The sequence below is a fragment of the Terriglobus sp. 2YAB30_2 genome (genome assembly GCF_052114765.1).
In the GTDB taxonomy this organism is placed as follows: domain Bacteria; phylum Acidobacteriota; class Terriglobia; order Terriglobales; family Acidobacteriaceae; genus Terriglobus.
On record NZ_JBFRFJ010000005.1, the window covers coordinates 1 to 230686 of the forward strand.

Sequence of the window (230686 nt, forward strand, 5' to 3'; positions counted from 1 at the left end):
AAACTCAGAACAAAGAGACACCCAACTCGCCCCTTGGACAGACTTCTACAACCAACAAAGACCTCATGCTAGCCTCAACCTACGCCCGCCCATCAGCAGGCTCCAGATGTCAACAACCTCTTGACCTCCTACAGGTGCCCCACCCTCACAACGTTAGGGTGGGTTCGGGATTACCCCAGAATTTCAGCAAACACGATTCGAGCTACGCTCGAACGGCCCATGTCCCCGAGGGGCACCACCCCAACGAACAAGTTCGTTGGGGACCCCGGACATGGGGCACCCGCTTTGTGGCTCAGCAGAACGAGTTAGCTGGCTCGCTGGGGACCTGAGGCGCTGGGAAGGATCTTCTTCTTTTTGCGGCTGAGGACGAAGGAGCGGCGCTTGCGGCGAATCTCGGACTTGGTATCGATCTTCTTCCAGAAGCCGACGAAGTAGTCCACGGCGGAGATGATCGAGACGATGGCCATCCAGTAGATTGCGGTGATGGCGACCAGGTGCCAGTCGAAGATGAAGCCGTAGATATTCCAGGTCTGCCAGCCATGGTTCATGATGGCGGCCGTAACGCTGACGATCTGGAGCACGGTCTTGAGCTTGCCGATCTCGCTGGCCTCGATGGTGAAACCCTCAGTGGAGGCGATGGAGCGCAGTCCGTTGACCAGAAATTCGCGGCCAATGACCAGGACGGCGATCCAGGCTTTCACGACGGAAGGCGTGTAGCTGACCAGACAGATGTATCCCGATGTGATCAGAAGTTTGTCTGCCAGAGGGTCGAGCAGTATGCCGAGCGTGGTGACCTGGCCTCGTCGCCGGGCGAGATAGCCGTCGACGCCATCGGTGATGGAGGCGAGGATGAAGATAATCGAGGCGGTGATCTCCTGCACACCAGGAAGGTCTTTCCAGGGAAAGACCGGAGACAACGCCCAGATGAGCAGCGGCACGCTGGCAATGCGGCTCATCGTGATGGAGTTCGGGAGATTCACGACAACCCTATTCTAGTCACTCGCCGGGGATTGCCGCCAAGCAAAACAGTGGATCGCAGGGTCCACTGTTTTGCCGGGAGAGACATCAGGCGTAGATGCCGCGCTGGCGGATGTTGTAGGCAACGCGATCGATAGCCAGCATGTAGGCTGCGAGGCGGTTGTTGACGTTGTGAGCCTGGGCATAGCGGACGACGTCCGCGAAGCTTTCGGCCATGGTTTTGTCGAGGCGGGCATTGACTTCTTCTTCCGTCCAGAAGAAGCCCATGCGGTCCTGGACCCATTCGAAGTAGCTGGTGGTGACACCGCCGGCATTGGCCATGATGTCAGGAATGACGAAGACTTTCTTGTCGGCGAGGATTTCGTCGGCGATGGGGGTGGTGGGGCCGTTGGCTCCCTCGCAGAGGATGCGGGCCTGGATCCGTTCGGCATTGCGGCTGGTGATGACGTTCTCGGTCGCTGCTGGAAGAAGGATGTCGGTCTTCCATGTGAGCAGTTCCAGAGGATCGATGGCTTCGGCCTCCTTGAATCCGACGACGGTGCCAGCCTGCTGCTTGTACTTCAGCAGGCCATGGATATCGATGCCGTTGGCGTTGTAGAGGCCGCCGTCGTGCTCGGCGATACCGATCACCTTGTAGCCCTTCTCAGAGAGCAGTTTGGCGGCGTTGGAGCCGACGTTGCCGAAACCCTGCACAATGACCTTGCAGCCTTCGCAGGCAATGCCAAGGTGCTTCAGCGCTTCATCGCAGACGACGCTGAGGCCGCGTCCGGTAGCGGCGGTGCGGCCGCGAGAGCCGCCGATGTTCACCGGCTTGCCGGTGACGACAGCGGTCACGGTCTGACGCATGTGCATAGAGTAGGTATCCATGATCCAGGCCATGGTCTGCTCGTTGGTGTTGATGTCCGGAGCGGGAATGTCCTTTTCAGGACCAATAAATTCGATCAGTTCCGCGGTAAAGCGTCGGGTGAGCCGTTCGAGCTCGCCCTGACTCATCTTGTGCGGGTCGCAGATAACGCCGCCTTTGGCGCCACCGAAGGGAATGTTGACGACGGCGCACTTCCAGGTCATCCAGCTTGCCAAGGCTCGCACCTCATCGAGAGAGACGTCCGGGGAGTAGCGGATACCGCCCTTGGCCGGGCCGCGGGCGACCGAGTGCTGTACACGGTAGCCGGTAAAGACTTCAATTTTCCCGTTGTCCATCAGAACGGGGAAATGGACGATGATCTCGCGGTTCGGCAGACGTAGAACTTTTTGTAGACCTTCTTCGAGCCCGAGTTTTTCTGCCGCTTCATTGAAGCGGGCTTCCTGCGCTGCCCAGGGGTTGGTTTCCTGGTCAAGCGTCAAAATTTCGTTCACCTGCATGTTTTTGTCCTTCATGGTTGTCGCTGTCAGCAGCGTCTCTCCGGCCGTCGTGCTGCCACGGTATAGGTCGGCAGCAGAACTGGTTTGACCAGACCGGTCGGTGGCCAAACCGCACGAGTATAGGACGCCAAAAACATGAACTGCAACACTACAAAGGTGGGATAAAAACGGTTGAATGGTTGGTTAGTTGAATAGTTGAATCGTGAGTTTCAGATCTTCCGGGCCGTTTGGGCTCACCATTCAACAATTCAACCATTCAACTTTTCTTCAATCCCCTCGTACCAGGTACTCGTCGGTGATGACGGCAACAAGGGCGGCGGTGGGGACGGCTACCAGGGCTCCGACGATGCCGGCGACGGCGGTGCCGCAGAGCAGCGCGACCAGGACGGTGATGCCCATCAGGTCGACGCTGGAGCGCATGATCCTAGGCACCAGCCAGGCATTCTCAACCTGGGAGTAGATGACGTAGAAGAGCAGGACGAGCAATGCCTTGGTCCAGGAATCGATCGCGGCAACGCAGAAGACAATGATGATGGTGATGAGATTGCCTGCCACCGGAATGATGTTGGTGATACCCATCAGGACACCCAGCAGCATGAAGTAGCGGACGTGCAGCGAGAAGAAGACGATGATGCTGTACACGCCCTGGATGGCCATGAGCGAGAGCTGGCCGATGAGCCAGCGGCTGACGCGCAACTCTGCTTTCTGCAGCGTCATATCCAGGCGAGTGCGGTAGATGGCCGGCACCATGGAGAGGAAGTAGCGGTAAACGGTATCGCCCTCAAGGATGAAGTACATCGTGAGGATGACCGCCATAATGATGTCGGCGATGCGGGCGATCCATTTCGGCAAGCCGGCGACGACATAACCCGCGGTCGCGGAGAGAACCTGCTCGACATGCTGCGTGACGGAGTCGATGCCAAGCCTGTCGGCCATGGGAATGCGCTTGACCTTGGCAATCGCTCCCGGAATCCGGGCCGGGAGATCCTCTGCGAACTGCTTCAGATCGGAGATGACCGGGGGAAGGCCGAGCCAGAAGAGCAGCGTCAGCAGGCCGAGGATGCCGATCATCAGAACGAGGACGGAGATGCCTTGGTTGGGGCTCCAGCTCCTGATCTTCCAGCGCATGATGGCGTGCACGACCGGCGTGAGCACGACAGCGAAGATGGCTGAGACGTAGAGAATCTCGAGCTGATGCATCAGCTTCCAGGCGAGGAAGCTGGCAAACATGACCAGGAAGGTAAAGAGAATATAGCCGCGAATCTCGCGGGAGCGGTCTTTCGGGGGATTGATGATGGGTGGTTCCACCAGGCGCAGGTCTCCGTGCTAACACAGTTTCGTCAAAGCATACGATGCGGAAACTGCGCCTGGCGCGTGAAGTTAGTGCCGGCGCAACTCCTCAATCAACCGTGCGACGGTCTCAGTCGGGGTGAGCGCCTCGGTTTCCACGATGATGTGGGCTGCGCGCTGGTATTGCGGACGACGCGCCTTGAAGCGGGCGGCGGCAGTATCTGGGTCCTTGAGGACAGGACGGATAGCAGCATCCGGCTGAAGCACGCAGCGATCGAAAAGGATCTCGAACGGCGCATCGAGGAAGACCGTGAGGGTGTTGGGCTTCTGTTCGAGGAGCAGGCGATTGGTGAGCGACTCCAACGCTCCACCACCAAGGGCGATGACAGCATTATGGCGGCCAAGTGCCGCGGCAAGAGCGCGGGTCTCAAGCTGCCGGAAGCCGGGCTCACCGTGCTGGGTGAAGAGCTCGGCGATGGTGGCGCCGTGCGTTGTTTCGATGATGTGATCGAGATCGCAGAACTCCCAGCCAAGCTCCTTGGCCAGGGCGCGGCCTACCGTCGATTTGCCGGCGCCCATATAGCCTGTCAGCACCACGCGCTCGGTCGTGGCGGCAATCCGTGATGGAGTTTGAGGTTGGGGTTTCTTTGCGCTTTCGACGGTCACCATTTCATTGTCCTCTTTTGTGGCTGGATTTGGAGTAAAACAAAAGCCGCGACCTTGGTGGGGTCGCGGCTCGGGTCTTGAAACTTGGGCTTTTCTGCTGGATTTAGGGTTCTATCCGTGGAACACGCGCCCGCGCTTCGCCTGAGCCGCTACTGGCCACCAGTAGCGGTAGGTAAAGCAAAAGCCGGGCTGGAATGCGCGCATCCGCATGTCAGTTGTAGAGAGTAGCCTCAGGCACGGGAAGTTGCAAGAAAAAGTTCCGGGTTCGGGGCAGATCCGGCCAAGGAAGATTTAACTGTTATGTTTTGTTTGAGTTAGAGGTGTTGAATGGTTCGTGCATAGCGCGAATGCCCACATCTCGGCGTAGCCGAGATATGGGGCACCCAGGTGGAGCTATCCCTAAATGGTTTCGCGGGGTTCGGTCATCTTTTGCGGGTCGAGGATCTCGGTGATCTGTTCGTCGGTCAGCAGTTCTTTTTCGCGGGCGAGGGAGAGGATGCCTTTGCCGCTTGCGATCGACTCCTTTACCAGTTCTGCCGCTTTGGCGTAGCCGATGTAGGGATTGAGCGCCGTCGCCAGTGAGACGGTGGACTCTGCATAGAAGGCGCAGCGATCTTCGTTGGCGGTGATGCCGGCGATACAGCGCTCATCGAACTCACGCAGCATATTAGTCAGGATCTGGATCGACTGCAGCGTGTTGTAGGTGATGGTGGGCATCATCACATTCAGTTCGAGCTGTCCTGCCTGTACGGCATAGCCAATGGCGGTGTCGTTCCCGATGACCTGAAAGGCGACCATGGCGGCAAGCTCTGCCAGTACCGGATTCACCTTGCCGGGCATGATGCTGGAGCCGGGCTGCAGTGCGGGAAGCTGAATCTCATTCAGGCCGGTGTTGGGGCCGCTGGCGAGCAGGCGCAGATCGTTGGAGATGCGGATGACCTCGAGAGCAAGCGTGCGCAGCGATCCCGAGAGGTCCGCCATCGGCGCACAGCTCTGCATGGCATAGCGCATATCGGGCGCGGGGCAGAGCGGCTGCCTGGTCAGTGTCGAGAGGTTCTGGATGGCCAGAGCGCGGTACTGCGGATGGGTGTTGAGCCCGGTGCCGACAGCCGAGCCTCCCAAACCAAGCTCCCGTAGGCTGGCCGAGGTGCGGCTGATCGTGCGGCAGGCGTGCGCGATAGCGAGACCATAGGCAGCGAACTCCTGTCCCAGACGGATCGGCGTTGCGTCCTGCATGTGCGTGCGGCCGGACTTGAGGACGTGATCAAACTGCTCTGCCTTCTTCGCAAAGGTGGCGGAGAGTGACTTCAGCACCGGGTAGATGTCCTCGAGAGCCAGCAGCGCGGAGAGGCGCATGGCCGTCGGAAAAACATCGTTGGTCGACTGGCCGTAATTGACGTGGTCGTTGGGATGCACCTTCTCGTAGCTGCCGAGCTTCGCGCCCAGGATCTGGTTGGCGCGGTTGGCGATCACCTCGTTGGTGTTCATGTGAAAGCTGACACCGGCACCGGCCTGGAAGACATCGATCACGAACTGGTCATGGTGTTTACCGTCGAGGATCTCCTTGGAGGCGGCCATGATGGCGTTGGCGCGTTCGGCGGTGACCGTGTTCAGGTCGCGATTGGCTTCAGCTGCTGCCATCTTGATGGCCGCGATGGCGCGGATCAGGGCGGGATGAGCGCGCATGCCGCTGATGGGAAAGTTGCGGATGGCGCGGGCAGTCTGCGCGCCGTAGAGGGCGTCGGCCGGAAGTTCGATGGCGCCGAGGGAGTCTTTTTCTGTACGGGTTTTCATGAGGGCTCAGCCGGTCCCTATTATCGCTTGCGGGCGTGCGAATACCCACATCTCGGCGCAGCCGAGGGACCACCCCAACGAGCGAGCTCGTTGGGGACCCCGGATATGGGGCACCCAGATCCGAGCCTCTACTTGGTGGAAAAGGCGTAGTCGAAGGTGTAGGAGTGTTTGCCGGCGCTGTCGATGGCGAGATGGAATGTGCCGTAGATCCCGGAGAGATCGCCGGTGCCTGAACCTGGGACGACGATGATCTTCAGGTCGTAAGGCTGGCCGGGGACCATGGTGCCGGAGTGCATGAGGGCGAAGCTGCCGATCCTGCCGCTGAGCTTGCCGGTGACGCGTTCAATGGCGACGTAACCGCCGACGCCGGCCTTCTGGTCTCCGGCGGCGAGCATCTCGCCCTTGGTGGTTGCCTCGAGATCGCCGTGGATTTGCTTGTCGATCGAGAGGGAGCTGATGGTAGGCTCCGGATCGTGTCCGGTGGGCGCGACCTTGACTTCGAAGGTGCCGGCGGCGTGATTCATGGCGGGAGATTGTCCTTGAACAAGAGTGGTGGAGAGCGAGAGGGCAGCGGCAAGCAGGAGTTTGCGCATAGTCAGTCCCTGGGAGATCCGGCGCAGCAGGTAACGGTTTCGCGGCTGCGCTGTGAGTACAACGATCTTATCCGAGCCGTAAAATGGATGCAGGAACCTATCCGATGGCCACGATCAAACAGGAAGACCTTATCCAGAGCGTTGCGGACGCGCTCCAGTACATCAGCTACTACCACCCGGTGGACTACATCAAGAACCTGGCTCGGGCGTATGAGTTGGAGGAGTCGGTTGCGGCCAAAGACGCAATGGCTCAGATCCTGATCAACAGCCGGATGTGCGCCGAGGGGCACCGTCCCATCTGCCAGGACACCGGCATTGTGACCGTTTTCCTGAAGATCGGTATGGGCGTGCAGTGGGAGGGCGCGACCATGGATGTGCAATCCATGTGCGACGAGGGTGTGCGCCGGGCTTATAACCATCCAGACAATCGCCTGCGCGCCAGCGTTCTCGCCGATCCGGCCTTTGGCCGCAAGAATACGAAGGACAACACGCCGGCGGTGGTGAATATCGAGCTGGTGCAGGGCGATAGTATCGACGTCATCGTTGCAGCCAAGGGCGGCGGCAGTGAGGCGAAGTCGAAGTTCGCCATGCTGAATCCGTCAGATTCGATTGTGGACTGGGTCGTGAAGACCGTGCCGTCGATGGGCGCTGGATGGTGCCCACCGGGCATGCTAGGTATCGGTATTGGCGGAACGGCGGAGAAGGCGATGCTGCTGGCCAAGCAGGCGCTGATGGAACCGATCGACATGCAGGAGCTGATCGCGCGCGGGCCGCAGGACAAGCTGGAAGAGATGCGTATCGAGCTTTACCGCAAGATCAATGCGCTGGGTATCGGTGCGCAGGGTCTGGGTGGCCTGACGACGGTGCTCGATATCAAGATCCTCGACTATCCGACGCACGCGGCCAATCTACCGGTGGCGATGATTCCCAACTGCGCAGCAACGCGCCATGCGCACTTTCATCTGGATGGCTCAGGACCGGCGCACATCGAGGCTCCATCGCTGGAAGACTGGCCGGAGCTGACGTACTCACCGGCGAATGCGCGCCGTGTCGATCTCGATACCGTGACCCGCGAAGAGGTCGCAACGTGGAAGCCGGGCGAAGTGCTGCTGCTGAACGGTAAGCTGCTGACCGGCCGCGATGCCGCACATAAGCGGATGATCGAGATGCTCAATAAGGGTGAGAAGCTGCCGGTCGACTTCACCGGACGCTTTATCTACTACGTTGGCCCGGTCGATCCCGTGCGCGAAGAGGTTGTCGGGCCGGCAGGTCCGACGACAGCGACGCGGATGGATAAGTTCACGCGCCAGATGCTGGAGCAGACAGGTCTGCTGGGCATGGTGGGTAAGAGCGAGCGTGGACCTGCGGCGATCGAGGCGATTCGCGATAACAAGGCTGTCTACCTGATGGCCGTTGGCGGAGCCGCGTATCTGGTCTCGAAGGCTATCAAGGCATCGCGTGTGCTGGCCTTTGAAGACCTGGGCATGGAGGCCATCTACGAGTTCACGGTGAGGGATATGCCGGTGACGGTGGCGGTGGATTCCAATGGTGTCAGTGTGCACGAGACCGGGCCGGCAGAGTGGAAGGCGAGGATTGCCGGGGAGTTTGAGGGAGTGGCGATTCTGCAGTAGGGGGTGTTGATCGGCGAATCATGGGTCTGTTCGACGCGTGGGGAGGCTCACAGCGACATTCCGTTCAGTTTTGCAGCTGATTTTCCCGATCCGGTTGCATCTTGCTCGCATGAAGAGTTCGAGAGCCGTGTGGTTGCCGGTTCTGACCAGTGCATTGTTGACGGCAAAGAGTTCTTCCTTCGTGGATTGATTGAGATCCCGATTCTTGGAGAGGAGGCTCCTTTCCTCTGGGGAGTTTGGGCGCTTCTCCGGGAAGGGGACTTCGATGAGATTTCGGACTGTTGGGAGGAAGAAGGCCGGGAGCATCGGCATGGGCCGTTCAAGGGAAGGCTCGCTAATAAGATGAGTATGGAACCCGATCCTTTCAACCTTCAGATCACGGTTCGCTTACAAGAAGTCGGTCAACGCCCTGTATTTTTTATTGATGACCCGGGTCATCCCTTGTTTCTTCAGCAAAAGAATGGGATATCGCTGCAAATGGCGAAGGAGATATCTTTCTTCGGTTTTGCATGGCCGAATCCTTACTTTTGACTAGGGGTACGAAATTCGAGGTGTCACCCTAGGTTCGCGCGTCGCGCGAATACCCATGTCCCTAAGGGGACATGGGGCACCCGGGATACGGGCTCACCGAGTTGTCATTACGGGTCCGGAAAGCGGTCCTTCGCCTGCGGCTCAGGATGACAACGGTTCAATGTGGTTTGTTAGAGAGGCCCGCCGGTGGCGGGCCTTTGTTGTTTTAGAACTTTGCCGGCTTGTCCCAGTCGGAGAAGACGTAGCTATCGAAGGGCTTGCGCTTGCGGGGAGAAAGCTCCTGATCCTTCATGCCGCCCTGCAGGGTATTCGCGTCGCCGAGGTAACCGAGGGCCCATACGGCGCCTACGTCGAAGTCCTCGGGGATTTGGAAGACCTCGCGGGCTTTCTTGTGGTCGAAGCCGCCCATACCGTGGGTGTGGATGCCGAGAGCGATGGCCTGCAGTGCTGCCGTGGCTGAGGCGGCGCCGGTGTCGTGCAGGTTGTGGTAGTCCGGATGGCCATTGGCGGTGAAGGTCTTCTTGGCGGCGGTGAGGTAGAGCACAGGAGCAGACTTTGCCCATCCCTGGTTGAACTCGACCAGCGTGGAATAGATCTTGTCGTAGGTGCTGTCGCCCTTGATGCCGACAATGAAGCGCCAGGGTTCTTCGCCGTAGGAGCTGGCCGCCCATCCGGCGGCGGTAAAGATCTTCTTCAGGTCTTCCGCGGCCACGGGCTTATCAGAGAAAGCGCGGGGGCTCCAGCGCTTGAGGATCAGGTCGAGAACCCCAGTCTCCGAGGGGCCGTGCTTGATGTGTTCGAGATCGGGCATTGTGCAGATGCTCCTTCGAGGTAGTGATGCCTTTGGGTTGGATGCGGCGGCTAATTCGACGTCGCAGCATCTTCTATAAGATTAAAGATATGGCCTCGACCGGGATTTTCGATGTACTGGTGATCGGAGCAGGTCCGACGGGTATGGCATGCGCGATTGAAGCGCAGCGTGCCGGCCTGAAGGCTGTGCTGGTGGACAAGGGTTGCCTGTGCAACTCGCTCTTTAACTATCCGGCACACATGACGTTCTTTACAACGCCGGAGCTGCTGGAGATCGGCAATATACCCTTCTCGAGTCCGAACCAGAAGCCGACGCGGAGCGAGGCACTGGAGTACTACCGCAAGGTCGCCGAGAACTATCGGTTGGACGTGCGGCAGTACGAGCGTGTCGACAAGGTAACCGGAAGCGATGGGCAGTTTGTCGTTCATACCGAAGATCGCTTTGGCCGTGTGTTGCAGCATCAGGCGAAGAAGATTGTGGTGGCCACCGGGTACTACGATCTGCCGAACTATCTCGGTCTCCCCGGGGAAGACCTTCCCAAGACCATGCACTATTACAACGAGCCGCATCCGTACTTCGGTCTCGATGTGGTGGTAATCGGCGGAAAGAACTCCGCGGCGATTGCCGCGCTGGATCTATGGCGTCACGGAGCACGTGTCACCCTGGTGCATCGCGGACCTGCGATGCATAGCCACGTGAAGTATTGGATTCTGCCTGACATCAACAACCGCATCAAGAACGGAGAGATCAAGGCGTACTTTTCGAGCGTGGTGAAGCAGATCGCAGAGGACACGGTGACCTTGACGACTCCTGAGGGCGAGACCACGATTGCGAATCACTTTGTCTTCGCTCTGACGGGGTATAGACCTGACTTCGAGTTTTTGGAGGCATTAGGTGTCAGGCTGGATGAGAACAACAGCCGATGCCCGGTGTGCGATCCGCAATCGTTGGAGTCGAACGTTCCGGGAGTCTATCTGGCCGGAGTCATTATCGCTGGTGAGCGCACCAACGAAGTGTTTATCGAAAACGGGCGTTTCCACGGAGCGCAGATTGCCCGAGATTTAACAAGCAAGCTCTCGTGAGGGAAAAGCTTTCCACGAAACCCGGACGGGTTTAGCCTTGGAACCATCTCATGCGCCGCATTTTGCCAAGAACGATCCAGGGGCAACTGATCTTTGGCACCATTGTGGTGCAGACTCTGCTGCTTGCCATCTTTTTGACCTATACGGTCTCCGCGCAGCGCTCTGTTACGCGGGAACGGGCTCGTCAGCGGCTGTTGCAGCAGGCGGAGCGTCTGGCAGGAGCGTGCAGTGTTCCGCTGAGCCAGGATCACATGGACGCGTTGAAGGAGATCCTGGAGACGGCGCGCATTACACCGACCATCGACGGAGCGCGTGTCACGGATCTGAGTGGCAGGACTCTGGCGGTATCCGAGTCGAACGCTGATGCGCCATTAAGCGCCGAAGAGCGACGCGAGTTGATGGGACCAGTGAAGGCGCGGCTGTTTATCACGGCCCAGGGGCGAACCGAGAGTGTTGCTCCGATCTTCGTCAGCGGGAAACCTGCAGGTCTGATCTGGCTGGAACCGAGCTCTTCCGCGCTTGCGAGCAATATCAGCATCATCGTCACGGGAGCGCTCTGGTACGGCGGTCTGGCGCTGCTCTCAAACCTTTTGCCGATCCTGCTGATTGTGCGCGGCGTGAGCCGGCCGCTGCGGAAGCTGCGTGAGGCGACCCAGCAGATCATCCGCGATCCTGAATCGAATGCAGGTTTTCCGTTGGTGGTGACCGCGTCCAACGAAGTAGGTGAGCTGACTCGCAGCTTCAACACCATGGTGCGTGAGCTGGAAGATCAGCGCTCGGGCTTATACGAGACGCTGGCGCTGCTGGATTCCATGCTGGGGAATGCGCCCATCGGTTTCGCGTTCTTCGACCAGAAGCTGCGATACGTGCGGTTGAACCAGTTTCTTGCGGATATCAATGGACTTCCGATCAATCGCCATCTCGGCCGAAGGATGACGGAAGTCTTTCCCGGACCGCTCTCCGAGCGGGTCGAGATGCTTCTCTCAACGGTTTTCGACTCGGGAGAGCCGGTGCGGGATATCGAGATGAAGGGAGAGCTGCCTAGCCTGCCGGGTGTGCAACGTTCCTGGATCTGCAACTGGTATCCCGTACGTACGCAGCAGGGTGTCGTGCGGTGGGTTGGTGTTGTGGTGATGGAGATCACGCAACGTCTGCAGTCAGAGGAGGCGCTGCGCAAGACAGAGAAGCTGGCCGCGGCAGGACGGCTTGCCGCAAGCATCGCACACGAGATCAACAATCCTCTGGAATCTGTGACGAATCTCCTGTACCTGCTGCAGACGCATCCGGAGCTTGATTCGATGGCGCGCGAGTATGTGTCCACGGCACAGGCTGAACTGGCGCGCGTCTCAGAGATCACGCAACAGACGCTGCGTTTCTACCGGCAGTCGACCTTTCCGGTGCAGACGCAGGTGGGTGAGGTGCTGGATTCAGTGCTGGCTCTGCATCACTCCAGGCTTGGCAGCGCGCGTATTACGGTGGAGCGCCAGTATGATCCCGCGGTGGCGCTCTTTGGTTTCAGCGGAGAGCTGCGTCAGTTGTTTGCCAACCTGATAGGGAATGCGATTGATGCGATGGTCGGTGGCGGCAGACTGATCGTGCGTGCCCGCTATGGCACGGGCCGTTCTCTCCGCGGCGGCTGGTGTGATGGCGTGCGCGTGACGGTGAGCGATACCGGAACGGGGATGAGTGAGGAGACGCAGCGTCGTCTCTTCGAGCCGTTCTACACTACCAAGGACGCTACCGGCACGGGACTCGGCCTGTGGGTGAGCGATGAGATTATCCGCAAGCACTCCGGCACCGCGCGCGTGAAGAGCCGGCAGGGTGAACAAGCAGGGACAACCTTCGCGATCTTCTTTCCGAAGGACGGACTCAACGGCGTACGGGCAACGCTATCCAATGACGCGGCGAAGGAAGCCGCGAATGCCTAACCACGTCAGCAGAACCAGGAAGAAGCACAGCATGCCCAGGATGGCAGCCGGATGCATGTGGGGCAGTGCAGGCGTAAGCGATGCGCGCAGACCTTCGCTCATATAGACGATCGGGTTGAAAAGCACGCCGTACTGCAGCCAGTGGATATGAGTGAGTGCAGCCCAGGGATAGTAGACACAGCCCAGGAAGGTGATGGGCATGACGACGACGCCGAAGATCAGACCGATCTGCTGCGGTTTCACGGTGGTGCCAATGGTGAGGCCCAGGGCTCCGGCGGTGAGCGAGGCGAGGATCAGCACCAGGATCAGCAGCGGCCAACTGGTAACGTGCGCCGAGACTGGTGTGCTGGGGATGTAGTAGGCCAGCGGGAAGACGATGCAGGCGGCAATGATGCTCTGCATGGCTGAGAAGACGATCTTCTCTATGGCAACCGCGCCGACCGGCAGCGGGCACATCACGCGATCGTCAATCTCACGCGTAACGCCGAACTCCTGCGCCAGCGGAAGAGCCACGGCAGCAATGCCGGAGAACATGATGGCCACAGCCATCAAGCCTGGGAGCAGTACGGTTGAAAAGCTGACACCCGTCCCCTCAGCCATGCCGGCGGTCGGGTTCATGGAGGAACCGCCGGCCATGTGCGGCATGATGTAGGTAAACACGAACAGGAAGAGGATCGGGTTCATACAGATGCGGATGAGGAAGGGAAACATCTCACGCCGCAGCACATGCAGGTCGCGGAGGAAGAGCCCGCGAAAGGCGTGAACGTATTGGGCAACATTGCTCGGCATGATTAATCTCTCAAATCGCGGCCCGTCAGGCGGATGAAGACGGTCTCGAGTGTGGGCTCGGTGATGGAGAGATCACGAAGACCGAAGGGATTGGCGGCGGTGACGATCTCCGGCAGAAGGCCATCGGAGGCTTTGGCAAGCACACGTATGCCGTTGGACGTGGTCTCGACGCTGGCGACGCCATTGAACGAACGAAGTTGTGTAGCGAGCGACTGTGCCTGTTCGACCTCACGCAGGTCGAGCTGATAGATCGTCTCTGCGCCGATGGAGCTCTTCAGGGCGGCAGGCGTGTTCTGCACGAGGATCTTCCCGTGGTCGATGATGGCGACTCGTCCGCAGAGCGCATCGGCTTCTTCCATGTAGTGCGTGGTGAGCACAACCGTGATGCCTTCGGTGTGCAGGCGGCGAACGATATCCCACATGGCGATACGCGATTGCGGATCGAGGCCGGCAGACGGCTCATCGAGGAAGAGCACCTTGGGGTGGTGTGCGATGGCACGGGCGATCTGCAGGCGCTGCGCCAGTCCTCCGGAGAGCTGCTGAGGATAAGCTTTGGTGCGTTCGCTCAGGTGGAACTGTTCCAGCAACTGGGAGGTGCGAGCTTTGGCTTCTGAGGAGGAAGCACCGAAGTAGCGGCAATGAAAGTAGATATTCTCGAAGACAGTGCAGGCCCGGTCGAGCGTGTTGTACTGCGGCACCACACCGATGTAGCGGCGAGCCTCGGAGGGATTGGCCACCACATCGATTCCGGCGATGCGGACGCTGCCTGCGGTCGGCAGGGCACGCGTCGTGCAGATGGAGATGGTGGTGGTTTTGCCGGCTCCATTGGGGCCGAGCAGGCCATAAATCTCTCCGGGACGGACGGAAAGGTCAATCCCATCGACGGCAGTGACGGCTTGCTTGCCGTCATATACCTTGCGCAGCGATTGAATCTCTACGATCACCACTACAAGTCTATTGCAGCACCTTTGTGCTCACGTGAACCCCATCCACGACCATATCGGTCGGATTGATGACAACGTTTTCGCCGGGCTTCAGGCCGGAGACGATCTCCACAGCGTTCCCCATATCGCGTCCCAGAACAAGGCTGCGCAGGCGAACGACATTGTCCTCCCCAACGACGAAGGTCTGTGGACCGGCGGTGCGGACAAAGAGAGCATTGGTGGGCAGCACGGTGGGTGGCTCGGCGCGTGGAGCGTCGAACTGAATGGTGGCGTACATACCCGGCAGAATCTTGCCATCATTCTTCAGGTCGATCTCGACCAGGATGGTGCGCGAGGTCGGATCGATGCTGGCGCTGGTGCGTGAGATGGAGCCAGGATACGGATGGCTCGGCAGCTCGCGGAAGGCGACACTTGCCGTCTTTGAGTTCATGACGGAGACGGCCTCAGCCTGCGGTACAGAGCTGAAGACGCGCACCGTATCGGAGCGGCCGACGGTAAACATCTGTGTCGTGTTAGTAGAGGAGCCGGAGGTGATCAGGGATCCATTGTCTATATTGCGCGAGAGGATAACGCCCTCGAACGGCGCGGTAACGCGTGAGAAGCTGAGCTGCTGCTGCAGGCTAAGCACGGTCGCTTCTGCGGCGGCGATGCTGGCTTTGGCTGCCTCCACGGTGGCCTGGTTGGCGGAGGCGGTGGCTCCGCGGGTATCGGCATCGAGTTTGCTGACGACGCCCTGGGCGAAGAGATCGCGCCAGCGGGCATCGTTAGCGTCCGCGAGCTTGGCGTTGGCCTCGGCGAGGGCAAGCTGTGCCTTGAGTTGCATGACGTTGGCCTGTGCCTGGCGCAGTGATTGCTCGGTGGTGGGGTCCTCGATCAGGGCGAGTAACTGGCCCTGGCGGACGTGGTCGCCGATGTCGACATAGCGGGCTTTGACATAGCCGTTGGTCCGAGCGAAGATCGCGGCCTGTTCAAAGGCCTGTACGGTGCCGGGAAGCTCCAGCTTGGTATCTTTGGCGCCGGTTTTGACCTTGGTGACGACCACGACTGGGGGGCCGGTGACAGCGTCGGCTTCGACCTTCAGAGCTTCGTTATGGCGCAGCCGGGGAAGGAAAACAACGACGGCTATGATGCCAAGCAGCAGGAAGAGTCCTATGACGGCGATATAGGGGCCGCGGGAGGAGCGTTCAGTCTGGGTATTCGCATTCATCTGCTTTGTTGTCTTCCTTACTCGGGAATCTCTTCGGCGTGCAGCTCTTTGATCTCCTGCTTGCGCAGCAGGCTATAGAAGATGGGAACGATCAGCAAGGTGGTGAAGGTGGCCACCAGCAGACCGCCGATAACGGCGCGGCCGAGCGGTGCATTCTGTTCGCCGCCCTCACCCATACCCAGCGACATGGGCAGCATGCCGATGATCATGGCCAGAGCGGTCATCATAACGGGACGAAGGCGGGTGAAGCCCGCGGAGCTTGCAGCCTGGATAGCGTTCATGCCGGCACGGCGTTGATCGTTGGCAAAGGTCACCATCAGGATGGAGTTGGCGGTCGCCACACCGACGCACATGATAGCGCCCATCAGCGATGGGACGCTGAAGGTGGTGCCGGTGACGAAGAGCATCCAGAGAATGCCGCAGGCGGCTCCGGGCAGCGCCATCAGGATGATGAAGGGATCAAGCCAGCTCTGGAAGTTGACAACCATCAGCAGATAGACCAGAAGCACGGCAAAGAACATGCCCAGGCCGAGTCCGACGAAGGAGTCGCGCATGCTCTTAACCTGCCCCCGGACGGTGATAGTGGCTCCCGGCGGCGCGAGCTTCTGGTACTTCTCGATGATCTTGTCGATCTCTTTCTCTACGCCGCCGAGATCGCGGCCCTCTGTTGTAGCGAATACGTCAAAGACCGGCTGCACGTTGTAGTGGTTGGTGATGGCCGGACTGGACCCATGCTGGAAGGTCGCAAGGTTCGAGAGTAGCTGAGGAGCAACGGTGCCGGAGCCGGAGGTGATGGGCATGCGTTGCAGCGTGTCGACTGAATCGAGTTGGTGTTGTGGAACCTGTACCTGGACGATGTAGTTCACGCCATTCTGCGGGTTCAGCCAGTAATTCGGCTGTGCGGTGCCGGAACCGGAGAGGGCGAAGAGCATGCTGTTGGCGACGTTCGCTTCAGTCATGCCCAGGTTCTGCGCACGCGTGCGATCGACGTTGACCAGCAACTGAGGAGAATAAAGAACCTGGTGGACGTGGACATCCACCGCGCCGGGAATCTTCGCGATCTCGGCGCGCATCTTCTGCGCGATCTCATAGTTGGGCAGCGTCTGGCGGCCGCTGATCTGTACATCGATCGGGGCAGGAAGACCGAAGTTCAGGATCTGGTTGACGATATCGGAGGCCTGAAAGTAGAAGACGGTGTCGGGGAAGCGCTCACGCAGTACCTTACGAAGCTTCTGCCGGTACTCTGCCGTGGGCCGGTGGTCTTCCTTCATCGAGACGATGACCTCGCCGTCCTGCACATCGGTCAGCGAGCTGTCGCCGAAGGCGAGATTGAAGCCGCCGCTGGGGATACCGATGTCATCGAGCACGGTATTCAGCTCGTCGGGAGGAATCACCTCACGAATCGTGCTTTCTACCTTGGCGAAGACCTGCTCCACCTCTTCAATGCGGGTTCCGGGAGCGGCACGGACGTGCAGGCGGAAGGTGCCGGCATCGACCTGCGGGAAGAAGTCTTCCCCGATGAAGGGGATAAGACAGAGGGTTCCGGCGATGAAGAGAGCGAACGATCCCAGCGTGAACTTCGGGTGGGTCAGCGTCCAGTCCAGCAGTGCATGGTAGCGGGAGCGCAGGCGCTCGAAGGAGGCGTTGAAGCGGAAGTGAATGCGCCAGATCGTGCCTGCGTTTGCCGGGGCTTCATGATGGCCGCCCTCTTCCATCTGCTGGTACATATCCACCTCGGAGGCGAGGAGGAACTTCACCATGGTCGGAACCAGCGTTCGCGAAAGCAGGTAAGAGGCCATCATGGCGAAGACCACGGCCATGCCCAGCGGCGTGAACAGCGACTTGGCCGCGCCGGAGAGGAAGGCTACGGGAACGAAGACGATGCAGATTGCTAGGGTGGAGACGAAGGCGGGCACAGCAATCTGCGCGGCGCCGTCCAGGATGGCGGGCTCGATCTCCTTGCCCAGGCCTAGGTTGCGATGGATGTTCTCAATCTCGACGGTGGCATCATCGACCAGGATGCCGACGGCAAGGCCAAGGCCGCCGAGGGTCATGGTGTTCAGGGTCTCGCCGAACATGTTGAGGATGATGATGGAGACCAGGATCGAGAGAGGGATCGAGATCGCGACGATGACGGTGGAGCGCCAACTTCCAAGGAAGAGCAGGATCATCAGCGCGGTCAGGCTGGCGGCGATGGCGGCTTCCTTGACGACACCCTCAAGGGCCGCCCGTACAAAGAGGGACTGATCGAGCAGCGGAATCACGTCCGGCGGAGGCGGTGGAAGGTTGGCGATGATGCGCGGCAGGGTCTCCTTCACGCGCTTGATGATGTCGAGCGTGGAGGCGTTGGTGGACTTCAGCACGGTGATCAGCGCGGCGCGTTTACCGTTAAGCCGAACGATGTTCTGCTGAATGGGCGATCCATTGTGGACAAAGGCCACATCGCGCATGTGCACCGTGGCTCCGTTGACCTGACGGATGGGGATGTCATTCAACTGATCCAAAATCAGAGGGCTGGCGTTGGTGCGCACGATGTAGTCGGTGGTGCCCACTTTGACGTCGCCTGCGGGCAGAATCAGGTTTTGTGCGGTGAGTGAGTTGACGACGTCGGTCGGTGAGAGGCCCTTGGAGAAGAGAGCCTGCAGGTCCAGGTCGACCATGATGCTGCGGGCTTTTCCGCCGTAGGGCGCGGGCACCTGGGCGCCCTGTACTGTGGCAAGCTGCGTACGCAGGAAGTTCAGGCCGATATCGTTCAGGTCGGCTTCCGTGAGGCGATCAGAGGAGAGGCCAAGCTGAAGAATGGGAACATTTGAGGCCGAGTAGCGCAGGATGAACGGAGCCTGGGTTCCCGGCGGCATGATGCGGAGGATGGCCTGGCTGCCGGCGGCGATCTGCGCCACGGCGGACTCAATCTTCGCTCCCGGCTGGAAGAAGATCTTGATGATGGAGATGCCGTTTACCGATTGCGACTCGATGTGTTCGATGTCATTGACGGTAGTGGTCATACTGCGCTCAGAGACGGTGGTGAAGCGTTTTTCCATCTCGTCTGGACTGGTGCCGTTGTACTGCCAGATGACCGTCACGACCGGGATATCGATCGTGGGAAAGATATCGATGCTCATGGTCGCGATGCTGACGATGCCCAGCACGAGGATCAAGACAGACATCACCACGAAGGTGTAGGGGCGACGCAGGGCTAGACGGACAATCCACATGGGAACACTTCAGCCTTAAACGAGCTTTTCGATATATTTTCCGGGACACTCCCATTGTAGAGCGCGCACGGTTCCGATTTCTGGATGATGTCTAGACGTTTTGGAGAGGCTAAGGGTCGCAGTTTCAGGGGGCCTAAATATCGGATATCCGAGCTGTATCCGAGCTGTATCCGAACTAGGACAAACGCCATAAATAATTCGAGTTACACGCTACGGGGCTAGAATGAGATATGGCGCGAGGGTGGGAGAGTAAATCCGTGGAAGATCAGCAGGCACAGACCGAAGCACCTAAACCGCAGGACCGGAAGATCGAAAAGGCGGCAGAAGCTGAGAAGGCCCGCCGGCGGAAGGAACTGGAGCTGCAACGCGAGCATATTCTGTCGCAACGCACATCCAGTCCCCACCGCAGAACCGCTCTGGAGACAGCTCTGGCCGATATCGAAGAGAAGCTGACCGAGCTTGGCTGGGCCATTCACCTCTAAGGCGGTAGCCGTCTACCTGGCGGCGGCGCCGGTGTGACGGTGGAAGTAGTAGGCGTTGCCTTGGTCGATGGTGGTCAGCACGATGGTATGAATGTTGACGTGTGCCGGCCGAGTGACCGCCCACAAAATGGCGTCGGCGATATCCTCGCCGGTGAGCGGCGTGATGTTCTGGTAGACCTTGGCCGCCGTTGCTTCATCCCCATGGAAACGCACCTTGCTGAACTCGGTTTCCACCATGCCAGGATCGATGGTGGTCACGCGGACCGGGGTTCCCAGCAGATCAATCTTCAATCCTTCTGAGATCGACTTTTCGGCCGCCTTGCTGGCGCAGTACACGCCGCCGTTGGCATAGGTGTTGTAGGAAGCGGTCGACCCTATATTGACGACGTGGCCGCGCTTCCGTGCCACCATGCCGGGGACGATCGCCCGGGTGACGTAGAGAAGGCCCTTCACGTTGGTATCGATCATCTCGTCCCAGTCGTCGGGGTTATTCTCGTACATCTTTCCCATGCCACGGGCGAGGCCGGCGTTGTTGACCAGGATGTCGATCGCGGTCCACTCGTCGGGCAGGTCAGCGATTGCCTGGTTGACGGCGGCGCGGTCGCTGACATCGAGCTGAAAGAGATGAATCGCTTCGGCTCCGGCGGAGAGCAGCTCTTCGCGCATGGCTTCCAGACGCTGGATACGGCGGGCGCAGAGCAGCAGGCGCGCTCCCTGCTGGGCGAAGGTAAGGGCGGTGGCTGCGCCGATGCCGGAGCTGGCGCCGGTAATGAAGACAATATTTCCGCGAACGGGCTGCATACTTTCACGCTAGCACGTCCGGAGACGGCATAGGCCACCCGAAGGCAGCCTATGCTTGTGTCGTTGTTTGAGTTACGGCCCAGGGCGTGTCATCCAATTCGTGTCAGTCAGCGCCGGGAGCAGATTTTTCTGAGATCGAGGAATGAGGAGAGAACTGTAGCTGGCCTACTGGAACGACGAGTGACAAAGAGATCGGGAAAATCTGCCCCGGCCCTTCGGGTTGCGGCGAAAAATTGGTCCATACTTCGTTGTCGGCCTCGACTGTGGACCCGCCACAGCCTTCGGCCTCCGCCTTGCCTGGACCAATTTTCGCTCGCAACGCTGACGACAGGAATTGGATGGCACGCCCTAGTGCTGGTTGGCCGGAGGAGTAGAGGTTCCAGTAGTTTGCGTGGGGGCGGAGGTACCGGTGTTGGTAGCAACACCGGCGCCGGAGTTCTCGGAATCCTTCACGCCGATGGCTGCGCCGGAGACGACCAGCTCTACGCGCCGGTTCTGTTGGCGGCCCTGGGCGGTTGTGTTCTCCGCCACAGGGCGAGTCTTACCAAAGCCCTTGGCGGTGACGTTGTCCTGCGGAACACCTTCAGTGGTCAGGAAGCCGGCGACGGTGCCGGCGCGGTTTTCGCTGAGCTTCTGGTTGTAGTCATCGCCGCCGACGGAGTCGGTGTGGCCTTCGACCTGAACCTTCAGCGATGGATAGGCCATCAGGATGCCGGAGACCTTTGCGAGGGCCACCTTGGTGTCAGGCTTCAACGTGTACTTGCCGGTGTCAAAGAGGACATCGGACATGTTGACGATCAAACCACGGGCGGATTCCTGGGTTGTGAGGACCGAGTTCAACTGCTGACGTAGCTTTTCGCGCGCCTCGGCCGCGGACTGTTGTGCGCTTGCTGCAGCCTGCTGTGCGCTTGCAGCAGCCTGGGCGGCCTCAGCCTCGCGGGCGCGGGCTTTGGCGGCTTCCGCTTCAGCACGAGCACGCTGAGCTGCTTCAGCTTCTGCGGCTGCCTGAGAGTTCGCTGCCTGTAACTCGGCTGCCTTCCGGGCATCGATCTCAGCCTGCTGCTGTTCGGCTGCAATCTTTCGCAGCGTGCTGACACGAGCATCTTCCGAGCGTTGGACCGCTTCACGGGCAAAGGTCACTTCCTGTTTGCGGTCGCCGTGTTTGTTCTGATCGAACGAGTCGGCATTGTCGAGGTTCTGCTTCACCTGTCCCATGATCTGGGGTTCGTATTTGTCAGCGCCGGCGTTGATGGCGATGCGATAAGCATTGTGCGCTTCATATAGCTCCAGAGGGCTCTTCTCATCGCGAGTGATCGGCTTCATCACGGTCTTCGATCCGTTGGTCTGAGAGACGTACTGGCCGCGCGGCAGCAGCGTGTAGTGGGCGTTCACCTTTTCCGTAACGCCGTTGGTCTTGTTTTCGATGATGTGATTTTCGAGGACAACCACGTCCGAGGGCACTCTGACGGCAAAGTAAGGTTCTGCAGTGATCATCAGGCCGAAGCTCTGCAGGCCGGTAGTGACGGAGATGTTGACGTCATTGCCCGAGGGCAGAAGTTCGCCGAGGTTCTCCGGATGGCCGTCGGGTGTAATGGCCCAAAGCACATAGGTCAGGTATTCCGGACCGAAGCCATTCGCGGGGGGAAGGTGATCCATTTTCGCGTCGATGGTCATGCGGCCCTTGTCACTCTTCACGACGGCTTTGCCTTTGGCATTGGCCAGAAGCGGTGTGCCCATCAGCTCAAGCGTTGTGGAGCCGCTACGGTGCATGTAATTGACGGCATCGAGGTCACGCTGGACGACGCTAACGCGATAGAGGGGAACGCCGTTGTATTCGCCGTCGAGGTGTGCGCCGCCCGTTCGTGACTGAGCGGCAGGCGTATTCGTGGGGTTGGGCTCCTGTGCTGCGGCAAGAGGCAGACCGGCCGCGGCGAGCAGGGTTGCATAGAATGTGTACCGGGAAATGACGTACATGGTCTCGCTCCTTCATTGCTCTCTGTGCCGCCTTCCTGAACGCGGTGTTGATGAGGGGCCTCAGAGCACCGGGGCGCTACGAAACTCCGGTGTGCACTGATGGGATGCGGTGAAAAATGCGAAGGCTGTCCATTTGTGAAGCTGGGAATGGATCCAGGTTTTTTATTGAATTGAGGCAACCTTAGAGCGAGCCACTATTCTTGTTGCCCCATTCTTTGCGAAGCAAAGGGTGGGGTATCGCGCTCCGCGCCACCGTTTTCGCGCGGCTCAAGAATGAGATCGTCTCGGGACCTGAAGATTGATGCCCAAACAGTGAAGGCCGGGCCCATGTCCCCTAGGGACATGGGGCACCCGATGCATGGGTATCTCGAGTTTGGTGATATGTCCTAGTTGTCGGCCTGAACCAGCTTGTGCGAGATCGCGAAGAGAGCGAGCTCCAGGCGCGTGGAGACACCGGTCTTATCGAAGACATTCGATAGATGGCGCTTTACGGTCTCTTCGCTGATGGAGAACTGCTTCGCGATGTCCTTGTTGCTGCAGCCTTCGACGATACAGGAGACAACCTCGAGTTCACGCGGTGTCAGGCCATAGGTCTTGCGTTCCGGCTGGGCGGCGGCTTTCTGCATCAGGTCATGGAGTGCCTTGACGAGGTTGACGACCCGTTCGCCGCCGATCCAGTAGTCGCCTCCGGCGACCGCACGAACGGCCTGCGACAGATCTCCGGCAACAGAGTCTTTAAGGACGATGCCGCGTGCCCCGATCTGCAACGCTTCAATGAGCTGCTGCGTGGTGATAGCGCTGGTGAGAAGGACGATCTTGACGCCGGGCGAACGGCTCATGATCGCTCGCATGGTCTCCAGGCCGGGAAGCCGCGGCATCTGCAGATCAAGCAGAAGGATGTCAGGCTCGTGTTCCAGCGTCTGGGTGATGGCGATGTCTCCATCTTCCGCCTCGCCCACAACGTCAAATCCATGTTCGGGTGCGAGCATGTTGCGGACGCCGAAGCGCACGACTGGATGATCGTCGGCGATTACGATACGGACCGGAAGTCCGGAGTGCCCGATACTGTGCGCCCCAGACTTCGAGGTAACTGCTTTCATCTGTAATTCCTCCGGTCTGGAGAGGGATTGATACGGCGATTGGCCCGTCAAAACCGCGATTCCAGCATACGACGCAGACGGTCTACTGCAAGCTCGAATTCGTCTAATTCGGTACCAACTTGCTTCCCTGAGATGCCGTTGCGCTCAAAGATCGAGGCCAGAGAAGCGAGTTCTACAGCTCCGACCATGGCGCAGCCTCCCTTGATGGCATGGGCCTGGCGGCGAAACGAGGAGTTGTCGTTCTCGTGGAAGGCCGTGCGCATGGCTGTAATGCGTGTGAGGGCATCGTCCATGGCAAAGGTATACGTCGCTTTTAACTGGGCAGCCGGCATGGCAGCGGTCATGCGGCGATAGATGGTTTCGTCGAGGAGGTGAGACTCCTGCGGCGCAGCGCCGTGATGCACGCCGGAACCATGCGTGAGCGAGAGAAAACGCTCCATGGAGAGCGGTTTAAGCAGGAAGGCATCGAAACCCGGCAGCCGGTGCTCCGGCGCCGTGGCGCTCATGGCGAAGATGCGCAGCGGGGTGGTGGTGGCCTTCCGCATGGCAGTGGCCAGGGCGGGGCCGCGCAGGCCGGGTATCTGCAGGTCCGTCAGCACGAGACCGATCTCCGGGTTCTTCGTGATGGCAGCTACCGCATCTTCGCCCGAACCGCAGCCAGTGACGGTGAAACCCTCCTGGGTGAGCAACACATCAAGCAGCTCCAGGCTCATGGGGTCGTCTTCAACAACGAGAATCTGGTTGGTGGCCATCTCGCTGACAGGGTATAACAGCCTGCATATGGACGGTAGCCCGGAAAATCTCGCGGAGCAATTGTTGTTGCTACGAAAACGCGTTGAAGCGTTGGAGGAAGAGGTTGCGACGCTTCGCGGGCGGCGCGTCGTCCAGTCGATAATGCCCAGAGCCCAAGCCGGGCCAACGCCGCCTGTGCCGGCCATTCCGGCTCCAGCCAATCCGCGTTTTGCTGTAGAAGAGCGGCAGAACCTGGAATCGCGGCTGGGATCGCAGGTCTTCAATCGTATCGGTGTCCTGGCACTATTGATCGGAGCGGCATGGGCGCTGAAGCTGGCGATCGATAATCAGTGGATCGGCCCGGCTGGACGCATTCTGGTGGGTTTGATTGCAGGCGCCGGGCTTGTGCTGTGGTCGGAACGTTTCCGCAGCAAAGGTTTCCCGGCCTTTTCCTATTCGTTGAAGGCAGTCGGAACCGGTGTTTTGTATCTGTCTCTATGGGCCTCCTTGCAGATCTATCACTTGCTGCCGGTAGGTGTTGTCTTCACGGCCATGCTGGCGGTGACTGCGTGGAATGCCTGGATGGCCTGGGCACAGGATGCCGAGCTGCTTGCTGCCTACGCTCTTGCTGGAGGGTTTGCAACACCAGGGCTCCTGTCGACCGGGCAGAACCATGTGGTTTTTCTCTTCAGCTATCTCATTCTGTTGAGTGGCTCTGTGGCGGTTCTGCTGGTGTTCAAGGTATGGCCTCGTCTGTTGCTGGGAGCACTGGCGATGTCTTCGATCTACACCATTGGCTGGTATACGCGTTTTTTTACAGCGGATCAGTTCGGTCTGGTCAGCTTTTTCGTCCTGGTGCTCTTTCTTTTATTTGCGCTGGTGCCGTTCATCCAATCGTCGGAAGGGAACGCTGTGCTGTCGGTATGGCTGCCGCTGGCTGCAAGCGCCTATGGTTCGCTGACCTTTTATTCGTTGCTGCAGGATAGTGGGCGGCACGCATGGTTGAGCTGGGGAGCGGTTGCGTTCGCCGCCCTGTATCTCTTGCTGATGCGGCTGCAGATCCGACTGCGGCCGAACGCGGTTACCGAGGCAATTCACCTGTCGCTTGCGATCGTCTTCCTGACCATCGCGATTCCGCTGAAAGCGTCGGGGCGCTGGATCACCATCGGATGGCTGGCCGAGGGTGTTGCTTTGTACTGGATCGCAGCCGAGAAGATGAAGCACCAGGCAAGCAGCCTGCAGTCCAGCGTGCGCTGGCTTTCGTTGGGAGCGCTTGTTCTGGGGTACGTTGGAGCTATCACGTTGCCCTGGTGGACCCACAGCGGGCCAACTCCGTTTGCGAATGCTGGTTTCGTAGCCGAGGTTTGTGCCATCGCCGCGTTGGCGGTTGTGATCTGGATCGATCTCAAGCGTGGTCAGATGCAGATTCCCGCGATCGCTTCCGTAGCGTTAAATTTGCTTTTGCTTGTCACCGTACGCCGCGAGATCTTTGCGTTTTTAACCGTTCGGGCAACATTGGATGATTCGATTGCGTTGGAGTTCACTTTCTCGGCGTTCATGATGCTGCACGGTGCGGCACTGCTGGCGGTCGGCTTCTGGAAGCGTACAGCCTTCGTGCGCTGGCAGGGGCTGGTGCTGCTGGTCGCTACCATAGGGAAGGTCTTCCTGTACGACATGCGCAGCCTGTCACAGGGATACCGGGTTCTCAGCTTTATCGGCCTTGGTGCGTTGTTGATGGCCGTAAGCTTCGTCTATCAGAAGGACTGGCTCGGCCTGAAGGCCGTGTCCCGTTCAGAGGAGTAGTTTGTTGTGAAGTGGTTTGCCGCAGGGCTGGCGTTGCTGGTGGCAGCGACGGCTCCTTCCCCCCAACCTTCGGATTTCCGCTACCAGCGCCAACTGACCGCGCCTTCCGCAGGCGGTGCGGACCAGGCATGCGCCGTGCTGGACTCTGACGTATTTGCCCATGCTGCGCCGGCGTTGCGTGATCTGCGGCTCTTTGCCGGCGGACATGAGGTGCCATATGCCACCACGGTCTCCGAACCGGCCACGCCGGAGGCCGAGTCCGCACGGGTGCTGAATCTTGCAACCCAGGGCAATTCTCTCGTTTTCGATCTTGTGATGCCGGGACATCCGTATACCGAGATCGAGCTGAATCTGGCGGCAAAGGACTTTCTGGCGGCAGCGAAGGTCTCGGCGGGCAGTGAAGAGCTTGGCAGCTATACGATCTTTGATCTCTCAAGCCAGCATCTCGGCCGCAACACGACGCTGCATCTGCAGGAGAGCACCTTTCCCATCCTGCACGTCGAACTCATGCCGATTCCGTCGCAGGGGAATCCACATGCTCTTACGACAGGGAGTGTACGAGGAGCGACGATTCCGCCAAGCCGCGAGGAACAGACGCTCTACACCATCGTGGCTCACAGTACGAACTTCACCCAACAGGGGCGGCAGACGGTGATAACGATTGCGTTGCCGCCGCAGGTGCCGGTGGAGCGTGTCCGGTTCCAGATGCAGACAGAGAAGACTGTGAATTTTGCGCGCACGGTCAGGGTGACGGCGCGTGCGTCCGAGGAAGGCAGCCGCAGCGAGTCGGCTACGGGAGAGATTCTGCATGTGAAGATCACGCGCGGCGGGCGCGAGATTGAAGACGAGGATCTGACGATTCCGTTCACCATTGGAGCGAATCTACAGTCGCCGGCAACCGTGGAGATTGCCGTCGAGAACGGTGACGACCAGCCCTTGCCGATTGCCGCCGTCAACCTGGAGATGCGCCAGCGAAAGCTATGCTGGCAGGCGAACGTCGCCAGTTCGCCGGTGCTGTACTACGGCGATAAGACACTGCCGGCCCCGGTCTATGACTATGCGCGGATCTTTCCGGTAAGCGGACGACAGGCTGAGGCGACGATACGGGCGGAGGAGGGCAATGAGCTCTTTCACCAGGCACAGGCGAAGCGTCCACTGACCGACCGCTATCCGCAGTTGCTGTGGCTGGCGCTGATCGGTGTCGTAGGGACGCTGGGCCTGGTGGCGCTGCGGTCGGCGATGAAGCTCCCGAAATAGCGATGCCCGGCACGAGGCCGGGCATTTTTATTTTGGTGATGGCTGAGGTCTAGATGCGTCCGAAGGCGATCTCCATCAGCAGCTTCTCTTCGATCTCGTGCGCCTTGGCCGACCCGGTGGCTGGGCTGGCGGCTGCGGCACGGTTGACAGTGCGTACCGGAATGTCGCCGGCGGCGTAGCGCAGCTTCGGGTTGATGTAGGTAAGCGGGCCCATGTTGGCTGGCTCTTCCTGCACCCAGACAAGCTCTTCGACATTCGGATGCTGTGCGATGGCGGCCTGCAGTGCAGCTTCCGGCCAGGGGAAGAGCTGTTCGATGAAGATAATGCCGGTCTCGGTGTCCTTGCGCTTGGCGCGCTCGACGCGGAGATTGTGTCCGACCTTGCCGCTGCAGATGAGCAGGCGCCTGGCGTTCTTGACCTCGCCCTCGGGCAGCACCGTCTGGAAGTGCTCGTGGCTGAAGTCAGCAATGGGAGAGATCGCATCCGGATGACGCAGCATGCTCTTGGGCGTGAAGACGACCAGCGGCTTGCGATAGGGCGACAGAGCCTGGCGGCGCAGCAGATGGAAGTACTGTGCTGCGTTGGAAGGTTGTGCCACGATCATGTTGTCCTGCGCGCACAGCTGCAGATAACGCTCCATACGGGCGGAGGAGTGCTCCGGACCCTGGCCTTCGTAGCCGTGCGGCAGCAGCAATACAACGCCGGAGAGCAGGTGCCATTTGGTCTCTGCTGCGGAGATGAACTGGTCAATGACCATCTGTGCGCCGTTGGAGAAGTCACCGAACTGCGCCTCCCAGAGAACGAGAGCTTCAGGGAAGTCACGCGAGAAGCCGTACTCAAAGCCAAGTACAGCGGCTTCGGAGAGCATGGAGTTATAGGCTTCGAAGTTCCCCTGCTTGTCGCTGAGGTGCTGCAGCGGCGACCAGCGGAACTCCGTCTCGGTATCGGTATAGAAGCTGTGGCGCTGGTTGAAGGTGCCGCGCTGCGAGTCCTGTCCGGAGAGGCGAACCGGTGTGCCGGACTCAAGCAGGGAGGCATAGGCGACCAGCTCAGCCATACCGTAGTCGAACGGACGCTTGCCCTCTCCCATCTCTTTGCGCTGAGCGAGAAGTGCCTTCACCTTGGGATGGATATTGAAGTCCGCCGGATAGGTAGTGAGCTTGTTGACCAGTTCCGCGATGCGTTCGGCGGGCAGGCCGGTGACGGTGTCGTCGTTGACCGGAAGATAGCCGCCCTTGTAGTTATCCCAGTACGCAGGCGCGTCGGCCATATGCGGGATCTCGGTGGCCTGCGTCGCTTGCTTCTGCGCGTTGAGCAACTCTTCCTGAACAGCCTTAGCTTCTGCTGACGGATCGATGCCGATCTTCTGCGCATAGGCCTGGTAGATAGCCGGACGGTCCTTGATCAGGGCATAGCGGCGCGGCTGGGTGACTGTCGGATCGTCTACTTCGGAGTGGCCGTGCTTGCGATACCCGATCAGATCGACCACAACATCAGAGCCGAAGGTCGCACGGTAGTCAGCGGCGATCTCCGCAACACGGACGACCGCGTCGACATCTTCCGCGTTGACGTGGAAGATGGGGATCGGCAGACGCTTGGCAAGGTCAGTGGCGTAGCGCGACGAGTTGGACTCTTGCGGCATGGCTGTGAAGCCGAGCAGGTTGTTGGTGAGTACCTGGATGGTTCCGCCGACGTTGTAGCCGTTGATTGTAGCCAGATTCAGCGTCTCGGCGGTCACGCCCTGTCCGGCGAAAGCTGCATCGCCGTGGATGACCATGGGAAGAACCTTCTTCCAACCGTCTGCGCCGATACGCATCTGCTTAGCGCGTACGCGGCCGATGACCACCGGATTCACCACTTCGAGGTGCGAAGGGTTGGAGGCCAGGTGCAGCGCTATCTTCTTGCCCTCGGGCGAGGTGTAGCCACCGGTGGCTCCTAAGTGATACTTCACGTCGCCGCCGCCCAACGTGGAGCGGGGATCGACATCTTCAAACTTGGTAAAGAGCTCCACAGCCGCGCGGCCGACGGTGTTGGTCATCACGTTCAGACGTCCGCGGTGAGCCATGCCAAAGACGCACGTCTCAACGCCTTGTGCGGCGCTGGTGGCGAAAAGCTGGTCGAGGAAAGGAATGAAAGAGCAGAGGCCTTCGAGGGAGAAGCGCTTCGTTCCGAGATAGCGGGCCTGGATAACCTGCTCGAAGATATCCGCTCGGATCAGCTGAGAGAGGATGCGCTTCTGGTCGTACTTTGGCGCCGGCCGCTCTATGCGATCCTGCAGCCACTGGCGTCGCTCAGGCGACGGAATATGCATGAACTCCGCTGCGATAGTGCCGCAGTAGTAGCTGCGAGCCTCCTGCGCGATTTCGCTGGAAAGCTCGTCTTCGGGCACATCGACCGGGAAGGGCTCCGGCGGAAGGTGCTGGCCCAGCGGATCAAGCTGTGCCTGCAGATAACCCCAGCGACGAAATACATCGAACACAACGTCGCGCGTCATTCCGGGTGCCGTTCCATTCTTTTGTGGGGTTGTGGTTTTCTTCCGTTCGACAGGAGCCTTTGTCGCCATTGCACCATCTTCTCCAAAAGGCGAATTTTTCCTCGAAAATCCGCCACACCTATGCTAAGCCTGCGCAGGTACTTTCGGCAGGGGTTTCAAGGTGTCCCGTATCGATTTTCGCATATTCTGTGCGCTAATCGGACGCGGCACAAAAATGGCGCGGCAACGGCCGCGCCATCTGTTTGAGTTATCGGCTACTTAGAAAGCCAGCTTGAGACCGAACTGTAACTGTCGGGAGGTAGTCGAGGTTGCGGTGATAGCGCCTGCCGTGGGCGAGGCCACCGCAGCGGTGGTCTGATTGGCGGCAGTGCCCTGCGTCGGGCCTGAGCTGAAGACGGTGGGGTTGGGAAGGGCGAAGTTGGTGTGGTTCAGGAAGTTGAAGGCCTCGGCGCGGAACTGCGCATTTACCCGTTCACCGACCTTGAAGCGCTTGAGCAGCGACAGATCGACGTTAAGGAGATGCGGTCCGGTAAGAGTGTCACGTCCCAGGTTTCCCACAGCGCCATAGTGAGGAGCGCTGAAGGCGGCAGGATTGAACCACTGGTTGACGGTATGCGGATAGAGGCTGCCGTTGAAGTTCGGATTGACGTCGGGACGTACGGGGTTGCGGGTGTCTCCGCTGCCGGTCGGGTTATAGCCAAGCTGAGGTGTGAAGGGGAAGCCTGACTGCAGGTTGGCGATACTGCTGACCGTCCAGCCATCGAGAGTCTGACGCGCAATGCCGGAACTGAGCCGGTGTGCGAAGGGGATCTCCCAGGTGCCGTTGATTGCAGCGTTGTGTTTGATGTCCGTAGCGGCACGGCCCCAGTCAAGCTTGGGGAAGTAAGGAACGCTGACGAAGGCAGGCGTGTTGGCACTGACGCTGGTGTTCCATGCGGAGCCGTTGTCGAGATTGCGTGCAAAGGTGTAGTTGCCGCGAATCTGCAGACCGTGCGAGAACTGCCGGCGGACGTCCACCTGCAACGCACTGTAGAAGGTGTTTGCCGCAGACCACCAGGAGGTGGTGTTGGCGACATTCGGATTCAGCTTGGTGGTCGTCGGATAGTAGACGGTGCCGGCGGCCAGTGATGCGGGGCAGGAGGGATTCGGGCAGACGACTGCAGCCGGCTCGTTGAGGTCGCCGGAGACGATCTGGTGGTAGCCGCGCGATCCTGCATAGCCGACGGTAAGGGAGGTATTGCTAGCGATCTGCTGTTCGACGCGCAACGACCATGCAATGACCGTTGGAGTGCGGATGTCGGGCTGTACGTTCGAGGGCGAGATCAGCGAACCGGCTGCTGCGGTTGTGGAAGGTGTAATTGCCAGACTGGATACCGGGACATTCTTGAAGGCCAGGGTGGTATTGAAGGGGGCGACCTGGGTCAGGCGGTAGTCGAGGTTATCCAGCAGTGCGCGATGAATACCCGCGCCGAGACGGATCGCGGTCTTGCCGCTGGCAAAGGGTGACCAGGAGAGGCCCAGGCGAGGCTCTGGGAGGAACTTGGCCTTGTTGTCGGAAAGCGCATACTTGCCGACTGTCGGGTTGGTGTCGATGACCCAGTTGTTGAGGTTGTAGTTGGCGGCGCGATTTTGCGTCTCGCTCCAGTTGCTGGCTGACTCGAAACGGAAGCCCGCGCGGATTTCGAGTCGCGGAGTGACGCGAAAAGTATCTTCGACGAAGCCCGCACCGAAGAGAGCGCGGAAGCCAAGCGCTGTCGGAGCTGGAACGACGCTGAAGGTGGCGGCTGTGCCTTGCAGGAAGGTGGTGAGCGTGGAGAAGGAGGCCTGGCCGTACTGGTTCTGCGCCAAAAGGTCGTTGGCCTGCAGCCGCTGCAGCCATACGCCGGCCTCGATCTGATGACGGCCCACGGTATAGAAGATGTGGTCGTCGAAGGTGAAGAGGTTGCGCACGGCGCGGTTGTTCGAACCCACGTTGGCGCCTGCGGTTGAGACCTGGGATACGCCGTTCGATGCAGTTGAGCCCGCGATCACGATGGCTCCGACGGGTTTGCCGACGACGAACGGTGTAACGCCATCCACTGGAACTTCGCCGGAGAAGAAGAAGGCCGCGCGCGAGTAGCCGAAGCGGGCAGTGTTCAACAGACGCGGTGAGAAGACGTGCTGTTCCTGCAGGCTGGTGACCTGTTCGCGCACATTTTCGTTGATCCACGTAAGCGGATTCACTGTCGGTGTGTGTGCGGTTGAGTCATCGACGGTGTAGACGGAGAAGAACTGGTCCTTGCTGCCGAGGTTCCAATCGAAGCGCGTGGTCCCGAAGTCTTCGCGGATACGCTGTACAGGATTGGAGTAGGCGTACGCCAGGCCTGAGCCGAGATCGGGGCCGTTGGCCTGCGGCCACAGCTTCAGCAGATTAGCAACGCCGGGCGCCACGCCGACGTAGGTCTCTCCGGTCCCGCTGCTGTTGGGGACGTATCCCTGGCGCGCGCGATCGTTGGGAACGATGGCCTTGTTGGAGAGGCCAAGATTCTGGCGATAGCCCTCGTAGTTGGCAAAGAGCAGCAGCTTGTCCTTGCGGATAGGTCCGCCGACAGAGCCGCCGAAGTTGTTGCGCTGGAACTGCGGGAGGCGCTTGCCGTTGGCTCCTGGCTGATCGAAGTAGTTGCGGGCGTCGAGCGAGGAGTTGCGCAGGAACTCGTAGACGTTGCCGTGGTACTGGTTGGTGCCGCTGGCGGTAACGATAGAGATCTGCGCACCCTGGCGCTTACCGTAGTTGGCGCCGTAAGTGTCGGTGATGACGTTGAACTCGCGCACCGCATCGACGCCGAGAAGCTGTCCGCTGGCGCCGCCGGGCGTGACGTTGATCAGCGAGGCGCCGGTGTATTCAATACCGTTCAGAAGGAAGATGTTGTCCTGCGGCCGGCGGCCTGCAACGGAGAACATGGCGCCGACCGATGAGTTCGAAGTGCCGACTGAACCGGAGCGCTGACCGGTGTAGTTGACCACGCCGGGATTGAGAGTCAGCAACTGATCGTAGGAACGGCCGTTGAGGGGAAGCTCTTTTACGGCACGCTCATCGACAAGGCCGGCGGTCTGCTGGGTGGACAGGTTGACGACCGGCGGTGTGTCGACCACGGAGACCGCCTGCGAGATCTCGCCGACAGTAAGCCGGATGTCAGCAGTGACAGCCTGTCCGACGACGACCGGCACGGCGGTAAGAGTCTGGCGGGCAAAGCCGTCCTTCTCGGCACTGACAGACCAGCGCCCGATGGTGACGGAGGGTGCGGAGTAGCGGCCCTGTGCGTCAGTGGTCAGGTGGCGTTCGGTGCCCGTCTCTTCGTTACGGACAATGACGGTTGCATCGGAGATGGCGGCTCCGCTGGCATCGGTAACCGTGCCGGAGATGGAGCCGCCCACCATCTGGGCGTGGGCTCGGAGGAGGGCGAAGCTGGCGAATAGGAGCAGGAATGCAGCGAAATATGCGATACGGCGCATGGAGTCAATCTCCTTGTGGTTCTTGGGTGCGCGTCTGCAGGGTGCAGCGCGGCTTAGATGTGAAGTGAAAACTGGCCAGAAGATGCAGGAAGGTGCGCAATACCCGAACGGGTCAGCGACAACAACAACAGGATTCTGCGGAGGCGCGGCGTGACATTAACGAATGTCTCCGCGGATGAAGGTCCAGTAGACCAGTCCAAGTGTGACCAGGGCGATGAAGATCTCGCCGAGAATGCCGACCACGATGGGCCGCCAGCCTTGCCCGGTCAGGTCGCGCAGGTTGGTGCGCAGGCCAACTCCGGCAAATGCCGGAAGAAACGCCCAGCGCGAAAGATTGCTCAGGCTGGAAAGCTGCGAGGTATTGAAGAAGCTCGAAGAAGCGAGCACCGAGATGACGAGAAAGCCGAGGATGAACTTGGGGAACTTTTGCCAGAGGAACAGCGCCTTATTCGGTACATCGGGCGCCTGTCCCTTGGAAGCCCAGTAGACGGCGTAACCGAGAACGACAAAGCCGATGAAGGCAGAGCGAGCTGTCTTGGCGAGGATAGCGAAGCGTCCGGCAACATCGCCGTAGAGCGCGCCGGTCACGGTAGCCTCGGCAGTGTTGTCAACGGCCAGGCCGGTCCAGATGCCGTAGCTCTCCTGGCTTAGATGGAGCAGGTGGCCGATCGCCGGGAAGGTGAAGAGAGCGATTGCGCCCAGCGTGAGAATCGCGGCGATCGAGGTGGAGACGTCTTCTTCCTCGGGCTCGATCGCTCCGCGCGCTGCCATGATGGCGGTGACGCCGCAGATAGAGGAGCCGATGGCGAGCAGCGAGGTCAGCTTCGGACGCAGGCCGAAGATGCGGCCCAGCAGCGTCATGACAGTGAGTGACAGCGCCAGCTCGATAAATACGAGCAGCAGGGAGACGGTGCCGATGCGCAAGACATCGGAGAAGACAAAGCGTGCGCCGACCAGAACGATACCGAGCTTCAGCCAGAGCTCATAGGTAGCGACACCGGGACGGAAGATGGGTTTGACGCCGATGGAGTTGGAGACGATGAGGCCGAGGATGATGGCCCAGAGCACATACTCGATCTGCGGCAGGCGCAGATGGTACTCGGTGCGAAGGTGGGTAAATTCGTGCTCGATCAGTTTGCCGAGGAACCCGATACCGAAGAGCAGCGCGATGCCCGGTAGCAGACGCAAAAGTCCCCTGTAGACAGACGCGGAACTCCGCGCGGAGGTATCCGGGGATGCGAGTACAGTAGACACGGTTCAGCGAGACTGCAAAGTGCTAGAAGCTGATATGCGGAACAACGTTGAGACGGACCAGTACGGCCAGTGCCAGGGCAATACCGATGGCCAGCATGTCAATGACGGCTGTGTTGTGCTTGACGGCGACCTTGGTTTGATTCGGTGACATCGTTGCGAAACTCCTTACCGGGGTGGTTCGTTGTTTCGCGATGCGCCGGAAAGAGAAAACCCACGCATCGCGCTTTGGCTGATGCGTGGGTCTCTGAATCTTGGGAGCGTTTTTACGCTTTGGCTAGGCCAGGTCAGAAACCGCGCAGCAGCATACGCTGTTGCAACAAACGCAACAGGTACAAGCGGCGATGCGGTTCATAACCATTAGTGAGAGGTTAGATGTTCCCGGGCCTCACGTCAAGGGCGGCGGGCTCTAAAATGGGGGCGGCGTCCGACCCCCCAAAGGGCGCCCGGAAAGCTGCAGGGTTGCGCATGAAAGCTCTCGTCAAGAGCCGAGCCGAAAGAGGGCTGTGGCTGGAAGATGTTCCTGAGCCGGAGATCGGCATCAACGACGTCAAGATCAAGGTTCTGGCAACAGGGATCTGCGGCACAGATCTTCATATCTATCAATGGGATGAATGGGCCCAGAAGACGATTCCGGTGCCGATGACCATTGGCCACGAATTTGTCGGTCAGATCGTTGAGGTTGGTTCTAATGTCACCGACTTCCATCCGGGAGACCGGGTCAGCGGTGAGGGACACGTGGTCTGCGGCCGCTGCCGCAACTGCCTGGCGGGGCGACGCCACCTTTGTGCTCATACGCTGGGTGTCGGTGTGAACCGCTCTGGAGCCTTTGCCGAATATGTGGTGCTGCCGATGACCAATATCTGGCGGCATGCCGACAATATCCCCACAGATGTTGCGGCGATCTTCGATCCCTTTGGCAATGCCGTGCATACGGCGCTAGCCTTCCCGGTACTGGGAGAGGATGTGCTGGTAACGGGAGCAGGTCCCATCGGCATTATGGCCGCTGCTGTCGCGAAGCATGCCGGAGCGAGGCATGTCGTGATTACAGACCTGAATCCGGTCCGGCTGGAGCTGGCACGCAAAGCTGCGGGTGTCTCGTTGGCGGTGAATCCGAAGGAGACGAGCCTCACGGATGTGATGCAGCAGCTCGATATGCATGAGGGTTTCGATGTAGGGCTGGAGATGAGCGGCAATCAGAACGCTTTCCGAGACATGATCGCGACCATGTCGCACGGTGGCAAGATTGCGATGCTGGGTATCCCGTCGCCCTCGGAGATTGCCATCGACTGGAACCACGTGATCTTCGATCAGCTCACCATTCGTGGTATCTATGGCCGCGAGATGTATGAGACCTGGTACAAGATGACGGTGATGCTGCAGTCGGGTCTCGATATCAGCAAGGTGATCACGCATCGCTACCAGTGGAACGAGTTCGAAAAGGGCTTCGACGCAATGCGGGAAGGAAGCTCAGGGAAGGTCATCCTGGATTGGAGCACGATATAACGCATGAGCCAGACACGTCCTCAACTTGCACATCTGACCGCTGCCCTGAATGAGCTGAAGGAGCGCGGGACCTATTTCAAGCTGCGTGTACTCGATGGAGAACAGGGGCCGGTCAGCATCTACGACGGCCGCGAGGTGATCAACCTTGCCTCCAACAACTACCTCGGCCTGTGTGATCACCCAAAGCTGAAGGAAGCCGCACTGAAGGCGACTGAGCAGTATGGTGTCGGCTCCGGTGCGGTGCGGACGATCGCCGGCACAATGAAAATCCACCTTGAGCTCGAAGAAAAAATTGCGGCTTTTAAGAACGTGGAAGCCTGCGTCGTCTTCCAGTCGGGCTTTGCCGCAAATGCGGGAACGGTCTCATCGATCCTCGGCAAGGAAGATTTCATTCTCTCTGATGAGCTGAACCACGCTTCCATCATCGATGGGGCGCGGCTCTCGCGGGCGAAGATCAAGGTCTTTCGCCATAAGGATGCCGCTCACTGCGAAGAGCTGCTGAAGGAAGTACAGAATGAACCCGGCCGCAAGTTAGTCATCACGGACGGTGTCTTCTCGATGGATGGTGATATCGGTCCCGTAGACAAACTCGCCGATCTGGCGGAGCAGTACGGCGCCATCATGATGGTGGACGATGCTCATGCATCCGGCGTGCTGGGCCGCAACGGGCGCGGTTCGGTCGATCACTTCCACTGTCATGGACGTGTGGATGTGCAGGTAGGCACGCTGTCGAAGGCGATTGGTGCTTTGGGCGGGTATGTGTGCGGATCGCGCGACCTGATTGAGTATCTCTACCATCGTGCGCGACCGTTTCTGTTCTCGACATCGCATCCACCGTCGGTGGCGGCGACCTGCATTGCGGCCTTCGATCTTCTGGAGAATGAGCCGGAGCGGATCGACCGGCTGTGGGAGAACACGCGCTACTTCAAACAGCAGCTAACGAATGCTGGGTTTGATGTGGGCGGAAAGACGACGCCCGCCAGCGAGACTCCGATTACGCCGATCATCGTCGGTGAGGGAAAACTGACGATGGAGTTCAGCAAGGCATTGTTCGAAGCTGGGTTGCTGGCGACAGGGATTGCATTTCCGACGGTTCCGGAAGGAAAGGCGCGTGTACGGACGATTGTTTCAAGTGAGCACACGAAGGCTCAGTTGGATCGGGCGCTGGAGATTCTGACTGAGTCGGCGAAGAGGATGGGGATTTTGTAGGTGCTGGAAACGTGTTATGCTTCGGTAGGAATAATTCCTACCGGAGGGCACGATGGCTTCTATTGAAAAGATTTCGATCGCTCTTCCTCCTGAGATGGTTTCTCAGGTCCGTCAGGCTGTTGATAGCGGGGAGTATGCCTCTTCGAGCGAGGTCATTCGTGATGCCTTACGCGACTGGACGTATAAACGCCAATTGCAGCAAAACGGCGTCACTGAGTTGCGTCAGCTATGGCAACAAGCGCGTGCCGACAAAAGTCCAGGTCTTGATCCGGATGAAGTGTTCGATGAGCTTGAGGCTAAGTATCAGGCAATCGCGAACGCAAGAGGCGTCACTCGCTAGTGCGCTACACACTCTCACCGATTCTCAAGGACGACCTTGAAGACATCGCAAATTGGATAGCTCAGGACAATCCGCGCCGTGCCGTCACTTTTGTGCGTGAGATGCGCGAAGAGATACGGAGGATTTCACAGAATCCTTCGCACTACCAGTTAAGGCCTGAGATTGGGGAAGAAGCGCGGCTTGCTGTATTTGGCCGGTATGTCATTCTCTTTTCGATTGACGGTGACTCGGTGAGGTTCGAACGTGTAGTTTTTGGCGGCCGTAATTTGCCTGCACTTTATCAACAGTGATTGACGTCTATGTTCCTAAAGATGTCTTGTGTCAGATAGAAAAGGCCCGGAATTATCCGGGCCTTTTTCGTTTGAAAGCCGCTTACGGCAGGCTGCGCTTGAAGCGGTAGGCAAGTTCCAGGTCAATCTTGTTTTCGACGCTGGCCAGGCGGCCGATCTTTGGCGGATTGAGGCCAAACTGGTCGAAGGTCAGGATCGTCTTGGCGCGGCCGGCGACCATGTTGTCGCGCGGATTGAAAGTGGCGATGCCCTGGAAGGTGACCTCTTTGGTCACGCCGTGGATGGTGAGGTTGCCGGTGAGGGCAATGCCTGTCTGTCCGGCGGAGGGAATCAGCTTATCCAGGCCAGTCACCTTGGTGGGAACGAACTCCGCTGTGGGGAACTTTGCGGTCTCCAGGGTGCGGTTCTGGACAAAGCCGTCGCGCTGGTCCTGGTCGCTCTTCAGGCCGCGCAGGTCAACGGTGATCTTGGAGCCGGGATCGACGGTTCCATCGGCCTTGATGGTCAGGGTGCCAGAGACCAGGTTCGTCGTACCGATGGCTTCATTGGTAAAAGCCACGCCGACAAACTGTTCGGTCACACGATAGCTGGCAGACGAACCATCGGAGATGACGTCCAGTTTGGCGCCGGGAGTCGGGGGCGGCGGTGGCTGCTGCGGTCCACCGGGGCCGCCGGGACCGGGCATCTGAGCATTGGCAGCGGCGCTGGCAAAAATCAGCAGACCTGCCAGAAGCAGAGTGGGCTTGTGAGACATACAACCTCCACAAAGGAAAACAGATGTGATTGCGTAGTGGAGGTTTGACGGGACGGGTGCGAAAAAAGCCGCAGGAAAAACGGTTACAGCCCGTTTCTCCTGCGTTCTTTACTGTTGATTACTGTTCTTTACGGCTGATAGTGGCCGTTGTATTCGACGAAGAGTTCCGGGAACTGCGCCTTCAGAGCTGCGATCTTCGGAAGGTCACACACCTGGATGTAGGAATTGCCCGGGTTTTTGAGCGCATAGTCCTGGTGATAGTCCTCTCCGGGGTAAAAAGCCTGCAGAGGAGAGAGCTTGGTGACAATCTTCCCGTGGAAGACATGGGCCGCATCCAGCTGGGTGATGTAATCGGTGGCCAGCTTGCGCTGTTCTTCATTGGCGTAAAAGATAGCCGAGCGGTAAGAGTAGCCGATGTCGTTCTCCTGGCGGTTGAGCTGTGTGGGATCGTGCGCTACGGAGAAGAAGATGCGCAGCAGCGTGCCGTAGGTGATGCGCGCAGGATCGTAGACGACTTCAACCGACTCGGCGTGATCGGTGGTCTCCGTGACAACCTGGCCGTAGTTTGCCGTCTCTTTGGTGCCGCCGGAGTATCCGGCCGTGGTGTGCAGCACACCCTTCAGACGCTGAAAGACAGCCTGTGTGCCCCAGAAGCATCCACCGGCAAAGACGGCTGTCTGGCGGCCATGGGTCGTAGCGAGGGCGGCATCGTGAGCCGGAGCGGGAACCGGCTGCTTCGTCGCGGCTCCTCCTGGGAGTGTGAGCATGGCAAGTATGCCCGCGAATACTGCTGAAAGTTTGCGCATGGCAGTTAACCCTCCTCGCATTGGACTCCGGACCCGCTGGCAGGTTACAGGCGTTGTTCGGACATCTCAGGAAAAGCTACTTCGACTCCTGCTTGATGGGAAAGCTGACGGTAAACTCCGTTTTGCCGGGCTCCGAGGTGAAGCTGATGGCGCCGCCCGCCTGTTCGGCGATGCGTTGTGCGATGCCGAGTCCGAGTCCCGTGCCGACACCCATGGGCTTGGTCGTGAAGAAGGTTTCGAAGATCTTGCCCTGGTCTTCGGGTGCGATACCGGCTCCGTTGTCTCCGATGGTGACGAAGATCCGGCCATCGTTCGTTCCGGTCTTTACGCTGATCTCGCCGCCCTGGGCGGGCGCTGCATCAATCGCGTTGTCGAGGAGGTTGGTCCAGATCTGGTTCAGGCCCGCGGCGTGGACAGAGAGAGGAGGAAGGCCGCCGGCAAAGCTCTTTTTGATGCTGAGCTGTTTCTCGTAGATCTTATGTTTCAAAAGAATGAGCGTGGCATGCACGCTCTCATTCAGGTCTATGGATTGTCCGCTCTTGCCTTCGTAGGTGTACGTCTTTACTGCTTTGACGAGGCCGGTGATGCGGGTGATGCTTTCTTCGATGGTGCCTACCAGTTGCATGGAGCTGACCATGGAGGCGAGCCAGGCGATGATGTTTTCGACCGAATGTTTACCATCCTGGAGTGTTTCAGCCTTCAGGCAATCCAGATCGTGGGTAGTGATGCCGATGGAGGTCAAAACGGGAGCCAGGCCCCAGGAGTTGGAAACGTTATTGGTTTCCAGCCACTCGGCCAGCGCCTCTTCAGCGTCGGCCTCTTCCAGGGAGCTCATGCACTGTGGCCGCTCTGTGGAGAAGGCACGTTCCTGCAACGACCACACACAGTTGAACTCCATCATGTCGTGTTCTTTAGAGAACGCCTTGCCCAGCTCATGCATCAGGCGAAGATTGCTTCGGAGCTGGCTGGCGGCGCGACTGGCGGCTGCGCCCGGGTTATTCAGCTCGTGCATCAGACCGGCAGTCAGAGTACCGAGGGCAGCCAGCTTCTCTTCCTGAATGGAGCGGTGCTGTGCGCCGCGCAACCGCTCATTCAACTGGCCCAGGATAAAGGCGCGCATAGAAGGGCAGCGCGCCATCAGGCCCCAGAATTCTTCTACGGAGTAGGAGAGGATCAGGCAGTCTTCTAATGCCTCTGCGGTGACAGGGATTGCCTGCTGGGTGATGAGGGCGTACTCGCCCATGACCGCCCCAGGCTCGAGAGTGGAGACCGTCTGTACCTGCTTGGTGCCGTAGTAGTAATAACCACGGACTGACCCCTGCAGCAGTATGCCAAACAGGGTCAGCTTCTCTCCCTGTTGGGCAAGAATCTGCCCTGCAGGGACATGCACGACAGGAGCTGACGAGATACAGGTCAGCTCCTCTTCGGAGAGGTTGGAGAAGACAGGCAGCGCACGAAGTTTTTCAGTAACTTCGGCGGGTGTGAGCGACACGGTCTGGGTTAGGTCAATCATCATCTGGAAAGGTTTGCGAGATATTGGTGAACGAACTGTACGGCGATTGAGCCTTCGCCAACGGCGGAGGCACAGCGCTTGACGGAGCCATGGCGGACATCACCGGCGACAAAGATGCCGGGGACACTGCTCTCCAGCAGATATGGATCGCGATCGATCTTGAGTTTTGCTCTCAGGTCAGAAGGGAGGTCCGGACCTGCAAGGATGAAGCCGCGAGCGTCAGTCAAAACGGTGGAGGGCAGCCAATCGGTCTTGGGTGCGGCACCGATGAAGATGAAGACAGAAGAGGTGGAGCGCTTCTCTTCGCCCTTCGGAGTGTTCACGGTAATGCACTCAAGATGAGTATCGCCATCGAAGCCGACGATCTCAGTCTGAGTTTCGACCGTGATGTTCGGACGGGAGGCGATCTGATCGATCAGGTATTTCGACATCGACTTCTCAAGACCAACGCCGCGGACCAACATCCGCACGGAAGCGGCGTAGTTGGAGAAGTGCATGGCGGCCTGGCCGGCAGAGTTCGCTCCACCTACGATGTAGACCTCTTCATTGGCGCAGGAGATGGCCTCGCTCATGGAAGCGCCATAGTACACGCCTGCACCGGTGAAGCGGTCGGCTCCGGAGACGTCAAGCTTGCAGTAGGAGACGCCGGTGGCGACCAGGCAGACATGGCAGGAGACCTCATTGCCATCGGCCATCGTGATGATGTGGTAGTTGTTTTCGCCGCGAACGCAGGTAGCACGCTGGGTGAGGAACTCGGCTCCGAGACGGTTGGCCTGTAAGGTGGCGCGCTTGGCCAGCTCTTCGCCGGAGAGGCCCTGGGGGAAGCCAAGGTAGTTCTCGATGCGGGAGGAGGAGCCTGCCTGTCCACCAGGTGCCTCAGGCTCCACGATCAGGGTGCGAAGGCCCTCGGAGGCTCCGTAGACGCCGGCGGCCAGGCCGGCGGGACCTGCCCCGATGACAACCAGATCGTAGAACTGTTGTTCCGCCTGGGTACGGAGGCCAATCTTCTGGGCGAGTTCGAGCTGCGACGGCTGCACCAGAACGTCTCCGTTCCCGAAGCAGACCACCGGCAGGTTTTTGGCATCGAGCTTGTGCTCTTCCAGCAGCTTGGTGGCTTCGGGGTGCTGTTCCAGGTTAAGCCACTGATACTGCACATGGTTGCGGCCGAGAAAGTCCCGGGTTGCGTGGTCCTGGGGCGACCAGCGGGTGCCGATAACCCGAAGTCCCTCGAAGGCAGGTTTGTAACCCTGCTGCCAGGCTTCCAGAAGATCATCCAGCACCGGGTAAAGCTTCTCCTCGGGCGGATCCCAGGGCTTGTTCAGGTAGTAGTGGATCTTGGCGGAGTTGATCGCCCGAATGGCTGCTTCGGTGTCCGCATAGGCGGTCAGAAGGGCTCGCTTCGCCTCTGGATAGAGGGGGATAACATTTTCCAGCAGTTCCACACCGGTCATACCGGGCATGCGCTGGTCTGAGAGGAAGAGTGCGACCTGTTCACCGCGTTCTTTGAGCTGTTCAGCCGTATCGAGCGCTGCTTTGCCACTGGCGGCCCGGAGGATACGGTATTGCTGCCCGTAATGGCGGCGAAGGTCCTGGACTACCGCTTCCAGAACGCTGGTATCGTCGTCGACTGCGAGGATGATTGGTTTGGGCATACCGTGAGTCTAGCTTCGCGACGGCTTTTAGATTCGTTCCACAGCCGCCGGGACGCAAAATTTAGGTTGCAACTCGAGATGTGCCGAGCGCAAGATGTGTTCCGTTTCCAGACACCGCTTGCGAGGGCGGCAAGCGTGCCGATAAGCCGTGACGAGAGAGTTATCGAGAGGTATCGACTGATGGTCCGGCTGATTCTGGGAGACAACGAGGCAATTTTCCGCGCGGGAATGGCGAGGGTTTTAGTCCGCGATGACGAGACGCGCATCGTGGCGCAGTGTGGCGATGAACAACGGCTGATGGAGTCCGTGCGTACGTTCCGGGCATCGATCGTTTTGGTGGGCCGGTCTATGTGCAGCGACCTTCCGGCACTGTTCGCCGCAGTCCATGAGTCGGGTAGCCGACTCATCCTGGTCCTGGAAAAGAGTGAAGAACCGACCCAGGAGACACGGGCCAAGGCCTTTGGCGTGGTCAACCGGGATGTGGACGGACAGGCGCTGGTGGAGTGTGTACGCCGGGTAACCCGCGGGCAGCGGGTTTTTCCGGAGACGAGGCAGTCCGCCGGAACGAAGGATGATATGGGTCACCTCGTCCGCGAGAAGCTTACGCCGCGCGAGATGCAGGTCGTGGGGCTGATCGTCCGGGGATGCCGCAACAAGGACATTGCCAACCAGTTAGGCACCAAGGAGCAGGTTGTCAAAAACTACCTGCGCAGTGTTTACGGTAAAGTCGGCGTCTCGGATCGCCTGGAGCTGGCGCTGTTCGCCATCCACCACCATGTGGTCGAGGGCGTGGCCGTCACCTAAACACGCCTAGCTGGCAAGCGGGGCTGCGTTCCCTGACGGGCGGAGGAGTGTTTCCAGAATCGTGACCAGCTCCGAGGGATCGACTGGCTTTTCGAGATAGATGTCGGCTGTCGGTTCCGAAGACTGAAAGGCCCGGGAGACATAGCCGGAGACGACGATGACGGGAGCTGCAGAGAGCTGTTTGATCTGCTGCAGCAGAAGGTGACCGTCTTCTGTGCCAAGCTGCCAGTCCATCACAATGGCGTCGCAGGGCGTCGTCCGCAGATGTGCCAGCGCCTGGGTAACAGATGGAGCCGGGATCGCCGTATGACCGGCCCGATCCAGAATTGCGCATTTCAGAAGCAGAGCATCCGACTCATCATCTACGCAGAGAATGCGGGCCACGGTCCCTCCTCGCTCGCGGGAATTTTCCGTTAGAGCATTTCTCCTAAAGGTGTAGGGCGGAGTTTTGGCTGTTTGCGCCGTTTTCCTACGAAGAAAACGGCATTCGCAGATTTATCCAAAGCCACCGTATTAGGAGAATTGCTCTAGACAGCGGTGAGTGTCAATGCACGCCAGAGCATTTTCCCAGTTGCCGGGTGGCCCGGCAGGGTGTGCAGCGGCGTTTTCATTGCGGAAAAACGCCCATAGATACGGAAGCCCTACACCACAATCTACAGGGAAGAGGCTCTACTGCACTTTTTCAGCGATGGACTTCGCCTGCGTGAAGAGTAGCAGATAGTCTGCTCCGCCCGCCTTGGAGTCCGTACCACTCATATTGAAGCCGCCGAAGGGATGCGCTCCGACCATAGCGCCGGTGCACTTGCGGTTGAAGTACAAGTTGCCGACGTGGAACTCCACGCGGGCACGGTCGAGTTTGGCGGCGGAGTTGGAATAAAGGGCTCCGGTCAAACCGTACTCGGTGTTGTTGGCAATCGAGAGCGCATCGTCGAAGTCCTGCGACTTGATTACGGCGAGCACCGGGCCGAAGATCTCTTCCTGAGCAATGCGAGCCGTTGGTGCAACATCGGTAAATATTGTGGGCTCAATGTAATAGCCGTTTTCTTTGGTAGGGATAGCGTTACCGCCCAGAAGCAGCTTGCCTTCCGTTTTCCCTAGAGCCAGATAACTCATCACACGGTCGAAGGCGCGCTGGCTGCTCACCGGACCGGTATAGACGTTCTCCACGGGATCGCCCGTCTTGAGGGCAGAGACCTTGTCGCGGAGTTTGTCGGTGAAGGTGTCATAGATCGCCTTGTTGACGATGACGCGCGAGCAGGCGGAGCACTTCTGACCATTGAATCCGAAGGCTGAGGCGACCACGCCTTCAACCGCAGCATCGAGATCGCAGTCCGCTTCGACGATGATGGAGTCTTTCCCACCCAGCTCGAGGATGGTGCGCTTGATAAACTTCTGTCCGGGCTGGGTCTTGGCAGCGCGCTCATGAATCTCCAGACCGACCGCCTTCGAACCGGTGAAGGAGATGAAGCGGGTCTGGGGATGGTCGACGAGAGCGCGGCCGACTTCGGGGCCCTCGCCCTGCAGCAGGTTTACAACTCCGTCAGGCAGACCCGCTTCTTCCAATACGGCAACGAAGCGTGCGGCGATGGTCGGCGCATCGGCAGATGGCTTAAGAACGACAGTGTTGCCGCAGACGATGGCGGCAACCGTCATGCCCGCCATGATGGCGAGGGGAAAGTTCCACGGGGGAATCACGGCGCCGACACCCAAAGGCATGTAGCGGAGCCGGTTGCGCTCACCGGGATACTGGATCGGTGTTGTGGACTGGTCGAGCTTCAGAGCTTCGCGAGCGTAGAACTCGAGGAAGTCAATGGTCTCGCCCACGTCAGCATCTGCTTCGGCCCAGTTTTTGCCGACCTCGTAGGTCAGCCAGGCGCAGAACTCGAACTTACGTGCCCGTACAAGCTGAGCCGTGCGAACCAGAACTTTGACGCGATCTTCCATGGGAAGGCGGGACCAGGTCTGGAAGGCCGTCTGCGCTGCCTGCATCGCCCGCTCGGCATGCTCTTCGGTGGCGCGCTGATGAATGCCGACAACCTGCCCCGTGCGCGCGGGATTGACGGAGACGATCTTTTCGGAGGCGGCGACGCGTCTGCCGCCAATGATGAGGTCGTACTCTTTGCCGAGGAGCCCTGCGACCGTATCCAGGCCTTCGCGCATGGATTGCGCTGCGGCCGGGTCGTTGAAATTGACAAAGGGTTCGTTCTCAAACGGAGGCAGGTCAAGGGTCGGCATATCAGGTTAAGTTTATCGCTAAAGTTAGGCGGGGCCAGATGGCCCCGATAGTTGATTTATTGAATGGTTGAATAGTTGCCTTCGGCTCTCAGGACTACGTCTTGGTCAGCTGTTCCGTTTCGACCGACATCTGTGCCGTGCGTTCCAGCTTGTCCCAGTTGAAGGGTTTGCCGTCGATCGCGCGCTTGATGGTCTTCAGTAACACGACCGAGAAGACCTGGCGGTAGCTGAAGCGCTGAATCCAGATGTGCGCCAGCAGCCATCCATCACCTTTGCTCGCTGGATGCTTACGTTCAAGCGCGAAAGCGAGCGCTGACGCGGCAAAGTCCACCACCATGAAGGTGACGAAGAATGCCAGTAGCTTCAGGAAGCTGGCATTGGAGGCTGCTTCCGGATGGAAGTGTTTGTCCAGCAGATAGTGCACGATGCTGGCGATGAACATCAGATCGATCAGCGGCGAGAGCAGCGGCAGGATGATCTGGAAGATGATGATGTTGGGCAGGGCGAAAAGACCCATGGCCCGATGGTGTCTGACGGCTCCGATGTGCTTGAAGACAGCCTGCAGGATGCCGAAGGACCAGCGGAATCGCTGCCGCATCAGGCCGCGCATATTCTCAGGTGCCTCGGTAAACGCGAGCGCCTGGTCTTCATAGATCACCGAATAGCCCTGTTCGAGCAGGTTCATGGTGAGATCGGCGTCTTCGGCGACAGTGTTGGCGTGATAGCCGCCGAGGTCCTGTACGGCACGGGTGCGCCATGCGCCGATGGCTCCGGGAACCACCATGACAACATCGAACAGATCCAACGCGCGGCGCTCGAAGTTCTGGCTGGTGATGTACTCAAGCGCCTGCCAGCGCGTCCAGAGGTTCACGCGATTGCCGACCTTGGCGTTGCCGGCGACGGCGCCGATCTTCGGATTGGCGAAGTGTGGCACCAGGCGTGAGATGGCATCGTGAGCGATGACGCCGTCGGCGTCGATACCGATATAGATCTCTTCGTCGATCTGTTGCAGCGCGTAATTGAGAGCCTCGGCCTTGCCGGCATTCGGCTTGGTCAGCAGCGTGAGGCGGCCACTCTCGATCTCCTTCGGATAGGTCTCGCGGACGACAGCGGAGGTGCGGTCTTTGGAACCATCGTCGATGACCACAATACGGAGGTTCTTGTAGTTCGACATCATCACCGAGCGGATAGTGCGGGCGATGACCTTCTCTTCGTTATATGCCGGAATCAGAACCGCGACACGCGGCATGTAGTCCTCGCCGGCCATCGACCTGCGTTTGCGGAGACGATCAATCAGGGCAAAGAGGCCGATGATGATGAGCCGCGCGGTCATCAGGACGTCGCCGGCAAAGAAGACCGCGACGACAAAGTGATTGAAGAAGCCGAAGAGCGAGAACATCACCGAATCGACAAAAGCCTGCCAGCGCTGCCGGAAGCCGGTGATGGGCGGCATCACTTCGTTACGGCTCTTACTCAGCAGTTGGGAGACAGGGACAATCTCATAGCCGCGCTGTCGCAGGGCCTTGATGAGAACGGGAAGGGCATCGATAGTGGGCTGGCGGTTTCCGCCGCCATCATGCATCAGGATGATGGAGCCGCGCATCCACGGCTTTTGTTCCATCATGTCGATCTGGTCCCAGACGCTTTCGGTGATCTCGGCCGGCGTCTTGCGCGGATGCTCGTCCCAGTCGTTGGTGTCGATCTTGTTGCCGACGATCACATAGCCGAGCTTCTGCACGTGTTCCACAGGAGCGGCCTGATCGTTGGTATCCGGTTCCTGGTCGATGGAGTAAGGCGGACGGAAGTAGAGAGGCTGCACGCCGACTTTACTGGCGAAGAGACGGGTGGTGAGCGTGAGCTCCAGGTCGAGCTGGCTCTTCGAGATTTCACTGATGTCGGGGTGCGTGAAGGTGTGATTACCGATCTCGTGGCCTTCACGGTAGATGCGTTTGACCAGACCGACATTTTCCTGTGCTTCCTCTCCGATCAGGAAGAAGGTGGCAGGTACTTTGTACTTCTTAAGAATGTCGAGGATCTTTGGAGTCCAGTCCGGATCGGGACCGTCGTCAAAGGTGATCGCGACCCGCTTCGGGTGATAGCCGTATAGCTGGACGGTATAGGAGAGCGGGTATTTCTGGAATGTCTCTTCGGCGATGAACTTGTTGTCATCGTCCATCTTCACCGTACGCAGACCGTTCTGCATAGGGCGGGTGACCTTGAGGACATCGCCGTCTCCCTCGGTATCGATACCGTTGCCCGGGGGGACGTCGGCCAGCTCTTTGACTGGATTAGAACGACCGGGCTGGTCCCAGATCTTCCACATCGATGGGTCTTCAGTTCCCAGGCGCCAGAGAGCATACGTCTGCAGGCCGAGCTCACGAGCGGCCCGCATCTCATTGACTACCGTGACGGCATCGAGGAACCAGACCTCGTGGCGAATCTTTGCATCGACATCGTCATAGGCGAAGTGCGGGTTCAGCGTGTCTGGATCCAGGACGACCTCTGCCTCTGAGTCGACCGCCTCCTGCCAGGCTTCCTGCGTTGCCAGATTGATCGTGTTTACGACTTTCGGCACCGGTGGCTTGCGGTGCGGGCGCCTCTTGTCCACGGGCTCCGGCATGGTCGTAGACCAGTCATAGCCATAGGAACCGAGGGCGCAGATGAGCTTTTCTTTCGGGACCTTCTTCAGGATGTCCTGCAGGTTCTGCACAAACCATTCCTGCGAAGCGATGGGACCGGGCTTGCTCTCGGTCTGGTGCTCGTCATAATTCATCAGCAGCAGACCGTCTGAGTGCGCGGCCAGATAGGCCATGTCGAAGTCGTCGTCACCGACCGGCACATTGATATAGAGCCGCAGGTTGTGTGGATGGAAGTCCGCGTAGAGGGCGGCTATCAGAGCCCGGAAGCCGGGCTGGGCGTCGCTGGGAATCTCTTCGAAGTCGAGCGAGATGCCACGGTAACGCGGATTGGCGGCAAGAAAGGTGTGAATCTGCTGGACGAGATTTGCCGAGGCGTCCGGGTTGTTAAGGATTTGCCCGATGTCGGACGTGAAGTTGCCGCGCTTGATGTCGTAGTTGTTCAGCAAGGGAAAGATTTCGGTATCTTCCCGTGCCTGGGTGATGGTGCGGACGACCTTGTTTTCATGATCGACGCCATGAACCGCGCCCGCTTTATCAACGACAGAGAACGGACGGTTATCGATGGTGTAGGCGGTGAGTGCACCGTCGGGACTGATGGCGTGCAGCCACTCAGGAAAGAGCAGATCGATCTGGTGGATGTGCTGCTTCAGCGAGGAGTAGCTGGCTGGATCGTCGTCGACGTAATAGGCCGCACGTAGACCTTCGCCGGAGTTGAAGGCGATATCAGAGGGCTTGCGCGTGGTGCGGCGATGGGCATTGAGCTGGGCGCGCTCTCTGGGCGTCAGCTCAGGAACCGGCGGATTGGACAGCGACTTGTAATTCCGCTTGGGAACTTCGATGAGCAGTTGCGGCAGGGGGCGGATGCGCACCAGGCCGATGATGAAGAACACGATGAGTATGCTGCCAATGACCGCGCAGACGTCAAAGATGCGGCGCAGCCGTTTCCAGCGGCGTCGTTGCGGATCGTAAAAGACAGGTTTCGTCATCGTAAGTACGTTCTATGCCTCATCTTAGAACTGAATTGCGAACCTGGCACAGTATGATGCGTTTGATGACACACAGAGGGTGTGTCATCAAACTCCTGACGGTCGGCGCCGGGAGCGGATTTTTTCAAGATCGAGGAGTGAGGAGAGAACTGTAGCTGGTCTACTGGAACGACGAGGGACGAAGAGATCGGGAAAATCCGCCCCGGCCCGGAGGGTTGCGGAGAAAATTGCCCCATACTTCGTTGTCGGCCTCGACTGTGGGCCCGCCACAGCCTTCGGCCTCCGCCTCGTCTGCGCCAATTTTCTCTCGCAACGCTGTCCGCCAGGAGTTTGATGACACACCCTAGGGCCCGAGTTCTGTTTTGGTCCATCGTCGCCCTCTTTGCCGGCGCCCTGTTGCGGGCGTACTGTATCCGACATTACCCACAGTTGCAGGGCGACCCGCAGCTCTATGCAGAGGTGATTCGTAACTGGATAACCCACGGCGTCTATGGGTTTACTCAGGAAGCAGGGGTTCGGCCAACCCTGATCCGGCTACCCGGATATCCCATCTTCCTCGGGGTCTGCTTCCGGCTCTTCGGTATGGCTAACCTGCAGGCGGCGCTGTGGGTGCAGGTGGCGGTCGATCTGCTGACCTGCGGTTTACTGGCTCTGCTCGCCCGGCGCTTTGCAGGCGAGAGGGCGGCGATAACGGCGTTGTGGCTGGCTGTGTTGTGTCCCTTCCTGGCAGAGTTTACGGCTGCCGGATTAACGGAGACGTTAACGCTCTTCTGTACGGTTCTGGCCTTCTGGGCGTTACAGCAGTGGCTGGATGCCCCGCAGTGGCGTTGGGTCGTCGTACTGGGTACGGCGCTGGCATATGCCATTTTGTTACGGCCTGATCAAGGTCTGCTGGCGGCAGCAGTCTTGCCGGCGATGCTGCTGGGGCACGGATTCGGGCTGTCGAAGGTAAAAGAGACGATTGTTCCCGCGGCGGTGTGTGCCCTGCTGGCGGTGCTTCCCCTGGCTCCGTGGACCGTTCGGAACTACCGGGTCTTCCATGTGCTGCAGCCGCTGGCGCCGCGCTACGCGAACGATCCGGGAGAGCCGAACCCGTATGGCTTCCAGCGATGGTATCGGACATGGGCGATCGACTACGCGTCGACAGAAGATATCTATTGGGACTACGACGGCGATGCCATGGACTTTGCGACGCTGCCGAAGCGGGCGTTCGATTCGCCGGAGCAATATCGAGAGACGGCAGCCGTCTTCGCTCTCTACAACGAGACCAAACGGAACTCGCCTGAGGTGGATGCCCGCTTTGCAGCGATTGCGCAGGCGCGGGTGCAAGCCCATCCGCTACGCTACTACGTGCTGCTGCCAGTGGCGCGGCTCGGAAATATGCTGCTGCGTCCGCGCGTGGACTGGCTTCCCGGGCCACTGCAGTGGTGGCGATGGAGTGAGTCGTCGCCGCTTCAATTTAGCCGTGCGCTATTCCTGGGCGCGTTGAATCTGGCGTTGATTGTGTTCGCAGTGATAGGGGCGTGGAGGCTGAAAGGCCGGCCCGACCTGCGTCCAATACTGCTTGCCATGCTGGCGTATGGTGTTCTGCGGTGTGCGCTGTTGTTAACAGTCGATAACTCCGAGCCGCGTTATACGGTGGAGTTCGTTCCTTTTTGGATTGTGTTGAGCGCTGTGGCGCTGACAAAGCCGCGGGCTGCAGAATCAGAGAATAGGGCGGCGCCTTAGTCCGTGGTTCGAGCTCCGCTCGAATCTCCCGCTCATGCTTCGCATGAATGGGGCACCCAGATTCGCCTTACCTCAGAATTGGGTGCCCCATCCATCGCATCGCGATGGGTGGGATGTGATTCGGAGTTCCCGGTGCTGGCAGGGGTGGGATCAGCAGGCAGAAGCCCGCTGATAAAAGCCCACGGTTCCCATTCGTGCGCGTTTCGTGACTATGCCTTCAGCAGCTCTTTGATATAGGTTGAGCGCAGCGGAAGGCGGCGGATCGACTTTCCGGTCGCGTCGAAGACGGCCGCTGCAATTGCCGGCGACGCAAGAGCGTTGGCCGCTTCCGAGCCCTGTCCGTAGCTGCCGACTGCTGGGTTATGGAGAAGAACGACCTTGATCTCCGGAATCTCGTTCATCTTCAGGATGGGGTAAGAGATCCAGTCGGCGGCGGTGATGGCTCCTTCATCGAAGGCTACCTCTTCGTGGAGTGCCTGGCTGATGCCCATTACGGTTCCGCCTTCGATCTGCCGTTTGAGTTGCTCCGGGTTCACCACGATGCCGGGATCCACGGCGATGGTGTACTTTTCGACCCTCACGTCTCCGGTTGCCGGGGTGACGGCGATCTGGCAGGCGCAGGCCCAGTAGACTCCACCGCGAAACATGACGGAGACGCCTTGTCCGCGAACAGGAGTTGAGCTTGTGGATACGGCCGTAGATTGCGGCGATGGACGTGTCTGCCATCCGGACTCTTCGCGCAGCCGCTGCAGCACGTGAATCAGGCGCTCTTCTTTCGCATGGTCGATACGGAATTGGAGGGGATCGGTTCCGGCAAGCGCTGCCGCGTCGCTGATGGCAAGCTCGCGCGGGAAGTTCTGCTGGTATTGCGTGGGCGTCCGCATGCTGTGGTCACGCAGGCCAATGGCGAGAGGAGAGGCTTTCTGGCCGACCTGGAAGGTGCCGTGGTAACGCTCTTCGAGATTGGGGACGGCATCGTACTGCCACGGATCGGCGCTGCCGTTGGCAATGCTGGTGAGCATGCCGCCCTTTTCCGAAGGAGCCGGCATGGTGGGAAGCCCGGCAAGCACGGCTCCTATCGGACGGTCGTCCTGGCCGGCGGGCTGGTGGTGGTCGGCTTCGTACGCGACGATGCGGCCGTTGGCGTCAAGCCCGATCCTGATATCGGTGAAGGCTGCGGGAGATTGTGTGGACCACTGAATATCATCGTTGCGCATCCACTGAACGCGCACGGGCTTGCCGAGCTCTTTGGAGAGAAGGACAGCTTCATCCTCGGCTCCGGCGTTGCCTCCGTTTGAGCGGCCGTAGTGACCGGCGCCGGCGTAGGTCTTGACGATGACCTTGTCGGGGCCGACGCCCAGCATCATGGCGAGCTCGCCGCGCAACGCCTGTGCGTTCTGCGTGTGCGTGTGCACGGTAACGACGCCGTCTGGACGGTAATCTGCAACAGCGACCGTGGGACCGATGGGTGCGTGTTTCATGTAAGGCAGTTCGTAAGTGGCGTTGAGCACCTTTGCCGCGGACTTCATGCTGGAGGCGACGTCGCCTGTGCTCTTGCGGCTCTTCTGGACGGGGGTGGCGTTCCAGTCAGCCTCGTTGCGCAGATGCTGGTAGAGCTTCTCTTTGCCGGGAAGCCCCTTCCATTCAGTCCATTTGGTGGTAGAGGCAACCTGCCCCGATGCCTGGATCGCCTCCCACTCGGTGGGTGCAACAACGGCGACCAGATTGCCTTTCACGATGACCTGCGCGTTGGGATATTTCTTGTCGACTTTACCGGCGGAGACCAGGCGTGATCCCAGCGTGGCTGGATGAATGGTGCGTGCATGCAGCATGCCCGGAAGCTTGATGTTGGTGACCCACGGTTCCTGGTGCTTCACCTTTTGGGCGATGACGCTGTTCTTATACGACTTGCCAATCACCTTGTAGCTGCTGACCGGCTTCATCGGTGGATTACCGCCGACCGCAAGCCCAAAGATGCTGGTGAGGTCGCCGCTGACCGGGATGGTGAGCTTGAGATCCTTGCCTTTCACCAGATCGCCGTAGCGAACCTGTTTTCCGCCTCCGGAGACCATGCCGTCATGGGTCGAGAGTTGTTCGGCAGGAACTCCAAGATGTTCTGAGGCGAGTTGCAAGATTGCCTGACGGGTATACGCAGCGGCTTTGCGGATATTGGGTGAGCCGTTACCAAGAAGGTCGAAGGTGCCTCCGCCGTCCGCGGTGACATCGGTATCGCCGGTGACAATGGTGGTGATCGCCTCAAAGGGAAGATCCAGCTCTTCGGCCACGATCTGACGGTACGCGGTATAGATGGTGCCCTGGCCGAAGTCGCTTTTGCCGGTACGGAAGAGGACGGTATTGTCAGGCCGGATCTCGATCCACGAGCCCGGCAGGGAAGCGTCAAAGGCGCGAAGGCTGGTGTTGGCGGCGGCCGCTTCGGCTGCGCTGGAACGCAGCATGCGGAAGCCGACCATCAGCGCTCCGCCGGCTTTCATAAATCCGCGGCGGCTGAGCTGTGCGCCATAGATATCGGTGGTCTGTTCTGTAAATCCGATCATTGCGCGCCTCCTTTCGCCATGAGGGTCGAAGCAAAGCGGACGGCTTCGATGATGGCGACGTAGCTACCGCAGCGGCACAGATGTGGTGACGGTCCTGAGTTGGTAAAGGTGTCCTTGATCTCTTCGACGGAGGGGTTCTGCTTGCCTTCCAGCAGCTCAGTGGCTTTGATCATCATGCCGTTCTGGCAGAAGCCGCAGAGGTGAACCTGCTGTTCGATCCAGGCCTCCTGCACCGGGTGCAATGTCTTTGCTGCCTGTGCGGCGGAGAGATGTTGCTGTTTCGCCCAGCGGTCAGGCAGGCCCTCAAGGGTTGTGATTTCCTTGCCTGCTGCAGCCGTGGCGGGTGTAATGCAGGAACGAACCTCTTTGCCGTCGAGTAGTACGGAACAGGCTCCGCATTGCGCCAGGCCGCAGCCAAACTGGGGACTGGTGACATCCAACTCGTCGCGAAGAACGTAGAGAAGCGGCGTATCTTCCGCGGAGTGAACCTCGCGCTTCTTTCCATTGACTGTGATCGTCAGCATCGACCCACCTCCAGGCTTGAGCTCCGGCTTCGTCTCGGTGGCGAGCAGTAATGATAGTGTTTGCCGCGCAGCGAGGGGTCCGCGGAGCCTGCCACAGAAGAGTAGCCCATTCCGCCTGACTGGGCCACCGTGCGGCCGGCAAAATCGGCTTTTGGCGCGATCGGCATATTTTTGACGGGATCAGTTTGCGAAGGCGACCTACGATAGTTGCTTAAAGCAACTATTTTAATTTAAGGTCGAATGCATGAGTGATGCCGCCCAGATCTTTGCCATTCGCGACTTCAATCGCTTCTATACGGCCCGGCTGGGTCTGCTGCGGAAGCGGCATCTGGACGGCGAGTTTTCGCTCACCGAAGCGCGCATGCTGTATGAGATCTGGGCGAATCCGCGGCTGACGGCATCGAACCTTCGGGGAGTCCTGGGGCTGGATGCGGGTTATATCAGCCGGCTGCTGGCTTCATTGACGAAGCGGAAGCTTGTACGGCAGACGGTGTCAAAGGCCGACAGCAGGGAGCGTCTGCTCTCACTGACCGCGGCCGGAGAGAAGAAGGTGGCAGGGCTCAACCGGCAATCGGAGCAGCAGATCGAGGAGATGCTGCAGGGGCTGAGCGGAGAGGAGCGGGAGAAACTGGTCAGCTCGCTCTCCGTCGTACGTTCTCTGCTGACCGCGCAGAAGAACTCTGAGGTGCAGGTCGAGCGCCTGAGCGAGGTCACTGGCGAAGTGCTTGATCTGCTGCAGGAGTATTACGAGGCGGTGGGCGTGATGGTGCGGGATACGCCTGAGTCTGTGCGCGAGATCGTGGACGATCCCGATGCGGGTGTGTGGATCGCCACGCTGAACGGAAAGATTGTGGGATGCGCCTATCTTCACAGTCTGCCATCGATGCCGGGAGCGACGGAGTGTAAGCGGCTTTACGTCAGGCCGAGTGCTCGCGGCAAGGGTGTCGCGCATGCTCTGCTCGATGCGCAGGAGTCCTTTGCAAAGAGCCGGGGATTTAAGCGGATTTATCTCGACAGTAAGGATGATCTGCGCGTTGCCATCAATCTTTATCAGCGGAGAGGCTTTGTGGCTTGTGAACGTTACAACGACAACCCACAGGCGACGGTGTTTCTGATGAAAGAGATTGCGGAGACGCCGAAGAAGGTTATTCGAAGATCTTGAAGGCGGACAAGGGAGCGGGTTAAGGCCTATCGCCTGCCCATGAGATGGGCTAGCGCCTTTCACGTCATAGCGCTTCGATACGATCGCCCTGCGCACAATTACCCCGCAAATACGAGACGTCTCAATTTATTTGGGGCGATTTAGCACGCCTAAATCAAAACGATTTTTCTTGACGATCGATATTTAGTTCAAATACCGTCTCGTCCATCTCGAAACTATTTTTCTATCGAAACGGGCCTGCCGGTCTTTTCAATCTCCGCAGAGAGGGTTTCTGTCCGATGCTTCGTATTTTTGTGCGTTTTCTAACGTTGTTTGTGCTGTTCAGTAGTTCCCTGGGGGCTGCCTTCGCCCAGGGTGGTGAGGGTGCCATCTCCGGAGCGGTGACGGATCCAACGGGTGCCATTGTCCCGAGCGCGACGGTCGTCGCCCATAACACCGCTACTGGTGTGGACACGACGCGAACCACGACCGGCGACGGTGTCTATAACGTCGCCCCACTGGTACCGGGCACCTATACGCTGACGGTTACCGCCACCGGTTTCAGCACCTTCCGGCAAGAGAATATTCAGGTTAATGCACTGGCAAACATCGGTCTGAATGTTGCGCTCAAGGTCGGTAATCAAGGTGAGACGGTGACGATCACCGATGCGCCCCCAATGATTGAAACGACCAATGCCACGATCGGCGGAACTATCGACAACAAGCTGTATACCGCACTGCCGATCATGATTACCGGCCTGCAGCAGCGGGATATCACCCAGTTCTCAAACCTGCTGCCCGGCGCGCAGGTTCCTGCAGGAGGCCGCTCCTCGATCATCGGCGGAACAGGACAGCGGCTGGGCGAGCTGTACGTCGATGGCTTGCCGATTACGACGCTGTCACAACAGGGCGACAACCGGCCAGTCTTTAATATCGTGCCCCTGGAGGCCATCGACCAGGTAAAAGTTGTGACGTCCGGATTCTCCGCGGAGTATCAAGGCGCGGGCCTTGAGAACTACAACACCAAGAGTGGCGGCAACAAGTACCACGGATCGATCTTTGGCTACTTTCGCAACACGGTCTTCGATGCCTGGACCTTCAGCACCAAGCCAGGATCTCCTGGTAACCAGCAGACTGTCGTGGTGAATGGAGTTGCCACGAAGGTGGATGGGCCGAAGACGCCGGAGCATCAGGTTGAGACAGGCTTTGCAGTGGGTGGTCCCATCAAGATTCCGCATCTCATCGATGGCCATGACAAGTTGTTCTTCTTTGCCACGTATGACAAGTTCCATTCCAGCCAGGGAGTAAATCCCAGCGCGAGCACGATTCCGACCACGTTGATGCGCCAGGGCAACTTTCAGGAACTGCTGGCTGCAAATGCCGCTACAGGCGGCAAAGGCAACACTGCCGGAGTTAACTATCCTGTTTACGATCCGACGACGCAGGCAAGCTGCACCGCGCACAGCACGAGTGGACCCTGCCGGTATCAGTACGGGTATGGCCCAGGAACCGCGAATGGAGCCGCGGGAAATCCGGTGCTCGTCACACCTGGCGGGGCGAACATTATTCCGGCCAGCCAGCTTTCGCCCATCACACAATTCATGCAGAAGTATCTGCCCGCTCCCACTGTTGATACGACGGGCACCATTACCAATAACTATCTCGGAGGTGTCCCTGCGGGGTATGACAACTGGATGTACTCAGGGCGTATTGATTACATTGTTTCTCCGAAGCAAACGCTGATCATGGTGGTTACTGGCGGTAACCGGCATGCGGTTCCATACACCTCCACCACTGCGAATCTACCAGTTCCTTATCTGGCCACCACTATGTCGACCGTTGCCGGGCACTGGGCCTCGCTTGAGGACAACTACGTCATTACCGGCAACTTGGTGAATCAGTTCAAGTATGGCTTCATGAACTTCGGTGGCCCTCCTGTACGCAATATCACTCAGGGGAACCCACTCTATTCCGCGACGGCTGCAGGGATCAGTGGCCTGCCGGCAGGCCAGGCCTCGGAGAACTTCCCAAACACCAGCTTCGCCGGCACCAATGCGCCGGCCGCGTGGGTAGGCAATACACCGACGACGACGAATGTCTCGGAGACCTATACCCTCAAGGACAACCTGTCCTGGTTGCACAGCGCACACTCCTTCAACTTCGGTTTCCAGTATCAGTGGCTTGAGAACAACTCCAGCGTTGCGGACGGAGCTTCTCAACCGATGACACTGAACTGGAGCACAAATGAGACGGCAAATCTGTCGGGCAGCAGCTATGCGACAAATACGGGATACTCCTACTCCAGCTTCATGATCGGTGCGGTGGGAAGCTCCTCAATCACGCAACAGGCCTTCAGTGTTGTGGGCGGACGTTTCCATCCCTGGGCGGCCTATGGACAAGATGACTGGAGAATTCGCAAAGATCTTACGCTCAATATCGGTCTGCGGTATGACTATCTGCCCACCTACCGCGAGGTAATGGACCGTTGGTCGTTCCTGAATCCGAATATCCAGAACCCCGTCACGGGAAATATGGGAGCACTGCAGTTCGCGGGAAACCGTGCGGGCGGATTGCCTGTGAGCTGCAACTGCAGCACGCCCGTAGATACACATAAAACGAACTTCGGACCGCGCTTCGGTCTGGCATGGACGATCAATGACAAGACCGTAGTGCGTGGAGGCTTCGGCCTACTGTACTCCCATGCAGGCGGTACCGGTGGAGCCGGTGGCGCTGGCACCGGAACGGGCCAGCTCGGTTTCACCTCCGCGGTCTCGCTTACGGATAGCACTGCCGGGCCGGCCTTCTATCTCAATCGCGCCAACTCAAACTGGGGTGGACAGGGATATGTTCTTCCCGCTCCCGCAACGATTACGGCGACGAGCCAGACCCTGGGCACGGGGTATTACGTTTGTTCGGGACAGAACTTCACACCTTGCAATGGTGCTTCGGGCACCTCAGCGGGCAACGGCAGCGGTATCTCTTATCCGGATAGGTATCTGGGAGGACGTGCTCCCGTCTTCAACTTCTGGAACTTCGGTCTGCAGCGGGAGATTACCTCAAGCATCACCGTTACTGCGAACTACGTCGGCAGCCAGAGCCACTTCCTGGCGGGCGCCAGCAATATTCGTGGTCTGCAATCAGGCCAGGTGCCGGCATCGTATCTCGCCTCGGTCGGCGCGGCGGACTGCAGCCAGACACCAGGGACAACTGCTTTCAACTCCTGCCTCAACCTGCCTGCAACGACAGCAAATCTTGCATTAGCACAGACCCGTAGTGGTGTAGCCCTGGCGGCGCCATACTCCGGATATACCGCTGCAGCGGCAGTCAACTCCAATGCAACCATCGCTCATATGCTCACCTGGATGCCGCAGTATTCCGGTACCTCGGACCCTTGGGGCAATGTAGCGAATGCCAACTATCATGCCTTTCAGCTCAGTGTGAGTCATCGCGCGGCACACGGTCTGACGTTGAATGTGAACTACACCTACTCGAAGAATATTGACGATGCCGGAACCGCCCGATCCGGTTGGGATCTTCCTGCCGCAGTGACATCGACGGGCAAGGCGTGGAAGCAGAACGCGATCGATCGCTCACTCTCGATCAATTCACAACCGCAGAACCTGAGCGTCTTCGGTGTTTATGAGTTGCCGTTCGGTAAAGGCAAGATCGGTGGGAATAACTTCTTGGTTCGGGCACTGCTTGGCGGATGGCAGACGGGAGATATCTTCCAGTACTCCTCCGGTATCGCGTTGCCAATTGTTGGTTCCTGCAATACGCAACAGAATATCGGCCAGGGTACCTGCATGCCCGACTACAACCCGGCATTCAGTGGGTCAGTACGCACCAGCGATGGTTGGGGTAAGGGCGTGACGGCGGCGACGCTGGGAACCAAGTCCTATTTGAACGGCTACATCTCCACCACGAACTCAGGTGTGGGCGCCGGCAGTATTGCCTGCGCTTCGTCGAACGGTGCGTTCTGCAACGCTGGAAACGCGAAGATTGGAAACCTGACTCGCGTCGGAGCCTACGGCCTCCGTGGTCCCAGCATCTACCGTCTCACCTCAAATGTTCGTCGCACGTTTGACTTCAATGATCGGGTGAAATTCATCTTTGGAGTCGATTGCCAGAATGTCACCAATCACACGACCTTCGGCAATAATGCTGCGAACAGCCAGATTGGTGTAAACGTCAACAGCTCGACCTTCGGTACGTTGAACTTCGCCAGCGCGGATTCCCGAGCCTTCCAGTTCTCCGGCCGGTTGACCTTCTAAACTCTCTATACTCTCAATGCAGCGGACGGCCTTCATGGGCAGTCCGCTGCACTCATTTTTATGATTTTGCCCGTTGAGCGCGGGTCATGCATTCGGCGCGAATCGTCTCGTACCGCTTATGCAGTTCACTCAGCTCGTCATCGCTGAGTGATTCAATATCCATCATCTCGTTTTCGGCTTTGTCGATGGAATGGATCAATTCATCGAGCTTGAGATTGATGGCTCTCGCGTCGCGATTCTGTGTATTTTGAATCAGGAAAACCATGATGAAGGTGACGATCGTTGTGCCGGTATTGATGACGAGCTGCCAGGTGTCGGAGTAGTGGAAGAGGGGACCGGTGGCCGCCCAACCGGCAATCACGAGTACCGCCGCCAAAAAGGCCCATTTCGATCCCACCCAAGCGGATGCCTTCGCCGAGAACTGCCCAAAGGCATCGCCGGTTGCTGAAGGTTTAACATTCGTCGATTCGCGAACGGCAGCGTTTACCTTTTGAACTGTCTGATCTACCGACATGCACTGCTCCCACCAAAAGCTACAAGCAAAGACGTGAGAGACGTATGTACGGGTTGGCTGGCGGTGGTACTGACAGGACGTCACGACTGTCGGCCGTCAAGCTCCTCGATCTTCAAACTGAGGATGTCAGTAGCGAATAGAAGGCGAAAATGTCACAATAGCGGAGATGCCGGAGAACTTATCCGCGATCGAGGCCCTGGGAACGCGCAAGATCGTGCACGTCGATATGGATGCGTTCTATGCCTCGGTGGAGCAGAGGGACGATCCTTCATTACGTGGACGGCCTGTTGTCGTGGCGTGGAAGGGCAAGCGGTCGGTAGTGTGCGCGGCTTCGTATGAGGCGCGGCGATTCGGTGTGCGATCGGCGATGGCTGCGGTGCATGCGGAGCGTCTGTGCCCGGAGGCGGTCTTCATCCCGCCGGACTTCACTCGCTATAAGGCCGTCTCGACGGCGGTGCGCGAGATTTTTCAGCGTCACACCGACCTGATTGAACCCTTGTCGCTGGATGAAGCCTATCTCGATGTGACGGTGAACAAGATGGGGCTGCCGACAGCGACATTGGTGGCGAAAACGATCCGGCGTCAGATTCGTGAAGAACTGAATCTGACGGCCTCAGCCGGGGTTGCTCCGAATAAGTTCCTGGCGAAGATTGCCTCCGACTGGAAGAAGCCCGATGGACTCTTCGTGATTCAACCGCATGAGGTCCAGGCATTTCTGCTTTCACTGCCGATCGGGCGAATTCCCGGCGTAGGCAAAGTGACGGAGGCGCGGATGACGGAGCTTGGAGTGAAGACCGTCGGCGACGTTCATGCGATGGAGATCGCGACGCTGGAGGCGTACTTCGGCCGCTGGGGTGCGCGCCTGTATGAGCTCTCTCGCGGTATCGATCACAACCCTGTCATGCCGAACCGGGTCCGCAAGCAGATCTCTGCTGAAGACACCTTTCCGGACGATGTTCCTCTGGCGGAGTGCGACGCGCACATTCGCAGGCTGGCAGAGAAGGTGTGGATTGCCTCGCGGGAAAATGTGCGTGGGGCAAAGACCGTCGTCTTGAAGCTGAAGACCAAAGAGTTCAACACTCTGACCCGGAGCCTGACCTCGCAGATACCTCCGGCATCGTGCGAAGAGGTGACGAGCATCGCACTGCGATTATGCGAACGTGTCGCGCTCCCGCCACAACAGCTCTATCGCCTGGTTGGAGTAGGTCTCAGCAACTTTCAGGACGAAATGATGGAAGTGGAGTCTCCTCTGTTCTCCGGGATCGAGGAGTAACTATTCGGTTGCCTGTTTCATCAGGTCGAGTGCTGTCTGAACAATCTTGTTCTCGGCGCAGCCGGGTTTGAGACGGGAGTCGATCACCTGGAAGGAGAGATGGCTGTAGGCATCGTCCGAATAGATATAGCCGGAGTTTGCCCTGCCGTTGGTCAGTGTGGAGACGATGAGATTGTTGACCGGAGCGGTCTCTTTCAGCTTGAGGCCGATGTTGGTGTAAACCTCGCCGTCCACTCCGGTGATATAGATATCGCCGATGCGGAGCAGGCTTACCGTCATGCTGACGTCTGGTCCGTCTTTATAAGGTGGCATGGCATTTTCGCGGACGGGGTTGTCGATATCGGTGCGGTCGCGGCCTGGGCAGGAGATGAGTTGTTGACCGCCCCAGAGGCGGGCCTCCGGGACAGGCTTGATCTCGTGCCGCATCAAATAGAGAGTCTTCTCGGCGAGCAGAACTCCCATCATGGTGACATTGGCTCCGGTGCGGGCAACTGCTTTGCGGTACGCCGACACATTCTGATCAGGAACTGCTTTGAGATTCGCAACGGCGTTTGCCTGATTGAAGTTGGGTGTCGGGGCCGGAGGCGGCGGAGGTGCACCGATGGTCTCGGTTCCCGGAGCGTTGTCTCGGCGGAAGGCGGTGAGCTGGGTTTCACGCAGCAGCGGGTTCTGATCGCCCGAGGTTCCCTGGGTAAAGATCGCAACGGTTTTATGGTCGAAGTGTTCTTCGATGGCGCGTGAAGCTTCGCCGGGAAAGTCGGCGCTGACGACGCCGGAGAGATAGAAGTTGATGGGATGCATCCCGTAGTTCATGTACACGCCGATGGGGATGTAGTCGGGCCCGATGAACTCAATGACGGAGAGCGTTTTATCGGAGACGCCCTGCGGATTCGGTTCCTGCCGCCATTCCAGCTTGCTGTTGAAGAGATCGCGATTGATGTTCAGATCAACGGTGGAGCGGGCATAGCCGACCGTAGCGGGAGCGAGCTTTAACTTTGCTTCGGTTACGGCTTTGACGATACCTGCGGTGACGATCTCGGGCGAGGGCGATCCACCGGAGAGACTGGTAGACCCGCTATGGGTGTGAGTGGCCGCGATGAGGATGTTCTGCTTTGGGCATCCCGTGATCGAGACGATCTGCGGCAGGGAAGCATCGTAGACGTCTTTGCGCATGTTGATCTGATCGATGCCAACCAGCACGGCGCAACTGTTGCCGGATGTGACCATGATGGCGCGGGCAAAGAGAGGGTCGCGGATGATGTCGCTCTTGAAAAGCAGCTCGCCGGGCTTCGGCGTGATGTCTGCCACGGCGGCGCCGGCACGCAGCGTATGTGGCTGCGCCTGAGCCATGCCCGCGATGGTTGAAACACAAGGAATCGCTATTGCTCCAAGGAGGAGCAGCTTCTGCGCAGCTTGGCTTCTGGACGGCATCCCTTCTCCAATCTGGTTCTCAGGTGAAACGTACAGCGACACTTATAGACCCGGCAGACCGAGGCCGATCCGTACTGACAGGAATGATTCCGGACGCGAGAAGGCTATAGCACGGGGAGGACGTTACACAACCGGCATCTCTCCGCCCGTTGCTACTGCTGAGCTCTGTGAAACTCCATGAACCAGTTTGTCTCCCAGGTCTCGCCGCCGTCCTCGGAGAATGCCTGTTGCCATTTTGCGGAGTTCTCAGAGATGTCAAACCAGCGGAAGCGGATGACAATCGGCCGGCCCTCGAAGGCGTCGTTCGCAAAAAACGTTCCGACGCCGTTCTGAAAGCTGCCCACGACCGGAACATCCAGGTGTCCTGGATTACGGTCGTCGAGCCACCATATGCTCCATGTCTTCTTTTTCGGATCGAAGGATCGCAGAGTCACAGCCTTGTAGGGAGCACCGGGCACGTGCATCACATTCTCGTCGACGTTGGCATGCCCGGAAAGAAGAGACTGCATCACGCAGGTTCCGGAGAAGACCTGCCAGGTGTCATCGTTGGCAAGCCGGTGTACCAGCTTGCGGTGTTGTACCTTCCAGCTTCCGATCAGGAAATCGAAGTCGTGTTCGGAAGAGGTGCCTTGCGTGGCTGCGTCCTGCACTGCTGGCTGCGATTGTGGCGTCATCATGAGAGCGGTTCCGGCCAACAACCTACCAAATTGCTCCTGACATTGTGAAATACTCTAAAGCATTTTCCCTGTTGCTTGGTATCCCGGAAGGGGCGTGCAGGGGCGTTTTCATTGCGGAAAACGCCCCTAGATGCGGAAGCCCTACACCACACTTACAGAGAAAATGCTCTATCGCAAGGGAGGCGGCTCCGGGATGTCTTCGACCGTGTAGCCGGCGGGAACCTGGAAGAGCTTTTCACTGGGCTCTGTGGCTGAGATCTTCACCAGGGCATACTTTGTTTCGCCGAACCGAGGATCGTTTTGAGTGCTTTCGAGAATCAGTTTGAGATCCGGTGAGTACCAGGTCTCATGGGTGATCTCGATGGGAGAGTCATTGCCGATGGAGTTAGCCGGGATGACGACGCGCGTTCTTTTGCCTACAGCCTTGAAGCCGTCGATCTGGCGCTCTCCCAGTTGTTCTGCCTCGGGTTCCTTCGCGGGAGTGCCAGGAGCGGTCAGCACTCGGGTTTGTGTTGAGAAGCCCACAGCGCCAACGGCCGGTTCTCCGGTAACGTAGGCGATGTTGGGACCGCCTCCCGCAACGGATGCCGTAAAAACCGGACCGCCCATTCCGCCGAGGGGAATGATATGGGCTCGCTTTGGATTGTCGGTGTAGTCGATATGGGTTTTGTTTACAGGATCAAAGATCGTCGTCAGCGTCGGCGCCGTTTCATTCTGTCCACCTGCTGAAGCTGGTCCGCCGATGGAGGTCCATGGACCGATGGAATTCATCGTCTGGACGCGAAAGGTGCGTCCTTTGCTGTCGCGGCCGACGGATGCCTCGCTCTTCTGCGTAATGTGCGCGCCATTGCCAAGGGTCTGCTTGAGCTCGGTGACTGCCTGCGCGGTATAGGGGCGCCCAGTCACCACCTCCGCATGCCCCTGCACCCGCATCGGTCCCCCGACAGAGAGAATGCCGACCTCGGCGGGCATGCCCGCAGCCGCTACCGTGCACGGCCCGCTGGAATCATCCGCAGGCTCGCAATGGATGGAGTGGGCAACCTGCGTTTGTGCGAAGGCGCAGAGGGACACGGCGAAGGGGAGTGCGACGGCATAACGGAGGGTTGCGGCGTGCTTCATGTCAGTTCTCCTTTACAACCTGAAGTGGAAGGGGCAAGCTGATTGATTTCGGCAATCCATCATCGCCGAGCGTGACGTCTGCGATGATCCTGGAGTCCGCGGCTACTGCAGGCAGGGGCAGGCCCAATGCCGCCAGTTGCATCTGCGGCATGGCTACGCGGACGACGGTGGAGGTGCCGGTCGAGATATCCGGATTGGAGTAGGGCAGAGAGACAGTAAGCCTGTCCATCGGCTTTGGTTTGGGTGCCGCATGCGGCACGTGCGTGGTCTTCTTTGTGCTGGCTACCGGGACAGAGGTTTCAGGGACCCGAGGGTGGGAAGGATACGAGTTAGAGCCAAGCGACGGCGGCACTCCCGGTGGCGCCTGCAGATCCAACGCAGCAATTTGAGGACGGGTTGGTAAGAACATGACGACCACTACAATCGCAAGCGCGGCGACCGGAAGCGCCCACAGCCAATGATGCTGGAGAGCCTGCCGCCAACGGAGGAATGGTGTGCTGTCGAATTGCAGGGATCCCATAGCCTCCAGTTGTTCGCGGATATGGGGAGAGGGCTCTTGCGGAGAGGCCTCTCGCAACAGGCGCAGCAACTCGTCGGTATGAGAGAGGCGTTTGTCAGCCATTCGCAACGGATGCTTTGGCATGGAGACCTCCTTCCCTGAGTTTGCGATGATTCTTCCTGCTTCGATCACCGGCGGTTAGCTTCGCAGTGAGCAGAACCTTGGCGCGGTTCAACCGGGAGGCTACGGTGCCTTCGGAGCACTGCAGCATTGCCGCAACATCGCGATAGCTCTTCTCCTGCAGTGCGCAGAGAACGACGACGGTACGGTAGTGTTCCGGCAGCTCGAGAATGAAGCGATGGAGCAGCTTGATCTCGGTTTGTGTTGTCAGCGCCGCAAGATACTCCCAGGACCCTGAGGTCTGCTGGATCTTGTTGAACAGTCTGCTCCAGTCCATCTTCCCCTGCATCTCGTCCAGCGAAAGCAGCCGCAGGTTTCTGCGATGCTCCTGCTTGGCAAGATTACGCGCGATACCGAGCAGATAGCCTTCCAGGGTCCCTTTGGCGGAATCGAAGGAACGCATCGGCTCGGGGGTGGCCATTGCATCCAGAATCACGATGAAGACCTCCTGCGTAAGCTCTTCCGCCGCCGAGATGGAACCCGTCATATGCATTAGATAGCGGTATACAGTTCTGCCGTAACGGTCATACAGCTCAAGAAACGAGTCCTTGTCTCTCCGCTTCAGGCGGAGTGCAAGGTCTTTGTCAGGGCCGCTTTTACGGACTGACGATGTCGCTTTAGCTGGAGCTTCAAACCAGCGCACTTGCTTTGTCCCTCGTAACGTATTGGACGGACGGCGCGCAAGCTTCCACAGAAAGCGGATATTTTTCAGGGGGCGCTGGAGTATTTTTCCCTGCGGGTGTGATGTGGGGCTTCTGCATCTATGGGCGTTTTCCGCAATGAAAACGCCACTGCACGCCCTTTCCGGGATACCCAGCAACAGGGAAAGGCTGTAAGCCGGCTGAGAATCAGTGGGTTGGGAGAAGAAAGACGGTACCCGCAGATTTGTCGTGCGCCATGCGCACGATATGCGGTGTCACCATCAGGATGATCTCCATGACGTCATGTTCGGCATTCCGATGGGGTTCGGCATTGAGCGGCAAACCTGTCAATGCCGCTGAAGCCTGCTTCTCAAGCAGGCTTACCAGCAGGACACTTTGCCCGGAACGCAGCACCGCTTCGCCGATGTACTGCCGGTTCGAGAGTATCGGCAGATCGCCGATGCCTGTTCCGGTAAGAGCTGCGACGGTGAGATCCAGATTCAGGGCGATATGTTCCGATTCGTTGATGCGAGGAGTGACCTTCAGGGTGACGCCGAGATCCTGGTATTGAAACTGTGGAACGGTTGAACCTGAAGAGGAGGAGCCAACGTTGGAGGTCTTTGCGATGAGGATGGGATATCGCGATCCAATGCGGATGCTTCCTTGCTCCTGATCCAGAAGGCGAAGCTGCATTTGTTTAAGAGAGCGGGCCTCCGACGAGTTGAGGGCAAGGTCCGCGGCGACGTCGCCGATATTGAGCCCCAACTCCGTCAGGCCTCCTCCAAAGACAACAAAAGGGCTATTGAAGACACTGTCCTTTACCAGGCCCGAGGCGATGAGAATCGCGACGATTTTTTTGTAGTCGCTTGCATCAGCGAGGCCGCTGGCAACGATCTGTTTAACGGCATCGGCGTTCGCCGAGAGAATCTGGCTGATCTCCGTAGCCACATGAAAGAGATTGGTCGATCCCGGCAAAGTCAGGCCGATGTTGCGGGTTTTGCTCTTGTCGAGCTCATAGAGCTCAACATCCAGCAGAATGACGCTGCGTCCGTTCAGCAGCTCATGAAGAAGCGCATCCAGCGGAAGCAGCTCTCGCTGTGGGGCGCGGATCGTAACGCTGTTGGCATTTGCCTCCAGCGCATAGGAGCCGGTCTCCAGGATGGACCGCATCAGACCCGCGATGTCATTCATCTCGGCAGCAGACATGCCGAGCAAGCGAATCGTTCCCATCTGCAGATACTCATATCGCCTGCGGTTTTCTACCGTGTCTTCATAAAAGTGAGCCTGCGTTGCCTCCCAGGGAATGGCAAAGGTTCCGGTAACAAGTTCCAGGGCTTCGAGTGCCTGTTGCAGTGAGGCATCGTCGATCTGCAGCGATACCTGCCGTTGCGGCACGGTAACRTCGATCGACGCCTCCAGATCGTATGCACCAAGCACCTGGCGAATGAGTGTCTGCGTATCGGTTCTCGTGTGAAATGAGCAGTGTTTCCCCGAAGGTTTAAGTTCGATCGCTGATTTCAGCTCATACGATGGCGCGGATTCCTGTGCACCGCAGGCCACGATGCAGCTCGCGATCAATGCAGAGAAGACTCCCATCCGTCCGCCCGGGCGATGGTGTATGCAGAGCCACATCGTCATTTATTCCGTGTGCGATTTCCGTAGCTGGATCGACTCGCCCGTCCCGATATCCACCTGCTTGAGACTTGCAGGATCGACCTGCATGGTACGGACGAGGTGCGGTGTGATGAGAAAAACGATCTCGTCATGTTCCAGCGTCTGTTTCTGGGTACTGAAGAGATATTTGATGAGGGGGACCTCTCCCAGGCCGGGTGTTCCACTGACATCCTTGTTGTTCTGGTCTTCAAGAAGACCTCCGATCAGGTTGCTCTCTCCCTCTTTCAGGCGGATGACCTCATCGACCGCCTGTTGGCTGATGATTGGCTCGGTGACGCCGCTAATAGTTGTTTCACCGGTCTTCGCGCTGATCTCTACCTTTACCTTCAGCGTTACATCGCCGTTGTAGTGAATCACCGGCTGCATCTCCATAGTGACGCCCACATCGATATAGGTGAACTGCGTCTGCACGGCAGCAGAGCTGGCTGCCGTAGGAGTGCTGTAAGAACCAGTGGCGACGGGAATTCTTGAGCCGATCTTGAGCGTGGATTTCTGGCCGTCGGTCGCCCGCAGTCTCGGGTTCTGCAGAATACGGGTCTCGCTATCGGTCATCAGAACCTGCGCCGCGGCGGAACCGACCGTAAGCTGAATGTTCTTCGCGTTCAGATGCGCCAGGTCGTTCAGGTTGAATTTGGCATCGGAGTCGCTGCTGGTGCTTTGCAGTGCAGCCGCGATGCTTTGCGGGAGCTGCAGACCAAGGTTGCGCACTTTGTCTTTGCTTACGGTCATCACGGCCACATCGATCACTACCTCCGCATGTGCCCGGTCCAGATCGTCAATCACCTTCTGGGCCAGGAGAAGCTGGTCAGGCGTACCCCGCATGACGATTGCGTTCTGGCTGGGGACAAGGAAGGTTCGTACACTCTGGTCCATCACATTCCGCAGGGCCGTAATGAGTTCATTGGCATCGCTCTGTTGCGTGGTGTTGGCGAGATAGAAGGTCTGCAGCGCCTGTGTCTCCAGGCTGGTTCGCTTCGCGCGGGTATCGGCTACAACAAAGATGGTGTTTGGGGTGATCGGCCTCCAGAATGTTCCGGTGAGCGTGCCGATGACCTGCAGCGCATCCGCGAGCGGGATCTTCGTGATGTCGACGGCGACCCGTTTGGTGATGAGGTCAGGATCGAACAACACATTGACTCCCGCGGTTTTGCCGATGGCCTGATAGATCACCTTGGTGTCTTCGATCATGTGCAGCGTGATGGCATCGTCTGAGAGCGTTTTCAGCTCGACCGGTTTTGCCATGGCCGCAACCTTACGGTTGGTCTCAGGGGATTGCGGCAGATCACTCTTCTCGGGTTGAGGAGGGATGATACCGGCAAGCCCGGCGATCGCCTGCTGGACAGCTGCATTGGATGGATCGACAGAGGAGGCGCGAAGGTACTCCGCCAGGGCATCGGTGGTCTTACCTGCCTGCCTGTATTCATTGCCCCTTTTCAAATGAACGGCCGACGATAGCAGCCGTACGCGCTCGCAGGCAGTGCGGTAGCGAAGATCGGTGGGCGACTTCTGCAGGGCTGTGCGATATGCGAGGAAAGCCTCTTCATATTGCTGCCGGGCCTCTGCAGCCTGTCCTTGCTTGTATAGAGAACGCGCCGAAGGTTCTGCCCATCCTGATACGGGCAACAGGCATAGCAAGGTCATGGCCAGAAAGGGAAGAGTATAAGTTCGGTTCAGCGGCACAGCGAAACACCCCCACGGGTATTTGTGCGGAAGCGAGAAAACTTCCGGATAATCTCAGCCTTTTTGTGGGAGAAGCATTAGGGAATGCAGGCTTACAGGCAAGGTCAAACGATGTCGCACGGGCGACATAGGCGCCGGCATATTTGCGATGTAATCGGTAGACGCAACAGGAACGAATGACGTTAGCAAGATGAATGCTGGATCGGTTACTGCTGCATGGATACGATGAGCCGTTCCCACATGGGGGGATGCGAGTCTTGGTGAGGCGGCCGGCATTGCATCAGTAGTAACTTCACTGCAATGATGACGTCTTCGCCAATTCTTCGAAATACGCTTGCCATTTACAGCGCAGTGGCATGACACTTCAGATATGAATCCATTGTGGTTCTGTACGACCGCCAGCCTTATCGTGCTGTGTGCCATCTGCCTTGTTACTAAGGTATATAAGGAGCTGCGTTTTTACTCCGGCATGCAGGCTCTGTTTGCGCTGCTGGCGCTGGTGTTCATCTGGGCCTATTACTCTCCCCGGGTTTCACAAGCTTCCTACGAAGAGCTGTTCTGGTGGAAGCAGCACTTTACCCAGGCTAGTGAGATTGTGCTCTGCGTATATCTACTGAATGAGGAGATTCAACGTCCGTCCCGGTTGAAGAAGCTGCTGGCTTACATGAATGGCGGATATGCGCTGATCAAGTATCTGCCTTCGATTGTCAGCGATGTGCCGCAGGAGGTTGCGAAAAGTTTCTTGTATCAAGTGCAGCAATGGACGAACTTTGCTGTCATAATCTGCTCGGGGATTGCCATCCTATGGCTCTATCCCAAGGAGAAAGTGAATGCCGGAAGAGTTGAAGGAAACGACGGAGACGGGTTTTACGCAGGAGCCGACCGAGGCAGTGTTTAGCGTAACTGAAGTGGCCGCGCTGAGCGAAGATGATGGTTCAGACGGTGGCGAGCCCCCGACGAAGCCCAGCAATGGTTAAGAAAGAGCCCCTCGCGATGAGGGGCTTTTTCACTGTTCTGGGGAAAAGATTTCAGTCGTCGCCCTACCAGAAATAAACATCCACAATTTTGGGAGAGCTGGTCGTTGTTCCTACCAGATTGGTCTCCAGGACCACTTGCAGATTCTTCTTCTCCCAGCCGGCGGGCGCCCGCGCGGCCACTTCATTCCAGGACGACTCCTGCGAGACAAATTCTCCCGCGATCTGATTGCCGAAGCTGTGCAGTCCGGCAAGGGACAGGAAGGGTTCATGCGTTACCGGATCGAAGGTCCGGGTCACGATGGCATAGTCTTTCGCCTGCGGCTCCGGATAGGTGCGGAGCAATGACCATGACCGTTGTGGGTTGAAGGCGTCCCGGATGCGCGGCGGCCCGCTGTCAGAGTCGCCGCGGTCGAAGGTAAAGCGCAGCCCAGCAACATTCTGCTGGGTCCAGGGATTGGAGAATGAGCCGATCGCAATGATCGGGTGGCCGCGAAGCTCGTCCATCTTCAGGTCGGTACCCTGGCGAACCAGGGGAGTCTTGCCCTTCCGTTCCAACGCAAGCGTAACCGACAGTGTTGCCTGAAGGACCGGTAACGAGACGTGCCAGTTGTGAAAGATCTGAACGTCCGCCAGGCCAAGACTTACTGACTCGCCCGGTTTCAGCCGGGAGAACTGCTGCATGGTGTTGGGTTGGAACTGAAATGTATCGGTCGTCGGCAGGCTGACGACCGGCGAGGACGGTGCGTCCAGAATGGGCTGCCAGAAACGATCGAAGTTGGTCGTATGGGGGCGAAGGGCAAGCGTCATCCAGACAGCTACGGCGATAAGGGCAACGGCGCCGCTCCCCCAGAACAGCCCGGCGCGTGCCGGCACCTTCGCGTGCTGACCGACCGACTCTTCTGATGTTGCGATATGCGGCTGGTCTTCGTGGACGCCGGAGACCGGTGGATGATCGATCGGGCTGGGCAGGGCTGAGTTGAGCTGGGCCGGTGCCTCCTGAAGCTTCCAATGAAACTCCGGAATGTATCCTCCGGCCATCAGGTCGATCCGAACCGGCGTCGCAGATCGCTGACTGGAGTAGTACTGCGCCAGTCGCCGGCGGACATCATTCGCTCTTACCCGGACGATGGAATCGGTTGCGGTCTCATAGTCAACTGCCCGGCCAAAGAGCTCCACACCGAGGAACCGTTCGGTCAGGCCGTCGGAATCTCCTGCAAGGGCTCGCTTGACGACAAACTCAAGAAAATCTCTGCACCGTTTACTGCTGGAAAAGCTGTCACTGGTCAAAATTCTCGCCAGCTCATCCAGGGCCGCGTCCACCTGTTCCCGGGAAGGGAGCGACGCGTGCGCTGACGATTGCGCTAAAGAGGAAGTCATTGTCTTCTCGTTTGGGAAACCAAGCATATCACGCTCGTAACGTGCTCGTAACGTTCTTTCTGAAGGCGCGCAAGTCATTGACGAGATTCATGATGCGCTCGTTCCGGGCGGCTGAACTGTTCCAAACGTTGACACTCCGATTTCAGGAAAAGAGACTCGGCGACGTTCAGGAACAGGGTGCTTGACGAGTAGATGCCTCTGTCTGACGGATGGGCATTAGGAGGCTTTCAGTGAAAGCACGTATAGCAAGTCATCAACGATATGTTTGGAATCTGGCAGTCAGGTCGTTCGCAGTCGGTATACTCTGCCTTCTGTTTGCCGGAGCAATCGATTCCTTACAGGCACAGGTCTTACAGCGGCTTCTCGGGAGGGTTAGCGACCCCTCGGGCGCGGTTGTTCCCGAAGCGACCGTAACGATTACGAATGAAGAGACGGGGGTAGTGACGACAACACAAACCTCCAAAACAGGAGATTGGGTGGCCCCCTATCTCTCCCCCGGCCGTTACACCGTCTCGGCCGCAAGGCCGGGGTTTACCACCGCTATTGAGACCGGAGTCACTCTGAATGTGGGACAACTTCGCTCGGTTGATCTTGAACTGAAGATTGGGGCGACCATGGAGTCCATCACCACAACGGCTCATACCCTGGCGCTCGACACGGTCTCGGCGGATAGGCAGACAGTGGTCGAAGGCACGGCTGTCTCCGATCTGCCCTTCAATGCCAGGAACGTAATGGTCAGCACCATCGCGGTTCCAGGAGTAGGCAGCAAGAATGGCCTCAACAATCAGCTTCCCTATGGCAATATCACCAGCGGCCTGGTGGTGAACAGCTCGGCTCTGTCGATCAACATGGACGGCGTGAATAACATGTCCACCGGCTTCCAGACGATGTCGTACCTTCCATTGGTCGATACCGTTCAGGAGATGGTGGTCGATACTACGCCGTATGACGCGGGCGCGGTCGGGTTCGCCACCGCGGGCAATCTCGACGTGCATCTGAAGAGCGGAACCAATACCCTGCACGGAACCGTGTACGAGTACTACAAGAGCACAGGGCTGGATGCGAACAGCTACCAGAACAACTACTTCGGAAGACCGCGGGGAAGCCACAAGAGCAACCAATACGGTTTTGAGCTCGACGGTCCGGTCCGTATTCCCCTGCTCTATAACGGCATAGACAGAACCTTCTTCACGATTGCGTTTGAGAACTTCCGCAATCTGACACCAAATCCGATTACGACCTCGGTTCCCGGAGTCTTCGGCGGAGCGTCATGGTTTACGCCGATCAATGGCTATTACCAGTTCAATGGTCTGGTGCAGGGAAATGGAGCGGCTATTACGCTCTACGATCCCGCATCTCCGAATGCCGCGGCGCGTAAGTCGTTTCTCAGCGAGGGCGCGCCAAACAGCTATTCCATTCCCGTGTCGCGCGTGAATGCGGCGGCTCTCAATATCCTTAAGTACTTCCCCGCACCTAATATTGCTGCGCCGGCAGGCTCGGCTCCCTGGCAGAACAATTACTACTTCAACGGATCAGTTCCGAGCATCTACCGGAACTTCATGATTAAGCTCGATCACAATCTCAGTCCGAACGATCGTGTGTCGGCCCGGTGGGGGTGGTGGAACCAGTTCCAGACAACCAACTCAAACGGCTTTGCTCCGGACAATCCGGCGGTCTATGGCCAGTTCCCGAGCGGGCAGAAGTTCCAGACCTTCTTTGCCGACTGGGTTCATACCTTCAGCGCGCATGCCGTCTTCAACTTCAAGGCAAGCGTCAATATGGATGAGGCGGAGAATAAGGCGTCCATTCCCTTCAATACCAGTTCTCTTGGCCTTCCCAATGTATCTGCGGGTGTAACGCAGCAGAGCCTCCTTGGGTTCTTCCCACAGGTCGCCCTCAGCGGGTTTGCGCAGATGGGTTCTGCGCAAACCTCGATCGCCGTTCACAATCAGCTCAGCATTCTGCCGTCCATCACGCTGGTTCATGGTCCGCACGATATCCACATCGGCCTGGACAACCGCGAGTACCAGATCTCAACGAAACAGGCAGCCGGCGGCCTTACTCTTACCTCTAACCAACAGTGGACCCAGGCAAGCAATGCGAATACCGCGGATGCTGCCTCAGGGCTTTCGATCGCATCGTTTATGTTGGACCATGGATATCTTGCGGCATCCGTGGGCAATACCAACGGAGGCTTGGTTCAACCGGCACAGGAGTTCCGTTCGTTTCACTATTGGGGCGTCTTTTTCCAGGACAACTACAAAGTCAAACAGAACCTGACTCTCAATCTTGGCCTGCGTTATGACTTTCCGACGCAAGCCGTCGACCGGCACAATCGCTATACCAACACCTTCAACTCAACGGTCGTGAATCCCATCAGCGCGACGGCGGGAAGTGTCTACACGGGCGGACTTACCTTCTCCGGCGTGAACGGAGTTCCGCGGACCCAGATCCCACGGGCGTGGTATCTGTTTGAGCCGCGCTTCGGCTTCTCATACAGCCTGAATCAAAAGACCGTGATCAAGGGCGGCATTGGAGGCACCTTCAACTGGGCTGCATACACTGGCTCGCAGACTGGATTCAGCGCGACCACGCCGCTCGTCGCTTCGCCAACGACTCTCTACACAACGCCGACGTCAACGATCGATACGCCGTTCCCCGGTGGCTATGTCTCTGCCCCCGGAGCATCGCTGGGGTACCTTGCCGGTCTTGGCTCGAGCGTCAGTTACTACAATCCTGATACACGCTTTGGCGAGACCTGGAACTACTCTCTTGGCATTCAGCGGCAGTTGAGCCGAGGAGACATCCTTGATGTCAGCTACGAAGGGAAGTCCTTTACCAAAGGACCGACAGGTGATGACATCAACGTTGTACCGGCGAGCTGGTATGCGCAGTGCAATGCGGAGATCGGTGGCAATCCCGCTCTCTGCACTACTGCGGGTACAGCGAATCCTTTCAAGGGTGTCAATGGATTTCAGGGAACGAACTTTTACACCGCGTCCACCGTGCAGAGCGGAGTCTTCAAGCAAGCCTTCCCGCAATATACGGCCGTCTTTCAAAACGGAGCCCAGAACCATAATGGCCTATGGTTGAACTCGTTCCAGGTCTCCGAAACCCATCGCTTTGCCCACAGCCTTACCTCAACGGCGAGCTATGCCTATTCCAGAATCATGGATAACAATGGATGGCTCGACTACACCTATCGCATCAATGCGAGGATTCAGGATCAGAACGATCTGAATCATCGCATCACGTTCACGGGTGTCTACCAGCTACCGGTTGGAAGAGGACAATCCTTCCTCGGCCAGACAAACCGTCTGGTGGATGCGCTGATTGGTGGATGGAAGGTCGGCGGGCTCTTCCTCTTTGAGACCGGCAGACCATGGCAGCCGCAATGCGGCGGTGGACAGCACGCTGGTCTGGGTGGATCGACAGGCTGCCTGGAGACTCCCTTCGGCCTGAGCCCGATCAAGATGGCGCGCACTGTATCTGGTTCGGGGCCTCAGGTGATCCGCGGCGCCGCGCCATGCGTGGGTGACCGCAATGCAACCACCGGAGCCATCGTTCTTCGTGCATCAGCGATTGCTTACGGCTGCCAGCAGGCGAACTTTGTCTACAAGGCACTCTATGCGCCGGTGCAGCAGATCACATCCTTCGGTATCCGGCTTGGCAACACGTCGGAGTTTGACGCCAACCTTAGCAAGAGCTTCAAGATGTGGGAGAGCTACACCCTCATCTTCAAGGTCGATGCTTTCAACGCGCTCAATCACGCTACCTGGACTAACGGCTATCAAACCACGAATGATGTTAACTTCGGCGCCCTGTTGAAGGGACCGACAGGGCAGGGCAATCAACCACGGCAGGTCCAGTTGTCCGGTACTGTCCGCTGGTAGAGGCAGGGAGGCGCGTTATTTACGAACGCGCCTCCTTTGACGCAGGAATCCCGCTGCCAGCAGAATTGCTGCGACTGCTTCGCTGAGTGTGCTCGGGCAGATCTTACGCATTCATGGTTCGCGGAAAGGGTTTTGGAAGATGAAGAGGTCGAGGTGGCTGCTCACGTTGGTTTATAGCGTCTGTGGAGGCGTGATGCTGCAGCAGTCATGCAGCGCTCAGGAGAAGGTGATTCGGCCGGGAGAGGTATGGCTCGACGATCGTGGGCGTTCGATCGAAGCGCACGGTGGTGGAATCCTGAAGGTGAAGGATACCTATTTCTGGTTTGGGGAAGACCGCACTCCGACGAATGATCCCGATAAACGTTATGTCTCCTGCTACTCATCCACGGACCTGGTGCATTGGAAGTTTCGCAACCAGGTGCTGAAGCTGAGCAATCCTGAGAATCTGACCAACTGGATTCTGGAGCGGCCGAAGGTCTTCTACAACAAGCAGACGAAGAAGTTTGTCATGTACGCCCACCTGGATGCTTCTGGCTACAAGCTTGCACGCGTGGCCGTCGCGGTGAGCGACACCGTAGATGGCGACTACAAGTATGTGAAGAGCTTTCGTCCTCTCGATCAGGAGAGCCGCGATATCGGCCAGTTTATCGATGATGATGGCGCTGCGTACCTGATCTTCGAATCGCGTCCGACGCACGGCTTCTTTATCGCCAAACTCTCAAACGACTATCTGTCGGTCGAAAAGCAGGTCAGCTTCATTCAGGCTCCGCTCGAAGGCGGGGCGATTGTGCATTACAAGGGGCTGTACTACGTTCTTGGCTCGCATCTCACCGGCTGGAAGCCAAACCCCAATGTCTATGCCACGTCCAAGTCACTGGCGGGGCCATGGAGTGAGTTCAAGGATGTTGCTCCGCCGGAAGTGAATACCTATAACTCGCAGTCGAGCATGTTGGTCAGAGTTACTGGGACGAAAACTACAACCGTGATCTATATCGGAGACCGCTGGAAGCCGTCTGCGCTGACAGACAGCCGCTATATTTGGATGCCGCTTGAGATTGGCTCAGGAAGTATGAAGCTTCCTGAACCGAAGCCCTGGACTCTTGACGTTAAAAGCGGCGTAGCTGCGCTTCTTCCATAACAGCGAAGTTTGCCTGCACCACAACATACGAAGGAAGGTCGATGTCATCGAATCGGATTACGAGAAGAAGCTTGGCGAAACGTCTCCTGATGACGAGCGCTGTAGCCTCAGCGCCAGGAGTATTGTCTGCTCAGGAGAACGAGCAGTCATTACGGCAATTTGCGGACTGGACCGAGGTTCACCCGGGCGTATGGAGAGCACGCGTCGGAACTCCGGAGTCCTACACCCCGGTCTCAGGCCGGTTGGTGGATCCGCAGACCGGCGGATTTGATCGCCTGCCTCGTGTGGCCGAATCTCCACTTCCTTCTATCTCAGGCGCCACTTCTATCCGGGGAACAGTCGTTCAGTTGCCGCTCCGGCCCAATGAACTTGTCTTCGGTCTAGGGCTGCAGCTTCTTTCCTTCGATCAACGTGGAAAGAAGAAGACCATCCGAGTGAATGCCGATCCCAGATTTGATTCGGGAGACTCCCACGCTCCGGTACCGTTTTACGTCACGACCAAGGGCGTAGGCATTCTGGTTGATACCGCTCGTTACGCCACCTTCTTTGTCGGGAACGCACGGCCCAAGCCGGAGGAGCCGGCAACGAACGTCAGCAACGTCAATCCTGATCCGAATTACACACACAACATTAAGACGGACGATCAGGGGCAGGTTACGGTGGAGATCCCGAATGCCTCCGGTATTGATGTCTATCTCTTCGCCGGGCCGCGCATGCTCGATGCTGTTCGCCGCTATAACGTCTTTTCGGGCGGAGGCTTTGTGCCGCCGGAGTGGGGGTTGGGGTTCTGGTATCGGGCAGATGCGCGGGCGACATCGCAGAGAGTCGTGTCACTCATGAAGGAGTTCCGTGACCGCAAGATTCCTTGCGATGTCTTCGGGTTGGAGCCGGGCTGGCAGAGTCACTCGTACTCCTGCACTTTTGCGTGGGAGGGGCAGCGGTTTCCTGAGCCGACAGCATTTCTGTCAGAGATGAAGGCATTGAACTGCCGTGTCAATCTCTGGGAGCACGCTTTCGTCCATCCGGCATCGCCCGTGTTTCCTGCAATGAAGTCACTGTCGGGAGACTATGGCGTTTGGGGAGGTCTGACGCCGGACTTTGCGGATCCTGCGGCAAGGCGCGTCTTTGGCGAATACCATGGCAAGACTTTTGTCGATGCAGGTGTCAGTGGCTTCAAGCTGGACGAATGCGACAACTCCGACTACACCGGAGGCTGGTCGTTCCCTGAGCTCAGCCGTTTTCCCTCTGGACTCGACGGCGAGCAGATGCACAGCGTGTTTGGGCTTCGCTACCAATACACCATCTGGGATGAGTATCGTAAGCGGAATCTGAAGACCTACGGTCTGGTACGTTCCAGCGGCGCCCTGGCTGCGCCTTATCCCTTTGTTCTGTATAGCGATCTGTATAACCATCGCGACTTCATTCGCGGCTTGGCGAACTCCGGCTTTAGCGGTTTGCTATGGTGCCCGGAGGTGCGCGATGCCGCCAGCGAAGAGGATTTACTGCGACGCCTGCAAAGCGTCGTCTTCTCGCCGCTGGCACTTGTGAATGGTTGGTACATCAAGAGTCCGCCGTGGCGCCAACTGAATCGCAAGTTGAATAACGCCGGGCAGGATATGGCCAACTGGGAAGCAACCGAATCGCGTTGCCGCGAGATTGTTGGCTGGCGCATGAGCCTGGTCCCGTATCTGAAGAGCGCATTTCATCGCTATGCCGCCGATGGAACGCCTCCCTTCCGCGCACTGGTGATGGACTGGCCGAATGATGCCCGCCTGGCGAAGGTGGACGATCAATACATGATCGGTGACCGCATGATGGTGGCTCCGTTGTTCGCCGGAGAGGCAAAGAGGGAAGTTGTTTTCCCCAGCGGGAGCGACTGGCATGACTTCTGGACAGGAGAGCTGATCAAGGGCGGCGCGACAGTTACAGTTGATCGAGCTGCCGAAAAGATTCCTGTGTATGTGAAGGCCGGCAGCATTGTTCCCTGGGCCGATGTGGGAGCCCATACAGCCGCGCCGGAGTCCAGGCGTTTAACGGCGCGTGTGTACGGTAACGGATCGCTGAGCTTCAAGTTCGAAGGCGATGCCGGCGCGGAGATGCGGTGGTCTGGAGGACGGGGCGCAGTTGCTGGAGAGACCGACTATCGCGTTCACCACTGGCAACATCTGGGCTGAATACAGTGATTGGTAGAAATACAACGCGGAGCCATATGGCTCCGCGTTTGTCATTTACCGGGTGGACTTATGCGAAGGTCTCGCCGACCATCTCCTCACTCTTCTTCCAGAGTGCTGCCGCACTCGCGGGATCGAGAGCATAGCCACGAACGCCTTCACTGATGGCGCTGATGACTACGTCATCGGCAACGATGTGGCCTACGTGGCAGTTCTCGCAGTACTGACCGCCGACCTCGTCGCTGCCGGCGACCACAGCTGCCCAGACAGACGTTGAGGAGCCCTGCGGAATGGTCTTGAACTCGAAGCCGCTCTTGCCTTCGTTGGCGAGCTGCTCATTGATCGCGTCAACCATCTTTTCGATGGCTCCGGGATCCATGTGACGCGCCAGCTCAGTCATGATTCCGCCAGGATGCACCGCGGCCGCTCGTACGCCGCGTCCGCGATGGCGGCGGTCGAACTCCATAGCGAACAGAATGTTCGCCGTCTTCGAACGTCCATAGGCAACGAAGGGTTCATACGGCGTGGTCTCGAAGTTAGGATCGTTCAAATCGATATTGGAGAAACGATGACCGGAGGAGGCAAGGTTCACCAAACGGCCTCCATCCTTGATGAGCGATGCAATGCGGTTGATGAAGACAAAGTGGCCAAGATGGTTGGTGCCGAACTGTGTCTCGAATCCGTCTTCGGTTTTGCTCAAGGGAGTTGCCATTACGCCTGCGTTCGCGATGATCACATCGAAAGGCTTGCCTGCGGCGACCAGCTTATCCGCGGCTGCACGGACGCTCTTAAGGCTGGCAAGGTCCAGCTCAATCAACTCAAAGCTACCGCCGCCGGCCTCAGCCGCTTTGGTGACCTCTGCGGTGGCACGCTTCGCCTTTTGCAGGTCACGCGCGGCTCCGACGACATCCGCTCCATGCGCCGCGAGAGCGCGAGCCGTTTCGACACCAAGTCCAGCGGAGACGCCGGTGACAAGAATCCGTTTGCCCTTCAGGTTGATACCGGCGAGAACCTCATCGGTGGTGGTTGTGTATCCAAACTGTGCTGCCATATTGCTTCCTCCGCATAGAACCTTTTGACCCGGAATGCCCCGGAGAGTAAAACGGAGAGTGTCTCCGCTCGGAAGATAGGATTACCGGAGACTCTCTCCGGTTACAAAAAATGATGGCCAGAAAATCCTCACCTCCTGTTGCCCGTAAACCGCGCGCCGATGCACTGCGGAATCGCGAGCGAATTCTTGCAGTTGCGAAGAAGGCGTTTACGCGCAGCGGGGCCAATGCCAGTCTGGATGAGATTGCCAAGCAAGCTGAAGTGGGGCCGGGGACGCTCTATCGTCACTTTCCGACTCGTGATGATCTGTTGGCCGCGGTCTACCGTTCGGAAGTGGAAAAGCTGGGTGAGGCACAAGCTCGGTTCTCGGCATCGATGCGGCCAATCGACGCGCTGCGGGAGTGGCTGCTGCTCTTTGTCGATTACATCGCGGCAAAGAAGATCATTGCGCCCGCTCTTGAAACAATTGTCGGAGGGCCGTCGCGGCTCTATGAAAACACGACAGGTGTTTTAACGGGAGCGATCAACACGCTGGTCCAGCGGGCCGTAGAGAGCGGCGATGTATTACCGAATACGGATCCTATGGATCTGCTCCGTGCAGTCTACGGAGTGAGCAGCGTGGCTCCGGACGTGGACTGGACGGCGAGCGCCAGGCGCATGGTGGACATTCTTATTCGCGGTGTGCGGCCCTAGAGCATTTCTCCTAAAGGTGTAGAGCGAAGCTTTGACTGTTTGCGCTGTTTCCTTCGAAGAAAACGGCATTCGCAGATTTATCCAACGCTACGGTATTAGGAGAATTGCTCCAGATCATCGATTTACAACAAAAATCAGGCCCACAAATTTCAATGGCAGGAAAACTATTTGCCGTAATTACGATAAATATCGTTGACATACGATAATCGTCGTACTAGTCTTCTGGCTATGAAGAAGAATGCTCTACTGCCGTTGCCCACAGAGGCCGAGCTCGAGATTCTGAATGTTCTCTGGAACGCCGGTCCTTCTACAGTTCGTGAAGTCCATGCTGCTCTTGGGCGTGATACCGGCTACACCACGGTGCTGAAACAGATGCAGGTGATGGCTGCAAAGGGATTGCTCACCCGCAGCGAACGTTTCCGTTCCCACGTGTACGAGGCGCGCCTGCCTAAGCAGGAGACGCAACAGCGGCTTGCGGGCAATCTGCTGAACCGTGCCTTTGAAGGCTCGGCTTCTCACCTGGTGCTGGGTGCTCTCTCTTCCAAGCCGGTCTCCGCGAAGGAACTCGCTGAGATCCGGCGCATCCTCGACGACTTTGAAAGGGGATCGAAATGACTACCGGCCAATATCTTGCTCATGTCTTCGGATGGACGCTGCTTCATTTCTGCTGGCAGGGAACGCTGATCGCGCTTCTGTTGGCCTGTGTCCTCGCGTTGCTCTCGAAGCATTCCCCGCAGCTTCGTTATGGTGTTTGCTGCGCGGCGCTCGCACTGAATCTTGTCACGCTTGCGTTTACATTCGAACGCGTCGCTGTGAATGACGCGGGTCGCCTGCGGCATGCCGTCATAAATGCAAATGGATTGTTCGGAGGCGCGCCGGAGGATCTGATCCAGGTTACCCCATCGCGGTTGGATGAGCTCGAACAGGCGCTTGATCATTCGTTGCCGGCAGTTGTCATGGTGTGGAGCCTCGGCTTTGCGCTCTGTCTCGCTCGTCTGAGCCTGGGACTTGCCGCAGCGAGACGTCTGAGGCTGACCGGGACGATGCCGGCATCCACGGAAGAGACGCATCTATTTCTTGCTCTCCGCGAACGTATCGGCATCGATCGTTCCGTCGGGCTACTTCGTTCGGTCGCGGTGCAGGCGCCGGCAGTCGTGGGTTGGCTACGTCCCGTCGTCCTGATTCCGGTGGGGGCGCTGGCCGGTCTCTCTCAGCTGCAGGTGGAGGCGATTTTTGCGCATGAGCTGGCGCATATTCGCCGTCACGACTATCTGGTCGGAATCCTGCAATCCATTGCTGAATCGCTGCTTTTCTATCATCCGGCCGTCTGGTGGATCTCGCACCACATCCGCAAAGAGCGTGAGCTCTGCTGCGACGATCTTGCGGTCTCCTGGACCGGCGATCCGGTCCTCTATGCACACGCGCTCTTTCAGCTTGCAGCACAGCGCTCCAATTCACCTGCAATCACACTCAGTGCCAACGGAGGCTCTCTCACGATGCGTATCCGCCGTCTGCTCAACCAAAACAACCCGCCTGCTGTTCAACCCTTTGCCGCACTCTCTGTGCTCGCACTCGCGTTTGTTGTAGCGGGTGTCTGCTTCAGCAGCGCACAAGCTCAGCACTCACCCACGGCAGTCGATCGGCTGAACATGATCCACGCCATCACCGGTGTGCATTCTGTCATCGACACTGCCTCCAAAGAGAGCAGCGATCTGATGGTTGCAAAGGTCGCTCAGCCCGCACAGCCGCTGCTTCCTACCGCTGACTTATCGATGCTCGCTGTGGCTGATCAGAAGGAACAGGAAAAGAAGAAACCGATTACCGTCTCAGCGGGAATTATGGCCGGGCAAATCATTACAAAGGTAAATCCCAAGTATCCCGAAGATGCCAGGCATGCGCGGATTCAGGGCACCGTTGTGTTGAGTGCGATCATCGGAAAGACCGGTGACGTCATGTCTCTGCAAGTGGTCAGCGGCCCTACGGAGCTAAGAAACAGCGCGATTGAAGCAGTGCAGCAGTGGAAGTACAAGCCCTATCTGCTCAACGGTCAGCCAATGGAAGTCACCACGACGATCAGTGTTACCTACTCGATGGGAGATGGATCCTCAGCCGTTGCTCCGTGCACAAGCCAGAGCTCAGGATGCACTATGCCGGTACTGCTCTGGGGGCCGGCGCCGGAATATCCTTCCGAGGCGCGCGATACGAAGACCGCTGGGGAAGTGATCGTGAGTCTCACCATCGACGAAAAAGGTAGTCCGCGGGATGTAGCCGTGCTAAGCCCCGTCGGGCATGGCTTTGACGAGAAGGCAATCGAAGCGGTCCGCAAATACAAGTTTCAGCCGGCAACAAGGTACGGCCTTCCAACGGTAGCCGAGCTGAGGGTGGCAGTGGACTTCCGATCCTACTAGAGTATTTTCCTTGTAGGTGTGGGCGTTTTTCGCAATGGAAACGCCGCTTCACGCCTCTTCCGGAATACCCGGTACCAGGGAAAATGCTTAGAAATCCTCTTGGCTTCGGGACGGCTTGTGCCGTCCCCTTTTCTTCTACCGCCAGTTAGTCTAAAAGAGCAGAATTTTTCCTTGAGAGCCGCCTCCATGCTCGGCCATGCGATGTGCTTCGGCTGTCTCGGTGAGTGGCAGTTCGGTACGGATAGGAAGTCGAAACTTCCCATCTCGAACGTCGTCAGCGAACTCCCGTACCTTGGATGGATCGGGAACGGCCATCATGGCATTGACGGTAATGGCTGGAAACTGTTGCGCATTTTTCGGCGGACCGACGACACTGCCGTACATCCCGCCACTTTTTATCTTTGCGATCAGCTTTGTGGCGACGTCTCCGCCAATGGTGTCGGCCACTGCATCGAGCGGCGGCAGGTTCCTGAGTGCGTTTTCATCATCGAGAGCGACGACACCGTTTGCGTTCAATCCCAGAGCCGCTTCGATCTGAACCTTGCGCACGCCTGCAAGAACGGTTGCTCCTGCCTTCCGGGCAGAGTGAATCGCGGCGCGTCCAACACTGCCAAGGGCGCCGGTGACGAGCACTGTTTTTCCGGCATGAATCTTTGCCGCACGACGGACCAACTGGTCTCCGGTGAGTGAGACTAACGGCAACGCCGCTGCCGCAACCGGGTCGACTCCATCGGGCAGGTGAGTCACATCATTTGCCTTAACGATGACCAACTCGGCATAGGTGTGCCAGGCTATCGCCAGCACCTTCTGGCCGGGTTCGAACTGTGTCACTCCCGGTCCAGTCGACTCGACGATTCCACTGAGATCTCGCCCCAGAATGGCAGGGAACTCCAGCGGGAAACGCTCTTTTGCTGCACCGCTTCGCATCTTGTAGTCGATTGGATTGACGCTGGTGGCGAGCAGTCGAACCAGAATCTCGCCTTCTCCGGGCACCGGATCAGGAACTTCCTCCAGAACAAGTTCCTCGGGACCGCCATACTTATGAATGCATACTGCCTGCATGTCGGCTGTTCTCCTTTCGATCGAATCGATGTTGTCGTACAAGTGCCAAAGATATAGAGCATTTTCCCTGTTGCCGGGTAGCCCGAAAAGGGGTGCAGCGGCGTTTTCATTGCGGAAAACGCCCATCGATGCGGAAGCCCTACTCTACCCCTACGGGGAAAATGCTCCAGGCGCGCTCCGGCGAACAACGATACTCCTTGCGACGTTGGTTGACGAGACTGGCGAAAGGGATGTGCACTCACCCAAGTGAAGCCAGATAAGGCGACCGCGCCAGCAAAGCATATTGACCGCCCAGCGGGACCTTTGCAAGCAAGCTCTCGAGAGAAGCCATACGAGAATAAAGGCGCTCCGGAAGATACAGGAAATAGTCAGAAAGAATTGGTGTAAAGCCGCAACCTCTCATCAGCGCTTGTGTGTCTCTCGCGGTAAGAAGTTCGGCGTCGACATCTACCGGGCATCGACTGACAATGGCTCGTGTGACCGGGTTCCAGGGATTGTGTTCGATAATGCAGGCCAGTCCCCCGGGCGACAGGACTCGTTTGATCTCATTCATCAACAGCTTTCTCGCTGCCAGTGGAACATGATGGTACACACACACTGCCGTCACGAAGTCTGCTGAGCTGGTATCAAACGGGAGCTCGATCTGCGATTGCTGCTGGCGCACCTCGAAGCGGGTGCCGGAATCAAGCATCGCGGCAGATGGATCGCAACCGCCTGCCCATGCAAAATGGCTTCCGGCTAACTCCAGCAACTCTCCTTTGCCGCAACCTACATCGAGCCAACGAAGCGAGCTTGTATTCAATCCTGCACGGTGCAGGAAATCCTGAATCAGGCCCCACTTTCTCTGGTGGAAATAGTGCGTCCCGCGCGCGAACCGGTTCCTGACAGGGTCTTCCAGCAACGCATCGTACGACGCCGCATACAGATCGAACTCTGGAGATAGTTTCTCGTTCGCCGCCATACTATTCCTTTTCATTTCAGCGTTCTATCCGTTCCATAATCCGGAAGCCGTCGACCACCTGTACAAGCCGGTAGTGCGATTCCAGATATGGCTCCACGATGAAATCACCAGGGGCCACATGAGTCGATGAAGGAAAGACCACCGAGGTTACCTGCTCCAGGTTCTTGTCCCAGATGACATATCGAACCTTGCGCTCCTCCAGAATTCGCACCGCCTCCTGAAACTGCGACGGGGTGTTGTAGTTGTAAACGAGGATGCTGTAAGGCGTAGGGTTGGTTGTAGCGCTCAGGAAGTAATACCTCGGCGCATATGGGTAGACGAAGATCTCTTCTCCGGGAGCGGCATACTTTTCCACGGCGGCGAAAACGCCGGTGTTTTTGAACGTCCTGATGGTGCCGGCGCGCGTTGTCATGGAGTGCGAGGCCAAAAGCAGACAAAGAAGATTGAAGATGCCGAGGCTGGCTGAACAGACCAGCAGGAGGCGCCGTGCCATGACTGCCAATGGTGCCCGGTACTCGTCGATAAAATGGACACCCAGAATCATTAGCAACGGCGATCCGAAGACGAGATGAGTGACATCCTTACGATGAATCTCCCCCAGCCATAGTGCGGCTCCGGCAAGCCAGTAGAGCAGGATCTCATTCCTGGCCAGGTTCCACCGAAACCGCGCACCCAATACCGCGAGTAAGCCCGGGAGCGCGATGACAAACAGCAAGGGCGTAATCAGAACAGCCGCCATTGGGATTGTCCATCCGAAGCCCTTTGCTCTGACAACCCAGTGATCCCAGAAGTTTGAAAGAATGTCGTGAGCGTAGGGGACGGCATTGACCGTCGAATAGTGCTGGGATGGCCAGATAAAGTTGACATAGATCAGATCCGACAGCGCCCCCTTGTGCCAGAAATAAAGTGCGACGGCTGCAAGCACGCTGACGTAGCTTCCGGTGAGTAACGCCATAGCAGACAGGGAAGCGGTACGGCGGAGTTTCAGCACAAAGAGCCAGACCAGAAACGCGCAGAATAAGAGGAGCCCCTTCGGTTGAAGAAAGCAGGTTGTGACGCCGGCAAGGCTACCGGCCAGGAGTAACAGGCTTCTGTTACCCCTTTCCCGCCACAGAACCATGCAGACAACCGCGGCCAATGCAAAGAAGTTGCTGTCTCCATGATGGCTGATGGCCGGCCAAAGGCCTCCGAAGCAGGTTGCCGCCAGGATGATGCTGGGAGTTATGGGGGACGTTCTGCATATGCGGAGCGATAAGAAATACATGGCGAGCGCCGTTCCTATCGACGTGAAGAATAGACATATGCGGCTTGCAAGAAAGGTCTCTCCGAACACCTTAAAGAAGCCTGCAAGCCAATAGAACGTCCCCGGCCCGATCACTTCGAAGAAGTCATGCGCAAAGACCTGGCCGTGCGCGACTCTAATTGCCCCATAATCCAGTGTTCCTTCATCGGAGCCAAGAAGGAAGAGGCGCATGAACGGCAAGATGTATAAGGAGGCCCAGAATGTAAATAAAACAAGGTCCTTAAGCTGTCTGCTGGAGCTCGCCTGGGCCGGCTTTTGCGTCCGGACTGGCTTTACTGCAGGCACGGACGTCAGCTCGCTATCCATGCTGCAATCAACGATGTCTTTGGAAGTGTCGACAGGCATTGTTATGCTCGCAGGCTCGTGAGTGCGTTCAACGTTGTCTCTGCCTCGATACTCTGATCGGGAGCTTCATCAGCGCCGATCACAACCGCCTTTCGCGGCTGAGGTTTTTCCAGAAGCACCGCACGCGTAAGCCCGTGCTGCGGCGAGGAGACGTTGGAAGTTTCGTTCACGACATAGAGAGGCCGGCCTTTGGTCTCTTCATAGGTGCGGGCGACATAGTCTCCGACGGCGCCCAGGGCGAGTAGAAGCATCCCTGAGAATGTGCACTGCATGGCGACAACCGATGCCCATCCAGGGATAAGTGTCTTCGTCCAAAGTGCTAGATACAGCACCCACAGGAGGTACAGAAAACCGGCTCCGCCAAGGAAGCTGCCGGCCGCGATGCTGATCCGCAGTGGAAATGCGGAGAACGATGAAATGCCTGTCCACGCAAAACGAAGCATCTTGGCGAGCGGATACTTAGTCTCGCCTGCTGCGCGGGCACAGCGCCGAAAGGGAAGAATGGCTTCTTTCATTCCCAGCCATGCAATCATGCCGCGCATGTACCGGTGTTCTTCCCGAAGAGAGCGGATGGCATTAACCGCTCGATGGCTGAAGAGTCGAAAATCTCCAACATCCTGGGCGAGCTGATGGTTGGAAATCCGCGAGAGGGTTCGATAAAACAAAGCCGCTGTCCACCGTTTGAACCAGGTCTCCGATTCACGGGAGATCCTCTGTGGCGAAACAACGTCATAGCCTTGCTCGTACAGTGCGAGCATCTCCGGCAGCAGCTCCGGTGGATCCTGCAGGTCTACATCCATGACCACTACGGCATCACCATCGGCGAAGTCCAGTCCCGCCGTGACGGCCGCCTGATGGCCAAAGTTACGAGTAAAACGGAGCACCTTTACACATGGATCGTTCGAGGCGAGTTCTCCAAGAATCTCCGATGTCGCATCGGTGCTTCCATCGTCCACGAAGATAACCTCCCAGAGCCGGCCGTGCAGTGCGGCGCGAAGACGCGGGAGAAACAACGGTATTGTTTCCGCTTCATTGAGTACTGGAACCACAACCGAAAGAAGCATGGCATTTCACCTAAGTGTTCTGCATGAGCCCGTTGACCTGAGGCAGAAAGATACAGCAAATAGACCCTACTGCAAGGAAAGGTGATGCCCTGGCCGAGAGCCGGCCAGGCGATCACCCCGTGTAAGTGGTAAGCGTCGTGCCGATGTTGTTGAACGCCTGATTGATATCAGCCGCCAGGGTCGACATTCCGGCAGTAGCGGCAAAGGCGATCAGTGCAACCACCAGAGCGTATTCGATAAGATCCTGCCCTTCGTCCCTCAGAAGGAAGGCCCGAACCGTAACAGCAATTTTTCTCAATTCGTTCATTGTGATGTTTCTCCTCTGAATGTTTAGTTTCAAACGTTCGGGATTTTGAGCATTTTGGAATCGAGTAGGGAGAGCACGGAAGGGCCACCTTAAGCGCCTCCCCCTCAGAATCCCGCAGTGAAAATCAGGTACAGCTAGCCCTGCAATACCTACCGCTACGAATCAGCCGGTATACGTGGTAAGCTTCGTGCCGATGTTGGTGAACGCGGTATTGATATCGGTTGCCAGGGTCGACATTCCGGCCGTAGCGGCGAAGGCGATCAGTGCTACCACCAGCGCGTACTCGATAAGATCCTGTCCGTCCTCGTTGCTCAGAACATCCTTTACCGTCAGGTACATCATCCACATTTTGTTCTTCATGATTAGTTCCTCCACTCTCTTGATTTTTCCCAGTCGAAGACTGGTTGACTTTATATCTTGTATCTAGCAACTGAGGTGCCATTCTCGCCAGGCGTAATATGCCGATAAATAGCCAGGAAATTGCGTGAAGCGGACTCCAGCGGGGCAATTAGGCAGGATATTGAGGCGGAATAATGCCGCTCTGGCGTTCTAAGTGTGCAAACAGTTGTCATTTCTCTGCTGACATCTACGACGGCATTTTTTGTAAGTGTAGTTGTCGGCGCTGAGGCGCAAATCTGCTCAATGAAATGCCACAAAGAGCAATAAAGACAGGCCGTTAACAGCTTAAACGGAAACAACAATGCGGAATTCGCAATGTTGTTTGTCGTGATGAGATCGTAAGTCATATTTGGACACATTTAGACGCTCTTGTTAGGCGCCAGGGGTAATTCAAGCCGGTCGCCGCGGCGCGTTCCGCTCCTGCGGACAGAGCCGGCTTCTAATTCCAGTACGGAGTGAGCGAGAAGGCATAATGAAATCCTCCAGGGAGGCACGTTATGTCTTATTTTTCTTACTCGCTTATCTCTACTTAGATAGACAAGGTCAATCGAGAATTGCATTCTGAACGTGTGAACCCCACCACAGGGCACGATCCACAGACCTTCTCCCGTAGATAATTGCTTTCGGCCAAGCAGGCCTTTTCTACGGGTCTTGCTTGTATCTGCCACGTCGATGCATCGAGCTAACTCAGTGTGACGTGTCGTATTTTTGACGATTAAATGGATCTCGGGCCTCTCCGCGTGTGAAGCGAAAATGCCCGAGATCCATTTGAGAAGAGCCATGGCGCTATGTTCCATCTTTATTGCTGTGGACTTGCTGGTTGTTGTGGATTGTCTGTCTCCCCGTTGTTCGTGAAGTTATACACGGCTACGGGAGACATACTTTCCGTTTGCAACGTACGCCCTGGCTTCATGCTCTCAACCAGTTTCTCAACTGCAATGGTTGCTGGCGGAGGGGTTGTTCCTGCGGGAGAGCTCGGGTTTTCCATTGGTGTGCCCGAGATCGAAGGCAGGAATTTATCCGGGAACTTGATCTCCGGCTTGGGTGCTCCAGCCGGAATCGGGTTCACGATTTCCGGAGTTATGATAACCACTAACTCCGTATTTGACTTAGTAACTGACATGGATTGGAAGAGCTTGCCAAGAACCGGGACATCCCCGATGAAAGGAATCTTCGACAGGTTCTTGGTTTCGCGATTATCGAGCAGTCCGCCGATTGCAAAGCTCTGACCCTGGCCAAGCTCAACTTCGGTTCTGACCTTGCGCGTGTTGATTGCCGGAATATTGTAGCCGGATAACCTTACTCCGTTTGCGAAGTCGAGAGAACTGACTTCGGGTGCAACCTGAAGCCGGATCGTCCCGCGAGGTGTAATTGTTGGGATGAAGTCCAGGCGGACGCCAAACTCCTTGAACTGGATCGTGATCGCTCCTGTTCCGGTTCCGGTGATGCCCTGGATAACGGGGTACGGGTACTGGCCACCGGCCAGAAAGCTTCCCTGTTTTCCATTGGCGGTCATGACATTAGGTTCCGCCAGGACCTGCAATACGCCCGTTGTCTGCAACGCCTGGAGAGTCGCGCCGAGATTCAAATCGGGACGGAAGATGAAGATATTCATCAGATCCGACAGGACTAACTTCTGTGTACCGTCCGGGTTGCTGACAAACGTCGGCGGTGCGAACTGCTGCGTCGTAACAGTACCAATACTATTCGTGGCGCCGGTGCTGAAGACGTTTATGCCAAGCTGCTGGCCGCGGGTTCTGTCGATGCTTGCGAAGCGCACCTTCAACAGAATCTGCGGTTCGGCTGCAGGCATGTCGACGTACAGCAGGTTAACCACTTTGCCGGCGGTGGATGCGATCTGAACGGCCCGCTTGGAGCTGTCGAGATCCTTCACCGTGCCGCGAAGGAAGATAGAGCCTCCTTCGGAGCTGACGCGCACTGCCTGGCCGGGAAACTCGGTTCTGAGTTCGCGGCGTAGGGCTTCCAACTTGTCACCAGCGTCGGAACGGCCGCTGTAGACCTTCACGTTGAAGAACTGCCGGGCGCCTCCTGCCTGCCAGACAATGAGCGTAGTCTCTCCAGGAGCCTTGCCATTGATCATGACCTCGGAAGGACTTACTGCGGTAGCTTCGGCGACGTCAGCGGAGCCAACTGCGACCCGCGTTACCGAACGAAGACTGTCAACCAGTACGGACTTGCCGACGGAGACTACCAGATCATTTGCAGAATCCTGCGTTGAGGCTCCGGTAGCAGCCGCGGGTGTTCCACTCGCCTGTGCATACGCAGGCGTTCCGGCACAGACGGCACAAGACAGAAAAGATAAGCAAGCGATAATAAAGGTGTCTCTCACTTTTTAACCTCATCTGAGACAAATTTTTCTTCCGTACGTTTTGATCCATTGAAGACTTGAACGAGATAGACCTGTGGGGCCGCTGTACGAACCACGCGGGGCGCTGATACTGTTCGCGGCTTCGGTGGCTCGGGGCTGTTCTTATCGGCGAAGAGGTTCGCCATCACCGTGCCCGGAGGCTGAGCGATCTGGGTGTCGAGAGGGTTTCTCAGGACCAACTGGATGTGGGTCTGGTTACTTGCCAGACTGAGGTTCTCTGCCTGCTCCGGAGTGACCAGAAGGTTGACGACCTGCACCGGCTTCGGCTTTCCTTCCTGATCTTTCTGGATGTCCGTGCCTGCGGATAAAACCTCGATGTTCTGTAGCAGTGTCTTCACCTTCGGGCCCTCAACCGGATTTGGTGTTCCCGGCGGGTTTCCTGAGATCAAAACGTCGACGCGCATGCCAGGTGTCACGAAGCCGGCAACGCCGACGACGTCATCCACCTTGACGGCGCATGCGCGCATACCGGGGCTGATGGTTGCAGCCAGTCCACCACCTGAGCCCGATGCGGCCAGGCGGCTATCGAGTACAGGCTCGTTCTGGTAGAGATTGGAGACTACTCCTCTACCGACTGCGTCCTTGAGATTGAGAATTGCTCCCTTGGGTGCAGGCGAGGCAATCTCAGAGAAAGTTACGTCGACGTCGCGAAGGACACTGCCCAGCTTGATATCTGTGGTTGCGACAACGACGCGCGTCATATTCGAGTGCGACGCCAAAACGCGTTTCCCAACCAGGCGAGATACAAGCAAGCTGCAGATAGCCGCGACGATGAATGCACTGAAGAGAATGACTACCACTCTTTTATTCATTGGGCTGAACCTATCCGAAGGCAGATTGTGAGTCGCTTGCCTTCGGAACCCAATGTCGCAATTGCTATGCCAAAAAAGTCATAGCTTGCCTGCCAAAAGGCGACGGAAGTGTGACCATCTGTATACCAATGGCAAAGCTGGTGTCATCGCGTAGATACAGGGTGTCCATTTTGCGTGATTTCAAAGAGGATCGGGTTGGTCTGGGAATTGCACTTGTTTGACACATTGCAGTTGTCCAAAATCGCGGAGCCAACCATCATGAGGCCGAGTACGCTTACGACGCTTTTCTCTGAACAGCCTTCTTCCAGCACTCCTCCATCTGCAGCTGTGATCTCGTTTCTGCTGCATGGGATTGGATTTGCCGTTCTCTTCACGGCTTCGCGGCATGTGCTTCGGCTTCCCTATGCGCCTGTTGCAGAACGCTATACCGTCCGGCTCCTGAAAAATACCCGGGTCGACGAGTTCCGACGGCTGACAATCAACGGCAGCGAGATGCAAACGGCTACACACGGCGAAGCTCACAAGCTGATGGCCGGCGGCGCCGCGCCGGTGATGTCGGCTCCGGTTCAGCCGGCGCAGCCATCGCAGTCTCAAATGCTGCTGCAGCCAGATGCTCCGCCACGTCTCGTCGTGAAAGAGCCTATGCCAATTCCGCTCGTCCGGTTGTGGTCTGCGGAGGAGACGCCGAACCGAATCCTTGTTGCTCCACCTTCGCAGGAGATTACTGTTGTGACGACGCGGCCCGCGCTGATCAAGCCGAATCGGGAGCCGAATCTGGCCGACGTCAGCATGACGATGACCCCTTTTCCTGTCCAGGCCCCGATCTTTCCTGCAGGCACAACATCCCCGATCATTGTGCGTAGTGCTGAACCGGCGCCACAACAGATTCCGATGACAGCCTCTACCCAGATGGAGCAGCCAACGCCTGCGCAGGTAATTTCGTTGTCGGCGTTGCAGAGCGATGGTCCGGTGGCTATTCCTCTGACGAATCAAGCCGTGGTGGCGAACGCTCACGATGGGCTTACACCCGGCCGTCCAGACAAGGCCATGGTCAGTGGTAGTGGCGGTGCCACCGGAGATCAAAATGGTAAGGGAGCAGGAGCCGCAGGCACGCCGACAATCGCGCAGGCCAGCACTCCTGGCGCTGCGGATCAGAACGGTGCAGTGGCTGGTTCAGGAGTAAATGACAAGCCGGCACTGACTCACATCACGCAGCCGAAAGACGGCAAGTTCGGTGTCATCGTTGTTGGATCGCCTTTGGCGGAGCGTTATCCGGAGATCGAAGGTGTTTGGCACGATCGCGTGGTGTACACAGCGTATCTTCGTGTTGGCGGGAGTAAGAGCTGGATCCTGCAGTACTCTCTTCCACCAGCAGGAGAGACTGCAGTCAACAGCACCGCACGGCCGGACGCGCCCTGGCCCTACGATATGCTGCGGCCTCATCTCGCTTCTACTGACTATGACGCAGACGCGATCCTCATTCACGGGTTCATTAACATGACGGGTCGTTTCGAAAAGCTGGCTCTTGTCTTTCCCGCAGGATTCCAGCAGGCGAAGTTCCTGCTGGATGCCCTGCAACAGTGGCAGTTCCGGCCTGCGCTGCAGGATGGACATGTTTCGATGGTCGAAGTCCTGTTGATCATTCCTGAGGAAGCAGAGTAGTGAGTAGGCAGAAACGATATCCTCTCGTTGCATCATTCTTCGTGTGAGTAAAGGCGGCGACTGGTTGGAGTTCTTTCCGAGTGTGAGATCTGGCGTATCGGTAAAGCGCCAAAGGCGCTTCGTTTCGCTTAAGGGCACGGCTCCACAGGCTGCGGAAAAAGGCCTTGGCCCGCGGGCAATTTTGTATAGGTGAAATGTTCGAGCCTCGCTCGAATCGGGTGGGAGCAGCGCCGTCCCCTTAAGTAATCACTTCGCACCTGCGATGCGAAGTGGTTGTACTATGCGCCGCGATCTACAGATCCTACCCAAGATGTCACGAACTTTAGAAACAGCACACTAGTAAAACGAGGGCGTATCGACAGATCTGTCGATACGCCCTCGCTTCGCGGTCACTACGTGTGCCAGCCTACTGCACCAGTGCGACCTCATTGACGTTATAGATTGCAAGGGAGCTGAGGTTCATCGTGATGGTGCCATTGCCACCCAGTTGCAAGGCTCCAACGATGATCTCTCCTTGAACCAGAGTGCCGCTTCCCGACCCGCCCTGTAGATTGAGCTGCTGGAACTGAGCTGCGTTACCCAGCATGGTAGTGCGGGTATTGGTCAGGTAGATGGTCCCAACCAGCGTCATCGCTCCACCGCCACCCAGTTTATGTGTAGCCGCGGCAGCGGTACGGTCCTGGAAGAAGAGAATGCCCTTATAGGCAGATCCAGATGGCGAACCGATCAGGTTGATGGTGCCATTGGCGCCAAGGTCAAAAATGCCGGTTCCTGTGTTGTAGACCATGATGCCGCCTCCGGCAGCCGTCCCATTCCAACCTGTATTGGTACCGGTAGATCCGTCAGTAAACCCGGTAGCCATGTACATGTCGCAGTTTGCCGAGCAGGCCATGCCTTTGCTCTGAATGTAGTAGATTCCCGGTTTCATCACGGGGGTAGAGTTCTTTCCATCAATTCCGGTCGGGTAGATGCCAGGCGAATAGAGCATGCAGGCCTTACCGGGAGATGCCGGGCATCCGCTGGTGCCATTTGCAAGCGCTGCCGGAGCCGGTGCAGTTGGAAGAGTCGCCACATTGGGAGGCGAGACGCCCGCGAGAGGATCCTGCATCCAGGAATCTGGTTCCACATAGTGCCCGGTGGTTCCGTAGCTTACGCTGGGAGATGTGGTTGGTCCGCCTGTTACTCCGAGGTCGGCTCCTGTTCCCGTGGTGCAGTTTCCGCTCGTATCGTTCGGGCCGGCGTGGGAGAGATCGATGGAGGAATTGCCTCCGGTGGAGGCTGCCGTCGTAGAGGTGGAGTTGACCTGAATGCTACGGCTGGGGCCACCGCAGATCTTGATCGAAGGCGTGCCTTGCAGGGACAGAGAGCTCGCCATCGTTGGATGCGTGACAAGGATGGGAACCGGGGAGACTACGCTAACGATGGCCGCCGTGGCCGTTGCCTGCACTGTTGTCGCCGTCTGCCCGATCATGGCTACCAGAAACGTATTCACGTTTCGGCTCACCGTGGCGCGAACAACGTTCACTGGATAGCCTGTCGCCAGGCTTACTCCCGGTGCGCCGCTGGCGCCAGGAAAGTCGATGGTCACAGTATCGCTGGCAGAACCGCCAAAGCCATTATTGCGCGCATAGACGCAAGGTGTTTTAGCGTCGCTTGTGCCACAGGTGAAAGAGCCTGATGTTGAAAACGCGGCCGCACCTGAGGTATTGGTGCTGTTGAAGACACTCATCATACCCGCGGTAACGGCAGCGTCTGCTGCCGTCTGCGCCATCTGGCGTTGCGAATACAGATGAGATCCATCTATTCCCAGCCCAATGGCGCCGATCAAAAAGATGCTCATTGCAAGCGCGACGATGATTACCGCTTGTCCATCTTCCTCTTTGAATCGCATAACGTAACTCCTCAGAAGGTAATAATTCCCTTGCTGGTGCTCCCCATGGTTACATTCAGAATCGTGCTGAAGTACGGAATGAGTGGGTCGTAGGGATAACTCACCGTAACCGTCACCGCCTTACCTGCAACGTTGCTTCCGTTGGGGTAGCCCACCGTGACTGTCAGTTTGGTGGTGTCGACCAGGCCGGCGCTGGCGAAGTTATTGACGATGGTTGTGACTTGCGTGCATGTGCATGGGCTTCCCGGTCCACTTGGTCCGTCAACGCCAGATCCTGTCCGATCTCCACCGTGAACGATGGCATACCGTGCGCCGGCTCGAGCCGCATTCGCCACGGTGGTGTATACGAGCACCATCCTTCCCATCTCCACGACACCCGCCAACACGATGATGAACATGAAGGTGACCAGGCTGAATTCGATGAGGGTGCTCCCCTCATCTTTTTGCAAACGCCGAATGGCTTGAATTCTCATTGGATCGTCCTCATGACCGCCCGGCGATGGATCGTCGTCGGAGGCAGCGTCGCGTAGATGTGAAGAGAAGGGAACTGGAACGCGGAGATAAACGGAACGTAGGTATAGGTCACATCAATGCTGGTCAGCACATAACTCGCCGCCTCCGGATCGGATGGGGGCGTGGTGCAGGATCCAGTAATCGTTCCATTTTTATTGGTGCAGACGCTTACACTCAGGCTTGCCGCATTAGGGAGCGAGGAAGCATCCTGCTGAATGAGCGTGGTGATCTGAGTCGTAGAAGGTACGCCAGGTGCTCCCACTGAGGCTCCGCCAAGGATGGCATAATCGGCGCCGGCGCGAGCGGCATTCGCTACCCCAATCCATGCGAAGAAGAAGCCGCCGAAATTAACCAGGTTGACGATGAGCAGGAAGACCAGGGGCAGGACCAGGGCATACTCGATCAATGCCTGTCCGCGGTTTTCTTGGAGACGCTTCAGAAAGCGGCGGAAGGTCTTTCTGTCCGCACCTCCGGGAAGAGCCTCTCTGGTGAGGTCACGCGGGTTCTTTTCCGGTAGTACAAGAGCGAAGGAGACTCCATTCTCGTCTGAGCCCACTACTTGTCCCTTGACCACAATCACGCGGTCCGGATCTGTTGCGGAAACGTCCTCTCTTTGCAACGACAGCATGACCAGCGTGCCGGGGTACCAGCGTTGGTCGGTCACCAGGTAGAGCCTGTCAGTGCTGATCTCCTGTACCTTATGCGCCATGGGGGCACCGCCGTCCCAGTAGTGAGCCACCAGCGGCACATCGTTCCGCCGCTCTGCCCTTCGGGTTTCTCGAAATGTTGGCCATACCAGCCACTCCAAAATCGCTCTCATATGCTGTCCGTTCTCAGGGAGGTTTTCTTGATTCACTCCCTACGAGCGCTGTGTTGCGCTTCTTCTTTAACCGGTGCCAGGTGTTCTCTCATCTCCTCGGCAACGCAGATCAACATCTGATCCCCGACCTGCGTATTGGAGGAATAGATTGTGTGAGTCGGCAGTTCCAGGACGCTTCCGGCCTGAGTTTTTATGGGTCCAATGCGAAAGGATGGGATGGATTCAACCAGGTGAATGACCCGGTTTTGTTCATCCAGATAGATCAGATCGAGCGGGAAGAATAGACCCAGGGTATGAACGCCTTGAGAAGGCACTACCCATATTCCCTCATCGGACCGGAGCCTCAGTCTCCCGATCAACCCTTTCAGGCGCATCAAGATGGTGTCCGCCGCCTGCACGTTCAGGCTGAGGAAACTCTCCCGCGTTAGGTTATAAACGCAATACGTCTTTTCCATCTCGCTTCAATGTCTCGCAGGCGAAGTGCCACACATAGCCTTTGCACACGAGTCTCCAATCTTTCCGTTTGCGAATCAAAGGTTCATGTTCCCCAACTCAAGCAGCGTGGCCGAGCACCTTTTCCCTCAGGGTTATGCATGCAACGGACAACTCGATACGACGACGAGATGTTGTCCTGCAGCGTCCTTGCGTGCATGAACCTCAAGAAGAAAGCGACGGCCCTTTTGCATGAAGCCAGGTTCTAGAGCATTTTTCCTGTGCTGGGTATCCCGGTAGAGGAGTGCAGCGGCGTTTTCATTGCGGAAAACGTCCATAGATGCGCAAGCTCTACACGACACCTACAGGAAAAAGTTCTAGTGGACCCGGGTGCGGCGACGATAGATGAGAAACATCAGCACTGCGATGAAAAGCACACCAGATACGATCCGAATCAGCGTTACGTTGTCCATGGGAGTTCTCCTTGTTCTTTCAGTTGTTGAAGTATTTAGCGAAGGACTCTGCCATGATGATTGCGGCAGGCCCCAGGGTGACGAGAAACAGTGAGGGGAAGATAAAGAAGACCAACGGAAAAACGAGCTTCACCGTGGTCTTGGCTGCCTGCTCCTCTACTCTTTGGCGGCGCTGGGTTCTCAGCGTGTCAGAATGCACGCGCAGCGTCTTGGCGACACTCGTACCCAACTGCTCGGACTGTACAAGTACCGAAACGAGGTTTCGTACGCTGTCGACCCCCGTGCGTTCTGCAAACTGTTTCCAGGCGTCGGAGCGGGCGCGGCCGGCGCGCTGCTCCAGAACAACAATGCCCAACTCGTCGCAGATGGCGGGGTGAGCGAGGTGCAGCTCTTCGCTTGAGCGGGCTGTCGCCTGATCCATGCTTAGTCCTGCTTCGATGCAGATGGTTAGCAGGTCAAGCACATCCGGAAGTCCTTGCCTGATCTGCGTCTGGCGGTTTGTGACCTTGCGTCCGAGCCAAAAGTCCGGCAGCAGGAATCCCAGTCCCAATGCGATTGCATACACAAAGAACTCATTTCCGTGTGCCAGTCCGCTGGCAAACGCCAGAGCGCACAGTGTGAGAGGAACCAGCACCTTTGCGCCATAGAACAGGCTCAATGCTGAGTCCTCGCGAAGGCCCGCCCGCATGAGGCGCTGCTGGATGACAGAGACCTCCGCCTGGCTTTTCGGGAGGACACGCTCGAGATGCCCCACCATTCCACCGAGCGAAGAACCCGTCATTTGAATGGTGCGCCGTAGAGCGTGCTCCTCCTTCGTATGGGGTGTTACGACCTCCCCGATTCGCTGGAGCATTGCTTCGCGATAGAACAGCAGAAGCCCGCCGCTGACAATCAAGACAAAGATGACGAAAAATGTAACCGTAACAAATCCCATAACCCACCTTCAAACCTTCATGTTGACGATCTTGCGAATAATCAAAGCGCCACTGATGGTCATGGCTGCCGATAGATACAGAAGCTTGACGCCTATGGGATTTGTCCACAGGATGCTCATGGTTTTTGGATTGACCAGATAGAGTGCAATACCCAATACGACTGGGAGGAAAGAAAGAATCCATCCCGTCAGGCGCCCCTGAGCGGTATGCACCCGGATCTGGCGCTTCAGGCGGAATCTCTCGCGGATGACGTGAGCTGCCTTTTCGAGAACTTCGGCGAGATTGCCGCCACTTTCCTTTTGGATCAGAATTGCCGTGACGACAATGCGAAGATCCTGCAGCGGCACGCGCTTCACCAGATTCTCCATCGCTGTTCTCAGCTCAAGTCCGTAGTTCTGTTCGTCGAAGCAGATCTTGAACTCGCTGCTGATTGGTTCTGGAGATTCATATGCCACAAGCCGCAACGTGGTTACCAGGCTGTGTCCCGCACGGAGGCCATTGACCATCAGGTCCAATGCCTCCGGTAGCTCCTGCTCTATCTGATCGAAGCGGCTAGAGCGCTTGTAGAGAACAAAGACCAGAGGCGCCAGGGCAAACAGAATGCCGAGCAAGAGGGAAAAGATGACGACGCCCGTCCGCCAGTAAAGCAGATACGCCGGAAAGACAAAACAGGCGGTTGACATCAAAAGCAGAGCGCCTACGGTCCATTTCAATCCGGATTGATAGAGCAACGTTCGAAGCTGCGGGGCCAATTCAAGTTGCAGCAGCCAGCGATTGATCCAGGGAACAGCGCTGAAGAGTTCCTTCTTGCGGATGTCGACAACTGAGTCAGTCGCCGACTGTCCACTGGCCAGGGCTGCATACAGATTCGCTCGTGCGCGCTCTGCCTGCTGCGATGCACCGGCTCCGCCGGCTGACAACAGCAGAGCACATGTGACGAATACGCCGAAGAATACCAATACCAGAATCAGCCCCATATTCGCCTCCTTAGTTGACTTCCATCTTTTGCTCGAACAACGCCGGCGACAGGAAGATGCCTGAGATGCGCAGCCGCTCAACGAACTTGGGACGGATCCCGCTCGGCTCAAAGACTCCAATCACCTTGCCGTCCGGGCCAACACCCTTTCTCCTGAAGGTGAAGATGTCCTGCATGCTGATCGTGTTCTCTTCCATGCCCGTGATCTCGGAGATGCTCACGACCTTACGGCTGCCGTCGCTCATGCGAGAGACCTGGACGACAATCGCGATCGCCGATACCATCTGCTGGCGTACACTCCTCTCCGGAAGGTTGAGGTTGGTCATCGCGACCATGGACTCGAGCCTGGTGAGAGCGTCTCTCGGAGTGTTCGCGTGAATTGTGGTCATTGACCCCTCGTGGCCGGTATTCATCGCCTGGAGCATGTCGAAGGCCTCTTCGCCGCGGACCTCGCCAATGATGATGCGGTCGGGACGCATACGCAGACTGTTGATCAACAGTTGGCGCTGACGTACGGCGCCATTGCCCTCTACGTTCGGCGGCCGTGTCTCCATGCGCACGATGTTCTCAAGGCCAAGGCGCAGTTCAGCGGCATCCTCAATCGTCACGATGCGTTCGGTCTTCGGAACGTACTGCGACAGGATGTTCAGGAAGGTCGTCTTGCCGGCGCCTGTTCCGCCTGAGATAAGGATGCTGATACGCGCCCTCACCGCGGCCGTGAGAAGCTCCATCATCTCCGGCGAGATGCTCTTCAGTTCCTGCAGTTGATTGGCAGCCAATGGGCCGGTGCCGAAGCGGCGGATAGACAAGGCCGGACCATCGAGCGCCAGCGGGGGAATGATGGCGTTCACACGGGAGCCGTCAGGCAGACGAGCGTCGACCATCGGAGAAGACTCATCAACTCTGCGTCCGACTCTGGAGACGATCCGGTCGATAATCTGCAGCAGGTGACGGTCATCGCGGAATGCCGTCTCGACACGCTGCAACATACCGCCGCGCTCGATAAAGACGTGGTTCTTGTCATTGACAAGGATGTCGGAGATGCTCGTGTCTGCAAGCAGCGGCTCCAACGGGCCAAGACCAAAGACTTCATCCAGCAGCTCCGCTTCGATCTTTGCCTCTTCTGCGAGACTCAGCGGTACAGATTGTCGCGAGATGATCTCATTCACCATTCCCGCTACAGCCTGTTTTGCCTGGGTGGTGTTGACGCGTGACAGCTTCTCCAGGTCAAGCTTGGAGATCAGCGTCCGGTGTATCTCGGCTTTGAAATTGTCAAAATTTACTCGATCCATACTGGCTTCATCCTTTTGAAGTTCTTATCTCTGTTATCCGAATAAACTGAACCGCTTTTTCTTTTCGGTCTTCTCTGCTGTGCCATGGGTCTCTCGCACCATCTCCCGGATGACTCTGGAAGCCGGCGAGTCCTTGAGCACCAGCGGAACTGCTGTGTTTTGCGCGCTCCGGGCGGATGCCTCGTCATTCGGAATCTTCCAGCGGGCGGCCATCGTGAGCGCCTTCGTGATGTTTTCTTCGTCGATCACCAGGGAGCGCGGGGTATACCGGTTCAGTACCACCTGGACCTTGGTTCCCGACTTCGATAGAAGCTCCGAGACGATACGGTTGGCATTACGCAGGTCGGGGATACCAACCTGCGTAACCAGAAACACACTCGCTCCGTCATCAACGAGTGCATGACCGGTAGCCCCTAGGTGGGAGCCCGCATCGACGACAACGTAGTCGAAGTTCTGCCGCGCAACCGACAACAATTGCTCGACTGCCTTACTCGATGGGTCGATCTCGACGTATTTGTCCGGAGCGGCCAGAACGGACAGGCCAGACTTATGTTTACTCACGAGCCTGGAAAGAAAATTGGCGTCCAGACGATGAGCTTCTTCCAGCGCATCCGCCGTTGAATATTGAGGAGTAATTCCGAGCTCAAGCGCAACGTCTCCGAGAGGGAGAGTCAGATCGATCAGTAAGACGCTCTGGTTGCTTGCCGCGCATTCCTGCGCCAGGGCCACTGCAAAGTTACTGGCGACGGTGGTGACACCCGATCCACCCTTCGCTCCAATAAAGACCATCGCTTTACCGGTGGTCTTGTTTACCGATCGAGAAGCGGTGCTTCGTGCCGTAGCACGGACCAAAGCTTCTGCGATCACGTTTGCGGCAATGGGCGGTGTCAGGAACTCGCGGGCTCCGGCCCGCATGCAGCGAACCAGCATCTCCGGCTGGACCATGGAAGAGTAGACCATGACCGTGGAGGCGCTATTTGCACAGATGGCCTCTACGAGCTCCAGTGCATACTCCGGGTCACTGTCCAGTTCAACAATGACAACGTCGTAGTCGCCACCTAACGGGGATGACTTATCACCGAGGTCGGGATAGAAACAAAACTCGTGGGTCGTATATCCCCAAAGCCCAGTCAGTGCATCTGCGACGAGCTGACGTTGTAACAGTTGGGGGAAAATGAGTGCAACAGATGTCACATTTCCTCCAAGCGCACTGGAAGCCTTAACTGAATCGGTCATTGCTCGCTGGCCATTTCTTGCTGCCAGTAACGTTTCGGACTGTCGAGATGAAGTCTGCATATTCATGACCTATAAGAAGGAGTCGCGTTACCTGGCAAAAAATGAAATGAGCGTTCCGATGGCAATCGCCGGAGCGTAAGGCATCTTCCGTGTCAGGGGATTATTGAGTACGAGCTCTGGGTGTGGAGTAAGTCCGCGTTTTCTAAAGCCGAAGATAAGGTCTCCTGTCCCCTGGAATATTTCAGCCGCAAATCCTCCAGCGATGGCCATGCCGACAGCGATGATTCCGCCCGCGATCCCGGTCATTACCAGAGCGACCAGCATCTGCGACGGTCCGACCCATGCGCCGATTGCACCGCAGAGCTTGACGTCACCCATCCCCATGCCGCCCATCAGGCAAAGAAGGCCGAACAGTGCGGCGCCTACGACCAGGCCGGCAGCGCTCTGCATAAGACCGTTGAGGCCATGCTGCAGGCCGGATACAGCAAACCCGGCGATAAGGAATGGAAGCACCAGCCAGTTCGGGATACGCCGGCTGCGAAGGTCAGTGACAGTTGCCACCGCGACTACGATCAATGTTGGCCACAAGGCGGCGGAATGCATATGAGCTAACTCTCCAAGGGAGATCAATAAAATCACTCGTGCCAGTTGCAATTGCTGATCCAAAATTTTGGGGCTGATTTCGCTCAAAGTGTTTACGGCTGTATACAGTTGCGCTTCAGGGTGGGTCCGGGACGATACACCAGGAGGGGCACGAGAAGGGGGCTGGAGCGTTTTCCCTGTGGGTGTAACGTAGGGCTTCCGCACCTATGGGGCGTTTCCGCAAACCCAGCGACAGGTAAACGCTCTAATGCGGACTAAATCAGTCTGTCTTGGCGGTCGTTCTCGCGCAAAACCGCATTTTGAATCCCGATCTGGGAAACAGCGCACTGGTAACTTACTTAAGTTGCAGTCGATTTATCTCGCGAATCCCGAAAATGTGGCTCAGAATACAAGCCAACATTTGAGCACTGTGATGCGCATAACGAACGTGCGCACATTGCCCGGATTGAGAATAGCTCGCACGATATGGGGCACTAGAAAACATGATTCGAATTGGACTCTTTTCAAATGACCCGACGCTGCCATCTCTTCTCTCATCGGCCCTCGGTAAGGAATTCGATGTCATCCAGGTCTCCGTCAAGGACGAGAACCCGAGGTATCCGGGAAAGCCTCGTTATGAGGTGATCCTGCTGGATCTGGACTCGCTGCCAGACTCTCTAACCTTCTTTCAGAAGGTGGTCGCGTCGAAGATTCCGGTTCTGATTCTCTCCAGCGATGGCCTGCGCTCCACCGCCATCGACCTTGTCAGGCAGGGAGCCTATGGCTATTGCCGCAGACCGCCATCGATTCGCGAACTGAAGACGATGCTGGTTCGCGCCCACGAGGGCTCTGCGCTGCGCCGGGAATTGTTAGATAGACAGCAGAGTGAAGAGACTGAGAGCCGGAGCCCTATTCTCGGCGCCAGTCCGCAGATTCAGCGTGTGCATGAACTGATACGGAGGGTATGCAATATTAACGCGTCCGTCCTTATTACCGGCGAAAGCGGCACGGGGAAAGAGCTGATCGCAAGCGGCATCCATAACCTGGGTTCCAGGGCAGACCAGCCATTCATTGCCGTTTCCTGTGGCGCCATCCCGGAGAACCTTATCGATACGGAGCTCTTCGGCTACGAAAACGACTCCTTTACGGGGACGACGGAATCATCGGTCGGCTATCTGGAGCTGGCAGGCGAAGGGACACTCTTTCTGGATGAGATCGGGGAGCTTAGTCCTGCTACCCAGGTAAAGCTCCTGCGCGTTCTTCAGCAACGCGAGTTCAGCCGTCAGGGCAGTACAGAACCTATTCCCCTGAAGGCGCGGCTCATCTTTGCAACCCATCAGAATCTTAGCGACATGGTGGCGCGGGGCGCGTTTCGCCAGGACCTCTATTACCGCATGAATGTTATTCGGATAGACACTCCGCCATTGCGAGAGCATTCGGATGATATTCCGCAGATCGCAGAGCATCTCCTAAGAAAGTACTCGAAGAGTTTCCGCAGCCCGGTTACCAGGATCGAGGATGATGCGATGTCTATGCTCCAGGCCTATTCCTGGCCTGGAAACGTTCGTGAGCTGGAAAATGTGATCCAGCAGGCGCTCATCGTCGCCAATGGGGAGAGTATCCACCTGGAAGATCTGGCTTCCAACATCCTTGAGGAAACTCTTGTCCATATGGACGACGACTATCATCCGGGGGGATCCTTCGAGCGACAGCTTCGAGACTACAAAGTTAAGCTAGCGACTACCGCCCTTCGTGAAAGCAACGGCAATAAGACGCTGGCGGCTCGTAGCCTGAATATCTCCAGGGCCTATCTCCATCGGCTGCTCCGAATTGGAGAGCCAGGTGCGCTTATTGATTCGGAGATCTCGACTGAAAGGGAGTCACCTGAAGCAGGCATGGCATGAGCGAAGGGACGGCCGTCGTTACGCAGATTGAGACCGCAAAGGTCTCCTATTTGCGGCGGGCGTTCTCCTTCCCTGTCATGCTGGCAGGCCTTCTGGTTGTTCTGGCTGTACTGACTGTAAGTGGCCGGTTCGACGACCCCGATATGTGGTGGCATCTAAAGATGGGGAATGTTATATGGGAGACCCATAGCATTCCACATACGGACCTCTTCTCCTACACGACAGCCCATCATGCTTATATCCCCCACGAATGGCTCTCGGAGCTTTTAATTTACGGGGCGTACCGCTGGGGAGGCTACTCAGGCCTGATGGTCTGGCTGTGTTTCTTCACCTCCGCTTTACTTGTCTCCGGCTACTGTTTGTGCTGGCTTTACTCGAAGAATGCCAAAATAGCCTTTCTTGGGCCGCTGATAATCTGGCTGTTCTCCACGACAGGCGTCGCAATTCGGCCGCAGATGGTTGGCTACTTATTCCTGGTTTTTGAGCTATTCCTCCTCCATGCCGGGCAAACCCGCAATCCGCGCTGGTTTTTTGCCCTGCCCGTGCTCTTTGCTATTTGGGTGAACGCCCATGGGTCTTTCTTTCTAGGTCTTCTGGTCGCAATCCTGGTACTAGCCAGCTCGTTTGTTGATTTCCAGGCAGGCTTGCTGACCTGTCGGCGTTGGGAGGCGAGCAGGCGGAGAGCACTCGCATTCGCGGTAGCTCTTTCGATCGCGGCGCTCTTCCTGAATCCAATTGGTCTGAACCAGATCCTGTATCCCGTTGACACGCTGCTTCATCAGCACATTGGTCTCAGCCAGGTCGAGGAGTGGCAGGCGCTGCAATTTTCCGAGGGCCGCGACTTCGCATTCCTGGGGATCATTGCTCTTATCCTGTTGCTCCCGGCTATCCGCCGGACAGAGCTGTGGTGTCAGGAACTGCTTTTATTAGCCCTGGGAGCATGGCTGGCCGCAAGCCATCATCGCATGCTCTTTGTCTTCGGTATCCTGACCGCTCCCATCCTGTCGCGTTTATTGGCGACCGCGTGGGACAACTACAACGCGTCACAGGACCTCCCGGGGGCCAACGCAATCCTGGTAGCGGTTGCCCTGGTTATCGTCTTCCGGACGTTTCCATCGCAACGGAACCTGGAAGCTCAGGTAGAGGCCAAGAGCCCGGTAAAGGCCGTAGAGTTCATCAGGAGCCATCATCTCGCAGGCCCGATGCTGAATGAGTACGTTTATGGCGGTTACCTCATCTGGGCGTCACCAGAGAACCCTGTCTTCGTGGACGGCCGGTCCGATGTCTTCGAGGCTACGGGTGTTCTTGCCGAATTTGCCGAATGGTCCGCGCTGCAGGCCGATCCGAACAAGCTTCTGGCAAAGTATCGAATCAATTTCTGTCTCATGGCGCGGCGCTCGCCGATGGTACCGGTACTTTCCCTCATGCGGTGGAAGATCGCCTATTCCGACGACATCTCCGTCGTGCTGGTTCGCGATGAACAGGGACAGTAAGGTAGAGGCGTCGCTGTTTAGCGTAAGCCGTTGCTCTCCATAAGCCAGAGGAATCCAGAGTGTAACCGCATACCGCGGATGCTGCCCTCGGGCATCGCTGATCGTGCAGCCTATTGCACAAAGTTAACAGAGGGACAAGGAAATCCTGGCCAGGCGAGGACTTCCACGTCACGTGCGGCGTGGCGCAGAGCCATTCGCAATGCCGGTTGATCCGAGGGAGCGTTTGGGTTGCGGGCCAGAGAGCTCTCTGAGAGTCGGCATCACCAGGGAACGAAACAATCCGTCGACTGCCTTCGGAGGGAGCGGACACTTATTTTCGACCCACCAGTTAAGAACCAGGATGAAGGTTGAATCGATATACCGAACCAGAAGATCCAACGGTATCTGGTCCGTCTTTCGGCTCGCATGAAAGTGCTTTTCAACATCTTCGGTGATCAACACGGCTAAGGCGTTCTGAAGGTGTCCGTGCAGAACAGCCCGCCCCTTTGGTCCGAGCTTGAGTTCGCCGATATGCCGAAGCCGATCGAGATGCTCGAAGATCGGAAGACTGAACCAGAGAAGTCTTTCATGCTGACTATCGCCCGATACCGGGCGTGATGAACGGACAGTCCCCAGTATGTCGTGAAAGGTATGGACCAGAAGCTCGTCTTTATCACGGAAATGCATGTAGAAGGCGGATCGGCCTACATTGGCGCGGTCGAGTATCTCCTTGATGACGATGGAGTCATAGTCCTGCTCGTGAATCAGGGAATGAAGAGCATCGCGGAGAGATTTCTGGGTCTTTGTAATCCGCCGGTCTAGTTTCCTAACATCCGGAGCTGGAGTCTTGCGGTTCTGCGGAGACATGGTTTCCTTTCTGCGAAACAAAACGCACAAAACATATTTTGTTGTCCGCTAACGCACAGTGCGATCGTTGCTGTTCTTCCGTGTGAACCAGGTTCAGTCTAGGCTCGATTTCGAACAGACGTCCATTTTCAGACTTATGTTCCGAAACATAAGCATCGAAAGAGAGGCTCAATGAAGACGGCGGAAGTACAACAGTTACCCAAGACCTCGGGTCTGCTCCTCCATAAGGCTGCGCAGTACGATCTCCTGCTCTGGCTGCTGACGCTGGGGAGAGAGCGAAATTTTCGGGAGCGCGCGTTAGGCCTGGCACGCCTGTCTGCCGGCGAGGCAGTCCTGGATATTGGTTGCGGAACCGGGACATTAGCGATCGCGGCAAAGCGGCAGGTAGGCCCGAATGGGCGCGTAGACGGGATAGACGCATCGAGTGAGATGATCCGCCGGGCGTCCAGAAAGGCGAGTAAGGCCGGAGCGGACGTCGCATTCCAAACTGCTTTGGTGGAATCTCTTCCGTTCTGCGATGGAACCTTCGATGTGGTGCTAAGCACCCTGATGCTGCACCACCTGCCCGGAGTATTACGCAGTCAGTGCGCTGCTCAGGTCCGAAGGGTATTGAAGCCGGGAGGCCGTTTGTTGGCCATCGACTTTGGAACCTCTCCCGGAGAGAAGGGCATCGTCGCCCACTTTCATCGTCATGGCCATATCAACCTTTCTGAGATGACCGCAATCTTTCGCGGGGCTGGATTGCAGATTTCAGAGAGCGGTACGGTTGGAATCGGTGATCTTGAATATTTGCTTGCGGTTTCGCCATGTTGCGACACATCTGCTGAACAAGGAGCACAGTGATGTTGGCTGCAAAATCTCCGAATCGGCTCTCCTTGCGGCCCTGGGGCTGGGGCGTAACGGCCATCCTGCTTCTCGCGGCCCATGGACTCGGTTTCTATTTTCTGCGGCATCTTGCACTGTCGGCCACACTCGTTTCAGGCCTGATCGTTCTCGCCGTCGTGAAACATCTGGGAATCCTCAGGTCGCTCTATGCCATGCTCCGAAGGCGATCTTCAAAGACTGGGTACCCCGGTAAGGGGAGGTTGCAGGAAGATCGGTACAAATGATCAGGCGGGCGGTCCCGTCTTTTCTTTATGATTCGTGCGAGGTGAGGAGCCTGGCGCCATGCATAACGAGGATGATCAGGGCACGGCAGATCGCCTTTCCGCCATCGTGGTGAACTCCCTGGACACACAGGCGAAGACTGAGGATCTGGCGCGTTTGGCCTACCAAAGCCGCACGCAGTTCCACAGGCTCTTCCGGGCAGTAGCGGAGGAGACCCCGGGAGCCATGCGGCGAAGGCTCCGGTTGGAAAGAGCAGCTTATCAGTTGGCGCATACCTGGATGTCGGTTACGGATGTCGCCCTGGATGCCAACTTCGGTTGGCTGGAGGCATTCTCTCGAGCTTTCCGAAGGGCTTTTCGGACCTCTCCCAGTCTTTACCGCCGCATGCGCGATCCGCACTTCCACCTGCCGTCATCCAACAAAATTCACTTTCTTGCACCGGGATCCCCGGAAAAAAGAGGAGGAGATATGGATCTATTCGATCGCTTTGCAGGTAATGATTCCTGGCATACGCGGCGTTTGCTGGAGTATGCGAGCACCTTAACAGAGGAACAACTGGACCGGCCGCTGCCCACAGTCGTAGAGCTGCTGCCGTGGCGGGAGTCGAACAAGACGCTGAGACAACTGCTGGAGAACATCATCTTCACCAAGGAGGCCTGGACCGCGGCTCTCTCCGGAGCCGAGATGGATATGCAGGGTCCTCCCCTGTCACAGCGCACTCCGCAGGCGATGTTGCAACGCCTCGAAAAGACCGATGTGGAACTGCATCGTATTTTGTGTGACGTCCGCAATCGCTCGGCATGGGACGATACGTTCGTCGATGCTCTGTGCGAGCCGGCAGAGACCTTTACGTTCGGCGGAGTCTTTGCCCATATCATGACCTTCAACGCGCATCGCCGCTTGATGGCTCTGGATGCTCTACGCCAACTCGGTGTGCAGACCGAGGGTTTTGGCGATCCCATGGAGTATGAGGAGAGCGTTGCGCCCTGGGACCGGCGAGTCGCTGTCAAAACCCCATGAAAGGATGTGGAAGCCTCGCTAGTGCGAAGGCGCCTCCGGGTAGGTGCGGTTCTTCCATCCGCCGCCACGACCCATATGGTGACGAAACGCAGAGGCAACAGTGGCGCCCAGATAGAACATTGCGACGCCCGGAAGCGCGCCTCCCCACAGAGGCGATCTGCCGTAGCGTCGAAGCGTCGGCTGAAAGGCGATGGCCATCATGAGCCACGTGGCCGAAGCAAACACTCTGGTCAGACCGTGCCCGAGCAGAGTCAGCAGCACCGGAGCCACGTACAGTAATCCCATGCCCGCAATGCAGCCAAGCAGCGTAAGCGGAGAATGGCCAAGCTGCACATAGGCAGTGCGCGCAATCATGTTCCATATCTCGCGCCAGTCCGCGTAGACACGCAATGACCGGGCGAGTTCGGCGTGTCCCAGCCAGATCTTCCCGCCTGAAGACTTGATCTGGCGAGCCAGAGCGCAGTCGTCGATCAGATGGTGCCGAATGCGGCGTACGCCGTCGACGCGCTCAAGAGCTGTGCGGCGAACCAGCATTGTGCCGCCGGCTGCACCGGCAACGGTGCGCCGTGGGTCTGCCACCCATGCAAAGGGGTACAGCATCTGAAAGAAGAAGATAAAGGCGGGAATCAGAGCCCGTTCCGCCGGCGCGCTGCAATGAAGGTGCACCATCTCCGAGACGAGGTCTCGACCGCTTGCTTCGGCTTCGCGCACCAGTGTCGCTACATGCGCGGACGCATGCTCGATGTCCGCATCGGTCAGCAGGATATAGTCTGCGTTTTGAGCCTCTGGCTGCATCAGCCCCTGGTGAACAGCCCATAGCTTGCCGCTCCATCCGGCCGGAAGAGGCTGGCCGGAGATGATCGTCAGCCGTTCCTGGTTCAACAGGGAAGCGGCGATCTCCGCCGTGCCGTCAGTACTGTTGTCATCGACGAGGATGACGGAGAACTCTCCTGGATACTCCTGCGCGAGAAGCGAGCTAAGGCTGTGACCGATGTTTTCAGCCTCGTCGCGAGCCGGCACAACCACCGCGACCTTCGCATCAGCGGAGAGCATCTTGCCCTCTCGCAAGACAGGACCGGAGTTCCAGAAACGGCCATGGAGTGCAAGCAAGTACAACCAGGCGGCGCAGCAGACAGCAGCAAGAAAAATGATCATCGGTTCGATTTATTGTCTCGCGAGCTGCCGCGGTGTGGCTGTGTGTAGAACGTTGTACACTCATCGGCAACGATCAAACAGGGAGGTTGCATATGCGTCGTACCTGGATGCGGACGGCTGTGATTGCTGCTTTTGTACTTGCCTTCGGTTGTGTCACCACCTCATGTTTTGCCCAACAAACTGCCGAGCGTCAGATTCTGTTCGTCTGCGAACACGGGAATGTGAAGAGCCTTATGGCGGCCTCTTACTTCAATCAAAATATCCGCGAGTTCAATCTCCCATACCGCGCAGTGGCGCGTGGAAGTGCTCCTGATTCGACGACGGTGCCCGCCGCCATTGTGCAGGGCCTGGGGCACGACGGGATTGATGTGAGCACCTTTCAGCCCGCAAAGGTAAGTGCATCCGACATTGCTTCCCCAGTCCGTATCATCCTGATCGGAACATCGTTACCAGCCAATCTGCGGGTGAGTTCGAAAGCCCGGATTGAACAGTGGAACGATGTTCCACCGGCAAGTGTTGATTTTGAGGCAGCACGGGAATCTCTCAGGAAACACGTCCGGGAACTGATCGTGCAACTGCCCAGGCATTAGAGCTTCTAGGGGGCTGGAGCGAATACCCGAATTTCCGCGGCTTGCGATCCTTGCTTGCGGACGGCGAGATAGAGCCGATCCAGCTCTGGGGAATAGAGCCCCGTTCGCGCGCCACTGACGGTTTTCACGCGCCCGAGCTCTTCGTAATGATCCGGATCTTTCTGATGGAATACCGAAATCTCACCATCCCCTCCAATTGCGTAAATCCGCTGACGGCGCTGGTCCAGGAAGACGTCGTCGCAGTCGCCGGCAATGGAGAGGCTCGCAATCCTTTGGCCATGGTCGCTATTAAGGACGATTAAGCGTGCTGGAAACCGCGTCACTACGAAGAGCCGGTGGTTCGCCTCATCCAGGGCCATGGGATAGTTGGCAAGCGGACCTCCTGTTCCCCAGGAACTCAGAACTGACCTCGATTTGCGATCGACGACCGAGATCTTTCGGGAACGCGGCAGGTTGACGAAGATCCGTGATCCATCTTTCTCAAGCTGAAACGACTCCGGATGATCGCCAAGCGGAATGTCAATGAGTTTGGCGCCGTTCTGGTCAAATTCGCCGAGTGCTCCGGAGCCGTAACCGGCCCATATATGGCCGCTCTCTGAGTCATAGCGAAGATTGTCGGCATCGTCTCCATACGAGATCGAAGTGAGCGGCTTCCAGGATGCTGCATCGAATGCCCGTACCGATCCATCTTTGCCGTTGGCGACGAAGACCCGGTTCGTTGCGGGAACGAAGGTGACACCTTGCGGCTCCGCCAATCCAGTGATGGTATGAAGCCGCTTCTTCTCTCGAAGATCGATGACCTCCAGAGAGTTATTCCCCAAAGCGGCGACAAACAGGCGGCGGCCCTGAAGATCGATCGCAAGATGATCGATACGGCCCTGGACATCTGCAATCGGAATAGTGGACTCGAGACGCAGAAGTTCGCTTGTATTTGTCTGAGCGGTGGAGGCTTGAAAGGCGGTCGAAAGCAGGAGGACGGCCAGGCTGCCGGTAATACGTGCCACCATTGTTCTTCTCTCGTTCGTGTTTCTCATTATGACCTCCGTGGGTTTGCCCGATGCATGGCGTTAGAGTATTTTTCCTGTTGCTGGGTATTCCGTGAGGCGCGTGCAGCGGCGTTTTCATTGCGGAAAACGCCCATAGACGCACAAGCCCCGGACTACACCTACAGGAAACATGCTCTAGCGAAAGATCAATATTCCGATAAGTCCGGCGGTGATCACCACCAGAGGCTCTGGAAGCTTCCATTTCCAGAGGACACCGTAGGTTGCGGCAGCGATGATTACTCCGAGATAGCTGGTCACTGACTGGCGTGCGATAACAAAAATCGCACCGGCGATGGCGCCTGTAGCCGCCGCGGTAACGCCTTTGACAAAGGAGCGTAGAACCGTGTTCGCCGATAGCCTCCGGTAGATCGGAGCAAACAGGATCACCGCCAGATATACCGGCAGAAATACTCCGAGTGCCGCGAGAATCGCACCTACCAGGCCATCGGCGAGATAGCCGATAAAGGCTACCGTAATGACGACCGGACCGGGTGTAATCATGGCGACGGCAATCGCATCCAGAAACTGTTGCTCGGTCAACCAGTGATGGACTTCCACGACGCCTCCGTGTAGGAACGGAATAATCGCGAGACCGCTCCCGAAGACAAAGAGGCTTGATTTGACGAAGTAACCGAGAACCTCCCAGTGTCTACCGGCAGGCGTGGCGAACAGGCCTCCGATGAGAGGAACGACCGCCAGGTTCCGGGAGCGACGTGGCCAGTTGTAAACCGCAACCGAAACGAGGCCGGCGACGAGGACCAGCCATACCGCCTCACGTCCTGTGAAGGCAGTGGTGGCGGCAAGAGTCGCGGCGATGACCCAAAGCAGCCGCTCCTTCTTGAGCGTGGTTTTCGCCAGCTTTGTCACGGAACGCACTATGATCGCGACCACAGCAGCGCCGACTCCATGGAAGGCAGCCTGCATCCAGGGCAAGCCATCGAACCGGATGTAGAGCAGCGAGATTATCAGTACCATCAGGAACGAAGGAGCGATGAACGCAACTCCGACGAGGCTGGCTCCCATGAATCCGGAGCGTACAAACCCCAGGTACATCGCCAGTTGTGCAGCCAACGGTCCAGGCAAAAGCTGAGATAGCGCGAGGCCTTCCAAATAGTCTTGCTGTTGGATGCCGTAACGCTCGCCGACCAGATCGCGCTCCATGCGAGCCGCAAGAGCGATCGGCCCCCCAAAACCTGCGGTCCCGAGTTGCAAGAAGTACAAAACGAACTTTGAAAGCGGTTGAACTTCAGTACTTTGTTCTTGCGTGCTCGGGGCCATGCGGTCATCTCCTTGTGCGTTGGGTGTTTGTCAGATCGAGTGCTGCCTTCAGGCCTTGCGCGAGGGTAACCGCGTCGGCATTGGCCCAGAAATGCATGAAGTAAAGATGGGGTTCATCGAAGAGCATGTGATTGTGCATCGCGGTCACTTCGATCCCATGTGTTCGCAGTGCCCGCAGCACGGGGTTCACTTCTTCTTTCAGAAGGACAAAATCTCCCGAGATCGCGGCTTTGCCTCCGCCGGTCGGCTGAAAGTTGATCGCAGTCGCCGTGCCCATTGCTGGAGGAATATCCATGCCGCTGTCCGAGATCTTTTCAGTCCTCGGAATGCTGAATTGAAGTATGCCGCCGCTGACTTTGCCCGCTACGCCAATGGATTGCTCAATCGCCTTCGTATCTAGCTCGATGGTAGGAGCAGAAGCTGAGGCGGGGCTTGCCGGTGCGGGCGCCGGTGTCTTCGTCAGTGCAAGAGCGGCATTCAGTGCGGTGGCAAGCTTAACCGGGTCGCCGTGTCCGGAGATGTGCATGTAGACGATATGGGGAGTTTCGCCCAGAAGATGGTTATGGATGGAGGTCTGCTCGATGCCATCCTGCTGCAGCTTGAGCATGACGGGTTCAATCTCATCTTCCGTAAGCACGAGATCTCCCATAACCATTGCTTCACTTCCCATCATCTTGAAAGCAGCCCACGATCCCAATGCGAGGCCGGGGGCGACCGTTGTGCCATCCTTGGTCACTTTCAAATCGCGCCGCGGCATCGAGTACTTGTAGACATCACCCGGTTGCATCTGCCCTGTGCGACCTCCCAGCGCTGCATCTACGGCCTTCCAATGGTCGGCCGGAGCCTGCGCCAGGAGCGGAGTACAAAGACATGCGATAGAGAAGACGATGTTGCGAGTGGTTTTCTTCATGGCTCCTTCTTTCCGGTTTGGTTTATGTCTTGCGCGAATCTTTCACGCGCACCTTGACCAAAATGGGTTGTGGCCACTTAACTCCCATTGGAGAGTTAGGTGACGTGGTACATCGCCTCAATCAGGTCCGCGCCGCGCCTGAGAAGCTCTTCATCGGAAAGCCCCTGCTTCGCCCATCCCTTGAGGACCTGGTTGATGGCGATGCCTTCCTGTCGGCCAAATTTAGGCTCTTCGAAGTCCGCATCATGAATGGCTTGTCCGATTCGCAGCACAGCCTTGTCACGAATCCCAAAGCGCACACAGAGAACTTCGAACGTGCAAAGCTCGCCTTCATGCGCGAATCCATGTCCCTGAAACATGTCGAATGGAATTGACTTCGGATGTGCCGCCGGATCAGGGCCAAAGATAAAACGAGCCTTTGGGTCAATGAATCGCTTGATGAGCCATGCTGAGGAGACACGGTCGATGCCTGGACGTGGCCTGGTCATCCATGTCTTAGATTGGAAGTCCGTCGCGGAAAGTTTTCCTGAGCTCAAGCGCGTCGTTTGTGGCCGCTCCAATAGATCAATCGCCTTTTCCGCATCCCCCTGCAGCGAAGACTGGAAGAAATCAATCTCTCGAATCTCTTCGAGGCGTCGCTTCAGACGGGCAAGCTGTGCTGTGGAGAGCTGACCTTTGCTCCTGCTCTCTTCGATATCTCCGAGCAGTGCTTCATAGTCTTTGTTTCGCTCATTCCGGAAGCTCTGCATTAACTCTTCCGGGCTAGGGTCATCGATCGCACCGACCTGAAGTACAGAAACCTCTCCCGCGACGGCACGGATGCTGGTTGCCAGCCAGGCGAATCGCTCCTGATTTTCGGGCGTGTTCGGCAACAGATAGCCTGAGTTGCGCAAGGAGAGTGCTCCCGTCGCCTGGAGCTTCCGCCAGACGCCCACTCGCTCGCTCGCTTTTTTCCCAGACAGATAAAAGATCAGCAGCAGCCAGCTTCCTTCTTTTGGCGTTTGTTTCTTTGCCATATCGATTCCGCGTTTGCCTCTTCAGAGCAATGGATTTTTTCCCGCATCTCATTGCGGATGCATTCCATCATATCGATGATATGAACATATCGTCGATTTGTTATGGTCTATCACTGACGATGAGGAGGTGTCAACTCGTTGCTGATTCATGAGCGGGCGCAGCGGGGCGCTGTTCACCGAGAAATGTTGTCATCCTGAACGTAGTGAAGGGCGCGGTCAGATCTGGCGTCGAGTACATAGGGAGTCACCACGATTACGAGCTGTGTGGTGCTCTTATCTAGCTTCGACTCTGTTGGCACAGCGGACGCCAGACCGCGAATGGCCCGTGTCTCCGATTGGCTGACATCAGAGATCAGCAGCGCGCTTCCGTTATGGGGGATGGACAGCGCTGTTGCAAATTCCTGGTTATCAAGTATAGGAATGTCGTTCGCTGTCTGTCCCTGGAGGCCCCGTATCGTCTGATGGAGCTCCAGGCAAGCGTCTCCCTCTGCCGACAGATGCACTTTGGCCTCCAGTGTGACTCCCAGGTCTTCATACTGAATGCTGGGAGTCGTTGTGTTGCTGCTTGAGGACGTGGATGAAGTTGTCACGCTTGTTCTGGAGGTTTCAATCGGATATCTCTGCCCGAAGCGGAGCTTCCCGCTACTTCCATCTGCAAGCAGCAGTGTCTGCTCCTGTAGACGCTCAAGCTTTGACCGCTGCAGGCTGGCTTGGACTGACGCGGAATCGAATTGAACTCCAGTGGCTGTGCGCCCGCCCCCGAAGTAGACAGAAGAGCTTCCCAGCACCGAGCTGCCGGCATATCCGCCGGCGATCAATAGTGATGCAATCGTCAGGACGTCACCTTCAGAGGCGAGGCCTTCGCTAATAATCTCCTCGACGACCGACGCATTGTCCTGGATCAGCTTGTTGGCTTCCGTAAGCACATTGAAGAGGGTGAATTTCGTCGGGAGCTCGATGCCGGTTTTATGAGTATTGGTCGACGTAACGAGGTAAGAACGCATTACGAGGCGAATGCGTGGAGCGGGGCGATAGAGGTGCTCTGTGGTCCTGGAGATCTGGTCCAGCATCTCGGGATCTCCACGGACGGTAAGAAGGTCATCATGAAGAGATGCTCCTGGCAGCTCGAAAACCGTAGCGGCCAAACGAGAGATCACTTCCGATTCCTTGCTGTCGACTAGATCGTTGATGGAAATTGTGGCGATGCTTTTCTTCGAAAAGGCTGATCGATTCTCGGGAGTATCGGCAACCACAAGAGCAAGGTGTTCGTTAATCGGTACAAAGAAAGAGTTGGTCATCAGGCCGAGGACATAGCCTGCCGTTGACAGGTCAGCCCCCTCCACATCAAACCGGATAGACCGCTGAAGCGGAATCGATGGATGTGCCCACACAACATCGACGCCATAGGCGTGCAGAACTTGTTTGAGGATGGTCGCAGCATCTCCCTCAAGATGAAAGCTATGACAGCCCTGACAGGCAGGGTCGCGGAGCGATGATGAAGTTTGTGCGGCCTCTTGCCCAAAGAGACTAAGCGAGAAAGAGGCAGCGAGTGCGAACACTCCCGTTGTGATTCCGTGATGTCTCACACTACTTTGACGACGTTTGTCGACCACCACGTACAGCTCGACATTTTTCGACAGGGCACCTACGACGAAATGTGTTGGAACCCGTCAAAGCCAGTAACTACACGAGTCAGAAAGCAATCGTGCTCATAGTTTCGTGAGGTACGAGGCAAGGGCGATCTGTGTGGAGAGGGATGTTCATGTCGGAAGTATCTCCGCATCGTCTAGTGCTGATCGGCGTTTGTTGCTGCCTGATGATCACGGGGCCGGTGGTGGCTCAATCTGCGAAAGCGTTCTACAAACAAGGCGAGACGGCCGAAGCGAAAGATGACTTTGAGACAGCACTCAAAGCATATGGCCTCGCATACGCGAAGAAACCGGATGACCTGCGCTATAAGGTGGCCCGCGACCGGGTCCGTTTCAGTGCAGCGATTCAGCACATCCACCGCGGTGAGGCGCTCGAATCGGAAGGGCATCACAAGGAGGCACTGGTCGAGTTTCTCCGTGCACTGGAGATTGATCCAAGCAATCGGGCGGCCACGCAACAGGTAGTGCAGGTGAGAGATCAGCTCGATAAAGAAGCAGGGAAGCGGGCCTCCACCGGAGGTCCTACGGCGGAGGATCTCGATCGACCGGGCCCGCCTGTTCATCTGGCGCCGTTCTCAAAAGAACGGATTACGCTTCATATGACGGAAGGCGTAGGGACGCTCTATCAGACAGTCGGAAAGGTCGCCGGGATTAATGTTCTGCTTGATCCTGAGCTTCCGCTCAAACGGGTCTCTCTGGATCTTCAGGATGTCGGGATCGAGGAGGCTCTTCGTGTGCTCGAAGGGCTCTCGGGAACCTTCTGGACACCAACCACGTCCAATACCATTTACGTCGCACAGGACACGCGCACCAAACGCACGCAGATCGAACGGCTTTCCGTCCGCACCTTCTACTTGTCGAATGCAACCCAGCAGCAAGACCTGAACGAAATTCTCACGGCTCTTCGGAATCTTCTTCCACCGACTACAAAAATCTTTTCTGTCATGACGCAGAACGCGATCGTCATTCGTGGGACACCCGATGAGATCATGCTTGCAAAAAGCCTGATCCAGAGCCTGGATCGGCCAAAACCTGAAGTGTTGATCGACGTCTACGTCATGGAAGTCAGAAAGGATAAGCTGCGCAACATTGGCATCTCACTTCCAACCTCGCTTTCGGTGACTTCCAGTTCCTCGTCAACGCTCAATTCGATTGGCAGCACCTCGTCGTACAGCTATTCCATCGGTCAGGCGGCCGTAGAGCTCCTGCTCACCGATTCAGATACGCGTGTACTGCAGCAGCCAAGTATTCGAGCGATCGATGGCCAAAAGGCGATGCTGAAGATCGGACAGAGAATTCCGATCGCGACAGGAAGCTATACGACGGCGACATCGACCTCATCGTCCGCGGTACAGACTCAATTTCAATATATCGATGTAGGAGTGAATCTCGATATCACGCCTACCATTCATCAGGATCGCGACGTGACCATGAAGCTCGCTGTAGAAGTCTCGTCGCAAAGTGGCAGTACGACGATCAGTGGTGTCTCTGAGCCGATCATCAGTCAGCAAAAAGCTGAACAGATGGTGCGTCTGAAAGATGGAGAAGTCAATATCCTTGCCGGTCTGGTTCAGAAACAGAGCAGCCGAAGCGTGGGTGGAACGCCTGGTCTGGGCGAGATTCCGGCAATCAAATATATGTTCAGTACGCAGGAGACAGAGACAGTGGATGACGAGATCGTCTTCATGCTGGTCCCTCACGTCGTCCGCACGGTCGAGGTCAATACCGGCGCGGCGCAGGAGATTGAGACGGGCGGTTCCGAGTCGATCCAATTGAACCGGGTTTCGGTCCCGCAGGCCTCACAGCCATAGCATTGGAACCCTACTCCACCCTCAAGGCGCGGACCGCCCTGCAAGCGCAGAAAGGATGGATGGGTGCTCCGATTTACACTTGACAAGATTTTTCGCGCGGGTAATAGTCTTCCATGTTCATCAAGAGACAGATGTTCACGTTGTAGAAATTCTTACTTTCGGCCTTATCCCCTGTCCTGTGTTCCGAGCTGAGTAACTTTCAAAGGAACTGGGAAGATGCGAATTTTGAAAGGCGCTGTTACTTCGGAGAAGCGCACTCCGGTCGTTTTTCTTCATGATGCGGCCATCGATGAATTTATTTCGTCGATGTTGCTGACCGTGATGCCGGGCATCGACCTGCTCGGTATTGTCGTGATCAATGCGGACTGCATTGCCGATCCTGCCATGCAGGCATCGTCTCGATTGATGCAGTTTATGAACCGCGCCGGTATTCCGGTGGCGCTGAGCCGTGCGCGCGGCTGGAATGCCTTTCCGTGGTCATATCGCGGAGATTGCGTTTCATTCAATGAACTCCCCAGCCTGAAGCCCTACACGCCGCATGTGTCCACACCTCCTCCCGATGGAGAGGCGTTGCTGGCGAAGCTGCTGCACGAAGCTATCCAGCAGCACACGCCGATAACCCTCCTGATGACTGGCCCCATGACGCCGTTGGTGGATGTTCTGGGAAAGAACCCACTGCTGGCAACCGGCATCGATCGGATGATCTGGATGGGAGGAGCGATTGAGGTTGATGGCAACATCGACCCCCATACGACAAGCGATATCGTGGCGAACAAACATGCCGAATGGAATGCCTTCTGGGATCCCTATGCAGTTCACGATGTCCTCCAAACCTTCGGCAATATTCAGATGTTTCCGCTGGACATCAGTAATTCGGCTCCAGTGAGCGAATGCTTTCGAAACGCACTCCAAGAGCAGGGGCAGAAGTACCGGTATTCGCAGCTTGCGTATGAGGCGTACAGCCTGGTCACCCAAGAGCCGTTTTACCGGTTGTGGGATGTAACCGCTACCTGCTGGCTGACGCGCCCCGACCTCTACACCCCATCGACACCAATGCCATTAACGATTGAGCAGTGGGGTTTTGAGCAGGGCTGGATTCATAAACCGGTCAGCCCGGGATCGGGAAAACCTCAGGACGTCTTCTTCAGCTTCTCGAACATTCAAGGCTTCTACCAGTACGTTTTAGAGCTGTTAGCCACCGACGGCAATTAGATCAAAGACCAGAACTGCCATGGGTGGAACGCACTTCCGTGCCCATTTACGGGCGAACTTGCGCACTACAGGAGCAATGATGAAATCAATGCAAACCGTTCTTTCGGCCCTTGTGGCTATGGCGGTCATGACGCCGCTTTGGGGGCAGGCCCCGGTAAAGCCGGACTCCGCGGCGTCACTCGCGTTTCGAGATGCGGTTGTGTCCGCGCCGAAAAAGCCAAGCACACCAGTCTTCAAGCTCAGCCACGACTATCCCCGCAGCGTGCCTGATACATGCCCGGAATGTACGTGGCTGAACATCAATGTGAACTTCGGCACGAAATTCCCTCCACAGAAGGTGGAGTCGCCACAGTGGCATGGCCAGCACTGGGATGAGTACATCCAGGCCATTCTCGATTATGTGAAGCAGGGGCAGGACCCCCAGTTATCGAACGATGTGGGCTGGCGCACCAAGGTTGATGGGAAGACCCGCTGGTACAACGTGCCGTGGATGGCATACGACCCCACCGCGGGCCGCGAGTATGTGCACGGCACGACGAACGAGCGCACGGCAACGGTCGGTGATTTTTTGAAGGCTCCGGGCAGCGGACCTCATGTTCAGTTCTTCATGGCCGGTATGACGGAGGCCTGCAAGACCGAGTATCCGTGGGGCTTTGAGTCATGGTCGGTTGGTTATTACAACGAGTACGGTGGCTACGCGCTTGGTCATACCGTTCCGCCCACCGGTGTGCCGCAGATGGGAGAGTACCTTGGCAGCGCGGTACCGGCAGGGCTTCCATTCCCCAAAGGAACCGTAGTGGTGAAGGTGCTTACGTCGAATGTGCCGGTGGATTGTGTGCCGTTCCTGCACGGCTCGCCGGAGTGGATGGTCGATCGCCATAAATACACGAAGGCCAAGGGCTATGAGTGTGATCGCGAAGTGCAATCTGACCATGTCGTTCAGGTGGATGTGGCGGTGGTCGATCCCCGCTCGCCATCGCGCTGGGTCTATGGCACCTTTGCCTATGACGGTGATACGCAGGGCAACACCTTCTGGGATCACCTTGTGCCTGTCGGCCTGCAATGGGGCTCTGATCCATGGACCTTCCCCGCAGTTCCGGAGTCTGCCAGTCTGCCATTGCAGCAGAGCGCGATCAATACAGACATCGGCACCTTCCAGCATCTGGGCTGCAAGGACCGTCTCGCGGGGCCTGTTGATAATCCCCAGTCGTCATGCACGTCATGCCATGCCAGCGCGTATGCCGCACCGAAGGGAGTTGCCGGCGTTATGGGCGTAAATGTCCCGCCAAGCTTTGGGTTCGACGGCATGTGCCAGTCCTACTCGCTGGAAAATGCGGCGTACTTCCAGAACCAGTCTTTCCCGCAGCGTTTCCCCGGCGGACAGTACAGCGATGCGTTCTCTCTGGACACGTCGCTGCAGCTCGCTGTGGCCTTTACGCAGTATGGCTACTTCAATACCGACCATGCTCCGCAGGCCTGCACTGATCCAAACCAGATCAAGCCTGCGCAGCAAAAAGTGGAAATGCTCCTGAAGATGAGGAAGAAAGCGGTGACGAAATGAAGAATGTATCCCGGCGTAACTTTATGGCGCTGGCCGCAGGAGCTGCTGCCAGCGCGGCAGCCCCGAAGGGCAACGCGCAGCATCCAGCAGAGCACCACATGCCTATGGAGGAAGCGGATGTGCTGCCTCTGCAGCCAAATGAAGAGCACTTCGAGCCCGCCTACACCCTTGAAGTGAAGTGGAAGACCATGACCATCGATGGTCACAGGGTAAAGGTTCGCGCCTACAATGACATGATCCCAGGACCGCAGATCATCGCTAAACCGGGCACCACCGTGAAAATCCGGGTGAAGAACAAGCTGACCCGCTATGACTCGAAAGACTGGGGCGGGGACATGAACGTGCCCCACCTTCTGGACCACACTAACCTGCATTTGCACGGACTGGACGTCGCGCCGCACATCTTTGAACCGTTGGGCACCAGCGACGTAACCGCTCCGATGATCTCTATCGGACCGGGTGAGTACAAGGACTATCCGTTCGTCATTCCTCCCGATCAATCGCCGGGGTTGAACTGGTATCATCCGCACGCCCATGGTTCCACCGCGGTGCAGGCTGTTTCCGGGATGGCAGGCGCCGTCGTTGTTCCTGGCGCGATCGATGAAGTGCCTGAGATTAAGGCGGCCAAGGAGCACTTTCTGGTGGTGCAGGACATCGGTCTCTTCAAGACCGATGAGCCGCACGCTGACTACACCGAGAGCTACGAGCCCAGGCAGAATGCCATCTGGCAGACTTTTGCCAAAGACAAATCCGAGTCAGTCACCATCGATGGAAAGCCCACAGATCCTCCACAGAGCTGTGGTTTCACCACCGGCGACTATCATCTGCGCTTCTACATGCTTAACGGCGTGCCATTCTTCAGGGAAGAGCACAACTTTGAGAAGCCACTATCTCCCAAGCATAAGCAGTTGGAGCCGCATGTCTTCAAAATGCGTCCCGGCGAAGTGGCACGCTTCCGCATGTTGAACGGCTGTTCTGATCTGATGATGCCGGTCCAGGTGGAAGAGCACACCATGCACCTGCTGGCTATGGATGGCAACAACTTCGATCATCCGTGGTCGAAGGAGTATGTCAACAATGCGTCACAGGTTGTTCTGGGACCCGCCAACCGCGCAGAGTTCCTGATCAAGGCATGCGACACGCCTGGCAAGTACAAGATCCTTCAGCTTGCACAGAACGCGCAGTTTCTGGAGGCCCCGCAGAAGACCATCGCCGTGATTGAAGTAGAAGGCGAGCCGATGGACATGAAGATTCCTCATGATCTTCCGCCCATCACCCGTGATGGCCCAATCCGCCCGGATGAGGTTGTGCGTAAGCGCAGGTTCCTCTTCAGCGGACGTTTCCCTGGAGAGAAGAACCCGGTGGTCGGGATCGACTTCATGATTAACAACCAGCTCTACGACGAGTTCGCCGTGCCTACAACCGTATATCTCAATACCTGTGAGGAGTGGACCATTGAGGTTCCGGACTCAGCGCGCGGTGGCACGGAAGGCCATCCCTTCCATATCCACGTGAACGACTTCGAAATTGTCTCGGTTGCCGGCATTGAGCCGCAGCATCGTCTGGTCCAGGACACGATCTGGGTCGCGCAGGATACGGCGACGGTGATCCGCATGCGTTTCAAGGAATGGACAGGGAAGTCCGTCTTCCACTGTCACATCCTTCCGCATGAAGACACCGGCATGATGCAGAACTTCCTCATCCTGCCAGAGCACCCGAAACATCACCATCAACGCACGATTGAGTCGCTCGGAGAGAAGAATGGCTAAAGAGCTCTCCTACGCTGAAGACGTCCGGAGACGCCATGGTGGGGCAGGTGATGCAGCAGGATCAGTTCAAGAAGATTCAGTGGCACGCTATTCGCAATGCTTCCGATCCACAGATCCCAAACACACCTCCCCAGACGATTGAGGAGGCAGACAAAGAAGCCGGGAATATCTACTCCACGTATGGGGTCTTTACGACGGCTGCGAGTGTTATCACCACGTGGGCAGTGATTGATGCTGCCTTCAATTCGTAACCAGGCAGGCATGTCGCTTTCCCAAACAAGAATGGCCGGATGTTACCAGGCATCCGGCCATGGTTTTGTTGGGGGGAGCTACCTGTCTCGAGATGCTATTTCGGCGGGATGTATCCCTGCTCCGCAAGGCGAGCTCCCATCTGGAGGTATGCGCCTTCCTCCCGCGGCTGCAAGGTAGCAAGTCCATCGACGTAGCGGTTGTACATGCAGAATGCCGCCGCTATGAGAACGGTATCGTGAATTTCAAGATCTGACGCTCCGGCGTCGCGGGCCGTCTTCACCATATCCGGCGTAACCTTCTTGCCGTCGATCTGGACCGCGGAGGCGATTGCCAGCAGCGCCTTCAGCTTCTGTGAGATATCCGCTGCTTGAAAATCGGTCCATACATCTTCTAGAAGAGAGCGGTCGCCCCCATTCAGATGAGTGGCTGCCGCGCCATGGCTCATCTTGCAGAAAGTGCAATCATTGCGCGAAGACACAAAGGCGGCGATGAGTTCGCGGTCACGGGAGCTCAGGTCGGTATTGCGTCCTGAGGTGTATAGCAGGACATGCGCCAACTCACGCATCGGGGCCGCTGTCTCCGGACGAAAGGCAAAACCCGAACTGATTCCTGGAAGGTTCTCGGGAAGTGGGATGTGTGGCATATCTCTCCTTATTACTCCGCTGCCGTGGACTGCAGGGTTATGGTGTTCAGTTCTGCTTCTTTAGTGCTGTATCGGGGGRGTGCGAAGTTCATGAATGCGGCAATGACCGCGGTCACGGAAAGAATAAGGATCGCAGCGGGACGATAGCCGCCCATCTGGTCATACAGCCGGCCTATAAGTACAGGCCCGACCGCTCCTCCCATGGCATACGCAGTCCATGTGAGTCCGTAGAGAGTGGCGAAGCGGCTCTGCCCGAAATAGCGCGCTATCAGATAGGGTCCGATATCTCCTTCACTGCCCATGCTGAACCCAAGCAGCACGGCGCCTGTAATGCCCATCGCTGCGTTTGTTGCATACGCGAACAGCGTGATGCCTGCTCCAGCAAGCAGAAACATGAGAAATGAAAGTGTAGGTGCATGGAAGCGATCGAGCAGCCAGCCCGTCAACAACCGTCCGCCGATGCCGGCCGCGCCCAGACAGGACAGCGCCAATGCTGTATTGGAACCGCTGACGCCGCGTTCGCTCAGGAGAGCAGCCAGGTGCGAGAGCACACCATTTGCTCCAAAAGCGCCGAGCAGAATGGATCCTGCGATCAGCCAGAAGGTTGCCGACCTGAACACGCTCGAGAGGTTCGTCGTTTGCTTCTGCTCAACCGGGTGCGACGTTCGGCCAGGCATATTCCGCAGAAACGCTGCCGTCAGAGGAAGGCCCAGTAGCGCCAACAGCCCAAGGGTGAAATAGCCGGCACGCCATCCGCGGGTTTGGATGACATACTGTGCGATCAGCGGCAGCAGAATCGATCCCACTCCGCTGCCGGTCAGCATGAGCGCCAATGCGGTTCCACGCATGGTGCGGAACCAGCTTAGAACAGCCCTCGAGTAGGACAACTGAGCGGTTCCATTTCCGACAACGCCAATGATGAAGTAGGTAAGGTAGAAACGGCCTAACTGCGGTGTAAGGCGGCTGAGAGAGAGAAGGGCGCCCGAAAATACGACGATACAGGGAAGCACTACTCTGCGAGGCGGGACGCGGTCAAGCAGCATGCCGATGCCGGGCGAGAAGACCGCGACGGTCATTGCCGCGATCCCAAAGGTGCTCGAGATGGCCTCGCGCTTCCAGCCAAACGCGGCATGAAGAGGAGCGATAAAGAGGCTGAAGGTGAATGGGACAATCGCGGCAAAGCTGAACATTACCCCGAAAAACGCTGCAAGCACTACCGCCCAACCGCTGTACCGCAGAGATCTCTCTGGATTGGGTAATGTGCTCGCCACGTGTCAGGCCTCTTTCGGGATGACAGGAGCATGATACGCGTGACTAGCTTATAAATAAGAGTCTCGGGTGGCGAGAAGAATCTGGATTCCTGATCCCACTTGCTGAGACGTACCTATTGGCGTAGAGAATTTAGACGAATTAAAGGCGAATCCGAGCGTTGCTTTGCATCGCGAGGAATCAGGCGTTAGCGTAACCGGAATATCAAAGAACCAGGGCGGAAGGAATGCAGATTAAACGAGCAATCGAAAGAGTGCCGGGCGGCATGATGGTCGTCCCTCTCTTGTGTGGAGCGACGCTGGCTACCTTCGCTCCGCACGCAGCCCCGTTCTTTGGGTCTTTCACCAATGCGTTGTATACCGGAGCTCTACCGATCCTCGCCGTCTTCTACGTCTGCATGGGGGCGCGTATTTCGCTCGGCGCCCTGCCGCAGTTGCTGAAGAAGGGCGGAGCCTTGATGACCACCAAGGTCGCTCTAGGGTTTCTCGCCAGCTTTGTCCTTGGGCATCTTATTGGCATTGACCCCGTTCGCACCGGATGGTTTGCAGGGCTCTCCACGCTTGCCGTCGTCGCCGCCATCAACGATACCAATGGTGGCCTCTACATGGCGCTGATGGAGCAATACGGCCAGCCGGCCGACTCGGCAGCCTATACCGTAATGACGCTTGAGTCGGGTCCATTCCTCACCATGGTCTCGCTTGGCGTGGCCGGTCTGGCAGCCTTCCCCTGGCAGACGATGGTAGGAGCGATCCTGCCTCTTGCAGTCGGGATGCTTCTTGGAAATCTTGATCACGAGATGCGCCAGTTTCTCTCACAGGGCGTGTCGGTCCTAATCCCATTCTTCGCATTTGCAATCGGATGTACGCTTGATCTGCACCGCGTCGCGACCGCCGGATTGCTCGGCCTCACCCTCGGGGTAGTTTTAGTGCTTGTCAGCGCCGTCTGCCTTATAGCCGTGGATCGCCTCATCGGAGGTGACGGCACCGCGGGAATTGCCGCAGCAACCACAGCAGGCAATGCTGCGGCTGTGCCGATGCTGGTAGCGGTTGCTAACCCCAGGTACGCGGCCGCAGCGGCATCTGCTACTGTGCTCGTCGCCTGTTGCGTTATCGTAAGCAGCCTGTTGGTTCCTCCGCTCACGGCCTTGTGGAAGACGCGCGTCGTCCGTCCTCGGGAGACGCCTGAGCCTCTTTTGTCACAGGAAGGTCAGGCAGTTGCGGAGACCTCTGACTCTAGCCGATGATCTTACTGATGCGGCTGCCCCGCCGGGGAGCCCAACCATGATTAAGCCAAGGAAGAGCTCATGACTCCAATTATTGCCATCACCATGGGAGACGCAGCGGGTGTCGGCCCGGAGATCATCGTCAAAGCCCTCATGCACAAAGAGGTCTATGAGCGCTGCCGGCCACTGGTCATTGGGGATGCCCGCCGGCTCAGACAGGCCGCTGAGATCGTTCATGCGGAGCTCACTGTTCATCCCCTGATCGAAGAACGCCTCTCTGAGGCCAGTTTTACTCCCGGAGTCATCGACTGCATTGACCTTGCCCTGATCCCTGCCGATCTGCCATGGGGCAAGATCTCTCCGATCGCCGGAGATGCAGCCTACCGTTATCTCAAAGTCGCCGCCAGACTCGCGATGAACGGCAGCATTCAGGCCATCTGCACCGCTCCCCTTAATAAGGAAGCACTTCATGCAGGCGGTCATCTCTTTCCCGGACATACCGAGCTGCTCGCGTCACTGACCGGTGCGGGGGAAGTCTCGATGATGCTCTCGACGCCGAAGTTGCGCGTCGTGCATGTCACAACTCACATCGGTCTTATCGATGCCATCGAGAAGATCGATGCCGGTTTGGTTGAGCGAACCATCACCCGTGCTCACGCGGCGCTTGAGCGTGCCGGAATCCGGGATCCTCGTATCGGTGTGTGCGGCATCAATCCTCATGCCGGCGAAAACGGACTCTTCGGATGCGGGGAGGAAGGCGAGAAGATCGTCCCGGCGGTAGAGGCGTGCAGGAGCAAGGGGTGGAATGTTAAGGGTCCGCTCCCTGCAGACACCCTGTTTTTCCTGGCTCAGCGTGGTGATTTCGATATGGTGGTCGCCATGTATCACGACCAGGGGCATGGGCCAGTGAAAGTCCTGGGGCTGGAATCAGGGGTAAACATCACACTCGGACTACCGGTGATTCGTACCTCCGTCGATCACGGGACGGCCTTCGATATTGCCGGAACCGGACAGGCCGACGAGCGCAGTCTGCTCGAAGCCATCAACCAGGCCATTCAATTAGCAACAGTTGGAAGCGAAGTTGCTTGAGTTGCGGTGAGCCCTAATTGTTTCTTAGACCTGCAGACCAATAAGCCGCATTAGCTCGACGCCATTGCTCTTGGTGACTACGCCTTCTTGCAGAAGGAAGTCGAACTGCATCTTCCCGTCCACGATGGCATCCTGAAAATGCATATTTCTCAGGATGCCGTCTTCGTGATCCATATGGGTGAGCGAGAGATCGTGTGTCGTCAGAATCCCGATCGCGCCCGCCTGTACCAGTTCACGCATGACACCTTCCGCACCGATGCGGCGATCTTTCGAGTTGGTTCCTTGCAATAACTCATCCAAAAGAAAAAGCACCGGTGGCCCGGGCTGCCGCGCAAGACTGCATATCGCCTGAAGCTTTTCGATCTCGGCATAGAACCGTGAGGCTCCACGCTGAAGCGAGTCATTGACCAGTAGGCTTGCACCGATCCGGAGCGGCGTTAATTGCATCTGCTTTGCCCGAACCGGGGCACCGCATAATGCCAGCACTGTGTTGATGCCCACAGTACGCATCAACGTGCTCTTGCCGGACATGTTGGAGCCGCTGACTAGCAGCACTCTGGCGGGCTCACCGATGTCCACGCTGTTCCGGACGCACTTCGCCGCCGGAATCAGCGGATGGCCGAGAGATTCGGCATGGAAGCGACCCGGCCCATCGACAAAGGTAGGAAACGGGTCTTCAGGATGTTCGTAGCTGTAAGTGGCCAGTGAGAGCAGCGCCTCCATCTCCCCGAGGCTGTCCAGCCAGGAGGCAAGCGCATGCCCATGTCGCTCGCGCCAGGCATGAATCGCAAAAGCAAGCTGCACCGTGTACATCAGTGGAAGATTGAACAGCTTGACGAATGGATTTGCCAGCGCCTCCAGGTAGTCGACGATCTTTCCCAACTGCGCAATGGCTTCAGAGGCCGCGATCTGCTGTGAGAAAAGTTGTTTTTGGACGCTCTGAAGAGGGGGCCCTTCGAAAGGCTGCTGCTCTATCTTGTGCAGCAGCGCGGAAGCGAGTTTCAGATTCTGAAAGGCTTTGTCGGTGCCGTCGAGTGTCAGCGCTATCGGGCGTTTCAGATACCGTACAAGACACCACTGCATCACCAGCACTGCGAACAAGAGACCGATGAAGCCATGTGTGAGCCAGAAAGCCGTCGCACCAATCGCAAGGAGTGTGAGTCCTGTGGCAAGCCAGCGAAGCCAGATACTGGCGAATGCGTGGGTCGATGCTCCCCATTGCTTGAGCGATTCAGGCCATACCCCGATAGAAATGGCCTCGCCCGTGACCGCCATCTGTTCTCTGAAATTCAGTTGACCTCGAAGCTCGGCTACTGCGTTCTGTCTCTGATAGATCGTCTCGAGTGACGGCACGTGAAGCAGCCAATCCAGCAGGCATTGCTCGCCCATGCGGGTTCGTGCCACGCAGAGCAGCTCGAACAGGCTTCCTTTCCCAACGATATCCAGGTCCCTGGCGTAGAGACTGGATGTAATCGCCTGCTCCGGTAGTGAGCGTTCCGTGGTTCGCGGCCAGTCGTCTCCAATCCGTGCCAGGCCCTTGCTGTAAAACTCTACGGCTCGGCGTTCGTCCGCCTGCCGGCGCAGGACGCGGGAGTGGTAAACCGCGACCGCGATAAATAACAAGACGGGAATGCCGGAAAGCCAGACGGATTGATATGAGTGGCCGCGCGACAACCAGGCGATAGCCACCGTAGCGGCGATGAGTAGCAGCTTCAGATAGCCGAGCGCAATATGCCTGCTCTCATGTCTCTCGACCTGCTGCTCACGTAAACGCTGCCGACGCGTGTATTCCTCAGCTGGAGACCAGGGAGACGAAGCTGCCATCTGCCTATTAGAGCAATTCTCCTAATAGTAGCGTTGGATAAATCTGCGAATGCCGTTTTCTTCGAAGGAAAACGGCACAAACAGTCAAAGCTTCGCTCCACACCTTTAGGAGAAATGCTCTATCCGCTGGTAGCTCTGCCGCGGAACGGCGGGGCTTATGAGTCGACCGGGTGCATCGCCATGAAGGTCCTTCTAAAAATCTCTTGATTTAACGGAACATCGTTGTAGTGTTGTACGTAACTAAAACAGCGCATCGGTCGGCGATGCAAAGAAGGTGCTCATGGACCAGCTTTGGGATGACGGTCAGCCCATTTATCTGCAGCTACGCGACCGCATTGTTGCCATGTTTCTGGATGGCACGTTGCGCGAGGGTGACCCGCTGCCCTCGGTGCGGAACATCGCCGCGGAGTACAGAATTAATCCCCTGACGGTCCTGAAGGGCTATCAGGAGCTTGTCGATAGTGGTCTGGTGGAAAGCCGTCGTGGGCTGGGGATGTATATGCTGCCCGGAGCGCGCGATCTGCTGTTGCAGGCCGAACGCCAGCGGTTTTTGACCACGCAGTGGCCCAGGGTCGTAGCGACCATCCGTCGCCTGGGGCTTCGCCCCGAAGAGCTTTTGAAAACGTTGAAGGAGGCGCAATGACTGCCTGCATTGAAGCGCAAGGACTCCGCAAAACCTACGGATCGACCGCCGCTCTCGGCGGGGTGGATCTCCACGTTGAAGAAGGCCGTATCCTCGGTCTGATTGGGCCGAACGGGGCCGGAAAGAGTACAACGCTTGACGCCATTCTTGGGCTGATTCCTTATGAAGGCTCTCTTCAAGTGCTGGGTCTGAACCCCTGGACGCAGCGCGAGACGTTGATGCAGCAGGTCGCCTTCATCGCCGACGTGGCCGTACTGCCACGCTGGATCCGCGTCGATCAGGCGCTGGATTATATGGAAGGCATTCATCCGCGCTTTGACCGCGCCAAGGCTGAAGCCTTTCTGGCAAAGACCTCCATTCCGCCCAAGGCGCGTGTGAAAGCCCTCTCTAAGGGCATGACTGCGCAACTCCACCTGGCGCTGGTCATGGCCATCGACGCCAAACTGCTGGTGCTGGATGAGCCGACGCTCGGCCTCGACATCCTGTACCGCAGGCAGTTTTACGACTCGCTGCTGAACGACTATTTCGACCATCGCCGCACCATCCTGGTCACGACGCACCAGGTGGAAGAGGTGCAGCACATCCTGACCGATGTGCTCTTCATCCAGCGCGGCAAGATTACTTTTTCTTCCAGCATGGAGGCGTTCGAGAGGCGCTATGTCGAGGTGATGGTTCGGCCAGAGAACCTGAATGCGGCCCGCGCGCTGAAGCCGGTCTCGGAGCGGCAGGTCTTCGGCCGCAGCGTTCTACTCTTCGACGGCCTCGAACCCGAGAAGGCCGCAACACTCGGTGAAGTCCGCACCCCGAGCCTTGCCGATGTATTTGTAGCCATGATGACGCTCCAGGGAGGGATCCAATGACCAGCGCCGAAACTCTTGCCATACCTTCTGTTGAGACAGCAAAGACGGTAAACGCACCGCGCCCCTTCTACTGGTCCATCCGTCGTGAGTTGTGGGAGCACCGTTCTGTCCTGTTTGCTCCCGCCACAGTTGCCGCTGTGATCATTGCCATCGGGATTGTCCGCATCCACTATTTCACCGGGCTCATCTACAACGGAGAGTTGAGGTCTAATGGGAGCAGTAATATCCAGGATATTGCCATCGGCATGTTCCTCATGACAGCCGGTCTTGTCATCATTACCGCCACTCTGACGGGCATCTTCTATTCGCTCGATGCGCTGTTGAGCGAGCGTCGTGACCGCAGCGTCCTTTTTTGGAAGTCACTTCCCGTGTCGGACCGCACTGCGGTGCTTTCTAAAGCGATCATTCCCATGGCGGTTCTGCCGGTAGTGGCATTTGCTGTTACTCTCGCCATGCATATCCTGCTGGCGTTGGTCCTCTCGGTCGGTCTATTGATATTCCGGCAACCGCTGAGCAGCTTATGGAGCCAGCTTCCGTTCTTTCAGATTCAGGCCTTTGTGCTCTACGTCATCATGACCTGCACACTGTGGTATGCGCCTATTTACGGCTGGCTGCTGCTGGTCTCAAGCATCAGTCCCCGGGCGGCACTCATATGGGCGGTGGTACCTTTCGTGGCAGCTGTCGGGCTGGAACGCTTCGCCTTCAGAAGCGAGTATGTCGGTCGTTGGCTGGTGTACCGTCTGGCCGGAGGTGTGCAGGCCGCCTTCCACTATGCCACGAAGCACAATGGTTCGATCGGCCTGAAAGATGCGACGCCCCTCTTCTACCTGGCGGAGCCGGGGCTCTGGATGGGGCTTGCAGCTTTCGCGATCTTCCTCTTCCTCTGCATCCGGATGCGCCGTTTCCAGGGGCCGATCTAGAGTTCATGCTCAGTACGTAGGGGCAGGGCGGCGAAACTCGGGGCTTATCTACTTCGCTTGCATACGCAAGGCGCCGTCCAGCCGGATGGTCTCTCCGTTGATCATGATCTGCTCAAAAATGGAGCAAACGAGCCGTGCAAACTCTTCTGGCCGACCTAGCCGGGAAGGGAACGGAACCGACTGCGCCAGCGTGTCCTGTACCTCCTGAGGAAAGCCGCTCATCATCGGCGTCAGGAAAAGCCCTGGAGCGATGGCCACAACCCTGATTCCGCTGCGTGCAAGCTCCCGCGCTGCCGGTAGTGTTAGCCCAACAACCCCAGCCTTCGATGCCGCATACGCTGTCTGTCCGATCTGTCCCTCGAACGCAGCGATCGAAGCGGTGTTCACAATCACGCCTCGCTCTCCATCTGCAGTCGGAGCATTCTGAGACATTGCGGCAGCCGCCAGGCGCAGCATGTTGAACGTGCCAATCAGATTGACCGTAATGGCTTTGGTGAAGGTTGCAAGCGAATGAGGGCCATTCTTTCCGACCACACGCTCACCCGGTGCGATACCCGCGCAATTTACCAGCCCGTGTAATGCGCCAAACCGTCGCTGAGCTTCCTGAACGGCATTCAGTCCATCGGCCTCACTGGTCACATCCGTAGGTACATAGACGGCGGACTTTCCCAGCTCCCGCGCCAGAACGTCGCCTGCGGCATTCACATCTGCGAGCACCACAGAGCCTCCGCGACTTACCAGCTCACGCGTCGTTGCAGCTCCAAGGCCTGAAGCAGAACCGGTGACAAGAAATGTTCTTCCCGCAATCTCCACTCGTTTACCCCGACGTTTCCTGGTTGGTGACATCCTGATAGCGGACGCTATAAACTGCACACCACTTCGCGCGGAATGGCGAGACCCAACTTAGTGAATCCGAAAACCGCTGTCAACCTTGTGTTCAGCCGATGGAGCAATGGTGATCATGACCGGCGGAACAGGACTTCTCACTGATCAGGAAGGCGATGGCACATCTCTTCTCTCTTACAGCCGAGCAGCAGGAAATCAGCAATGTAGCGAAGAAATTCGCGGCCACAGAGATTGCTCCGCACGCCCTCGAATGGGACCAGGCAAGACATCTCCCATTAGATGTCATCCGCTCCACCGCGCCTCTAGGCATGGGGGGGATCTATGTACGAGAGGATGTGGGCGGCAGTGGACTCGATCGGCTCGATGGTGTGCTGATCTTCGAAGGTCTGGCGACAGGATGTCCTGTGATCTCCGCTTATATCTCCGTTCACAACATGGTTGCCTGGATCATCGACACCTTCGGCGATGAATCCCAACGAAAGGCCTATTTACCCAGATTATGCTCCATGGAGTCGATGGGAGCCTATGCGCTGACCGAGCCTTCGTCTGGATCCGACGCCGGAGCTCTCTCTACGAAAGCCGTCCGCGATGGCGACACATACGTTCTGAACGGGGTCAAGCAGTTCATCAGTGGGGCCGGTATACCTGGCAACATCTATATCGTGATGGCCCGTACCGCGGATACAGGCAGCCGGGGGATATCTGCGTTTCTGGTTGAGGATGGAACGCCGGGTCTCTCCTTTGGAGTGCTTGAGAAGAAGATGGGCTGGCATGCTCAGCCGACCCGTCAGTTGATTCTTGAAGATGTGCGTGTTCCCGCGCGGAGCCGGATCGGGGAAGAAGGGCAAGGCTTCAAGATCGCCATGGCGGCGCTGGATGGCGGCCGATTGAATATCGCGGCATGTTCGTTGGGCGGTGCGTCTGCGGCGCTGGAAAAGACGCTCCATTACGTTGCAGATCGCCATGCATTCGGAAAACGCCTGGCCGACTTCCAGGCTCTCCAGTTCAGGCTTGCCGATATGGCAACGGAACTCGAAATTGCGCGAACATTCCTATGGCGGGCCGCCGCATCTCTCAGCGAGCGTAGCCGTGATGCCACGGTCCTGTGCGCAATGGCGAAGCGATTTGTGACCGACGTGGGCTTTCACGTGGCCAATGAGGCTCTTCAGCTTCACGGCGGTTATGGGTATCTGTTGGAGTACGGGATTGAAAAGATCGTCCGTGATCTGCGCGTCCATCAGATTCTTGAGGGAACAAATGAAATTATGCGGCTGATTGTGTCCCGGAGTCTTATCGAGGACCCCAAGTGAGCGAGGTCGAAATCCGGGTCGAAGGCGCTTGCGGCCGTTTGACTCTGAATCGTCCCTCAGCGCTCAATTCACTGACGCTCGCGATGGTGCGAGAGTTCAAAGCCGCCCTACAGCAATGGATGGAAGATCCTGCAGTTAAGTTCATCCTGCTGGATGGCGCGGGTGAGCGCGGACTATGTGCGGGTGGCGATATCCGGGCTTTATATGATGCAGCCCGATTGGGGCGTCTGGAGGAAGCGGCAACTTTCTTTCGCGAAGAGTATGAACTAAACAGTCTGATCGCCGGTTATCCAAAGCCATACATCGCGTTGATGGACGGCGTTGTGATGGGCGGCGGCATCGGCATTTCAGCCCATGGCTCACTGCGCATCGTCACGGAGCGTTCCATCCTGTCAATGCCTGAAACGAGAATCGGATTTATTCCCGACGTGGGCGGGACCTATCTGTTAGCCATAGCTCCGGATGAACTGGGAACCTATGCGGCACTGACCGCCAGTCGTTTAGGGCCGGCGGACGCGCTTCTACTTTGTCTAGCCGACTTGTTTATACCTTCAAACGAGATCCTCTTGGTGATAACGGAACTAACGCTCTGCAGGACTGCACTGGATGCGCAAGAATTGGTCCGCAATAAGAGTGCAGCTCCACCACCTGGTTCTTTGGAATCGCAGCGCCATTGGATTGGCCGCTGCTTCTCAAGGCAGACAATAGAAGAGATCCTCGACAGCCTGGGCGAAGAAACGGACGATGTGGCCAAACGTGCCCTCGTGGAGATCCACAAAAACTCGCCTATGGCGCTCAAGGTCACCCTTCGCGCTTTGCGGGATGCGCGGCACAAGGCTGACCTTGGCTATTCTCTGCAGCAAGAGTACAACCTTGCCATGGCTTGTCTGCAACATCCGGACTTCCTGGAAGGAGTGCGCGCAGCACTTATCGATAAGGATCAACAGCCTCGCTGGTCTCCCGTTGATCCTGCTCGCGTTAGCAGCGACCAAGTCGATCAGTTTTTTCAGAACAACGAATTCCCACCCTTAAATCTGGGTCATGCGTACTCACAACGAGGGGTGTCCGGCGGCGATCGTAGAAAATTTGAGTAGAGGGAAACTATGGCGGAACAACAACTAAATCAAGCCGAAACATTACTGATCGAGACTCGCGGCCGTGTAGCTCTCGTCACGCTGAATCGCCCCGATGCTCTGAATGCCCTCAATCGGAAGGCAATGCAAGAGCTGGCGGAGGCGACACGGCACTTCGACCGCGACCCGAATATCGGCTGCATCGTGATCACTGGTTCTGAAAAAGCCTTTGCTGCCGGTGCCGATATCAAGGAGATGCAGTCGCAGAGCTTCATCGACGTATATCTTGCTGATTGGTTTTCTGGATGGGAAGAGCTGACGCGCACTCGCAAACCGATGATCGCCGCAGTCTCCGGCTATGCGCTGGGAGGAGGATGTGAATTGGCGATGATGTGCGACATCATCTATGCTTCGGAGACGGCGAAGTTCGGTCAACCGGAGATAAAGCTCGGTGTTATTCCAGGCATGGGCGGCACGCAACGGCTAACGCTCGCCCTTGGCAAATCGAAAGCGATGGAGATGTTTCTCACCGGTCGCATGATGGACGCGGCCGAAGCCGAAAGGAATGGCCTCGTCGCAAGAGTCTTTCCGCCCGATAGGCTCCTGGAAGAAGCTTTAAAGACTGCGGACACGATTGCCGCGATGTCGATGCCCGCAACCATGATGATGAAGGAAGCGGTCAACCGATCGTTCGAGGTCTGTCTTGCTGAAGGGATACGTTTTGAGCGCCGCGCATTTCATTCCACCTTTGCCACTCAGGACAAGGTCGAAGGCATGAGTGCCTTCGTCGAAAAACGAACGCCCAACTTCTCAAATAGTTAGGATGCGCCAGATGTTGAAGAAAATCCATTGACGCTCCACGGCGATCAACTTAGCGTTTAGACGGAGAGAAGTGAGGCGAATCGGACGATGGAATCACCGGGGCTGAAGTTTAGGACTGCCGTAAGAGAAGAGAAACCTCTGCAGATCGCTGGCGCGATTACAGCCTATGCTGCACGCCTGGCGGAATCTGCCGGCTTCCGTGCCTTGTATCTCTCGGGTGGAGGAGTCGCGGCGAACTCGCTCGGTCTTCCAGATCTAGGGATCAGCACGATGGAAGATGTTCTGATTGATGCTCGCCGTATTACGGACGCTTCTACACTTCCACTGCTGGTTGACATCGATACCGGCTGGGGTGGCGCCTTCAATATCGCGCGTACCATCCGCTCGATGATTAAGGCGGGAGTCGCTGCGGTTCACATGGAAGACCAGGTAGGCGCGAAGCGATGCGGACACCGGCCGGGCAAAGAGCTGGTCAGCCAGGAAGAGATGGTCGATCGCATCAAAGCGGCGTGCGATGCTCGCACCGACGAGAATTTCGTATTGATGGCGAGAACCGATGCGCTGGCGAGCGAGGGGCTCACCGCAGCCCTTGACCGCTGTGCAGCCTATATCGCGGCTGGCGCGGACATGATCTTTGCCGAGGCCGTGACCGATTTAGAGACGTATCCAAAGTTTGCTGAGCTTGGCGTTCCAATTCTGGCGAACATCACCGAGTTCGGGCAGACTCCGCTCTTCACGCTGGAAGAACTTGGTAACGCGAAAGTCGACATGGTTCTCTATTGTTGCGCTGCCTACCGTGCCATGAACGCCGCGGCATTGAAGGTGTACCAGACCATCCGGCAGGAAGGCACGCAACAGAGTGTGGTTCCGCTGATGCAGAGCCGCGCTGACCTTTATCAATATCTCGGTTATCACGCCTACGAAGACAAGTTGGATGAGCTGTTTTCCAAATCGAAGACAGATCCGGCTCCCAAACGGTAGCCGCATTTCAAATGCATGGAGCAACGTATGTCCGAAGCAACGGTACCTGGCTCAAATCCGGCCTTCAAGCCCAAGAAATCGGTTGCGCTCTCCGGCACTCCTGCCGGAAATACTGAACTATGCACCGTCGGCCGCTCCGGCAACGACCTGCACTACCGCGGTTACGACATCCTCGAATTTGCAGATACAGCTGAATTCGAAGAGATCGCTTATCTCCTGGTGCATGGAACTCTTCCAAACGCTGCTGAACTGAGCGCCTACAAACGAAAGCTTCAGGCACTGCGCGGGTTGCCTTCAGAGGTCAAGGCAGCGCTGGAGTTATTGCCGGCGGCAGCACACCCGATGGATGTCCTCCGGAGTGGCGTATCAGCCCTGGGATGCGCGTTGCCGGAAAAGGACGATCATAACCTCGCCGGAGCGCGAGACATCGCCGACCGTTTGATGGCATCGCTCGGATCGATGCTCCTCTATTGGTATCACTTTCGAATCCACGGCAGAAGGATCGAAGTCGAGACGGACGACGAGTCGATCGCGGCCCATTTTCTTCATCTGATGAACGGGAAGACGGCGTCTCCAGAGTGGATTCGCGCAATGGATACCAGCCTGATTCTTTACGCCGAGCATGAGTTCAATGCATCCACGTTTACAGCGCGTGTGATCGCAGGAACTGGTTCCGATCTCTTTTCGTGCATTACTGGCGCGATCGGTGCTCTCCGGGGCCCGAAACACGGGGGGGCGAACGAGGTCGCATTGGATATCCAGAAGCAATACTCCTCCGCGGATCATGCTGAAGAAGACATCCGGCGGCGACTTGAGGCCAAAGAGGTCATCATCGGATTTGGACATCCCGTTTACACCGTGTCCGACCCGCGCAACAAGGTGATTAAAGAGGTTGCGCGACGACTCTCTGAGGATGCCAAGGATATGAGGATCTTTGAGATCGCGGAGCGTCTGGAGAGCGTGATGTGGGAGACCAAGAAGATGTTCCCGAATCTGGATTGGTTCAGCGCGGTAAGTTACCACATGATGCAGATCCCGACTTCTTTGTTTACACCTCTGTTTGTGATTGCCCGCACCTCGGGCTGGAGCGCACATGTGATCGAGCAACGCATAGACGGAAAGATTATCCGGCCCTCTGCCAATTACACCGGTCCTGAACCGCGCCCATTTATTCCTCTCGCGGATCGAAAATAGAGACAACGCAACCTAGTTGGAGATTGAGAGAGACATGTCCGCCGGATTCTTAAGCACACAACAGGAGTATGACCAGGTAATCGTGGATATCGTCGATTACGTGTACAACTACGTGATCGAGAGTGATCTCGCATACGCGACCGCCCGGTGGTGTCTTATGGATACGCTTGGTTGTGGCCTCGAAGCGCTCGAATATCCCGCCTGCACTAAGCTTCTGGGGCCGATTATTCCAGGGACGATTGTTCCGCACGGCGCAAAGGTTCCAGGAACACAGTTTCAATTAGACCCCATACAGGCCGCCTTCAACATCGGAGCGATGATTCGATGGTTGGACTTCAATGACACGTGGCTGGCTGCTGAATGGGGACATCCATCGGACAACCTCGGCGCCATCCTGGCAGTCGCGGATTGGATCTCCCGTACGGCAGTCGCTCAAGGTAAGCCTGCTCTCTCGATGAGAGATGTCCTGACGGCGATGATCAAGGCACATGAGATTCAGGGGTGTCTTGCCCTCGAGAATTCCTTCAATCGAGTTGGGCTCGATCACGTGATTCTGGTGAAGGTCGCCTCAACCGCCGTGGTGAGTTACATGTTGGGGCTGTCACGGGGAGAGGCTCTTGCCGCCGTTTCGCTCGCCTGGGTCGATGGGCAAAGTCTTCGCACATACAGGCACTTCCCCAATACAGGCTCGCGTAAGAGCTGGGCAGCGGGAGATGCAACCAGCCGGGCTGTACGTTTGGCCTTGATGGCATCTACCGGCGAGATGGGATATCCAAGCGCACTTACGGCGAAGACCTGGGGTTTCTACGATGTCTCGTTCAAAGGGCAACCATTCCGTTTCCAGCGTCCGTATGGCTCGTATGTAATGGAGAACGTCCTTTTCAAGATCAGCTTCCCGGCTGAGTTCCATTCACAGACCGCCGTAGAAGCAGCGATGACGCTGCATAGAAAGCTGAGCGAGATCGGCAAAGACGCCTCAGCGATTCGAAGGATTACCATCCGCACCCACGAAGCCTGCCTTCGCATCATCGATAAGAAGGGGCCGTTGAAGAATCCGGCGGATCGCGATCACTGTATTCAATATATGGTGGCGGTTCCACTTCTCTTTGGACGGCTTCTTGCTTCGGACTACGAAGACGAGGTAGCCAACGATCCGCGCATCGATGTCTTGCGAGAGAAGATCGAGATGGTGGAAGAGCCGCGGTTTACCGCGGACTACCATGCCCCCGACAAGCGCTCCATCGCGAATGCCTTAACGCTCGAGCTAACGGATGGAACCATTCTCCAGGAGACGGTAGAGTTCCCAATTGGACATCGTCTTCGCCGCGAAGAAGGAGTTCCGCTGCTCGAAGCAAAGTTTCGTACGAACCTTGCACGCCGTTTCCCGCCAAAGCAGCAAGACAGAATCCTGGCGGCGTCGATGGACCAGTCGCTCCTGGAAGCCATGCCTGTCCATGCCTACGTCGATATGTATGTGATCTAGCTTGCGCTGGCAGCGAAGATCAACGGACAGGTAGCGAAAGCGACATCGTCGCCCCGGCGTTTCCCCTGTGCTATTCGGAATCAGGGAAGGGAGATGCTGCGATCACGTCGCAAGCATTAGGAGCTTTATAACCAGGTAAGAGTCGCTCACAGATGCTGGCATTTACAGTGCCATAAGTCGTGCCGGGTTTGTGTTCAAAGCCGGCGAAGTATTCCTGGATGAAGCGCTCCTTGAAGTGTCGGCGGGGGTATCTGGCCACGATCTTCTCGCGCAACTCTGACGGAAACTGATCGAAGCCCTTCCCAAGCACATCGAGGCCGACTCCCGAATAGAGTAGAGCTACTTCAGGACGCATGTACTGGGTGATGCCCGGCGTGGTGTGCAGAGCAATGGCTTCCCAGGCAAGTTGTACCTGTTCTTCAGGGACACTATGTGCAGTGAGGAATTGTCGGGCCGCGTTTGCGCCATCCACTTCGAAGCGTTCGTCTGGGCTTGAGAACCTCTTGATGAGACCAAAATCGTGAAATGCGGCCGCGATGTAGAGGAGTTCAGAATCAAAGTGAAGCTTTCGTTGACGGCCTTGCTCAGCCGCGAACAAGTAAACACGAATGGAATGATTGAACAGCAGATCGGTGGAATGCTCGCGTAGCAGATCAGTGGCCTCTTTCGCCAACGAGGAATCAGGAATCACGAGGGCGGAGGATAGATTGGACATCGGTGTATCCCTTCCAGATTGAGTCTAGGAGCCTTGCTGGAGCGTTGCCATGACAAAACTGCAGCAATTTCTGACATTCCTGGCACTTTAGGCTGCCTTGAAGCGGCACCCTGAACCGCACATTGAGGAAGTGATATCCTCCACGTCGCTAAGAAATATCGCAGATGGGATGTGTCGGAGGGGTCGCTGAGTCATGAAGTCCACAATCGTGTTTGTACTGTCCCTGGTTATGTCGTCCTGTTTTGTCCACGGCCAAGGTCTCGAGGGATTTCCCGACCCCACGGTGCAGCAGACCTACACTATGCATCGCTCCTCGAGCCGTGAGGCTACCGGAGCGAATGCGGATTTCCGGACAATTACTCCTGGGGAAACTCTGACGATTCTTGATGTCGACGGCCCCGGCAGAATTTCACACATCTGGTTCACCTTGAATGCCGCGGAGAGCTATCACCTGAAGCGTGCTGTCTTGCGCATGTACTGGGACGGAGAGACCACACCGAGTGTAGAGACGCCAATTGGAGACTTTTTCGGTTTGGGTAATGGGCAATACTACTTCTGGTCGTCGCCGGTTTTGTCTGTCGGAACGGATCGCTCTCTCAATAGCTACTTTCCAATGCCGTATGCCAAACATGCTCGCGTCACCGTAACCAATGAAGGCAAGCAGTCGGTCAGCAATCTGTATTGGAATATTGACTATCGGCAGGAGCTAAAACCCCTACCTGCCGGTACATTGTATTTTCATGCGCAGTACCGGCAAGCACAGCCGAATCATGGCTGGGTCTCCGACTGGTACGACAACGGTGATCCACGCGTGAACTACCGTCGCAACCTCGAGGGCAAAGATAACTACGTATGGTTCGAAGCCAAGGGGCATGGGCAGTTCATCGGCGTAACGATGTCTGTGCTGCAAAATCAGGATGGCTGGTGGGGGGAAGGGAACGACCGGTTTGAAGTCGACGATGGCCCTACGATTGTCGGAACGGGATCAGAAGACTACTTCCTGGGAGCGTGGGATTTTGGTTCTCCTCAGAGCTTCCTGCTGCACGGCTCACCGGTCGTGGGTCCAGAGCTCGCCGGATCACGGTCTAGCGTCTATCGTTTCCATCTTGATTCGCCAATCCCTTTTGCCAAGTCGATGAAGGCGAGCATTGAACACGGCCACGCCAATGCTCGTTCCGACAACTTCTATTCCGTTGCGTATTGGTATCAAGCTGAGCCTCACGCGCCTTTTCCTACGCTGCCTGAGATGAGTGAACGAATCCCCGCATTACAGGCCGTGGGCGGCCCCGGCAATGCCAAGCAGCCCCGTCAGGAAGGTGACCCGCAGCCGAGGTGACTGTTATCTGATCTGTGACCGCGCCGTGTCTTAGCCGTTGGCTAAAGAGGCGGCTGGCTGCCATGACGTCGATAAATCGGGAAGTGATGATGGGCACGTACGACATAGTGGCCGATCATCCATCCGGCTATTGAGCCAAGGAGTACATCCGTGGGGAAGTGTTTTTCGGCAAGTACACGTGTGAGAGAGGTGGCCGTTGCTCCGGAATAGATCGCGACTTGCTTCCACGGTGACGGATATTCAGCGGCGATCACCGCGGCGGCGGACCATGCCGTAATGGAGTGGCCAGAGATGAAAGAGGAGTTCGTCCCCGAGGAGAGTTGGTAGAAGTTGCCGGCATAGTTATCAACATTATTAGGACGTTCGCGAAAAGACGCCAGTTTGACGATCTGCTGAAAAATCTGAGCATCCGCTTCCGCCTCGCCGGAGAGCAGGCCTGTTTCTCGAAGGTGGTCGTTATGAGTAGCGATTCCGATCCCGTACATCGCGGCCGATCCACCAACATAGCCATACTCCAAAACGTAGGAGACATTGTCAGCAGCGTTGTTGAATCCCGGATCGTGGCTGACGATATCGCGGGAAACGTGACTATCCTGCGTAAGAGAAACCCCGGTCGCAGCTGCAACCGGAAGGATCCATCTGAAATCCCCTGGGCGGATATAGATGGGAGAAGTAAAAATGCGATACGTATCGCCCACCACATTCAGCGGAATCTGCTTGAGCGTGACTGGTGGGTGAGGGATGTCTTCAAGCGGAATCTTGCCCTGACCATGCGGTTTGGCGGTGATGAGGGAAGAGGGTGCGTTCGGCAGGTTGGCTTGAGTCGCCGGATTTGTCTGCGGTTGGGGTGTCTCCTTTGTTTCGGGCTTGTTCTGGTCGGCTGGAGCGGTGCTCTTCTGTGGCGTGGAGGAATCGTTCTGTGCGACAACCGATGGGACGGCACAAATCAAAATACATATTAGGAAGGAGAGCGAGCGCCGGTTAGCAACCGTTCTCGCAACTGAGCCACTTTTTGCCGTTTGCAGAAGGATAAATACGACGATGAGGAAGGCTAAGAATTCGGCGCCGCCGGTAGGTCCGACGGAATCCCAACCATCGTAGCGCTCCGACAGCGGCATGAGAAATGTCACTATCACAAAGAAGATAGCAACGAGTTGGAGGGGCCGATTCATCGGTAACTCTTATCGATGACGTTAGATGCGTGTGGCCCGGCCAGATGGTTTCTTGATGACGCTTATTCTCCTATTCAGATGATCAACATAGTGGCTGGCCCGCTCGGCCCTGCGTGCAGGCTAGAGCCTGGGCGGGCGGAGAGAGGGGTCAGCCTGTAATAACCGGAATTCGAAGTGTCAGAAACTTTAACTGCAAAGGCAACTCCCCAATGAGTTCGCCGTCGATCTGGACTGGAAGTGATCCGCTTCCTTCAAGAGTGACCTCTTGGCACGCGCTGATCCGAATGTCGCGGCTTTGACCGTGAATGGCAAACAGCATTCTGGCTAATTGAAGGGCAAGTCTGAGTCTTCCCCTTTGCTGAAAACTGACAACATGGAATGCTGGTTGTTTGATGTCTGCATGTGGCGTCAACTTCAGACCACCCGCGAAACGCTGGATTCGTGTGACGATGACCCAGTGAGCGACCCACTCCTCTTGAGGAGTTCGGATTGAAATAGGGTTTTCTTTGTGCATCCATAGCGCGGCCAGGGCAGCCGCCACTATTCCGAATGTTCCGAAGTGGCGTGCTTGATATTTCTCGAAGATTTGGACGGCTGCAGCATCGAAGCCCACACCAACGACGAACGCGAATGGGTGCCCATTGCAGACACTGACTGGAACATTGAAGGTGTACCCATGCATCAGCACTTCGGCAAGGGCCACAGGCATGGTTGGTAGATCGATCTCTCGACTGAAGATGTTGGCTGTCCCAGAGGGAATCAAACCGAGCGGAGTGCCTGAGCCGACGATGCCGCGAAGCACATCATGCAATGTTCCGTCTCCACCTGCAGCGATGATTGCATCGAACTGCCCGCTTAGTGCTGCGTCTTTGGCGACACGCTCACCACGTTCATGTTGTGTCGTATCGACGATAGATATCTGGCAGCCAGCCCGCTGCAGTTCCCGAACGGTATTCCGAAACAACAAGCGGCCTCGGGTGCCGGCGTTCGGGTTGTGGATCACGCAGAATCGTTTACGCAAGCCGGAACCCACATCGATCTATCAGCACTAGATCATGGATTGAAGATGCTGGCATGAAGACAATTATGAGTGGAAATCGGCGGTAAAGAGAAGCATAGAACATACAAGACGATCGATGAGGAGAGATTGCCAGGCTTCGGAAGGCGAAGCTGCATCCGCATCTATCCGAAGAATGCTTTGGGGAGTATTGCAAGACCTGAAGGTCGTGGTGAGTCGTCTCAATAGACTCCGTCTGATGATGACTCTCAGGCGATCCAATCCGCGCGGATGAGAGAAACCTCCAAATAAGGTAAGCCTGCATCTGAATCTATATCTATGGGGTTGAGGCTATGCCGCTCATCTCTTTGTTTCGCTGTAGGATCGCCCTTTTTACGGTCCTTCTATTTACGGCTACACTCATCGGCCAGTCCGTTCAAATGACCAATGATCTCTCTGCTGGAATCTCGCCCCCTCCGCGACCTCCAGGCAAGGCCCAGGTTCAAGGGAGTGAACTTTCTGTCACTCTGATGATTCCAGACGGGGACTATCAGCTCTTCAGCGCCACTACACGATGTTACGCATGGACGGTAGGCCTTGAATACGAGCGTCCTATGGGTCACATGTTCAGAATGCGTGTCGACTATGCCGCCGAGGTGATTCCTGTTTTTATCCTAAGTCAGCCAGAAAGGTCTGATTTTTGGGGGAATGGTAAGAGCCCCAATCAGAAACCGGTCCCCGGCATCTCCATCCTGCCTATCGGATTTCGATTTCTGTTATTCGAGAAAAGCAGAATCAGGCCTTTCGCCGTAGGAAAACTAGGGGGCGTTGTTTTCAATCAAAAGGCATTCTCGCCTGCCGCAAGCAAGTACAACTTCAACATCCAGGCAGCCGCCGGCCTCTTATATGCGGTGAATAAGAGATATGACATCCGTTTGGAACCTTTCGAATTTTTCCATATCTCTAACGGTTATATGGCTGCTAGCAACCCCGGTATGGACGAGCTCGCAGTCCGAGTAGGAGTTACCTATCACTTTTCATCAACCGTGAAGGATTAACGGACATCCGTCTCATTGGGAATCGCTTCGCAGTTCAACGTAGCTGTCGCATCGCGGCAGTTCCTCGTGTGACTCGACCTGAGTCGTTCCGGCACATCTTCGTCGCTCGGTAGCCTTCTAAGTCAAGGCTGCGGAGATGATCTTCACTGAGGAACCGAGCGCAAGGAGATTGTTGCTATGGACGAAGACAAATGCTGATCTATGGGATTACGCGAGCCTTTACCAGACAGTCAAATTCTCTTCAACGGTTCCCAATAACCAGTACAACGACATGAACACCACGCTCAGTGACGGCTACAAGGGGCTCACGGGCGATGCGGCCAAAGATTCCCCAGGGCGATGACTTCCTTGCTCAGGTCGTGCCGGCCATCATGGCGTCAAAGGCTTACCAGGAGAATGGCGTCATCATCCTCTGGTGGGATGAGTCCGAGGAGGACGGTATGGCCGCGGACAAGCAGGATGATTTCAGCCATACCATCCCCGAGATCATCATCTCCAAGCGGGCGCGCCAGAATGAGCATGGCGCTCCCTACGCCAGCACCGTCAACCTGACGCACTCTTCCGACCTGAGGACCATGGAGGAAATATTCCACCTCACGCCGCTACTCCTTGACGCCGCGAACGGGCCCGATCTCTCTGATCTCTTCCAGGCCGGCGCTATTCCAGGAGACAAGGTCAATAACGGCAAGTAACTCCGCCGCCCGGTTCGTCTGTTCTAGGCTGATCCACAACAAGGCGCAGGAGCGCCAACCAGTGACTCCTGCGTCTTCGGCCTTTGGTCGTGGGAGTTGTACATCCTCGACCGTGGCATTGTGTACGAAGGCACGCCGCGCCCGAAGGACTAGACTAAATATATTTCGGTGGTGCCGTGCTCGAGAGAGGAGATTGCTCCTCATGAGGGCACTGAATATTGCATTGAACGACCTTGTATGAATTTGGAGACAGTTTCATTGCTTCTGACATTTGCATCAAAGTCTCAGGAATTTCCCTCGCGCATTGTTTGCCTCTCTGATGAAGCGAGCGAATTGTTGTATCTGCTCGGCGAGCAGGATCGTATCGCTGGCGTATCCGGATTTTCCAGGCGGCCTCCAGAAGTAAGGAGTAAGCCTCGCGTTTCGACGTTTAAGGATGCAAATTTTGAGGCCATCGAAAAGCTTGATCCCGACCTTGTCATCACGTATTCGGATGTACAGGCTGAGATCACAAAAGAGGCTATCCATCGCGGCCTACCCGTGCTCAATTTCAATCAGCGCAATGTGTCGGAAATCTTCGAATTCATCGAACTGATCGCTCGGCTGGTAAATCAGCAAGAAAAGGGAAGGCAACTCGTTGCTGCGTACCAATCAGAGTTGGAGAAAATTGCATACGCGGCTGCAGCCTTCAACTGGCGACCGCGCGTGTTTTTCGAAGAATGGAATGATCCGCTCATCAGCGGAATTGAATGGGTAGAGGAACTGATTGAGCTTGCGGGCGGGGAGCCGATCTTTCCAGAGTTTCGTAAGCAGCGGAAAGCAAAGGATCGGGTGGTTGAGCCTGAACAAATTGTTCAACGCAATCCAGATGTAATCATCGCATCCTGGTGTGGAATGAAGGTCGACATAAATGCCATCTGTTCTCGTCCGGGTTGGGACGCAATTGGGGCTGTCCGCAACGGCCGTGTATACGAGGTGCCTTCCTCACATATCCTGCAGCCGGGACCGGCGTCCTTAACCGATGGAATTCGAGAGTTACATCGAATTCTTAAGGACGTCACTTCGAGTGCTCCGCCACCGGGGTGTTCTTAATCCGGCAGAGCGCGAAGTCGCATTCGATCATGCTGGTAGGGTGACAAGTTTACGGCGACAGCTCTACATCTCTTCGATGACGTTAGCGATCCTTTCCAAGCCCCAATCGAGATCGCCGGGGCTGATCGTAAGCGGTGGTGCAATACGAATAACCTTTTCGTGCGTCTCCTTGCAGAGAACACCGTGATCACGAATCCGCTCGCAGAACGGCCTTGCCGGCACGTTGAGTTCTATGGCCAGCCACAGACCAAGGCCACGAACGTCAACCACGTGCTTGCTACGAATCTGCTTTAGATGTGCGAGAGCGTGGGCGCCTAATTCCGCTGATCGCGTGGGAAGATCTTCGTCGACAACAACACGGAGGGCCGCCCGGGCGACGGCGCAGGCCAGCGGATTACCGCCGAAGGTGCTGCCATGATCTCCGGGTTGAAACACCCCGAGGACTTCATGCGATGAGAGTACCGCCGACACAGGATAGAACCCTCCAGAAAGGGCCTTGCCAATGATGAGGACATCAGGCCTGATCTGGTCATGCATGTAAGCGAAGAGCTTACCTGTGCGTCCAAGGCCGGACTGGATTTCATCCAGGATCAGCAACACATTGTTCTCCCGGCAGATGCTCGCTACTTCACGAAGATAGCCGGCTGGAGGAAGGATAATTCCGGCTTCACCCTGGATAGGTTCGACGAGGAAAGCACAGGTGTCGGGTGTGATCGCGTTGCGTAACGCTTCGACGTCACCAAAGGGGACGTTCCGGAAGCCCGCGGAGAATGGGCCAAAGCCGTCGCGATACTGCGGCTCGGTAGAAAAGCCCACGATGGAAATCGTTCGTCCATGGAAGTTGTTGGCGCAGACGATGATTTCGGCGCGGTTCTTCGCTATTCCTTTGACCTTCTGGCCCCATTTGCGGGCCGCCTTGAGAGCCGTTTCAACTGCCTCGGCCCCGGAGTTCATGGGCAGCGCCATGTCGAACCCCGTAAGATCGTGCAGATCGCGGAGCAGCAAAGGGAGTTGCGTGTTGCGAAAGGCACGTGAAGTCAGGGCTACCTTGCCCGCCTGTTCCGTCATGGCACGAAGAATCGCAGGGTGGCAGTGACCCTGATTCACCGCGGAATAGGCGGCGAGAAAGTCCAGATAGCGCCGTCCTTCGACGTCGGTGACCCAGGCGCCTTGCGCGCTCTCAATGACAACATCGAGCGGATGATAGTTGTGGGCGCCATACTTCTCTTCGAGCGCGATTAGATCGTTAGCGGCGGAATACTGCGATGTCAGTTGCATGGTCTCACGGGGTGATTCAGCGGTTGTAGATGCAGTTCCGGGGTCAACTGCATAACCAGACATTTAGCAGCGCCCCCGGCTTTAAGGAACTCACTCAATTCAACCTGGATTACTTGGAATCCACGAACCTTAAGTTTACATTCGAGTTCAGAGCTGATGCGATTGAGCACGATGGTCTTGCCTATGTTGACTGCATTACATGCGAAGCTCATCGCGTCTTCTTCGCTGATAACGATGCGCTGGGCTGGCGGGTAATAGGCCTCGATCCTGGCAACCGAAGTCTTGTCAAACGCAGGTGGAAAGTAGAGCAGGGAGCCGTCTTTGAGAGGGGCAAAACAGGTGTCGAGGTGATAGAAGCGCGGATCCACGAGATGGAGGCCCGCAACCTCTATGGCCCATAGATCACGAAGAATTGCGTGACTGCTTTCGCGAGTGCGATATCCATAGCCCACCCAGAGGCGTAACCCATTGGAGGAGAACAGGGCATCGCCTTCACCCTCGAAGGGAATCTCGCGAGGCAAATCAGCGACCCGGTAACCAGCATCGGTGAACCACCGGCGGAAATGTGTCTCTTCGTTCTGGCGCTCTGGGTAATAGAAGCTGCTGATGACGACAATACCGGCGTGCGCAAGACCAGCGTTTGCGGTAAAGACCATGTCGGGAGAGCCGGCGACGGGTTCAACCAGAAGAACATGCGCCATGCCGGACAGAACACGGCACAACTTCTGCCACTGCTGCATGGCAAGCGACAGTGAAGCTTTACCCAGGTTTCCTCGCATCCACGGGTTGATGACGTAAGAAACGTCATAAAACCTGGGTGGGCACATCAGCAGCGCGGGAACAGGATTATTCTCGCCAGAAATAGTCTCTTCTTCGTTCTCCTTATCTGGCTCGGTAATCATTGCCGTACTCGCTCCTATGGTCTGGAGGATGGCAGGATGCATGCCAAATGGTCAACGAGAATGATTATTCAGTAGGTGCTGAATAAATATTCATCGCCATGGGCGATGGTTAGAGCATTTTTCCTGTGGGTATAACGCAGGGCCGTTCCGGGGTACCCAGCAACAGGGAAAATGCTTTTGGTCGAATTCTTGTCGCTCCTCGCCTCCGGGACCAGGCAGTTTGATGACATGCCCCAGGTGCGCTATACTCTCGGGCGAAACGGAGTCAAGCATATGTTGAGGCCTGACAATCCGACCAACGCCCTCGTGCTTATCGGAGTTCGGTGCAGAACGCGCCAGAACCTTTCTGAAACGGCCCGGGCTGTTCCAAGCACCTTACGGCCGAACCTCTTTTCAGGCGACTAGCGCATTTCAACCCAAAATCTCAGGGGAACTGAGCCTCAGTTTGTCTGAAGGCTGGAGCATTTTCCTGTAGGTGCAATGTAGGGATTCTGAATCAATGGGGCGTTTTCCGCAATGAAAACGCCGCCGCACGCCATTTTCGGGATACCCAGTAACAGGGAAAATGCTCTATCTCGTCGCGTTTTGACCGCGAGGTCAGCCTGGCTCGGAGGTGAAACCAGATTGCTCCGAGCCCGCTGGAGGATCGTATGAGCATTGAAATGCAAGCATCTGTACGCGTCGCCGACGCCAAATTGCACGCAAAGTTTGGTCCGAAGTTGATCACCAGCGTGCCAGGACCACGAGCGCAAAGAATAGTGGCCGATGACCACCGTCTCGTTTCGCCAAGCTACACGCGTAGTTATCCTCTTGTTGTAAAGAATGGGTGTGGCTGTCGGGTTGAGGATGTAGACGGCAACGAGTTTCTGGACTTTACGGCCGGTATCGCCGTCGACTCTACCGGCCATTGCCATCCGGAGGTCGTGAAGGCGATCCAGGACCAGGCCGCGCAGTTGATCCATATGTCTGGTACAGACTTCTACTACGACCTGATGCCGCAGCTCGCATCGCGCCTGTCTGCCATTGCGCCGATGCCTGGGCCGCATCGTTTTTACTTCGGGAATTCAGGCGCAGAGGCGGTAGAGTGCGCGTTGAAGCTGGCGCGTTACCATACCGGCCGGCAAAACATCATCAGCTTCTTCGGCAGCTTCCATGGCCGCACAATGGGGGCGCTCTCGCTCACTGCTTCCAAGGTCCAGCAGAAGCGCCGTTTTGCCCCGCTTGTTCCTGGTGTCACGCACGTGCCATATCCCTATACGTATCGCGGCGCCGGCGGAGGGCCGCAGGAAGAAGAGGCGTACGGCCTGGCATGTGCGCGCTTTCTTGAAGAGAAGCTGTTCAAGACGACGTTGCCGCCCGAGGAGGTTGCCGCCATCTTTGTCGAACCCATTCAAGGAGAAGGTGGATACGTCGTGCCGCCGAATATCTTTCTGCAGGAACTTCGGCGCATCTGCGATCGTCACGGAATCCTTCTTGTTGCTGATGAGGTCCAGTCGGGCGTTGGAAGAACAGGAAAGTGGTGGGCCATTGAACACTCAGGTGTTGAGCCTGACATGGTCTGCATCGCGAAGGGAATTGCATCCGGAATGCCGTTGGGTATCTGCATGGCGAAGGCGGAGCTTATGGACTGGGTTCCAGGCTCGCACGCAAGTACGTACGGCGGAAACCCCATCTGCCTCGCGGCCGCGATGGCGACTCTGAACATTATTGAGCGCGAAGGCATGAATAATGCTGCGACGGTGGGATCTGCCGCTCTTGCAAGGCTCGGCACCTGGGTGGAAAAGTATGAGATCGTTGGAGACGTTCGTGGACGTGGTTTGATGATCGGAGTCGAGATAGTCGAGGACAAGCAATTGCGCAAACAGGCAGGAGCACTGCGCGACCGCATCGTCGATCTCGCTTTCGAAAGAGGGCTGTTGCTGCTTGGCTGCGGCGAGAATACGGTCCGGCTGTGCCCACCGCTGATCGTTACACAAGAAGAAACAGATGTTGCTCTCGACATTTTGGAAGAGGGCATCATGCTCGCCACCCGATAACAGAATCCCCGAAAAGGAGAAGGAAGATGCTAACCAAGGTAGGTGTACTGCAGGGAACGCTCGAAAGTATCGTCGGTGCGGAGCGCTCACATCGCCTGTTTGAAGTGCTCAAAGTTTCCGGAGCTCTCATGGAAGAGGCCGGTGCGAACATTTCACGTGCAGGCATCGCACAAGTGCTGAACATGATGCTGTTCGAAGACCTGTTGAACCGCGTGCCGGATGCAAAACTCTACGCTGACGATTGTCTTCGCGATGGCAGGAAGATCATGCATGATCATGGCGCGGTCCGCACCGTCGCACTCGGTGGCATGGGTGCACTGCCGGCAGGCGAAGAGGCAATCACACGCATTCTGCGCCCGCTCGGCTATGCACTGAACGGCGTTTATCCGCTGGAGCGTCTGAAGATGACGGGGCGTTCCTATGCCCAGGTGGAGTACCCAGAGGAGCTCGCGCAGTTCTTCGTCAGTGAACTACACCCAGACCGCTTTTCCGCGGAATTCCAGGCTGCCGTTGGACGTGTCACTTCGACCTCTCGCGATCCGCTCACAGCCGAGGCGAAGGCCATGCTCGTTGAATTGGAAGCGCAGCGTGCTCTGCCTGTCGAGAAAGCGGTTGCACTGCTGCCCGTGCTTGCAAAGGTCTTCAGTCGCCAGCATGACGATCCAGCCCTGGCAGACTATGAGATTTTGCTGGCTGAATCGGCAGAGATGGCGTGGATTGCCACGGAAGGAAACGCCTTCAACCACGCTACGGACCGAGTCATCGATGTCGATCGGCTGGCCGAAGAGCAGAAGGCGCTTGGTCGCGCCATGAAGGCAACGGTTGAGACCTCGCAATCAGGCAGGGTTCGCCAGACTGCGTTCCTTGCGGCTCGCGTGCGACGTAACTTCCGCATCGAAGGTGGCAGTCTGATTGAAAAGGAAGTGCCGGGATCGTTCTACGAATTCATCACGCGGCTTCCGCTTCCGGCAGAAGATGGAAAGACCAAGCTTGATCTCAGCTTTGACAGTTCCAATGCTCAGGCAATCTTTAAAGTGACCGCCAACCAGAAGTAAGCGGGTGCTATGACGAACGATAAGAGTTCACTTGAGCAAGAGGTGCATCAATTGCTCTCAAACCTTGGGGTGCCGGCCGCTGCCTATACGCACGGCGAACTGGTCGTGCGGACACCCATCACCGGCCAGGTGATTGCACGCGTCGCGATGACTGACGCGACAGCGGTCAATAATGCGCTGGCAGCAGCACGGAATGCGTTCGTTGCATGGCGCAGTGTCCCCGCTCCCAAACGCGGAGATCTGGTTCGGCTGCTTGGCGAAGAGCTGCGGTCGGAGATCTCCGCACTTGGCCGGCTGGTGACGATCGAGACGGGCAAGATCCTATCAGAAGGTCTCGGAGAGGTGCAGGAGATGATCGATATCTGCGCCTTTGCCGCCGGACTATCGCGGCAACTCACCGGTCTCACCATCACGTCTGAGCGCGCAAATCATCGCATGATGGAAACGTGGCATCCGCTCGGTGTTGTCGGCGTAATCTCCGCGTTCAACTTTCCGGTCGCGGTGTGGTCCTGGAACGCAGCACTCGCGCTGGTCTGTGGCAACGCCGTGGTATGGAAGCCCTCGGAGAAGACGCCACTCACAGCACTCGCGACGCAGGCGTTATTTGAGCGGGCGGCAGCCAAATTTGGCGGCGTGCCCACCGGACTCTCAACATTGCTTGTAGGCGACGGAAGCCTGGGGCAGATGCTTGTCGATAGCCCGAGCGTGTCGCTGGTCTCCGCGACTGGCTCGACTGCGATGGGGCGTGCCGTTGCACCGCGGCTCGCAGGGCGCTTCGCGCGAGCCATCCTCGAGCTGGGCGGAAATAACGCCGCGATTGTCTGCCCAAGCGCCGATCTGGATCTGGCTCTGCGGGCCATTGCATTCTCGGCGATGGGTACAGCGGGACAGCGCTGCACGACGCTTCGACGATTGATCGTGCATGACACGGTCTATGACAACCTTGTCGCGTCGCTCAAGAAGGTTTATCGCTCTGTCGTCATCGGCGATCCGCGCGAAACAGGCACGCTGGTCGGCCCGCTGATCGATGCACGTGCCTTTGAAGCAATGCAGCATGCTGTCGAAGAAGCACGAATCACTGGAGCAACAGTCACCGGAGGAGAACGTGTCGTGCCAGACGTTAGTTCAGACGAGGCGTTCTATGTCCGTCCCGCGCTCGTCGAAATTGGCAGCCAGGCAGAGATCGTGAGGCGCGAGACCTTCGCGCCCATTTTGTATGTTCTGAAGTACCGCGATTTCGAAGAGGCTCTCCAGCTGCATAACGATGTGCCGCAGGGGCTCTCGTCCTCCATATTTACGCTCAACATGCGCGAAGCCGAGAGCTTTCTCTCCGCAAGCGGATCGGACTGCGGCATTGCGAATGTCAACATCGGCACCTCCGGCGCTGAAATTGGCGGAGCCTTCGGTGGCGAAAAAGACACCGGCGGAGGCCGCGAGTCAGGCTCAGACGCATGGAAGCAATACATGCGCCGTGCTACCAATACCATCAACTACGGAACGGATCTTCCTCTTGCACAGGGCGTGAGCTTCGAGATCGCTTAATCTGCCCCGGACTATTGCACTAGTGCGACCTCACTGACGTGGTAAATCGTGCTGGAGTTGATGTTCATGGTGATGGATCCATTGCCGCCCAGTTGCAGGGCGCCAACGATGATCTCTCGTTGAAACTGGGTGCCGCTTCCTGACCCACCCTGTAGGTTGAGCTGCTGGACTTGAGCTGCATTAGCCAGCATGATAGCGCGGGTATTGGTTAGGTAGATGGTCCCAACCAGCTTCATGGCTCCGCCACCGCCCAGAGAATGAGTCGTTGCGGCAGCGGTACGATCCTGGAAAAACAGGATGCCTTTATAGACAGAATTCGATGGTGAGCCGATCAGGTGACGGTGCCATTGGATCCAATGCTGAACTGGCCACGATTCGAAACCATTGATAAAACTGAAAAGATGCGTATGAAGCGCCTTCGTCAAGGCATATTTGATCATGGTCAAAAAACACCGGCTGTAGGTGCCCGCGATTGCGCATCGGTACATGAGGCATTGCGAATCGCTTTATATCGCCGCGAGCAGAATTGCTGCCGGGCCGCTTATCCGCCAACCTGTGTCGGTGATGGGAAACGCCACTGAAAACCCCCCGTACTTCAGCCGCTCACTATTCCAGATCATCTTCCAATGTGTCTCCGCAGGCGGCGCGAGCAATGGTTCGGGAACATGTTCGAGCTTGAGCGTCTGCCCTAGATTGACGAGAAGGAGATGGTCAGGTTGCTGCGTGTCTTCAGAGGAAAAGTAGCGCAGCAGAAAGCAGCTGTCGGACAGTACTGCTCCATCGATCATGCCGCGACCTTTCTGTGCGATCGCCAGCTCGTGGCTTCTTAGTTGCAGCAGGTCGCGGAAGAACTCGCGGTACTGCGCTGCTTCTTCTGTCGCTCGGTCGTCAGGCCCAAGCTTGCACCTCTGGAATGTGTCTGGGTTACCTGGATCGGGAAGAAGGTGTGCAAGATCCTCGGTATCGCGAACGGAGTCGAACTGCTTCAGAAAAGTGAGCCGTCCGTTTCGAACTTTCTCGTGTATCTCCGGCTTTTGATCAGAAAAGTAGAGAAAGGGGCGCTCCGAGCCGTACTCCTGCCCCATAAAAAACATGGGAGTGCCTGGTGTAAGCAACCAATAGGCCGCCATCGCACGATACATTCCGGGGCTGCTCTGGGCTTTAGGGCGGGTTCCACGGAGTGTATTGGCGACCTGATCGTGGTTTTCCAGAAATGTGATCCATTGCCACGGTTCAACGCGCAGGCAATCTGTCCCGCGCGGCGCTTTTTGCCATCCATAGTATTGCCCCTGGAAGAGAGGGCCATACTTCGCAGCGGAGATAAACTCCTGAGGGTTTCCTGCGTGGTCGCTGTAATAAGCCTCTCGTCTTCCGGTAAGGCGAACCGTCATGGAATGATGGAGATCATCATTCCACATGCCATCGAATCCATGGCCACCTTCGGCAATCGACTTAAGTTGATGGGACCATTGACGCTCGCATTCGCTTACCAGAATGATCTTCCGATTGCCGGCCGCCTCGCGCGCACGCCGGCTCATGGAGGCGAGAATATGCTCCTCATGATGTCCGGAATCAGCGATCGCCTGTGTTGCATCAAAGCGCAAGCCATCGAGCCTGTATTCGTGAATCCACGCGGCGACGTTCTGCAGGAAGTATTCGCGCACGGGTGCGTTATCGAAGTTCGGAGCACTTCCCCATTCGCTCGCCCGCCTGGAGAAATACTCGGGGCAATATTCTCCGAAGCAGTTTCCATCGGGGCCGAAGTGGTTGTAAACGACATCGAGAAGAACAGCCAAGCCCTCAGCATGAGCCGCATCGACCATATGGCGAAAGTCATCCGGGCGGCCATAGCGATGATAGGGCGCGAAGAAGGCGACACCGTCATAGCCCCAGCCGAATTCTCCACAGAACTCATGGATCGGCATAATCTCCAAAACGGTCACGCCAAGCTCGCGAAGGCGTTTGAATTCCTGCTCGGCAGCCCGGTAGGTGCCTTCCTTCGTAAATGTACCGAGATGGAGCTCGTACAACACCTGGCCGGCGAGTTGGAGATTCGGGAGGAGCCATTCGCCGGTAGTCCAGGTATAGGATGAAGGATCGATTACTTCGCTCCAGCCATGAGGTCCTTCAGGTTGAAATCGCGACGCCGGATCTGGGAAAGGTCCGCAGCCGTCCAGAACATAGCGGTAGAAGCATCCCTGTTTCAGGCCTGAAATATGTAGGGAGAAATATCCATCCTCTTGAGCCTGCGCCGGATAACGTCTCCCGTCATTCAGCAATAGCTCGACCCGCTTGGTATGGGGAGCCCAAAGATGAAATTGAACGCCGGTAGGACTAACTGTTGCGCCCAGAGGAGGCTTCGTAGATCGACCGATTGAATCGCGCATTGCTCTACTTGCGATGCAGCCAATAGAGAAAGTGCTGCCCTAGAGCATAATCCCGGACTATATCTTCGCAATCATCATGCGCACGGATACAGTCAGCATTGAGCGCCTGCGCCAGGATGAGGCAAATCTCTGCGAGTTCCTCTGCAGGCATCAATCGACTTGTGGCCGCGGAATGAAGCCATCTGTGCCGAGAATCCTGCACTTTCCCGTAGAGAAAGCTTCCGACAAGAGAAGCGAGCAGGCATCATAGATTCCCGCGCAAGCATCACAGATTGCAATGGGCGGGAACCCTTCCGATTCATGTTCAGCAAGGTCCGGAAGAGGAAGGACGACAAGCTGAAAGAGATTTCGTTTGGGCGGTGACTCTCGCGCCAAGATGCTCACACAGGGCTGCTGCACATTCGTAGAGTGCTCGGATGAGAATAGGCTTTACCCGGCAACTTTGATCAACAAGAGAATCGGGGGCGCAGGACGCGCCCCCGCTCTCTACACGATGTCTTTGGCGGAGGAGAGTGCGCTGTAGCTATCGATCTGGCCCAGGGTGAAGGCGTGCATGTCCGCCTGCGAGTCCCAGCTTCTATACCAGTGCACCAGGTACTCCAGCGCGGCATCGAGCCGTAGCGAAGGAGCCCAGTCAAGATCGGCGCGGGCGCGGCTCGCATCCAGCTTCAGGTAGTGGGCCTCGTGCGGAGATGACGCGTCGTCAATAACCCACGAGGCGCCGTCTCCCCAGAACGCCGACATATGCTCCGCAATCCACGCCACGGGGCGGGCATCATCTTCGATGGGACCGAAGTTGTAGGCGGTGGCGTATCTGGGATCATGTGTGAGCAGCTGTTCGGCGAGCCGGATGTATCCGCGAAGCGGTTCGAGTACATGCTGCCATGGACGGATTGCATGCGGCCGTCTGATCAGTACCGGCTTTCGCGACAGAAATCCGCGGACAAGGTCGGGGAGAAGGCGGTCGTTTGACCAGTCGCCACCGCCAATCACGTTTCCGGCTCGCGCCGTTGCAACTGCCACCTGATGAGCTTTTCCAAGCTGCGCAACAGGGAAGTACGACTGCCGGTATGCCGCGCTTACGATCTCGGCACAAGCCTTGCTGCTGGAATAGGGGTCGTATCCTCCAAGCGGATCTGTCTCGCGATATGGCCATATCCACTCTTTATTCTCATAGCACTTGTCGGTCGTGACGGAGACGACGGCACGAACGCTCGGAGTCCGCCGAACGCTGTCAAGGACCTTCGCCGTGCCGATGACGTTGGTCTCGTAGGTGCCGATTGGGTCTTCATACGAATGAAGAACTAACGGCTGCGCCGCGAGATGAAAGACCACCTCCGGAGCGAACTCCTGCATGGTGGCTTCCAGCTTTGCCGCGTCGCGAATATCCCCACGGATGTCTTCGATCACCGAGCCTACACGAGCAGCCGTGAAGAGATTCGGCTCGGTGCAGGGATCGAGTGCATAGCCGCGAACCGTGGCGCCAAGCTTAGCGAGCCACAGCGCCAGCCATCCGCCCTTGAAGCCCGTGTGCCCTGTGAGAAAGACCTTGCGGCCTTGCCAGGAGAATCTCTGTGTCTGAGCGTGTTCGGCTGCTGTCACCAGACCCTCCACGGAGCATTGCCTGAGTTCCAGAGCTCTTCCAGGTACTGCTTGTCGCGGAGCGTATCCATGGGCTGCCAGAAGCCGTGATGAGAGAAGGCATGAACTTCTTGGCGTGCGACCAATGCCTCAATCGGCTCACGCTCGAACATCTGCCGGTCATCGGTGATATCGTCCAGTACTTTTGGTGAAAGGACGAAGAATCCACCGTTGACCCGGCCGCCTTCTTCAGCCGGCTTTTCGTGAAACGAGTGAATTAGTGTTCCGGTAAGTCCCAGACCTCCAAATCGAGCGACGGGCTGGACACTGGTCAGCGTTGCACTCTTTCCGTGGGAGCGATGAAAATTAACAAGCGCTGTGATATCCACATCGGAGACGCCATCGCCATACGTCATGCAGAAGGCTTCTTCGTCTTTGACGTACCGGGCAACCCGCTTTAGCCGTCCGCCTGTCCCGGTCGAGTCCCCGGTGTCCACGAGCGTTACCCGCCATGGTTCGGCCACCGAATCATGCACCGTCATCTTGTTTTCCTTCATATCGAAGGTGACGTCGGAGGTGTGCAGGAAGTAGTTGGCAAAATACTCCTTGATTACGTAGCCCTTGTAGCCGCAGCAGATGATGAAATCTTTAATGCCATGCGCCGAGTAGATTTTGAGGATGTGCCAGAGAATGGGAAGGCCGCCAATTTCGACCATCGGTTTAGGGCGGACGGAAGTTTCTTCGCTGATACGGGTGCCAAGACCACCGGCAAGAATGACAGCTTTCATTTCAATCCTTTAGAAGCCAAAATGTGACCATGATACGGGTAAGTTGTCGTGATCAGAAGCGATGAAAGCGCTCATCGCCATCTTGGAGATCGAATCGTCTTTCGACTCACAAAATTGCTGTGTATTCTAATTCTACAGATGACTGACAAAGCAGCAGCGATCCGCCAACAAATCCTCGAGTTGACTGCGCAGTTTCACGCAGAGGCTTTCCCTGCCAAAAATTTTACGCCAGGCACATCGGCCGTACCCGTCTCCGGCAAAGTGATCGGACCGGAGGATATCTGCTCCGTCGTCGACTCCGCGTTGGACGGATGGTTTACGACAGGGCGCTTTGCGAAGGACTTCGAGCGGAAGCTTGCGCGCTTTGTCGGCGTTCGCTCTGCTTCGCTGGTTAACTCAGGGTCGTCCGCCAATCTTGTTGCGCTCACCGCGTTGACATCCCCTAAGCTGGGGGATCGGCAGTTGAAGCCCGGCGATGAAGTGATCACTGTGGCCGCAGGATTTCCCACAACGGTGAACCCGATCCTGCAGAACCGGCTCGTGCCGGTCTTCCTGGACGTCACTCTGCCTACCTATGAGATCGACGTTACGCGTCTCGAAGAGGCGTACAGTCCGAAGACCAAGGCCGTAATGATCGCACATACGCTGGGCAACGTCTTCGATCTGGACGCGGTCACGGCGTTTTGCAAGAAATACAATCTCTGGCTCGTCGAGGACTGCTGCGACGCGCTTGGTTCGACCTACAAGGGCCGGAAAGTCGGCACCTTTGGAGATATCTCCACCGTCAGCTTTTATCCTGCTCACCACATCACCATGGGAGAGGGTGGAGCCGTGATGACGGACAAGCCCGCACTGCAGGTCCTGATCGATTCATTCCGCGACTGGGGCCGTGACTGCTGGTGCGAGCCTGGCGTCGACAACACCTGCGGGAAGCGGTTTGATTGGCAGCTCGGCACCCTGCCCTGCGGATACGATCACAAGTACACCTATTCGCATGTGGGCTACAACCTGAAGGCGACCGACATGCAGGCTGCGCTCGGCGTCTCGCAGATCGAAAAGCTGCCCCAGTTCATCGAAAAGCGGAAAGAGAACTTCGCTTATTTGAGAAATGCGTTGAAGCCGCTCGAAGAGTTTCTTCTGCTCCCGGTGGCGGGCGAGAATTCGGATCCCAGCTGGTTCGGTTTCCCCATCGGCGTGAAGACCGATGCGCCATTTACGCGCGACCAACTGACCCGCGCGCTTGAAGCACAGAAGATCGGCACGCGCCTTCTGTTCGCGGGAAACCTGCTTCGCCAGCCGGCATATGAAGGTTACGAATACCGCGTGATTGGCGACCTCGCCAATACCGACTACGTGATGAACCAGGTCTTCTGGATCGGTGTCTATCCCGGGCTGACCACAGAGATGCTGGACTTCATCGCTAAGACGATGACTGAGTTTGCCGTCTCGGTCGATGAAGGGCTGAAGGTCCTCTAGACTAGAGCGTTTTCCCTGGTGCTGGGTATCCCGGAAGAGGCGTGCAGCGGTGTCTTCATTGCGGAAAACGCCCATAGATGCGGAAACTTTACTCTACACCTACAGGGAAATGCTCTAACCCAGGCGCGATTGCATCTACTTTGGTTTGAAACCGTTCCATCCGGCCATCCGCCGGATGGACTCAATCCAGACCAACGGTCGGTCGCAGGTTCAGTAGGCGCTGCGCCTTTTGCACGGACGGAACGTACTCCAGGGGGATGTTGCCTTCAGGCGCCCGCTTGGCAACCGTCACATCGATGCTGGGGTTGAGCGTCGCCGTGACGCGATGAGCCAGATCGACAATGCTGATCGCCTCCTCTGAGCCCAGGTTGAAGATCTCCCCGAGGGCGCGCAAGATGTCCTCTAGAGCGGATTCAGGAAGCGGCTTTAGCGTTATCGGCTCTTCTAGGTCCCTTCCATTTCGATCGTCTGGACGTGCGGCTCCATGGAATTCATACTGGCTGTTTTGTATTCTATCGATCGAGTTTGAGGGACAGCCGTAGGTACCTGGGGCTCGATGTCGAAGTTAATCCGATCGAGTTCAACGGCATAAGGCCGCTTCTGCACCTGGGTGTAAATCGCACCCACATACTCTCCCATGACCCCCATGAAGACCAGTTGAATGGACGCGATGAAGAACACCCCGATGAGGGTTGGCGCCAGGCCCAGACTGAAGGTATTCCAGAAGAGGACTTTGGCTATGGTGTAAGCGATTGCGACAAACAGCGAAAGAGCCGCGCCACCGAAACCAATGAATGTGGCCAGCCGCAGCGGAACCCTGGAGTGGTTGATGATCCCCAGCATTCCAATGTCATAAAGCGTGTACCAGTTATTCTTCGTGATGCCGAACTTGCGCCTGGGCTGATCGTAATAGATCTTCTTGTGTGGAAGGCCGATCTCCGCAAGCATTCCGCGCAGGTACGGATACGGGTCGCCAAACGATCTGACATACTCAATCACCTTGCGATCGTAGAGACCAAAGCCTGTGAAGTTTTGAAAGGTCTCGATGTTCGAAAGCCGCTCTGCAATCCTGTAATACTGCTTGCGAAGGAAGAAGACCAGCGAGTGCTCCTCGCTTGTCTTCTTGATTCCGATCACCATATAAGAACCGGCTTCCCACTCTTCGACGAAGGGGACGATCATGCTGGTGGGATCTTGCAGGTCCGCGACGATCTGCACGACGGCGTCACCCGATGCCTGCAGCAGCGCGTGCATTGGAGACCGTATGTGCCCGAAGTTGCGGGCATTGATGATGACCTTCACATTGGGGTCAGACGCCGCCAGGCGCTTAAGAATCGGCACCGTGTTATCAAGTGAGCTGTTGTCGATGAAGATGTGCTCGTAACGATAGCGCCCGATTCCAGCCATCACGTTGCGAACCTGCCGATAAAGCTCCTCGACGTTATCCTGTTCGTTGTAGCAAGGCGTTACGATGCTGATCGTCTTCAAGGGCACCTCGATATGGAATGCAGCTTCTAAGCAGTATGGCGTTCTGTAGCTACCGCGGGATTCGATTGGTTTGAAAGGCCAGGTTTATCTGAATTGCGCCGTGAAAAGGAGAAGTTTTTGTGCGCCAGGTATGTATAAATCGTTGTGCCTCCCATAACCAGAGCGCCTGCAAGGTAAGGTGCGATGCCGCGGAGCAGAGCGATTGATTGCAGCAGCTTGGTGAGGACCGGAAGGATGAAGAGACCGGGAATCGTCGCGCTGCCATAGACGGCAAAGCAGCGAAGCCACTCTTTGAGATAGTTTCCCTTGGTGCGAAAGACGAAGGTCTTATAGGTAAGAAAAGACATTGTCACCCCAATAGGGGTCGCGGTGATGGACGCAAGATCGACCGTGAAAGGAAGATAGCGCGCAGGGAGTAAGTGACTGTACAGCGCGACGAAGCCGGCATAACAGCCGTATCCAAACAACGCGTTTCCCATTCCCACGACGAGATATCGCAGGACCTCCCGCGCCGGAAACAATCGCATGATCTTTCCCGCAATTCCTGGCTGAGGAACCGTGGAAGCCTCTGGGGAAAGGCTGGGACCGTTGCTGATCATAGTCTCTATTCTCTCAAAAATCGGCGATATTGCCACATAAAGGAAGCAATGCCGTGGAGCATTTCCCAGTTGCGGGTATCCCTGACGAGGAGCGCAGTGACGTTTTCATTGCGGAAAACGCCACCCGATGCGGAAGCCCTCCACTACACAGGAAAATGTTCTAGCGTTGCAAACGAGCATCAGTCAACGCCGCATGCCCGGATTTCAATAGATAGATTCTGTACCCGCGTGGGTTGATGGGATCGAACATACGGGTTACATCCAAAGAGTAGTTGGAGTTGAGAAACTCAACAAACTGTGGCCATTGCGCGATCTTTTCGAACGATTCCGGCTGGGCGAGTCCAGATGTTGTCAGAACGATGACCCCAGGAGGATTGCGCTGAGCACCCTCCAGAAACATATTGCGGTAGTAAGCAGAGGGCTGGCTCCCGGGCGGACCGAAGAGCATAAAATCACCCAGGAATCCTGTGTGATGGACCAGGCCAAGACGGTACAGCGCGCCAAGACAGCCGGATACCATGTCAAGGCACTGCACCTGGTTCTGTAGTTTCGGCCCACCCAGGCGATTCAGATCCTGCATAAGTGCGTCTGTCAGTTCAACGTTTGGCTTTGCCTGATAGATTGAAATGCAATACCCGGGAATCAGCAGGAGAAGGCCGGCGGCGCCTGTAAATCCCAGGCTGCGCATCCATCCTTGCATCTTCATGGCGCGGAAGAACTCCAGCCCCATCCACAAAAGCAGGAAGGCCGAAAGTGGATAACGATGGTAGGCGAAGCCCTTCCGCTGAGCGACGAAGGAAACCACTCCGAAGCATATTGCCACCGCGAGAGCCTGTCGCTCCCAGTTCTTCCAGTCCTTGTTCCTGAGGGTAAGAATCAGTGTGATCAGCAGTAGCGGAATAAACGCCGTACGCGGAGGAAGAAGGCTGATAAGCCTGCCGATTCCAAGATTTCCTACCCCCGCGTAGTAGGGCAGAAGGCGCTTCGTGATGCTCAGGAAATCACCCGTGGCATGATATCTGAGCAGGAACCCCACGATGATGCATGACGCGGCGGCGAAACCCAGAAGCGCAAATCCCATATAAGGAATGACTGCTTCTTTGCGTCTCCGCAGCGGAGGGATTGACATCAGCAGAAGAACGATGCCCAGGGGGGCAACCGTAGGCTTTAGCGAGACGGCCAACCAGACCAGAAAGCCGAACGGAAGCATCAGCAGGGGGCGCCTTGCCCGCAGAGCTGAGAAGGCAAAGGCAATTCCGGCCACGATCAGGACTGTCATGACCTCTTCCCGTTGGGCGGCATTTCCCGCCCCCTCGGCTCCATGGATGAGAGTGAACATCGCTCCGCCAAATAGCCCTGCCAGCCAGTCATACGGCCAGGCGATCACGATCATGGATGCGGTCGTAACGGCGAGCAGAAAGAAGTCATACATCCGCCAGCCGAGATCGCCAGGTCCAAAGATCCGCAACGCCCAGCCTTCCAGGAAGTAGGAACCAGGCATGTTCATGTCAACGATGTCGCGGTACGGAGCCTTGCCGTGATCTATGAAAAAGCTGACGTAATGCATGGCAGAAGTGTCCCACTGCCAGCTCCAGTGGATCGAGCGATACACAAAAAACAAGGTAGCGAGGCAAAGTATCGCAATGGTCACGGGCCGAAAAATTCCTGCAAGACGAGCCGTCGGCGCTCTCTCCATGGGCAAAACCCCTATCTCAAAAATTTATTGTTCGGGATGAGCGTGCACCCGATTTGAATGACAGGTGTGTCGCCAGTGTAGCGCACCCTGACTGCTAGCTCTCTTGCCGCCGATGATAGTGCGATTATGCCATGCCCATCTTGCAGCGCAGTAAAAAGCGAAGTGCTGTAAGGGGGGCGCTGATGGTGTTCCGGAAGTTTGGCTTACCTGGCTATACGGATTCCGTCCAGGTAAACACGTGTCCCCGCCCCACGAGGTCCCGCATGTTTTCCCAGAACTGTGATCTTCACCTGATGTTCTCCGGCAGTAGCGAAGCTCTTGCTATAGATACCCACCCCGAAGATGTCATCCGCTGAATACGTGTCGATGCCGGCCACATCTTGACCGTCGATGTTGACTTCAGCTTCGCCGCATTCTCCGCAAAGGCGCGTGAACCAGGTGAACCCCGTTCCCTCGAACTTGAACTCCACGGCTGCACCTTTCTCCGAGGACGAGGTCAGAGTGCCGGCGTACGCCGGTTGCAGTTTGACTTCGTGTTTCCAGTCTCCGGTGTAGGACAGTCCCGTCGGCGAAACATCGTCAAGCACGATACCGCGAGTCGCCGCGACGGAACCGGCCGCCTCCGCGAACGGGGAGGCCAACCCTCCGCCATTGACAGCTCTCACTGCATACTGGGCGCCCAGGTCGGCGCCTGCGGAGTGATCGAAAAAGTAAGTTCCCTTGGCGACCTTATCGATCACGGCTCCGTCGCGTGCCACTTCGTAATAGGAAATCCATTGTTCATCGTGAGCCGGACCCCACCTTATCTCGACGCCGGGATAGCCCATATTACTGGCACTCGCCTTACGCACATCGGCGGGCGATGTCGGTTTTGCGCGATAAAGCCTGCTGTCCGGATGGAAAGGGACATTCAGGTAGATCAGTTCGCCGGCAGCCTGGTGATTGAGGGTGATGCCTGACTTCATCAGGTCGGCGCCCGTCCTGGACTCGCCTTGGTCCGATTCCTGATAAGAGACCAGATATTTGTTTGCGGGGTTAAGCCCTTTTGGCCATACAACCACAGGTCCGGCAGCAACGTGCTTGAGAATGATGATGCCGCGGTTCCCATCGCGGCTCAACCGCTCGAAATACATGGTTGGATCGTCGCCCCGCACAGCGGGGCGATAGACGTGGACCCAGCGACCCACCAGGCCCACGTGTTCAAGGTAGTGGTAAATGTCGATTAGATTCCGCACTCCCTCCAGCTTCGACGGACTCCATGTATCTCCCGACATGTCAAAGTTGATGGTCAGCAGTCCACGCCACAAGGCCTTGTCATATTGCTCTGGTTTCCAGTTATCCGCAATATCGCTCGATTTATCTGGAGGCAAAATCAGCGAAGCCCAGTAGTTACGAAGAATGCCGACCGCACCGTCGCTGAACGAGATGCTCGAAGCATAGCGGGCATAGTCATATCCTGCATTATTGCCTCCGTCATTCACACCCTGAAATGCGTAGCCGGGATGCCGATCGAGGAAGGTTTTGAGAATTATGCGGAACCCCTGATCCTGTCCCAGCAGAGAAGTGTCATCTGTGCCGCGTGTCGCGGTGGGGGTGCTGTCATTGCGCCATTCGAAGGGACCAAACCGATTTGCAAATTCGTCCAACTGGCCCTCAAGGAAGCGAACGACTGCCGGGTTCGACATGTCCAGCGTGTTGCTCAAAAGCCAGTCCGGATGCTCCTGTGCCACTTTGGAGCGCTTGTCCACCGTATAGATGAAGGCATAAACAAGTTGCCCCATGTCATGCTTCCGCAAATATTCGCCCATCGTTCGGAAGTCGGGGCCACCCCAGTCGCCCGCGCGGTCCCACCAGCCCCAATCACGGTGATAGACATCTGCACCGACCTCGCTCATCAGGTCCGATAAGCGAAAAACTTTGCGGAATGCGGATGCGGCGTCACCATTGCCGCCAACCCAGGTATTCCCCGGATCCTTCCAAGGCGTCCCATTCGACCACCAGCCCGCCATGCGGATGGCAGGGAACCAGCCAGCCCGCGTGTAGTCCCACAGATACTGATACTGCCAGTCCAGAACTTCGTTGCCGGCGTTGTCCAGATCGTTACGGAAGATACCGGTAAATGCTTTCGGCGTCGTCACCGAAGCACCCGGCGCCAGCGACTGATGGTAGCCCGCGACTTTCAACTGCATCGATATCGATTGATCTGCATTGGGCCTGAAGCTGGAAGCCCATCGGCCGAAGTAGTCGAAGCCAACCACGATTCCTTCTTGCTGCGCGCGATCGAATAACGCGAACCAGGGGGCATAGGTAGCGCTGCCCATTTTGAATCCGAATCTGGAATTCGTCGCGCCAGGGAAGGGATCGTACGAGTCGAAGTTTCGGTCGCGGCCCGCACTCGGCGATTCAGTTTTCAGCATCCACGATCCCGGCCGGTTCTCACCACCCGTCATCCAATCCAGGTCGATGGTGCCCAGGTCGCCGAGCTGCGTGCCAATGTCTAAAAAGTGGGGATCGGAAATGTCAACAGCGGCCGGCCCTGTATTTTTGTAAGTTGCCCATTCACGAATGATGGAGCTTCCGGGGTAGACCACGTAAGACTTCGTTACCTCAAGCGTCCCATGCGTCAGCATCAAATCCAGTTCCCAGGATCCGTCAGCGTTTGGCTGCTTGTGCGCGGAATGCAGCGACCATTCGCCGTCCGTGCTGGCCACCTCCTGGCCGTTCCACGTCACACGGAACTCAGCGGGTCTTAAGCCCCTCTGTAGTTCACGGCTGTTGCTCCCATCCATCCAGCTCTCGGAATACAGCTTACCCTCGGCGAAGGCGATCGTTCTGCGCACCTTCGCTGTGCAAAGGCACCAGGATTGCCGGCTATGGGGCGCTGATGGTGTCTGCCCCAGCATGGATGTCGCGAGCAGGAACAGTGCTAAGAAGATAGGCTTCATGGCGATCGTAGCTCCAGTTCGTTCGACCTACAGCTGGAATCAATGGCGAATTCCGGATCGCGATACGAGACCACGTGGTTTGACGCTATCGCAGGTAGACAAACATTCGCCAGCAACCAAGCCAACAACGAACCGTCGCAACACCTTCATGCTGCCTCCTAAGGGCGATCGGCGTTCTCAATTTGGCGAGCCAGCTAGAACCATTTTGCAATTCTTACAACTTCTGAAAGAAGCGTGATTTTTGATGCAGGACGATCTACTTTCCGCCCAGCGTAAAGCTGTAGAGAGTATCGCCCGCTCCGACGATGACGTTCTGAGTCCCGTCGAGTTCCCAGGTAGATGGGCCGTTGCTCACGGCAGTTCCCAGCTTCGAAGACCAGAGGATCTTTCCGTTCGCTGGATCGAAGGCGGCGAGGCGGTCTGAGTCTCCGGTAAAGAGCAGGTCGCCCGAAGTGGTGAGGATGCCCCCGGTCATGCCGCCTCCCTCTCCTTCGCCGGACTTCGCGACGTGTTTCCAGCGGACATCGCCGGTCTTCGTATCCAGAGCGATCAGAGAGGACTTGGAGTCGATGCGGCCGCTCGCTCCACCGGCGTACCCCTGGGGGTCCTTCGAAGTGTCATACAGCCAGGCGATACTGTAGCCTTCGCTGGCGTTCACGTAAAAGAGTCCGGTCTGCGGGCTGTAGCTTGGCGCGGGCCAGTTGGTGGCCCCGTTTGCAGGTACGTCGACCATCGAGCCGTCGACCTTGGGGTCCTTATCCGGGTTGGGAATGGGCTGGCCACGCTTATCAAGTCCCATGGACCAGTTGGCCGTGAGGGTGAACGGCTTTGAAACGAGGTTCTTACCGGTCTCGCGGTCGAGCACGAAGAAGTAGCCGCAGCGGGCGGCCTGAGCCAGCAGCTTGCGCGGCTTGCCGTCGATGGTCATGTCGAACAGGATCGGAGTCTCGACGTTGTCCCAGTCGTGGGTATCGTGCGGGGAGCCCTGGAAGTACCATTTCATCTTGCCGCTATCGGGATCGAGCGCAACGATGGAGTCGGTGTAAAGGTTAGCGCCCTTGCGGCTCTGCCCGGCATAGACCGGGTTGGTGTTGCCGGTGCCCCAGTAGATCAGGTTCAGTTCGGGGTCATAGGTGCCGGGCATCCAGGTCATGCCGCCGCCGTGATCCATGGCAGCCTGCGTCGGCCAGGTCTCGGAACCGGGATCTCCCATCTTCCTCGGTTCGGACCACCACCGCCATTGCAGCTCGCCGGTCTCCGGGTCGCGCGACTCGAGATAACCGCGCACATCCATGGCATCACCGCCGACGCCGATGATGATGTGGTTCTTCACCATAACAGCCGCCATCGTGGTGAAGTACTGCAGCTTCTCGTCAGCGACTTTCTTGCGCCAACGTTCTTTTCCTGTTCCCGAATCGAGCGAGATGAACCAGCCGTCGGGAGTGAGGAAATAGATCCACTTGCCGTACATGCCCACGCCGCGTTGCCCGAGGACGTGACCGCCGTGATCTTCAAAGTCGTAATGCCAGCGCTCCTTGCCAGTGCGGGCATCGACTGCGAACACGTGGTCGGGGACGGTGAAGTAGAGGACGCCACCTACCATCAAAGGCGTGGACTTAATAGTGGGGTTCCCGCTGCCGCGAATGGTGACACCATCGATCTTGTACTTCCATTTCACCTTGAGGTCGGTGATGTTCTTTTGATTGACCTGATCGAGCGAAATGTAGCGGCGCCCCGAGTAGTCGCCGTTGTAGGTGGGCCATACGTCGGCGGGTTTGGAGAAGAGTGTGAGCGCCTTGGGATCAAGAGCGGGGGCTGCGGTCTCCTGCGCGAACGCGGAGATACTGAGAGACGCGGCGGTGAGTGCCCCGAAGAGTGCCGTGCATAAGAAGCGGGATGTGAGCAGGGTCTTCGGCTTCATTTGATTGTCAGTAGATAACGGGTCAGGTCGTGGAGGTCGTTGTCGGAGTACCTGGGCAGCAGAGCACGGTGACCGGCGAGCTTGTCCGGGATCTCAACGTGCACGGAGTCGGTGCTCCACGTGGAGGTTTTGCCATCGTCGGTCTTAAGCGTGGTCTCGAAGTCGTCGTAGTGCTCGAGGGTGCCGGTGAGTTTGTGTCCCTCAAGGGTGGTGACGCTTGCGGTGACTGGGCCGTGATCGGCGGGCCACGCGATGCGCATGATAAGAGCCGAAGGCTGCGAGTATTTCGTTCCGATGCCGGCGAGATCACCAGTGACGGAATGGCAGGAGGCACAGTTGGCAACGAAGAAGGCTTTACCCTTGTCGACGTTGCCGGAGGTCATGGTCTCGGCGCCTTTATAGAGACCCCGGTTGGCAGCTAACTCAACGAGCTGGTGCAGGTACTCGGCGATATCGTGCTGCTGCTGGTCGGTGAGTTGACTGAAGGGAGGCATGCCTGCCTGAGGGCGACCACCGCGAATGACCTTGGCGATCTCAGAGTCGTCATCGTCATGCAGCACCAGCACGGAGCGGACGAGGTTGGGGCCGATGCCCCCGCGTGCACCTTCGCCATGGCAGGCGTTGCAGTTCTGGTTGTAGAGCGGCTCGCCGCGCTTGGCAGCTTCAGCGTCAGGCAGACGCCCGAGGCCGAGTGCAGTGTGCGAGTCCATACGGCGACGGGGGCGACGGGCAGGGGGTGGAGCTTGTTGGCTCAGCTGCTGGGGATGGTACTCCGGCTCCTGAGCGGCGACGAGGACGGGCTGGAAATGGAACGCGTCAGGCAGCGCGGACAAACAGAGCAGGCCAGTTACTGACAGCAGAATCGCTCGTGTTCTCGTCATGCCCGCTTCAAGAGCCCCTTTTCTATGCGGAACTTTTCCCTTCGCTAGTCGCGAAGGCCTCGTTCGCGAAAAGTATAGCTTGCGGAGCGAAGAATTGGCTCGCCAGGTGACGTCTGGTCATTTTGTGCGGGCGGCGGGGATGTCCAACAACATCATTATTTTGGCGTCCCCAACGGGATTCGAACCCGTGAAGGTGCGTTCAAGGGAGCCGGGCCGGATGGAGCCCAAAGGCCTGAACCGGCTCGAACACGGTATCCTTGGTCCTATGAGCGACACCGAAGTCCCCCTTCTCTCCACCTTCGCCCTTGAGGACATCCTCATGAAGCGAAAGGGCCTGAAGCGACGGCTCTCTGCCCGCCCTCACCTCCGCCCGGTCCGCATTGCCATCCTGGGCGGCGGCACGACGAATGAAGTCGCCGATCTGCTCGAGCTCCATCTCCTCGAATCCGGGTTCCTTCCTGCCCTGCATCAGGCGGAGTACGGCCGCTTCTACGTGGACGCCGTGCACTCCCCGGAGGCCCTCATTGCCTTCGCCCCGGACATCGTCTACCTCCACACCTCCGTCCGCGACATCCAGGCTTTCCCGCCCATCAACGCCACCGAGGCCGACCTCACCCAGTACCTCGAAGCAGAGCTCCACCGCTACCGGCAGATCTGGACCTCCCTCGGCGAAAAGCTCAACTGCACCATCATCCAGAACAACTTCGAGCCGCCCATTGAAACCATCCTCGGCAATCTCGATGCATCGCTCCCCGGTGGCCACACCCGCTTCGTCAATGAGCTCAATCGCGCCTTCGCAGCGTCTGCCACAAACAAGCTCCTCATCAACGACGTAGCCACCATCGCCGCCCGCGTCGGCCTCGATCGCTGGTTCGACGCCGAGCGTTGGTTCTCCTACAAGCTCCACACCACCCCCGAGGGATCTCACGCCCTCGCCCTGTCACTCGCCGCCCTCGTCCGCGGTATCTATGGCAAAACCCGCAAGGTCCTCGTCCTTGACCTCGACAACACCCTATGGGGCGGCGTCATCGGCGACGACGGTGTCGACAAGATCGCCATCGGCCGCGAGACACCCCTCGCAGAGGCCTATACCGCTTTCCAGGAGTACTGCCTATCCCTCCGCAACCGTGGCATCCTTCTCGCCGTCTGTTCCAAGAACAACGAGGAGATAGCGAAGCAGGGTTTTGAGCATCCCGACTCTGTCCTGAAACTCGAGCACATCTCCTGCTTCAAGGCCAACTGGGACCCGAAGCATCAGAACATCGAGGCCATCGCCCGAGAGCTCAACCTCGGCGCCGACTCCTTCGTCTTCGTCGACGATAACCCCGCCGAGCGCGCCATCGTCGAAGGCCAGGTCGCAGGCATCGCCGTCCCCAACATCGGCAGCGAAGTCTCGCACTACGCCCGCGTCATCGAAGCAGGCCGCTATTTCGAGCAAACCTCTTTCTCCAAGGAAGACATCGAGCGCGCCGCCCTCTACCAGGAGAACTCTCAGCGAGCCGCCTTCGAGTCCAAGTTCGCCGACTACGGCGAGTATCTCGACTCTCTCGAGATGACCGCCGAGATTGCCCGCTTCAAGCCGCTCTACCTCGATCGCATCACGCAGCTCACCAACAAGACCAACCAGTTCAACCTCACCACCCGCCGCTACGCCCAGCACGAGATCGAAGCCGCTGCCATCAACCCCGATGCCATCGGTATCTACGGCAAGCTCACTGACCGCTTCGGCGACAATGGTCTTATCTCTATAGTGCTCGGCCAAAAGCAGGGTACAGAGCTCGACATCGAGCTCTGGCTTATGAGCTGCCGTGTCCTCAAGCGCGACATGGAACAAGCTATGCTCGATGAGCTCGTCCGCCAGGCGCGGGCTATCGGCGTCACTGCACTGCGCGGAACTTACATTCCCACGAAGAAGAACGGCATGGTCGCCGACCACTACGACAAGCTAGGCTTCAACCCCGTCTCAGAGACCGAAGATGGAGTCAAAACCTATGTCTTCGACCTGCATGAATACACGCCGCGCAACGCTCACATCCGCGTGCTCGATAACACAGAACTCTAACCACCCAATGCTATACTTCGCCTAAAATCAGGAGCCCTATGGACAGCAGCGCAATTCTTTTGGAGTTGCAAGACATCTTCCGCGATGTGCTTGATCAGCCGGACCTCGTTCTTACCTCAAAGTCGAACGCCAGTACCGTCGAAGACTGGGATTCTTTGGCACACATCAATCTGGTGACGGCTGTCGAGAAGCGCTACAAGATCAAGTTCGCCCTCGGCGAGTTGCAGGATCTCAAGAACGTCGGTGACATGGCCGACCTCATTCAAACCAAGCTTGCCTAGCTACAAGGCAAACGCCGGAGGCGGCAGCGAAGCCGGCCTCCGGCGATATTTTCTCCATGTAGTCGCGAGCGCTAAAACTGGAAGTACAAGAACCGCGTCGTAGCATCGAGCAGCAAGATCACAGCTACGAACATCGCCGTGATTCCCAGGCTCCATACTGCATTTACCCGCCACTTTAATCGCGGCAGCAGTGTCGGTAGCCAGACGTGATCCTTATCCGTCTGCCCCAGAATCTCCTGCGTATTCGGAGCGCCCCACACGATCAGCAACGCAAACCCGATCGCCAGCGTCGCCGGCTTCAGATTACCCATAAACTTCGAGATCGCCGGAAGCTCACTCAGATACGGAAATCCCGCATAAGCCGTACCCGCGCCATGCAATCCAAACATCGTGCCGACCACGTAGCATCCGTCGCCTACATTCGCCGCCCGGAAGAAGACCATGCCCACCAGTACGCATACGAATGTCAGCAGAATCATCACCGGCGCCGGAACCAACTGGTGCAGACGATGCCCGCGCGGTGTCCATAACCGCCACGCGTGGTTCACCGTGAGATAGAAGCCATGCAGCAAGCCGAAGACAAGATACTGCAGCCCTGCCCCATGCCAGACGCCGGCCAGAAACATGGTCGTCATCAAGGGAAACGCCACCATGCTCGCAAACCCTTCAGGAGTGGTCTGTGCCTTCTTTGAAACCTTCTTGCCCGCGTCCATCCGCCATCCGTTTACCTGGCGCACGATTGGCGTATAGAGATACTCGTTCAGATAGCGAGACAGCGTCATATGCCAACGCGTCCAGAATTCGATCACACTCTGCGACTTGAAGGGAGAGTTGAAGTTAACCGGGAAATCCAGGCCGAACATCTTCGCCAGCCCAAGCGCCATATCCGAATAACCGGAGAAGTCGAAGTACAACTGCACCGCATAGCTCAGGATGCCCATCCACGTCGTCGTAAAGCCGGCCGCATGGACGTGACCGAACATGGCATCCGCCAGCGGAGCCACGCGATCCGCAATCAGCACCTTCTTCCCCAGTCCAAGCATGAACCAGGTCACGCCCAAGGCCAGGTTGTCGGACCGCAGCCCGCCAATACGGCCCTCTTCCAGCTGTGGCATCAACTCTCGCGGATGGATAATCGGTCCGGCAATCAGGTGCGGAAAGACGGTTACGAACACCGAGTACGGAAGCAGCCCTTGCTTCTTCGCAATATTCTGGCGAACGTCGATCAGGTACGCAATCTGCGTGAACGTAAAGAACGAGATGCCCAGTGGCAGAATCACATTCGCAAACCCGCGCGGCACCGCGCCATGGGCGTGCAGGAAGTTCAGCATCGGAAACAGATATTTGTAATAGACCAGCAGCGAAAGATTGACGACGATGCCGCTGATCAGCCATCGGCTGCGACTATTCTCGCTTCTGCCCTCTTCCACGCGTGTCGAGACCAGAAAGTTCATCAACATCGACCCGCACAGAAGCAGCAGGTAGATCGGGTTCCAGTAGCCGTAGAAGAACAACGAAGAGGCAGTCAGCCAGAAAAGAAGCGCGGGCCGTCCAAAACGCGATAGAAGCTGATACCCAATCAGCGCTATCGGCAGAAACATAAAGATGAAAATATTCGAAGAGAAGAGCAAGCTATCAGCGTTCTCCCTGCATCGCGCGAATCTGATTGCCTATCATCGCCGAAACCTTGGCCGCACCCTTGGCATTCATATGCATCCTTTGGCCGTGCTCATCCGCGTAGTCCGTCACCGGGTACTCCGGCAACGGCAGGTCGTCCACCAGTCCTGCCAGATGTGCTTGATAGAAGGGAATTCCTTGATCGCAGTTCATCACTGGCGTTGCATCGACTACTACTGTCGTGCCATTCCCGCTATACTTCGACCGCAGACCCGCAATCCACGTGGGATCCGGTTCATACAAACGCGTTGGCATACTGCAGCTCTGCAGGTCCGGTATATTGACCACCTTCAACTGCCCGAGGTCCCGCTCACGCACGTGCGCCTTTTCCTCTGAAATCGGCTTCGACTTCACGCGAGTCAACGCCATGCGCAATCCCTGCTCAGCCCATCCCAGCGTTGGTCCGGGATGCATCGCCAGCGTCCATGCCGTGCCCAGCGTATGCTCCTCGCGCACCCGATAGGTGATTGCCTCAAAGAAGCCCACATGCTCCCACGCGAACGGACGGCTGAGTCCCTCCGGAGCGTAGAGGAAGACAATATATTTCGGACGTGGATTCTGTGACAGAAACTTGTCCACCGGCTCCGTACCGCTCACCAGCGTTACCCCGCCAAACTCCGCGATGTTGCACGCCGTAAGACCGGACTTCTCCGCAATAACCTTCGGATCAGCCCCTACCATCGCCGTGGAGTCGCCGTACACCAGCACCTGGCAATCGCGTCCGTTGAGTTCTGCCCCATAGCCCAGGTTGGCCATGTAGGTATTGCCCGCGCGCAACGCAAACCATTTGCTTGGAATAATCACGAACGCGGCGGCAAACATCAGAAGAGGCGCAGCTACTATCGGCAGGAGGTAGAGCAACTTGGCCCGCCTATTTTCCAGTGCTTTCCGCGCGCCGTTCTCAACAGACGGTCTCAACCCGATGCCCCTGATTTTTGAATTTGCGGCTAGAGTTTAGTATGCCACACCCCCATTTTGGGCCAGCTTACTGCTGCATAAATATAGCTAGCAGGACCGGCGCATACATAGATCTGAGCAGGAGAGGCTGACATCTCCGCTCTTCATATAAGGGAGCTATAGACTGCAGATTCAGAGGATTGAACAAGTGCGCAAATTCCTTCACGGTCTATGCCCGCGCGCTCTTCCATGGATTGGTCCGACTCCGGGTAGCGCACGTCAGTGTCTACGTCTCATGCGCGTAGGAGTGAGTTTATTGAAATTCTCTGGAAGTGTATTTGGCGTCCCCGACGGGATTCGAACCCGTGTTATCGCCGTGAAAGGGCGGTGTCCTAGGCCGGGCTAGACGACGGGGACGCTTAAGGCTGAAGTGCCTTGGCGCAGCATTGCAGGCCTCTATTACGCTATCAATACTGGAAGCTCATGTCAAAAATACAGCCGCACGGATACAAGTACCTTGATGCCCTGATCACCGCATTTGTCGTTATTCTGCTGGTCAGCAACCTGGTGGCACAGAAGATCTGCCGTATCGGACCACTGGAGGTCAGCGGTGCGGTGATCCTGTTCCCCATCACCTACATCTTCGGAGACGTTTTTACCGAGGTCTACGGCTACGGAGCATCGCGCCGGGCGATCTGGCTCGGTTTCTTCGGGACAGCTCTGCTGTATGTGATGGCCACCATTACGATCTCATTGCCTGCAGCCAGCGGATGGCATAACCAGGCGGCCTTTGAGACCGTCTTCGGCTTTATCCCTCGCATCCTGTTTGCCAGCATTATTGCGTATTTTCTGGGAGAGTTCGCCAATAGCTACACCCTGGCGCGGCTGAAGCTGGTCACCAACGGCAAGATGCTGTGGACGCGCACGGTGGGTTCCACCATCGTCGGCCAGGCCGTTGATACTGCCGTCGTAATCACGCTCACCTTCGGTTTCACGCTTCCGTGGGCCGATATCGGACGTCTGATCGTGACCGGCTATCTGTTGAAGGTGGTCTATGAGGTGCTCGCTACGCCGGTAACCTACGCCGTGGTTGGCTGGTTGAAGCGGTCAGAGGGCGCGGATGCCTTTGATCGGCATACCAGCTTCAATCCCTTTCACTTCGCCGAATAGAGATTGATGAACCTCTAGAGCTTGGTAACTAATGCCCCGTACTGATCGAGGATGTAGGAATCGGTCATGCCGGCGATGTAGTCGGCAACGGTGCGGGGCACACCCTCGGTCTCCAGGTCGCCGTAGTAGTTGCTGGGAAGCTGGCTGGGGTTCTTCACCCAGTAGTTAAAGAGCGACTTGATGACGATAACGCCATGCTTGCGCTCCACATCCAGTGGGCCGCAGGTATAGAGAGCTTCGTAGAGATAGCGCTTTTCTTCCAGCCGCATGGCCTCGATCTCCGGCGAAAAGATCGCGATGCGATAGGGGTATTCGCGAATCTGCTCCAGCGTCTCAATTCCCAGCTCTTCGAGCTGGCGCGTGACGTTGTTGATGACGTCGTCGGTCAGACGATGTTGCATCCACTGCAGCGCCTCGTGGAAGAGATACTTCTGTTCCACGCCCGGATGTTGGCGGTGTACGAACTCATAGAACCCGCGGAAGATGGTGAGGTTTTCGCAGAGGTCGTTGACTTCCAGAATCTTTGATTCGACGCCATCGTCAAGGTCGGCGGTCAGATAGGCAACCTCGTCAACCAGATCGATAATCTGCGCTTCGAGCGGTGGTCGCCGGCCGAGGAAGTATTCTGCAAGCTTCGGATATTTATCGGCCGGGTAGTCACGCGAGTGTTTGATGATACCTTCCCGGACACCGAGAGTGAGGTTCAGGCCGCGATGCGCGGCGTAGCGCTGCTCGAAGCGTTCGACCGTGCGCAGAGCCTGCAGATTGTGATCGAACCGCAGACCGAATGGCTGCAGGCACTCGTCAATGGCGCGCTCGCCGGTATGACCATACGGTGGATGCCCGATGTCGTGAACCAGGGCGAGAGTCTCGGCGAGTTCGACGTTCAGGCCAAGAGCAGAGGCGACCTCGCGTGCGATCTGGGCGACCTCAATCGAGTGGGTCAGGCGTGAGCGAAAGTGGTCTGAGGTACGGGTGGAGAAGACCTGCGTCTTGCCGGCCAGTCGGCGAAAGGCGCGTGACCCCACGACGCGATCGCGATCGCGTTCAAACGGCGAGCGCGACATCCGCTCCGGATAGGGCCATTTGCGCTGGATCAGCGGATCGTCCGCATCGCCGCGTACTGCATAGGGTTTGCGCAAGGTCGACATGCGATCGATACGAAAAGAAGCTCCTAAGAGCAGGCTATCAGCCGGCGGGTTAAGGAAAAAGCAGAAGGCCAGCCCGGGGCTGGCCTTCTGCTTGGCAACGAAACTGCCTGGTTACTTGTCCTGCAGGGCTGAGGTACGCGAAGGCGTAGCGCGCGCGAGCTTGACGCGGGCGCTGTCGAGCTTCTTCTGCACCTTGGCCTGGTCGGCCGGATCGGCGTCCGGAGCAAGAGCCATCTTGTACTCCTTCATCGAGCGTTCCCACCAGGTGACGGCCTGCTTCAGCTTGCCGGTCTGGAGATAAAGCTCACCAAGATGGTCATAGACTGTCGGGTCGGTCGAGATACGATCCTTCGCCTTCAGCAGGTACTCTTCGGCAAGCGTGTACTGTCCGCTCTTGAAGTAAGCCCAGCCGAGAGAATCGAGATAGGCTCCGTTCTGCGGATCGAGCTCTACAGCCTTGCGGACCATGTCGACGGCTTCGTTCAGCTTCTGCCCGCGATCGGCCAGCATATAACCCAGATAGTTGAGGGTGGCGGCATTGTTGGGGTCGATCGTAAGGACCTTGCGGAACTCAATCTCGGCCTGATCAAAGAGCTTCTGCCGCTCTGCCAGCGTGCCGCGCGAGAAGTAGAGGTAGATCTTATCTTCGTTACGCGAGGTGATGCCTTCCACCTGAGAAAGCTGCTCGTCTGCATCCTTCCAGCGCTTCAGCCGGATGTACATCTGCGCAAGCTGCATGCGGGTATCGCGATCGTCGTCCCCGCCAAGCTGGCCCTTGGCAATCGTAATCGCTTCGTCAACCTTGCCGGTATCGGCGAGCGTTCCGGCATACACCATCTGGACCGATTTGTCCTTGGGCAGAGCCTTGGCCGCCTCAGCCGCAGCGGCAGTCATCTTCGCCCACTCATGGTTGTCGCGATAGGCATCAACCTCACCCATATAGCCACGGGAGACGTTATCGCCGCCGAGGGCGATAATCTGCTTATAGGCGTCGACGGCCTGGACGGTCTTACCTTGTTCCTTGAGCACAATGCCAAGGCGATCGAGGAAGAGTCCGCGATTGTTCTTTTCGCCGTCGGTGTAGTTGCCATCAGCGTGGGCAGTGTCGCCGAGCAGCTTGGTCAGCGTCGCGACCGCATCATCGAAGCGGCCGAGTGAATCGTAGAGCAAAGCTTCGTTGTAGCTGAGCTCAAGTGAGTCCGTGACCAGGGTCTTGGCCTTCTTGAGCGTGGTGAGCGCCTCGTCGTAGTGCCCCTGCCGGCGCTGGATCTCGGAGATGCGGATATACGACTGCGCATCCTGTGGTTCCGCGGTGACGATGTCCCGGTACTGCTTCAGAGCCGCATCGAACTGGCCGTCCAGCAGCAAAGCACTGGCAAGACCGCGCTGCGCGTCAAGGTTGTCGTTGTCGATATCAAGAGAGCGCTGATAGGCGGCGGCAGCCTCTTTGGGCTTCTTCAACTGGTCATAGGTCAGACCCAGTGAATACTCCATCCGCGCGGTACGATCCGTGACGGGCAGCGCGTTGATGAGCTGCGCAATACGGTCGTACTGGTTCTGTTCCCCATAGAGGCGAACCATCGCGAGGATAACCTCTTCCGAGGTTCCGTCAAGCTTCTGCGCCGTCTTCAGCTCTGCTTCAGCCTTATCGTTCTCGTGGTTCAGGGCATAGAGCTGACCCAGCAGAAGATGATCTTCCACGCTGTCCGGCTTCAGGCGGACGATGGCCTTGTACTCGGCAAGGGCCAACTGCAGCATCTGTTGCGACTGATTGTTTGGGGTTCCATCGCCAAGCGAGCGGAGATAGATCTTGCCCAGAATGTTGTGGGCGTCCACATCATCGGGATTCTTCTTGACCTGTTCCTGCGCGACCGAAACAGCTTCGCGGACGCGGCCAAGCTTCAGATAAAGATCGGCAAGACCATTCTGCAACTGTGCAGAGTCAGAGTCTGCATTCAACGCCAGCTTGTACTCTTCGATCGCCTGCGTGGCGTAATCGGTGCGGCCCTGGTTGATGGCCAGCTCTTCATACATGTGGGCGAGGCTGTAGTGGTAGTAAGCCGCGGAACGATCAGGACCCTTGGGCGGCTCAGGCGCGTTCTTCTGTTGTGCAGCAGCGGGCAGGGTGGCCAGCAGCGCAGCCGCCGTGAGAAAGACTGGACGAGCCGAAAAGATACGCCGGAAGAATGTCATCAGGTCCTAGGGGCGGCTGGTAGCCGCGTCACTTGGGGTTAGACGATTGTACCCACAGGTGGGATGCCGACAAGCGTCAGCATCCCTATTAGACTAGAGCATTTTCCCTGTTGCTGGATATCCCGAAAGGGGCGTGCAGCGGCGTTTTCATTGCGGAAAACGCCCATGGATGCAGCAACTCTACATCGCACCTGCAGGGAAGATGCTCTATCCGTGACGGAAGTGACGAATTCCAGTGAATACCATCGCCAGGTTGAGCCGGTTGGCGGCAGCAATGACGTCAGTATCCTTGACCGAGCCGCCGGGCTGAATGACTGCTGTCGCTCCTGCCGCTGCTACGGTTTCCAGACCGTCGGGGAAGGGGAAGAAGGCGTCAGAGGCGGCAACGGTACCGGCCAGTGGCAGAACCGCCTTCAGGGCTCCGAACTTGGCAGCGTCCACACGCGACATCTGCCCGGCGCCGATACCGACGGTCTGACCGAAGACCTCATGGCCATGGGCCTCGGCACGAGCGTAGACAATCGCGTTTGATTTCACATGCTTACAGACACGCCAGGCGAAGAGCAGGGCTGTCAGCTCCTCCGGCGTGGGCTCGCGGTGGGTGACGATCTTCAGGTCGCCGGCTTCAATACGCTTGCGGTCGGCATCCTGCAGCAGCAGGCCGCCGGAGATCTGCTTGATGACCTGCAGCGCCGGGTGAGCCTTCACCTCAACGAGCCGCAGATTCTTCTTCGCGGCAAAGATGGTCTGAGCCTCAGGAGTGAAGCCGGGCGCAGCGATAGCCTCGACGAATAGCTTGGCCATTTCAGCGGCCGCAGCTTCGTCGACCACCCGGTTGACGCCAATCACACCGCCAAAGGCAGAGATGGGATCGGCTGCCAGGGCGCGGACGTAGGCGTCGGCGACCGAAGTGCCGGTGGCGGCGCCGCAAGGGTTGGTGTGCTTGATGATGGCGACCGCAGGCTCAGCAAATTCGCTGGCGAGCTCCCAGCAGGCATCCAGATCTACCAGGTTATTGAACGACAACTCTTTACCCTGCAATTGTTTCCCGGCGGCGATGCCTTTGCCGGAAGGATCAAGGTAAAGCGCTGCCGACTGGTGCGGATTCTCACCGTAGCGGAGGGTTTGCGCCAGCTTGAAGCCGAGCTCAAGGTGCTGGGGGTACTCTCCGGCTTTAGCCTCCGGCTGCGTCAGAACCGTTTCCGGCCCGGCGTAGGGAAGTTTCGCCAGGGTAGCGGCGATGGCGGAGTCGTAGGCGGCGGTGGTGGCAAAGGCAGTCTGGGCAAGGCGCCAGCGGGTCTCGCCGGAGAGCTTGCCGTTGTTGGCCTGAAGCTCTGAGGAGATCGCGGTGTAGTCGGTCACGCGAGTGACGATGGCGACGTCCTCGAAGTTCTTGGCGGCAGAGCGCACCATGGAAGGACCACCAATATCAATGTTTTCAATTAGTTCGCCGAAGGTTACGCCGGGCTTGGCAGCCGTGGCCTCAAAGGCATAGAGGTTCACCACGACCATGTCGATGTCCTCGATGCCGTGCTCGCGGACAGCAGCGACATGCTCTGGAACGCTACGGCGATGCAGGATACCGCCATGGACCTTGGGGTGCAGCGTCTTGACCCGTCCATCCAGCATCTCGGGGAAGCCGGTGAGATCAGAGATATCGCGAACGGTCAGACCTGCGTCGCGCAGCGTCTTCGCGGTGCCGCCGGTCGAAACGAGTTCGACGCCCTGCGCGGCCAGGGCGCGGGCAAAGTCGGTGAGTCCGGATTTATCGGTGACGGAGAGGAGGGCGCGGCGCACAGGCTTCAGATCAGTCATTCCGCCTTCTATTTTAGGGGAGTAGGGGGACTAAAGCATTTTCGCTGTAGGTGTGTAGTGCAGGCATGTACATCTATGGGCGTTTTCCGCAATGAAAACGCCGCTGCATGTTTCTTTCGGGAGACCCAGTAACAGGAAAAATGCTACGGGATGGGCAGGTGTCCCGCAAAGGTGAAGCGGGTCCTTCGCTGTGCTCAGGATGACAGACCGCAAAATATATCGGTTGTCATCCTGAGCGAACGCGAAGGACCCGCTGTTGTTTGAGGGCTTACGGCAGCTCGCGGACCCAGATATTGCGGAAGCTGAGCGGCTCGCTCTTGTCGCCGTGGGCCTGCAGCTTGATCGGCGCGCGATCGTAAGCCTTATAGACTGGCGGGCCGATGTACAGGGTCTCCCCCTTGAGCTGGAAGTGGTTCTCCACCAACACACCGTTGAAGAGCACGGTGGCGTAGGCCGGGGTCTTCAACGATCCATCTGCGTTGAAAGTCGGTGCGGTCCAGATAACGTCATAGCTCTGCCACTCGCCAGGCTTCAGGCCTGGATTGGCAAGCGGGATCGCCTGCTTGTAGAGGCTGCCGGCCATGCCGTTGACGTAGGTCTTGTTCTGGAAGGAGTCCAGCACCTGCAACTCGTAGCCGGCATCGCCGACGCCAGTGGAAGCAAGGAAGACACCGCTGTTACCGCGGCCCTGGCCTTCACCCGCGATGGTGGCAGGAACACGCCACTCGACGTGGAGCTGGTAGTTGCGGAAGGCCTTCTTCGTCTCGATGTTGCCGACGCCCTTCTCCTTATTGACTGTAAGGATGCCGCCGTTGACGGTCCACTTTGCGGGAGACTTGTCACTGACCTGGACCCACTGGTCGAGGTTTTTGCCATCGAAGAGCACGATCGCGTCCGACGGAGGCGGCGTCGTGACAGCGCCCGCAGGCGTGACAACTGGCGGCACCGGTGACCAGACCTCGGTGTCTTCCGGCTTAGGCTTGGCCGTCTCTTGAGCGAAGACGGCAGTTGCGGCGAAACTTAGGGCGACGGGAAGCAGTAAGCGGCGCATGCCGTGTCAGCATACGTCAGAGTGGCCTCATGCGGAAAGCATGGCTCCGGTAAGGTCGCGCACCCGCTCCACGTCGTGCGAGCGGCACCAGGACCTCACGCCGGTGGCAATGACCTCCACCGCACGCGGATCGGCATAGCTTGCTGTGCCCACCTGCACCGCCGCCGCACCTGCCAGCATGAACTCAACGGCATCTTCAGTACAGACAATGCCGCCGAGACCTACGACTGGGATCGCCACGGCGCGCGATGTCTCGCGGACCATGCGCACGGCGATGGGTTTGATCGCCGGGCCCGAGAGTCCGCCCGTGGTGTTGGCGATGCGCGGCTTGCGAGTCTCGATATCAATGGACAGCGCCAGGAAGGTATTGACCAGTGAGACGGCGTCCGCGCCGGCATCCTGTGCAACGCGGGCCATCTGCCCGATGTTGGTGACATTGGGAGAGAGCTTCACCATGATGGGCCGCTGCGTCTCTCTACGGATGCGCGCCACCAAGTCGTAGAGCATCATGCCGTCGGTGCCGAAGACCATGCCGCCGTGCGAGGTGTTCGGGCAGGAGGCGTTCAGCTCGTACATGGCGATGCCGTCGGTTTGATCGAGAGCACGGACGACCTCAATGCAGTCTTCGACGGTGTAGCCGAAGACATTCGCGATGCAGACAGCTCCGCGGATCTGGCGAATCTTCGGAAGCTTTTCATCGATAAAGGCGCGGACACCGACGTTCTGCAGGCCGATGGCATTCATCATGCCGCTGGCGGTTTCGATAATGCGAGGCGAGGGATTGCCCGCCATGGGTTCAGCCGAGAGCCCCTTGGTAACGAAGGCGCCAATCTTGTCGAGCGAGAGGATGTCTTCAAATTCGACACCGTAGCCGAAGGTTCCGCTGGCGGCGATGACAGGAGAACGAAGCTCCACGCCGGCGATAGTAACGCGCATGTCGGGCGACTTGATCACTCTTTCTCTATGTTATCGCCCATGGGCGCCAATGGTATCGCTGACGGGTGTTTCACGGTCTGGGGGGTAATTTCATAGGGAAACCGCGAATTGCCATGTATCGTGGGGCACATATCCTCAGGAGGGTCGCATGCGTTCTGATCGTCGTAGTGTTTCCCTGTTTGCCTGTTTTCTCTCTATCGCTTCTTTTGCGGCTGCACAGTCCCCGGCGCCAATGATCTTCAAACCCGCGGTTGGCACAACAGTGACGCATCATCCGGCTCTGCCGGCGTGCGTGCAGATCGCCGTTCAGGAGGGAGACCCGTCGAAAGGGAACTCCACCATCCTGCTGAAGGCTGCCGCCGGATGCGTTATCCCATGGCACTGGCATACGCCCAACGAGCGGTTGGTCATTGTGAGCGGAACCGGCAAGGGTGAGATGCGGATGAAGGATATGAAGCCACTGACGTTAAAAGCGGGTGACTACCTGGTGATGTCATCCAAGGGAATTCATCAGTTCACAGCCGTGACGGCAGTGACGCTCTTCGATTTCTCCGACGCTCCCTTCGATATTCACTATGTCGACGGTGCAGGAAAAGAGATTCCGCTGGATCAGGCGGTGAAGACAAAGATGGCGAAGTAGATCACTGATTGGCCGAGAAGGGCACATTCGGGATGGGGGTGACGTAGATTCCGTGGATGAGAGTCTGCGGCCCGCGGTAGTCCGGGGGCATGGGCTGCTGGGCAGAAACGGCGGTGGCGGCGAAAAGGGCGACGGTTGCCAGGGAAGAGGGGCGGAGCATCGGGAACTGCATCTCCGCAGCCAGCATAGCGCAGCTGGGCGGGCCGAACGATAGAATAGAGACAACTATGTTGGATCTGGGATTTGTCCGGGCGAACCTGGACGTGGTTAAGGCAAAACTGCGCCTGCGCGGCATGGACCCCGAGGCGGCGCTGGGCGATTTCGCCACGCTGGACGCGGAGCGTCGTGCAGCCATCACCGAGGTGGAAAACCTGAAGGCGGAGCGTAACCGGCTCTCGGCTGAAGTGGCCACCATCAAGCGTGCCGGCGGCGATGCCGCGGCGGTAATGGAGCGGACGAAGTCCTTAAAAGAAAAGATTGAGGGGCTGGAAGGCCGCGCTGCGGAACTGGATGCGGCCTTGCTGAAGACCCTGCAGGCCATTCCCAACCTGCCTCAGGATGACGTGCCGGAGGGCGCCGACGAGCACGGCAATCTCCTGATCAAAACCTGGGGTGAGAAAGCCAGCTTCGACTTCGAGCCGAAGCCGCATTGGGAGATCGCCGAGGCCCTGGGCATCGTTGACTTTGAGCGTGCCGCCAAGATCTCCGGCGCGCGCATGGTCGTGCACTTCGGCCAGGGAGCCCGCCTGGAGCGCGCCCTGGCGGCTTTCATGCTGGACCTCCACACCCGCGAGCATGGCTACATGGAGGTGCTGCCTCCGTTCATGGTGAACTCGCGCACCTTGTTCGGCACCGGGCAGCTGCCGAAGTTCGCCGAAGATCTCTTCCACTGCGACGACAGCGGTCCTTATGAAGGCGAGCTGAAGGACGGCGATCACTGGCTGATTCCGACCTCGGAGGTTCCGATTACGAACCTTTATGCCGGTGAAACGCTGGATGCGGCGCAGTTACCGATCAGCTATACCGCTCATACACCGTGCTTCCGCGCCGAGGCTGGATCGCACGGCCGCGATGTGCGCGGCATGATCCGTCAGCACCAGTTTCAGAAGGTGGAGCTGATCAAGTTCACCACTCCGGAGACCTCACCCGAAGAGCACGAGAAGCTGACCCGTAATGCTGAGACGGTGCTGGAAAGACTGGGACTGCCGTACCGGCGGATGCTGCTGTGCACGGGCGATATGGGTTTCAGCTCCTCGAAAACCTACGACCTTGAGGTTTGGCTGCCGGGACAGCAAACCTACCGCGAGATCAGCTCCTGCTCCAACTGCAGCGACTTCCAGGCGCGGCGTGCCGGCATTCGCTACCGCCCTGCGGGCGCGAAGAAGAGCGAGCTGCTGCACACGCTGAACGGCAGCGGTCTGGCTGTGGGCCGGACGTATCTGGCGATCCTCGAAAACTACCAGCAGGCTGACGGCACCGTGCGCGTGCCTCCGGCGCTGGTGCCTTACATGAATGGCGAAACCGTCATCGGAAAGCAGGTACGCTGATGCGGCTTCTTCGCAACTACATCTTCTGGACCTATGAGCGGGGCAGCCTGCACTACGACATCATGGTCTCGCTCATTCTGCTGTTCCTGTTCATCTCGCCGCACTACATTGACTTCAAGGACCGTCCGCAGGACAACCCGCTGGCGCCGCCGCAGACACTGGTGCAGGAGGACGGCGCGGGGTATGTCTACACGCTTCGGCCACAGGACATCCGTCATGACACGGGTGACCTGGCCGGTGACCTGTTGTATGCAGTTGTCCAATACTCCGGTCCGGTGACGATGGATAGGTATGAGGTTGTGAAGGACGCTCATGGCAAGGTGACCCAGTACAAGGTCTGGGTCCATCGCCCATAACGGCGATGACCTTTCCTGGTTGTATGCATCCAATCATTCTGAGGATTTGTTGAAAGCCTATGCGCTTTGCATTCGTTAAGTTCACTGCCGCGGCCGCTCTTACTCTGGCCGCCTTCTCTGCAAAACCAGCATCAGCTCAGAACGCCGACGTGCAGAAGATCGTGCAGCAGATGGACTCCGCCGCGGCGAAGTTCCAGTCCGCGACAGCCGATCTCCGCTGGGATAACTATGAGCGCGTAGTACGCGAGACCACGACGCAGACCGGCATCATCTTCTTCCAGAAGAAGGGCAACGCGACAGAGATGGGCGCGGTAATTCAGAAGCCTGCGAAGAAGGTGGTTGTATATTCGGCAGGTCTGCTGAAGATGTATGAACCGAACATTGACAGTCTTACGCTCATCGATACCAGCAAAAATCAGGCGCAGGTAGAGAGCTTTCTGACCCTGGGCTTTGGCGGCTCAGGAACGGCGCTGGAGAAGCAGTGGGCAATTACTTCGCAAGGTACGGAGACGATCGATGGTGTCCAGACAGCGAAGCTGGACTTGGTGCCGAAGCAGGAAAGCGTCAAGAACACCTTCACGCACGCCGTCATCTGGGTGGATCCGGCACGCGGCGTTTCACTGAAGCAGCAGTTCTTTACGCCTTCGGGCGACCAGCGCATCAACTTCTACACGAATATCAAGCTGAACGGGAAGGTCGATACCAAGGCCTTCGAGATCAAGACGACGAGCAAGACTACCGTGAAACGTCCTTAGTCTCACTGAGGGACGGATAAGAAAAACCCCGGCACTATGCCGGGGTTTTCGTTTGTTGAGGGACGTCACTTTTTTTGTCTTTCGTAGCGTAGCGGAGAAATCTGCTTTTCTAACCCGGATGTCTCCGCGAGGAAGAGGCAGAAAAGCGGATCCCTACGGATGGCAAAACAAAAACGTTCGAGTCCCTAAATCTGCGAACAAGCCAACGGGCTCAGATAGAGATTCGTGATGTTGCTCACGATCTCTGCATCCGTATTTCCCGGCCGATGCGACAGATCCTTCCATGCCGGATCGGAAGCAAACTTCGACCAGTTGGCAGAGAGTGTCGGCAGATCCGGGAAGGTGAGCATGTAGGTGAGATTCGGTAGTAACGGGCCAGTCAGAGCACTGCCAAAGAAGACCGGAGACAGGCCGGAACGGACGAAGATCTCGATCTCTCCGTTGTTGAACATCTCGATCTTCTTCAGATGGGCTGCATAGCCGGGGCTTTCATACGTACGGAGCTGGAAGATGCGTTTGCCGGGCTTCGGCGCTGTGAGCTTCGGCCAGCCGGTAAAGGCGGAGAAGATGGAGCTTTCTGCGCGGATAAATGCTGGCGTCGCTGCAGGCGCATCCCAGAAGCCCGCGGCCGCCTTGAGAAACTCAGCATCCTTCGTGAGGCGCTGGTCGACGGTAAGCAATGTCTCGGCGGAGTTAGACGGCAGCAGCAAGTAATAGGTGGGTGTCTCTGGTCCGATATCGACTTTGAAGGCGCCGACGGGCGAGATACCCATGCGGTTGAGTGCGGGAATCATCGCCTGCGCGAAGAAGTTTTCTGTCAGTTTTGGCCCTGCACCGTTGCGGAGTGTGTACTTGCGGAGCTCATAGAACTCCTGCGGCTGTGCGGACGGTTTCTCCTGCATCTCTGCCTCGCTGGATTTTAGGGTGATCGCTGTGGCCGCGCCTGCAGCCATAGAGCGGATGAATTGCCGCCTCTTCATGATGGAAATCTCTCCTTCGAAAGACATCCTATACAAACACGAAGGCCCCGGTCTTGACCGGGGCCTTGTGGCTGGTTACGCCTTGATGACGTTTCCGTCCTTGACCTCGACCGGATCGAGGAAGGGCATGGACTTGCGCAGATCCTTGCCGACCTTCTCAACCGGATGAGCAGCTTCTTCCTTGCGGATGCGCTCGAAGCCTTTACGGCCAGTCTCGTTCTCTTCGATGAACTTCTTGGCGAAGGTTCCGTCCTGAATGTCCTTCAGCAGGCCCTTCATCGCATCCTTCACGGCCGGGGTTACGATGCGTGGTCCGGCAACATAGTCGCCCCACTCGGCGGTGTCAGAGATGGAGTAGCGCATGTACTCAAGGCCGCCGCGGTACATCAGGTCGACGATGAGCTTGAGCTCGTGCAGCACCTCGAAGTAGGCTAGCTCGGGCTGGTAGCCGGCCTCGGTCAGAACCTCAAAGCCCGCCTTGACCAGGGCAGCAGTACCGCCGCAGAGAACCGCCTGCTCGCCGAAGAGGTCGGTCTCGGTCTCTTCGGTGAAGGTGGTCTCAAGCACGCCGCCACGGGTGCAGCCGATGCCCTTGGCATAGCTCAGGGCCAGCTTCAGCGCGTTGCCAGTGGCATCCTGCTCCACGGCGACCAGGCCGGGAACACCACCGCCCTCGGTGAAAACCTCGCGAACACGGTGGCCTGGGCCTTTGGGGGCAACCAGCGAGACGTCCACGTCGGCGGGAGGATTGATGGTGCGGAAGCGGATGTTGAAGCCGTGCGCGAACATCAGGGTCTTGCCGGCGGTGAGGCCCGGCTCAACCTCCTTGTAGACCTTGGCAGCCGTCTGGTCGGGAACCAGCAGCATGATCACATCAGCCCACTTGGCAGCCTCGGCTACCGGGAGCACTTCCAGGCCGGCGTTCTTCGCCTTGGCCTCGTTCGGCGAACCGGGACGGAGGCCGACCTTGACGTCCACGCCCGAGTCCTTCAGGTTCAGCGCATGGGCGTGGCCCTGCGAGCCGTAGCCGATGATGGCGACTTTCTTCGCCTGGATAAGAGAGAGGTCTGCGTCGTGGTCGTGGTATGCCTTTGCCATTCTTCTTCCTTTTCGTGGTTACGTAGAAATTCTAGTGGAACCGGCCCCGGATCGTCCCGGAGGGCAATAGGGAAAACGCTCTATGTTTCGTCTTCCTCAAACTGGTTGGGGAGGTCGTCTTCTTCCGGGCGGACCGGATAGGCGACCGGCTGATCCGCGGCCGTTTTGGTGCCCAGGGCCTTCAGCACCTTGGTGGTGTGCTGGCCGCGGCGCATGGCCATGCGGCCGGTGCGTGAGACCTCCAATACGTCATAGTTTGACTCACGCAGTACCTGCAGCAGACCCTCGATCTTCGAAGCGGAGCCGGTCATCTCCAGCATGATGGACTCCGGTGCCAGATCGACGACACGGGCGCGAAAGACCTGCGCCAGTTCGAAGATCTGGGTGCGCGAGTGGACTCCATGCGGTGAGTTGGGACCGGCGCCAACCTTGATAAGGCATAGTTCGCGAATCACGGCTTCGGCGCGTGAGACCTCATCCACGTCGCGTGTGACCTCGAGCTTATAGAGGGAAGCCCGGATGCGGTGAGCCGCGTTCTCCGCGCCCTCGCACACGATGGTCATGCGCGAGACTCCGTCGCGCTCGCTCTCACCCACGGTGAGCGAGACGATATTCACCGAAAGGCGGCGAAAGAGGGAAGCCACGCGCGTCAACGCGCCCGGCTTGTCGTCAACAAGTGCAATAAAGGTATGCAGCATCTGATCTTCTTTCCTGGCTATTTCGTTGCGGTGTAGGGCGCGTCGGTGTCCCAGAGTTCGATCTCTTTGTCGCCGGAGGCATGCAGAACGCCACGGTCCCATAGCTTGGATGGAAGCTTGGAGAGTGTGTAGTCACCAGCCGCGTGGTAGCTGCCGCCACAGGGCGGTTCCCCCGGAGCATACTTTTCTGCGGCACACTTCTTACCGCGATAGATATGCGCACGGAAGTCATTGCCCTTTGGGGGCTTGATCTTTAGAGCCGGCAGCGTATTGGAGCGCGCGGCGTCACGGACTTGCCAGACCAGCGATTCGATCTCGTCATCCGTTGCATCTTCCTTTACGACCAGCGTTGCCGTGTCGTTATCGAAGTGAAACAGCGTGAACGATGGGGTAGGAACAGTGGGGCGTGCCGGGTAAGTGACGGCGGGTTTGGCCGGCTCCGAAGGAGCCGGCGCGGTTTTCGGTGCCGAATTACATCCGGCCAATCCAACGGCCAACAGAACGGCGAGAGAACAGATCGGCGTCCTTGTCATTAGTCCTCCGCCGTTTCGATCAGCGGGTTCGGACGGCGCACCATCTCATGCAGAGCGCTTCCGGGGGCGATCATCGGGTACACGCCGTCTTCCTTCTCAACCGAGAAGTTGATCAGGAACGGAGTGGAGCCGGTACGCGCTTTGGTGACGATCGGCGTGACTTCCTTGCGCTGCGTGATGTGCGCCGCGGGAATGCCATGCGCATCGGCCAGTTTCACGAAGTCCGGCGACAGGATCGGTGAGCAGGAATAGTTCTTGTCGTAGAAGGCCTCCTGCCACTGACGCACCATGCCGAGAAACCCGTTATTGATGACCGCGATATTGATGTGCAGCTTTTCCTGCACGATGGTGGAGAGCTCTGCGGCCGTCATCTGGAAACCGCCGTCACCGGCGATCACCCATACATCCTTCTCGGGGGCTGCCATCTTGGCGCCGATGGCGGCAGGCAACGCGAAGCCCATCGTGCCCAGTCCGCCGCTGGTGACCAGGGTGCGGGGAGCGTTATGGCGGAAGTACTGCGCCTCCCACATCTGGTGCTGACCTACGTCGGTGACGATGATGGTCTCGGTCTCGCGGCCCGCGGCTACAGCTTCGCGCCAGATGTCATGAATGACGTGCGCGGCATAGAGGTGTCCGTTGTCGGGCAGGTTGACGATATCGCGGACCGCAGCCTCGCCCTTGCTGGCGTTGATCTGCTTCAGCCATGCCGCATCGCTGGATGCGGGCAGCATGGGCAGCAGGGTCAGCAGAACCTCACGCAGATCGCCGATAAGCGCAACGTCTACCTTGACGTTCTTGTTGATCTCCGACGGATCGATCTCGATGTGAATCTTCTTCGCATTTTGCGCGTAGCTGGCGAGATTGCCGGTGACGCGGTCGTCGAAGCGCATACCGAAGGCCAGAAGGAGATCGGCTTCCTGGATGGCATTGTTTACCCACGACTCACCGTGCATGCCCATCATGCCCAGCGATAGCGGATGTGAGGCAGGGAAGCTGCCCAGGCCCAGCAGCGTGCTGGCCACAGGGATATGCATGCGCTCCGCAAAGGCGATCACCTCGGCCTCTGCACCAGACTGGTTGATGCCATGGCCGGCAAGGATGACGGGCTTCTTCGCGTTTTTGATGAGTTCGATGGCCTGCAGTATGGCACCGGACTCGGCGCGAAGCATCGGGTGCGGTCGCGCGGGCGGCGGCGCAGCGTCTTCGAAGTTGAAGATGCAGGAGGCCTGCTGCGCGTCCTTGGTGATGTCGACCAGCACCGGTCCGGGGCGTCCGTCCTGTGCAATCTGGAAGGCAAGGCGAACCATGGGAGCGATATCTTCAGCGCGCGTCACCAGGAAGTTGTGTTTGGTGACTGGCAGCGTGATGCCGGTGATATCAACTTCCTGGAAGGCATCGGAGCCCAGTACCTTCGAGGAGACCTGACCGGTGATGGCGACCATCGGAATCGAATCGAGCATCGCGGTTGCGAGACCGGTCACAAGATTGGTGGCGCCGGGGCCGGAGGTGGCCATGCAGACGCCAACCTTGCCGGAGGCGCGGGCATAGCCGTCTGCCATGTGCGAGGCGCCCTGTTCGTGGCGAACCAGCACATGGTGAATGGGGAACTTGCGTAGAGCGTCATAGATGGGGAGGATGGCGCCGCCAGGATAGCCGAATACCGTAGATACACCCTCGCCTACCAGGGTGGCCCAAAGAATTTCGGAGCCGGTGAGCGTGGTGTTACGGATGGCATCGATGGTGTCGGTCATATTTCCTCCTTACAGCGGTAATGCATTCAGACGGTTGAAACAACGGTTGCAAGGTATAGCTCGGCTGCCCCGGACAGAGGCAGCCGAGAAGAAGCACTTAGCTGGTTACTGCTCCAACGCTCGCGCTGGAGACGGAGTTGGCGTACTTGGCAAAGACACCGCGCTTGTACCGAGCCTCCGGAGCCTTGAACTCCTTCAACCGGGCCGCCATCTCTTCGTCACTGATCTCGAGCGTAAGCTTGCGGTTCGGAATATCGAAGGTGATCAGATCTCCTTCACGAACTGCAGCGATCGGTCCGCCGAGCTGCGCCTCAGGAGCGACGTGGCCGGCCATCAGGCCGCGAGTCGCACCGGAGAAGCGTCCATCGGTCAGCAGGGCAACGGTCTCGGAGAGCTCCGGAATGCCCTTGATGGCGGCGGTGACGGCCAGCATCTCGCGCATGCCCGGACCGCCCTTCGGTCCTTCATAGCGAATGACGCAGACATCGTTCGGTTTGATCTGTCCCGCCTCAACCGCGGCGAAGCAGAGATCTTCCGAGTTGAAGACGCGTGCCGGGCCCTGGTGATAGATGCGCTCGTGGCCGGCCACCTTGATGACGCAGCCCTCGGGCGCGAGGTTGCCCTTCAGGATCACGAGACCACCGGTCTTCTTCAGCGGCTTGTCGACCGGATAGATCACAGGCTGGCCTGGAGTCTCGACAGCTTCCTGCGACTCTTCGGCGAGCGTCTTGCCGGTAACGGTGATGGTGTCGCCCTTGATCAGGCCGGCGTCGAGCAGACGCTTGGCCAGCACACGCGAACCGCCGGCTTCCTGGTAGTCCTTCGCAGCATACTTGCCGCCCGGGGACATATCGCAGATGTGCGGCGTGCGCTCGCTGATACGGTCGAAGTCTTCCATCGTGATCGGGATCTTCAGCTCATGTGCGATCGCGATCAGGTGGAGCACCGCATTGGTCGAGCCGCCCGAAGCGGCGACGGCAGCGATTGAATCCTCAATGGACTGCTTGGTGAGGATCTGCGAAGGCTTGATGCCTGCTTCGGCCAGCTTCATCATCAGCTTGCCGGCCTCGCGGGAGGCGTGAGCCTTCTCCGCCGACATAGCCGGCACTCCGGTTAACTGAATGGGCGAGATGCCGAGGAACTCACCGGCCATGGCCATGGTGTTCGCGGTGAACTGTCCACCGCAGGCGCCGGGGCCGGGACAGGCAGCCGCTTCAACAGCCTCAAGCTGGTCGTCACTGATCTTGCCGGCTGCGTGCGAGCCGATCGCCTCAAAGACGCTAAGGATGGTGATTTCTTTGGTGGAACCGTCTGCCTGCGGTAGCTTGCCGGGCATGATCGATCCGCCGTAGAGCATCATGCCGGGGATATCGAGACGCGCCAGCGCCATGATGGCCGCGGGCATGTTCTTATCGCAGCCGGCGATACAGACCAGGCCGTCAAAGCTGTTACCGCGGGCTACGAGTTCGATAGAGTCGGCGATGACCTCACGCGAGATGAGCGAGGCCTTCATGCCCTCGGTGCCCATGGTGATGCCGTCCGAGATGGTGACGGTGTTGAACTCCATCGGTGTGCCGCCGGCCTCACGGATGCCCTGTTTTACGGCCTCGGCTACCTGGCGAAGGTGGAAGTTGCAGGGGCCGATCTCGGTCCAGGTATTGGCGATACCGATGATGGGCTTGTGCAGATCCTCTTTACTGAAGCCCACGCCGCGCAGGTAGGAACGGGCAGCGGCACGGTTGGGGCCTTCAGTCAGAACGACGGAATTCTTCTTTGCTGGGCTGAGTTTCTCGCTCACAATCTTCCTTCTTTACGCGGTTGCGGTCTTGGGTGCAGACCAGAATTCGTTGTCGTGTTTCGCTTCAAACTTGTCCAGTGCTTCGCCGTGGCGCAGCGTCAGGCCGATATCGTCCAGTCCGTTCAACAGACATTCCTTGCGGAAGGGATCGATCTCGAAGCGAGCCTTGAATCCCTGTGCATCGGTAACTGTCTGTGCTTCGAGATCGACGGTGACCTGATAACCGGGCGTTTGTGCGCGCTGCATCAGCGTGTTGACCTCGTCGTCCGTAAGGCGCGCGAGAACGATGCCGTTCTTGCCTGCGTTCGAGAAGAAGATGTCGGCAAAGGTCGGCGCAATCACGGCGCGGAAGCCATAGTCGCTTAGCGCCCAGGCGGCGTGCTCGCGTGAGCTGCCGCAGCCGAAGTTCTTGCCGGCCAGCAGAATCTCCGCACCTTTGTACTGCGGGGCATTCATCACGAACTCGGGGTTCGGCATGACAGAGTCGGGCACGTCAAGTTCGTACCGCCAGTCGAAGAACAGAAACTCACCGTAGCCGGTGCGCTCAATGCGCTTGAGGAACTGCTTGGGAATGATCTGGTCGGTATCGACGTTCGCGCGGTCAAGAGGTACGGCAATCGAAGTGATCCTGGTAAAGGGCTGCATTAGTTCTTGCCTCCGTTGTTCGGCCAGTTGCGCACATCGGTGAAGTGGCCGGCGATCGCCGCCGCGGCCGCCATCTGCGGCGAAACCAGGTGCGTGCGTCCGCCACGGCCCTGACGGCCTTCGAAGTTGCGGTTCGAGGTCGAGGCGCAGCGCTCGCCCGGCGACAGAATGTCAGGGTTCATGCCCAGGCACATGGAGCAACCCGGTTCACGCCACTCAAAGCCCGCATCCTTGAAGATCTTGTCCAGACCTTCTTCCTCAGCCTGCCTCTTCACAGCCTGCGAGCCCGGAACCACCATCGCGGAGACGGTAGCAGCAACGTGACGGCCCTTTACGATCTGAGCGGCGGCGCGCAGGTCTTCAATGCGTCCGTTAGTGCAGGAGCCCAGGAAGACACGGTCGATGTTGATCTGCTCGATCGGCGTGCCGGCCTTCAGGCCCATGTATTCCAGTGCCCGCTCGTAGCCCTTGCGGTCGATCTCGTTGGTCGCATCGTCCGGAGAAGGAACCTTGCCCTCAATGCTGGTCACCATGCCGGGTGAGGTGCCCCAGCTTACCGTCGGTGTAATTTGGGCGGCGTCGATGTGCAGCTCGCGATCGAAGACCGCGCCTTCGTCTGTGGGCAGCGACTTCCAGTGGGCCACAGCCTCATCCCACGCCTTGCCAGTGGGCGAGAAGCGACGGCCCATCAGGTAAGCAAAGGTCGTCTCGTCAGGAGCGATCATGCCGGCACGTGCACCGGCTTCGATGCTCATGTTGCAGATGGTCATGCGGCCTTCCATCGAGAGAGCACGAATGGCCGAACCTGCGTACTCGACCGCATAGCCGGTCGCACCGTCAGTACCGATCAGGCCGATGATGTGAAGGATGATGTCCTTCGCCGTCACGCCGTAGGGAAGCGTGCCATCGACGGTAATACGGAAGGTCTTCGGCTTTGACTGCGACAGTGTCTGCGTGGCCATCACGTGCTCCACCTCAGAGGTGCCGATACCGAACGCCAGAGCGCCAAAAGCGCCGTGGGTCGAGGTGTGCGAGTCGCCGCAGACGATGGTCATGCCCGGCTTGGTCGCGCCCAGCTCCGGCCCGATCATGTGCACGATGCCCTGCGAGGCATCCTGCACATCGAAGAACTCGATGCCGAAGTCCTTGCAGTTCTTACGCAGCGCGTTGACCTGTGCGGCCGAGGTCTGGTCGAGGATATGCAGACGGTCCTCCGCCGAGGTCGTTGGAACGTTGTGATCGACCGTGGCGATATGACGGTCAGGACGGCGCAGCTTACGTCCCGCCAGGCGCAGACCGTCGAAGGCCTGCGGTGAGGTGACCTCGTGCACGAGCTGCAGATCGATATAGATCAGCGGTGGCTCACCTTCCGGTGAGGCGACGAGGTGGTTGTTCCAGACTTTCTCAAACATCGTTTGCGGCATTGCGAGTTCCTCGATAAAACAGATCCCTGCGGGATGACTAAAGTTTGATGGCGTCGAGTACGGCCTTGCTCATCTCGCCGGTCGATACCTTCTTCTGCCCGGCATGATCGCCGCGTGCAATATCAGCGGTGCGGTAGCCTGCTGTAAGAACTTCCTGTACCGCGGCCTCGACGGCAGCGGCTTCCTTCTCCAACCCGGCGGAGTGACGCAGCACCATCGCGGCGGTCAGAATCGCGCCCAGAGGATTGGCGATACCCTTGCCGGCAATATCAGGCGCAGATCCGTGAACCGGCTCGTACAGATTGACCTTACCGCCGAGCGTCGCGGAGGGCAGCATGCCCAGCGAGCCGGTGATCACACCGCACTCATCGGAGAGGATGTCGCCGAACAGGTTCTCGGTGAGCACTACGTCGAAGCTGCGCGGCGTGTTCATCAGGTGCATCGCCATCGAATCGACAAGCTGGTGCTCCAGGGTGACATCGGGATAGTTCTTCGCGACCTCGCTAACCACGGCGCGCCAGAGCTGCGAGACCTCGAGAACATTGGCCTTATCGACGGAGGTCACCTTCTTGCGGCGCTTCTGCGCCAGCTCAAATGCGATCTTCGCGACGCGGGCTACCTCGGCCTCGCTGTAGACCATGGTGTTGTGCGCCAGCTTCTTGTCCTTATCCCACCAGCGCGGCTCGCCGAAGTAGAGACCGCCAAGCAGCTCGCGGACGAAGAGGATGTCAGTCCCTTCCGTCACCTCAGCACGCAGCGGAGAGTTGTCGGCTAGTGGCTTGTAAGCAACAGAGGGGCGAAGGTTGGCATAGCCACCCAGCTCCGCGCGGATCTTCAGCAGGCCCGCCTCGGGGCGCTGGCTCGGCGGATAGTTGTTGAACTTGTTATGGCCTACGGCGCCCAGCAGGGCTGCATCGCACTTGAGTGTTGCCGCAAGCGTCGCTTCCGGCAGCGGAGAGCCGTCCGCATCGATGGCCACGCCCCCGATGCGCAGATCTTCATAGTTAAAGGTGTGGCCGCCATGCTTCGCCACAGCGTTCAGCACGTTCAGTGCTTCGTTTGTAACTTCAGGGCCGATACCGTCGCCGGCCAGGACTGCAATCTTGAGGTTCATTCGTTCCTTTGACACTTTCGTAGTCTCCGGACCCACCCTGACGTTGCGAGGGCGAGGCACCCGGCGGTTCAAGATTCATGGAAGCGGTTTTTGCCGCTCCGTTACGGAATGACGGCAAACACAGGGTTATACCGCCGGAGCGGACTCCGCTTCGAGCAGCGCGACGATGTCCTGGTCGTAGATCGATTTCTTGCGGTCCGCCAGCGCCGTGAAGCGGTGATAGATCTCGTCAATCTGCTCGCGGTTGAAGTTATAGCCCAGCTCCTTCAGCTTCTGCTCCAGGCCACGGCGGCCGCTGTGCTTGCCCAGCACAATGGTGTTCGCCACAACGCCAAACGAAGCCGGCGTCATAATCTCGTACGTCAGCGGATTGGCCAGCACACCGTGCTGATGAATGCCGCTGGCGTGCGCAAAGGCATTCTTACCAACGATCGCCTTGTTGGGCGAGGGCGTGAAGCTGATGATCTGGTCCAGGGCCTTGCTGGTGGCGCCAATCTGCTTCAGATCGAGGCTGCTGGTGAAGGGGTACTGATCTTTGCGGATCGATAGAATGGCCGCGACCTCCTCCAGTGCGGCATTGCCGGCGCGCTCGCCGATGCCGTGCATGGAGACTTCGATCTGACGCGCGCCACCGAGGATGCCGCTGATCGTGTTAATTGTCGCCAGCCCCAGATCATCGTGGCAGTGCGTGGAGAAGATCACCTGTGAGCTGCTGGGCACGCGTGCGCGAACCGTCTCAAACATCGTCTGATACTCAGACGGTGTCGAATAACCGACCGTGTCTGGAAGATTGATGGTGGTTGCGCCGGCCTGGATAGCAATCTCCACCATCTTGCACAGGTAGTCGATGTCAGAGCGGGTGGCGTCTTCGGCGGAGAACTCCACGTCCTCGCAGTGCGATTTGGCCAGAGCCACCATCTCACCCACTTGGTCCAGAGCCTGCTGGCGGCTGATGCGAAGTTTCACTTCCAGGTGCAGATCGGAAGAAGCAAGAAAGGTATGAATTCTATTCCGCGCCGCCGGGGCAACGGCACGAGCTACCGCCTCGATGTCGTCGCGTTTGCAGCGGGCCAGACCGGCGATACGGGGACTCTTGCCGTCGCGGCCAACTTCGCGCGCGATCGAGTGCACGGACTGGAAGTCACCGTCGGAGGCGATAGGGAAACCGGCTTCAATGATGTCCACACCCAGCAGAGCTAGCTGATGTGCGAACCGAAGCTTCTCGTCGTGGTGCATCGTGCATCCCGGCGACTGTTCGCCGTCCCGCAGCGTGGTATCGAAAAAGAGAACGCGATCGTTGGTCGACATACTTGGCCTTACACCTCTGCTTCCGGTTATGATAAACCCCACTTATCGAGCGAGTCTGGTCGATTAGTACTTCTAATACCCTAATAAGCGAGCCGCCGTGGACCTCTTTCAGATGGAAACCTTCCTCGCCGTTGCCGAGGAGAAAAGCTTCTCTCGTGCCGCACTGCGCCTTCACCGCACCCAGCCGGCGGTAAGCCAGGTGATCGGCAAACTGGAGGCGGAGCTGGGCGAATCGCTCTTTGAGCGCCAGACCGGCTCACTGACTGACGCCGGCGAGGTGCTGCGCGAGTACGCCGTCAAGCTCGTCAATCTCCGCGACGAGGCGGGTTCGGCATTGAAGGAGCTTCGTTCACTGCATCGCGGCCGTTTGCTGCTGGCGGCGAATGAGTACACCTGTCTCTGCCTGCTTCCGCTCATCCACGAGTACACCCGGCGCCATCCGAATGTAAAGGTGGAGGTACAGCGGTCGCTTGCCAGCCGTATCGGCGACGACGTGCTGGCCAATTCGGTCGAACTTGGAGTCTTGAGTTTTCAGCCCTCCGACCCTCAACTCCGTTCCGTGGTGATCTTCCGTGACGAGCTGGTCTGCGTGGTCAGCCCCAATCATTCGCTGGCAAAAGAAGGTATGGCGTCCGTGAAGGAGCTTGGCCGCGAGCGTTTTGTCGCACACAATATTGCCTCGCCGCAGCGGCAACGAGTCTTTCAGGCGTTTGCCCAGCACCGGACCAAGCTCCCAATCTGGGTTGAGCTTCCGTCTCTGGACGCGATCAAGCGATTCGTGGCGATGGGCAACGGTGTGGCCTTATCTCCAAAGTTGACTGTCGCTTCTGAGCTGCGAATGGGCTCACTGGTGGAGGTAAAGGCCCGCGAGCTGAACTTCGAGCGCAAGCTTCGCGTGGTGTATCGCAAGCAAACCGCTCTGTCCCATACCGCACGTGCGTTTTTGAAGATTGCGGAGGAGTATGCGGTGCAGCAGGGTGATCCGTACTACTTCCAGGCGGAGCGGGTCTCGCGGGCTGGAAATTAATCGCCCCAGGTCGAGACAATTTGCAGGTCTCAAACGTTTCCAGTGTGGGCACGTCCTCTGGCAGGGACGGCCGATGCAGGTCAAAGGGGTAACTTCCATGAACCTGAAACAAATTGTGATGCGGGCGGCGATTCTGGCTGCCTGTACTGTGGGTCCAGCCACGCTCAGCGCACACGCGCAGGGAATGGGCGGCGGTATGGGCCAGATGACTCCCGAGCAGCGTAGTGCCCGCCAGCTCGAGATGATGAAAACCCGGCTGAACCTGTCCGAGGACCAGACAGCTAAGGTCAAGGACTTTATGGCCGAACGCGACAAGAAGATGATGGATCTGCGTTCGAGCGGCGGCGACATGGAGACCATGCGCCCGAAGATGATGGAGATCCAGAAGGATTACTCCGACAAGGTCAAAGGCATTCTGACCGACGACCAAAAGAAGACCTATGAAGAGATGCAGTCGCAGATGCGCGGCGGCGGACGCCCCGGCCCACCGCCTCAGCAATAGAGCCTTTCCTCGTGGTGTAGTGTAGGGCTTCCCCATCTATGGGCGTTTTCCGCAATGAAAATGCCGCTGTATGCTCTTTCGGGATACCCAGCAACGGGGGAAAACGCTCTAAATCTTCCTCATCATGAAAGACTGAGGGCCAGGCAGCAAACGCTTCCTGGCCCTCGAGGTCTTTTGGGATCGTCGAAATTTACGCGTATCGCTTCTGATGCCATTCCCAGGCGGAGGCGACGATCTGGTCCAGCTCTGGAAAGTTCGGTTTCCAACCGAGCTCACTCTTAATCTTGTCCGAACTGGCGACCAGAACCGCGGGATCTCCTGGGCGGCGCGGTTCCTCGATCACGGCAATCGGCTGACCGGTGACGCGGCGTGCCGATTCAATCACCTGGCGCACGGTAAATCCCTGTCCGCTTCCGAGGTTGAAGATGTGGTGGCCGGGCTGTTCGAGCGCCTTGAGCGCCAGGATGTGCGCTTCGGCCAGATCCTGGACATGAATATAGTCGCGGACGCAGGTACCGTCCGCAGTGGAATAGTCCTGTCCGTAGATCTTGATCGACTGGCGACGGCCGAGGGCAACGTCCAGAATCAATGGAATCAGGTGCGACTCTGGCTCGTGGGCTTCGCCATATCCCTCGATCGCCCCTGCGACGTTGAAGTAGCGCAACGCGGCATAGCGCAGACCATGAATCTCACTCATCCAGCGCATCATGGTCTCTGAGAGCAGCTTCGACTCGCCATAGGCATTGGTCGGTTGCAGTTTGGCCGTCTCAAAGATCGGCGTCGACTCCGGCTCTCCATAGCAGGCGGCGGTGGAGCTGAAGACGAGTTTGTTGTGTCCGGTGGCTAACATTGCCTCCAGCAGGCTGAGGGTGCCGCCGGTATTGTTACGGAAATATAGTTCCGGCTTCTTCATGCTCTCGCCGGCTTCGATAAGGGCGGCGAAGTGAAGAACGGCATCGAACTTGCCTTCCTGGAGCGTCTTCTCGATCAGCTGGCGATCAAGCAGATCCCCCTGAATAAAGGCGGCTTGTGCGGGAAGAGCACTTGCTTTTGCGTGACAGAGATTGTCATAAATGGTGACTTTTGCTCCCTGTTGCAACAAGATACGGGAGACAGTCCCACCGATATACCCGGCTCCGCCGGTCACCAAAAAATTCATCGAAACCAATTTCCCTCTACCTGCAACCAATGTATCAGCGACTCCCACTCAGAATTAGGACAGACCTGGTGGTGGAAACGCCCTTGCGGAGCAAATTTAATGGGTTGGAGGTTCGATCCCGCGGTCGACTGATTCATGACTTTTTTCATTGCTTTCGCCGATGCGATTCAGGAAGATAGGGGTATACCCCCCGGCTCGAGGCGATATTCCCCGAGTTGTACCTTCGCTGTAGCACGGCCGAGCCGATCTGTATGTTAGAGCCTTTGCTGCTACATTCTTGCTTTGAGCCTGCCCTTGGTAAATCGGTTCCTGCTCCTGCGACCGTTGCCGCAAGAATGCGTCAGTGTGAGGACGAGGAAAGCGCATTTTTGAGGATGGAATAACGATGGCGAGACAGACACAAACCGGATACACCGGCCAGCGCGTAATGACCGCGCAACAGAACGACATTGCCTTTTCGCACTTCGGAGTCATGCATACCGGGAAGCAGGGCCGGGGCTCTCTGTTTTCTGCACTCGTCATTAACGTGACCTTGTTGGTGGTTGCCCTCATTCTCACTGCGGCCGCAAAGAAGGTCTCAGAGGCTCATAAGGTCACCATGCTGACGGCTCCTTCGACGCCGCCACCCAAACCCGAGCCGAAGCCGGAGCTCCCAAGGCCCAAACCCCTTCCTAAGCCACCGGTCATTCCTCCTACGCCGCCAAAGATCAAGATTCCTGAGACCAAGCTGCCCGACATACCAAAGCCGCCTCAGGTCAAGATGGAGACGCCGAAGCCTGTCGTGCTTCAGCCGGCGCCTCCCAAGCTGGTTCAGCCGCCTCCAGCTCCAGTGAAAGTAAACCTCGGTCAGGCCCAGGCTGCCAGCGTGGTGAATAATTCGACCCATCCGTCGGCCGTCGCCCTCGGACAGACAAATAATCCGATCGCTCCCATGACGGGACCAGCCACCAGCCCGGTGAACCTTGGACAGCGCGGTATGGCCGGTATGCCTCCGGGAAGCGGTATGGGACCGCCGTCGACCAAGGTGAATCTTGGTTCGGGGTCTCCGAACGGAACGCTTGGCGGCCGGGACAATGCGGCGCAGCCGGTGCAGGGTGTAAAGCTGGGTGTTGCCGGTGGAACTGGTCCGTTGAATTCCACCGGACGGGTTGCCGGACCTGTAAATCTGGGGCAGGCGGCGCCGCCGCCGATGCCCAAGCCGGTAGCGCCAACTGCTGTATCCGGTGCGACTCCGCCGAAGGTGCTGTACAAGCCGAAGCCGGAGTATACCGACGAGGCGCGTAAGCTGCATTTGGAAGGAACCGTCTACGTAAAGGTCCGTGTGACTGCCTCCGGAGCAGTGCAGGTGCTGGGAGTCAGCAGTGGTTTGGGACATGGTCTGGATGAGGCGGCGGTCCGTGTCGTTCAGACGATGAAGTTCTCGCCGGCAATGCAGAACGGCCAGCCAGTGGACTGGTCAGGCGTTGTGAACGTAGGCTTTCAGATGTTGTAGGGCTTTCAGTTTCTTGGTGTTCATTTTTGAATGGTTGTAGTTGAAGTCATTATTGAAAGAAAGCGGCTTTTCCCCCGCCTAGGAGTCAGGAAGATATGATTTTTCGTAAAGCTTGCATGGCAGGTCTCGCCCTCGCCTCGATCGTGGTGCTGGCGGCACCCGCGCACGCAATTAAAATTCTGCCGGGCAAGAAAAAGCAGCCAGACGACACCGGATACACCAAGCCAACGCCAGCACAGAATCAGTTGATTGACCGCGCCATCGCGCGCGAGGCTGAGGTGATCAAGGTTCTTAAAGAGCGGGCTCCGCTGACCGAGGTCTATATCCAGACCATGAAGCCCGATCAGGATCTGCTGCAGGTGCCCGAATCCGACCAGCACTTCCTGGGGCGTGTCGAGTTCAGCAAGGTCATCGGCGATAGAACCTACGAGACCTCCAAGACCAGCACCGGCGGCAAGTTTGGGTTTTTCAAGAACTCGCTCAGCTTTATTACCGGCCTGGGCAAGGCGTTGAACCTGGAGTTCAACGAAGCCGGCTTCATGCAGATGCTGTTGATTGACTCCAAGGACTTCGATCGCCAGCACTACAACTTCTACTTCGTCCGCAATGACTTCCTGGGTTCCGTCGCGACCACGGTGTTCGACGTGCAGCCCGCGAAAGGAAGCTATGGCCGCTTCTTCGGTCGCATCTGGATCGAGCGCCGCGGAGGTAACATCGTTCGCTTCAACGGCAGCTTCAACGGCAGCCAGGCGACGCATAGCGAGTACTACCACTTCGATAGCTGGCGCACCAATGTGCAGCCGGATATCTGGTTGCCGAACTCGTTCTACGTAGAGGAGAGCAATCCGAAGGTTCCTGGCAACATCGTCAAGTTCAAGGCGGTTGGGCATATCTGGGGTTACGCGCTCAAGGTTCCTGAGAAGGAAGTCGAGAACACCTCAGTTGAGGTGCAGGGCGCGACGGATGTCTCCAACGATGCTCAGGATGTCAGCCCGCTCGGTGCGCAGCGTGAGTGGGTACAGCAGGCGGAAGACAATGTCATCGACCGTCTGACCAAGGCCGGTCTGCTGGCCGCGCCCAGTGAGTTTGATAAGACTCTCGCGGCTCTTGCCAACAACATTCTGGCCTATAACCAGATTCCGCTGTCGCGCCCCATCCGGGTGCGTACGCTGCTGACGGAGCCGCTGGAATCGCTGGCCGTTGGAAACACCGTGCTGCTGAGCAAGAGCGTGATCGATACCACGGCTGTCATTACGGCTGACGGTGCGCAGCAGGCGGGCAACCTGAATGCCATCCTGGCCTTCGAGGTTGCACACGTGATCCTCGGGCATCGCCTGGACACCAAGTACGCCTTCAGCGATCGCCTGCTCTTCCCGGACACCTCGGCGTTTACCCATATCCCGATGCATCACACGGATAAGGACAACGAAGAGGCCGCCAAGAAGACGGTCGAGCTGTTGAACGCCAAGGAGCTGCAGGATGCCTCAACCTACTTCGGGCTATATCTGCAGCAGCTGTCCGCGCGTGTGAAGGCTCTTCCTGATCTGAACAAGGCGATGATTGGCGACTCACTGATCAAGAACGACAAGGACAAGGATCCGACCTTCTGGCTGGCCGCGCTGCAGGCAAAGGGAACGAAGCTGGACGTGAAGGATCTGAAGCAGATGGCCGCCATGCCGCTGAGCAGCTTCCTGAAGTTCGACCCCTGGACCGACCAGGTCATCACTCTGCATGCGGCTCAGGAGCCGATTCTGAATCCGCGTGACAAGATGCCGTTCGAAGTGACGCCGGTCTATCTGAGGCTCAGCTACTATACGGCCCCCGTAGCGCCAACCGCTGCTCCGGCAGCAGGTGCTCCGGCAACCGGCGCCGCGGCGCCTGCAGCAGGTACTGCAGCACCGGTACAGCAGCAGGCAACGCCGGCCCCCGTGGATGGAAATCCCGGAAACGCTCCTCAAACCGCTCCTGCTCCACAAAATGGAGCACCGGCTTCTGGTACCTCCACTCCTCCCCAGAACCAGTAATTTCCACGTAAGACGGGGGCCTTCGTGCCCCCGTCTTATGCTGATAGAGATAAAAGGTTGTGTTAGTTGACCCTCATTGCTGGCAGTTCGGGTCAGGGAAGGTTGGATTCTTGCAGGTAATCAGAAAGTCTCTCGCGTTGCTCTCACTCGCTGTCGCGCTGCCCGCGGTACACGCACAGTCGGTTTACACGGCGAGTCGAAGAGCTGATCTTCAGGCCGGCGGCGGTTATTCGATCGCCAAATCCGACTCTACCGCGGATAAATTCAAGGGGTTCCACCTCTATTTCGATCTCGACTTCAGGCATCACCTGGGAATCGAAGGTGAGTTCCATAAGGTCAATCAGGACAACCCCGGCAAGGAATACGAGAAGACGTATGAGATCGGGCCTCGATACAGCCGGCCGTTCAAAGACGGCTTGTTCCGTCCGTACATCAAAGGCATGTACGGACGCGGGGTCTACAACTTTACGGACAAACTCGGGAATAATGTTGAGGTTGCGAATCTGGCCTACAATATCTGGGCTGCCGGCGGTGGTTTAGATATCCGCGCGAATCGCCGCATCAATGTTCGCGTGTTCGATTACGAATATCAGAACTGGCCTAGCTATCCGCCCCACGGCATTACTCCGCAGGTTGTCTCCTTTGGTGTCGCTTACCACTTTGGTTCCGACAGCCGCTATCCGACGAAACGCTAGGCCCCGATAGAAGAAACTGAAAAGCCCCGGTCTGGATTGTCCAGACCGGGGCTTTTTAGAGCATTTTTCCTGTTGCTGGGCACCCCGATAGTGGAGTGCAGCGGCGTTTTCATTGCGGAAAACGCCCATCGATGCGGAAGCTCTACTTTGCACCTTCAGGAAAAATGCTTTACTGCCGCTGTGGCAGTTTAGAAGTGGTAGGCGAAGCCGACCGCCGGAGTCGAGATGACGGTATAGCGGCGGGTTGCTACGGAGTCGAGACCGAAGTTCGGCGCCTTCAGCACGAAAGCGCGGTACGCGACACGCAAATCCCAGCTCGGGCTGAGCTCATAGGCAACACCGGCACCGAAGAGCGCGCCGATGTTCGTGTTCTGCTTCGTATCCAGGCTGGTGGTGCCGAAGTCGCGGATTGGGCTCATAATGTAGCCGCCGACGCCTACCTCAACAAACGGGTTGTAGTTGCCGTAGTTGCGGGAGTAAACGTAGGCGCCTGTGATCTCCTGCTGGCGGACGTGAACCGCGGGCCGGGTGAAGCTGGTGCGGAAGTAGTCCGTGTACTCCGAGAAGGAGTAGTTCACTTCCAGACCGCTGCGCGGGGTTACCAGGTAGCGGTAGCTGACCAGACCGCCCATGGTCATGCTGGCATTTAGCTGGGAGCCATTTCCATTGACCTGGGGCTGCCATACTCCGATGGCGCTCACGCTAATGTCTTGCCGGCTCTCCTGCGCCATCATCGCGCTGCCGGCACTCAGCAGCAGCGCACCCAACAACATCCGTTTCATCATGCTTCGGTCAATCCCTTCAAAATCGCGCGGAACTCCACCGCCAGAATCTGGCCGGCAAAAAGACAAGAGCAACCCACTGCAAACAATTGTACCTGTCCGGATGCCGTCCCCGGTTGGACGATTCTTCATCACCTCCGGTGAGGTATCCTGCGGCAGAAATTCCAACCTTGGGAGAACCCCGCCGTGCTCGAACATATGTTCCACCTGCCATCGACGGTCTCGCTGCTGGAGAAGATCCTGCGTCCCGTCCTGGTCTACCTCTGCCTGATCTGTTTCCTGCGTCTTTTCGGCAAACGGGAGCTGGCGCAGTTGAATCCGTTCGACCTGGTGGTTCTGCTTTCTCTGTCGAATACGGTGCAGAACGCTATCATCGGCGACGATAACTCCGTCTCCGGGGGCATTATCGGGGCATTTTCGCTGCTCGCCATCAACTGGGTCATCAGCGTTGCGCTTTTTAGGGCGCCGAAGTTGGATTCCGCGCTACAGGGTAGCGAGACCGTTCTTGTGCGCCACGGGCGAGTGGACAAGAGGGCAATGGAACGGGAGCATCTGACGGAGCATGATCTGCTGGCGGTCCTGCATAAAGAGGGTTTCCGGTCCTTTGAGGCGGTAGAGATATGCAGCCTGCAGCCGAACGGGACATTTTATGTGGAGGGGAAAAAGCCTTCTCCGATGGAGGAGAGCGCCCGGGAGATGAGGGAGGGACTGGAAGCCCTGCGGCAAGAGGTCGCGGCGCTGCGAGCACAGCTAGGGCAATCGTCGTAGCCCCAAAAAGCCAGAGCATTTTCCCTGTGGTGCACTGTAGGGTTTCCGCATCTATGGGCGTTTTCCGTGATGAAAACGCCGCTGCACGCCCCCTTCGGGAAACTCAGCAACAGAGAAACGCTCTATCCCTGAGTACTGTCAAGTTTGGCAACGGCTTTGCGGTAGCGCTCGGGCGGTGCGGGGAGCCGGGCGTCACGAAGCGCAGCGCGATAGCCGCCCATATAGATGGAGTACATGACCGCCAGTGCGCAGCCCACACCGAACATAAAGCCGAACATGAATCCAAAGATGGCGCCCCAATGGAATTCCATTTGCTGAGTGTACTTGTGGCCGGTCGTTATTTTGACAAAGTACAATCGTGGTCTCACTAGGAGCTGCATGTCGACTGTGTCTGAAACAAGTTTTGATTCGCTTTTACGAGAAAACCGAGTCTTTCCGCCGCACGCTGAGTTTGCTGCACGGGCCCATATAAAAACACGAGAGCAGTATGACGCTATGTACCGCCGCTCCATCGAGCAGCCGGAGGAGTTCTGGGCAGATGCGGCGCGCGAGATCGACTGGTTCGAGCCGTGGACAAAGGTTCTGGAGTGGGATCAGCCCTGGGCGAAGTGGTTTGTCGGTGGCAAGCTGAACCTCAGCCACAACTGCGTCGATCGTCATGCGGTGGGCAGCCGTGCACAGAAGCCCGCGATCATCTGGGAGGGAGAGCCGGGCGAAGTCCGTACCCTGACCTTTGCCGAGCTTCTCACCGAGGTGCAGTTGGCCGCCAGCATGCTGAAAGAGGCGGGCGTCCAAAAGGGAGATCGCGTCGCGATCTACATGGGCATGTGCCCCGAGTTGGCGATTGCCCTGCTGGCCTGTGCCCGCATTGGCGCGGTGCACAATGTGATCTTCGGTGGATTTGCGGCGCATGCTCTTGTTGACCGGATCAATGATTCCGGCTGTGTCGCTGTGTTGACCCAGGATGGCGGATACCGTCGCGGCGGGGAAGTGAAGCTGAAGCCCATCGTTGATGAGGCATTGAAGAGCTGCCCGACGATCCGGACGGTGATCGTCCATCGTCGTACGGGATCTGAGGTGGCGATGGCTCCCGGCCGCGATTTCTGGTGGCACGAGCTGACCGCGAAGGCGTCGCCGAACTGCCCGCCCGAATCCATGGATGCCGAGGATCCGCTGTTCATCCTCTATACCTCTGGAACAACCGGTAAGCCTAAGGGCCTGGTGCATACCACCGGCGGCTACGCGGTAGGCACATATCTGACCAGCAAATATGTCTTCGATCTGCAGGAAGATGATGTGTACTTCTGCACTGCCGATATCGGCTGGATTACGGGACACAGCTATGTGGTCTACGGACCGCTGCAGAATGGCGCCACCGTGCTGATGTATGAAGGCGCGCCTAACTGGCCGGAGCCGGACCGTTTCTGGCAGATTATCGATCGTCACAAGGTGACGATCTTCTATACCGCTCCCACGGCGATCCGCGCATTTATCAAGTGGGGCGACGAGTGGGTCCGCAAGTATTCGCTGGCTTCGCTGCGTCTGCTGGGTACAGTGGGCGAGCCCATCAATCCCGAGGCGTGGATGTGGTTCCACCGCGAGATCGGACATGAGCGCTGCCCCATTGCCGATACCTGGTGGCAGACCGAGACCGGAGTGCATATGATTGCGCCGATTCCAGGCGCGATTGCCGCGAAACCCGGATCGGCCACCGTGCCTTTCTTTGGTGTCGATGCCGCCGTTGTGACCAAGGAAGGCGAACCCGTGCCGGATGGCCACGGCGGTCTGCTGATCATTCGCAAGCCCTGGCCCTCGATGGCGCGCACCATCTACGGCAACCCGGAGCGTTATGTTGCCGCCTACTGGTCGGAGATTCCGGGAGCGTACTTTACCGGCGACGGTGCGCGGCGGGACGCGGATGGCTACTTCTGGCTGATGGGCCGTGTTGACGATGTCATCAACGTCAGCGGACATCGCCTGGGAACGGCGGAGATTGAGTCAGCGCTGGTTTCGCATCCTACTGTTGCGGAGGCCGCTGTCGTTGGCCGTCCGGACGAGCTCAAAGGCCAGGCGATCGCTGCGTTCGTCACGCTGGAAGAACACGTTACGGCGACGGAAGACCTGAAGCAGGAGCTGCGCAAGTGGGTTGCCAAGGAGATCGGCGCCCTGGCGCGTCCGGACGACCTGCGCTTTACGCAGACTCTGCCGAAGACCCGCTCGGGTAAGATCATGCGCCGTTTGTTACGGGAACTGGCGACCACCGGAGAGGTAAAGGGCGATACCACGACGCTCGAGGATTTCACTGTCATCGCAAAACTGCGCGAACAGGACGAGTAATCTTCCAGGACGGCGGGCAGACTTCTTCTGCCCGCCTGCATCACAGGGGACGTACGCCAGATATCGGCACTCAAGATTTGCTTGAGAGCACCGATAGTCAAGGAGAGACCTCCCCTGGTGATCAAGCTAACCGTAATCCGTGCTGTCTGCCTCGTCCTACTCTGCGCTGCTCCGATGGCACATGCGGCGGCCGGAGGTGCTGAAACTGCAAGCGGGCTCGATCTTTCGGCGACGCCCGCGCTGCAGATGCAGCCGTCACTTTATATCTCTCACTCGTTGGTACTGCCATACGTTCGCCAGGACTTCTCTTATAACGGGAAGCCGACTGCTGCGGTACAAAGCCGCTGGTCCGCATTGACGAGCAGGTTTGGAGGCTGGAGCTACTTCCCGTCGCCATCCCAGACTGCGGTGTCCGCGGCTCATCCGGCATTTGCTCAATTAAGCGAGTTGCCGATGTACGCCGGAGGAATGTTGCGGCGCTTTCCACAGGCGCCGGAAAACTCGTCCATGCGAATTCGCGATTTCAACGTGGGTCTCAGCACACGGACACTGCTTTCCATGGGTATGAGCGTTCTGGACCGCGCGAATGGTGTGGTTGCGGCGATAGGTCTGAACACGCGCTTCGGCCGCATCTCGGTGGAACGCGGAGAGAGCAAAGCTTTTGGGTCAGCTATCTCCATGAAGCCGGTTACGGTCTTCCGCCTCGATCTGGTGCGCTAGAGCGTTTCCCCTATGGGGGGTAGTGTAGGGTTATCGCGTCTATGGGCGTTTTCCGCAATGAAAACGCCGCCGCACGCCCCTTCCGGGATACTCGGCAACCGGGAAAACGCTCTCAGTGCACCAAATCTGATAGTTTTCATTGCTCTCTCGTTTGCGTAGAGCATTTCCCTGTAGGCGTACAGTAGGGCTTCCGCATCTATAAGCGTTTTTTCCGCAATGAAAACGCTGCCGCATTTCTCTTTCGGGATACCCAGCAACAGGGAAATGCTCTAGGATGCATAACGTTAGATAACGATGAAGAGCAGCCTGATCCGGGACGAGCAGTTAAGGCTTCGCGCGCTCGAACAATACGAGATTCTCGATACTCCGGCAGATTCGGCGCTGGACGAAATCTCGCGTCTGGCAGCGCAGATCTGCAATACTCCGGCAGCCGCGGTCGGCCTTCTGGACACGAATCGGATCTGGTTCAAGTCTCACCCCAACTGGGAGACGCCGGAACTGGTCCGCAACGCCTTTCCCGGCGATGAGACGCTGCAGGATGCGAACGTCTATGAGATTCCCGATCTGTCACGGAACAAGCGCTTTGGAGCGAACGGTATTGCCCTGGGAGATGCGACCTATCGTTTTTATGCGGGTGCTCCTCTAACGACTCCGGATGGGGCGCGTATCGGCCTCCTGTGTGTTCTGGACACCGTGCCGCGCACTTTGAACGATCAGCAGGTGGAGGCGTTGGAGGTCCTCGCTCGCCAGATCGTCACCCGGCTGGAACTCAGCACCCGGATGCGATCGATGGATCGTGCGTCCCGCACGCGGCAGCGTGTGGAGACAGCTCTTACCGTGGAGCGCAACTTCGTCTCTGCAGTGCTGGATACCGTGGGAGCCCTGGTTGCGGTGTTGGATACGGCTGGCCGTGTCGTCCGATTCAATCGCGCCTGCGAGGTCATCTCCGGATATCAGGTCTCGGATCTGATAGGCCAGCATCTTTGGGAGAAGCTGATTCCGGAGGAAGATATCGAGGACGCGATTGCGACCTTCGAAAGCATCGCCCGCGGCAACTTTCCCACGACCTTCGAGAACTTCTGGCGGACGCGCGATGGAAGCATGCGTCATATCGCATGGAGCGCGACAGCTCTGCTGGATGAACAGAATGAAGTGGCCTTTATCATCGCCACCGGCATCGATGTCACCTTGCAGCGGGAAGCCGAGGCTACTCTGCGTGAGAGCGAAGCAAGGTATCGCCAGTTGATTGAGGGTTCTCTCGGTATGGTGTTTACCCATGCCGAGGATGGAACGCTGATCAGCCTGAATCGTTACGGCGCGGAGAGCCTCGGGTACAGCATCGATGAGATGGTAGGCAAGCCGCTGGCGGACTTTGTTCCGGCCGACGAAGTGGATGCCTTGGAGGCGTACCTGCAGGCGGTCTGCACCAGCGGAGAGGCTCAGGGAGAGCTGCGTTTGTGTCACCGCAATGAGGAAGTTCGGGTCCTTGCCTACAGGAACCGGCTGATTGAGACCGAAGGCCGGCCGTTCTACGTGCTCGGCTTCGGCGTTGATATTACCGAGAAGGTTGGAGCCGAAGAGCGTCTGCGTGCACTGCGCCGTCAGAGCGACTCGATCCTGGCCAGCGTTGGTGACGGCATTCTGGGTATCGATCTGGCAGGCACAATCACTGTGGTCAACCCGGCCGGAGCGCAGATTCTCGGCTACAAGCCGCATGATCTTCTCGGACGAAACCTGCATGAGACCATCCACCATACGCGCGCGGATGGCTCGCCGGAGCCGGCGGAGGGATCGAAGATCCAGGAGGCAGTCCATCTTTCTGAGCCGGTACGTGTCAATGATGAGATCTTCTGGCGGAAGGATGGCACGCACGTGCCGGTGGACTACGTCGCAACACCGTTGCTGGATGATGGAGAGGCGGTGGGTGTCGTCGTCGCTTTTACTGATACCACTGCGCGCCGCGAGCTCGACCAGATGAAGGATGAGTTCGTCTCGACCGTCTCGCACGAGTTGCGTACGCCGCTCACGTCACTGCGCGCGGCGCTGGGGATGGTTGCCAGCGGCGTGCTACAGTCTCGGCCGGAGAAAGCGCAGCAGATGCTGGATATTGCCGTCGGAAACACGGACCGGCTGATCAATCTCGTCAACGACATCCTGGAACTGGAACGTATTGGCAGCGGCAAGGCAGAACTGCATCAGTCCAACGTGTCGGTTGGCGACTTGTGTCATCGTGCAGCGGACCTGCAGCAGACATCGGCTGCAAAGGCGGGGATTGGATTCCGCTTTCAGGCAGAGAATGTCTTTGCCTGGGCCGATCCGGATCGCATTCTGCAGTTGCTGACAAACCTGATCTCCAATGCCATCAAGTTTTCGCCTGCGGAAAGTGAAATATTTCTTGCTGCCACGTATGAAGCGGATGGTGAAGCTTGCATCGCTGTTCACGATCAGGGTCGTGGTATTCCCGCGGATAAGCTGGATCTGATCTTCGAGCGTTTTCAGCAGGTGGATGCTTCGGATTCGCGGGCCAAAGGAGGCACCGGCCTGGGCTTGGCCATCTGCAAATCCATCGTGCAACAGCATGGCGGTGAGATCTGGGTAGAGAGCGAGCTGGGACGGGGATCGACGTTCTATTTCACGCTACCCAGCCGGCCCAGCAGCAATCTGCGTTAGGGCGTATTTCTGAGATTCGCACCAAAATGATGTCATCCTGAATGAAGTGAAGGACCTGCTTTTCAATGCTTCGGACAGCAAATACTCTTCACTCCTTATGGCGCGAACTTTAGAAACGCGCTCTAAGGATTACTTTGCGCTGCCCGGCTTAGGCAACGCGCAGCACTCGCCGGCGAGAGGCGCATCGTTTGCACTTGCATCCATCGCTATCTTCCATTCGCCGTTGATCTTTTTCCAGATGGTGATGTAGCGGCCTTCCACAACAACGGGCTGACCATTCTTATCTTTGGAATGCCCCTCGTAATGTCCCCAGGTAAAGCCCATGTCGCCGCTCGGACCCATCTGCGCGCCCTGCGGCTGCCAGGTTAGCTGATAGTCCTTGGGGTCCCACTTTGCCTGCTCGCCAATCGCAAGCTTGCCGAAGGTAGCGGCACGTCCGTTGTTCAATACCACGGCATCATCAGCAAACCAGCTCGCGAAGGCTTTGCCGCCGCCCTTCTCAACAGCCTGATTGAAGCGGCCTTCCAGTTCCATCAGGAAGACCACCCCTGGTGACAGGGTCGGCACTGTCAAGGGGCTTTGCGCCTGCTGGCTCGGCTGATTGCTCTGCCCGAAGCCTAGTTGCGCGGTGGCAGTGTGGGTAGCCACGGCGGTCACGGCCACCCAAAGCAGAAGGAATGATCGACGCATCTCCAGAAACCTCTCTTCGAGACAGATGATATGCTCCGCACGATGGCTCTTCCAAAAATGCAACAAGCACTGGCCGTGGGCGGTGTGACTCTTTTCACTGCCGCGGCGGCGGCTAGTCTTGCAACTGTCTCTCCTTCTCTTTTAACGCTGGAAGAGGCGTGTCGTCTGCTCGGACTCGGGCTTCTTGCCGTCTTCGCCTGGAAAAGCCGTTCGATAACGCCGTGGATCTTTTTTGCGATGCTCGCCGGCGGGGAATTAGGCCATGATGCTCCGGTTTTTTCTTCGAACCTGAAGTTTCTCTCAGACATTTTTTTACGTCTCATCAAAACGATCGTCGCACCCCTGATTCTTGCCTCCCTCATCAACGGCATCGCCGGCCACGGCGAGTTAAAGCAGGTAGGCCGCATGGGTGTGAAAGCGCTGATCTATTTCGAGGTGGTGACGACCTTTGCGCTCGCCATCGGCATGGCTGCGATCAATATCAGCAAGGCGGGCGTGGGATTGACGCTGCCTGCTGCCAGCGGAGCGTTGCCGCCGGCAGCTCCGATGCACTGGCAGGACTTCCTGGTCCACGTCTTTCCGGAGAACATCGCCAAATCGATTGCCGAGGGTCAGATCCTGCAGGTTGCGGTCTTTGCCACGATCTTCGGGATTGCCCTGGCGCTGCTGCCTGAGGAAAAACGTACACCGCTGGTACGACTTATGGAGTCGTTTGCGGAAGTGATGTTCCGCTTCACCGGTATCGTGATGTATCTGGCCCCGGTGGCCGTGGGCGCCGCGATGGCCTACACGGTCGGACATATGGGAGCCAGTGTCCTTCTGCCGCTGGGCAAGCTGCTGCTTACGCTGTACATCTCGCTGGTCGCGTTTATTCTGCTGATCCTGCTGCCGATTGCCTTGTGGGCAAAGATTCCGTTGCGCCGGTTTGTGGAGTTTGTTGCAGAACCTGCGACCATCGCCTTTGCGACCGCAACCTCGGAGGCAGCCTTGCCGACGGCCATGGAAAACATGGAGCAGTTCGGTATCCCTCGCCGTGTGGTTGCCTTTGTGATTCCAGCAGGATACAGCTTCAACCTTGACGGTTCTGCTCTCTACCTGGCGATGGCTTCGCTGTTTGTGGCGCAGTCGGCGAATATCCACATGGGCTGGGGCGAACAGGCGATGATGCTGGCGATGCTGGTTCTCACCAGCAAAGGCATAGCCGGTGTGCCGCGTGCCGTTCTGGTGGTGCTGATGGCAACTGCCACCACGTTCAATCTGCCTCTGGAACCCATGCTGGTGCTGCTTGGGGTAGATGCGGTGATGGATATGGGGCGCACTTCCCTGAATGTTATAGGGAACTGCCTGGCGTGTGCCGTAATTGCACGCTGGGAGGGGGAACTACCGGCGTATACTGAAGAGTAACCCCGGCGGCCTATTGCCGTCGAACCATAATAATGAGCCTGCTTCAACAGATACATTCGCCCGCGGACGTCAAAAAGCTTTCTATCTCCGAACTCTCTCAACTGGCAGAAGAGATCCGCGAACGGCTTATTGTTGGTGTCTCCAGGACCGGTGGTCATATCGGTCCGAACCTCGGTGTGGTGGAACTCACCATCGCCATGCACTATGTCTTTGACACGCCACGCGACAGCTTTGTCTTCGATGTATCGCACCAGGCCTATGTCCATAAGTTATTGACCGGCCGCGCCGATCGCTTCGATACCATCCGCCAGCCGGATGGCCTGAACGGCTTCATGCTGCGCACGGAAAGCGAGCATGACAGCTTCGGCGCTGGGCATGCAGGCACGGCGCTCTCGGCTGCGCTGGGCATGGCTGTGGCGCGCGATATGAATGGTGGCGACGAGCACATTATTGCTCTGGCCGGAGATGCCGCCTTCACCAATGGCATCACCATGGAGGCGCTGAACAATATCGCCTCATCGACCAAACGCCTGATCGTGGTGCTGAACGATAATGCCTGGTCGATCGATCGCAATGTGGGCGCGATCGCCTCGTATTTCCACAAGATTGTCACCAACCCGACCTTCGTCACCTGGCACGATCGCGCGGTGGATCTGATTGAGCGCATCGGTGGTAAAGCGGCAAAGCACGTGGCACAGAAGGCCGAGGGCGCGGCGAAAGGTCTTATCGGTCCGGGCATGCTCTTTGAAGAGTTTGGTCTGAACTACTTTGGACCGATCGATGGCCATGACCTGCCGCTGTTGATTGAGACCTTCAAATTCCTCAAGCAGCAGAATAAGCCGGTGCTGCTGCATGCGATTACGCAGAAGGGCCGCGGGTTCCAGCCCGCACTCGAGAAGCAGAAGAAGTTCCACGGCCTGGGGCCGTACGATCCTGAGACCGGCGAGACCAAGCCGACGGGACAAAAGACATATTCTGAGATTTTTGCCGAGTCGCTGACAAAGCTTGCAGATATGAATGACAAGGTCGTTGCCATTACCGCGGCCATGCCGAATGGAACGGCGCTCGATCTCTTCCGGCCGCATCATCCGAAGCGTTACTTCGATGTCGGCATTGCGGAAGAGCATGCTGTGATCTTCGCGGCCGGTATGGCCACCAAAGGCTATAAGCCTTTCTGCGCCATCTACTCCACCTTCCTGCAGCGCGCCTTCGATCCCATTGTGCACGATGTCTGCCTGCAGAATCTGCCGGTAGTCTTCTGCATGGATCGTGGCGGACTCTCAGGCGATGACGGCCCGACACATCACGGTCTGTTCGACATCAGCTATCTGCGCGGTGTTCCAAACATTGTGCACATGGTGCCGAAGGATGAGGATGAGCTGGCGGACATGATGTACACGGCGATGCTCTACGAGGCGCCGTCTGCGATTCGATATCCGCGTGGCGTCGGACCGGGCGTTGTCGTGAAGGAGAAGCCGGTTGCGCTGGAGATCGGCAAAGCTGAGGTGATTCGCGATGGACATGATGTAGCCATCTTCGGCCTGGGCGCATTGCTTCCTCTGGCCGTGACGATGAGTGACCATCTTGCCGCCGAAGGACTCTCGGCTGCGGTGATCAATCCGCGCTTTGCCAAGCCGGTCGATCGCGAGTGCATCGCCGCTTATGCCCGTCAGTGCGGTCTGATCGTTACGTTTGAAGACCATGTCCTCGCCGGTGGCTTTGGATCGGCGGTACTGGAGGCTCTGAACTCATTGGAGCTGCAGGTGCCGGTCGTCCGTATCGGCTGGCCCGATGAGTTCATTGAGCATGGCAAGGTCGATGCGTTGCGCGAGAAGTATGGCATCACTGTAGAGGCCGCGATGAAGCAGGCGCGACCCTTCCTGGATGCGATTGCGCACAGCCGCCTGGTGACGCACTAGATTTGTAGCCACAGCAGAATCCTTTGTTTGTCATTTCTCCGCGCCCTTCGGTCGCTGCGAAATGACAAACAAAATTCTTCCCGAGCTTCCCAGACGTAATCACATGTTGCTTCCTGATAGTCGAACACGATACAAAGAGACGGCTCTTGGGGAGAACAGTTTTGCAGCCTGCCGGATATATCGGAGCTCTGGATCAGGGCACCACCAGCACACGATTCATGGTCTTTGACCGCCGGGGACGCATCGTCTCCGTGGCACAGAAGGAACACGAACAGATCTATCCGCGGCCAGGATGGGTGGAACACGATCCGCTCGAGATCTGGCGCCGCACGCTCGAAGTCGTCGATGAGGCAGTCGACGCCCGCGGTCTTCGGCCGAAGGACTTCTCCTGCATCGGCATTACCAATCAGCGTGAGACGACTGTTGTCTGGAACCGCAATACCGGCCTTCCGGTCTACAACGCCATCGTCTGGCAGGATACGCGTGTTGCCGATATGGTTACGCGTCTTTCGGCGGAGGGAGGCAAGGACCGCTTCCGCGACCAGACTGGTTTGCCGCTGACTACATACTTCTCCGGCCTCAAGCTGAAGTGGATTCTCGACAACGTGAAGGGCGCCCGCGAGGAGGCCGAAGAAGGCAACCTGCTCTTCGGCACGATCGACAGCTATCTCCTCTGGAACTTAACGGGAGGCACCCACGGTGGCGTTCACGCGACCGATGTCACCAACGCCAGCCGCACGCAGTTGATGAACCTTACCACGCTGAATTGGGATGAGGGTATTCTTGCCGCTCTCGATATCCCGAAGCAGATGCTTCCGCAGATCAAGTCATCGAGTGAACACTTCGGCGACCTGCACCGCACCAGCCTTGAAGGTGTAGGCATCTGCGGCATCCTGGGTGATCAGCATGCGGCCCTGGTGGGTCAGACCTGTTTCTCTCCCGGCGAGGTAAAGAACACTTACGGTACCGGCTGCTTCCTGCTGATGAATACCGGCGGAGAGCGCAAGCCCTCGACACACGGCCTGTTGACAACCCTTGCGTATAAGTTCGGTGACAAACCGCCGGTGTATGCGCTGGAAGGTTCCATCGCGATTGCAGGAGCGCTGGTGCAGTGGCTGCGCGACAATCTCGGCATTATCTCCAGCAGCGACCAGATCGAACCGCTGGCGCAGATGGTGAATGACAACGGCGGTGTCTATTTTGTGCCGGCGTTCAGCGGCTTGTATGCGCCGTACTGGAAAGACGATGCTCGCGGTGTGATCGCCGGTCTTACTCGTTTCGCCAATAAGGGACACCTCGCTCGCGCTGTGCTGGAAGCTACTGCTTTCCAGACGCGAGAGGTGGTAGAGGCGATGGAGCAGGACTCGGGGATTCAGCTCACGCAGCTTCGTACTGACGGCGGTATGGTGGCCAACGAACTGCTGATGCAGTTCCAGGCCGACATTCTCGATAGGGCTGTGATCCGCCCCGCAATGCGCGAGACGACGGCGCTGGGCGCAGCCTATGCCGGGGGGCTCGCCTCCGGCTACTTCAGTGGTACGGACGAATTGATCCAGAACTGGGAAGCAGACCGTACGTGGAAACCACAGATGGATGCAGCCGAGCGCGAGGATCTCTTTAAGACCTGGAAGAAGGCTGTGACACGGACCTTCGCATGGGTGGAGGGTTGATGCTTTCTCCGTTTTTCGGTGAGTTTATTGGTACGGCAGTTCTGATCCTGATGGGCGAAGGCGTTGTCGCCGGTGTGGTGCTGAAGGGTACGAAGAGTGAGAACGCGGGATGGATCTCCATTACCGCGGCATGGGGCTTCGCCGTCTTCTGCGGCGTGATTACCGCGATTGCGTGCGGCTCTCCGGGCGCGCATCTGAACCCTGCGGTGACTGTTGCCGTCGCCGTACATACGGGCCAATGGAGCACCGTTCCGGCGTTTGTGTTGGCGCAGATACTTGGCGCCATGACGGGTGCGGCCTTGAACTGGTTCTTCTGGCTGCCGCATTGGGCGATGACAGAAGACCAGGGACTGAAGCGGGCGGTCTTCTGCACTTCTCCTTCAGTGCGTAAGCCGTGGCTGAACATGATGCAGGAGATGATTGCGACCAGCGTACTGCTGCTGGTGATTGAGTGCATCGGGTCGAAGCTTCTTGCCGTCTCCGGTCCCGCTCCGGGCCTGGCGCCATACCTGGTAGCGATTCTGGTCTGGGCCATCGGACTTTCGCTCGGCGGAGTGACAGGGTATGCCATCAACCCCGCTCGCGACTTCGGTCCACGGCTGATGCATCAGCTTCTGCCGGTCGCGGGCAAGGGAGGCTCTGACTGGTCCTACGCCTGGGTGCCAATCGCCGGGCCGATTCTCGGCGCGATTGTTATGGGGTTGGCGTTTCGCTGGCTGGGAATCTAGTTGCTGGTTGCTAGAGCCGCGAAATATGGGGTAGCCCAGACGCTGGTTCCATTCGCTTAGCGCGTTCAACATTCTGCATGTAGCTTTGCTTGGAGCGAACAGCAGGTCCTTCGCTACGCTCAGGATGACAGCGAAAAGCAGAGTTGACCTACCCAGGCAAATAAAACCGCGCCGCCAATTCCCTGAACGCGGCAACCTGCTCAAACCGCCACTCGGTCCCGTGTCCAAGCTCGCGGGCGAGTAGCTCTGCGACCTTCGGAGCTGACCGCAGCGCGGCCTTCGCATCCAGAAGCAGGGCACGCATCCGCCGAGAAAGAACGTCTTCGACGGTCCTGGCCATCTCTTCGCGAGCAGCATAGACGGCCTCTGCCTGGGTGAAGGGAAGAGCCTCATCCAGCTTTGCGCCTAAGGATGCATCCGTGGTGATAAGCGCTTCCACAGCGGCACGGTCAGTCCCATAACGCGAAAGCGAATCGTGGGAATCGCCTGCTTTCAAAGGAGCGCCACGCAAAGGAAGCTTTTCTGTCCTGCATGTCGCGGCAGGCAGCATCTCCTGTTTGATGGCATAGTCCACCAGATCCTGCGCCATGCGGCGATAGGTGGTCCACTTGCCGCCGGCGATGGTCAGCAGACCTGACGAGGAACGTTCAATGTGGTGCTCACGTGAAAGCTTTGCGGTCGATGCTCCCGGCCCGGTAATCAGCGGACGCAGGCCGGAGAAGACGGAGAGGATATCGGCACGCGTGATGGTGTGCTGCAGGTAAGGATTGATGTGGTGCAGGATGTAGTCGATCTCGTCATCTTGATGGCCGGGTTCGATCTCCGGTTTGGGAGCAGCGAGATCCGTGGTTCCGATCACGACCTTGCCCAGCCACGGAATGGCGAAGATGACACGGCCATCCTCCGTCTTCGGCACCATGATGGCGTAGTCGCGGCCGAGTACTGTCGGCGGCACGACAATGTGTGTGCCGCGCGAGACGTTCAGCAGCGAAGCGTCAGAGGGGTTGTCGAGATGACGCACCTCGTCAGTGAAGATACCGGTGGCGTTGACGACAACCCTGGCATTTACCCGGAAGGAGTTGCCAGTCTCCTCATCTCGCAGCGCTGCACCGGTGATCTTGCCCGAAGACTTTTCGAAGGAGATGCAGCGGACATAATTCAGTACCGTTGCGCCATGGTCGACAGCCGTGCGGGCCAGGGCCAGGCAGAAACGCGCGTCGTCGAACTGGCCGTCGTAGTAGACGATGGATCCCTTCAGGTTCTTCCGTGCAATATTGGGCAGCAGCGTCAAGGTTTTGTCGTGACCGAGAACCGAGGTCGGTCCCATGGTCGCCTTACCGCTGAGGACGTCGTAGAGTTTCAGTCCAACGCCGTAGAACGGCAGATCGAACCATCGATAGGCGGGTGTGACGAAGGGAAGAGGCTGCACCAGGTGCGGGGCATTGCGCAACATGGCTGCCCGTTCATGCAGGGCTTCATAGACCAGGGAGATCTGGCCTGAAGCCAGATAGCGAACGCCGCCATGCACAAGCTTGGTCGCCCGTGAGCTGGTTGCCTGCGCAAAGTCGCCGGCATCGACCAGCGCGGTGCGATAACCGCGGGTGACTGCATCGACGGCGATACCGAGGCCGGTTGCTCCGCCTCCCAGGATGAGTACATCAAACGTGTCGGACTGGAGTTGTTGCAGAGCCTGTATGCGTTGGTTCATGCCGGTAGAGAAGATGCTACGACATGAGAATGAAACAGAAAACCCACGCCTTTCCTCCGGCGTGGGTTTTCTTGTCTCTTAGAGCATTTTCCCTGTTGCTGGGAATCCCGGAAGAGCGTGCAGCGGCGTTTTCATTGCGGAAAACGCCCGTAGATGCAGAAGCCCTACTGAGCCGGCAAGCCCAGCGCGATCCAGCGTTTCAGGGCGTCCATGGACTGAGGACGTCCGAGAAAATCTTTGATCAGATCGTTAGCCGATTTATTTCCACCTGGCTCCAGGACCGTCTTGCGGTACTTCATCGCCGCAGGGCCGCCCAGCAGGTTCTTAGGATCGAAGGCCGAGAAGAGATCCACAGCGATCACCTTATCGAGCACATAGGTGTAGTAGTTCGACGAGTAGCCGGTCAGGTGCGTGAAGCTGGCATACATGTGGCTGTCATCGAGGAAGACATACGGCATGTGATCCACAAAGGTCTTCTTGTTGATGGCATCGAGATCGACCTGCTCGGGAGCACGGTCATGAACAGAGAGGGAGAGCTCGGAGTAGCGAAGCTGTCCCTGCACCCACGATCCGCGGGCAAAGCGCCCGGCGCGCACCATCTTATCGATGGTGGTCGAGGGAAGCACCTCGCCGGTCTTGTAGTGTCTCGCGAAGGACTGCAGGATCCCGGTGTCTTCGAAGAACTCCTCCAGCATCTGCGAGGGGGCCTCGACAAAGTCACGCTCGGTGCTGACGCCCGCCGTGCCGGCCCACTGACCGTGGCCGCCAAGCACCTCGTGCATCATGTGCCCAAACTCGTGGAAGAAGGTCACCACATCGGAGTACTGCAGCAGGCCGGGATCGCCATTCTCCGGTCCCGGAAAGTTGCACAGCAGGGCTGCTTCAGGAATCTGCGAACCGGAGCCCGGAATCACGCCGGACTCTGAGAACCACTTATCCTTGCCCTCACGCGGATGCATGTCCAAATAGATACGACCTGCCAGCTTGCCCTGGTCGTAGACGTCATACGCGGTGACGGTCGGGTTCCAGATCGGAGCCTTGCTAGGGCGGAACTCGATGTGGAAGAGTTTGCCCGCGGTAGCGAGCACGCCTTTCTCCACCTCCGGGTAGGGGAAGTAAGGACGTACCGACTGCGAGTCGAAGTCGTACCTCGCGCGTCGGTACTGCTCGCTCCAGTAGCTGGAGTCGCTGGCGGCGAGCGGTAAAGCAGAAGGTTCCTTCTCTTTGACGAAGGCCTCCAGCAGGGCAAACTCCTTGGCTGCCGCGGGGCGGGAGGCCTCATCGACCTCCTTGAGGAAAGAACGCAGCTTATCGGCTGAGCCGATCATCATGTCGGCGGTAGCGAGATCGGCCCAGGTCTTATAGCCGAGCGTGGTCGCCATCTCCTGCCGGGTCTTCATCAGATCGAGCAGGACGGCCTTGTTCCCAGGGAAGGCGCGGTTGTTGTACGCGAGATACATATCGCGCCGCAGGCGCGGGTTCTTCGCATAGGTGACGACCGGCAGCATGTCGGGCTGGTCAGTGGTGAGTGTGATGGTCCCGTCGGCAGCGGGCTTGTGCTTCTCGATGTAATCCGCGGGGAGTCCATCGAGATCGGCGGGATCCTTGACGACGACCTTGCGGACATCGTCCTGCACCGTGCGGGAGAAGTGGAGTGATTGCTCAGTGATCTGGTCTGAGAGCTTGCGGACTTTCTCGCGGGTGTCGGCATCCTTATCCACACCAGCCAGGCGGTATTCCAGCAGCGTACGGTCCAGGTAGTACCTGGTCGCTGCATCCGCCTTTGTCTTATCGACGGCTACCAGCGCGTGGTAGACATCCTGATTGAGCTGCAGGGCGGTGCCTTCGGCGGAGATGTTCTGCAATAGCGCCTGCGCCTTGTCGCGCACGTCTTTGTTGTCGTGCAGACCGAACATCAGGTAGTCCTGATTGCCGGCGATGTTCAGGTGGAACTGGGCGCGGTCGAAGGGCTTCAGCGTGTTCTCGATCGTACGGGTTCCTTTGACGGCGAGGATCTCCGCGACGGCCTTCTTCTCTTCGGCGATGTGATAGTTCACCCAGTTCTCGAGATCGGCAGGCGTGGTCATGCCGACCCAGGCGTGAAGGGGATCGGCGGGCGGCTTCGGTGCGGCCGTTTGGGCGATAGAAGGTACGGCAAGACTCATAAGCAGGGCAGTGCTCCGGATCAGGTTCACAAGGAATGTCCTCGTTCTTTCAGGGTGCCTATTCTCTCATGTACGCAGAGAGGGAGGATGTGGTTCCGGAGGCATGGAATCGTGTACCGTGGTACATTTGTACCATGAGTGATGAAGCCCGGCCGATCGAAGTTGAGCGTGTCCAGACAGGCGTCAGGATCGAAAAGAGACTGCTCAAGGTCCTCAAAGGACTGGCAGAACTTAAGGACATGAGCCTCGGCGATCTTCTGGAAGGAATCGTCCTGCATTCCTTCGAGGGCAAAGCACCGTTCTCTCAGGCAACGCTTGGACAGATTGATCAGTTGCGTGAGCTGTACGGCTTAACGCTCCGCGCGAAGGACAGTCATCAACTCAAGGAGCGGCGATGACCTTCAGAAATCTGCGGATTACAGGAATGTGTTTCGTGTTGGCGGGGGGAACGATGATGTATCAGGTTGGGGCTCAAACATCTACATCGCCGGTTCAGGAAGGGAACGCCCAGGTCGTGAATACCTTCCGCTTTGAGCTCGCTGCTCCTATGGCTCAGGTCGCTCCCTTATTCGCTCCGGAGGCCGAGCGCAGGTGGGCGGGCGAAGATTGGAATCCGGTCTTTGCCTATCCGCAACCGGGAAGGGACGTGCAGGGTGCGGTGTGGACGATCAGGCATGGAAGGGTAGACAGCGTCTGGGTGAACACGCTCTTCGATATAGCCGGCGGCCGGATGCAATATGTTGCCGTGGTGAGCAACCGGTTCGCAATGACCGTGGATGTGCATGTCACGGCGTTGCAGGAGCGGCGGACGGCGGTGGAGGTGACCTATGCCCGCACCGCTCTCGATCGAGCTGCCAACCAGCACGTCGTCGAGCTGGGACAACATGATCGCGAGAGTGGCCCAGAATGGCAGCATGGCCTGGAGGAAGCACTCGGCATTCCTTCCCGCCCGGGTGCCCCACCCTCGCAACGCTAGGGTGGGCAGGAGCTCCACCGACGACAGACAATCCGCCTAGGCGCAGCCCAGGCTGGTATAGAGATTTCATTCTCAGACGTACGAGAAGACGATGTGGATCAGCACCAGAACGATGGCGCCGATGAAGGCCGCCAGAAAAGTTTTGATCCGGAAGCCAGGTACAAATTTGGCTGCGACATAGAGCACAACTGCATCGATCAACAGCATCATCAGCCGCGGCAGCAGCCAGACGAGCGGGAAGGTGAAAATGCTGAGCAGCCATCCGAGAGTGACATTCAGCAGACCTACCACCAGGGCTCCGATGACAGCGGGTCCGAAGCCATCCACTTCAAAGTCCGGTACCACGTAGGCGGTGATCACCAGCGCCAGGGCATTCAGCAGCCACTCGATGAGCAGTCGTATCATGGTTGCCAGCATACCCCGGAAATGAAACCAGGCATAGGAACGAATCTTCTCTTGATGCGTATCACTGTCATGCCTCTGCGCTCCCTGTTGCTCGCTTTCCTCCTTGCCGCGCCGGTTACCGCGCAGGAGCCCGCCACCTCTGCGTCAGCCGCCAGCACAGCTCCGCTGCCGGAGTTCGCGACTCTCTTCGCCGGGGTCCGGACACACCAGGATGAGCTGGAGTCGCTGCGCCGCAAATACATCTGCACCATGCAGCAGACAGCGGATGAGCTCGATAAGGACGGAGGCAGTAAAAAGCAGACAACCGAGGAGTATGAGGTCTTCTTTCTGAACGGAACGGAGGTGCGGCGCCATCTCCGCCATAACGGCAAGGAACTTTCCCCGTCCGATGCAAAGAAGGAGCAGGAGCACGTCGATAAAGAGGTGGCCGATCTGAAAGCCGGCAAAAAGCCGAAGCACGGCGGGGATGTGAACCTTTCCGTCTCACGCTTACTGAAGCTGGCCACGTTCTCCAACGGCCGCCGGATCCGCGTGAACGGGCGCGACCAGATCTTCTACGACTTCACCGGCAATCCCAAGGCAGACACCAGCGGACTCTCCGATGAGATTATGCGCCGGCTCGACGGGACGGTGGCCATCGATGAGCAGGACCAGGTGGTCTCGCGGTTGGAGGCCCACCTCGCCTCCGACTTCAAAGTCGGCGGAGGCATGCTGGCGAACGTTCACAAGGGGTCTCGTTTTACCTGGACGCAGGCGTTGGTGCGTGGAGAGATCTGGCTGCCGGAGACGCTGGACGTTAACGTCGATGGCCGGGTGTTGCTCTTCAAGGGATTTCAGGGCGCCGGAAAGCAGCGCTTCTATGATTACCGCAAGCTGGATGCAACGGTAACCATCCTTCCTGACGTCACCAAGGTTTCTGAAGAACAGGCTAAGCCGGAGTAGAGAGCATTTTTCCTGTTGCTGGGTATCCCGGGAGGAGCGTGCAGCGGCGTTTTCATTGCGGAAAACGCCCATAGATGCGCAAGCCCTGCACTACACCTGCAGGAAAAATGCTTTAGTCACCGAGATACCCGCGAACTTTCGCGAAACCGTCGCATCGCCGTCATCAGGCCGTAAACCGGGTGCTCCATTCTTGGTGCATGATCTTCCCAACTCAGTGCTCCGCCGTCAGGAGAAGCTCTGGTTTCGAACGATCCACCACCAGGACGCTTCTTCAAATTGCTGTTTTCCTTTCAGTTCTTCCGTGCTGCGCCTCCGCACAGCAGGTTGACCTGACAACGCTTGTTCCCGAACTCATTGCCCATCAGCATGCCGCGGAAACCTTCCGGAAACAGATCTTTTACCAGGGGCATGAATCGCGCCTGGAGTTCGACCACACCGGAAAACTTAAAAAGCAGGAAGAGCGAGACATTGAAGCGGTAACGGAAGACGGTTTCCAGGTCATCCGTACACTGCGTCATAACGGCCACGCGCTGACCGACGAGGAGCAGCGCAAAGACGACGAAAATATCCGCAAGCAGATCAACAAAGCACGGGAGCGTAAGGCGCATCCGCCGAACTCTGAGATCGCGGTCTCGCGCCTGCTGGAGCTTGGCCGGCTCTCCAATCCACGCCATGGAGTTGTCGATGGACGCTCCGTCCTGTTGCTCGACTATGAGGGCGACCCCAATATTCCCACTCGCAATCGTTTCGAAGAGGTAACCCGCTGCCTGACAGCGACGATCGCCGTGGACGAGGCCGATCGCTCGGTGATGCGGGTCGACGCCAGCTTCATCCGGGACTTCAAGATCGCCGGAGGTCTGCTGGTCGATATCCGCAAGGGGACGCGGTTTACCGTCGAGCAGGAACGGGTGCAACCTTCACTGTGGCTTCCAGCGCACATGGATGCCACGGGAAGTCTGCGGGCGCTGTTGTTTCTGAACTTTAACGGAAGCGCAGCCGCAAACTACAAAGGGTATCGCGGTCTGAAAGACGAGGACGATCTTAGTGCGCACGTCGCCGGCGCACGTGATTAAAGCAAAACGGCAGCCCGAGGGCTGCCGTTTTGCTTTACATCCTGTCCTCGAAAGGTGTTGCAGCGTGCTACAGGGGCTGCACGTCGCTTGCCTGCCAGCCCTTCGGTCCCTTGACGACGTTGAACTGAACCGCCTGGCCTTCCTGCAGGCTCTTGAAGCCGGTCGTGTTAATGGCGGAGTAGTGTACGAACACATCCTCGCCATTCTCGCGGCTGATGAAGCCAAACCCCTTGGCGTCGTTAAACCACTTCACTGTTCCCTGTTCCATGTTGCAAATTCCTTGTGCGGATAGAGTTTTGACGCTGAATCCAAATGGGGTTCGGCAGAGGTGTACCTTTGCTTCAGACCAATCTGTTTCAAACGATTGCCTGTAGCGTACCACAAGAATCAATGTCAAGCGCAACACCTTTGCTAACAGAAATTCGTCTCCACCGTCCCTCGTTTCCTTATAAAAATCATGGACCTAGCGCCGGGTGGCCTTAACAGACGACGTGGCCGGCTCTCGCCGTTAACCTTTTCTTTAACCTCCGCAAGCCCATCGCCTTCCCGTCCCGCGTCACTCCGCGTGTGGTCGTACAAAGGGTGGAATGGCATCCAGCTGGCCTCCATTCTGGACCTCGGAGGGAGGAAGACCCGACGGTCCGGATGGTTACTTTCGTAGTGTCGCAGCCACGGTAAGGGTCGCCGTCGTCGCAACGGAAAAGACCAGTGGCGCCAGAAAGAAATAGCGCCAGGTCATGGCGGTAATGACGGCAAGCGCGATCGCCAGGCTCCAGCGGACCAGTTTCAGCCGGGAGAGCGTCTCCTGGGGCAGACCCGCCATCTGCCATGCCACAACGGCAGCGAAGAGCATCATTACGGTGACGAACAAGCCAAAGCCGACGTAGAAATCCCAATAGCTCCGAAGGAAACCGTCCGCCGGGAAGTACACGGTCTGCATGCCGGCCACTACCGGCTTCACGGTCTCAGGCCATACGTCGGTTTTGCGGAAGCCCAGCGTGTGGCCGGCGGCGAACAGGACGAGCAGCAGGGAAGAGCCGCGGTACCACCAGGTCGCTCTCATTGCGCCTCTCCTCGGCTGTCGATGGTCTCGTTCCTCTCCACGAAGGCCTGCATCCAGCCGAGCACGCGTATCCAGCCCTGGGCATGCGATTCACGTACCGCAGAGGCATCACCGAAGGCAGAGTGACGGACTTTTACCAGGGTTCCACCGTCTTGTGACAGGAGGTCGAAGCGTACCAGTGTCGGCCGTTCACCGTCCCAACTCGGTTTCCAGGTGTGAACCAGGAGATGGGGAGGGGCGACCTCCAGGTATTCTCCGCCGACGTGAAACGACGTGCCGTCGGCACCAGCTCCTTCACTACGCCATTGGCCACCCGGACGAATCTCTCCGTTCCAGGATGTGACGCGGTATTGAGCCGGAGTTCCCCACCACAGAGGCACTTTGGCCGGGTCGGTCAAAGCCTGAAAGATTTTGTCGGCCGGCGCTGCGATAAAGATCTCAAGTTCGATGGAATCGCTGACTGTTGTCTCTGTCATCTGCTTACTCTCCCTTCCTGTTTCTGGTTCTTGGGCGTGTGCCGTGATGGCTGGTCTGGGCGATCTTGGGTGCTGCGAACTCCATCTCGACCATCGCCTTCAGGTTGCCCAGGCTTTGCGTCCAGAAGACGCGATATTTCTCAAGCCAGCTTTCGACTGCGCGTAGAGGTTCAGGATTCAGTTCATAAATCCGGTTACGGCCTTCTCGTGTCTCCCGCACCAGGTGCGCATGCCGAAGCAGACGAAGATGCTTGGAGATGGCGGGCCGTGAGACAGGAAAGGCTTCGGCGATGGCTCCGGCAGGCTTCCTTCCCTCCCGTAACAGGTCGAGCATGGCCCGCCGGGTTGGATCAGCGATGGCCTGAAACGAGGCTATAGGCGAATATGTAACCGATCGGTTCCTCATTAATGCGTAACTGTACGGTTACGCGTTTCCTGTGTCAACCGGAAAATGCATGGGATGGGGATCGTCCCTCTTCTGAAGCTCCGTGGCCCTAGGCCGCAGCTGTCCAGCACAGCCTGTATCAGCCACCACATCCCCGGCATGCTGAGCACCATGCCGGCGAACGCCCAGCCGAAATGCAGATGTTCTACGGCGCGAAAGACAGCCCGTACGCCGTCGACACCGTACCCTCCGTCTTCATAACGAATGCGTCGTAGCCGCCGTGTGGGATGGGCTTCCGCCGGCATGATCACCAGACCGCGAGCTTCGTGCCTGGTGAACCATCGCCGCACCTCGTTACAGGGGCCGCACTCTCCGCTGATCCATAACGTCGCCGGCTGACCTCCGGGAGTGAGGTAGGGCTTCCATCGAGGCAGCCAGTTGTGGACTTCAGCGCGGTACTGCAACCAGGGCAGGCCGAAGCGTGTACGCAGGTCTTCTGCTTCGTCCCAGGTGGCGAGTCCAGCGCTATAGAGGATGCCGCATATTGCTCCCAGAGCAAGCCAGAGGCTGTGCAGCATTGCTGCCCACGCCAGCATGACCAGGGCACAGCTCAACTGCATGGGGTTGGCGACATAGCGGTAGATCCCGCTGGTGACGAGCCTGCGAGGCGGGTCGAAGGGAATCGGTGTACCTTCTCCTCGCTCTCCAAACTCGCGTGCAGCCGCGACGCCGATGACCCCCAGCAACAGAATTGCCTGGATTTCGACGGAGAGAATGGCATGTGCGAGGCGTGAGTCAGTGGTTGGCAATGCATTCCAGCCGCCGCTGCGTATGACAAAGACACACTCCGGCAGAAGCAAGAGCACGACCATGCCGGCCATGACGACCTGCATCCACGCACGCCGCAGGGGATGCCGCTCCGTTACGGTCCACTCGCCAAGCAGAAGTGCGGGAACCAGTCCTATGAGTACAAAGAGAGCTTCGCCCCAGAGCCAGGTGGGAGATAGAGAAAGTACCGGAGCACAGTAAGGCATGGCCAGCAGATCGAAGCCGATCAGAAGCAGGATTCGCCACCGCAGGGGAAGTTGACCGAGCAGCAGCGAGGGAACGGCTCCCCACAAGACCGTCCAGCCGAGATACATCTCGACCGGCATTCCGCGCACTGCCGGACCTGCGGTATGGAAGCTCCACCACCCAGTGCGTGTGTTCATGAGCTGCAGCATCCACAGTACTGGTAAAACCCAGAGAGTTTGGACCAGGACGGTTGCTCCGAGCCGTTGCCGCATCCACTTTTTGGTATTGCAGGTGAATAGCAGCCAGCCGGCGGCGGCCGCAACAATCGGGACGTACAGTGCGGCGATGCGGACGAGGATCTCGCGGCTCATCGCGGCTCCGCATCGGCGACGATCAGGTAGTCCGCAGCCTGTTTTACGGCGAACCGCTCCCACGGGCCAAAGTACCAGGCCGGATCGAGCCTCCGCGCAAACTGGATCGTCCATCGCACTTCGGTTCTTCCGGGAGAGACCTCCCGCCAGCGAACTTCGCTGACCTCCCAGGCCATCCACTGCCGCAGATGAGAATCATCGCTGACGCGTTCGAAGCGAACATATCCGGGACCTGTCTTCGCGACACGAAGCACCAGGTCTCCGGGACCGTCGCTCTCCGCTCCGCTGAAGTGAATATGTCGCATGTCATCGATTGCCAAGCCGGTACCCTGCACGGCTAGCGGGCGAGGGAAGCCGATACGGAGGAAGAGGGGAAGAGGTGTCTCTGGCCGCAGACCGGCGCCAAGCACCCTCTCAACGTCGGCTGGACTGCCGCGCACGATCCGTACTGAGGTAACACTCTCGCTTCGCGGGAATGAGAGTGTAGGAGTCACGCCTTCCAGAGCCATAGGAAGCAGCGCCAGCCAGGCCCAGGCGCGCAGACGACCTTGCTCTCGCTTTTCCGTGCGCTTTCTGGAGTAGTCAAAGCAAGCACCGATTACCAAGCCGACCAGGAAAAAGAGGGGTGAGGCGAAGAGGATGCATAGGTAGCCCTCCCCCGCCAGCGGGGCCACCGTCAACAGTACGATTGCGATGCCCTTTACGATTGCACCTTTGGCCGATTTCGTCTTTGGAGCTAGGGCCAGCAGAAGAGCCAGAACAATGGGTAATCCACTGTGCCGGAGTTAGCCCGTCAGACTCCTTGTCCAATTCATCTCCCCACATCGTCTCACCTCGTTTTGAACACGTTCAGTATTCGTCCGCGCAGGTCGGCTGTCAATGAATTTGTGAACATGTTCAAAAAAAATAATTCGCGGAGAATGAAGGGGAAAGATTGGTTCGATTAGCTGCGCTTGATACCAGCGGCGGAGATCATGCGCCCCGTAACACCCTTCTCGGCACGGTGTGAGAAGAAGCGGTCCGTCTGGTGAGCGGTGCATTCACCGAGGACGGTGATGTTCTGGGCGGTGAGGCCGGAGTCGAAGAGCTGGCGTCGATTCGCCTGCCACAGGTCCACATTACGTCCATGGAAGAGCGTCTCGGCATATGGCCAGCGATCGCGGAAGGTATCGCGGACCTCGTCGCCGACCTCGAAGCAACACGGGCCGATTCCCGGTCCGATAGCGGCCAGCATCTCCGCCGGTTGCGAGCCGAACTCAGCATGCATGCGCTGGGCACCGGCTTCGACGATACCGGCAACAGTGCCTCGCCATCCCGCATGAATGACACCCACGGCGCGATGAACCGGGTCTACCAGGATGACGGGAATGCAGTCAGCTGTCTGCACTCCGATGAGCATGCCCGGTTCGTTGGTGATCAGGCCATCGCCCTCAAGGACCGCTCGGCCTTCCGCGGTCTCCAAAGGTGTCAAGCCGAAGTGCACCCGGTTAATGACAACGCCGTGTGTCTGGCGCGTAAGCACGGGAGCGATCCCGTGCTCCTGTCTCACCGTAAAGGCAAAGCTGCGGCGGTTTTCTGCAACGGAGGCATCGGTATCTTCCTGCGTCCAGCCGAGATTCAAGTCGCCGGTACGTCCGTAAACGTTAGAGACGCCCCCCAGCCGGGTGCTGAATCCATGCCATAACCAATCGAAGTCCCATGTCTGCAGAATGCTCATGGAAATGATCTTAAAGTGGAAGACCCTCCTTCCGGAGGGTCTTGAGAGGCAGTGAGGGAGGGGTATAGGAAGTGAGTAGAAGATGTGTGTCCGCAAGGGACAAAAAGCTAGGATTCACTGCATCAGGTGGGGACTACTTAGAATTTGCCTCTGAACTTAACCTTGCAGTCAGCAATAAGCATGCCACTGTTTTCCACAGGATAAGTGCTGTTGTTTCAATCCTAGCTTAAGATGGCCATGATTTGGTGGCAAATATTTGCCATGTTTAGGCTATCAAGTGCCGCTTTGTTGTTTCATCCCGATCGATCTGCTCAATCTTGCTTCGCAGCGACCGGTAGCTGATTCCCAGCCGCTGTGCAGCCAGTTTTCGGTTCCAGCGCACAGCTTCGAGGGTCTCCAGAATCAGGCGTCGCTCTGCCTGCCAGGCCGCTCGTCTCCCGACCTCAAGCAAGTTTGTACCGAACGGCTGACGGACGGCGGCCGGTTCAGGTGAGGGCAAAGGTGCGGTGGCCAGTGGAGCTGGAGCAGTAAGCGGGACTGAAGCCGTGTGTTGGCTGCGGGAGGTGAGCTCGCGCAGAATCTGGGTCTCGCCGCCGACGATGACGAATCGTTTGCACAGGTTTTCGAGCTCGCGGATATTGCCCGGCCAGGAGTAGGTCAGCAGAGCGGCCATCGCCTCCTGGGAGAAGGAGGCCTGCTCACGGCCATAGATGGTGGCGTACTTGTCGAGAAAGTGGCGGATCAGCGGCCCGATCTCGTCGCGGCGTTCGCGCAGCGGTGGAATGTGTACGGTGACGACGTTGATGCGATAGAAGAGGTCTTCGCGGAAGAGTCCTTCCGTGACCCGCTGTTCCAGCAGCTTGTTGGTTGCGCACAGGACGCGGACATCCACGGCGACGTCCTGCTTGGCTCCGAGGCGTGAGAAGGCTCCGTCCTGCAGGACATGCAACAGTTTGGCCTGCAAAGCCGGCTGCATCTCGCCGATCTCGTCCAGGAACAGGGTGCCGGTGTGCGCCAGCTCGAAGCGTCCAGGTTTGCTACGCGTGGCTCCGGTGAAGGCGCCTGCCTCGTAGCCGAAGAGCTCGCTTTCGAGCAGGTCGTCAGGAATGGCGGCGCAGTTGACCTTGACGAAGGGTTTGCCGGAGCGGCGCGACTGTTCGTAGATCATCCGCGCGACAACATCTTTTCCCACGCCGCTCTCACCGCGAATCAACACGGTGGCGCTGGTCGTGGCCACCTTCGAGATGGTGTCGCGAATCTCGGACATGCGGGGGTGGTTGCCGAAGAGCACTGGCAGGCCTTTGGACTCCGGGGGCCTTGGCTGTGTGGTCAGAAGACCGCGGAGGCTTTGGCGTATCTCGTCCGGACCGGCGGGAAGGGTGATGAGTTCTTTTGCGCCGGCCTTGGAGGCGGCAAAGGCGAGGTCGGCGCGTGCGGAACGGAGCAGGACGATGATGGGTGTTCCGGTCACCCCGTCGCA

At 57.8% G+C, this 230686-nt stretch carries 196 protein-coding genes and 1 tRNA gene (1 of these 197 cut by a window edge); 80 read left to right on the plus strand and 117 right to left on the minus strand.

Features of this window, described 5'->3' with window-relative positions; genetic code table 11:
• Window positions 1-124: integrase core domain-containing protein (locus AB4Y89_RS09330; RefSeq protein WP_442300934.1), on the plus strand; the 124-nt coding region annotated here is incomplete at its 5' end.
• Window positions 125-305: 181 nt separating this feature from the next.
• On the opposite strand, the gene pgsA is transcribed toward AB4Y89_RS09330, so the two are convergent.
• The 6 genes from pgsA to AB4Y89_RS09360 form a co-directional block, all read right to left on the minus strand.
• On the minus strand, window positions 306-980 hold the full coding sequence (gene pgsA / locus AB4Y89_RS09335; protein ID WP_442300650.1) for a CDP-diacylglycerol--glycerol-3-phosphate 3-phosphatidyltransferase: 675 nt from the start codon (window positions 978-980) through the stop codon (window positions 306-308).
• A gap of 85 nt (window positions 981-1065) precedes the next feature.
• Window positions 1066-2340, minus strand: a complete 1275-nt coding sequence (locus AB4Y89_RS09340; RefSeq protein WP_442300651.1) for a Glu/Leu/Phe/Val family dehydrogenase — start codon at window positions 2338-2340, stop codon at window positions 1066-1068.
• Between the two features lie 267 nt (window positions 2341-2607).
• Window positions 2608-3648, minus strand: coding sequence for an AI-2E family transporter (locus tag AB4Y89_RS09345; RefSeq protein ID WP_442300652.1), 1041 nt, complete (start codon window positions 3646-3648; stop codon window positions 2608-2610).
• Between the two features lie 72 nt (window positions 3649-3720).
• On the minus strand, window positions 3721-4299 hold the full coding sequence (locus tag AB4Y89_RS09350) for a shikimate kinase (protein ID WP_442300653.1): 579 nt from the start codon (window positions 4297-4299) through the stop codon (window positions 3721-3723).
• A gap of 396 nt (window positions 4300-4695) precedes the next feature.
• Window positions 4696-6090, minus strand: a complete 1395-nt coding sequence (locus AB4Y89_RS09355; RefSeq protein ID WP_442300654.1) for an aspartate ammonia-lyase — start codon at window positions 6088-6090, stop codon at window positions 4696-4698.
• Between the two features lie 128 nt (window positions 6091-6218).
• Window positions 6219-6683 carry a DUF3224 domain-containing protein gene (locus AB4Y89_RS09360; protein WP_442300655.1) on the minus strand — a complete coding sequence of 155 codons (465 nt, stop codon included), beginning with the start codon at window positions 6681-6683 and terminating at the stop codon, window positions 6219-6221.
• A gap of 104 nt (window positions 6684-6787) precedes the next feature.
• Between AB4Y89_RS09360 and AB4Y89_RS09365 the strand changes: the two genes are divergently transcribed.
• Both AB4Y89_RS09365 and AB4Y89_RS09370 read left to right on the plus strand, forming a co-directional pair.
• Window positions 6788-8314, plus strand: coding sequence for a fumarate hydratase (locus tag AB4Y89_RS09365; protein WP_442300656.1), 1527 nt, complete (start codon window positions 6788-6790; stop codon window positions 8312-8314).
• A 6-nt stretch (window positions 8315-8320) separates the two neighbouring features.
• Window positions 8321-8845: a DUF2199 domain-containing protein gene (locus AB4Y89_RS09370; RefSeq protein ID WP_442300657.1), complete on the plus strand. Its 525-nt coding sequence runs from the start codon at window positions 8321-8323 to the stop codon at window positions 8843-8845.
• A 205-nt stretch (window positions 8846-9050) separates the two neighbouring features.
• On the opposite strand, the gene AB4Y89_RS09375 is transcribed toward AB4Y89_RS09370, so the two are convergent.
• A complete protein-coding gene (locus AB4Y89_RS09375) occupies window positions 9051-9656 on the minus strand; it encodes a nitroreductase family protein (RefSeq protein WP_442300658.1) in 606 nt (201 codons plus the stop codon).
• 89 nt (window positions 9657-9745) lie between these two features.
• Between AB4Y89_RS09375 and AB4Y89_RS09380 the strand changes: the two genes are divergently transcribed.
• Together AB4Y89_RS09380 and AB4Y89_RS09385 are read left to right on the plus strand one after the other, a co-directional pair.
• Window positions 9746-10738, plus strand: a complete 993-nt coding sequence (locus AB4Y89_RS09380; protein ID WP_442300659.1) for a YpdA family putative bacillithiol disulfide reductase — start codon at window positions 9746-9748, stop codon at window positions 10736-10738.
• Window positions 10739-10788: 50 nt separating this feature from the next.
• Window positions 10789-12666 (plus strand): sensor histidine kinase, encoded by a 1878-nt coding sequence (locus AB4Y89_RS09385; RefSeq protein WP_442300660.1) that lies wholly within the window; start codon window positions 10789-10791, stop codon window positions 12664-12666.
• Here the strand turns inward: AB4Y89_RS09385 and AB4Y89_RS09390 are convergent.
• From AB4Y89_RS09390 to AB4Y89_RS09405, 4 genes are read right to left on the minus strand one after another with little or no spacing between them, the layout of a single operon-like run.
• Window positions 12628-13455 (minus strand): ABC transporter permease, encoded by an 828-nt coding sequence (locus AB4Y89_RS09390; RefSeq protein ID WP_442300661.1) that lies wholly within the window; start codon window positions 13453-13455, stop codon window positions 12628-12630. The genes AB4Y89_RS09385 and AB4Y89_RS09390 overlap by 39 nt on opposite strands.
• A gap of 2 nt (window positions 13456-13457) precedes the next feature.
• Window positions 13458-14399 carry an ATP-binding cassette domain-containing protein gene (locus AB4Y89_RS09395; protein ID WP_442300935.1) on the minus strand — a complete coding sequence of 314 codons (942 nt, stop codon included), beginning with the start codon at window positions 14397-14399 and terminating at the stop codon, window positions 13458-13460.
• Between the two features lie 10 nt (window positions 14400-14409).
• Window positions 14410-15606 carry an efflux RND transporter periplasmic adaptor subunit gene (locus tag AB4Y89_RS09400; RefSeq protein WP_442300662.1) on the minus strand — a complete coding sequence of 399 codons (1197 nt, stop codon included), beginning with the start codon at window positions 15604-15606 and terminating at the stop codon, window positions 14410-14412.
• Between the two features lie 17 nt (window positions 15607-15623).
• Window positions 15624-18821, minus strand: coding sequence for an efflux RND transporter permease subunit (locus AB4Y89_RS09405; RefSeq protein WP_442300663.1), 3198 nt, complete (start codon window positions 18819-18821; stop codon window positions 15624-15626).
• 230 nt (window positions 18822-19051) lie between these two features.
• Between AB4Y89_RS09405 and AB4Y89_RS09410 the strand changes: the two genes are divergently transcribed.
• On the plus strand, window positions 19052-19303 hold the full coding sequence (locus AB4Y89_RS09410) for a hypothetical protein (RefSeq protein ID WP_442300664.1): 252 nt from the start codon (window positions 19052-19054) through the stop codon (window positions 19301-19303).
• 12 nt (window positions 19304-19315) lie between these two features.
• On the opposite strand, the gene AB4Y89_RS09415 is transcribed toward AB4Y89_RS09410, so the two are convergent.
• The 4 genes from AB4Y89_RS09415 to AB4Y89_RS09430 form a co-directional block, all read right to left on the minus strand.
• Window positions 19316-20104 carry an SDR family NAD(P)-dependent oxidoreductase gene (locus AB4Y89_RS09415; protein ID WP_442300665.1) on the minus strand — a complete coding sequence of 263 codons (789 nt, stop codon included), beginning with the start codon at window positions 20102-20104 and terminating at the stop codon, window positions 19316-19318.
• A 348-nt stretch (window positions 20105-20452) separates the two neighbouring features.
• Entirely contained in the window at window positions 20453-22078 is a 1626-nt protein-coding gene (locus tag AB4Y89_RS09420) for an OmpA family protein (protein WP_442300666.1), read from the minus strand.
• A gap of 386 nt (window positions 22079-22464) precedes the next feature.
• Window positions 22465-23178 (minus strand): response regulator, encoded by a 714-nt coding sequence (locus AB4Y89_RS09425; protein WP_442300667.1) that lies wholly within the window; start codon window positions 23176-23178, stop codon window positions 22465-22467.
• 47 nt (window positions 23179-23225) lie between these two features.
• Window positions 23226-23930, minus strand: a complete 705-nt coding sequence (locus tag AB4Y89_RS09430; RefSeq protein WP_442300668.1) for an Hpt domain-containing response regulator — start codon at window positions 23928-23930, stop codon at window positions 23226-23228.
• Here AB4Y89_RS09430 and AB4Y89_RS09435 point away from each other — a divergent pair.
• Together AB4Y89_RS09435 and AB4Y89_RS09440 are read left to right on the plus strand one after the other, a co-directional pair.
• On the plus strand, window positions 23923-25713 hold the full coding sequence (locus tag AB4Y89_RS09435) for a DUF2339 domain-containing protein (RefSeq protein WP_442300669.1): 1791 nt from the start codon (window positions 23923-23925) through the stop codon (window positions 25711-25713). The two genes, AB4Y89_RS09430 and AB4Y89_RS09435, sit on opposite strands and share 8 nt — an antisense overlap.
• A 6-nt stretch (window positions 25714-25719) precedes the next feature.
• On the plus strand, window positions 25720-26970 hold the full coding sequence (locus tag AB4Y89_RS09440) for a hypothetical protein (RefSeq protein ID WP_442300670.1): 1251 nt from the start codon (window positions 25720-25722) through the stop codon (window positions 26968-26970).
• Between the two features lie 49 nt (window positions 26971-27019).
• Here the strand turns inward: AB4Y89_RS09440 and AB4Y89_RS09445 are convergent, their stop codons facing one another.
• The 4 genes from AB4Y89_RS09445 to AB4Y89_RS09460 all read right to left on the minus strand — a co-directional run bounded on the left by AB4Y89_RS09445 (window position 27020) and on the right by AB4Y89_RS09460 (window position 34361).
• Window positions 27020-29533: a 2-oxoglutarate dehydrogenase E1 component gene (locus tag AB4Y89_RS09445; RefSeq protein WP_442300671.1), complete on the minus strand. Its 2514-nt coding sequence runs from the start codon at window positions 29531-29533 to the stop codon at window positions 27020-27022.
• 189 nt (window positions 29534-29722) lie between these two features.
• Window positions 29723-32956 carry a carboxypeptidase regulatory-like domain-containing protein gene (locus AB4Y89_RS09450; protein WP_442300672.1) on the minus strand — a complete coding sequence of 1078 codons (3234 nt, stop codon included), beginning with the start codon at window positions 32954-32956 and terminating at the stop codon, window positions 29723-29725.
• Between the two features lie 156 nt (window positions 32957-33112).
• The gene (locus tag AB4Y89_RS09455; RefSeq protein ID WP_442300673.1) at window positions 33113-34144 is read right to left on the minus strand and encodes a YeiH family protein; all 1032 of its coding nucleotides are present in this window, start codon (window positions 34142-34144) and stop codon (window positions 33113-33115) included.
• 88 nt (window positions 34145-34232) lie between these two features.
• Window positions 34233-34361, minus strand: a complete 129-nt coding sequence (locus AB4Y89_RS09460) for a hypothetical protein (protein ID WP_442300674.1) — start codon at window positions 34359-34361, stop codon at window positions 34233-34235.
• 314 nt (window positions 34362-34675) lie between these two features.
• Here AB4Y89_RS09460 and tdh point away from each other — a divergent pair, with 314 nt between their 5' ends.
• Genes tdh through AB4Y89_RS09480 form a run of 4 tightly spaced genes read left to right on the plus strand, consistent with a single transcriptional unit; the run spans window position 34676 to window position 37552 of the window.
• Entirely contained in the window at window positions 34676-35713 is a 1038-nt protein-coding gene (tdh, locus tag AB4Y89_RS09465) for an L-threonine 3-dehydrogenase (protein ID WP_442300675.1), read from the plus strand.
• A gap of 3 nt (window positions 35714-35716) precedes the next feature.
• Entirely contained in the window at window positions 35717-36922 is a 1206-nt protein-coding gene (locus AB4Y89_RS09470) for a glycine C-acetyltransferase (protein ID WP_442300676.1), read from the plus strand.
• A 52-nt stretch (window positions 36923-36974) separates the two neighbouring features.
• Complete coding sequence (locus tag AB4Y89_RS09475) at window positions 36975-37262, plus strand: ribbon-helix-helix domain-containing protein (RefSeq protein ID WP_442300677.1); 288 nt, start codon at window positions 36975-36977, stop codon at window positions 37260-37262.
• Entirely contained in the window at window positions 37262-37552 is a 291-nt protein-coding gene (locus tag AB4Y89_RS09480) for a type II toxin-antitoxin system RelE/ParE family toxin (protein ID WP_442300678.1), read from the plus strand. The genes AB4Y89_RS09475 and AB4Y89_RS09480 overlap by 1 nt, the downstream gene beginning before the upstream one ends.
• A gap of 82 nt (window positions 37553-37634) precedes the next feature.
• Here AB4Y89_RS09480 and AB4Y89_RS09485 read toward each other — a convergent pair whose 3' ends face one another.
• The 4 genes from AB4Y89_RS09485 to AB4Y89_RS09500 all read right to left on the minus strand — a co-directional run bounded on the left by AB4Y89_RS09485 (window position 37635) and on the right by AB4Y89_RS09500 (window position 42277).
• The gene (locus tag AB4Y89_RS09485; protein WP_442300679.1) at window positions 37635-38306 is read right to left on the minus strand and encodes a YceI family protein; all 672 of its coding nucleotides are present in this window, start codon (window positions 38304-38306) and stop codon (window positions 37635-37637) included.
• A gap of 128 nt (window positions 38307-38434) precedes the next feature.
• Window positions 38435-39112, minus strand: coding sequence for a peptide-methionine (S)-S-oxide reductase MsrA (gene msrA, locus AB4Y89_RS09490; RefSeq protein ID WP_442300680.1), 678 nt, complete (start codon window positions 39110-39112; stop codon window positions 38435-38437).
• A 76-nt stretch (window positions 39113-39188) separates the two neighbouring features.
• Window positions 39189-40628 (minus strand): ATP-binding protein, encoded by a 1440-nt coding sequence (locus AB4Y89_RS09495; RefSeq protein WP_442300681.1) that lies wholly within the window; start codon window positions 40626-40628, stop codon window positions 39189-39191.
• Complete coding sequence (locus AB4Y89_RS09500) at window positions 40625-42277, minus strand: FAD-dependent oxidoreductase (protein ID WP_442300682.1); 1653 nt, start codon at window positions 42275-42277, stop codon at window positions 40625-40627. The genes AB4Y89_RS09495 and AB4Y89_RS09500 overlap by 4 nt, the downstream gene beginning before the upstream one ends.
• Before the next feature lie 228 nt (window positions 42278-42505).
• On the opposite strand from AB4Y89_RS09500, the gene AB4Y89_RS09505 reads away from it, so the two are divergent.
• Window positions 42506-43081, plus strand: coding sequence for a LuxR C-terminal-related transcriptional regulator (locus AB4Y89_RS09505; protein ID WP_442300683.1), 576 nt, complete (start codon window positions 42506-42508; stop codon window positions 43079-43081).
• Window positions 43082-43087: 6 nt separating this feature from the next.
• Here AB4Y89_RS09505 and AB4Y89_RS09510 read toward each other — a convergent pair whose 3' ends face one another.
• From AB4Y89_RS09510 to AB4Y89_RS09520, 3 genes are all read right to left on the minus strand, one after another.
• A complete protein-coding gene (locus AB4Y89_RS09510; RefSeq protein ID WP_442300684.1) occupies window positions 43088-43465 on the minus strand; it encodes a response regulator in 378 nt (125 codons plus the stop codon).
• Window positions 43466-43750: 285 nt separating this feature from the next.
• The gene (gene pruA, locus AB4Y89_RS09515; protein ID WP_442300685.1) at window positions 43751-45316 is read right to left on the minus strand and encodes an L-glutamate gamma-semialdehyde dehydrogenase; all 1566 of its coding nucleotides are present in this window, start codon (window positions 45314-45316) and stop codon (window positions 43751-43753) included.
• Between the two features lie 94 nt (window positions 45317-45410).
• Window positions 45411-48941: a polysaccharide deacetylase family protein gene (locus tag AB4Y89_RS09520; protein WP_442300686.1), complete on the minus strand. Its 3531-nt coding sequence runs from the start codon at window positions 48939-48941 to the stop codon at window positions 45411-45413.
• Window positions 48942-49274: 333 nt separating this feature from the next.
• Here AB4Y89_RS09520 and AB4Y89_RS09525 point away from each other — a divergent pair, with 333 nt between their 5' ends.
• Window positions 49275-50669 carry an ArnT family glycosyltransferase gene (locus tag AB4Y89_RS09525; protein WP_442300687.1) on the plus strand — a complete coding sequence of 465 codons (1395 nt, stop codon included), beginning with the start codon at window positions 49275-49277 and terminating at the stop codon, window positions 50667-50669.
• Between the two features lie 209 nt (window positions 50670-50878).
• Here the strand turns inward: AB4Y89_RS09525 and AB4Y89_RS09530 are convergent, their stop codons facing one another.
• Both AB4Y89_RS09530 and AB4Y89_RS09535 read right to left on the minus strand, forming a co-directional pair.
• Complete coding sequence (locus AB4Y89_RS09530; RefSeq protein ID WP_442300688.1) at window positions 50879-53224, minus strand: molybdopterin cofactor-binding domain-containing protein; 2346 nt, start codon at window positions 53222-53224, stop codon at window positions 50879-50881.
• Window positions 53221-53748 carry a (2Fe-2S)-binding protein gene (locus tag AB4Y89_RS09535; protein WP_442300689.1) on the minus strand — a complete coding sequence of 176 codons (528 nt, stop codon included), beginning with the start codon at window positions 53746-53748 and terminating at the stop codon, window positions 53221-53223. The genes AB4Y89_RS09530 and AB4Y89_RS09535 overlap by 4 nt, the downstream gene beginning before the upstream one ends.
• A 244-nt stretch (window positions 53749-53992) precedes the next feature.
• Between AB4Y89_RS09535 and AB4Y89_RS09540 the strand changes: the two genes are divergently transcribed.
• Together AB4Y89_RS09540 and AB4Y89_RS09545 are read left to right on the plus strand one after the other, a co-directional pair.
• On the plus strand, window positions 53993-54910 hold the full coding sequence (locus AB4Y89_RS09540) for a bifunctional helix-turn-helix transcriptional regulator/GNAT family N-acetyltransferase (protein ID WP_442300690.1): 918 nt from the start codon (window positions 53993-53995) through the stop codon (window positions 54908-54910).
• A gap of 278 nt (window positions 54911-55188) precedes the next feature.
• Window positions 55189-59160, plus strand: a complete 3972-nt coding sequence (locus tag AB4Y89_RS09545; RefSeq protein WP_442300691.1) for a TonB-dependent receptor domain-containing protein — start codon at window positions 55189-55191, stop codon at window positions 59158-59160.
• Between the two features lie 58 nt (window positions 59161-59218).
• Here the strand turns inward: AB4Y89_RS09545 and AB4Y89_RS09550 are convergent, their stop codons facing one another.
• Window positions 59219-59674, minus strand: coding sequence for a low affinity iron permease family protein (locus AB4Y89_RS09550; RefSeq protein ID WP_442300692.1), 456 nt, complete (start codon window positions 59672-59674; stop codon window positions 59219-59221).
• A gap of 166 nt (window positions 59675-59840) precedes the next feature.
• Here AB4Y89_RS09550 and dinB point away from each other — a divergent pair, with 166 nt between their 5' ends.
• The gene (gene dinB / locus AB4Y89_RS09555) at window positions 59841-60947 is read left to right on the plus strand and encodes a DNA polymerase IV (RefSeq protein WP_442300693.1); all 1107 of its coding nucleotides are present in this window, start codon (window positions 59841-59843) and stop codon (window positions 60945-60947) included.
• Here dinB and AB4Y89_RS09560 read toward each other — a convergent pair whose 3' ends face one another.
• From AB4Y89_RS09560 to AB4Y89_RS09590, 7 genes are all read right to left on the minus strand, one after another.
• Window positions 60948-62378, minus strand: a complete 1431-nt coding sequence (locus AB4Y89_RS09560; protein WP_442300694.1) for a neutral/alkaline non-lysosomal ceramidase N-terminal domain-containing protein — start codon at window positions 62376-62378, stop codon at window positions 60948-60950. It abuts the gene before it with no gap.
• A gap of 152 nt (window positions 62379-62530) precedes the next feature.
• Window positions 62531-63055 carry a DUF1579 family protein gene (locus tag AB4Y89_RS09565; RefSeq protein ID WP_442300695.1) on the minus strand — a complete coding sequence of 175 codons (525 nt, stop codon included), beginning with the start codon at window positions 63053-63055 and terminating at the stop codon, window positions 62531-62533.
• Between the two features lie 168 nt (window positions 63056-63223).
• A complete protein-coding gene (locus AB4Y89_RS09570) occupies window positions 63224-64174 on the minus strand; it encodes a hypothetical protein (protein ID WP_442300696.1) in 951 nt (316 codons plus the stop codon).
• Window position 64175: 1 nt separating this feature from the next.
• Window positions 64176-64817 carry a hypothetical protein gene (locus tag AB4Y89_RS09575; RefSeq protein WP_442300697.1) on the minus strand — a complete coding sequence of 214 codons (642 nt, stop codon included), beginning with the start codon at window positions 64815-64817 and terminating at the stop codon, window positions 64176-64178.
• Window positions 64789-65496 (minus strand): RNA polymerase sigma factor, encoded by a 708-nt coding sequence (locus AB4Y89_RS09580; protein ID WP_442300698.1) that lies wholly within the window; start codon window positions 65494-65496, stop codon window positions 64789-64791. The genes AB4Y89_RS09575 and AB4Y89_RS09580 overlap by 29 nt, the downstream gene beginning before the upstream one ends.
• A gap of 205 nt (window positions 65497-65701) precedes the next feature.
• Complete coding sequence (locus tag AB4Y89_RS09585) at window positions 65702-67126, minus strand: type II secretion system protein GspD (protein ID WP_442300699.1); 1425 nt, start codon at window positions 67124-67126, stop codon at window positions 65702-65704.
• 6 nt (window positions 67127-67132) lie between these two features.
• Window positions 67133-68848: a type II and III secretion system protein gene (locus AB4Y89_RS09590; protein ID WP_442300700.1), complete on the minus strand. Its 1716-nt coding sequence runs from the start codon at window positions 68846-68848 to the stop codon at window positions 67133-67135.
• Window positions 68849-69218: 370 nt separating this feature from the next.
• On the opposite strand from AB4Y89_RS09590, the gene AB4Y89_RS09595 reads away from it, so the two are divergent.
• Entirely contained in the window at window positions 69219-69746 is a 528-nt protein-coding gene (locus AB4Y89_RS09595; protein ID WP_442300701.1) for a hypothetical protein, read from the plus strand.
• A gap of 142 nt (window positions 69747-69888) precedes the next feature.
• On the opposite strand, the gene AB4Y89_RS09600 is transcribed toward AB4Y89_RS09595, so the two are convergent.
• Window positions 69889-71202 carry a hypothetical protein gene (locus AB4Y89_RS09600; protein ID WP_442300702.1) on the minus strand — a complete coding sequence of 438 codons (1314 nt, stop codon included), beginning with the start codon at window positions 71200-71202 and terminating at the stop codon, window positions 69889-69891.
• A gap of 209 nt (window positions 71203-71411) precedes the next feature.
• On the opposite strand from AB4Y89_RS09600, the gene AB4Y89_RS09605 reads away from it, so the two are divergent.
• The 3 genes from AB4Y89_RS09605 (at window position 71412) to AB4Y89_RS09615 (ending at window position 78407) form a co-directional block, all read left to right on the plus strand.
• Complete coding sequence (locus AB4Y89_RS09605) at window positions 71412-75095, plus strand: carboxypeptidase regulatory-like domain-containing protein (RefSeq protein WP_442300703.1); 3684 nt, start codon at window positions 71412-71414, stop codon at window positions 75093-75095.
• Window positions 75096-75234: 139 nt separating this feature from the next.
• Window positions 75235-76233, plus strand: a complete 999-nt coding sequence (locus tag AB4Y89_RS09610) for a family 43 glycosylhydrolase (RefSeq protein ID WP_442300704.1) — start codon at window positions 75235-75237, stop codon at window positions 76231-76233.
• A 71-nt stretch (window positions 76234-76304) separates the two neighbouring features.
• Entirely contained in the window at window positions 76305-78407 is a 2103-nt protein-coding gene (locus AB4Y89_RS09615) for a TIM-barrel domain-containing protein (RefSeq protein WP_442300705.1), read from the plus strand.
• Between the two features lie 67 nt (window positions 78408-78474).
• Here AB4Y89_RS09615 and AB4Y89_RS09620 read toward each other — a convergent pair whose 3' ends face one another.
• Window positions 78475-79455: an SDR family NAD(P)-dependent oxidoreductase gene (locus tag AB4Y89_RS09620; protein ID WP_442300706.1), complete on the minus strand. Its 981-nt coding sequence runs from the start codon at window positions 79453-79455 to the stop codon at window positions 78475-78477.
• 110 nt (window positions 79456-79565) lie between these two features.
• Here AB4Y89_RS09620 and AB4Y89_RS09625 point away from each other — a divergent pair, with 110 nt between their 5' ends.
• The 3 genes from AB4Y89_RS09625 to AB4Y89_RS09635 all read left to right on the plus strand — a co-directional run bounded on the left by AB4Y89_RS09625 (window position 79566) and on the right by AB4Y89_RS09635 (window position 82555).
• The gene (locus AB4Y89_RS09625) at window positions 79566-80147 is read left to right on the plus strand and encodes a TetR/AcrR family transcriptional regulator (RefSeq protein WP_442300707.1); all 582 of its coding nucleotides are present in this window, start codon (window positions 79566-79568) and stop codon (window positions 80145-80147) included.
• A gap of 228 nt (window positions 80148-80375) precedes the next feature.
• Complete coding sequence (locus tag AB4Y89_RS09630; RefSeq protein ID WP_442300708.1) at window positions 80376-80762, plus strand: BlaI/MecI/CopY family transcriptional regulator; 387 nt, start codon at window positions 80376-80378, stop codon at window positions 80760-80762.
• Window positions 80759-82555, plus strand: a complete 1797-nt coding sequence (locus AB4Y89_RS09635; protein ID WP_442300709.1) for a TonB family protein — start codon at window positions 80759-80761, stop codon at window positions 82553-82555. Before AB4Y89_RS09630 ends, AB4Y89_RS09635 begins: the two co-directional genes overlap by 4 nt.
• A 150-nt stretch (window positions 82556-82705) precedes the next feature.
• On the opposite strand, the gene AB4Y89_RS09640 is transcribed toward AB4Y89_RS09635, so the two are convergent.
• The 9 genes from AB4Y89_RS09640 to cpaB form a co-directional block, all read right to left on the minus strand.
• Complete coding sequence (locus tag AB4Y89_RS09640; protein WP_442300710.1) at window positions 82706-83617, minus strand: NADP-dependent oxidoreductase; 912 nt, start codon at window positions 83615-83617, stop codon at window positions 82706-82708.
• Between the two features lie 238 nt (window positions 83618-83855).
• Window positions 83856-84578, minus strand: coding sequence for a class I SAM-dependent methyltransferase (locus tag AB4Y89_RS09645; RefSeq protein WP_442300711.1), 723 nt, complete (start codon window positions 84576-84578; stop codon window positions 83856-83858).
• Window positions 84579-84594: 16 nt separating this feature from the next.
• Window positions 84595-86226 carry a hypothetical protein gene (locus AB4Y89_RS09650; protein WP_442300712.1) on the minus strand — a complete coding sequence of 544 codons (1632 nt, stop codon included), beginning with the start codon at window positions 86224-86226 and terminating at the stop codon, window positions 84595-84597.
• Window positions 86227-86228: 2 nt separating this feature from the next.
• Window positions 86229-87290 carry a glycosyltransferase family 2 protein gene (locus AB4Y89_RS09655; protein ID WP_442300713.1) on the minus strand — a complete coding sequence of 354 codons (1062 nt, stop codon included), beginning with the start codon at window positions 87288-87290 and terminating at the stop codon, window positions 86229-86231.
• A 112-nt stretch (window positions 87291-87402) separates the two neighbouring features.
• Entirely contained in the window at window positions 87403-87597 is a 195-nt protein-coding gene (locus AB4Y89_RS09660; protein WP_442300714.1) for a Flp family type IVb pilin, read from the minus strand.
• A 162-nt stretch (window positions 87598-87759) separates the two neighbouring features.
• On the minus strand, window positions 87760-87957 hold the full coding sequence (locus AB4Y89_RS09665) for a Flp family type IVb pilin (RefSeq protein WP_442300715.1): 198 nt from the start codon (window positions 87955-87957) through the stop codon (window positions 87760-87762).
• 398 nt (window positions 87958-88355) lie between these two features.
• Window positions 88356-88793 carry a DUF192 domain-containing protein gene (locus AB4Y89_RS09670; RefSeq protein ID WP_442300716.1) on the minus strand — a complete coding sequence of 146 codons (438 nt, stop codon included), beginning with the start codon at window positions 88791-88793 and terminating at the stop codon, window positions 88356-88358.
• A 2-nt stretch (window positions 88794-88795) separates the two neighbouring features.
• Window positions 88796-90346 (minus strand): type II and III secretion system protein family protein, encoded by a 1551-nt coding sequence (locus tag AB4Y89_RS09675; RefSeq protein ID WP_442300717.1) that lies wholly within the window; start codon window positions 90344-90346, stop codon window positions 88796-88798.
• Window positions 90343-91197: a Flp pilus assembly protein CpaB gene (cpaB, locus tag AB4Y89_RS09680; RefSeq protein WP_442300718.1), complete on the minus strand. Its 855-nt coding sequence runs from the start codon at window positions 91195-91197 to the stop codon at window positions 90343-90345. Before cpaB ends, AB4Y89_RS09675 begins: the two co-directional genes overlap by 4 nt.
• Window positions 91198-91455: 258 nt before the next feature.
• Here cpaB and AB4Y89_RS09685 point away from each other — a divergent pair, with 258 nt between their 5' ends.
• The gene (locus AB4Y89_RS09685; RefSeq protein WP_442300719.1) at window positions 91456-92859 is read left to right on the plus strand and encodes a hypothetical protein; all 1404 of its coding nucleotides are present in this window, start codon (window positions 91456-91458) and stop codon (window positions 92857-92859) included.
• 406 nt (window positions 92860-93265) lie between these two features.
• Here the strand turns inward: AB4Y89_RS09685 and AB4Y89_RS09690 are convergent, their stop codons facing one another.
• The 9 genes from AB4Y89_RS09690 to AB4Y89_RS09730 all read right to left on the minus strand — a co-directional run bounded on the left by AB4Y89_RS09690 (window position 93266) and on the right by AB4Y89_RS09730 (window position 102030).
• Window positions 93266-94750, minus strand: a complete 1485-nt coding sequence (locus AB4Y89_RS09690; RefSeq protein ID WP_442300720.1) for a TadE/TadG family type IV pilus assembly protein — start codon at window positions 94748-94750, stop codon at window positions 93266-93268.
• Between the two features lie 11 nt (window positions 94751-94761).
• On the minus strand, window positions 94762-95223 hold the full coding sequence (locus AB4Y89_RS09695; RefSeq protein ID WP_442300721.1) for a TadE/TadG family type IV pilus assembly protein: 462 nt from the start codon (window positions 95221-95223) through the stop codon (window positions 94762-94764).
• Window positions 95220-96083: a TadE family protein gene (locus AB4Y89_RS09700; RefSeq protein ID WP_442300722.1), complete on the minus strand. Its 864-nt coding sequence runs from the start codon at window positions 96081-96083 to the stop codon at window positions 95220-95222. The genes AB4Y89_RS09695 and AB4Y89_RS09700 overlap by 4 nt, the downstream gene beginning before the upstream one ends.
• 32 nt (window positions 96084-96115) lie before the next feature.
• Window positions 96116-96538: a DUF192 domain-containing protein gene (locus tag AB4Y89_RS09705; RefSeq protein WP_442300723.1), complete on the minus strand. Its 423-nt coding sequence runs from the start codon at window positions 96536-96538 to the stop codon at window positions 96116-96118.
• A gap of 469 nt (window positions 96539-97007) precedes the next feature.
• On the minus strand, window positions 97008-97922 hold the full coding sequence (locus AB4Y89_RS09710) for a type II secretion system F family protein (protein ID WP_442300724.1): 915 nt from the start codon (window positions 97920-97922) through the stop codon (window positions 97008-97010).
• 9 nt (window positions 97923-97931) lie between these two features.
• Window positions 97932-98900 (minus strand): type II secretion system F family protein, encoded by a 969-nt coding sequence (locus AB4Y89_RS09715; protein WP_442300725.1) that lies wholly within the window; start codon window positions 98898-98900, stop codon window positions 97932-97934.
• 10 nt (window positions 98901-98910) lie between these two features.
• Entirely contained in the window at window positions 98911-100191 is a 1281-nt protein-coding gene (locus AB4Y89_RS09720; protein WP_442300726.1) for a CpaF family protein, read from the minus strand.
• Between the two features lie 33 nt (window positions 100192-100224).
• Window positions 100225-101427 carry an AAA family ATPase gene (locus AB4Y89_RS09725; protein ID WP_442300727.1) on the minus strand — a complete coding sequence of 401 codons (1203 nt, stop codon included), beginning with the start codon at window positions 101425-101427 and terminating at the stop codon, window positions 100225-100227.
• An 87-nt stretch (window positions 101428-101514) separates the two neighbouring features.
• Entirely contained in the window at window positions 101515-102030 is a 516-nt protein-coding gene (locus AB4Y89_RS09730; protein ID WP_442300728.1) for an A24 family peptidase, read from the minus strand.
• 482 nt (window positions 102031-102512) lie between these two features.
• On the opposite strand from AB4Y89_RS09730, the gene AB4Y89_RS09735 reads away from it, so the two are divergent.
• Both AB4Y89_RS09735 and AB4Y89_RS09740 read left to right on the plus strand, forming a co-directional pair.
• The gene (locus AB4Y89_RS09735) at window positions 102513-103913 is read left to right on the plus strand and encodes a sigma-54 dependent transcriptional regulator (RefSeq protein ID WP_442300729.1); all 1401 of its coding nucleotides are present in this window, start codon (window positions 102513-102515) and stop codon (window positions 103911-103913) included.
• Window positions 103910-105406, plus strand: a complete 1497-nt coding sequence (locus AB4Y89_RS09740) for a hypothetical protein (protein ID WP_442300730.1) — start codon at window positions 103910-103912, stop codon at window positions 105404-105406. Before AB4Y89_RS09735 ends, AB4Y89_RS09740 begins: the two co-directional genes overlap by 4 nt.
• A gap of 168 nt (window positions 105407-105574) precedes the next feature.
• Here AB4Y89_RS09740 and AB4Y89_RS09745 read toward each other — a convergent pair whose 3' ends face one another.
• Window positions 105575-106252, minus strand: a complete 678-nt coding sequence (locus AB4Y89_RS09745; protein WP_442300731.1) for a TetR/AcrR family transcriptional regulator — start codon at window positions 106250-106252, stop codon at window positions 105575-105577.
• A gap of 171 nt (window positions 106253-106423) precedes the next feature.
• Between AB4Y89_RS09745 and AB4Y89_RS09750 the strand changes: the two genes are divergently transcribed.
• From AB4Y89_RS09750 to AB4Y89_RS09760, 3 genes are read left to right on the plus strand one after another with little or no spacing between them, the layout of a single operon-like run.
• Window positions 106424-107095 carry a class I SAM-dependent methyltransferase gene (locus tag AB4Y89_RS09750; RefSeq protein WP_442300732.1) on the plus strand — a complete coding sequence of 224 codons (672 nt, stop codon included), beginning with the start codon at window positions 106424-106426 and terminating at the stop codon, window positions 107093-107095.
• The gene (locus AB4Y89_RS09755) at window positions 107095-107361 is read left to right on the plus strand and encodes a hypothetical protein (protein WP_442300733.1); all 267 of its coding nucleotides are present in this window, start codon (window positions 107095-107097) and stop codon (window positions 107359-107361) included. The genes AB4Y89_RS09750 and AB4Y89_RS09755 overlap by 1 nt, the downstream gene beginning before the upstream one ends.
• Before the next feature lie 58 nt (window positions 107362-107419).
• Window positions 107420-108379, plus strand: a complete 960-nt coding sequence (locus AB4Y89_RS09760) for a helix-turn-helix domain-containing protein (RefSeq protein WP_442300734.1) — start codon at window positions 107420-107422, stop codon at window positions 108377-108379.
• A gap of 18 nt (window positions 108380-108397) precedes the next feature.
• Here the strand turns inward: AB4Y89_RS09760 and AB4Y89_RS09765 are convergent, their stop codons facing one another.
• Window positions 108398-109534, minus strand: a complete 1137-nt coding sequence (locus AB4Y89_RS09765; protein WP_442300735.1) for a glycosyltransferase — start codon at window positions 109532-109534, stop codon at window positions 108398-108400.
• Window positions 109535-109626: 92 nt separating this feature from the next.
• Between AB4Y89_RS09765 and AB4Y89_RS09770 the strand changes: the two genes are divergently transcribed.
• On the plus strand, window positions 109627-110124 hold the full coding sequence (locus AB4Y89_RS09770; protein WP_442300736.1) for a hypothetical protein: 498 nt from the start codon (window positions 109627-109629) through the stop codon (window positions 110122-110124).
• Window positions 110125-110129: 5 nt separating this feature from the next.
• Here the strand turns inward: AB4Y89_RS09770 and AB4Y89_RS09775 are convergent, their stop codons facing one another.
• The 5 genes from AB4Y89_RS09775 to AB4Y89_RS09795 form a co-directional block, all read right to left on the minus strand.
• On the minus strand, window positions 110130-111131 hold the full coding sequence (locus tag AB4Y89_RS09775) for a YncE family protein (protein ID WP_442300737.1): 1002 nt from the start codon (window positions 111129-111131) through the stop codon (window positions 110130-110132).
• A 174-nt stretch (window positions 111132-111305) separates the two neighbouring features.
• Window positions 111306-112448, minus strand: coding sequence for a chromate efflux transporter (gene chrA, locus AB4Y89_RS09780; RefSeq protein WP_442300738.1), 1143 nt, complete (start codon window positions 112446-112448; stop codon window positions 111306-111308).
• A 4-nt stretch (window positions 112449-112452) separates the two neighbouring features.
• Window positions 112453-113358 (minus strand): DUF1259 domain-containing protein, encoded by a 906-nt coding sequence (locus AB4Y89_RS09785; protein WP_442300739.1) that lies wholly within the window; start codon window positions 113356-113358, stop codon window positions 112453-112455.
• A gap of 95 nt (window positions 113359-113453) precedes the next feature.
• The gene (locus AB4Y89_RS09790; RefSeq protein WP_442300740.1) at window positions 113454-114374 is read right to left on the minus strand and encodes a chromate resistance protein ChrB domain-containing protein; all 921 of its coding nucleotides are present in this window, start codon (window positions 114372-114374) and stop codon (window positions 113454-113456) included.
• A 173-nt stretch (window positions 114375-114547) separates the two neighbouring features.
• Window positions 114548-115933 carry a hypothetical protein gene (locus AB4Y89_RS09795; protein WP_442300741.1) on the minus strand — a complete coding sequence of 462 codons (1386 nt, stop codon included), beginning with the start codon at window positions 115931-115933 and terminating at the stop codon, window positions 114548-114550.
• Between the two features lie 203 nt (window positions 115934-116136).
• Here AB4Y89_RS09795 and AB4Y89_RS09800 point away from each other — a divergent pair, with 203 nt between their 5' ends.
• The 5 genes from AB4Y89_RS09800 (at window position 116137) to AB4Y89_RS09820 (ending at window position 122627) form a co-directional block, all read left to right on the plus strand.
• On the plus strand, window positions 116137-117834 hold the full coding sequence (locus AB4Y89_RS09800) for a secretin N-terminal domain-containing protein (RefSeq protein ID WP_442300742.1): 1698 nt from the start codon (window positions 116137-116139) through the stop codon (window positions 117832-117834).
• 216 nt (window positions 117835-118050) lie between these two features.
• Window positions 118051-119046: a nucleoside hydrolase gene (locus tag AB4Y89_RS09805; protein ID WP_442300743.1), complete on the plus strand. Its 996-nt coding sequence runs from the start codon at window positions 118051-118053 to the stop codon at window positions 119044-119046.
• A 76-nt stretch (window positions 119047-119122) separates the two neighbouring features.
• Entirely contained in the window at window positions 119123-120607 is a 1485-nt protein-coding gene (locus AB4Y89_RS09810; protein WP_442300744.1) for a hypothetical protein, read from the plus strand.
• Window positions 120604-122376 (plus strand): multicopper oxidase family protein, encoded by a 1773-nt coding sequence (locus AB4Y89_RS09815; RefSeq protein WP_442300745.1) that lies wholly within the window; start codon window positions 120604-120606, stop codon window positions 122374-122376. Before AB4Y89_RS09810 ends, AB4Y89_RS09815 begins: the two co-directional genes overlap by 4 nt.
• A gap of 35 nt (window positions 122377-122411) precedes the next feature.
• The gene (locus AB4Y89_RS09820) at window positions 122412-122627 is read left to right on the plus strand and encodes a hypothetical protein (protein WP_442300746.1); all 216 of its coding nucleotides are present in this window, start codon (window positions 122412-122414) and stop codon (window positions 122625-122627) included.
• A 95-nt stretch (window positions 122628-122722) separates the two neighbouring features.
• On the opposite strand, the gene AB4Y89_RS09825 is transcribed toward AB4Y89_RS09820, so the two are convergent.
• The gene (locus tag AB4Y89_RS09825; RefSeq protein WP_442300747.1) at window positions 122723-123271 is read right to left on the minus strand and encodes a carboxymuconolactone decarboxylase family protein; all 549 of its coding nucleotides are present in this window, start codon (window positions 123269-123271) and stop codon (window positions 122723-122725) included.
• Between the two features lie 11 nt (window positions 123272-123282).
• Window positions 123283-124542: an MFS transporter gene (locus AB4Y89_RS09830; RefSeq protein WP_442300748.1), complete on the minus strand. Its 1260-nt coding sequence runs from the start codon at window positions 124540-124542 to the stop codon at window positions 123283-123285.
• Window positions 124543-124766: 224 nt separating this feature from the next.
• On the opposite strand from AB4Y89_RS09830, the gene AB4Y89_RS09835 reads away from it, so the two are divergent.
• A complete protein-coding gene (locus tag AB4Y89_RS09835) occupies window positions 124767-125783 on the plus strand; it encodes a 2-keto-3-deoxygluconate permease (protein WP_442300749.1) in 1017 nt (338 codons plus the stop codon).
• Window positions 125784-125843: 60 nt separating this feature from the next.
• Window positions 125844-126851 carry a 4-hydroxythreonine-4-phosphate dehydrogenase PdxA gene (pdxA, locus tag AB4Y89_RS09840; protein WP_442300750.1) on the plus strand — a complete coding sequence of 336 codons (1008 nt, stop codon included), beginning with the start codon at window positions 125844-125846 and terminating at the stop codon, window positions 126849-126851.
• 24 nt (window positions 126852-126875) lie between these two features.
• On the opposite strand, the gene AB4Y89_RS09845 is transcribed toward pdxA, so the two are convergent.
• Window positions 126876-128675 (minus strand): MutS-related protein, encoded by a 1800-nt coding sequence (locus AB4Y89_RS09845; protein ID WP_442300751.1) that lies wholly within the window; start codon window positions 128673-128675, stop codon window positions 126876-126878.
• 280 nt (window positions 128676-128955) lie between these two features.
• Here AB4Y89_RS09845 and AB4Y89_RS09850 point away from each other — a divergent pair, with 280 nt between their 5' ends.
• The 3 genes from AB4Y89_RS09850 to AB4Y89_RS09860 are packed head-to-tail and all read left to right on the plus strand — an operon-like array spanning window position 128956 to window position 131098.
• Window positions 128956-129318, plus strand: a complete 363-nt coding sequence (locus AB4Y89_RS09850) for a GntR family transcriptional regulator (RefSeq protein ID WP_442300752.1) — start codon at window positions 128956-128958, stop codon at window positions 129316-129318.
• A complete protein-coding gene (locus AB4Y89_RS09855; RefSeq protein ID WP_442300753.1) occupies window positions 129315-130178 on the plus strand; it encodes an ABC transporter ATP-binding protein in 864 nt (287 codons plus the stop codon). The genes AB4Y89_RS09850 and AB4Y89_RS09855 overlap by 4 nt, the downstream gene beginning before the upstream one ends.
• Entirely contained in the window at window positions 130175-131098 is a 924-nt protein-coding gene (locus AB4Y89_RS09860) for an ABC transporter permease (protein ID WP_442300754.1), read from the plus strand. The genes AB4Y89_RS09855 and AB4Y89_RS09860 overlap by 4 nt, the downstream gene beginning before the upstream one ends.
• A gap of 48 nt (window positions 131099-131146) precedes the next feature.
• On the opposite strand, the gene AB4Y89_RS09865 is transcribed toward AB4Y89_RS09860, so the two are convergent.
• Window positions 131147-131944, minus strand: a complete 798-nt coding sequence (locus tag AB4Y89_RS09865; RefSeq protein ID WP_442300755.1) for a 3-hydroxyacyl-CoA dehydrogenase — start codon at window positions 131942-131944, stop codon at window positions 131147-131149.
• Window positions 131945-132099: 155 nt separating this feature from the next.
• Between AB4Y89_RS09865 and AB4Y89_RS09870 the strand changes: the two genes are divergently transcribed.
• From AB4Y89_RS09870 to AB4Y89_RS09895, 6 genes are all read left to right on the plus strand, one after another.
• Entirely contained in the window at window positions 132100-133254 is a 1155-nt protein-coding gene (locus AB4Y89_RS09870) for an acyl-CoA dehydrogenase family protein (protein WP_442300756.1), read from the plus strand.
• Window positions 133251-134348: a 3-hydroxyisobutyryl-CoA hydrolase gene (locus tag AB4Y89_RS09875; protein WP_442300757.1), complete on the plus strand. Its 1098-nt coding sequence runs from the start codon at window positions 133251-133253 to the stop codon at window positions 134346-134348. Before AB4Y89_RS09870 ends, AB4Y89_RS09875 begins: the two co-directional genes overlap by 4 nt.
• Window positions 134349-134357: 9 nt before the next feature.
• Window positions 134358-135149: an enoyl-CoA hydratase gene (locus tag AB4Y89_RS09880; RefSeq protein ID WP_442300758.1), complete on the plus strand. Its 792-nt coding sequence runs from the start codon at window positions 134358-134360 to the stop codon at window positions 135147-135149.
• An 87-nt stretch (window positions 135150-135236) separates the two neighbouring features.
• Window positions 135237-136130, plus strand: a complete 894-nt coding sequence (gene prpB / locus AB4Y89_RS09885; protein ID WP_442300759.1) for a methylisocitrate lyase — start codon at window positions 135237-135239, stop codon at window positions 136128-136130.
• A gap of 27 nt (window positions 136131-136157) precedes the next feature.
• Complete coding sequence (gene prpC, locus AB4Y89_RS09890; protein ID WP_442300760.1) at window positions 136158-137324, plus strand: bifunctional 2-methylcitrate synthase/citrate synthase; 1167 nt, start codon at window positions 136158-136160, stop codon at window positions 137322-137324.
• A gap of 34 nt (window positions 137325-137358) precedes the next feature.
• On the plus strand, window positions 137359-138807 hold the full coding sequence (locus AB4Y89_RS09895) for a bifunctional 2-methylcitrate dehydratase/aconitate hydratase (RefSeq protein WP_442300761.1): 1449 nt from the start codon (window positions 137359-137361) through the stop codon (window positions 138805-138807).
• Window positions 138808-138877: 70 nt separating this feature from the next.
• On the opposite strand, the gene AB4Y89_RS09900 is transcribed toward AB4Y89_RS09895, so the two are convergent.
• A complete protein-coding gene (locus tag AB4Y89_RS09900; protein WP_442300762.1) occupies window positions 138878-139522 on the minus strand; it encodes an HD domain-containing protein in 645 nt (214 codons plus the stop codon).
• Window positions 139523-139715: 193 nt separating this feature from the next.
• Here AB4Y89_RS09900 and AB4Y89_RS09905 point away from each other — a divergent pair, with 193 nt between their 5' ends.
• Window positions 139716-140858 carry a glycoside hydrolase family 172 protein gene (locus tag AB4Y89_RS09905; RefSeq protein WP_442300763.1) on the plus strand — a complete coding sequence of 381 codons (1143 nt, stop codon included), beginning with the start codon at window positions 139716-139718 and terminating at the stop codon, window positions 140856-140858.
• Between the two features lie 41 nt (window positions 140859-140899).
• Here the strand turns inward: AB4Y89_RS09905 and AB4Y89_RS09910 are convergent, their stop codons facing one another.
• Both AB4Y89_RS09910 and AB4Y89_RS09915 read right to left on the minus strand, forming a co-directional pair.
• Window positions 140900-142030: a phosphatase PAP2 family protein gene (locus AB4Y89_RS09910; protein WP_442300764.1), complete on the minus strand. Its 1131-nt coding sequence runs from the start codon at window positions 142028-142030 to the stop codon at window positions 140900-140902.
• A gap of 148 nt (window positions 142031-142178) precedes the next feature.
• Window positions 142179-143051, minus strand: a complete 873-nt coding sequence (locus tag AB4Y89_RS09915) for a diacylglycerol/lipid kinase family protein (RefSeq protein WP_442300765.1) — start codon at window positions 143049-143051, stop codon at window positions 142179-142181.
• Window positions 143052-143641: 590 nt separating this feature from the next.
• Between AB4Y89_RS09915 and AB4Y89_RS09920 the strand changes: the two genes are divergently transcribed.
• The 3 genes from AB4Y89_RS09920 to AB4Y89_RS09930 all read left to right on the plus strand — a co-directional run bounded on the left by AB4Y89_RS09920 (window position 143642) and on the right by AB4Y89_RS09930 (window position 145869).
• Window positions 143642-144085, plus strand: a complete 444-nt coding sequence (locus tag AB4Y89_RS09920; protein ID WP_442300766.1) for an acyloxyacyl hydrolase — start codon at window positions 143642-143644, stop codon at window positions 144083-144085.
• A gap of 314 nt (window positions 144086-144399) precedes the next feature.
• Window positions 144400-144777 (plus strand): hypothetical protein, encoded by a 378-nt coding sequence (locus AB4Y89_RS09925; protein WP_442300767.1) that lies wholly within the window; start codon window positions 144400-144402, stop codon window positions 144775-144777.
• Window positions 144778-145035: 258 nt separating this feature from the next.
• Window positions 145036-145869 carry a cobalamin-binding protein gene (locus tag AB4Y89_RS09930; RefSeq protein ID WP_442300768.1) on the plus strand — a complete coding sequence of 278 codons (834 nt, stop codon included), beginning with the start codon at window positions 145036-145038 and terminating at the stop codon, window positions 145867-145869.
• Window positions 145870-145932: 63 nt separating this feature from the next.
• Here AB4Y89_RS09930 and rocD read toward each other — a convergent pair whose 3' ends face one another.
• A complete protein-coding gene (rocD, locus tag AB4Y89_RS09935; RefSeq protein WP_442300769.1) occupies window positions 145933-147147 on the minus strand; it encodes an ornithine--oxo-acid transaminase in 1215 nt (404 codons plus the stop codon).
• Entirely contained in the window at window positions 147138-148049 is a 912-nt protein-coding gene (locus AB4Y89_RS09940; RefSeq protein ID WP_442300770.1) for a dimethylarginine dimethylaminohydrolase family protein, read from the minus strand. Before AB4Y89_RS09940 ends, rocD begins: the two co-directional genes overlap by 10 nt.
• A gap of 650 nt (window positions 148050-148699) precedes the next feature.
• On the opposite strand from AB4Y89_RS09940, the gene AB4Y89_RS09945 reads away from it, so the two are divergent.
• Genes AB4Y89_RS09945 through amaB form a run of 3 tightly spaced genes read left to right on the plus strand, consistent with a single transcriptional unit; the run spans window position 148700 to window position 152682 of the window.
• Window positions 148700-150085, plus strand: coding sequence for an acetyl ornithine aminotransferase family protein (locus AB4Y89_RS09945; RefSeq protein ID WP_442300771.1), 1386 nt, complete (start codon window positions 148700-148702; stop codon window positions 150083-150085).
• Between the two features lie 26 nt (window positions 150086-150111).
• Entirely contained in the window at window positions 150112-151140 is a 1029-nt protein-coding gene (locus AB4Y89_RS09950) for a DUF1338 domain-containing protein (RefSeq protein WP_442300772.1), read from the plus strand.
• 9 nt (window positions 151141-151149) lie between these two features.
• Window positions 151150-152682, plus strand: a complete 1533-nt coding sequence (gene amaB, locus AB4Y89_RS09955) for an L-piperidine-6-carboxylate dehydrogenase (RefSeq protein ID WP_442300773.1) — start codon at window positions 151150-151152, stop codon at window positions 152680-152682.
• An 11-nt stretch (window positions 152683-152693) separates the two neighbouring features.
• On the opposite strand, the gene AB4Y89_RS09960 is transcribed toward amaB, so the two are convergent.
• From AB4Y89_RS09960 to rfbF, 4 genes are all read right to left on the minus strand, one after another.
• Window positions 152694-153122, minus strand: coding sequence for a hypothetical protein (locus AB4Y89_RS09960; RefSeq protein WP_442300774.1), 429 nt, complete (start codon window positions 153120-153122; stop codon window positions 152694-152696).
• Between the two features lie 66 nt (window positions 153123-153188).
• Window positions 153189-155069 carry a malto-oligosyltrehalose trehalohydrolase gene (treZ, locus tag AB4Y89_RS09965; protein WP_442300775.1) on the minus strand — a complete coding sequence of 627 codons (1881 nt, stop codon included), beginning with the start codon at window positions 155067-155069 and terminating at the stop codon, window positions 153189-153191.
• 486 nt (window positions 155070-155555) lie between these two features.
• Window positions 155556-156671 (minus strand): CDP-glucose 4,6-dehydratase, encoded by a 1116-nt coding sequence (gene rfbG / locus AB4Y89_RS09970; protein WP_442300776.1) that lies wholly within the window; start codon window positions 156669-156671, stop codon window positions 155556-155558.
• Window positions 156668-157438, minus strand: coding sequence for a glucose-1-phosphate cytidylyltransferase (gene rfbF / locus AB4Y89_RS09975; RefSeq protein ID WP_442300777.1), 771 nt, complete (start codon window positions 157436-157438; stop codon window positions 156668-156670). Before rfbF ends, rfbG begins: the two co-directional genes overlap by 4 nt.
• Before the next feature lie 138 nt (window positions 157439-157576).
• Here rfbF and rfbH point away from each other — a divergent pair, with 138 nt between their 5' ends.
• The gene (gene rfbH / locus AB4Y89_RS09980; RefSeq protein WP_442300778.1) at window positions 157577-158914 is read left to right on the plus strand and encodes a lipopolysaccharide biosynthesis protein RfbH; all 1338 of its coding nucleotides are present in this window, start codon (window positions 157577-157579) and stop codon (window positions 158912-158914) included.
• A 181-nt stretch (window positions 158915-159095) separates the two neighbouring features.
• Here the strand turns inward: rfbH and AB4Y89_RS09985 are convergent, their stop codons facing one another.
• From AB4Y89_RS09985 to AB4Y89_RS10005, 5 genes are all read right to left on the minus strand, one after another.
• A complete protein-coding gene (locus tag AB4Y89_RS09985) occupies window positions 159096-159308 on the minus strand; it encodes a hypothetical protein (protein ID WP_442300779.1) in 213 nt (70 codons plus the stop codon).
• Between the two features lie 50 nt (window positions 159309-159358).
• The gene (locus AB4Y89_RS09990) at window positions 159359-160408 is read right to left on the minus strand and encodes a glycosyltransferase family 2 protein (RefSeq protein WP_442300780.1); all 1050 of its coding nucleotides are present in this window, start codon (window positions 160406-160408) and stop codon (window positions 159359-159361) included.
• Between the two features lie 20 nt (window positions 160409-160428).
• Complete coding sequence (locus AB4Y89_RS09995; protein WP_442300781.1) at window positions 160429-160929, minus strand: GtrA family protein; 501 nt, start codon at window positions 160927-160929, stop codon at window positions 160429-160431.
• A 232-nt stretch (window positions 160930-161161) separates the two neighbouring features.
• Entirely contained in the window at window positions 161162-162652 is a 1491-nt protein-coding gene (locus AB4Y89_RS10000; RefSeq protein WP_442300782.1) for a hypothetical protein, read from the minus strand.
• A 248-nt stretch (window positions 162653-162900) separates the two neighbouring features.
• Entirely contained in the window at window positions 162901-165642 is a 2742-nt protein-coding gene (locus tag AB4Y89_RS10005) for a hypothetical protein (protein ID WP_442300783.1), read from the minus strand.
• Between AB4Y89_RS10005 and AB4Y89_RS10010 the strand changes: the two genes are divergently transcribed.
• Window positions 165641-165880 carry a hypothetical protein gene (locus AB4Y89_RS10010; protein WP_442300784.1) on the plus strand — a complete coding sequence of 80 codons (240 nt, stop codon included), beginning with the start codon at window positions 165641-165643 and terminating at the stop codon, window positions 165878-165880. The genes AB4Y89_RS10005 and AB4Y89_RS10010 overlap by 2 nt on opposite strands.
• An 18-nt stretch (window positions 165881-165898) precedes the next feature.
• On the opposite strand, the gene AB4Y89_RS10015 is transcribed toward AB4Y89_RS10010, so the two are convergent.
• Together AB4Y89_RS10015 and AB4Y89_RS10020 are read right to left on the minus strand one after the other, a co-directional pair.
• Window positions 165899-167563: an acido-empty-quinoprotein group A gene (locus AB4Y89_RS10015; RefSeq protein WP_442300785.1), complete on the minus strand. Its 1665-nt coding sequence runs from the start codon at window positions 167561-167563 to the stop codon at window positions 165899-165901.
• Window positions 167560-168444 carry a c-type cytochrome gene (locus AB4Y89_RS10020; RefSeq protein WP_442300786.1) on the minus strand — a complete coding sequence of 295 codons (885 nt, stop codon included), beginning with the start codon at window positions 168442-168444 and terminating at the stop codon, window positions 167560-167562. The genes AB4Y89_RS10015 and AB4Y89_RS10020 overlap by 4 nt, the downstream gene beginning before the upstream one ends.
• Window positions 168445-168661: 217 nt before the next feature.
• Here AB4Y89_RS10020 and AB4Y89_RS10025 point away from each other — a divergent pair, with 217 nt between their 5' ends.
• Together AB4Y89_RS10025 and AB4Y89_RS10030 are read left to right on the plus strand one after the other, a co-directional pair.
• Window positions 168662-170506 (plus strand): HAD-IIIC family phosphatase, encoded by a 1845-nt coding sequence (locus AB4Y89_RS10025; RefSeq protein ID WP_442300787.1) that lies wholly within the window; start codon window positions 168662-168664, stop codon window positions 170504-170506.
• 38 nt (window positions 170507-170544) lie between these two features.
• Window positions 170545-170787 carry an acyl carrier protein gene (locus AB4Y89_RS10030; RefSeq protein ID WP_442300788.1) on the plus strand — a complete coding sequence of 81 codons (243 nt, stop codon included), beginning with the start codon at window positions 170545-170547 and terminating at the stop codon, window positions 170785-170787.
• 71 nt (window positions 170788-170858) lie between these two features.
• Here the strand turns inward: AB4Y89_RS10030 and AB4Y89_RS10035 are convergent, their stop codons facing one another.
• The 3 genes from AB4Y89_RS10035 to AB4Y89_RS10045 all read right to left on the minus strand — a co-directional run bounded on the left by AB4Y89_RS10035 (window position 170859) and on the right by AB4Y89_RS10045 (window position 173778).
• Window positions 170859-172388, minus strand: coding sequence for an MBOAT family O-acyltransferase (locus tag AB4Y89_RS10035; protein WP_442300789.1), 1530 nt, complete (start codon window positions 172386-172388; stop codon window positions 170859-170861).
• 34 nt (window positions 172389-172422) lie between these two features.
• On the minus strand, window positions 172423-173325 hold the full coding sequence (locus AB4Y89_RS10040; protein ID WP_442300790.1) for a hypothetical protein: 903 nt from the start codon (window positions 173323-173325) through the stop codon (window positions 172423-172425).
• Between the two features lie 375 nt (window positions 173326-173700).
• Window positions 173701-173778 (minus strand) — tRNA-Glu (locus AB4Y89_RS10045).
• A gap of 66 nt (window positions 173779-173844) precedes the next feature.
• On the opposite strand from AB4Y89_RS10045, the gene AB4Y89_RS10050 reads away from it, so the two are divergent.
• On the plus strand, window positions 173845-174531 hold the full coding sequence (locus AB4Y89_RS10050) for a queuosine precursor transporter (protein WP_442300791.1): 687 nt from the start codon (window positions 173845-173847) through the stop codon (window positions 174529-174531).
• A gap of 14 nt (window positions 174532-174545) precedes the next feature.
• On the opposite strand, the gene AB4Y89_RS10055 is transcribed toward AB4Y89_RS10050, so the two are convergent.
• The 5 genes from AB4Y89_RS10055 to AB4Y89_RS10075 all read right to left on the minus strand — a co-directional run bounded on the left by AB4Y89_RS10055 (window position 174546) and on the right by AB4Y89_RS10075 (window position 181677).
• Entirely contained in the window at window positions 174546-175682 is a 1137-nt protein-coding gene (locus AB4Y89_RS10055) for a deoxyguanosinetriphosphate triphosphohydrolase family protein (RefSeq protein WP_442300792.1), read from the minus strand.
• 111 nt (window positions 175683-175793) lie between these two features.
• Window positions 175794-177875: a tetratricopeptide repeat protein gene (locus AB4Y89_RS10060; RefSeq protein WP_442300793.1), complete on the minus strand. Its 2082-nt coding sequence runs from the start codon at window positions 177873-177875 to the stop codon at window positions 175794-175796.
• A 207-nt stretch (window positions 177876-178082) separates the two neighbouring features.
• The gene (gene purH, locus AB4Y89_RS10065; protein ID WP_442300794.1) at window positions 178083-179690 is read right to left on the minus strand and encodes a bifunctional phosphoribosylaminoimidazolecarboxamide formyltransferase/IMP cyclohydrolase; all 1608 of its coding nucleotides are present in this window, start codon (window positions 179688-179690) and stop codon (window positions 178083-178085) included.
• 268 nt (window positions 179691-179958) lie between these two features.
• Window positions 179959-180741 carry a 3-keto-disaccharide hydrolase gene (locus tag AB4Y89_RS10070; protein ID WP_442300795.1) on the minus strand — a complete coding sequence of 261 codons (783 nt, stop codon included), beginning with the start codon at window positions 180739-180741 and terminating at the stop codon, window positions 179959-179961.
• A 27-nt stretch (window positions 180742-180768) separates the two neighbouring features.
• Complete coding sequence (locus AB4Y89_RS10075; protein ID WP_442300936.1) at window positions 180769-181677, minus strand: dihydroorotate dehydrogenase; 909 nt, start codon at window positions 181675-181677, stop codon at window positions 180769-180771.
• Between the two features lie 148 nt (window positions 181678-181825).
• Here AB4Y89_RS10075 and AB4Y89_RS10080 point away from each other — a divergent pair, with 148 nt between their 5' ends.
• The gene (locus AB4Y89_RS10080; protein ID WP_442300796.1) at window positions 181826-182317 is read left to right on the plus strand and encodes a hypothetical protein; all 492 of its coding nucleotides are present in this window, start codon (window positions 181826-181828) and stop codon (window positions 182315-182317) included.
• Window position 182318: 1 nt separating this feature from the next.
• Here the strand turns inward: AB4Y89_RS10080 and AB4Y89_RS10085 are convergent, their stop codons facing one another.
• Window positions 182319-182477: a hypothetical protein gene (locus AB4Y89_RS10085; RefSeq protein WP_442300797.1), complete on the minus strand. Its 159-nt coding sequence runs from the start codon at window positions 182475-182477 to the stop codon at window positions 182319-182321.
• Between the two features lie 67 nt (window positions 182478-182544).
• On the opposite strand from AB4Y89_RS10085, the gene serS reads away from it, so the two are divergent.
• The 3 genes from serS to AB4Y89_RS10100 are packed head-to-tail and all read left to right on the plus strand — an operon-like array spanning window position 182545 to window position 184975.
• Window positions 182545-183864 carry a serine--tRNA ligase gene (serS, locus tag AB4Y89_RS10090; protein WP_442300798.1) on the plus strand — a complete coding sequence of 440 codons (1320 nt, stop codon included), beginning with the start codon at window positions 182545-182547 and terminating at the stop codon, window positions 183862-183864.
• A complete protein-coding gene (locus AB4Y89_RS10095) occupies window positions 183864-184220 on the plus strand; it encodes a hypothetical protein (protein WP_442300799.1) in 357 nt (118 codons plus the stop codon). Before serS ends, AB4Y89_RS10095 begins: the two co-directional genes overlap by 1 nt.
• Window positions 184221-184279: 59 nt before the next feature.
• Window positions 184280-184975 carry a LolA family protein gene (locus AB4Y89_RS10100; RefSeq protein ID WP_442300800.1) on the plus strand — a complete coding sequence of 232 codons (696 nt, stop codon included), beginning with the start codon at window positions 184280-184282 and terminating at the stop codon, window positions 184973-184975.
• A 185-nt stretch (window positions 184976-185160) separates the two neighbouring features.
• Here the strand turns inward: AB4Y89_RS10100 and AB4Y89_RS10105 are convergent, their stop codons facing one another.
• The 10 genes from AB4Y89_RS10105 to AB4Y89_RS10150 form a co-directional block, all read right to left on the minus strand.
• Window positions 185161-185955 (minus strand): NIPSNAP family protein, encoded by a 795-nt coding sequence (locus tag AB4Y89_RS10105; RefSeq protein WP_442300801.1) that lies wholly within the window; start codon window positions 185953-185955, stop codon window positions 185161-185163.
• A gap of 75 nt (window positions 185956-186030) precedes the next feature.
• Window positions 186031-187053 (minus strand): ketol-acid reductoisomerase, encoded by a 1023-nt coding sequence (gene ilvC / locus AB4Y89_RS10110; protein ID WP_442300802.1) that lies wholly within the window; start codon window positions 187051-187053, stop codon window positions 186031-186033.
• A gap of 80 nt (window positions 187054-187133) precedes the next feature.
• Window positions 187134-187751: an acetolactate synthase small subunit gene (gene ilvN, locus AB4Y89_RS10115; RefSeq protein ID WP_442300803.1), complete on the minus strand. Its 618-nt coding sequence runs from the start codon at window positions 187749-187751 to the stop codon at window positions 187134-187136.
• Window positions 187752-187768: 17 nt separating this feature from the next.
• Window positions 187769-188284 (minus strand): hypothetical protein, encoded by a 516-nt coding sequence (locus tag AB4Y89_RS10120; RefSeq protein ID WP_442300804.1) that lies wholly within the window; start codon window positions 188282-188284, stop codon window positions 187769-187771.
• Window positions 188284-190035: a biosynthetic-type acetolactate synthase large subunit gene (ilvB, locus tag AB4Y89_RS10125; protein ID WP_442300805.1), complete on the minus strand. Its 1752-nt coding sequence runs from the start codon at window positions 190033-190035 to the stop codon at window positions 188284-188286. The genes AB4Y89_RS10120 and ilvB overlap by 1 nt, the downstream gene beginning before the upstream one ends.
• Before the next feature lie 97 nt (window positions 190036-190132).
• Window positions 190133-191833, minus strand: a complete 1701-nt coding sequence (gene ilvD, locus AB4Y89_RS10130; RefSeq protein WP_442300806.1) for a dihydroxy-acid dehydratase — start codon at window positions 191831-191833, stop codon at window positions 190133-190135.
• Window positions 191834-191845: 12 nt separating this feature from the next.
• A complete protein-coding gene (leuD, locus tag AB4Y89_RS10135) occupies window positions 191846-192478 on the minus strand; it encodes a 3-isopropylmalate dehydratase small subunit (RefSeq protein ID WP_442300807.1) in 633 nt (210 codons plus the stop codon).
• On the minus strand, window positions 192478-193902 hold the full coding sequence (gene leuC / locus AB4Y89_RS10140) for a 3-isopropylmalate dehydratase large subunit (protein WP_442300808.1): 1425 nt from the start codon (window positions 193900-193902) through the stop codon (window positions 192478-192480). Before leuC ends, leuD begins: the two co-directional genes overlap by 1 nt.
• A 37-nt stretch (window positions 193903-193939) precedes the next feature.
• Window positions 193940-195016, minus strand: a complete 1077-nt coding sequence (gene leuB / locus AB4Y89_RS10145) for a 3-isopropylmalate dehydrogenase (protein ID WP_442300809.1) — start codon at window positions 195014-195016, stop codon at window positions 193940-193942.
• 126 nt (window positions 195017-195142) lie between these two features.
• Entirely contained in the window at window positions 195143-196324 is a 1182-nt protein-coding gene (locus tag AB4Y89_RS10150; protein ID WP_442300810.1) for a 2-isopropylmalate synthase, read from the minus strand.
• 112 nt (window positions 196325-196436) lie between these two features.
• On the opposite strand from AB4Y89_RS10150, the gene AB4Y89_RS10155 reads away from it, so the two are divergent.
• Both AB4Y89_RS10155 and AB4Y89_RS10160 read left to right on the plus strand, forming a co-directional pair.
• On the plus strand, window positions 196437-197351 hold the full coding sequence (locus tag AB4Y89_RS10155) for a LysR family transcriptional regulator (RefSeq protein WP_442300811.1): 915 nt from the start codon (window positions 196437-196439) through the stop codon (window positions 197349-197351).
• 97 nt (window positions 197352-197448) lie between these two features.
• Window positions 197449-197853, plus strand: a complete 405-nt coding sequence (locus AB4Y89_RS10160; RefSeq protein WP_442300812.1) for a hypothetical protein — start codon at window positions 197449-197451, stop codon at window positions 197851-197853.
• A gap of 190 nt (window positions 197854-198043) precedes the next feature.
• Here the strand turns inward: AB4Y89_RS10160 and galE are convergent, their stop codons facing one another.
• Complete coding sequence (gene galE / locus AB4Y89_RS10165) at window positions 198044-199012, minus strand: UDP-glucose 4-epimerase GalE (protein WP_442300813.1); 969 nt, start codon at window positions 199010-199012, stop codon at window positions 198044-198046.
• Between the two features lie 385 nt (window positions 199013-199397).
• Between galE and AB4Y89_RS10170 the strand changes: the two genes are divergently transcribed.
• From AB4Y89_RS10170 to AB4Y89_RS10180, 3 genes are all read left to right on the plus strand, one after another.
• Entirely contained in the window at window positions 199398-200504 is a 1107-nt protein-coding gene (locus AB4Y89_RS10170; RefSeq protein WP_442300814.1) for an energy transducer TonB, read from the plus strand.
• A gap of 95 nt (window positions 200505-200599) precedes the next feature.
• Window positions 200600-202528, plus strand: a complete 1929-nt coding sequence (locus AB4Y89_RS10175) for a hypothetical protein (RefSeq protein WP_442300815.1) — start codon at window positions 200600-200602, stop codon at window positions 202526-202528.
• Between the two features lie 110 nt (window positions 202529-202638).
• A complete protein-coding gene (locus AB4Y89_RS10180) occupies window positions 202639-203223 on the plus strand; it encodes an outer membrane beta-barrel protein (protein WP_442300816.1) in 585 nt (194 codons plus the stop codon).
• A gap of 188 nt (window positions 203224-203411) precedes the next feature.
• Here AB4Y89_RS10180 and AB4Y89_RS10185 read toward each other — a convergent pair whose 3' ends face one another.
• The gene (locus AB4Y89_RS10185; RefSeq protein ID WP_442300817.1) at window positions 203412-204008 is read right to left on the minus strand and encodes an outer membrane protein; all 597 of its coding nucleotides are present in this window, start codon (window positions 204006-204008) and stop codon (window positions 203412-203414) included.
• Between the two features lie 183 nt (window positions 204009-204191).
• Here AB4Y89_RS10185 and AB4Y89_RS10190 point away from each other — a divergent pair, with 183 nt between their 5' ends.
• Window positions 204192-204773: a DUF421 domain-containing protein gene (locus tag AB4Y89_RS10190; protein ID WP_442300818.1), complete on the plus strand. Its 582-nt coding sequence runs from the start codon at window positions 204192-204194 to the stop codon at window positions 204771-204773.
• Between the two features lie 122 nt (window positions 204774-204895).
• On the opposite strand, the gene AB4Y89_RS10195 is transcribed toward AB4Y89_RS10190, so the two are convergent.
• On the minus strand, window positions 204896-205084 hold the full coding sequence (locus AB4Y89_RS10195) for a hypothetical protein (protein ID WP_442300819.1): 189 nt from the start codon (window positions 205082-205084) through the stop codon (window positions 204896-204898).
• Between the two features lie 67 nt (window positions 205085-205151).
• Here AB4Y89_RS10195 and acs point away from each other — a divergent pair, with 67 nt between their 5' ends.
• The 3 genes from acs to AB4Y89_RS10210 all read left to right on the plus strand — a co-directional run bounded on the left by acs (window position 205152) and on the right by AB4Y89_RS10210 (window position 210500).
• The gene (gene acs, locus AB4Y89_RS10200) at window positions 205152-207110 is read left to right on the plus strand and encodes an acetate--CoA ligase (RefSeq protein WP_442300820.1); all 1959 of its coding nucleotides are present in this window, start codon (window positions 205152-205154) and stop codon (window positions 207108-207110) included.
• 117 nt (window positions 207111-207227) lie between these two features.
• On the plus strand, window positions 207228-207830 hold the full coding sequence (locus tag AB4Y89_RS10205) for a hypothetical protein (RefSeq protein ID WP_442300821.1): 603 nt from the start codon (window positions 207228-207230) through the stop codon (window positions 207828-207830).
• A 294-nt stretch (window positions 207831-208124) separates the two neighbouring features.
• Window positions 208125-210500 carry a PAS domain S-box protein gene (locus AB4Y89_RS10210; RefSeq protein ID WP_442300822.1) on the plus strand — a complete coding sequence of 792 codons (2376 nt, stop codon included), beginning with the start codon at window positions 208125-208127 and terminating at the stop codon, window positions 210498-210500.
• A gap of 129 nt (window positions 210501-210629) precedes the next feature.
• Here AB4Y89_RS10210 and AB4Y89_RS10215 read toward each other — a convergent pair whose 3' ends face one another.
• The gene (locus tag AB4Y89_RS10215) at window positions 210630-211190 is read right to left on the minus strand and encodes a YybH family protein (RefSeq protein ID WP_442300823.1); all 561 of its coding nucleotides are present in this window, start codon (window positions 211188-211190) and stop codon (window positions 210630-210632) included.
• A 42-nt stretch (window positions 211191-211232) separates the two neighbouring features.
• On the opposite strand from AB4Y89_RS10215, the gene AB4Y89_RS10220 reads away from it, so the two are divergent.
• From AB4Y89_RS10220 to AB4Y89_RS10235, 4 genes are all read left to right on the plus strand, one after another.
• On the plus strand, window positions 211233-212594 hold the full coding sequence (locus AB4Y89_RS10220; RefSeq protein ID WP_442300824.1) for a dicarboxylate/amino acid:cation symporter: 1362 nt from the start codon (window positions 211233-211235) through the stop codon (window positions 212592-212594).
• 32 nt (window positions 212595-212626) lie between these two features.
• Entirely contained in the window at window positions 212627-214513 is a 1887-nt protein-coding gene (gene dxs / locus AB4Y89_RS10225; RefSeq protein ID WP_442300825.1) for a 1-deoxy-D-xylulose-5-phosphate synthase, read from the plus strand.
• A gap of 161 nt (window positions 214514-214674) precedes the next feature.
• Window positions 214675-216183, plus strand: coding sequence for a glycerol kinase GlpK (gene glpK, locus AB4Y89_RS10230; protein ID WP_442300826.1), 1509 nt, complete (start codon window positions 214675-214677; stop codon window positions 216181-216183).
• Window positions 216183-216911 carry an MIP/aquaporin family protein gene (locus AB4Y89_RS10235; protein ID WP_442300827.1) on the plus strand — a complete coding sequence of 243 codons (729 nt, stop codon included), beginning with the start codon at window positions 216183-216185 and terminating at the stop codon, window positions 216909-216911. Before glpK ends, AB4Y89_RS10235 begins: the two co-directional genes overlap by 1 nt.
• A 148-nt stretch (window positions 216912-217059) precedes the next feature.
• On the opposite strand, the gene AB4Y89_RS10240 is transcribed toward AB4Y89_RS10235, so the two are convergent.
• Together AB4Y89_RS10240 and AB4Y89_RS10245 are read right to left on the minus strand one after the other, a co-directional pair.
• Window positions 217060-218619: an FAD-dependent oxidoreductase gene (locus AB4Y89_RS10240; RefSeq protein WP_442300828.1), complete on the minus strand. Its 1560-nt coding sequence runs from the start codon at window positions 218617-218619 to the stop codon at window positions 217060-217062.
• 164 nt (window positions 218620-218783) lie between these two features.
• Window positions 218784-220814, minus strand: coding sequence for a M3 family metallopeptidase (locus AB4Y89_RS10245; protein ID WP_442300829.1), 2031 nt, complete (start codon window positions 220812-220814; stop codon window positions 218784-218786).
• A 104-nt stretch (window positions 220815-220918) separates the two neighbouring features.
• On the opposite strand from AB4Y89_RS10245, the gene AB4Y89_RS10250 reads away from it, so the two are divergent.
• Window positions 220919-221182 carry a hypothetical protein gene (locus AB4Y89_RS10250; RefSeq protein ID WP_442300830.1) on the plus strand — a complete coding sequence of 88 codons (264 nt, stop codon included), beginning with the start codon at window positions 220919-220921 and terminating at the stop codon, window positions 221180-221182.
• Window positions 221179-221760 carry a hypothetical protein gene (locus AB4Y89_RS10255; RefSeq protein WP_442300831.1) on the plus strand — a complete coding sequence of 194 codons (582 nt, stop codon included), beginning with the start codon at window positions 221179-221181 and terminating at the stop codon, window positions 221758-221760. The genes AB4Y89_RS10250 and AB4Y89_RS10255 overlap by 4 nt, the downstream gene beginning before the upstream one ends.
• A gap of 72 nt (window positions 221761-221832) precedes the next feature.
• Here the strand turns inward: AB4Y89_RS10255 and AB4Y89_RS10260 are convergent, their stop codons facing one another.
• On the minus strand, window positions 221833-222165 hold the full coding sequence (locus AB4Y89_RS10260; RefSeq protein ID WP_442300832.1) for a phage holin family protein: 333 nt from the start codon (window positions 222163-222165) through the stop codon (window positions 221833-221835).
• A 54-nt stretch (window positions 222166-222219) separates the two neighbouring features.
• On the opposite strand from AB4Y89_RS10260, the gene AB4Y89_RS10265 reads away from it, so the two are divergent.
• Together AB4Y89_RS10265 and AB4Y89_RS10270 are read left to right on the plus strand one after the other, a co-directional pair.
• The gene (locus tag AB4Y89_RS10265) at window positions 222220-223107 is read left to right on the plus strand and encodes a hypothetical protein (RefSeq protein ID WP_442300833.1); all 888 of its coding nucleotides are present in this window, start codon (window positions 222220-222222) and stop codon (window positions 223105-223107) included.
• A 197-nt stretch (window positions 223108-223304) separates the two neighbouring features.
• A complete protein-coding gene (locus AB4Y89_RS10270; RefSeq protein ID WP_442300834.1) occupies window positions 223305-224180 on the plus strand; it encodes a hypothetical protein in 876 nt (291 codons plus the stop codon).
• A 67-nt stretch (window positions 224181-224247) separates the two neighbouring features.
• Here the strand turns inward: AB4Y89_RS10270 and AB4Y89_RS10275 are convergent, their stop codons facing one another.
• The 8 genes from AB4Y89_RS10275 to AB4Y89_RS10310 all read right to left on the minus strand — a co-directional run.
• Window positions 224248-224448 (minus strand): cold-shock protein, encoded by a 201-nt coding sequence (locus AB4Y89_RS10275; RefSeq protein WP_147647236.1) that lies wholly within the window; start codon window positions 224446-224448, stop codon window positions 224248-224250.
• Between the two features lie 381 nt (window positions 224449-224829).
• Window positions 224830-225243, minus strand: coding sequence for an LIC_13387 family protein (locus tag AB4Y89_RS10280; RefSeq protein ID WP_442300835.1), 414 nt, complete (start codon window positions 225241-225243; stop codon window positions 224830-224832).
• Window positions 225240-225719, minus strand: coding sequence for an SRPBCC family protein (locus AB4Y89_RS10285; protein WP_442300836.1), 480 nt, complete (start codon window positions 225717-225719; stop codon window positions 225240-225242). The genes AB4Y89_RS10280 and AB4Y89_RS10285 overlap by 4 nt, the downstream gene beginning before the upstream one ends.
• Window positions 225720-225723: 4 nt before the next feature.
• On the minus strand, window positions 225724-226125 hold the full coding sequence (locus AB4Y89_RS10290) for a metalloregulator ArsR/SmtB family transcription factor (protein ID WP_442300837.1): 402 nt from the start codon (window positions 226123-226125) through the stop codon (window positions 225724-225726).
• Window positions 226125-227489, minus strand: a complete 1365-nt coding sequence (locus tag AB4Y89_RS10295) for a methyltransferase family protein (RefSeq protein WP_442300838.1) — start codon at window positions 227487-227489, stop codon at window positions 226125-226127. The genes AB4Y89_RS10290 and AB4Y89_RS10295 overlap by 1 nt, the downstream gene beginning before the upstream one ends.
• The gene (locus AB4Y89_RS10300; RefSeq protein WP_442300839.1) at window positions 227486-227998 is read right to left on the minus strand and encodes a hypothetical protein; all 513 of its coding nucleotides are present in this window, start codon (window positions 227996-227998) and stop codon (window positions 227486-227488) included. Before AB4Y89_RS10300 ends, AB4Y89_RS10295 begins: the two co-directional genes overlap by 4 nt.
• Before the next feature lie 434 nt (window positions 227999-228432).
• Window positions 228433-229206, minus strand: coding sequence for a peptidoglycan editing factor PgeF (gene pgeF / locus AB4Y89_RS10305; RefSeq protein ID WP_442300840.1), 774 nt, complete (start codon window positions 229204-229206; stop codon window positions 228433-228435).
• Window positions 229207-229471: 265 nt separating this feature from the next.
• Window positions 229472-230686, minus strand: the 3' portion of a protein-coding gene (locus tag AB4Y89_RS10310; RefSeq protein WP_442300841.1) for a sigma 54-interacting transcriptional regulator. The gene runs 189 nt beyond the window's last position; 1215 of the gene's 1404 nt are visible here — the last part of the coding sequence; its start codon lies beyond the right edge, outside the window; its stop codon occupies window positions 229472-229474.

Excerpts from the sequence above, each read along its gene's own strand:
- AB4Y89_RS09340 (WP_442300651.1), bottom strand. The coding sequence starts at position 2,340 with ATGCAGGTGAACGAAATTTTGACGCTTGACCAGGAAACCAACCCCTGG.
- AB4Y89_RS09350 (WP_442300653.1), bottom strand. The coding sequence starts at position 4,299 with ATGGTGACCGTCGAAAGCGCAAAGAAACCCCAACCTCAAACTCCATCA.
- AB4Y89_RS09355 (WP_442300654.1), bottom strand. The coding sequence starts at position 6,090 with ATGAAAACCCGTACAGAAAAAGACTCCCTCGGCGCCATCGAACTTCCG.
- AB4Y89_RS09360 (WP_442300655.1), bottom strand. The coding sequence starts at position 6,683 with ATGCGCAAACTCCTGCTTGCCGCTGCCCTCTCGCTCTCCACCACTCTT.
- AB4Y89_RS09365 (WP_442300656.1), top strand. The coding sequence starts at position 6,788 with ATGGCCACGATCAAACAGGAAGACCTTATCCAGAGCGTTGCGGACGCG.
- AB4Y89_RS09375 (WP_442300658.1), bottom strand. The coding sequence starts at position 9,656 with ATGCCCGATCTCGAACACATCAAGCACGGCCCCTCGGAGACTGGGGTT.
- AB4Y89_RS09380 (WP_442300659.1), top strand. The coding sequence starts at position 9,746 with ATGGCCTCGACCGGGATTTTCGATGTACTGGTGATCGGAGCAGGTCCG.
- AB4Y89_RS09385 (WP_442300660.1), top strand. The coding sequence starts at position 10,789 with ATGCGCCGCATTTTGCCAAGAACGATCCAGGGGCAACTGATCTTTGGC.
- AB4Y89_RS09390 (WP_442300661.1), bottom strand. The coding sequence starts at position 13,455 with ATGCCGAGCAATGTTGCCCAATACGTTCACGCCTTTCGCGGGCTCTTC.
- AB4Y89_RS09400 (WP_442300662.1), bottom strand. The coding sequence starts at position 15,606 with ATGAATGCGAATACCCAGACTGAACGCTCCTCCCGCGGCCCCTATATC.
- AB4Y89_RS09405 (WP_442300663.1), bottom strand. The coding sequence starts at position 18,821 with ATGTGGATTGTCCGTCTAGCCCTGCGTCGCCCCTACACCTTCGTGGTG.
- AB4Y89_RS09410 (WP_442300664.1), top strand. The coding sequence starts at position 19,052 with ATGGCGCGAGGGTGGGAGAGTAAATCCGTGGAAGATCAGCAGGCACAG.
- AB4Y89_RS09415 (WP_442300665.1), bottom strand. The coding sequence starts at position 20,104 with ATGCAGCCCGTTCGCGGAAATATTGTCTTCATTACCGGCGCCAGCTCC.
- AB4Y89_RS09420 (WP_442300666.1), bottom strand. The coding sequence starts at position 22,078 with ATGTACGTCATTTCCCGGTACACATTCTATGCAACCCTGCTCGCCGCG.
- AB4Y89_RS09425 (WP_442300667.1), bottom strand. The coding sequence starts at position 23,178 with ATGAAAGCAGTTACCTCGAAGTCTGGGGCGCACAGTATCGGGCACTCC.
- AB4Y89_RS09430 (WP_442300668.1), bottom strand. The coding sequence starts at position 23,930 with ATGGCCACCAACCAGATTCTCGTTGTTGAAGACGACCCCATGAGCCTG.
- AB4Y89_RS09445 (WP_442300671.1), bottom strand. The coding sequence starts at position 29,533 with ATGGCGACAAAGGCTCCTGTCGAACGGAAGAAAACCACAACCCCACAA.
- AB4Y89_RS09450 (WP_442300672.1), bottom strand. The coding sequence starts at position 32,956 with ATGCGCCGTATCGCATATTTCGCTGCATTCCTGCTCCTATTCGCCAGC.
- AB4Y89_RS09460 (WP_442300674.1), bottom strand. The coding sequence starts at position 34,361 with ATGTCACCGAATCAAACCAAGGTCGCCGTCAAGCACAACACAGCCGTC.
- tdh (WP_442300675.1), top strand. The coding sequence starts at position 34,676 with ATGAAAGCTCTCGTCAAGAGCCGAGCCGAAAGAGGGCTGTGGCTGGAA.
- AB4Y89_RS09470 (WP_442300676.1), top strand. The coding sequence starts at position 35,717 with ATGAGCCAGACACGTCCTCAACTTGCACATCTGACCGCTGCCCTGAAT.
- AB4Y89_RS09475 (WP_442300677.1), top strand. The coding sequence starts at position 36,975 with ATGGCTTCTATTGAAAAGATTTCGATCGCTCTTCCTCCTGAGATGGTT.
- AB4Y89_RS09485 (WP_442300679.1), bottom strand. The coding sequence starts at position 38,306 with ATGTCTCACAAGCCCACTCTGCTTCTGGCAGGTCTGCTGATTTTTGCC.
- msrA (WP_442300680.1), bottom strand. The coding sequence starts at position 39,112 with ATGCGCAAACTTTCAGCAGTATTCGCGGGCATACTTGCCATGCTCACA.
- AB4Y89_RS09495 (WP_442300681.1), bottom strand. The coding sequence starts at position 40,628 with ATGATGATTGACCTAACCCAGACCGTGTCGCTCACACCCGCCGAAGTT.
- AB4Y89_RS09500 (WP_442300682.1), bottom strand. The coding sequence starts at position 42,277 with ATGCCCAAACCAATCATCCTCGCAGTCGACGACGATACCAGCGTTCTG.
- AB4Y89_RS09505 (WP_442300683.1), top strand. The coding sequence starts at position 42,506 with ATGGCGAGGGTTTTAGTCCGCGATGACGAGACGCGCATCGTGGCGCAG.
- pruA (WP_442300685.1), bottom strand. The coding sequence starts at position 45,316 with ATGCCGACCCTTGACCTGCCTCCGTTTGAGAACGAACCCTTTGTCAAT.
- AB4Y89_RS09520 (WP_442300686.1), bottom strand. The coding sequence starts at position 48,941 with ATGACGAAACCTGTCTTTTACGATCCGCAACGACGCCGCTGGAAACGG.
- AB4Y89_RS09525 (WP_442300687.1), top strand. The coding sequence starts at position 49,275 with ATGACACACCCTAGGGCCCGAGTTCTGTTTTGGTCCATCGTCGCCCTC.
- AB4Y89_RS09530 (WP_442300688.1), bottom strand. The coding sequence starts at position 53,224 with ATGATCGGATTTACAGAACAGACCACCGATATCTATGGCGCACAGCTC.
- AB4Y89_RS09535 (WP_442300689.1), bottom strand. The coding sequence starts at position 53,748 with ATGCTGACGATCACAGTCAATGGAAAGAAGCGCGAGGTTCACTCCGCG.
- AB4Y89_RS09540 (WP_442300690.1), top strand. The coding sequence starts at position 53,993 with ATGAGTGATGCCGCCCAGATCTTTGCCATTCGCGACTTCAATCGCTTC.
- AB4Y89_RS09545 (WP_442300691.1), top strand. The coding sequence starts at position 55,189 with ATGCTTCGTATTTTTGTGCGTTTTCTAACGTTGTTTGTGCTGTTCAGT.
- AB4Y89_RS09550 (WP_442300692.1), bottom strand. The coding sequence starts at position 59,674 with ATGTCGGTAGATCAGACAGTTCAAAAGGTAAACGCTGCCGTTCGCGAA.
- dinB (WP_442300693.1), top strand. The coding sequence starts at position 59,841 with ATGCCGGAGAACTTATCCGCGATCGAGGCCCTGGGAACGCGCAAGATC.
- AB4Y89_RS09560 (WP_442300694.1), bottom strand. The coding sequence starts at position 62,378 with ATGCCGTCCAGAAGCCAAGCTGCGCAGAAGCTGCTCCTCCTTGGAGCA.
- AB4Y89_RS09565 (WP_442300695.1), bottom strand. The coding sequence starts at position 63,055 with ATGATGACGCCACAATCGCAGCCAGCAGTGCAGGACGCAGCCACGCAA.
- AB4Y89_RS09570 (WP_442300696.1), bottom strand. The coding sequence starts at position 64,174 with ATGAAGCACGCCGCAACCCTCCGTTATGCCGTCGCACTCCCCTTCGCC.
- AB4Y89_RS09575 (WP_442300697.1), bottom strand. The coding sequence starts at position 64,817 with ATGCCAAAGCATCCGTTGCGAATGGCTGACAAACGCCTCTCTCATACC.
- AB4Y89_RS09595 (WP_442300701.1), top strand. The coding sequence starts at position 69,219 with ATGAATCCATTGTGGTTCTGTACGACCGCCAGCCTTATCGTGCTGTGT.
- AB4Y89_RS09600 (WP_442300702.1), bottom strand. The coding sequence starts at position 71,202 with ATGACTTCCTCTTTAGCGCAATCGTCAGCGCACGCGTCGCTCCCTTCC.
- AB4Y89_RS09605 (WP_442300703.1), top strand. The coding sequence starts at position 71,412 with ATGGGCATTAGGAGGCTTTCAGTGAAAGCACGTATAGCAAGTCATCAA.
- AB4Y89_RS09610 (WP_442300704.1), top strand. The coding sequence starts at position 75,235 with ATGAAGAGGTCGAGGTGGCTGCTCACGTTGGTTTATAGCGTCTGTGGA.
- AB4Y89_RS09620 (WP_442300706.1), bottom strand. The coding sequence starts at position 79,455 with ATGGCAGCACAGTTTGGATACACAACCACCACCGATGAGGTTCTCGCC.
- AB4Y89_RS09625 (WP_442300707.1), top strand. The coding sequence starts at position 79,566 with ATGATGGCCAGAAAATCCTCACCTCCTGTTGCCCGTAAACCGCGCGCC.
- AB4Y89_RS09630 (WP_442300708.1), top strand. The coding sequence starts at position 80,376 with ATGAAGAAGAATGCTCTACTGCCGTTGCCCACAGAGGCCGAGCTCGAG.
- AB4Y89_RS09635 (WP_442300709.1), top strand. The coding sequence starts at position 80,759 with ATGACTACCGGCCAATATCTTGCTCATGTCTTCGGATGGACGCTGCTT.
- AB4Y89_RS09640 (WP_442300710.1), bottom strand. The coding sequence starts at position 83,617 with ATGCAGGCAGTATGCATTCATAAGTATGGCGGTCCCGAGGAACTTGTT.
- AB4Y89_RS09645 (WP_442300711.1), bottom strand. The coding sequence starts at position 84,578 with ATGGCGGCGAACGAGAAACTATCTCCAGAGTTCGATCTGTATGCGGCG.
- AB4Y89_RS09650 (WP_442300712.1), bottom strand. The coding sequence starts at position 86,226 with ATGCCTGTCGACACTTCCAAAGACATCGTTGATTGCAGCATGGATAGC.
- AB4Y89_RS09655 (WP_442300713.1), bottom strand. The coding sequence starts at position 87,290 with ATGCTTCTTTCGGTTGTGGTTCCAGTACTCAATGAAGCGGAAACAATA.
- AB4Y89_RS09660 (WP_442300714.1), bottom strand. The coding sequence starts at position 87,597 with ATGAACGAATTGAGAAAAATTGCTGTTACGGTTCGGGCCTTCCTTCTG.
- AB4Y89_RS09665 (WP_442300715.1), bottom strand. The coding sequence starts at position 87,957 with ATGAAGAACAAAATGTGGATGATGTACCTGACGGTAAAGGATGTTCTG.
- AB4Y89_RS09670 (WP_442300716.1), bottom strand. The coding sequence starts at position 88,793 with ATGGAACATAGCGCCATGGCTCTTCTCAAATGGATCTCGGGCATTTTC.
- cpaB (WP_442300718.1), bottom strand. The coding sequence starts at position 91,197 with ATGAATAAAAGAGTGGTAGTCATTCTCTTCAGTGCATTCATCGTCGCG.
- AB4Y89_RS09685 (WP_442300719.1), top strand. The coding sequence starts at position 91,456 with ATGAGGCCGAGTACGCTTACGACGCTTTTCTCTGAACAGCCTTCTTCC.
- AB4Y89_RS09690 (WP_442300720.1), bottom strand. The coding sequence starts at position 94,750 with ATGCGATTCAAAGAGGAAGATGGACAAGCGGTAATCATCGTCGCGCTT.
- AB4Y89_RS09695 (WP_442300721.1), bottom strand. The coding sequence starts at position 95,223 with ATGAGAATTCAAGCCATTCGGCGTTTGCAAAAAGATGAGGGGAGCACC.
- AB4Y89_RS09700 (WP_442300722.1), bottom strand. The coding sequence starts at position 96,083 with ATGAGAGCGATTTTGGAGTGGCTGGTATGGCCAACATTTCGAGAAACC.
- AB4Y89_RS09705 (WP_442300723.1), bottom strand. The coding sequence starts at position 96,538 with ATGGAAAAGACGTATTGCGTTTATAACCTAACGCGGGAGAGTTTCCTC.
- AB4Y89_RS09710 (WP_442300724.1), bottom strand. The coding sequence starts at position 97,922 with ATGGGATTTGTTACGGTTACATTTTTCGTCATCTTTGTCTTGATTGTC.
- AB4Y89_RS09715 (WP_442300725.1), bottom strand. The coding sequence starts at position 98,900 with ATGGGGCTGATTCTGGTATTGGTATTCTTCGGCGTATTCGTCACATGT.
- AB4Y89_RS09720 (WP_442300726.1), bottom strand. The coding sequence starts at position 100,191 with ATGGATCGAGTAAATTTTGACAATTTCAAAGCCGAGATACACCGGACG.
- AB4Y89_RS09725 (WP_442300727.1), bottom strand. The coding sequence starts at position 101,427 with ATGACCGATTCAGTTAAGGCTTCCAGTGCGCTTGGAGGAAATGTGACA.
- AB4Y89_RS09730 (WP_442300728.1), bottom strand. The coding sequence starts at position 102,030 with ATGCATTCCGCCGCCTTGTGGCCAACATTGATCGTAGTCGCGGTGGCA.
- AB4Y89_RS09735 (WP_442300729.1), top strand. The coding sequence starts at position 102,513 with ATGATTCGAATTGGACTCTTTTCAAATGACCCGACGCTGCCATCTCTT.
- AB4Y89_RS09740 (WP_442300730.1), top strand. The coding sequence starts at position 103,910 with ATGAGCGAAGGGACGGCCGTCGTTACGCAGATTGAGACCGCAAAGGTC.
- AB4Y89_RS09745 (WP_442300731.1), bottom strand. The coding sequence starts at position 106,252 with ATGTCTCCGCAGAACCGCAAGACTCCAGCTCCGGATGTTAGGAAACTA.
- AB4Y89_RS09750 (WP_442300732.1), top strand. The coding sequence starts at position 106,424 with ATGAAGACGGCGGAAGTACAACAGTTACCCAAGACCTCGGGTCTGCTC.
- AB4Y89_RS09755 (WP_442300733.1), top strand. The coding sequence starts at position 107,095 with ATGTTGGCTGCAAAATCTCCGAATCGGCTCTCCTTGCGGCCCTGGGGC.
- AB4Y89_RS09760 (WP_442300734.1), top strand. The coding sequence starts at position 107,420 with ATGCATAACGAGGATGATCAGGGCACGGCAGATCGCCTTTCCGCCATC.
- AB4Y89_RS09765 (WP_442300735.1), bottom strand. The coding sequence starts at position 109,534 with ATGATCATTTTTCTTGCTGCTGTCTGCTGCGCCGCCTGGTTGTACTTG.
- AB4Y89_RS09770 (WP_442300736.1), top strand. The coding sequence starts at position 109,627 with ATGCGTCGTACCTGGATGCGGACGGCTGTGATTGCTGCTTTTGTACTT.
- AB4Y89_RS09775 (WP_442300737.1), bottom strand. The coding sequence starts at position 111,131 with ATGGTGGCACGTATTACCGGCAGCCTGGCCGTCCTCCTGCTTTCGACC.
- chrA (WP_442300738.1), bottom strand. The coding sequence starts at position 112,448 with ATGGCCCCGAGCACGCAAGAACAAAGTACTGAAGTTCAACCGCTTTCA.
- AB4Y89_RS09785 (WP_442300739.1), bottom strand. The coding sequence starts at position 113,358 with ATGAAGAAAACCACTCGCAACATCGTCTTCTCTATCGCATGTCTTTGT.
- AB4Y89_RS09790 (WP_442300740.1), bottom strand. The coding sequence starts at position 114,374 with ATGGCAAAGAAACAAACGCCAAAAGAAGGAAGCTGGCTGCTGCTGATC.
- AB4Y89_RS09800 (WP_442300742.1), top strand. The coding sequence starts at position 116,137 with ATGTCGGAAGTATCTCCGCATCGTCTAGTGCTGATCGGCGTTTGTTGC.
- AB4Y89_RS09805 (WP_442300743.1), top strand. The coding sequence starts at position 118,051 with ATGCGAATTTTGAAAGGCGCTGTTACTTCGGAGAAGCGCACTCCGGTC.
- AB4Y89_RS09810 (WP_442300744.1), top strand. The coding sequence starts at position 119,123 with ATGATGAAATCAATGCAAACCGTTCTTTCGGCCCTTGTGGCTATGGCG.
- AB4Y89_RS09815 (WP_442300745.1), top strand. The coding sequence starts at position 120,604 with ATGAAGAATGTATCCCGGCGTAACTTTATGGCGCTGGCCGCAGGAGCT.
- AB4Y89_RS09820 (WP_442300746.1), top strand. The coding sequence starts at position 122,412 with ATGGTGGGGCAGGTGATGCAGCAGGATCAGTTCAAGAAGATTCAGTGG.
- AB4Y89_RS09825 (WP_442300747.1), bottom strand. The coding sequence starts at position 123,271 with ATGCCACACATCCCACTTCCCGAGAACCTTCCAGGAATCAGTTCGGGT.
- AB4Y89_RS09835 (WP_442300749.1), top strand. The coding sequence starts at position 124,767 with ATGCAGATTAAACGAGCAATCGAAAGAGTGCCGGGCGGCATGATGGTC.
- pdxA (WP_442300750.1), top strand. The coding sequence starts at position 125,844 with ATGACTCCAATTATTGCCATCACCATGGGAGACGCAGCGGGTGTCGGC.
- AB4Y89_RS09845 (WP_442300751.1), bottom strand. The coding sequence starts at position 128,675 with ATGGCAGCTTCGTCTCCCTGGTCTCCAGCTGAGGAATACACGCGTCGG.
- AB4Y89_RS09850 (WP_442300752.1), top strand. The coding sequence starts at position 128,956 with ATGGACCAGCTTTGGGATGACGGTCAGCCCATTTATCTGCAGCTACGC.
- AB4Y89_RS09855 (WP_442300753.1), top strand. The coding sequence starts at position 129,315 with ATGACTGCCTGCATTGAAGCGCAAGGACTCCGCAAAACCTACGGATCG.
- AB4Y89_RS09860 (WP_442300754.1), top strand. The coding sequence starts at position 130,175 with ATGACCAGCGCCGAAACTCTTGCCATACCTTCTGTTGAGACAGCAAAG.
- AB4Y89_RS09865 (WP_442300755.1), bottom strand. The coding sequence starts at position 131,944 with ATGTCACCAACCAGGAAACGTCGGGGTAAACGAGTGGAGATTGCGGGA.
- AB4Y89_RS09870 (WP_442300756.1), top strand. The coding sequence starts at position 132,100 with ATGGCACATCTCTTCTCTCTTACAGCCGAGCAGCAGGAAATCAGCAAT.
- AB4Y89_RS09880 (WP_442300758.1), top strand. The coding sequence starts at position 134,358 with ATGGCGGAACAACAACTAAATCAAGCCGAAACATTACTGATCGAGACT.
- prpB (WP_442300759.1), top strand. The coding sequence starts at position 135,237 with ATGGAATCACCGGGGCTGAAGTTTAGGACTGCCGTAAGAGAAGAGAAA.
- prpC (WP_442300760.1), top strand. The coding sequence starts at position 136,158 with ATGTCCGAAGCAACGGTACCTGGCTCAAATCCGGCCTTCAAGCCCAAG.
- AB4Y89_RS09895 (WP_442300761.1), top strand. The coding sequence starts at position 137,359 with ATGTCCGCCGGATTCTTAAGCACACAACAGGAGTATGACCAGGTAATC.
- AB4Y89_RS09900 (WP_442300762.1), bottom strand. The coding sequence starts at position 139,522 with ATGTCCAATCTATCCTCCGCCCTCGTGATTCCTGATTCCTCGTTGGCG.
- AB4Y89_RS09905 (WP_442300763.1), top strand. The coding sequence starts at position 139,716 with ATGAAGTCCACAATCGTGTTTGTACTGTCCCTGGTTATGTCGTCCTGT.
- AB4Y89_RS09910 (WP_442300764.1), bottom strand. The coding sequence starts at position 142,030 with ATGAATCGGCCCCTCCAACTCGTTGCTATCTTCTTTGTGATAGTGACA.
- AB4Y89_RS09920 (WP_442300766.1), top strand. The coding sequence starts at position 143,642 with ATGGGTCACATGTTCAGAATGCGTGTCGACTATGCCGCCGAGGTGATT.
- AB4Y89_RS09925 (WP_442300767.1), top strand. The coding sequence starts at position 144,400 with ATGCGGCCAAAGATTCCCCAGGGCGATGACTTCCTTGCTCAGGTCGTG.
- rocD (WP_442300769.1), bottom strand. The coding sequence starts at position 147,147 with ATGCAACTGACATCGCAGTATTCCGCCGCTAACGATCTAATCGCGCTC.
- AB4Y89_RS09940 (WP_442300770.1), bottom strand. The coding sequence starts at position 148,049 with ATGATTACCGAGCCAGATAAGGAGAACGAAGAAGAGACTATTTCTGGC.
- AB4Y89_RS09945 (WP_442300771.1), top strand. The coding sequence starts at position 148,700 with ATGAGCATTGAAATGCAAGCATCTGTACGCGTCGCCGACGCCAAATTG.
- AB4Y89_RS09950 (WP_442300772.1), top strand. The coding sequence starts at position 150,112 with ATGCTAACCAAGGTAGGTGTACTGCAGGGAACGCTCGAAAGTATCGTC.
- amaB (WP_442300773.1), top strand. The coding sequence starts at position 151,150 with ATGACGAACGATAAGAGTTCACTTGAGCAAGAGGTGCATCAATTGCTC.
- AB4Y89_RS09960 (WP_442300774.1), bottom strand. The coding sequence starts at position 153,122 with ATGATCAAATATGCCTTGACGAAGGCGCTTCATACGCATCTTTTCAGT.
- treZ (WP_442300775.1), bottom strand. The coding sequence starts at position 155,069 with ATGCGCGATTCAATCGGTCGATCTACGAAGCCTCCTCTGGGCGCAACA.
- rfbF (WP_442300777.1), bottom strand. The coding sequence starts at position 157,438 with ATGAAAGCTGTCATTCTTGCCGGTGGTCTTGGCACCCGTATCAGCGAA.
- rfbH (WP_442300778.1), top strand. The coding sequence starts at position 157,577 with ATGACTGACAAAGCAGCAGCGATCCGCCAACAAATCCTCGAGTTGACT.
- AB4Y89_RS09995 (WP_442300781.1), bottom strand. The coding sequence starts at position 160,929 with ATGCGATTGTTTCCGGCGCGGGAGGTCCTGCGATATCTCGTCGTGGGA.
- AB4Y89_RS10010 (WP_442300784.1), top strand. The coding sequence starts at position 165,641 with ATGGCGATCGTAGCTCCAGTTCGTTCGACCTACAGCTGGAATCAATGG.
- AB4Y89_RS10005 (WP_442300783.1), bottom strand. The coding sequence starts at position 165,642 with ATGAAGCCTATCTTCTTAGCACTGTTCCTGCTCGCGACATCCATGCTG.
- AB4Y89_RS10015 (WP_442300785.1), bottom strand. The coding sequence starts at position 167,563 with ATGAAGCCGAAGACCCTGCTCACATCCCGCTTCTTATGCACGGCACTC.
- AB4Y89_RS10020 (WP_442300786.1), bottom strand. The coding sequence starts at position 168,444 with ATGACGAGAACACGAGCGATTCTGCTGTCAGTAACTGGCCTGCTCTGT.
- AB4Y89_RS10025 (WP_442300787.1), top strand. The coding sequence starts at position 168,662 with ATGGAGCCCAAAGGCCTGAACCGGCTCGAACACGGTATCCTTGGTCCT.
- AB4Y89_RS10030 (WP_442300788.1), top strand. The coding sequence starts at position 170,545 with ATGGACAGCAGCGCAATTCTTTTGGAGTTGCAAGACATCTTCCGCGAT.
- AB4Y89_RS10035 (WP_442300789.1), bottom strand. The coding sequence starts at position 172,388 with ATGTTTCTGCCGATAGCGCTGATTGGGTATCAGCTTCTATCGCGTTTT.
- AB4Y89_RS10050 (WP_442300791.1), top strand. The coding sequence starts at position 173,845 with ATGTCAAAAATACAGCCGCACGGATACAAGTACCTTGATGCCCTGATC.
- AB4Y89_RS10055 (WP_442300792.1), bottom strand. The coding sequence starts at position 175,682 with ATGTCGACCTTGCGCAAACCCTATGCAGTACGCGGCGATGCGGACGAT.
- AB4Y89_RS10060 (WP_442300793.1), bottom strand. The coding sequence starts at position 177,875 with ATGACATTCTTCCGGCGTATCTTTTCGGCTCGTCCAGTCTTTCTCACG.
- purH (WP_442300794.1), bottom strand. The coding sequence starts at position 179,690 with ATGACTGATCTGAAGCCTGTGCGCCGCGCCCTCCTCTCCGTCACCGAT.
- AB4Y89_RS10070 (WP_442300795.1), bottom strand. The coding sequence starts at position 180,741 with ATGCGCCGCTTACTGCTTCCCGTCGCCCTAAGTTTCGCCGCAACTGCC.
- AB4Y89_RS10075 (WP_442300936.1), bottom strand. The coding sequence starts at position 181,677 with ATGCGCGTTACTATCGCCGGCGTGGAGCTTCGTTCTCCTGTCATCGCC.
- AB4Y89_RS10080 (WP_442300796.1), top strand. The coding sequence starts at position 181,826 with ATGCGTTCTGATCGTCGTAGTGTTTCCCTGTTTGCCTGTTTTCTCTCT.
- AB4Y89_RS10085 (WP_442300797.1), bottom strand. The coding sequence starts at position 182,477 with ATGCTCCGCCCCTCTTCCCTGGCAACCGTCGCCCTTTTCGCCGCCACC.
- serS (WP_442300798.1), top strand. The coding sequence starts at position 182,545 with ATGTTGGATCTGGGATTTGTCCGGGCGAACCTGGACGTGGTTAAGGCA.
- AB4Y89_RS10095 (WP_442300799.1), top strand. The coding sequence starts at position 183,864 with ATGCGGCTTCTTCGCAACTACATCTTCTGGACCTATGAGCGGGGCAGC.
- AB4Y89_RS10100 (WP_442300800.1), top strand. The coding sequence starts at position 184,280 with ATGCGCTTTGCATTCGTTAAGTTCACTGCCGCGGCCGCTCTTACTCTG.
- AB4Y89_RS10105 (WP_442300801.1), bottom strand. The coding sequence starts at position 185,955 with ATGAAGAGGCGGCAATTCATCCGCTCTATGGCTGCAGGCGCGGCCACA.
- ilvC (WP_442300802.1), bottom strand. The coding sequence starts at position 187,053 with ATGGCAAAGGCATACCACGACCACGACGCAGACCTCTCTCTTATCCAG.
- ilvN (WP_442300803.1), bottom strand. The coding sequence starts at position 187,751 with ATGCTGCATACCTTTATTGCACTTGTTGACGACAAGCCGGGCGCGTTG.
- AB4Y89_RS10120 (WP_442300804.1), bottom strand. The coding sequence starts at position 188,284 with ATGACAAGGACGCCGATCTGTTCTCTCGCCGTTCTGTTGGCCGTTGGA.
- ilvB (WP_442300805.1), bottom strand. The coding sequence starts at position 190,035 with ATGACCGACACCATCGATGCCATCCGTAACACCACGCTCACCGGCTCC.
- leuD (WP_442300807.1), bottom strand. The coding sequence starts at position 192,478 with ATGCAGCCCTTTACCAGGATCACTTCGATTGCCGTACCTCTTGACCGC.
- leuC (WP_442300808.1), bottom strand. The coding sequence starts at position 193,902 with ATGCCGCAAACGATGTTTGAGAAAGTCTGGAACAACCACCTCGTCGCC.
- leuB (WP_442300809.1), bottom strand. The coding sequence starts at position 195,016 with ATGAACCTCAAGATTGCAGTCCTGGCCGGCGACGGTATCGGCCCTGAA.
- AB4Y89_RS10150 (WP_442300810.1), bottom strand. The coding sequence starts at position 196,324 with ATGTCGACCAACGATCGCGTTCTCTTTTTCGATACCACGCTGCGGGAC.
- AB4Y89_RS10155 (WP_442300811.1), top strand. The coding sequence starts at position 196,437 with ATGGAAACCTTCCTCGCCGTTGCCGAGGAGAAAAGCTTCTCTCGTGCC.
- AB4Y89_RS10160 (WP_442300812.1), top strand. The coding sequence starts at position 197,449 with ATGAACCTGAAACAAATTGTGATGCGGGCGGCGATTCTGGCTGCCTGT.
- galE (WP_442300813.1), bottom strand. The coding sequence starts at position 199,012 with ATGAATTTTTTGGTGACCGGCGGAGCCGGGTATATCGGTGGGACTGTC.
- AB4Y89_RS10170 (WP_442300814.1), top strand. The coding sequence starts at position 199,398 with ATGGCGAGACAGACACAAACCGGATACACCGGCCAGCGCGTAATGACC.
- AB4Y89_RS10175 (WP_442300815.1), top strand. The coding sequence starts at position 200,600 with ATGATTTTTCGTAAAGCTTGCATGGCAGGTCTCGCCCTCGCCTCGATC.
- AB4Y89_RS10185 (WP_442300817.1), bottom strand. The coding sequence starts at position 204,008 with ATGATGAAACGGATGTTGTTGGGTGCGCTGCTGCTGAGTGCCGGCAGC.
- AB4Y89_RS10195 (WP_442300819.1), bottom strand. The coding sequence starts at position 205,084 with ATGGAATTCCATTGGGGCGCCATCTTTGGATTCATGTTCGGCTTTATG.
- acs (WP_442300820.1), top strand. The coding sequence starts at position 205,152 with ATGTCGACTGTGTCTGAAACAAGTTTTGATTCGCTTTTACGAGAAAAC.
- AB4Y89_RS10210 (WP_442300822.1), top strand. The coding sequence starts at position 208,125 with ATGAAGAGCAGCCTGATCCGGGACGAGCAGTTAAGGCTTCGCGCGCTC.
- AB4Y89_RS10215 (WP_442300823.1), bottom strand. The coding sequence starts at position 211,190 with ATGCGTCGATCATTCCTTCTGCTTTGGGTGGCCGTGACCGCCGTGGCT.
- AB4Y89_RS10220 (WP_442300824.1), top strand. The coding sequence starts at position 211,233 with ATGGCTCTTCCAAAAATGCAACAAGCACTGGCCGTGGGCGGTGTGACT.
- dxs (WP_442300825.1), top strand. The coding sequence starts at position 212,627 with ATGAGCCTGCTTCAACAGATACATTCGCCCGCGGACGTCAAAAAGCTT.
- AB4Y89_RS10235 (WP_442300827.1), top strand. The coding sequence starts at position 216,183 with ATGCTTTCTCCGTTTTTCGGTGAGTTTATTGGTACGGCAGTTCTGATC.
- AB4Y89_RS10240 (WP_442300828.1), bottom strand. The coding sequence starts at position 218,619 with ATGAACCAACGCATACAGGCTCTGCAACAACTCCAGTCCGACACGTTT.
- AB4Y89_RS10250 (WP_442300830.1), top strand. The coding sequence starts at position 220,919 with ATGAGTGATGAAGCCCGGCCGATCGAAGTTGAGCGTGTCCAGACAGGC.
- AB4Y89_RS10255 (WP_442300831.1), top strand. The coding sequence starts at position 221,179 with ATGACCTTCAGAAATCTGCGGATTACAGGAATGTGTTTCGTGTTGGCG.
- AB4Y89_RS10260 (WP_442300832.1), bottom strand. The coding sequence starts at position 222,165 with ATGATACGACTGCTCATCGAGTGGCTGCTGAATGCCCTGGCGCTGGTG.
- AB4Y89_RS10265 (WP_442300833.1), top strand. The coding sequence starts at position 222,220 with ATGCGTATCACTGTCATGCCTCTGCGCTCCCTGTTGCTCGCTTTCCTC.
- AB4Y89_RS10270 (WP_442300834.1), top strand. The coding sequence starts at position 223,305 with ATGATCTTCCCAACTCAGTGCTCCGCCGTCAGGAGAAGCTCTGGTTTC.
- AB4Y89_RS10275 (WP_147647236.1), bottom strand. The coding sequence starts at position 224,448 with ATGGAACAGGGAACAGTGAAGTGGTTTAACGACGCCAAGGGGTTTGGC.
- AB4Y89_RS10280 (WP_442300835.1), bottom strand. The coding sequence starts at position 225,243 with ATGAGAGCGACCTGGTGGTACCGCGGCTCTTCCCTGCTGCTCGTCCTG.
- AB4Y89_RS10285 (WP_442300836.1), bottom strand. The coding sequence starts at position 225,719 with ATGACAGAGACAACAGTCAGCGATTCCATCGAACTTGAGATCTTTATC.
- AB4Y89_RS10290 (WP_442300837.1), bottom strand. The coding sequence starts at position 226,125 with ATGAGGAACCGATCGGTTACATATTCGCCTATAGCCTCGTTTCAGGCC.
- AB4Y89_RS10295 (WP_442300838.1), bottom strand. The coding sequence starts at position 227,489 with ATGAGCCGCGAGATCCTCGTCCGCATCGCCGCACTGTACGTCCCGATT.
- AB4Y89_RS10300 (WP_442300839.1), bottom strand. The coding sequence starts at position 227,998 with ATGGCTCTGGAAGGCGTGACTCCTACACTCTCATTCCCGCGAAGCGAG.
- pgeF (WP_442300840.1), bottom strand. The coding sequence starts at position 229,206 with ATGAGCATTCTGCAGACATGGGACTTCGATTGGTTATGGCATGGATTC.